Source organism: Pseudomonas palleroniana (assembly GCF_022836895.1).
In the GTDB taxonomy this organism is placed as follows: Bacteria; Pseudomonadota; Gammaproteobacteria; order Pseudomonadales; family Pseudomonadaceae; genus Aquipseudomonas; species Aquipseudomonas palleroniana.
The window spans coordinates 2084470-2313070 of the sequence record NZ_CP092411.1 but is presented as its reverse complement, the minus strand read 5'-3'; the positions used below and the strand labels follow the sequence as shown (position 1 = coordinate 2313070).

Here is a 228601-nt window from a genome sequence, read left to right as displayed (position 1 = left end):
CCCGAGTTGCGCCTACCACGCGCGTGCGCCTGAAAAATCGCGGGCTGGCACGGGCTTCCAGCGGCGACGCCCCGCTCGTCTGATCAAACGCCTGAGTTTTTCCAGGGATGCGAAGCGCCGTATACCCCGTGGTTTCGAGTTAAAACAGTAAGTTAGGCGATTATTTGATAGATAGACTTCGGCTATTTTCCGCCGCGCCAGTTATTCCCAGGGGATATTTGCCAAGCAATTGTCAAGTATTTCCTGTACGATGCCTGGCCAAGTTAATTTTCTACAGGTTAGTGGCCGCCATGCGCGTAAAAGCATCCAACAGCAAAGCAAAGCCAGCTCCCGCCGTTGAAACCAGCGAATCTATCAACAGCCAGATTGCAGCGTTTCTCAAGTCCGGTGGCGAAATCCAGCAAATTGCCAAGGGCGTAAGCGGCCAGACTTTCGGCCCGTCCAAGCAGATCAGCCTGGGCAAGAAATAACACCTGTCTACCCATCTGGTCCCTAAGCGTCTTGCCTTCAAGGCGCTAGGACTGGAGCCCGAAACACCTTCTCCATATTTGTGCCAATCGACGAACGGGGCTCACCGCCTGGCATTCGCCGGTATGCTTGCACACGTCTAGCACGGGCACTTGCCCGATTTTTCCGTTACGGCTCCTCGCTTTTTATGGAGTGAAGCGTGCTCAAACCCTGCATTGTATTGATCAGCATCCTGGTGGCGAGCCCACTGGCCGAGGCGCAGATTTTCCAGCGCGAACTGGGCGACTTCGATCTCAAATTAGGCACCACCCCCAGCCGCAGCATGGCCCAAGGCCTGGTCAAACCCACCTCGCCAGGCAGTGACTCGTTCCACGGTGGCCTGGACCTGAGCCATGACAGCGGCCTGTATTTCGGCCAGTTCTCCCCCAGCATGGGCTTGTCCTCCAGCAAAAACTTCGAAGTCGATTCCTACATGGGCTTCAAACGCCCCTTCGACCAGACCCTGGGCTACGAAGTCGGATTGATCCACTACAGCCATCCCAAGCTCAGCCCGCTCGACAGCCAGGAGTTGTATGGCGGCCTGAACCTGCTGGGCAACCGCTTCGGCGTGTCCTTGAGCAACGACCCGGACCGGCAGGACAGCACCCTGTTCGCCGACCTCGGCGGCACGCAGCCCTTCGGCATCGGCGTCAGCATGAAGTACACCACGCATCAGTTGGGCAGCCCGGTCTCAGTGGAGGGAGGCTCGATCAGCAGCTTCAACGATTGGTCGGTACAGTTCTCGCGCGAATGGAAAGGCATCGACCTGGACCTGATCTACAGCGGCTCCAGCCTCAGCGGCAGCGACTGCTCGGCATATTCCGGACACAACTCACAATGCGATGGCCTGTTGACCTTGAAGGCTGCGCGGTCGTTTTATTAATCGGCTGAACTGTCGCGCCCGGCGTGGGTTCACATGCATGAACCCCACTGCGCAAGGACCTGCCCATGCTGCGTCGGCTCAAACTTCTGGTGATACTGCTGAGCCTGAGCCTGATACTGGCCGGCTGCAATCGCGTAGGCCTGGCCTACCGCAATCTCGATGTGATCATCCCCTGGACCCTCAGTGACTACCTGGAGATGAACGCCGGGCAGAAGAGCTGGTTCAACGACACACTCAAGCAACACCTGGCCTGGCACTGCACCACGCAATTGCCCGGCTACCTGGATTGGCTCGACCGCCTGCAACAGATGGTCGACGACAACAAGGTCAACGACGCCGCTCTGCAATCGCGTACCCTGGAGGCCAAGCAGGCGATCGCCGAGATTGCCCGGCAAATCACCCCGTCAGCGGTCGAGCTGTTACAAGGCCTGGATGATCAGCAAGTCAAGGACATGCAGGACGCCTTTGCCAAGGACCTGAAAAAACGCCAGGACGAATACCTCAAGCCACCGCTGGAGCGGCAGGTCAAGGAGCGCGCCGAGCGTATGAGCAAACGCCTGGACGCCTGGATCGGCCCGTTGAGCACCGGCCAGCAGAACCGCGTGACAGCCTGGTCCATCGCATTGGGCCCGCAGAACCAAGCCTGGATCGACAACCGCGCGCGCTGGCAGGCGCAATTTATCGAGGCCCTGCAACAACGCCGCAACGCCGACTTCCCGCAGAAGATCGAGCAATTGCTGGTGAACCGCGAAAGCCTTTGGACCCCGCAGTACCGCACCGCCTATACACAAACAGAAGCGGCAGCGCGCAGCCTGATCGTCGACCTGATGGCCGAAAGCAGCGTGCAACAACGTCAGAAGCTCACCCAGAAAATCGACAAGGTGCGCGCCGATTTCCAAGCGCTCAAATGCCTGAAGAGCACGCAGCCCTAGGTCGGCGCCAGCGTCCCGAGCCAAGCCACCAACGCCAGGATCAACAGCACCGCCGCAAACTCCAGGACGATGCTGCGGCGTAAGGCTGTACACGCGGCGGCGTGGTCGCCCTGCGCCAGCGAACGCTGGAGCAACGGCGTCAGATGGGAACGATTGAGCGTCGCCAGCCCCAGCATCAGGCCGAACAATCCCAACTTGAAACACAACAGGATCGCGTAGACGCCACCCGTGATGCCATCCAGGTTCGGCCCGACCACAAACAGATAGTTCGCCACGCCCGTGGCAATCAGCACCGCGACGAATGCCACACCCACGCGCTCGAAGCCCGCCAAGGTGTGTGCCAATACCTGCACCGCCGGCGCGGACCTGCGCATCAGCAATAAACCGAACGCCGCCAATGCCCCGACCCAGCCCGCCGCCGCCAACAGGTGAGCACTGTCACTGAGCAGATGCCACACCCCAAGCGCGCCCTCATGCATCACCCCATGCCCGGTCCACGCCAGCGTCACCAACGCCAGGCCCCCGAACCAAGTGGCCAAACGGGTGCTGAGCACCAACCAGAACAGCGCAACAATCCGTAGCCACCAGCTCCAGCCCAGTTCGGTCTGCCAGAGCATCATCTGCAGGTGTGGCCACAGCGTCGACCAATCCTCGGCACCGCTCATGGCCTGGGTCATCGACAACAGCGACGCCATCGAAAGCAGCACCCCCAGGCTTGCCAACACCCGCAGCAACCACTTCAGATCCAGCGGCCGGCTATCGGCATACAGGCCAAACAGCCCCAGGCCAAACACCAGCATCAAGTCCAGATAAAGAGCAAAGCGCAGAACAACCGGAAGCAGTTCACTCATGGCTGGACGCTGAACACCACGTTGCCGAGGATCGGGTGGGTGTCGGCCGACACGGCACGCCAGTCGACCCTATAGGTACCGGTCGCCAGTGTAGAGGCCGGCGTGATCAGCATCACCTTGGGGTCGGCACTGGCCGCGACACTGGCTTTTACCGGCATCGGCGAATTCGGCATACCGGGCATATCGGTCATGGTCAGCTTGGCGCCGGAAAACTGCGTCAGCAGGTTCTCCGAAAAACGCAGCTCGATCACGGCCGGTGGCGCCCCCTTGGCCCCCTCAACCGGGGTCGACGACAACAGTTTCGGATGGGCCGAGGCCGCCTGGCTGGCGATCAGTCCCGCCCACAGCACAGCGCCCGCCAGGGTGGTTTTCAACATTGACATGCAAGGCTCCAGGCCGCTCGTGGCGGCGAGTTATAGAAAGAGTAAAGCGTCAGAACCACAGGCGTACGCCCACCACCCAGCGCACCTGACGGGTGTCTGCGCCTTCATCCCGTGCGTATTGCGCAGTCTGGCCGTAGCTGCGGCTCCAGGTGACACCCACGTAGGGCGCCCATTCGCGGCGGACTTCATAACGCAGCCTCAAGCCCAGCTCACTCTGCGCAAGGCCAGAACCGATGCCGCGCTGCGGATCGTTACGGCCATAGAAATTGAGTTCGGCGGTGGGCTGCAGGATCAGCCGGTTGGTCAGCAGGAGGTCGTAGTCGCCTTCCAATCGGGCTGCGGTACGCCCCGCCTCGCCGACAAACACCGTGGCTTCAGCTTCAAAGTTGTACAGCGCCATGCCCTGTGTACCAAACGCTGCCCAGGTTTGCCCGTCCCCCGGCTTGAAGTCCTGGCGCACACCGCCCACCAGATCCCACCATGGGCTGATGGCATGCCCCCACAGCACCTGGGCTTCGGCGCTTTCAGTACGACCGGCACTGCGCTCGCCTTCACTGCGCAACCACAGGCGGTCGATGTCGCCACCGACCCAACCCTTGATATCCCAGTTCAGCGCACCCTCGCCGTCGCCGTCTTGCCATTCCAACTGGTTGATCAGCAATAGTGAGTTGATCGCACTGTCGTGAACCTTGTGCCCACCGGGAGCGTTGTACACCGCGGCGCGATCAGCGTCGGTCAAGGTCGGGATCGGCGTGCGGCTCTCGCTGAGCGCGGGTATCGCCGGGCTCATGCCTTGAAACTCATCCGCCAGGGTCAGCGGGCTGAACGCCAACCCGATGAACGCCCATAAAACATGCCGGCTTATGCTCGCTTGCTCATTCATGCACGCGCACCTCGCGGAACATGCCCATTTCCATGTGATACAGCAGGTGGCAGTGATAGGCCCATCGCCCCAGCGCATCAGCGGTTACGCGGTAGCTGCGCCGGGAACCCGGCGGCATGTCGACGGTATGTTTGCGTACCTGGAACTGGCCGTTTTCGTCTTCCAGGTCACTCCACAGGCCATGCAGGTGAATGGGATGGCTCATCATGGTGTCGTTGACCAACACCAATCGGACCCGCTCGCCATAAGTCAATTGCAAAGGCTCGGCATCGGAAAACTTCACCCCATTGAACGACCAGGCGAACTTCTCCATATGCCCGGTGAGGTGCAATTCAAGGGTGCGGCTGGGGTCGCGGCCGTCAGGATCCTCGAAGGTACTGCGCAGGTCAGCGTAAGTCAGAACACGCCGGCCGTTGTTGCGCAGGCCGATGCCGGGGTCATCGAGCTTGGGGACCGGGTTCATGGCTTGCATATCCACCAACGGGTTGTCCTGCTCGCTGGCGGGGTGGGCCTGCATCGGCATCGCACTGTGGTCCATGCCTTCCATACCCGGCATATCCGCCATGGCACCGTGATCCATACCGCCCATGCCCATATCACCCATGGTGATCCAGGGGCGCGGATCCAAGTCGGGGACTGAGGCAATCGCCCCGGGCTGACAAGCCAGGGTGCCGCGGGCGTAGCCGCTGCGGTCCATCGATTGGGCAAACAGCGTATAGGCTGGCGCCGTCGGCTCGACCAGCACGTCGAAAGTCTCCGCCACGGCAATGCGGAACTCGTCGACACTCACCGGCTGCACCGGCTGGCCATCAGCGGCAATCACGGTCATCTTCAGCCCCGGGATGCGCACATCGAAATAGCTCATCGCCGAGCCGTTGATAAAACGCAGCCGAATCGTTTCCCCCGCCTGAAACACGCCAGTCCAATTGCGTCCGGGAGGCTGGCCGTTGAGCAGATAGGTGTAGGTCTGGCCACTGACGTCGGCCAGGTCCGTAGGGTTCATCTTCATCTGTGCCCACATCAAGCGATCGTCGACGGTCGCTGACCAGCCCTGCTTGCCCACATCCCGCACAAAATCGCCCACGGTCGGCTTGTGCCGGTTGTAGTAATCCGACTGTTTCTTGAGGGTTTTCATCAGCGCAACGGGGTCTTCATCGGTCCAGTCCGACAGCATCACCACGTAATCGCGCTGGTAGCTGAACGTCTCGGGCACCTTGGGATCGATCACCAGCGGGCCATACACCCCCCTTTGCTCCTGGAACCCTGAATGACTGTGGTACCAGTACGTGCCGTGCTGCTTGACCGTGAACCGATAGACAAACACGCCACCCGGCTCGATGCCCTGGAAGCTCAGGCCCGGCACACCATCCATGTTCGACGGCAGGAGAATGCCGTGCCAGTGGATCGACGTCGGCTCAGCCAGGCGGTTTTTCACGCGCAGGGTCACGGTGTCGCCCTCGCGCCAGCGCAACAGCGGGCCGGGCAGGCTACCGTTGATCGTCAGCGCGGTGCGGTCGCGGCCTGTGAGGTTGACCGGGGACTGGTCGATAAACAGATCAAATTGCGTGCCCGCGAGCACGCTGGGCTGGCCGGGGCTGGCCAACGCCCAGACCGGGGTGCGCCAGAGCCCGAGGCCGCCCAGCAAGCCGCCGGCGGCCAGGCCTTTGACGAATGTTCGTCGGGTGGTTTTGGAGTGCATGCCAATTCAATTCCATACGTTGAATGGCAGCAGATTAGGCACGCACGGCTGTCAGCCACCTTAGCGGCAGATTACCGATCTGACAGTTTCGCCCGACACCCCACAGCGGCGCGCGCGTTGGGCATCAGGCGATCTGGGCCTTGGACGCAACGGTGGCAAAGGTTGCCGGGTCCAGTGCATCGGGCTGCTCGTCGAGTACCTGGCGCGGGTGGTCATTGCCCGGGATCGAACTGTCGATCAACGCCAGCAACTGCGCACCGAGCGCGGTCAGGATGAAGTTTTCGCCATTGCCGCCCTCCTCCTCCGGACGCGACTCAATAAAACCACGCTTGAACAGCAGTGCTTCGTAATCCGCGGCGGTCTTTTTCAGCGCATCCAGATTGCCGGTAGGCTCACCCGCCGTAGCCTTCTCGGCCGCCTCCTGCTCGGCGTATTTGCGTGGGGCGAAGCTACCTTCGCCGTTCTGTACTTCATGCAGCAGACGTTCGATCAGATCCCAGTTGTAAGTCGTCATCCTGATTCCTCCCGCAGGCCGATGGAAAGTAGCCCGTCAAAAGGTGTGACAGGCCACGTCAGCGGCCGTTCAGCTGAGTAGACAGGCGTCATTTCTATGAACTTTCCACGCCCCCGTCACCTCCACTGAACATCACTGCCAAGGAGGTCCGACCATGAATGCCCTGATAAAACTGGCGATTGCCGCCACGCTGCTGTCCGCCCTGCCCGCCTGGGCCTGCACCCCCGAGGAAGCCACCGCCAAGCGCGAACAACTGGCCCGGGAAGTCACCCAGCTGACACAGCAAAACCCGGCCAAGGCCGAGCAAATCAACGCCGAGCTGAAGAAAATGGACGTGGACACCACCGCGGCCGACTTGCCCGACAAGTGCCAACTGATCGATCAACGCCTCAAGGATCTGGAAGAGGCCGCCGCCAAAAGCAAAAACTGAGGCCATAAAAAAACCGGACAATGTCCGGTTTTTTCATTTCACCCCTGCCTTACTCGGCAGCTGGTGCTTCTGGCTTGCGGCGCTTGAGCGGGGCCATGCCGTCCTTGCTGACGAGCGACAGATTGTCGGTCTTCGGCCGGTTGGCGATCCTGCGTTTGGTCGGCGACTTGGCGCCGGTCTTCTTCTTGTCGCCCTTGGCGTCGGTTTTTTTCTTCTTCACACCGACAGCCTTGCCCGACGCCTTGACCTTCTTCGGACCGGTGTAGGTGCCTTTGACTTCCTTGATGGTACGACGCTCGAACGACTGCTTCAGGTAGCGTTCAATGCTCGACATCAGGTTCCAGTCGCCGTGGCAGATCAGCGAGATCGCCAAACCATCGTTACCGGCACGCCCGGTACGGCCGATACGGTGCACGTATTCGTCGCCGCTGCGGGGCATGTCGAAGTTGATCACCAGGTCCAGGCCGTCGACATCCAGGCCACGGGCGGCAACGTCGGTGGCCACGAGGATTTTCACGCCGCCGGCCTTGAGACGGTCGATGGCCAGTTTGCGGTCCTTCTGGTCTTTCTCGCCGTGCAGCACGAACGCCTTGTATTCCTGAGCCACCAGGCGGCCATAGATACGGTCGGCGGCAGCACGGGTGTTGGTGAACACGATGGCCTTCTGATAGGTCTCGTTGGCCAGCAGCCAGTTGAGGATCTGCTCTTTGTGCACATTGTGGTCGGCGGTGACGATCTGCTGACGCGTGGTCGCGTTCAGGTCGCTGACGTTGTTGACCTGCAGGTGCTCAGGGTTTTTCAACACCTGGGCGACCATGTCGCGCAGGGTCGAGCCTCCGGTGGTGGCGGAAAACAGCATGGTCTGCTGGCGATTGACGCACTCGCCCACCAGGCGCTGCACATCATCGGCAAAGCCCATGTCGAGCATGCGGTCGGCTTCGTCGAGCACCAGCACTTCGACTTCCTTGAGGTCGAGGTTGCCGGCGTTGAGTTGCTCGATCATGCGGCCTGGGGTGCCGATCAGGATGTCCGGCACCTTGCGCAGCATGGCGGCCTGGACCTTGAAGTCTTCGCCGCCGGTAATGATGCCGGACTTGATGAAGGTGAATTGCGAGAAACGCTCCACTTCCTTCAAGGTCTGTTGGGCCAGCTCACGGGTCGGCAGCAGGATCAGGGTCTTGATACTGACGCGAACTTTGGCCGGGCCGATCAGGCGGTTCAGTACCGGCAGGACGAAAGCGGCGGTCTTGCCGCTGCCGGTTTGAGCCGTCACCCGCAGGTCACGCCCTTCGAGCGCGAGCGGGATGGCCGCTGCTTGCACCGGCGTAGGCTCGACAAATTTAAGCTCGGCCACGGCTTTGAGCAGGCGTTCGTGCAGGGCGAATTGGGAAAACACGGGTGCTACCTCGAAGAAATACAAAATATCAGCTGCATAGGGTAACGGTTTCGGGCGCCCAAACCGAGTTTCTTTACGCGAACGGTGCTAATCAGCTGCTTTTTTGTTAGAGCTTTTGTCCATAAAGCCAACATTGTCGCCGTTAAATGCTCTAATCGGCCCCGTCTTGCATTTAGAGGAATCGGTTTTACCCATGGATATCAAACAGCTCTGGCTCAACGTCCAAGGCCTCTGGGGCACCCTCGACGAACATCCGATGCTGCACGCCGGCCTCGGTCTGCTGGTGCTGCTGGTAGCAGCCTTGCTGGTCGGGCGGGTCGCGCGCTACCTCATCCTGCATGCGGTCAAAATGCTCGGGCGCCAGCCGGCACTGCATTGGCTCAACGACTTTCGCCATAACAAAGTCTTCCACCGCCTGGCACAGATGACGCCGTCACTGGTGGTCCAGTTCGGCCTGTACCTGGTGCCGGACCTGAGCAAGACCGCCGCCCTGTTTATCGGCAACGTGGCGCTGGCGTTCACCATCCTGTTCATGACGCTGGCCGTGAGCGCCCTGCTCAACGCCCTGCTGGACATCTACGCCCGTACCGAACATGCGCGCACCCGCTCGATCAAGGGTTATGTGCAATTGGCGAAGATGGTGCTGTTCGTATTTGCCGCGATTATCATCGTCGCCACACTGATCGACCGTTCACCGCTGTTGCTGCTGTCCGGGCTTGGCGCCATGTCGGCGGTGATTCTGTTGGTGTACAAGGACACCCTGCTGTCGTTCGTCGCCAGCGTGCAACTGACCAGCAACGACATGCTGAGGGTCGGCGACTGGATCGAAATGCCTCAAGTAGGCGCCGATGGTGATGTGGTGGATATCACCCTGCACACGGTCAAGGTGCAGAATTTCGACAAGACCATCGTCTCCATCCCAACCTGGCGATTGATGTCCGAGTCGTTCAAGAACTGGCGTGGCATGCAGGCCTCCGGTGGGCGTCGCATCAAGCGCAGCCTGTACATCGACGCCAGCGGTGTGCGCTTCCTGCGTGACGATGAAGAAGTGCGCATGACCCAGGTGCATCTGCTCACCGACTACATCAGCCGCAAGCAGGCCGAACTCAAAGCCTGGAACGAAGCCCAGGGGCACAGTGCGCAGCTGTCGGCCAACCGCCGCCGCATGACCAACCTCGGCACCTTCCGTGCCTACGCCCTGGCGTACCTGAAAAGCCACCCCGACATCCAGCCGAACATGACCTGCATGGTGCGCCAGATGCAAACCACCGCCCAGGGCGTGCCGCTGGAGATCTACTGCTTCACGCGCACAACGGCGTGGGCGGATTACGAGCGCATCCAGGGCGATATCTTCGACTACTTGCTGGCGGTATTGCCGGAGTTCGGCCTGAGCCTGTATCAGCAGCCGAGTGGTAATGATCTGCGTGCCGGGGTTTTACCTGCCGTGCTCGGCGCCAGCCATCTGCCGCCAGCGGAAAAAGCCGCGGTTTAGAACGGTCCAGGCAGCGGACAAGATCGACGCGTTAATTGTCCGCTTGCTCGACAAGCCAATCGATTAGCGCCTTGAGCCTCCTCGGCATCGTTTCGTGAGTAGGATGAACCAGATAGTAGCCATAATTGACGACCTCTCTAAAACCACCGAACGGCAGCACGAGTTCGCCATTCTGTACACGCTGACGAACCAGTTGCTCTCGGCCAATGGCCACGCCCGCATGGTTTATCGCCGCAATCGTACTTAAGTCGGATCGGTCAAACGTCATGAAACGGGTGGGCAGTTCGCAGGTATTGCCCACCGCATCCCGCCACAAGCACCACTCCGCATCGAAGGAAATGTTGTCCCACGCGGCCACATCGTGCAGCACAGTGCATTGTGACAGGCGCTCAGGATGATTAAATAAATCATGCTCCTCGGCATACTTCGGACTACACACCGGAGCAATCCTCTCTGGCATCAAGCGGACGCTTTCCAGACCAGGATGTTCGCCATTTGAGTAACAAAGTACCAAGTCGATCCTACGCGTTCGATAGTCGACAGGTTCATTACCGACCCGAATATCCAGTTGAATACCAGGATAGCGTGAAATGAAATCGGAAAGTCTTGGCACTAACCAACATTGAGCGACTGAAGGTCTCGCGTAGAAGCACAGATCGCCTTCGATCTGAGCATGCGAGCGCTCCTGCACCGCCTCAGACAGCGTATCCATGGCATGCTGCATGACCTTGAAAATTCGCTCACCGTCATCGGTTAACTCCACCTTTCTGGGCAAACGATGAAAAAGTTTGAGTGACAACTCATCCTCGAGTCGCGCTATCCGATGACTAACCGCACTGGCGGTCAGATACAACTCATCTGCTGCGCGAGCGAAGCTGAGGTAGCGGGCGGCGACAAGAAAAGTGTGCAAGTTGGACAGATGAGCACCGTCTAGCTTAGGCGCTTTCGTTAGACCAATTGCCTTCATACCAATTCCTCTTCTAGTCAACCGCTTTCGATGAACTGTGCGTGGTCGCCCCTAGCTGCTTTTTTGCAGAGCGCGCCCCTTGTCCAGGTAGCTAGCGAACTCTTCGGTAGGCACCATGCTTCCGCCTGTTCCCCAAATTAAGTGCGTTGAGTTGACCAACTGAGTCGAAGAAACGCCTATGCGTCGCAGATACTGCTCGTCGTTAAGTACTCGCACGATGCCTGGCGCGCCGGCTAGAGCCGAGGGTTCCAGCTTTACATTTTCGAGCTCATGGGCCAAGAACATCAGACGATAAAGCTCTTCATCCGTGACGGTGTAGTAGCCATCAATAAGTCGCTGCATTGCCTTCCCGACGAAGCCGGATGGACGTCCAACCGCCAGACCGTCGGCTGCAGTAATATTATCGATGCCGAACTCCTGAACGCTTACCTTGTCATGCAGTCCGGTATAGACACCGAGTAACATGCAGGGTGAGTGAGTCGGCTCGGCAAAAATACAATGAACCGCGTCACCAAAAACAAGCTTCAATCCAAACGCAACGCCCCCTGGGCCTCCGCCCACACCGCAAGGTAAGTAAACGAAGAGGGGATGGTCGGTATCCACCCGCACACCCGACAAACCAAATTGTCGAGCAAGGCGCTCAGCTGCAACTGCATATCCTAGGAACAGGTGGGGCGAGTTTTCATCATCGATGAAATAGCAGGCGGGATCGTTTTCGGCTTGGAGCCGTCCGTTTTCTACCGCAACGCTGTAATCGGACTCGTACTCGACCACCGTCACGCCACTAGCCCGAAGCTTGTCTTTCTTCCATTGACGAGCATCCGACGACATGTGGACAGTTGCTTGGAAACCAAGTTTGGCGCTCATGATACCGATGGACAATCCAAGATTGCCGGTAGAACCGACCGCAATTTTGTAGCGGCTGAAGAACTCAAGCGCAGTGTCGCTGGCCAGTACCTCATAGTTATCATTCAGCTTGATCAACCCTGCTTGAAGAGCCAAATCCTCTGCGTGTTTGAGCACCTCATGGATTCCCCCTCGCGCCTTGATCGATCCAGATATAGGCAAATCGCTGTCTTTTTTGAGCCACAGGGTGCCGACGCCAAGAACGCCGGATTCCCTCAAAAGCCTTTGCTGGAAATCTTTCAGTGGCTGGATACCGGACTCAATGATACCGCCCGCCTCTGCTGTTTCCGGAAACACCTTAGCGATATAGGGTGCAAATCGACGGAGACGCTCACTGGCGTCCTTGACGTCATCCTGGCTCAACCCAACATCCACAAGCGCCTCGGAGGCCGGAGCGATAGTTGGATTGAACCAGGTGACCTCCTTTAGCGAAATAAGCTCCCTGATCACAGGATGGCTTTTGTACCAAGCGTCTAACGTTTTACCTTGAATCATTTGAACTACCTTTCGATAAATCGTAGGTGATATTGCGAGGGGCTCATCACACAAACTTGGAAAGTATTAGCGTGAATACCAGTGCCGCAACAGAGGCAAGTACGGTTGCACCAGTAAACTTCTTGATGGCTTCAGACAACGAAATACCTAGGTACTCTTTTACCACCCAGAACGCTGAGTCAGTCACATGCGTCCAGCCTATTGCGCCGGCACCGATGGCGATAACGAGAATCTCGCGACTGTATTCCGGATGCTGTCCCAAGATAGGCAGAATCATTCCTGCGGTGCTAATCATTGCGACCGTGGCGGAGCCAACAGCGAAGTGCATCAAGCCTGCGATCAACCATGCCAAAATGATCGGGTTGATTTGAGATTGCCCCAGCACATCTGCCAGCGCTTTCCCGATCCCGCTGCCGACCAACATGTCATTGAATGCACCACCTGCGCCAATGACTAGAAGAATGCCGGCCAATGGAGGAAAGCAACGATTGGTCAGATTGAGCAAATCTCCCATGCCGAGTCCCCGGCGTAGGCCAAGCGACCAATAGGCGAAGCAAATCGACAGCGCTAGCGCAATCAGAGGGTTGCCGAGGAAGGACACCCATTCAAGCGCCATTGAGCCTTTTGTGAGTAGCGGAGTTGCAAGCGTTTTGCCCACCATCAGCACTAGCGGCAACAGCACCGTCACCATCGCTGTACCGAAGCTTGGCGTCTTGCTGTCGTCTATTACTGCTTCGCTACGGTCGGCTAGAAACCGATCCTGGTATTCAGAGGCCTGCCGAGTGCAAGTCAACTTTACCCAGATAGGCCCGGCAATTACCGCGGTTGGCAAGCCGACGAAAAGACCATAAAGAATTACCTTGCCGATATCGGCATTGAGCATGCCTGTAATGGCAGTGGCCGCTGGGTGCGGGGGAAGAATGCAGTGGACAACCATCAGCGAGGTCGCCAGAGGCACTCCCAGATACAAAACGTTGATCTTGGTCTGACGGGCGACGACATAGATCAGGGGGATCAGTAGGACAAATCCAACCTCAAAGAAAACTGGAATACCTGCGATGAAACCGACGAACATCATTGCCCAGGAGGCATTTTTCTCGCCCAACGCCCTTAAGAGCGTTGTCGCAATGCGCTTAGCGCCACCAGACTCCTCAAGCAGCTTGCCGAGAATACTGCCTAATCCGATGATGCCCGCTAGGAACCCGAGCGTGCTGCCCATTCCCTTCTCAAAAGCCAAGACGATTGCTGTTGGGGTCATTCCTGTTCCGATACCCACTAGTAGACTTGCTGCGATGAGGGACAGGAAAGGATGAATACGGAATTTACCGATCAGGACTACTATCAGTAGGATTGACGCGGCAAGGATAAGTAGAGAGAACGTAGGGGTCATGTCTGGACCTGCTCCATCGCGGTTCACATCCTTGCGAGTTATTGTTAGTTGTTTGTGATGGATTAGATTTCAGACATATCGCTGGTACAAACGATGATTCGTCAGCATATAGATGAGCCCCCTTCACTTATCGTCATGAAACTCGTCGCAGCCCTGATGAACTAAGGTTGCGCACTCGAACTGATGCGCTAAGACGACCTATTTGATATGCGTAGATGACTTCGCAGAGCGTTACACCTCAACGGACTTTGTGCATAAAATTTAGAAAATCCCAGTGCGCTTAACTTTGCGAAAAGCTTCTGCAAAAAAAGCATGATTCGAGTAGTAAGCCGCACTCTCAAAAACAAAAGGGCCTTACCGGCCCTTTCGAACGCAACCAAAATCACGTGGCTAGCCAGGACTCAACAGTTGCGGCACCGTGCTCTGCTTTCCATTCTTTCAGAGTCCTCGGCACCTTCCTTGCCCACGAGCTGGCGTATCTGAAAAGCCACCCGAACATGACCTGCATGGTGTGCCAGATGCAAACCACCGCCCAGGGCGTGCCGCTAGCGCCCCACCCCGAGAATCGCGCCGGCTAAGCCACGCGACGATGGGGGGCCTTGGCGCCCAACCGGCTGATCCACACCGCCCCCAGAATCACCAAGCCGCCCAGGGCCAGACGGCCCAGTGGTTCGTGCTGGTTCCAGATCAGCAGGTTGAGCAGCAGGCCCACCGGCACATGCAGGTTATTCACCACCGCCAGGGTGCCGCCATTGACCAGGCAGGCGCCCTTGTTCCACCAGTACATGCCCAATGCGGTGCTGACCAACCCGAGAAATAACAGCACACCCCACTGCAGTGGCGCTTCAGGCAGGAAGTTGGCCTTGCCGAACAGCAAGAACGCCGGCAGCACCACCAGCAGCGCACCCAGGTAGAAATAACCGAAGCGCCGATAATGCGGCTGATCACTCGGGTAGCGAGCCACCAGATGCTTGTACATCACCTGCCCGGCGGCATAGGTGAAATTGGCCAGTTGGAGCAGCAAAAAGCCCATGAAGAAATTCGGCGTGATCTGATCGAAGCGGATCACCGCTGCGCCGCCCACCGCCACCAATGCGGCAATCAGCGCCCAGGGGTTGAAGCGCCGGTTGAGGGCGTCTTCGATCAGGGTCACGTGCAACGGCGTGAGGATGGTGAACAGCAGCACCTCGGGCACCGTAAGCACGCGAAAGCTCAGGTACAGGCACACGTACGTGACGCCGAACTGCAATGCGCCGATGATCAGCATGCCGCGCATGAACGCGGGTGCCACCGAGCGCCAGCGGGTCAGCGGGATGAAGACCAGCCCGGCCAACAGCACGCGCACCAGCACGGCGAAGTAACTGTCGACGTGGCCGGCGAGGTATTCGCCGATCAAGCTGAAGGAAAATGCCTGAATCAGAGTGACAACCAGTAGATAACCCATGCGCGCCTCGTTTCGAATGGGCGGGACATTAAAGGTTTTCGGCGCGGCACGAAACTCGACGCAAAAAAAAGCCCGACCTCGCTATAGCGGCAGTCGGGCAGGAGCACTCAGGAGCAAAAAGTGCAAAGGGAGGTTCGATACGCGTACTTGAAGGGTTGGCGTGGAGCTAGATAAACACCGCGCGATTATCTGACGATTAACGGATCAAGCAACTTGGGCCAGCAACGCCTTGGCGTGGTTGATGCCTTTTTCCTGGAAGTCACCGCTCAGGTTCACCCCTTCAGCGTGAATGAACGTCACGTCGTGAATCCCGATGAAGGCCATGACCTGGCGCAAATACGGTTCCTGGTGATCAGATGTCGCGCCGGTATGAATGCCGCCCCGCGCAGTGAGCACGATGGCACGTTTACCCGTCAGCAAGCCCTGGGGCCCGGTGGCGGTGTACTTGAAGGTCACACCGGCGCGCAACACGTGGTCCAGCCAGGCTTTGAGCGTACTGGGGATGGCGAAGTTGTACATCGGCGCAGCCATCACCAGCACATCGGCGGCGAGCAATTCGTCGGTCAATTCGTTGGAGCGGTCCAGGGACGCCTGTTCAATGGCGCTGCGTTGCTCGACCGGTTTCATCCAGCCGCCCAGCAGATTGGCGTCCAGGTGCGGAACCGGGTTGAGCGCCACGTCTCGCACGCTGATCTGATCCGCCGGATGCGCGGCTTGCCATTGGCTGATGAATTGCTGAGTCAGTTGGCGGGAAATCGAATCCTGCTGGCGGGCACTGCTTTCGATGATCAGAACATTGGACATGGCTATGTAGGCTCCATCTGTACTTGCTGTAAGTCGATGGAGAAAAGATTAAACAACGCCCATTCGATAAAAAAGCGCAAAAAACTGCTATAACCCATCTAGAAATTTGTTAATAAGCGGAGTATTGCTAAGCGCAGGCTCCGCTGTCGCCTCATTTGGGAGCGCAGGCCAGGGCGATACGCATTTTGATAATGGCGCGGTTGAACTTGACCGTCGTGTTGGTGCTTTTACCCGCCAGCACCGTAACCGTACGACGACGTGGAGATTCCGGGCCGTTGGTAAAGGTTACCGAACAGACGGCGTCATTCGTGCCGTAGTTATTCAACTGGATCGAACTGATGTCGCCGTCCACATCGGACGCGGTGTAATCCACGCTCACACCGTCGATCTTCTTAGTCACGTCGATCGGGTAGGCAAACGCGCTCATCGGCAACAGCGCCAGCCACACACAACAGAATTTTCTCATTCGGCAGTCTCCATAAAGGCTGCCAGCTTAGGACAAGAGGAGCTCATCTTGAAAGCGCCCCGCGTTACCCTCGATCAATGGCGCACGCTGCAAGCCGTGGTCGACCATGGCGGCTTCGCCCAGGCGGCTGAAGCGCTGCACCGTTCGCAGTCCTCGGTGAGCTACACCGTGGCGCGTATGCAAGATCAACTCGGGGTGCCATTGCTGCGCATCGACGGGCGCAAGGCAGTGCTCACCGACGCCGGTGAGGTGCTGTTGCGCCGCTCGCGGCAACTGGTGAAAAACGCCAGCCAGCTGGAAGACCTCGCCCACCATATGGAACAAGGCTGGGAAGCGGAAGTGCGCTTGGTGGTCGATGCGGCTTACCCCAATGCGCGTCTGGTGCGCGCCCTCTCCGCCTTTATGCCGCAAAGCCGCGGCTGCCGCGTGCGCCTGCGCGAGGAGGTGCTGTCGGGTGTTGAAGAACTGCTGATTGAAGGCGTGGCCGACCTGGCGATTTGCGGCTTCAGCATCCCCGGTTACCTGGGCACGGAAATGAGCGATGTGGAGTTTGTAGCCGTGGCCCATCCCGAGCACACGCTGCACCGCATGAACCGCGAACTGAGCTTCCAGGACCTGGAAAGCCAGATGCAGGTGGTGATCCGCGATTCCGGACGGCAGCAGCCGCGGGATGTCGGCTGGCTCGGTGCCGAACAGCGCTGGACCGTCGGCAGCCTGTCCACTGCCGCCACGTTCGTCAGCAGCGGCCTGGGCTTCGCCTGGCTGCCCCGACATCTGATCGAACGTGAACTCAGGGACGGCCTGCTCAAGCAGCTACCCTTGGAAAAAGGCGGCAGCCGCAACCCCACGTTCTACCTTTACTCAAACAAGGACAAACCCCTGGGGCCGGCCACGCAGATCCTCGTGGAACTGCTGCGCACCTTTGACACCGCCCCTCTGGATGCGCCTTTCGCCGCCCCACGACAAGCCTGAAACGGAGTTTATGCATGCCCTGGTTCGACCACGAAGGCTGCAGCCTGCACTACGAGGAATATGGTCACGGCGCACCGCTGATCCTGATCCACGGCCTGGGCTCCAGCAGCCAGGACTGGGAATTGCAGGTCCCGGTGCTGGCCAGGCATTACCGCCTGATCGTGGTGGATGTACGCGGTCACGGGCGTTCCGACAAACCCCGTGGGCGCTATAGCATCGCAGGCTTCACCTTCGACCTGATCGCCCTGATCGAACACCTGGACCTGCCACCCGCTCATGTGGTCGGCTTGTCCATGGGCGGTATGATTGCCTTCCAGCTGGCAGTGGACGAACCCGGCCGGGTCAGGAGCCTGTGCATCGTCAACAGCGCACCCGAGGTCAAGGTGCGCAGTGTCGATGATTATTGGCAATGGGCCAAGCGCTGGAGCCTGGCGCGCCTGCTCAGCCTCGCGACCATCGGCAAGGCGCTCGGCGACCGGCTGTTCCCCAAACCGCACCAGGCCGACCTGCGCCGCAAGATGGCCGAGCGCTGGGCAAAAAATGACAAACGTGCTTATCTCGCCAGCTTCGACGCGATTGTGGGCTGGGGCGTACAGGAACAACTTTCCAGGATTACCTGTCCAACCCTGGTCATCAGCGCCGACCACGACTACACCCCCGTGGCGCATAAAGAAAACTATGTAAAACTGCTGCCCGATGCGCGTCTGGTGGTGATCGAGGATTCCCGCCATGCCACGCCGTTGGACCAACCCGAAGTCTTTAACGCGACCTTGCTCGATTTTCTGAAGACTGTCGAAACCACTACCCAGGATCACTGACCCATGTTGAAAAAAATCGCCTTCTTTACCGGCTCCGTTCTGTTCGCAGCCAACCTGATGGCCGCCGAACCCGCCAAGGCGCCTCACGTGCTGATCGATACCACCAACGGCCAGATCGAGATCGAACTGGACCCGGTCAAGGCGCCGATCAGCACCAAGAATTTCCTGGCCTACGTCGATAAAGGTTTCTACACCAACACGATTTTCCACCGTGTGATCCCGGGCTTCATGGTCCAGGGCGGCGGGTTCACCGCGCAGATGTCGCAGAAGCCCACCGACGCACCGATCAAGAACGAAGCCAGCAATGGCCTGCATAACGTACGCGGCACCTTGTCCATGGCGCGTACCAATGCCCCGAACTCGGCCACCAGCCAATTCTTCATCAACGTGGCCGACAACGCCTTCCTCGACCCGGGTCGTGATGCCGGTTATGCCGTGTTCGCCAAAGTCGTCAAGGGCATGGAAGTCGTCGACATCATCGTCAACTCCCAGACCACCACCAAGCAAGGCATGCAGAACGTGCCAATCGATCCTGTCGTGATCAAGTCGGCCAAGCGCATCGACTGAGGCCGGCAGGCCGCTTCGCGCGCGGCCCCCAAGGCCGCGCGTACCTTTGAAAGGAGAGCCCGCACGGCGGGCGTCAAACTTAATGCTCTATCGTCGCTTTGAACAACTGATCGATATCTTCCGCGACGCACCCAGCGCGGCCCCTCCCGATAAAGTCCTTCCCTTCTACCTCTACTACCTGCGCCAGGTGTGGCCGCATTTCGTCGCCTTGCTGGTGGTGGGCCTGATCGGTGCGCTGATTGAAGTCGCGCTGTTCAGCTACCTGAGCCGCATCATCGACCTGGCCCAAGGCACGCCACCTGCCAACTTCTTCCAGATGCACAGCGCCGAGCTGATCTGGATGGCCGTGGTCGCGCTGCTGCTGCGCCCGATTTTCGGCGCCTTGCATGACCTGCTGGTACACCAGACCATCAGCCCGGGCATGACCAGCCTGATCCGCTGGCAGAACCACAGCTACGTGCTCAAGCAGAGCTTGAACTTCTTCCAGAACGACTTCGCGGGGCGCATCGCCCAGCGCATCATGCAAACCGGCAACTCCCTGCGCGACTCCGCCGTGGCGGCGGTGGATGCGATCTGGCACGTAGCGATCTACGCCATCAGCTCCCTGGTGCTGTTTGCCGAGGCTGATTGGCGCCTGATGATTCCGCTTGTGACCTGGATCGTCTGCTACAGCCTGGCGCTGCGCTATTTCGTGCCGCGGGTGAAGGAACGTTCGGTGATTTCCTCCGAGGCGCGCTCCAAACTGATGGGCCGTATCGTCGACGGCTACACCAACATCACCACCTTGAAGCTGTTTGCGCACACCCATTTCGAACAGGAATACGCCAAGGAAGCGATCATCGAGCAGACCGAAAAGACCCAGCTGGCCAGCCGCGTGGTGACCAGCATGGACGTGGTGATCACCACCATGAACGGCCTGTTGATCGTCACCACCACCGGCCTGGCCCTGTGGTTGTGGACCCAGTCGCTGATTTCCGTGGGCGCAATTGCGTTGGCGACCGGCCTGGTGATTCGCATCGTCAACATGTCCGGCTGGATCATGTGGGTGGTCAACGGCATTTTCGAAAACATCGGCATGGTGCAGGACGGCCTGAAAACCATCGCCCAACCGCTGGCGGTGACCGACCGCGACAACGCTCCACGCCTGAGCGTGCCCCGCGGTGAAGTGCGCTTTGAGCAGGTGGATTTTCACTACGGTAAAAAGAGCGGGATCATTGGCGGCCTGGACCTGAACATCCAGGCCGGGGAAAAAATCGGCTTGATCGGCCCCTCGGGCGCCGGCAAGTCGACCCTGGTCAACTTGCTGCTGCGCCTTTATGACCTGCAAGGCGGGCGCATCCTGATCGATGGCCAGAACATAGCCGAGGTGGCCCAGGAAACCCTGCGCGAACAGATCGGCATGATCACCCAGGACACCTCGCTGCTGCACCGCTCGATCCGCGACAACCTGCTGTATGGCAAGCCGGATGCTACCGATGAAGAGCTCTGGGCCGCCGTGCACAAGGCCCGCGCCGATGAGTTCATCCCATTGCTGTCGGATGCCGAAGGCCGCACCGGGCTGGACGCGCATGTGGGGGAACGCGGCGTGAAGCTGTCCGGCGGGCAGCGTCAACGCATTGCGATTGCCCGCGTGCTGCTTAAAGACGCGCCGATTCTGATCATGGATGAAGCGACTTCGGCACTGGACTCGGAAGTCGAGGCGGCGATTCAGGAAAGCCTGGAAACCCTGATGCAGGGCAAGACGGTGATTGCGATTGCGCACCGGCTGTCGACTATTGCGCGAATGGACAGGTTGGTGGTGCTGGAGAAAGGCCGGATTGCCGAAAGTGGCAGCCATGCCCAATTGCTGGCCCATGGCGGATTGTATGCACGTTTGTGGCAGCACCAGACAGGGGGTTTTGTAGGCATCGACTGACCCCGACGGGTCATGGCTGCGCCACCAAATCCGAACAATTCTGACAGTTTTCTCTATCGAACGGGTGATGGGCCACAATCCTGCTGTACTACAAGCAGGAACCAGGATGGCCCTGACGTAACACTGCAAGGAAGCATCACCTACCCGTTAACTAGATAGAGCAATCTACTAAGGAAGTGTTCATGTCTACTTTGTTGAAACGTTCCGTTACGGAAGGATTGGGCACGTTTTGGCTGGTACTGGGTGGCTGCGGGAGTGCGGTGTTGGCCGCAGCGTTCCCCAACGTCGGGATCGGTCTGCTCGGTGTGGCCCTGGCATTCGGGCTCACGGTGCTGACCATGGCCTTTGCTATCGGTCATATCAGCGGTTGTCACCTCAACCCGGCAGTATCGGTGGGGATGGTCGTGGGCGGAAGGTTTCCGGCCAGGGAATTACCGGCGTACATCGTGGCCCAAGTCATCGGCGGCATCGTCGCCGCGGCACTGCTGTACTTCATTGCCAGTGGCAAACCGGGTTTTGAACTGGCCGGCGGCCTGGCTTCCAATGGTTATGGCGAGCACTCACCCGGTGGATACTCGATGGCGGCAGGCTTTGTCACCGAACTGGTGATGACGGCGATGTTTGTGCTGATCATCCTCGGCGCCACCGACCGCCGTGCCCCTGCGGGCCTGGCCCCCATAGCCATTGGCCTGGCCTTGACCCTGATCCACCTGATCTCGATCCCCGTCACCAACACCTCGGTCAACCCGGCCCGCAGTACCGGCCCGGCATTGATTGTCGGCGGGTGGGCGATCCAGCAGCTGTGGATGTTCTGGCTCGCGCCGATCCTCGGCGCAATCGTCGGCGGTGTGGTTTATCGCTGGCTGGGCAAAGAAGAGACGGCCTGAAGCAAAGGAGTTCAGCCCTGCCGATAAGGCAGGGCTGCCGTGAATCACATCATCCTTGGTGGGCCTGCATGTACTGACGCAAGAGCTGATTGATTCGCGTCTGATACCCGGTACCCTGGCCTTTAAACCACTCCAGTACATCAGCATCAAGTCGAATCGTGACCGTCTGTTTCACCGGGACACGCAATTCGGCACGCCGGAAAAAGTCGGCGTCGAGCTCCGGAATATCGCTGGTGTCAATTTCGTCATCATTCATCTTGGCCAAGCGCTCCCAATCAGTTTTCGATGTTTGCGTCATAATATTTGGCCTCCTTCTTGGTTGCTTTTCGGGCGGAGATGATACGGATCACATCACCACACCGTTCGGTGTATACGACTACACCCATTAACAATTTGATCCAGCCAATACTGACCCAACGCTCCTCACCATAATCCGCTCGATCATCGCGCAAGGCCAGCATTGGATGACTGAAGATATCCGGAACGTCATTAAAATCGATGCCGTGCTTCAATATATTGGCTTTATTCTTGGATTCATCCCACTCAAAAAGCATGGCACGCCCTGTATTTACTTTTGTACATACAGAATAGCGACGTACCAGCGTCTTGGAAGTATTGCCTGACCGATGGTTCAGCCCTGCCGATAAGGCAAAGCTGCCCTCGCCTCTTCGGCATACGCCAGCACTCCCACCCGCTCACGCGCCAGGAAATCCTCCACGGCGTGCTTCAAACCCGGATGGCGCAGGTAGTGCCATGAACGGGTTATCACCGGTTCGAACCCGCGTATCAACTTGTGCTCGCCCTGGGCACCGGCGTCGAAACGCTGCAAGCCGTTGGCGATCGCGTAGTCCATGCCCTGGTAGAAACATGTCTCGAAATGCAGACGATCGAACTCCGCCAGGCAACCCCAATAGCGACCATAGAAGCTATCGCCACCGATCAAGCTGAAAGCCATGGCCACCGGACGCGCCCCTTGCCTGGCCAACACCACGCGGATCGCCTCGGGCATGCGCTCGGCCAGCAGGCTGAAAAAGGCGCGGGTCAAATAGGGGGATTGGCGGCGCACGGCGTAGGTATTGGCGTAGCAGGCGTAGACAAAGTCCCATTGGGCCTCGCTCAGTTCATGGCCTTGCAGCCATTCGAAATCGATCCCCTGCCCCGCCACTTGCTCACGCTCTTTTCGCATCTGTTTGCGCTTGCGCGAACTGAGGGCATCGAGGAAGTCCTGAAAGTCGCGATAACCCCGGTTCTGCCAATGGAACTGACAGCCCAGGCGCTGCAACCAGCCCTCTTGCCGGGCCAGTGCGCTGTCGGCCAGTGGGTCGGTGAAGTTGATGTGCGCACTGGAAAGCCCTTCAACTTCGAGGTAGCCCGGCAGGCTTTTGAGCAATTCAAAACCGTCCTCGGCATTCGCTGCCAACAACCTTGGCCCGCTCACCGGGCTGAACGGCACCGCCGTCAACAGCTTGGGGTAATAGTCGATACCGGCGCGCTCACAGGCGTCCGCCCAGCCATGATCGAACACGTACTCGCCGTAGGAGTGCCACTTGCGGTAACTGGGCAAGGCCGCCATCAATCGATCACCGTCCCAATGCAGCAAGTGCTCAGGCTGCCAACCCGACTGCGCGCCCAGGCTGGCGCTGTCCTCCAACGCACTTAGAAATGCATGCCGCACAAAGGGCTGAGCATGCGGCACCAAGGCGTCCCAGGCACTTGGGGCAATTTCGGACAAGCTGTCCAGACGTTGCAGCGGCATCGGCGTCCTCACGGGTGTTGGGCGTAAAAGCCTGGCGAGTATCGCCTATCACAGCGCCGGGCACACCTCGAACCGCAAGGACAAACCTCGAAACAATTAGTCCCATTCTTAAATAATTTGTCATGCAGATGAAATCACTTCGCCACTACCCCGTCATAAACGATCGCAATACTGACGCCTGTTTTTTAGAGCGCCTGGTTCTATAAGGCGGCTATTTTCCGTCCGTCATCGGTCGGTTGTGTCCTGGATGGTTTGCCATCCCTCCTCACTTTCGGAGATTGATATGCGTCTTGCTTCCACTAAAACTGCGGCGGTCCTGTGCGGCTGCCTGCTGATGGCCCTGAGCATTCCAGCCAGCGCTGCAGTCGACGCTAAATTGCTCGACATGCTCAAGGCCAACGGCCAGATCACTGCAGCGCAGTACACTGAACTGCAAGCGGAATTGGCCAAAGACCAGAAAGAAAAGCAGATCGCACAGCAAGCTCAACAAGAGACCAACGAGCAGATCGCGGCCACCGCGAAAAAAACCAACGACCTCAGCGTTTTCGACCAGAAGCTGGCCTGGGCCGCGCGCACCCAACTCAAGGGTGACGTGCGTTTCCGTCAGGAAACCGTGAAGATCCAAGGCGAATCCAACAACGGCGGCCGTGACAAAGACCGCCAACGTATTCGCGCACGCCTGGGCGCCTACACCGAAATCAACTCGCAAGTGGACACCGGCATCCGAATCGCCACCGGCAGCAACGACGATGCCCGCTCCACCAACCAGGACCAGGACAACTACTTCGACAAGAAGTCGATCTGGCTGGACCTCGGCTACATCGACTACCACCCGGACCAGATCAAGAACTTGCACGTGATCGGCGGCAAGATGCTCCAACCCTGGGTGAACATGGGCGACGTGATCTGGGATAGCGACATCAACCCGGAAGGTCTGGCCCTGACCTACAAGTACCCACTGGGTAGCAGCGCCGAACTGTTCGGCAGCATCGGCAACTACAACCTCAAGGACAACGTTGACGGCGACGGCGTGCAGTTCCGCCACGACCTGCGCCTGACATCCGGCCAGCTGGGCACGCGCTTCTCAGTCACGGACAACCTGAAAATGACCCTGGGCGGCAGCGTTTACGCCTACCAGAACGATAAAGACAGCCGCTGCACCACAACCACCACGCCTTGCGCACTGGCGGTCAACGGCAACTCGCCCGACAACCAGTTCCGCCTGTACGAAGGCTTTGCCCAAGCCGATATCGGCGGCCTGGCCGTGCCTCTGGCGTTTTATGGTCAGTACGTGAAAAACAACGATGCCGTGACCGATCAGGACACCGCCTGGTTGCTGGGTGCCAAATCCAAAGTGTTCGGTTTCAACCTGGACTACAACTACCGCGATACCCAACGTGACGCGGTCGTTGGCGCTTTCACCGACTCGGACTTCGCCAACGGCACCACCGGTTCACGCGGTCACAAGTTCAAGGTCAGCTACGACATCGACAAGAACTTCGCCCTCGGCGCTACGTATTTCCTGACCAAGGCCGACTACGCCAGCCGCACCCAGCGTGATGCCAACACCAACACCCTGCAGTTGGATGCTGAAGCCAAGTTCTAAATGTGTGTGTAACAAGCCTTGGGCCAGGACGGCCCGAGGTGGTTTCAACAGCCTTGCGTGGGTGGGTCGCCCCTCATCCGTTCGACTCCCTACGCAAGCCTGTCTTTACCCGCCTTTAATGATCTGGCGCCGCTCGGCAGCCAGTCGCTCAGCCAACGCATCGGCATCCTTGACCGGGGCTTGCGGCATGATCTTCAACGTCGCCTGCAACAAGCGCATCTGACGGATAAATCGCCGGCAGTTGGGGCAGAACATCAGGTGATGACGCACCAGCAAACGCTCGCGAAAGGTCAATTGCCCATCGAGGTAGTCACTGGACCGCGCCACTTGTTCTTTACACGTCAACATTCGCCCGTTTCCTCAAAATGCTCCACCGTGGCGAAGACTTTAAGCCGCGCTCGATGCAACAGCACACGGACATTGGAGAGCGAGAGCGTCAGAAGATTACAGATTTCTTCCAATTCCAGGCCCTGGCGTTCACGCAGCACCAGCACGCTACTTTGTAACTCCGACAGACTCAGAATCGTATGCTCCAGGCATTCACGCAGCTCGTCCTCGGTCAGCAAGGCTTCCGGGGTGTCCTGGTGCCAGGCGTAGGGGGCGACAGCCCAATGGCCGTCGTCGGGTACGAAGCGATCATCACCGATGGTGCCGTGGGGCGAAGGCAAATCGTCGAGCAAGACTTCACGACGGTTCTGTTTGTAGCGGCCTTTGGCGGCGTTGGCGGTGATGGTCAGCAACCAGGTCTTGAGGCTGGAGCGCCCTTCGAACTTGGCCAGGTTGCGCACCACCGACAACCAGGCGTCCTGCACCACCTCGTCGGCGTGGCGCTGGCCGACGATGGCATAGGCCACCGCCCGCATCGCGCTCTGGTAGGTGGTGACCATGTCCTTGTAGGCCCGCTGCTCGCCCTTGAGCAGTCGTTCAAGCAGGTGCGCGTCGTCCGCTGCCGCCATTCAAGACCTCGATGTTTATCGCTTGCGCAGGATCACGCTGCCGATGGAATACCCAGCGCCAAACGAGCTGAGCACCGCCACGGAGCCCTTGGGCAGGTCGTCCTGGTAAGTATGGAACGCAATCACCGAACCCGCCGAACTGGTGTTGGCGTAGGTATCGAGAATGACCGGGGCCTCTTCCACCGTGGCTTCGCGGCCCAACAGTTTCTTCACGATCAGGTGGTTCATGCTCAGGTTGGCCTGATGCAGCCAGAAGCGCTTCACGTCGGTGACATTCAACTGGTTCTGCGCCAGGTGGGTGCTGATCAATTCGGCAACCATCGGGCAGACATCGCGGAACACCTTGCGACCTTCCTGCACGAAAAGCTTGTCGGGCGCGCCGATGCCCTCTTCCGCCGCGCGGTTGAGAAAGCCGAAGTTGTTGCGAATATTATTGGAGAACTGGGTCAACAGCTTGGTGCTCACCACCTCGAACTGATGCTCGGAGGTCGCAAGGTCAGCGCGCTCAAGCACGACGGCAGTGGCCGCATCACCAAAAATGAAGTGGCTGTCACGGTCACGGAAGTTCAGGTGGCCGGTGCACACTTCCGGGTTGACCATCAGGATCGCCCGCGCCTGGCCCAACTGAATGCTGTTGGCGGCGTTCTGGATGCCGAAGGTGGCCGAGGAACACGCCACGTTCATGTCGAAACCGAAACCTTCGATGCCCAGTGCGCTCTGGACTTCGATGGCGATGGCCGGGTAGGCACGCTGCAGATTGGAACAGGCAACGATCACACCGTCGATGTCGGCGGCAGTCTTGCCTGCGCGCTTGAGGGCCTGTTCGGCGGCGCCGACCGCCATCTGGCAGAGCACCGACCACTCGTCATTGGAGCGCTCGGGCAAGCGCGGGGCCATGCGCTGCGGATCAAGGATGCCCTCCTTGTCCATCACGAAGCGGCTCTTGATGCCTGACGCCTTTTCAATGAACGCCGCGCTGGACTCGGTCAACGCCTGCACTTCACCGCGCTCGATAGCAGCGGCATTGTCGCTGTTGAACTGTTGCACGTAGGCATTGAAAGACTGCACCAGCTCTTCGTTGGAGATGCTGTTGGCCGGGGTGTACAGGCCAGTGCCGCTGATGACGACGTTATGCACGGTCGTTCCTCTAAATCTGTCAGGCAGAAGATATTGGTACCGTCGTACCAAACTGTAAGTAGTCCGATTCCGCGCGGCGGACATCAGACTGGCAACGCTTTATTCCATCGCGCCGCAGCTCTGTGCGACGATCCCGGCATTTATAGCGGCGAAGTTTGCCACAAATGCCGGGATTTGGCGCCACGTCCCAGACAAGCACCGTTTTAATGTGCAAGTGAGCCAGCCCGACCCACGTCAGAATCAGGGCTCCACCTGGCTCCACTGCTTGCTCAGGCGCTTGTCGGAAATTGGCACTTTAGTGCCCAACTGCTGGGCAAACAACGACACCCTGTACTCTTCCAACCACCAACGATAAAGCTCCAGTTGCGGGTCGCGCTTACCTTCCTGGGCGTGTTTTTTCAGGCGGTTTTCGTACTGGGTCCACAAGCCTGCCAACTCGCCGCTCCACACCCGGTCCTTTTGCACCTGGCTCGGCAATTTCTCCAGGCGCAACTCGATGGCCTTGAGAAAACGCGGCAATTCCTTGAACCACTGCGCCGGGGTTTCCCGGACAAAACCGGGATACACCAATTGGCTCAGTTGCTGCTTGATATCGTTCAACGCCACGGCCTGGGCCAGGTCGATCTTGCCTTTGAAGCGTTTCTGCAAACCGTGCCAGAGCTTGAGCACTTCCAGGGTCAGGCGCGCCAGGCGTTCGGCGTGTTCGGTCCAATGGCCGCGCTTGCGTTCGGCCAAGGCGGCCAAGCCCGCCCCATCACGGGGCAGGCTGGCTTCACCTTCCAGCACGCAGGTATCGAGGCTGGCCAGCAGAATGTCTTCCACCAACGCGTCAATGCGCCCCAATTCGCGGTACATCAAACCCAGCTCGGTCAGCCCGGGTAATTTTGCGCGCAGGAATTTTGCCGGTTCCGCCAATTGCTGCATCAGCAGGCGCTGCAAAGCACGGCGGTGCTGGAACTCGGCCTCGGCAGCGGTGGAGAAACGCCCTTCCTTGACGGTGCCATTGTCCTCCACCAGCGCCGGGTAGACGGTCATCGACAGGCCGGCGATGTTTTGCTGGGTTTTCTCGGCCACCGCCGCAAACACCTTGGCCTGCACCGGTTGCTGGCTTTTTGCAGTTTGCGGCACGGCCAAGGCGGCTTGGCTGGCTTGTGCAAAGCGGGCGGTCAACTCCGCCAGATCGCGGCCTTCACCCAGGAACTTGCCCTGGCCATCGACCACTTCGAGGTTCATCTTCAAGTGGTTTTCCACCTGCTGAGCCGCCTGCGCCCAAGCCTCATCGCTGACCCGTGCGCCGGTCATGCGCAGCAATTCGTGCCCCAGCGCCTGGGGCAATGAACCCTGGCCAAATTCGATGCGCTGCAGCGCCGCCTTGACGAAATCCGGCACCGGCACGAAGTTCTTGCGCAGTGCCTTGGGCAAATTACGCACCAGGGCAACGCATTTGGCTTCGATCAGCCCCGGCACCAGCCACTCCAGACGCTCCGGCGGCAGCGCCGGCAGCAGCGGTGCTGGCACGCGTAGGGTCACGCCGTCACGCGGATGGTTGGGCTCGAAGTGGTAACTCAACGTCAGGGCCAGGTCGCCCAGGTGCAGGGTATCCGGGTAATGCGCGGCGGTGACTTCACTGGCTTCGCGTGCCAGCACGTCTTCTTCGCGCATGATCAGCAGTTGCGGGTTTTTCTGGCTGTTGACCTTGTACCAGCTGTCGAAGGTCGCGGTCTGGTGGATCTCCGCCGGCAGGCGTGCGTCATAGAAGGCGTAGAGGGTTTCTTCATCGGCCAGGATATCGCGGCGGCGGGCCTTGGCTTCCAGTTCGTCGAGCTGCTCCAGCAACTGCTGGTTGGCCGCCAGGCACTTGGCACGGGACTGGATTTCCCCACGCACCAGGCCTTCGCGGATAAACAGCTCGCGCGACACCACGGGGTCGATCGGCCCGTAATGCACCGGCCGACGTCCGACCACGATCAACCCGAACAGGGTGATCTGCTCAAATGCCACCACCTGGCCACGCTTCTTCTCCCAATGCGGCTCAAAGTGGTTTTTCTTGATCAAATGCCCGGCCAGCGGCTCGATCCAGTCGGCGTCGATCTTCGCCACCATGCGTGCATACAGCTTGGTGGTTTCCACCAGTTCGGCGGTCATCAACCATTGCGGGCGCTTTTTGCCAATGCCCGAGGACGGGTGAATCCAGAAACGCCGCTGACGCGCACCGAGGTAGTCACCGTCTTCGGTCTTCTGGCCAATCTGGCTGAGCAGGCCGGACAGCACCGCCTTGTGCAGCTTCGGGTAGTCCGCCGGGGCCTGGTTGATGGCCAGCTGCATGTCGCGGCAGATCAGGCTCAACTGGCGATGGGAATCGCGCCATTCACGCAGGCGCAGGTAATTGAGGAAGTTCTTGCGACACCAGTTGCGCAGCGGGCTGGCGGTCAGCGCCTGGCGCTGCTCTTCAAAGCCGCGCCACAGATTGACCAACCCGGCGAAGTCGGAATCGGCATCCTTCCACTGTGCGTGCGCCTGGTCGGCCGCCTGTTGGCGCTCCGGTGGGCGTTCGCGCGGGTCCTGGATCGACATTGCGCTGGCGACGATCAGCACTTCCTGCAAGCTGCCAAGCTTGGCGGCTTCAAGCAGCATGCGCCCCATGCGTGGGTCCACCGGCAAACGCGCCAACTGGCGGCCCAACGGCGTGAGCTGGCTATTGCGGTCTACCGCCGAAAGCTCTTGCAGCAGATTGAAACCGTCGCTGATGGCTTTGCCGTCCGGCGGTTCGATAAACGGGAAGTCGGTGATCTCGCCCAGGCGCAGGTGCAGCATCTGCAGGATCACGGCGGCGAGGTTCGTGCGCAGGATTTCCGGGTCGGTAAATTCCGGACGCGCCATAAAGTCTTCTTCGCTGTACAAGCGTACGCAAATGCCCGGCTCGACCCGGCCGCAGCGGCCTTTACGCTGGTTGGCGCTGGCCTGGGAAACCGCTTCGATCGGCAGGCGCTGCACCTTGGCGCGGTAGCTGTAACGGCTGATGCGCGCAGTGCCGCTGTCGATCACATAACGAATGCCCGGCACCGTCAGCGAGGTTTCCGCAACGTTGGTCGCCAGCACCACGCGCCGCCCTGGGTGCGACTGGAAAATCCGCTGCTGCTCGGCCGGTGACAGGCGCGCATACAACGGCAGGATTTCGGTGTGCTTGAGCTGGGCCTTGCGCAGCATCTCGGCGGCATCGCGAATCTCGCGTTCACCCGGCAGGAACACCAGGACGTCGCCTGGGCTGCGCCGCTCGCTGCGTTCATAGGCGGCGATTTCATCGAGGGTGGCGAGGATCGCCTGGTCGACGGTCAAGTCGTCCTCGACGCGGTTGCCCTCCTCGTCCTGTTCCAGGGTCAGCGGGCGATACCAGGTTTCCACCGGGAAGGTACGGCCCGAAACCTCGACAATCGGCGCATCGTCGAAGTGCTTGGAAAAGCGCTCCAGGTCGATGGTCGCCGAGGTGATGATCACCTTGAGGTCGGGGCGGCGCGGCAGCAGGGTTTTCAGGTAGCCGAGCAGGAAGTCGATGTTCAGGCTGCGCTCGTGGGCTTCATCGACGATGATCGTGTCGTAGCGTTCGAGGTAGCGGTCGTTCTGGGTTTCCGCCAGCAGGATGCCGTCGGTCATCAGTTTGATCAGGGTGTTGGAATCGCTCTGGTCTTCAAAGCGCACCTGATAGCCGACCAATGCCCCCAATGGCGTGCCCAACTCTTCGGCGACGCGGGTGGCCACGCTGCGCGCGGCGATGCGACGCGGCTGGGTATGACCGATCAGGCCGAATTGGCCACGACCGATTTCCAGGCAGATCTTCGGTAGCTGGGTGGTTTTACCCGAGCCGGTTTCACCGGCAATGATCAGCACCTGATGCTTGTTCAGTGCAGCTTTGATCTCATCGCGCTTGGCGGCAATCGGCAGGCTGTCGTCGTAGCGAATCACCGGCAGGCTGGCCCGCCGCGCCGTGACCTGGGCACAGGACGCCTGCATCCGCGCCACCCACTGCGCCAGCTTTTCCTCGTCAGGCTTCTTGCGCAATTCAAGCAACTGCCGCCGCAAGCGGTGGCGGTCGGCGAGCATGGCGTGGTCGAGGGTCTTGAGCAGTTGATCGATCGTGGGTGCTTGGTCAGTCATCAGGTGCGTTTGGGTCATCTATTTATGCAGGGGGCGGATTGTCGCAGAAAACCACCCACGCGCGCGCCCCTCATTCGTTCTCGCGCTCTTTGCGGCGATACGGGAATACATCAATGACCTTGCCGGCTCGAATCGCTTCCTGCAGCCCCTTCCAGTAATCGGCGTTGTACAGCTCGCCGTGCAACTCATCGAACAGCTTGCGCTGGGCGGCGTCGGCAAACAGGAACGGCGGAAACTCTTCGGGGAAAACATCCAGCGGGCCGATCGAATACCAGGGCTCCGAGGCCATTTCATCCTCGGGGGTGCGCGGCGGCGGGATGTGGCGGAAGTTGGCTTCGGTGAGAAAACAGATTTCGTCGTAGTCGTAGAACACCACGCGACCGTGGCGGGTGACGCCGAAGTTCTTCAGCAGCATGTCGCCGGGAAAGATATTCGCCGCCGCCAGTTGTTTGATCGCCAGGCCGTAGTCTTCCAGGGCTTCACGCACCTGCGCCGGGTTGGCGTTGTCGAGGTAGAGGTTGAGCGGGGTCATGCGTCGCTCGGTCCAGCAGTGGCGGATGAGTACAGTGTCGCCTTCCACCTCGACAGTGCCCGCAGCGACTTCCAGCAGCTCGGCCAGGCAGTCGGGCTCGAACTTGCTCAGGGGGAACCGGAAGTCGGCAAACTCCTGGGTATCGGCCATGCGCCCGACCCGGTCGACGCTTTTGACCAGGCGGTACTTCTCGATCACCGTGGCGCGGTTGACGTTTTTCGAGGGCGAAAAACGGTCCTTGATAATCTTGAACACGGTGTTGAAGCCCGGCAGGGTAAACACACTCATGACCATGCCGCGCACGCCGGGAGCCATGATGAAGCGGTCATCGGTGCTGGCCAGATGGTTGATCAGCGCACGATAGAACTCCGACTTGCCGTGTTTGTAGAAGCCGATCGACGTGTACAGCTCGGCGATATGTTTGCCGGGCAGGATGCGCTTGAGAAAGCCGATGAACTCGGCGGGCACCGGCACATCAACCATGAAGTATGAGCGGGTGAACGAGAAGATGATCGAGACTTCGGCCTCGTCGGTGATCAGCGCATCGATCTGAATACCGCGCCCTTCGCGGTGCAGCAATGGAATCACCAGCGGCCACTGCTCGTCGTGCGTGTAGAGACGGCCGACCAGATAAGCGCCTTTATTGCGGTAGAGCACCGAGGAAAACAGCTCGACGCTCAGGTCCGGGTCTTTGCACACCCAGTCCGGCAGGTTTTCCCGCAGTTGGGCTTCCAGGCGGCGCAGGTCGGCGGGCAGGTCGGCGTAAGGTTCGCTGAAGCTGTAGTCGGCAAAGATCTGCGCCAGCATCTCGGCCACCTTGCCATCCGGCGTGTACAACCGCGTTTGCGCCGCACGCGCCCGGCGCAGGCTCGGCCGCGTGGTGTGAATGAACATACAGCCGTCGCTGATCAGGTCATGGCTGAACAGGCCGCAGAAGATCGAGTTGTACCAGGTCTCCGACAGCTCATCATCGAAGCGCAGGTCGATCAGGCCGATATACGCGCTCTTGACCAAGGGCCACTGATCGACCTCCAGCAGCACCGCTGCCGGGAAACCGGCCCGCAGGCGCGCCGTGACTTCGCCGACTTTCTCTTCATACAGGTTGATACGCGCCGCCGACGCCGCCTGGCCTTGCTGCCATTGAGCCTTTTCGAAACGCTCGCGGGCACCATCGGTGATACGGCGGAAGTGCTCACGGTAATCGTCGAAGCCATCCAGGATCATCCGGGCAATTGCGAGGGCGTGCTGCGACATGCGGAAAACCTCAAGCGGCGTCAGGGAAACCTGAGCTTAGCCAGTGAACCGTGGCAGGAGAAGGATGATTTTTCCAACCTCGCTGTACAGCCTTAGTGGTTTTGTACATTTATTTTCAATTTTTATAACTCGACCAAGCAGTCAATAAATGCACTTGGCGCAGCCGCGCCCTCCGCGCTGTGAGCCAGCAACGGCGGTGCCTGAGGTTTGTGCGCTGCAAAACAACCCGGCTTCGCAGATGAAAGTCTCGGCAAGGGTGGTGATACAGCGTAAGGGAAACCCTGATTACTACATTGATGGCACTTTGATATACAGCGCCCCCTTCTCCCACCCTAACAAGGTCAGAAGACCGATCCGGGAACAGGTACTAATCACCCAAGGAGCGTTGAGATGTCATTGAGGAATATGCGGATCGGTCTACGTGCCAGTCTGAGTTTTGGGGTGCTGGCCGGCTTGCTGGTGATTGTCGGGATGTTCGGCCTGGGCCAGATGGCCAAGTTGCGACAAAGCGCGCAGGTCATCGAAGCGTCGTGGATGCCCAGCATCGAGAACATTCACGACAGCGCGGCCCTGGTGGCCAGTATTCGCCTGGAGGCCCTGCGCCTGGCGACCACCGACGAATCACGCATCCGCGACAACAGCAAAGCCCTGATCACGCGCCAGCGCGCCGAGCTGCAAACCCTGCTGGACCATCACAAGGCCCTGCTCAGCGACGACGAAGAGCGCGGCATGCTCAAGCAGCTCGAAGACAACGTAAATACTTATCTGACGCTCGTCGCACAGATCGTCGCCCTGGTCGACAAGGATCAGCAACAGGATGCCATTGACCTGCTCAACAGTCGTCTCGCACCACAGGGCCTGATCCTCGGCAAGAGCCTGGAGGACATGATTACCTTCAACCAGAACGGCGTGGAAACCGCAGTGAACGCCTCCGCGCAGACCTATTTCAGCGCGCAGTGGATTGTCGGCCTGATCATCCTGTGCGCATTGATCGCCACCTTGCTGCTGGCGTGGCTGCTGACCCGTAGCATCACCGCCCCGCTCGCCCAGGCGCTGACCGTGGCACGCAGCATCGCCGGCGGCAACTTGAGCCAACCGATCAGCGTCAGCGGCAAGGACGAGCCCGCCCAACTGCTGTCGGCCCTGGCCACCATGCAGGCGCAGTTGCAGGGCACTATCCGTGGCATCAGCGAATCGGCGCAACAGCTGGCCTCGGCGGCCGAAGAGATGAGTTCGGTGATGGAACAGAGCACGCGTGGCCTGCAGGCGCAGAACGACGAGATCGAACAGGCCGCCACCGCCGTCACTGAAATGAGCACTGCCGTGGACGAAGTGGCCGGCAATGCGGTGTCCAGCGCCGAGGCCTCCAAGGCGTCGGACGAAGACAGCAAGCACGGTCATTACCAGATCAGCGAAACCATCAGCTCGATCCAGAACCTGGTCGACGAAGTGCTCGGTGCCTCGACCAAAGCCGAGGGCCTCGCGGTACAGGCGCAAGACATCAGCAAGGTGCTGGAAGTCATCCGCGGTATCGCCGCGCAGACCAACCTGCTGGCGCTCAATGCCGCCATCGAAGCGGCGCGTGCCGGTGAGGCCGGGCGCGGGTTCGCCGTGGTGGCCGATGAAGTACGCTCCCTGGCGCAGCGCACCCAGGACTCCACCGAAGAAATCGAACAGATGATCAACGGCATCCAGCAAGGCACTCAGAACACCGTCGACGCCCTCAACAGCAGCGCCGAACACGCGGGCCAGACCTTGCAGCGAGCCAACAGCGCCGGCAGCGCGCTGGAGAAAATCACCGCCGCCATTTCACAGATCAGCCAGCGCAACCTGGTGATCGCCAGTGCCGCCGAGCAGCAGGCGCTGGTTGCCCGCGATGTGGACCGCAGCCTGGTCAACATTCGCGACCTGTCCACCCAGACCGCCGCCGGTGCCACCCAGACCTCGGCAGCCAGCCATGAGCTGTCACGCCTGGCCGTGGACCTCAATGGTCTGGTCACGCGGTTTGTCGTGTAATCCGTCACGGGGTCATGCAACACTCGCCGCCTTATTGATGTAGGAGTGTTCCGTGAGACGCCTCGACACCTTGTACCTGTTGGGGCTGGCTGCCATCTGGGGGGCCAGCTTCCTGTTCATGCGCATCATCGCGCCGGAAATCGGTACCGTGCCGACCGCGTTCTTTCGCGTGTCGATCGCCGCCGCCGGCTTGCTGGTGATCCTGACGATCATGCGCGTCAACTGGGACTTCCAGGGCAAGTTCAAAACCGTGCTGCTGCTGGGTGTGATCAACTCGGGGATTCCCGCGACGATGTACTCGGTGGCGGCCCAGGTCTTGCCGGCGGGCTACTCGGCGATCTTCAATGCCACCACGCCGCTGATGGGCGTACTGATCGGCGGGCTGTTCTTCAGCGAACGGCTGACGTCGGCAAAAATCGCCGGTGTCAGCCTGGGTCTGCTGGGCGTGGGCGTGCTGACACGCGCCGGGCCGGTGGCGTTTGACCTGCAATTGTTGATGGGCGCGCTGGCCTGCCTGCTGGCGACGACTTGCTATGGTTTTGCCGGTTTCCTGGCGCGGCGCTGGCTGGATCAGCGTGGCGGGTTGGACAGCCGGCTCGCCGCATTGGGCAGCATGCTGGGGGCTACGCTGTTTCTGCTGCCCCTATTCGCCTACAGCGCAATCAGCCATCCCCCGGCCAGTTGGGGTGGTTGGCAGGTGTGGTTGTCGCTACTCGGGTTGGGGTTGGTGTGTACGGCGTTCGCCTACATCCTGTACTTCCGCCTGCTGTCGTCCATCGGGCCGGTGAAGTCGATGACCGTGACCTTCATGATTCCGCCGTTCGGGGTTTTGTGGGGCGCATTGTTGCTGGATGAGCCGCTGTCGATGGCGCATCTGTATGGTGGAATATTGATCGCCGGGGCGTTGTGGCTGGTACTGCGCCCGAAAAAACCTTGAACACCTCTGTAGTGAGCGGGCTTGCCCCGCGCTGGGTGGCGCAGCCGCCCTAAACCGGCCACCGCGTTCTTCCAGGCAGAACTCAGGCGCCTGGTTTTGGGGCGGCTGCGCCCCCCAGCGCGGGGCAAGCCCGCTCACTACATGCGTCAGTTTTTACGGAAGACGAAGACCAGGCCGATGATGATCAAGCCCATGCCTGACAGGCTCAACACTGCGAGCTTATTGCCGAAGATCAGGTAGTCCATGACCGCCGTCACCGCCGGCACCAGATAGAACAGGCTGGTGACGTTCACCAGGTTGCCCCGGGCGATCAGGCGGTACAGCAACAGCGTCGCCAACAACGACACCACCAGCCCCATCCACAGCACCGGCAGGTAAAAGCCGGCGCTGTGTTCATAGTGGAATGGCTGAAACGGTACAAACACCGCGCACAACAACAAGCCAGCCAGGTATTGCACCGGCAGCGTGCCCAAAGGGTTGTCGGTGATGCGCTTTTGCATGATCGAGCCAAAGGTCATGCTCGCCAGCGCCAGCAGCCCGAACAGCATCCCCGCCAGGGACATCCCGGACAAGCCGATGCCTTGATAGACCACCATGATCAGCCCCGCCAGCCCCAGGCCCAGGCCGAGCATCCGGCGCAATGAACGCTGACGTTCCATCAGCACCACGGTGAGGATCGGTTGTACCCCCATGATGGTTGCCATCACCCCCGGGGTGACTTTGAGGTCCAGGGCCAGCAGATAGAAAATCTGGTACGCGCCCAACAACACCAGCCCGGTTGCCACCGCATACCACAGCGGCTTGCCGGGACGCGGCAGTTTCAGCTTGAAGAGCGGTATCAGCAGTACCAGCCCGACCAGGGCGATAGCAAAACGGATCAACAGAAAAGCGAAGGGCGATGAATGGGCCAGGCCCAACTTGGAGAAAATCGCCCCGCTGCTCCACAGCAGCACAAACAGGCTCGTCGAGGCCGCCGCGGCCACGGATTGTTTCGAAAGAACAGACATGTTTACCACCTGTAATCAGGCAAAAAAAGCCGACTCAGCAAAGGCTGAAGTTCAATGGTTTTTTTCAGGCGGGCAGAGGGGAACAGCGATCAGCTGATCAGCCCGCGATGCCAACACCCGGCGGTGATACGACTGCGTACACCGGCGTGCTGCTGACAGGTGGGGGGGTAATGACCGAACTGCACAAGCTGTTGGTTCCCGCACGGCACGACCACAGCGTTGACCGCTGAATCGACTACCGCTGTGCGTGGGGAAGCTGGCATGTGCTGATCTTTTTGAAGGGATAAAGACGCACCGACTATAACCAGCCGCAAACACATTTTGCAATCACCTGATCGCAACTATTGCGTGGAGGAGTTTTCATGCCTGGCTGGACTTGCGGCCGTTATAATGCCGCCCAGTTTTTTCCAAGGATGTCCCATGATCACTCTGCCCTGGCTGTACCTGGCGCTTCTTTCCATCGGCTACGTACTGGCCTTGACCTACGGGCAACTGGGCCTGCTGGCGGTCGTCTCGGTCGCCCTGCTGCTGATCGCAGGGTACGCCGTACGCCAGCAACGCACCCCTTGGGCGCGCTACCTCGGCCACGGTCTGTTCATAGTGCTGGCCCTGGGCCTGGCCATGCATTGGCTGCCGGGTTTCTACAATGGGCGCGGCATTGCCCCGCAGCGCTTCACCGCCGATGCAGTGCCTTTCTCGATGTACCTGAATCAGGACAAACCCCTGATCGGCTTCTGGCTACTGCTGGCCTGCCCGTGGATCGTGGCACGCCGTTCGCTGCGTCTGTCGATCTGTGTCGCCGCCCTGGCGCTGGTGCTGACAGCGGTTGCCGCGCTGGGTGGAGCGGCGTTGCTGGGCATCGTCAGCTGGGCACCGAAATGGCCTGAACAGGCCTGGCTGTGGGTACTCAACAACCTGCTGCTGGTGACCCTGGTGGAAGAGGCGCTGTTCCGGGGCTACATCCAGGGCGGTTTGAGCCAACGCTTGAAGCACCTGCCCTACGGCGAAAACCTCGCGCTGCTGCTGGCCTCGCTCCTGTTCGGCCTGGTGCACCTGGGCGCAGGCTGGCAGTGGGTGCTGCTGGCGACCATTGCGGGTGCCGGATATGGCCTGGCTTATCGCTTTGGTGGCTTGGGCGCCGCAATCGCCACGCATTTTGGCTTGAATCTGCTTCACTTCGGGTTGTTTACCTACCCGATGCTGGCCGGCTGATTGTTACAAAATTAAGTTAAATAAAAGCCTGCCGCGACCGATAACCCCTGAAAGCCTTGCGGATTGAACAATCATGCGTAATAACCAACCCGTTACACAGCGCGAACGTACCTTCCCCGCTCAGCAACGGTTGATCTCCACCACAGATGCCAAAGGGGTCATCACCTACTGCAACGACGCTTTCGTCGAAATCAGTGGGTTCTCCCGCGACGAACTGCTCCGTGCTCCGCACAACCTGGTGCGTCACCCGGATGTGCCGGCTGCGGTGTTCGGGCATATGTGGTCAACGCTCAAACAAGGCTTGCCATGGATGGGCATTGTCAAGAACCGCTGCAAGACCGGCGATCACTACTGGGTTAACGCCTATGTGACGCCCGTCTTCGAGGGCAACCAGGTGGTCGGCTACGAATCGGTGCGCGTCAAACCCACCGCCGAGCAGATCCGCCGGGCCGAAGCGCTCTATCAACGCATCAACCAGGGCAAGTCGGCGATTCCCCAGCGTGACAAGTGGCTGCCGGTGCTGCAGGACTGGCTGCCGTTTATCCTGGTGAGCCAGTTGAGCTTCATGATCGGTGCGTCACTCAACTCCCACTGGGGCTTTGCCCTTGCGGCGGGGTTGTCGGTGCCACTCGGCCTGCTGGGCCTGAGCTGGCAACAGCGCGGCCTCAAGCGCCTGATGCGCCTGGCCGAGCAGACCACCTCCGACCCGTTGATCGCGCAGATGTACACCGACAGCCGCGGTTCACAGGCGCGCCTGGAGATGTCGATCCTCAGCCAGGAGGCACGCCTGAAGACTTGCCTTACGCGCTTGCAGGACACGGCCGAACACCTCAACGACCAGGCCGCACAGTCCAACACCCTGGCGCATAACAGCTCCAGCGGCCTGGAACGCCAGCGCGTGGAAACCGAACAGGTGGCGACCGCCGTCAACCAGATGGCGGCGACGACCCAGGAAGTGGCCAGCCACGTACAACGCACCGCCGACGCCACCCAGGAAGCCAATCGCCTGACCGGTCGTGGCCGCGACATCGCCGGGGAAACCCGCGAGGCGATTCAGCGCCTGTCCGTTGCCGTGGGTGAAACCGGCGTAACCGTCACCCAACTGGCCAAGGACAGCGATGAAATCGGCGGCGTGGTCGATGTGATCAAAGGCATCGCCGACCAGACCAACCTGCTGGCACTCAACGCCGCCATCGAAGCGGCCCGCGCCGGCGAAATGGGGCGTGGTTTTGCGGTAGTGGCCGACGAAGTACGCCAGTTGGCGCAACGTACGGCTGAGTCCACCGGGCAGATCCACACGTTGATCGCCAAGCTGCAGCAGACCGCCAGCGCCGCAGTACAAACCATGGACGCCGGGCATCGCCAGGCCGAAGAGGGCGTGGCACGGGTGATGGAAGCGGATCAGGCGTTGGTGGGCATCAGCGAAGCGGTCGCCCATATCACCGACATGACCACCCAGATCGCCGCCGCCACCGAGGAGCAAAGCTCGGTCGCCGAAGAGATCAGCCGCAACATCAGCACCATTGCGCTGTTGGCGGACCAGACCTCGGAACAGGCACTGAACTCGGCGCAATTGAGTGAAGAGCTGACGCATACCGCCAATACCCAGTACTCGTTGGTAGAGCGTTTCAACCGGTAGATCGCGATCGGGGGCAAGCCCCCTCCCACATTGGATCGGGTTCACAGATTGCTATGTGTGACGACAGTCCAGTGGGAGGGGGCTTGCCCCCGATTGGGCCCTATCAGGCACCGAGAAACTCAGCAACCTGCACCGCCGCAGCCTCCAGATGCTGCTCATGGCTGAACCCCGACGCCTTCAACGGCTTCAAATCATGATCACCCGCCACCAGCCACATCACCTCGATGCTCGGCGATAACGCATACCCCTCGACCGCCTCCCGATTACCCAGGGCATCGCGCTCGCCCTGCACAATCAACGTCGCGGTGTTCAACCCGGCCAGGTGCTCGACCCGTGGCTTTTGCGGCTTGCCCACGGCATAGAACGGATAACCCAGGCACACCAGCCCATCGGCAGCCAATTCATCGGCCAACAAACTGGCCATGCGCCCGCCCATGGACTTGCCGCCAATCGCCAGTTTCCCAGCGACATGACGTCGCACCTCGACATACACCTCACGCCACGCCTGCAGCAGTTTCGGTGCCGGGTTCGGTGGGCGCTTGCCGCCGTCCAGCCGGCGCTGGGCCATGTAGGGAAATTCAAAGCGCAACACGTTCACGCCATGCCCGGCAAGGCGTGCAGCCATGTCGTTCATGAACGAGGAGTCCATCGGCGCACCGGCACCGTGGGCCAGGATCAGGGTCACAGGCTCACGCGCGCCCGCCCCTTGCGCGACATCCCACAACCAGCCGCGTTCCTGCACGCAGTGCGCCCATTGATCCCCGTCAATACTGGCCTTGTGCTCTTTGCCCATGCTTGCCTCGCTTTTTAGTCTGCCTATAACTCCAGCCCAAGTGCCGCATTGGCTTGGGTTGAACCGTGGATGGGGAACCATGAACACTACTTTAAGTACCGCCTATAACTACAAGGTGGTCCGCCAATTCGCCATTATGACGGTGGTGTGGGGCATCGTCGGCATGGGGCTCGGGGTTTTTCTCGCCGCCCAATTGGTCTGGCCTGCACTCAACTTCGATTTGCCCTGGACCAGCTTCGGCCGCTTGCGCCCGCTGCATACCAATGCGGTGATCTTCGCCTTCGGTGGCTGCGCGCTGTTCGCCAGTTCCTTTTACTCGGTACAACGCACCTGCCAGACGCAGCTGTTCGCGCCGAAAATCGCCGCGTTCTGCTTCTGGGGCTGGCAACTGGTGATTGTGCTGGCGGCCATCAGCCTGCCGTTGGGCTACACCACCTCCAAGGAATACGCCGAGCTGGAATGGCCGATCGCCATTTTGATCGCCATCGTCTGGGTCGCCTACGGTGTGGTGTTCTTCGGCACGGTGATGAAGCGCAAGACCAAGCACATCTACGTCGGCAACTGGTTCTTCGGGGCGTTCATCATCACCGTGGCCATCCTGCACATCGTCAACCATGCCTCGCTGCCGGTGAGCTGGACCAAGTCCTACTCGGCCTACGGCGGTGCAACAGATGCCATGGTGCAATGGTGGTACGGGCATAACGCGGTCGGCTTTTTCCTGACGGCGGGCTTCCTCGGCATGATGTACTACTTCGTGCCCAAACAGGCCGAACGCCCGGTGTATTCCTACCGCTTGTCCATCGTGCACTTCTGGGCGCTGATCACCCTGTACATCTGGGCCGGCCCTCACCACCTGCACTACACCGCGCTGCCGGACTGGGCGCAGTCCCTGGGCATGGTGATGTCCCTGGTGCTGCTGGCACCGAGCTGGGGCGGCATGATCAACGGCATGATGACCCTGTCGGGCGCCTGGCATAAGCTGCGCAGCGACCCGATCCTGCGCTTCCTCGTGGTGTCCCTGGCGTTCTACGGCATGTCGACCTTCGAAGGCCCGATGATGGCGATCAAGACTGTCAACGCCCTCTCCCACTACACCGACTGGACCATCGGCCACGTACACGCCGGCGCCCTCGGTTGGGTGGCGATGATCTCCATCGGCGCGCTGTACCACATGATCCCGAAAGTCTTCGGCCGCGAGCAGATGTACAGCCTCGGCCTGATCAACGCGCACTTCTGGCTGGCCACCATCGGCACCGTGCTCTACATCGCCTCGATGTGGGTCAACGGCATCGCCCAGGGCCTGATGTGGCGTGCAGTCAACGAAGACGGCACCTTGACCTACTCGTTTGTCGAGACCCTGGTGGCCAGCCATCCGGGCTTCATCGTGCGCTTGGTGGGCGGTGCGGTGTTCCTCACCGGCATGTTGCTGATGGCTTACAACACATGGCGCACCGTGCGTTCGGCACAACCTGTCGAAGTCGCCGCTGCTGCGCAGATGGCCTGAGGAGTCCGTGATGAAACACGAAACGATTGAAAAGAACGTCGGCCTGCTGATGCTGCTGATGGTGTTCGCCGTAAGCATCGGCGGCCTGACCCAGATCGTCCCGCTGTTCTTCCAGGACGTGACCAACAAGCCGGTCGAAGGCATGAAGCCCTACACCGCGCTGCAACTGGAAGGCCGCGACATCTACATCCGCGAGGGCTGCGTACAGTGCCACTCGCAGATGATCCGCCCGTTCCGCGCCGAGACCGAGCGTTACGGTCACTACTCGGTAGCCGGCGAGAGCGTGTGGGACCACCCGTTCCTGTGGGGCTCCAAACGCACTGGGCCGGACCTGGCGCGCGTCGGCGCACGCTACTCGGACGATTGGCACCGCGCGCACTTGTACAACCCGCGCAACGTGGTGCCGGAGTCGAAAATGCCGGCCTACCCGTGGCTGGTCACCGCCCCCGTGGACAGCAGCCACACCGAAACCAAGTTGAAAGTGATGCGCACCCTCGGTGTGCCGTACACCGACGACGACATCAGTGGCGCCGTCGCCAGCCTCAAGGGCAAGACCGAGATGGATGCGCTGGTTGCGTACCTGCAAGTACTCGGCACTGCCATCAAGAGCAAGAGGTGAGCCATGGGATTTGAATTCGATGCGGGCACCATCCGCGGCCTCGGCACGCTGGTGGTCGCCATCGCCTTTATCGGCCTGTCGCTGTGGGTGTTCAACAACCGGCGCAATGCGGAATTCGAGCAGGCACGCCTGCTGCCGTTCGCCGATGAACCCTCTCCATCCGACGCTCAAGAAGAGCCTGTAACAAGGAGCACTCGGCCATGACTACCTTTTGGAGTACATGGATCTGCGTACTGACCCTCGGCAGCCTGATCGGCCTGACCTGGCTATTGATCGGCACCCGCAAGGGCGAGACCAAGGGCAGTGTCGACCAGACCATGGGCCATGCCTTCGATGGCATCGAGGAATATGACAACCCGCTGCCCCAGTGGTGGTTCATGCTGTTCGCCGGCACCCTGGTGTTCGCCGTCGGCTATCTGATCCTCTACCCGGGCCTGGGCAACTGGAAAGGCGTATTGCCGGGCTATGAAGACGGTTGGACCCAGAATAAGGAATGGGACAAGGAAATGGCCAAGGCCGACGCCAAGTTCGGGCCGATCTTCGCCAAATTCTCAGCCATGCCCGTGGAAGAAGTCGCGAAAGATCCGCAAGCGCTGAAAATGGGCGGCCGCTTGTTCGCCTCCAACTGCGCGGTGTGCCACGGCTCGGATGCCAAGGGTGCCTATGGCTTCCCGAACCTGGCGGACAATATCTGGCGCTGGGGCGGTTCACCTGAAGCGATCAAGGCCACGATCTTGAACGGTCGTCACGCGGCAATGCCGGCCTGGGGTGAAATACTCGGCGAAGACGGGGTAAAAAACGTCGCCGCCTATGTGCGTCATGACCTGGCCAAGCTGCCATTGCCGGCCGACAGCACTGCCGACCTGGCCGCAGGCCAAGCGGCCTTCAACACCACGTGCGTGGCCTGCCACGGTCCGCAAGGCCACGGCATGGAAGCCATGGGCGCGCCGAACCTGACCGAGCCTGCCGGGTTTATCTACGGCACCAGTCTGGCGCAGCTGCAGCAGACCATCCGCCACGGCCGCCAAGGCCAGATGCCGGCGCAGGACGTGCTGCAAGGTAATGACAAGGTGCATCTGTTGGCCGCCTACGTTTATAGCCTGTCGCACAACGCTGATGGCGCAACGCCAGAAAGCCAGTCGCAATAACCCCTGAACGCCGCCCCACTGCGGGGCGGCAACTTACCAGTGGCGAGGGAGCTTGCTCCCGCTGGGCTGCGAAGCGGCCCCAAAACCTTAGGAGCGCTTCGCACTCCAGCGGGAGCAAGCTCCCTCGCCACAGGGGGACTTTTAACGCGACCAAGTGTCACACCCTTCCAAAGCACAACTTTCCCCTCTCGCCATTCGGGTCTACGCTTGCTTGCACAGCGGACTGATCCTGGCGTACGCACGACTATTGTTGCGGCCCCCAAATTTTCTTGTCCACTCGATCAGCTTTTGATTTCGGATTTTGTCCTTACACCAAACATGGAAAGGGCGCAGAATCTGGCGTGGAACGCATTGATACAGGTCAGTCATTGCGTTGCAATGACCCCTCGCTTTCTACATACTTGCGGCCGATTTTACCTATAAAAAAACCTAAACCGTGGAACCTTAGAATGAGCACAGCAATCAGTCCGACTGCTTATAACTATAAGGTAGTCCGCCAGTTCGCCATCATGACGGTGGTCTGGGGGATCCTTGGCATGGGGCTCGGGGTGTTCATCGCCTCGCAACTGGTCTGGCCGCAATTGAATTTCGGCTTGCCATGGACGACCTTCGGCCGCCTGCGCCCGCTGCACACCAACCTGGTGATTTTCGCCTTCGGCGGATGTGCATTGTTTGCCACCTCCTACTATGTCGTGCAGCGAACCTGCCAGACGCGACTGATCTCCGACGGCCTCGCCGCATTCACCTTCTGGGGCTGGCAAGCCGTGATCCTCGGCGCCATCATCACCCTGCCGCTGGGCTACACCACCACCAAGGAATACGCCGAGCTGGAATGGCCGATCGCCATTTTGCTCGCCATCGTGTGGGTGACCTACGCCGTGGTGTTCTTCGGCACCATCGTCAAGCGCAAGACCAAGCACATCTATGTGGGTAACTGGTTCTACGGCGCGTTCATCCTGGTGACGGCGATGCTGCACATCGTCAACCACGCCTCCTTGCCGGTGAGCTGGTTCAAATCCTACTCGGCCTACGCCGGGGCAACGGATGCGATGATCCAGTGGTGGTACGGCCACAACGCCGTAGGCTTCTTCCTCACCACCGGTTTCCTGGGGATGATGTACTACTTCGTGCCCAAGCAGGCCGAACGGCCGATCTACTCGTATCGCCTGTCCATCGTGCACTTCTGGGCACTGATCACCCTGTACATCTGGGCCGGCCCGCACCACCTGCACTACACCGCGCTGCCGGACTGGGCGCAGTCCCTAGGCATGGCGATGTCGATCATCCTGCTGGCCCCGAGCTGGGGCGGCATGATCAACGGCATGATGACCCTGTCGGGCGCCTGGCATAAATTGCGCACCGACCCGATCCTGCGCTTCCTCGTGGTGTCCCTGGCGTTCTACGGCATGTCGACCTTCGAAGGCCCGATGATGGCGATCAAGACCGTCAACTCGCTGTCGCACTACACCGACTGGACCATCGGCCACGTACACGCCGGCGCCCTCGGTTGGGTGGCGATGATCTCCATCGGCGCGCTGTACCACATGATCCCCAAACTGTTCGGCCGTGCGCAGATGCACAGCGTCGGGCTGATCAACACGCACTTCTGGCTGGCCACCATCGGCACCGTGCTCTACATCGCCTCGATGTGGGTCAACGGCATCACCCAGGGCCTGATGTGGCGTGCGATCAACGATGACGGCACCCTCACCTACTCCTTCGTCGAAGCGCTGCAAGCCAGCCATCCGGGCTACATCGTCCGTGCCCTGGGCGGTGCGTTCTTTGCCGCCGGCATGCTGTTCATGGCCTACAACGTCTGGCGCACCGTGCGTGCCTCGGACCCTGCAGAAGCCGAAGCCGCCGCCAAGATCGCCGTTGTGGGAGCCCACTGATGAAGCATGAAGTAGTCGAGAAGAATATCGGCCTGCTGGCCTTCTTCATGGTCATCGCCGTCAGTATCGGCGGCCTGACCCAGATCGTCCCGCTGTTCTTCCAGGACGTCACCAACAAACCGGTCGAAGGCATGAAGCCGCGCACCGCCCTTGAACTGGAAGGGCGCGACGTCTACATCGCCAACGGCTGTGTCGGCTGCCACTCGCAGATGATCCGCCCGTTCCGCGCCGAAACCGAACGCTATGGGCACTATTCGGTTGCTGGTGAAAGCGTGTGGGACCACCCGTTCCTGTGGGGTTCCAAGCGTACCGGCCCGGACCTGGCCCGTGTCGGCGGGCGTTACTCCGATGACTGGCAGCGTGCGCACTTGTACAACCCGCGCAACGTTGTGCCGGAGTCGAAAATGCCGGCGTATCCGTTCCTCGTGGAAAACAAGCTCGACGGCAAGGACACCGCGAAGAAGATGGAAGTCTTGCGCACCCTGGGCGTGCCCTACACCGATGAAGACATCGCCGGTGCAGCCGCCGCAGTGAAGGGCAAGACCGAAATGGACGCATTGGTGGCCTACCTGCAGGGCCTTGGCACCCTCATCAAAAGCAAACGGTGACCTACATGGATATCGGGATGATTCGAGGCCTGGGCACCGTTGTGGTGATGGTGGCCTTTATCGGCCTGGCGTTGTGGGTGTTCAGCCCCAAGCGCAAGTCGGAGTTTGACGACGCGACCATGCTGCCCTTTGCGGATGATCCCGAAGCCATCAAGCACGTCGAGCAAGCTTCTAGGAGTAACAAAGAATGACTACGTTCTGGAGTCTGTACGTCACAGTCCTCAGTCTGGGTACCATCTTCGCCCTGACCTGGCTGCTGCTGTCCACCCGCCGGGGCCAGCGCGCCGAGCAGACCGACGAAACCGTCGGCCACTCGTTCGACGGCATCGAGGAGTACGACAACCCGCTGCCCAAATGGTGGTTCATGCTGTTCGTCGGCACCATCATCTTCGCCCTCGGCTACCTGGCGCTGTATCCCGGCCTCGGCAATTGGAAGGGCTTGCTGCCCGGCTACAACTATCTCGACACCGACAAGCAAACCCCATTCGCCAACGGCCAGACCGGCTGGACCGGTGTGCACGAATGGGAAAAGGAAATGGCCAAGTCAGACGCCAAGTTCGGCCCGATCTTCGCCAAGTTCGCCGCAATGCCGATTGAAGAAGTCGCCAAGGACCCGCAAGCCCTGAAGATGGGGGGTCGCCTGTTCGCCTCCAACTGCTCGGTGTGCCACGGTTCCGACGCCAAGGGCGCCTACGGTTTCCCCAACCTGACCGATGCCGATTGGCGCTGGGGTGGCGAACCGGCCACCATCAAGGAAACCATCATGAAAGGCCGCCACGCGGTGATGCCGGCGTGGGCCGAGGTGATCGGCGAACAAGGCGTGGCCGACGTGGCAGCCTTTGTGGTGACCAACCTCGACGGCCGCAAGTTGCCGGAAGGGGCCAAAGCCGACGCGGCCAACGGCGCGAAACTCTTCGCCGCCAACTGCGTGGCCTGCCACGGTCCCGCCGGTAAAGGCACCCCGGCGATGGGCGCCCCCGACCTGACTCATCCGGGTGCATTCATCTACGGCTCCAGCTTCGCCCAACTGCAGCAGACCATCCGTTACGGCCGCCAGGGCCAGATGCCTGCCCAGGAGCAACTGCAAGGCAATGACAAGGTGCATCTGCTGGCGGCATATGTCTACAGCCTGTCCCATGGGGATAAGCAGACCGAAGAGCAGTAAACCTGACTATCAACAAAGCCCTGCGCAGCGACAGCTACGCAGGGCTTTGTTGTTTGTTCCCCCACAGAATGACCACTCGTAGCCTCGGACTTGCTCCTGCTAGAACCTAAGTAGTAACGTGCCTACATAAAATCTGACGAAGGGGGATACCCCATGACCATCACCACCATTTCCAGCCGGGAATTCAATCAAGACACAAGTGGTGCCAAAAAAGCCGCTCGCCAAGGGCCGGTTTTTATCACCGATCGCGGCAAGCCTGCCCATGTCCTGCTAAGCATTGAGGACTACCAGAAACTGACAGGCCTCGATGCTGACATCGTTGACCTGCTGGTGATGTCGGAAGCGGCCGATATCGAGTTCGAAACCGAACGTGCCGTGATCATCCATCGACCTGTGGACCTCTCTTGATGTACCTGCTCGACACCAACGTAATCTCTGAACTTCGTAAACCCCAGGCTGACGCCAAAGTCGTCGCCTGGGCAAAAAGTGTCATTGCTCCACGCATGTTCATCTCGGCTATCACCCTCAAGGAGCTGGAGACCGGCGTCTTGCGCATTGAACGTCGAGACCCAATGCAAGGGAAGGTGTTACGAACCTGGCTGAAAAAGCACGTAATGCCCGCCTTTGATGCCAGGATCCTGCCTGTCGATGCCGCAGTTGCGCTGCGTTGTGCGCAATTGCATGTACCCGACCAGGCTAATGAGAGTGATGCACTGATCGCCGCGACAGCGCTGGTGCATGGGCTGACCGTCGTGACGCGCAATGTCTGCGACTTTCGATCCAGCGGCGTTCCGTTGCTCAATCCATGGAACGAATGACCCGCCTTGACGCAAAAACCGTCCATACTTCCCAAGTCAATTGATCCAGATCACATATACCATCAATTGAATTCCCCCCAACGCGACCAAAGGTCGCACCCTTGCAGCACCACCGGGGGCGTATCATTAGGCCACTGCCACACCCCAATTTGACCCCGGCCGGCACGTACTGGCCGAGGCAAGTCTCCACCGCCGTGGGATGCAATGATGAGCAACCAGATACCGGTACATGACGTTACCCCGCCTGCCAAAAACGCCAGCAACACGGTCGATCTCTACGCCTCGCGAGAGAAGATCTACACCCGCGCCTTCACCGGCCTGTTCCGTAATTTGCGCATGCTCGGCGGTGCCGGTCTGTTCCTGCTCTATTTCGGCACGGTATGGCTGAACTGGGGGGGGCCACCAGGCGGTGTGGTGGAACCTGCCGGAACGTAAATTCTTCATTTTTGGCGCGACCTTCTGGCCCCAGGATTTCATCCTGCTGTCGGGCCTGTTGATCATTGCCGCATTCGGCCTGTTCTTTATCACGGTGTACGCCGGTCGCGTGTGGTGCGGTTATACCTGCCCGCAAAGCGTGTGGACCTGGATCTTCATGTGGTGCGAAAAGGTCACCGAAGGCGATCGCAACCAGCGCATCAAGCTCGACAAAGCGCCGATGGGCATCAACAAGTTCCTGCGAAAATTGAGCAAGCACAGCCTGTGGCTGTCGATCGGCTTTGTCACCGGCATGACCTTTGTCGGCTACTTCTCGCCGATCCGCGAGCTGGTGTTCGACTTCTTCACCGGCCAGGCCGATGGCTGGTCCTATTTCTGGGTGGGCTTCTTCACCCTCGCCACCTATGGCAACGCCGGCTGGCTACGTGAACAGGTGTGCATCTACATGTGCCCGTACGCACGCTTCCAGAGCGTGATGTTCGACAAAGACACCTTGATCGTCTCCTACGACCCGCGTCGCGGTGAAGTGCGTGGCCCGCGCAAAAAAGGCGTCGACTACAAGGCCCAGGGCCTGGGCGATTGCATCGATTGCACGATGTGCGTGCAGGTCTGTCCGACCGGGATCGACATCCGCGACGGCCTGCAAATCGAATGCATCGGTTGCGCCGCCTGTATCGACGCGTGCGACAACATCATGGACAAGATGGACTACCCACGCGGCCTGATCAGCTACACCACCGAGCACAACCTGTCCGGGCAGAAGACTCACAAGCTGCGCCCACGGTTGATCGGCTACGCCCTGGTCCTGCTGGCGATGATCAGCCTGCTGGTCACGGCATTTTTCATGCGCTCGCTGGTGGGCTTCGACGTCAGCAAAGACCGCGTGCTCTACCGCGAAAACGCCGAAGGCCGCATCGAAAACGTCTACAGCCTGAAGATCATGAACAAAGACCAGCGCGACCACACCTACGTGCTCGACGCAGCGGGCCTGCCGGACCTCAAGCTGCAAGGCCGCCGCGAGATCAAAGTCGCCGCCGGGGATATCTTCAGCATGCCGGTGGAACTGTCCAGCGCCCCCGAGCAACTGCCGTCGAGCACCAACGAGGTGCAATTCATCCTCAAGGATGCCGATGACGACAGCGTCCACGTTGAAGCCAAGAGCCGATTCATCGGCCCCCAGGTCCGATAAACAAAAAGCCCGTTAAAAGAGAGCGCCACAATGCCCGCAGCAACTGCCGCAAGCCCTTGGTACAAGCACCTTTGGCCCTGGATCATCATTGGCATCCTGGCCTGCTCGGTGACCTTGACCCTGTCCATGGTGACTATCGCGGTGAAAAACCCCGACAACCTGGTCAACGACAACTATTACGAGGCCGGCAAAGGCATCAACCGCTCCCTGGATCGCGAACAACTGGCGCAGACCCTGCAACTGCGTGCATCGGTGCACCTGGACGAGCTGACTGGCGAAGTCGACCTGCGCCTGACCGGCAACAGCAACCCGAATACGCTGGAGTTGAACCTGATTTCGCCAACCCAGCCGCAGAAGGACCGCAAGATCATCCTGACCCGTAGCGACAGCGAACCCGGGCGCTACATCGGTCAGGTCACCGACAAGGTCGACGGCCGACGCTTCGTGGAACTGCTCGGCGTAGAAGGTGACAAGACCTGGCGCCTGTTCGAAGAAGAGCAGGTCAGCCACGACAAGGACCTGCTGTTGGGTGACGAACCGCTGCAAGGTGCTGAAGACCAGTAACCCGACCATGACCAGCCCCATCCCCTGCTACCACTGCGCCCTGCCCGTCCCGGCGGGCAGCCGGTTTACCGCGCAGATCCTGGGTGAACCCCGTGAGTTGTGTTGCCCAGGCTGCCAGGCGGTGGCCGAAGCCATCGTTGCCGGTGGGCTGGAAAGCTACTACCAGCACCGCAGCGAAGCCTCGGCCAACCCCGAGGCGTTGCCGGTGCAACTCGTGGACGAATTGGCGCTGTACGACCGCGCCGACGTGCAAAAGCCCTTTGTACGCCACGAAGGCGAACTGGCGGAAGCCACCCTGTTGATGGAAGGCATCAGTTGCGCCGCGTGTGGCTGGCTGATCGAAAAACACCTGCGCAGCCTGCCCGCTGTGGCGGAGGCGCGGCTGAACCTGTCCAACCATCGCTTGCAAGTCCGCTGGGCCGACGCTCAATTGCCGTTGAGCCGGTTGCTCGGTGAACTGCGTCATATTGGCTATGCCGCCCACCCCTATCAGGCCGACCGCGCAGCCCAGCAATTGGCCGGCGAGAACCGCCTGGCCCTGCGCCAACTGGGGGTGGCCGGTTTGTTGTGGTTCCAGGCGATGATGGCAACCATGGCGACCTGGCCTGAATTCAACATCGATTTGAGCCCGGAACTGCATGTGATCCTGCGCTGGGTGGCGATGTTTCTCACAACCCCCATCGTGTTCTACAGCTGCGCGCCGTTTTTCAAGGGCGCCCTGCGCGACTTGCGTACACGTCACCTGACCATGGATGTGTCGGTGTCCCTGGCGATTGGCGGCGCGTACCTGGCGGGCATCTGGACCGCGATTACCGGGTCCGGCGAACTGTATTTCGACGCGGTGGGCATGTTCGCGCTGTTCCTGCTGGCCGGCCGCTATCTGGAACGCCGCGCTCGTGAGCGCACCGCCGCCGCCACCGCGCAGTTGGTCAACCTGTTGCCCGCCTCGTGCCTGCGCTTGAACAGCGGTGGGCAGAGCGAGCGCATCCTGCTCAGTGAGTTGGCGTTGGGTGATCGGGTATTGGTACATCCGGGCGCCGTCCTGCCGGCCGACGGTGTGATTCTCGAGGGTCAATCGAGCATCGACGAATCGCTGCTGACCGGCGAATACCTGCCGCAATCGCGCTTTACCGGTGACACCGTCACCGCCGGTACGCTGAACATCGAAGGCGCACTGACCGTCGAGGTGCGCGCCTTGGGCCATGACACCCGCCTGTCGGCCATCGTGCGCCTGCTGGAGCGCGCCCAGGCCGAGAAACCGCGCCTGGCGCAAATCGCCGACCGCGCGGCGCAGTGGTTCCTGTTGTGCTCACTGGTCGCCGCGCTGCTGATCGGCCTGGCGTGGTGGCAACTGGACCCGACGCGGGCGTTCTGGATCGTCCTGGCAATGCTGGTGGCGACCTGCCCTTGTGCGCTGTCGCTGGCCACCCCGACCGCCCTCACCGCCGCCACCGGCACCCTGCACAAACTCGGGCTGCTGCTGACTCGCGGCCATGTACTGGAAGGTTTGAACCAGATCGATACGGTGATTTTCGACAAGACCGGCACCCTGACCGAAGGTCGCCTGGCGTTACGTGCCATACGCCCCGTGGGCGCGTTGAACAGCGATGACTGCCTGAGCCTCGCCGCCGCCCTCGAAAACCGCTCCGAACACCCCATCGCCCGAGCCTTCGGACGCGCGCCGTTGGCCGCTGAAGAGGTCATCAGTGCCCCAGGGCTGGGGCTGGAGGGGCGCGTGGGCGAACGCCGCCTGCGCATCGGCCAGGCCGCCTTTGTCTGCGAACTGAGTGGGTGCCCGCTGCCTGAGGCACCGGACGCAGCCGGCCAATGGCTGCTGCTGGGCGACAGCCATGGCGCCCTGGCCTGGTTCGTGCTGGATGACCGCTTGCGCAGCGATGCAGCGTCCCTGCTGGCTGCGTGCAAGGCCCGTGGCTGGCGCACGCTGTTGCTGTCCGGTGACAGTTCGCCAATGGTCGCCAGCGTCGCCGCCGACCTGGGCATCGACGAAGCCCACGGCGGCCTGCGCCCGGATGACAAGCTGCGGGTGCTGCAACGCTTGCACCAGGAAGGCCGCACCGTGCTGATGCTGGGTGATGGCGTCAACGATGTACCGGTGCTGGCCGCCGCCGATATCAGCGTGGCCATGGGGTCGGCCACGGACCTGGCGAAAACCAGCGCCGACGCCGTGCTGCTGTCCAACCGCCTCGATGCCCTGGTGCAAGCCTTTAGCCTGGCCCGGCGTACCCGGCGGGTCATCATCGAGAATCTGCTGTGGGCCGGGCTGTACAATGGCCTTATGCTGCCGTTTGCCGCCCTGGGTTGGATCACCCCGATCTGGGCCGCGATCGGCATGTCCCTCAGTTCCTTGACTGTGGTGCTCAATGCGCTGCGCCTGGCTCGCCTGCCGAATGTGCAGCCAGCCGGCGCCCCCTTGGTAACCCGCCCGCTGCCGGTTTGAGGCCTGCGGGCATGGAGTGCAGATGCCAGCTCTATACGTGATGATCCCGGCGGCGCTGCTGTTAGTGGGCGTGGCCATTTACATCTTCTTCTGGGCCGTGGACAGCGGCCAGTACGAAGACCTCGACGGCCCGGCCCACAGCGTGCTGTTCGACGATCAGGACCCGAACCACCTGGCCGCCATCGACGAAGCGAACGGCCCGGAACAACCGCCCAAAGACCCTCCCCATGCTTGAGCTGGCCCCCCTGCTGGTCTCGGCGCTGATCCTCGGTTTGCTCGGTGGCGGCCATTGCCTGGGCATGTGTGGCGGGCTGATGGGTGCGCTGACCCTGGCGATTCCCAAGCACCAACGCGGCCACAGGTTCCGCCTGCTGCTGGCCTACAACCTGGGGCGCATCCTCAGCTACGCGACGGCCGGGTTGTTGATCGGCCTGGCCGGCTGGGCGCTGGCCAACAGCCCCGCGGCGATGTTCATGCGCGTGCTTGCCGGGCTACTGCTGATCAGCATGGGCCTGTATCTGGCCGGCTGGTGGAGCGGCCTGACCCGCATCGAAAGCCTCGGACGCGGCCTGTGGCGCTATATCCAGCCCGTCGCCAGCCGTTTGCTGCCGGTGTCCAGCCTGCCCCGTGCCCTGCTGCTGGGCGCGCTCTGGGGCTGGTTGCCGTGTGGCTTGGTCTACAGCTCCCTGCTGTGGGCGGCGAGCCAGGGCAATGCGCTGGACAGTGCACTGCTGATGCTGGCGTTTGGCTTGGGCACTTGGCCGGTGTTGCTGGCGACCGGCCTGGCGGCCGAACGCGTCACCGCCTGGCTGCGCAAACGCAGCGTGCGTGTGGCCGGTGGCGTATGGGTAATTGTGTTTGGCTTATGGACCCTGCCTGGCCCGCATCAGCACTGGTTGATGGGCCATTAACGGCCATGTGGCATAGCGCCGCTCCCCGTTGATGCAAATCAACATGCCACCTGCGGCTCGCCCCTAGACTCGGCCCACTAGCCTATCCGGGGGACCGCCCGCATGCTCGACGCCATTCGTTGGGACACACATCTGATTCACCGCTACGACTTGGCGGGGCCGCGTTACACGTCCTACCCCACCGCCGTACAATTCGACAGCCAGGTCGGCACCTTCGACCTGCTGCACGCCCTGCGCGAAAGCCGCAAAGCCGCCCGGCCTTTATCGCTGTATATCCACGTGCCGTTCTGCGCGAACATTTGCTATTACTGCGCTTGCAACAAGGTGATCACCAAGGATCGTGGCCGCGCCCAAGCCTACCTGCAACGCCTGGAGCAGGAAATCCAGTTGGTGGCCTGTCACCTGGACCCGAAACAGCCCGTGGAGCAGCTGCATTTCGGCGGCGGCACCCCGACCTTTCTCAGCCACGACGAACTGCGCCAGGTGATGACACACCTGCGCCAGCACTTCAATTTGCTCGATGATGACTCGGGCGACTACGGCATCGAGATCGACCCTCGCGAAGCCGACTGGGCCACCATGGGCCTGTTGCGTGAACTGGGTTTCAACCGCGTGAGCATTGGCCTGCAGGACCTTGACCCGGAGGTGCAACGGGCGGTCAACCGCCTGCAAAGCCTGGAAGAAACCCGCGCAGTGATCGACGCCGCGCGCACCTTGCAGTTTCGTTCGATCAACATTGATCTGATCTACGGCTTACCCAAGCAAACGCCGTTGAACTTCGCGCGCACGGTGGAAGAAGTGATCAGCCTGCAACCGGATCGCCTGTCGGTGTTCAACTACGCGCACCTGCCCGAGCGCTTTATGCCGCAGCGGCGCATCAACACCGACGACTTGCCTTCGCCTGCGGCAAAACTGCTGATGCTGCAAACCACCATCGAGCAATTGACCCAGGCCGGTTACCGCTACATCGGCATGGACCACTTCGCCCTGCCGGATGATGAATTGGCTATTGCACAGGAGGAAGGCAGGTTGCAGCGCAATTTCCAGGGCTACACCACCCACGGCCATTGCGACTTGATCGGGCTGGGGGTATCGGCGATCAGCCAGATCGGCGACCTGTACTGCCAGAACAGCAGCGACTTGAACCAGTACCAGAACGCCCTGGCCGGCGCGCAACTGGCAACCAGCCGTGGCTTGGTCTGCACCACCGACGACCGCTTGCGACGCGAGGTGATTCAGCAGTTGATCTGCAACTTCAGCCTGGACTTCGAGCAGATCGAACTCGCCTTCAACATTGATTTTCGCGGCTATTTCCTTGAGCTGTGGCCACAGCTGGAGACCATGGCGGCAGACGGCCTGATCGAACTGGATGCCCACAGCATTCGCGTGCTGCCGGCCGGACGTTTGCTGGTGCGCTCGGTGTGCATGGTGTTCGATGCCTATCTGGAGCACCAGAACAGGCAGCGATTCTCGCGGGTCATCTGAGCCCGGTTAGCGCGAGGCCAGGCTCATGGCTTCCAATTGAGCCGACGGTGGCTGGTCTTTCATGGCCTTGGCCAAAGCGGTCTGAGCCAAGGTCAAGCCAGCCTGTAATGCCGACACGCCAGCCTGCAGGTTGCCCACCTTCACCAGGCGCGCCTCAGGCGTCATGGAATTATCGGCCATGACCGCTGCCATTTCGGCCATTTTTTCGGCAAGCTGCTTTTTGAGTTCACGGATCATTTTCAGCAACTGCTTGACGCTATCGCTCAGGCTGCTGTTGTCGATATCGCTATTGGCCGATTGCTCGGCCTTCGATGCGCCCATCGCCTCTCCGGAGATGACGACCTTTACCCCCTCGGTGGTCTTGGGTTCAGCGGTTTCTGCCGCGTTGGGTGCCTTGGAGGCGGCGTCTTTGTCCTTGGAGGCATCGGCGGCCTTCCAGACCGACACTGCAGCCACATTAATCTGTGGGTTCTGGACACTGCTGACGGACATGATCTGAGCTCCTGCTCGTTGAGAGACAACAATGTATCGGCAGCGATACAAAAACCTGTATACCGCTGCCGCTTTTTTGTACACGCTGGCCTCAGCTACCCTCGGTGCGTTACCCTTACGTCTTATGTGTGATTTCCCACAAGGATTTAAGAAATGTCCGAGCCAGTTAAACTGCGCGCTCACAGCCAGGCCCATTGCAAGGATTGCAGCCTGGCTCCCCTGTGCCTGCCACTTTCGTTGAATCTGGAAGACATGGATGCGCTGGACGATATCGTTAAACGCGGCCGCCCGCTGAAAAAGGGCGAGTTTCTGTTTCGCCAGGGCGACAAGTTTGACTCCGTCTATGCAGTGCGTTCGGGGGCGTTGAAGACGTTCAGCCTGAGCGACAGCGGCGAAGAACAGATCACCGGTTTCCACCTGCCCAGCGAATTGGTAGGGTTGTCCGGCATGGACACCGAGATTCACCCGGTATCGGCCCAGGCTCTGGAGACGACGTCGGTATGCGAAATCCCCTTCGAGCGTCTGGATGAATTGGCCTTGCAACTGCCGCAACTGCGCCGCCAGTTGATGCGCGTGATGAGCCGCGAGATCCGCGACGATCAACAAATGATGCTGCTGTTGTCGAAAAAAACCGCCGACGAGCGCATCGCTACCTTCCTGGTCAACCTGTCGGCACGCTTCCGCGCCCGTGGCTTCTCGGCCAACCAGTTCCGCCTGAGCATGTCGCGCAATGAAATCGGCAACTACCTGGGCCTGGCGGTGGAAACCGTGTCCCGGGTGTTTACCCGCTTCCAGCAGAACGAGCTGATCGCCGCAGAGGGCAAGGAAGTGCACATCCTTGACCCGATCCAGCTGTGTTCGCTGGCCGGGGGGGCGCTGGAGAGTTGATCCAGCCACCTGCGGCCGCGCCAATCGGCGGGGCCGCAGGTATACTTCGAGTCCGTTTTCCGCTCCCAGGACTCTTCGACGATGACCTTCGATTCGTTCGACATCAAATCCCTGATCCGCCCTGTCATCGACTTCCCCAAGCCTGGGGTGATCTTTCGTGACATCACGCCGCTGTTCCAATCACCCCGCGCCCTGCGCCTGGTGGCCGACAGCTTTGCCCATCGCTATGTAGAAGCCGACTTCACGCATATCGGCGCGATGGATGCGCGGGGCTTTCTGATCGGCTCGATCATCGCCTACCAGTTGAACAAACCGCTGATCCTGTTCCGCAAGCAAGGCAAGCTGCCCGCCGATGTGTTGGCCGAGGGTTACCAGACCGAGTACGGTGAAGCTTTCCTGGAAGTGCACGCCGACAGTCTGTGCGAAGGCGACTCGGTCTTGATGTTCGATGATTTGATCGCCACCGGCGGTACCCTGATCGCTGCCGCCAACCTGGTGCGTCGCATGGGCGCGAAGATCTTCGAAGCCGCGGCGATCATCGACCTGCCGGAGCTGGGCGGCTCACAGCGCCTGGAAGACATGGGCATTCCGACGTTCTGCCTGACCCAGTTCGCATTGACCGAGCGCTGATCAAAGCCCCATCTGCTTGCTGATGATTTCATTCATCACTTCGCGAGTGCCACCCCCGATGGACAGGATGCGGTTGTCGCGGTACAGCCGCTCCACCAGGTTGCCACGCATGTAACCCTGGCCACCGAGGATCTGCACCGCGTCATAAGTGACGCGGTCGGCCGTGTCGGTGGCGAGGTTCTTGGCCATGGAAATCTCCTTGATCACACTCTTGCCGGCGGCCATCTTGGCCGCCTGGCGATAGGTGAACTCGCGGGACACTTCCACGGCAGTGGCCATTTCCGCCAACCGATGCTTGAGCACCTGAAACTTGCCGATGGGCTTGCCGAACGCTTCGCGCTGGGCAGCCCACTCAAGGCTTTGCTCCAGTGCCAGCTGCGCGGTCATATTGGCCATCAACGCCAGGGCCAGGCGTTCGCTCTGGAAGTTGCCCATGATGCAGGCAAACCCCATATTCTCGGCGCCGATCAGGTTGCTCACCGGCACCCGGCAATCGTCGAAGAACAGTTCAGCCGTGTCCGACGCCCACCAGCCCATCTTCTTCAGGGGCTGACCGACCGTGAAGCCTGGGGTGCCTTTTTCAATGAGCAGCAGGCTGATACCGCCAAAGCCCGGCCCGCCGGTACGTACGGCGACGGTGTAGAAGTCGGCGCGGCTGCCACTGGTAATAAAGGTTTTGCTGCCGCTGATGCGGTAATGCTCGCCCTCACGGACCGCACGGGTTTGCAGGTTGGCCACATCAGAACCGCCGCTCGGCTCGGTTACGGCCAGGGCGATGATCTTCTCGCCGGACAACACCTGCGGTACGACACGCTCCCGCAACGCGGGCCTGGCCCATTTGACGACGGGTGGCAAGCCGATATCCAGCGAACCCAAGCCGGCCACCACTCCGCCAGAGCCGCAGCGCATCAACTCTTCACTGGCGGCCACCTTGGCGAACAGGTCACCCTCATGGCTGCCGCCAAGCGCTTCGGGATAACCGATGCCCAGAATCCCCGCAGCACCTGCCTTGCGGTACAACTCGCGGGGAAAGCTTGCGGCCTCCTCCCATTGCTCGATGCCCGGCAACATCTCGCGCTCGACAAAACGGCGCACGCTGTCGCGGACCAAGAGATGGCTGGGGTCGAAGTAGTCCTGATAGGCAGACATCGGCAAACTCCACGCAGAGGTAGAGCGAACTTACCAAGCGCTTGCTTGGTTATCAAGCCGGACGCAAATACTGCCAGCAATGCAAAACCATTGTGGGAAGGGGATTGCTCCCGATAGCGGTGGTTCAGTCAATCAGGTATCGACTGTAAGATCGCCATCGGGAGCAAGCCCCCTCCCACAGGTTTTGCTGCGTTGTTCTTTAGAGGGCGATGGGCTTGCGACCGGCAAAGGAGTGCGCCAAGGTGCCGCCATCCACCAGTTCCAACTCGCCACCCAACGGTACGCCATGGGCAATACGCGAGGTGACCAGGCCTTTATTGGTCAGCAGCTGCGCGATGTAGTGCGCCGTGGCCTCACCTTCCACCGTCGGGTTGGTGGCCAGGATCACTTCGGTGAAAGTGCCCTGCTCTTCAATGCGCGCCACCAGTTGTGGAATGCCGATGGCTTCCGGCCCCAGGCCATCCAGGGGAGACAAGTGCCCCTTGAGCACGAAGTAGCGCCCGCGGTAACCGGTCTGCTCCACCGCGTACACGTCCATCGGCCCTTCCACCACACACAACAGCGTGTCGTCACGGCGTGGATCGGCGCATTGCGGGCAGAGTTCTTCCTCGGTGAGGGTGCGGCACTGGCGACAGTGCCCCACACCCGTCATGGCCTGGCTCAGGGCCTGGGCCAACCGGGTACCGCCGCTGCGATCACGCTCCAGCAATTGCAGCGCCATGCGTTGGGCGGTTTTCTGACCCACGCCCGGCAAGGTACGCAAGGCGTCGATCAGTTGGCGAATCAGGGGGCTGAAGCTCATGGGCAATGGGTCCGACAAAACAACGAGACGCGGTTTATACCCGCGCCCCGGATTAGCGTCAAATGGTCAATCCTGCGCGAGGCGCACCACCAACTTGCCGAAGTTGCGCCCCTCCAGCAAACCAATAAAGGCTTCAGGCGCCTGCTCCAGCCCGTCGACCACGTCCTCGCGGAACTTGATCTTGCCGTCGCGCACCCACGGCGCCATCGCACTGAGGAATTCGGGCTGGCGGTCGCCATAGTCGTCGAACACGATAAAGCCCTGGATACGTACGCGCTTGGTAAGCAAGGTCCGTTGCAATGCCGGCAGGCGATCCGGCCCACTCGGCGCCTCATGGGCGTTATAGCCGGCGATCAGGCCGCACAGTGGAATACGTGCCTTGGGGTTGAGCAGCGGCACCACCGCATCGAAAACCTTGCCACCGACGTTTTCAAAGTAGATGTCCACGCCCTTGAAGCACGCCTGGGCCAGTTCATCGGCAAAGTGCTCGCTCTTGTGGTCGATACAGGCATCAAAGCCCAACTCGTCCACCACATAGCGACATTTATCCGCACCACCGGCAATCCCCACCACACGCAAGCCCTTGAGCTTGGCCACCTGCCCCACCACCGAACCCACCGCGCCGGACGCCGCCGCCACGACCAGGGTCTCGCCAGGCTTGGGCTGGCCGATATCCATCAAGCCCATATAGGCGGTCATGCCCGGCATCCCCAGCACGCCCAACGCCATCGATGGGCTCGCCAGGCCCTTGGGCACCGGTATCAGGTTGCGACCGTCGGAAATGCTGTGGCTCTGCCAGCCGGTAGAGCCGACCACCAGATCGCCCACCTCGAATTTGGGATTACGCGATTGCTCAATACGGCTGACGGCGCCACCGGTCATTACCTCGTCGATTTCTACTGGTGCTGCGTAGGACGGTGCGTCGCTCATGCGTCCACGCATGTAAGGGTCGAGGGACAGGTACAGCGTCTTCAACAGCACCTGGCCGTCCGCCAAGTCCGGCAGGGTCACGCGTTCCAGACGGAAGTTTTCCGGCGTCGGCGCGCCTTGGGGGCGAGAAACCAGGACAATGCGCTGGTTCAGGACCGGTTCTTGAGGCATGAGGGGGCTCCTTTATCGAGTGCGTCGGTATAGGGTGCAGACCTTGCGCACCCCGCCAGGGTTCGATCGGATCACACAAACAAAAATGCCAGGCACGCGGCCTGGCATTGGAGTCTAGCTAACGCCGCCCGATCAGAACGGCAGCTTCATGCCCGGCGGCAGTTGCATGCCGGCGGTCACGCCGGACATTTTGTCCTGGCTGTTGGCTTCGATCTTGCGCACCGCGTCATTGACGGCGGCGGCGAACAACGCTTCGAGCATTTCCAGGTCATCTTCGCCGACACCTGGCAATACGCTTGGGTCGATGCTCACGCGCTTGATGTCGTGACGACCGGTCATCACCACGCTGACCATATCGCCACCGGCTTTACCGGTGACTTCGGCGTTGGCCAGTTCTTCCTGCATCTTGGCCATCTTTTCCTGCATCTGCTGTGCCTGCTTCATCAGGCCGGCCATGCCACCTTTCATCATGGGAATCACCTCAAAGTACGTGGATCAATTTAGTAGCCCGGTGTCAGGATGCCTGGGGCACCGGGGCTTCGACAGGTTCAATTGTATCTTGGCGAACGACTGCGCCGAACTGTTGCATCATTTGCTGGATGAGCGGATCACCATGGATCGAGTCTTCCGCTTCGCGCTGGCGGTTGATACGCCGACGCGTGGCGGCCTGCGCCGGCGTTTCCTGCTCGGGCTTGATCAACTCGATGCTGATCGTCAGCGTACGCCCATGGTACTGGTTCAGGGCATCGTTGAGGCGACGCTGCTGTGTGGCATTGAACAGCGCACTGTGGGCCGGGTCCAGGTGCAGCAGCCAGTGATCGCCTTCGATGGAGATCAGCGTGCAGTTGGCGGCGATACTGCCGGTCATGCCGGAAATCGGCAATTTCGGGAACAACTCCAGCCATTGCAACGCCAGGCCGGTGGCCGGTGCCGCAGCGGGCTCGGCTTCGGGCTCCGGGGCCGGCTCGGCAGTGTGTTCGCTGGCCAGGTCATCCAGGTAGCTGTAGGCCGAATCCATATCCGGCTCAATGTAGTCTTCATCCAGCGGCGGTTCGTCGTCGAGGTCCATGCCTGGCGTGGCGGCATCTACCTGGGCCACGGTCGGCTCGGGAACCGGCGCGCTGACCCACTCAGGGGCGTCGGGCACCACGCTGTCCGGGGTCGGCGTGGGCATCGGCGTCAGTTCCGGCTGTTCGCCGGTGGTTTCCAGCACGGGCTCCACGGCCGGCGCCATCTCGGCTTCCACCGGGTCATTCCAGGGCAGGTCGACGACCGGCTCGGGCTCGACGACAGGTTCCGGTTCCGGTTCAGCTACCGAAGCGGGCACAGGTTCAGGCTCAGGTTCATGAACCGGCACAACCGGCGCGGGCGCAGCAACCACTGGCGCGACCACCGCCGCGCCAGCCACTGGTTTGGCGGAATCAACTGTGGCCTGGCTGATCCCCACTGGCTTTAGCGGCTGTCTCGGCGCGTCTGCCGAGTCCGCGGGCCGGAAGGCCAGCATCCGCAGCAGGACCATCTCAAAACCACCACGTGGGTCCGGTGCCAGGGGCAGGTCCCGACGGCCGATCAGGCCCATCTGGTAGTAGAACTGCACATCTTCGGCTGGCAATGCCTGGGCCAGGGCCAGCACGCGGTCGCGGTCGCCATGGCCGTTGTCGACGCCTTCAGGCAGCGCCTGGGCAATGGCGACCCGGTGCAGCACATTGAGGATTTCCGAGAGCACGCCGTTCCAGTCCGGGCCTTGTTCCGACAGGTGGCGCACGGCTTCGAGCAACGCCTTGGCGTCGCCTTCGATCAGCGCGTGCAGCACATCGAAGACCTGGCCGTGGTCGAGGGTGCCAAGCATGGCGCGCACATCGGCGGCCATGACCTTGCCTTCACCAAAGGCGATGGCCTGGTCTGTAAGGCTCATGGCATCGCGCATCGAACCATCGGCAGCGCGACCGAGCAGCCACAACGCGTCGTCTTCGAACGGCACGTTCTCGACGCCCAGCACGTGGGTCAAATGCTCGACCACCCGCTCGGGGGTCATGTTTTTCAGGGAGAACTGCAGGCACCGCGACAAAATCGTTGCAGGAAGCTTCTGCGGGTCGGTGGTGGCCAGGATGAATTTGACGTAGGGCGGCGGCTCTTCCAGGGTTTTCAACAAGGCGTTGAAGGAATGGCTGGAGAGCATGTGCACTTCGTCGATCAGGTAGACCTTGAAGCGGCCACGACTCGGTGCGTACTGCACGTTGTCGAGCAGCTCGCGGGTGTCTTCGACCTTGGTACGGCTCGCGGCGTCGATCTCGATCAGGTCGACGAAACGCCCTTCATCGATTTCCCGGCACACCGAGCAGGTGCCGCAGGGTGTCGAGGTGATGCCGGTTTCACAGTTCAGGCATTTGGCGATGATGCGCGCAATGGTGGTCTTGCCCACCCCACGTGTACCGGTGAACAGGTAGGCGTGGTGCAGCCGCTGGCTGTCCAAGGCATTGATCAGAGCCTTGAGCACATGGGTCTGGCCGACCATTTCGCGGAACGAGCGCGGACGCCATTTACGTGCAAGAACCTGATAACTCATCGAAAACCGTCGCAACTGGAGAGCAGAGGCCGGTAATGCTAGCGGAGCAAGGGGGAAATTGCATCCGGCACGCTCGTCTAATCTGATTTGGCAGGCCTGGCAGGCCCTGCAACAGGCTCGACACGCTCCTGACAAGAACTGACAGCACGGTCTTATAGACTCGGTTTCCCTTATCCCCCCGTGCTCAAGGAGCCTGCATGAACACCGTCGGTCACTATTTCCTGCTGTACGTCGACAGTCCCGCCACCAGCGCCAACTTTTACAGCCGCTTGCTGGACAAGCCGCCGGTAGAGCTGGGCCCGACGTTCGCTCTATTCATCCTCGACAACGGCGTCAAGCTGGGCCTGTGGTCGCGGCACACCGTAGAGCCGGCCGCCCAGCTCACCGGGGGCGGTGGCGAAGTAGGCTTCTCGCTGCCTGACAAAGCAGCCGTCGATACCCTGCACGAGCATTGGCTGGAACGCGGCGCGACGATCATCCAGTCACCGACCGCCATGGATTTCGGCTACACCTTTGTCGCCCAGGACCTCGATGGCCATCGGCTGCGGGCGTTCTGCCTGAGTGACTGAGCCCCAGCGCCCTTCCAGGCTGATGGCAGCCACGCTGGCCAATACGACCACCCCGCCGAGCATCACCTGCAACGCAATGTGCTCGCCCAGCAGCGTTGCCGCCATCACCATCGCCACCGGTGGGATGAGGTACATCGCCACCGCTGCGCGACTGACGTCGACATGCTTCAACACATAGCCCCAGGCCAGGTACGCCAGGGCGCTGGGGAAAATACCCAGTACCAGCACCGAGAGGTTCTCCGGCCACGGCGCCTGCATCACCGCGGCCGGCAGGCCCGGCAGGTTCACGCCCAGCATCAACGTGCCGAACCACACCATGTAGCACGCCATGGTCAGCGGGCTGTAGTGGTGCGCATAGTGTTTCTGGATAGCGAAATAGACGCTCCACGAAACGGCCGCCAACAGGAGCAGCAAGCCACGCGGATCGATCTCCCCCACCCCCGCATCGCCCCAGATCACCATCAACACGCCGACCAACCCCAACAGCACACAGCCCCAACGCCAGGCACTGACACGCTCCTTCAAGCAGAACGCTGCGATCAACACACTGAACAAAGGCGCCGACTGAGCCAGCACACTGGACGCCGCCGCCGTCACCCACTGCTGCCCGTTGTTGAGACTGGTGTGATGCAGGAACACGCCAAAAAAGCCCAGCACCAGCAACCACGGCAGGTCGCGCAGGCGCGGCCGATCAATACCCACTGCCAGCGCAACGCCGCCCATGAAGACCGACGCGATCAGAAACCGCAGCAATGCCAATTGGCCAGGGCTGTAGCTGCGCAGCCCCATGTGTATGCCGATCGGCGAGTAGGCCCAGCAAAGGATGACGCTGGCGATGACTAGCGTAAGCTTGAAAGGTGACGGGGTATTCATTGACGGCATCCGCAAACTGAGTAGGAATGCACTCAGTCTTGGCTGGCACGGGACGCAGGACAATTAACCGTTTCTGACTTCTGAAATCACTGGAACTGAGCAATGGAACTGGCCCAACTGAAAATGGTGCAAGCCGTGGCGCAAACCGGCAGCGTGGCCCAGGCCGCCCTGCAACTGCACTGTGTGCCGTCCAACATCACCACGCGCATCAAGCAACTGGAAAGCGAGTTGGGCACGCCGCTGTTCATCCGCGCCGGACGTGGCCTGGCGATCAGCGCCGCCGGTGAAATCTTCCTGGAGTACTGCGAGCGCATCCTGGCGTTGGTGGAAGAATCCAAACGCGCGGTGGACGTCAACGCGATTCCCCGTGGCACCTTGCGCATCGGTGCCGTGGAATCCAGCGCCAGCGGGCGCCTGCCGCCCTTGCTGGCGGAATACCACCGGCGCTATCCCGAGGTCAGCCTGGAACTGGTCACCGGCGCCTGGGCGCAACTGCTGGACGACCTGCAACACCACCGCCTCGATGTGGCGCTGGTGGCCAGCGGCAACAAGCGCGCCAAGCTCGAACACAGTGTGGTCTACAGCGAACGCCTGGTGCTGATCGCCAGCGCCTCCAGCGAACCGATCAGCAGCGCCAAAGACCTGGCCGGACGCACCTTGCTGGTGTGGCCACCCGGCTGCCCCTACCGCGCCGCACTGGAAAACTGGGTCAAACCCCACGACTTCAAGCCGAGCATCGCCAGCTATGCCAGTTGGGGCACCATCATCGGTTGCGTGAGTGCGGGGATTGGCGTGGCGTTGGCGCCGGAGGGCATCCTGGCCCGCTATGAGCAGGCCAATGAGCTGGCGTCGTACCGGTTTGAGGAACTGCAGGCGGTGGACAACCTGCTGTTCTGGCACAAGGACACCCAGCGGCATCTGGCGCGAGATGCCTTCGCCGGGTTACTGCGGGAAACCTTTGGCTGACGCCATTGGGTCCGTGTCAGCTCTTCGGGGCGGCCAGGCGTGCGTACTGGTCCTGGCTGATCCAGCCGGTGAACGAACGATCGTCGGCATTGATGAACTCGACTTGCGCCCAACCATCCTTGAACGCCAGCACGCCGACCACGTCATTCTTGACGATGTAAGGGCGCTTGGTCGCCTTGGCGCTGGGGGTCTTGAGCAGGTAAGCCTTGTCGGCGGACACCTTCACCAGGCCGATCCATTTGGTGTTGGCGGTCTGGGTCAGGTCCAGGCCGGTGGCGATCTCCGGCATCAGCACATTGAGGCAGCCAGGGTGCTGGCGGCCTTCTGCCACGGTCAGGGTCACACCGTCCGACGAAGGTGCCACGCTGCCAGGGTAGGCGTTGTCAAGCCAGGTCGTCAGCGCAGCGGGCTTGCCTTGCAGGTAGAACGCACAGCTGCGGGTCACGCCCTCGCCCATGGCTTCTGAGTAGTAGCCTTCAACCTGGTGTTCAGGGGTCACAGCCAGCATCAGCCCTTCGTACTTGCCTGAATGCAATGCGGGCGAACCGGCAAAGGCCGGTACCACCGCGCACAACGACAACACACCCATCGCTAGAAAACGCATCATCTTATTTTTTCCCTTCCAGTTTCTCGTAGGCTTTTTGCATCAGCACGTCGTAGTTGCCGTAGTCCTCGCCGTTATAGTTGCGCGCCATGCCGGTAAAGTCCTTGGCCTTCATGGCTTTCATCAACGCCGGGCTCTTGCTGCAAAAACCGAGGAACGCCTTTAGTTGGTTACCGGCATTCACTTTCAATGCCGCGGCGAATTCAAACACCGTCTTGTAACCGCATGACGCGTAGTTGAAGCCCATGATCTGAAACATACCCCAGGACGCCGACATCAACGCCGCTTCCTGATCCAGCGCGAAGGCGGTGGCCATGGTTTCCCAAGCCTTGGTCTGGTCCTTGTTATTAGCCTGCCACTGCGGCCCGGCCTTTTTCTTGTAGGGGTAAGACAGCAGCGGGTGCGCCTGGTCGTAGATGTGCTTGGTGTACTTGCGAAACAGGTGCCCTTCGAAGGCGATCACCGGCAACTTGGCCGGGCCGAACCCCGAACGGCCGCCGGATTCCACCGTGGCAAAGGCCTTGATGATATTTACCGAAATGCCGCCACCCAACTGCGTGGCGGCGTTCTGGAAATCGGTATCACTGAGGGTCATGCCCCCGTCGCACGCGGCCTGGAGCATCAACTGGCGGTTACGTCGCTCGGCCTCGACCATCGCGCGCATGCGGTCCAGGTAGACGTTGACCGTGGCCTGCACGGCGTCCCCCTGGTTGTTGCCGAACACATTGAGAAAGCTCGGAATGCGCACGCCCGGAAAGGCTTTGACCGGCACCTTCACCGCTTCTTCGATGAGGCTGTTGAAGGTGCGACCGGTGGGGTCGATCACGCCATCGGGGTGGGCATACTTGAGATGACGGAACTGGTACTGGCTGATGCACTGCACCAACTGGCCATCGCACTTGCCGTTTTCGGCCAGCGGAAAACCCATTTTGGGAATGATCAGATTGAATAAATACTGGACGCACTGCACATCGGCGGGCAAGTTGCGGGCTTTACCGGGAGCACCTACCGAAGCACTGATAAGTGGAGGCAAACCTTGCAGGCTTTTCATGACAGACATCCTTGTTAGTTAAAGAAGTGATAGCACTTCAATATCAAGTCCATACCCTTGTCATATTCTGAAACAAGCGGCTGGCGAAAACTAACAAGGCGGTTTTAGGTTGTCCAGAGGCGGATTGGAAAGTTGTGAATCAGCCACACTTAATCCGTCAGCAACCATGGCTCTCGCGAAACTTCTGGCCGCTCTGGTAATCGATCCATTCGACCACATCGTAGGGCAGGTAAAGCTGCGACCTGGCCCGGGAAATCGCTATATAGACCTCGCAGAGGCGCTGGTCGAACGCGTAGGCATCCTTGAACGGGACGTTGGTCAGCAATTCGGGGGTCAGCAGCACCCGTTCGAATTCCATCCCGCCCGCTTCGAGCGCCCGCATCAACAGGCAACGTGTGCCGGGACCGCCGCCAAGACGATTCAAACGCGTGACATCCGCGACATTGAAGCCTTTTTCCAGCTGGCCCTCGACCCACCGGAACGACTCATCGAACTGGCTGGCCTCACGCACCTGCTGCCAGTCGCCCATATCGGCGAAATAAGCGTGCGCGCCTTTTTCGTTGTGTTCGTCGCTGTAGAAGTCCGGTTTGAACAAACCGATGACGCTGATCATGAAGCGTTCCAGATCCTGCTGCGCCGCGTTGCTCGGCAAACCGAAGGGGCAGTTGGCCTGGTGCAACTGGATCGCCCACTTCATGGTGTCCCAATAGGATGCGGTCAACACCACACAGCCTTCCGGCGGCACGAAACCTTGCGGGTAGTGCTCGATGCCGACGTCGGCATCGCGCGCGCCCTCGAAAGGCGTCTTGCACTTTTGCGAGTGCACGCTGATCAACGGGTTGACCAGACGCTCGACGTTGCGCCCCGAACGTACGGAGTAGCTGATGTCGCTTTGCCGGACCTCGCGCTTTCGCCTCACCATCACACCACTGGCCGATTGGTATTCATCGCCGAGGGTAATCAGCACCTGACGACCACGCTCGATGATCTGCAGCAACGACGCCGGGATGTCCTGGCTTTCATCGATCAGTACATGGGTGTAACGGGGTGGTACCACACAACCGGCGAGGCTGGCGCGCTTGATCAGCAACAAGGTGGCGAAGCCGGTCTGGCTGGCCCATTGCGGGTTGCTTTCCAGGTAGGTCCACACACGGCTTGAATATTCCAGCAGCACCTGTGCATCCATGCCGCTCAGCGCTTGCTTGAAATGCGGGAAGTGCCGGGCCGACAGGCTGTGATGAGCGGTGTGGCAATAGTTTTCCAGCACCTTGAGGCAGACATCCACGGTCGCCTGGCCGTCATGCCCGCGCCAACCGTAGATGTCCAGTGCCTGGGCCACCGCCTGCCGGGTGGGTAACCTGGTCGATGTATTCGCCACGGGCGGTCGTGGGCCGTGCAACAACGCCTTGGCGAAAGCGGCAAAAGTGGAACCGGCCTTGCTGTCGCGGGGCAACCCCATGCGCTCGCGCAGCGTTGCCAGCTTTGCCCCCGTGCGCGCCAGTATCAACGTCTGAGCAGGGCGCAGGCACTCGATCAGGGCACCCAGCAGATGGCTCTTGCCGACGCCGGCATAACCTTGAACGTGCAGGTCTTCATTGAGATTGGCGCGAAACGTGCGCACCAGTTTGTCCTGGGCCGGGCTTAGCCAACGTTCACGATGCCGGGGCGTAATCATCTGCTGGCTGAACGGATCATTGCCGCGCAGGTGACGGACCTTGTAGTCCATATCCCATTGGCCGCTGGGCAGCAGGTAATCTCGCGCCTGGACTTCTTCAACCGACAACAGGCGCAGGTTGATGCTTTTGAGCGCGTTGCAGCCAAAGTACAGTTTGCGCGGGTCGAACAACCGCTGTGCTTCGGACAGCAATGTGGCTGCGCCCTCTGCCTGTGTGTCCACCGCCCAGCCGATCAACTTGGCCAGGATGCGCTCGGCGCCCGTACAGGTCAGGTCTTTTTGCGTGGCCTGGGCCAGGTTCTGGATGACCAGCACCGCCGCCAGCTCCGGGTCCGTCAGGCCGAGCAGCGCCCTGGCGCCCTCGGCCCCCAGCAAGGCGGCGCAGGTTTCGTCAGTGACCGGCAGGAACACCGGGCTGGATAAATCAAAATGTTCCGGTTGCATACTTCCTCACAGCGTCGCGGGCGTCAGGCTTCGCCGGGTTCAACCTGAACACCCAGCTCAAAGCGATACTCGCCCAGAGATCCCGCCATGCCTCCGGGATACCGCCCCGCTGCACCGGCTGTATTGATCTGCTGCTGCAGTTCGAAAACCGCCATCTCGAACAACCTGCGCAAATCCTCGGTGCTCTGCGCGGCCACATTCAATTGCAGGGTGTACGCGCCGCTCAGTACGGGCGGCGTCGGCTCGGCGGCGGGAGTCGCCTGCGCGACCTGGATCATCTCGGCCTGGCTCAGGATTTCAGCGTGCTCGTCATCCATAAGGTCCAGCACCTTGGATAATTCCAGGGTCTGTTCCGGATGCGATTGAATACGGTCCTTGATTTCCAGGCGCCGCATCTGCCACTCGCGCAATTTTTCGCGAGTGAGGTCGTCGACTTTTTCCACGGGTACTGTCTCCAAATGCCAGGCACTGGAGTATGCCGCCATGGACTGCTCGATGGCAGATGACGTGAAAGCATTTTTTGAATTGAATTGAATTTGATGCGGTGCTGCCCGAAGGCATTAGGAGAAAGAGCGTTATGGAGGCAACCCCACCAGCCACACCCCGGCACACAATGTTCCCGCTGTGGCTGCTCCCTTCCGGGCCTGACCAGGTTAACGGGTAATCGTTGCGGGGGGACCGATGGGGTCACCATAACGACGCCTGCCTCTCGGCAAGCCGCGCCATTGTACCGATCTCATCGGAAGTTACAACTGTTGGTTCCCGATTAAAATATTAAGGGCTTCAAGTACTTGCCCTAGCCACCAGCCTCCTCCCCGATTGGCTGATCATTGTGCCTGCAACACCTCATCCGCCCGGCCGCCCTCCTCCTGAATCACCAGATGGATAAAGTGCAGCTTGGCGATCACCGCCGGCGGCAACACAAAGGGATAGAAATCCGGCTGGCCCATGCTGCGCGACAGCTCGTTGAGCATGCCGGCCAGTTCGATCCAGGCGTTGACGAACGCCAGGAACGCCGGTCCGCCAGGGTGTTCGGGGTCGTAGAGGGTGGTGAGCGGGAATGGCTGGTAATCCAGTTCCATCTCACGCGCGCGCATGCCGAAGCCGAGGGCGGTGTCGACGGCGTCCATCATGTGCAGATAGTGCGCCCAGGTTTCCGCCCAATCTTCCCAGGGGTGCATGGTGGCGTAGGCGCTGACACAGGTGAGCTGCCAGTCCGGGCGCGGCCCATTCTGGTAGTGCTGGTCGAGGGCTTCGGCATAACTGGCGCGTTCGTCGCCGAACAGTTGGCGGAAGGCTGGCAACCAATGGGAATTGGCAATCAGGCGCTCCCAGTAGTAATGGCCGACTTCATGGCGAAAATGGCCCAGCAGGGTGCGATAAGGCTCGCGCATCTGTACCCGGACTTGTTCGCGGTGGGCATCGTCGGCCTCCTTGATGTCGAGGGTGATCAAGCCGTTGGCGTGGCCGGTCATGGGCGCGTTGCCTTCGAGGTCGATGCCGATGAAATCGAAGGCCAGGCCGGTGTCTTCATCGACGCTTTTGGGCACGACTTGCAGGCCCAGGCTGATCAGTTGCGCCACCAGGCGCCGCTTGGCGGTTTCCACTTTGCGCCAGCGCTCGGGGTTTTCCGCAACCGAAAGATCGGGGATGGTGCGGTTCAGGCTGCAAGCCACGCACAGCGGCGCGGTGCTGTGGGCCGGGATCAACCAGTTGCAGGCGGCGGGGGTATCGAGGTTGGCACAGCGGCGGAAGGCGCCGGCGTCGGGATGGCCATCCTGTAGCCACGTGCCCTCCACGGGGCCGGGTTGCAGCGAAGCTAGGCGACTTTGCCGGGGTTCATAACCCAGCAGCGCCTGGCAGGCCAGGCATTGGCTGTTGCGAAAGAACAATGACTGACCGCAACGGCACTGCCACACCTTGCTATCGCGAGACGTATTGGCCACGAAGGGCGCCGCAATGCGTGAACTGAGTTGCTCGAAGTAGCGGAACATGGCGATCTCTCCCTGGGTGACTGAGACTAGATCATTTGCGGGTTGAGATCGTTCCACTTTCCTACACTGTCGCCTGTAGTGAGCGGGCTTGCCCCGCGCTGGGCGGCGCAGCCGCCCCAACAGGGACGCCGCGGTGTTGCAGAAAGACCGAGGTGCCTGGGTTTGGGGCGGCTGCGCCGCCCAGCGCGGGGCAAGCCCTAATGCCGGTCAGTTAAGCGATAAAGCGGGCGATGAATAAATTGTGGGAGGGGGCTTGCTCCCGATAGGCCGCGCAGCGGCCTCAAAAATGGGCCTGCTACGCAGTCCATCGGGAGCAAGCCCCCTCCCACAGTGACCGCGTTAATCCTTAACTGACTGGCATTAGGGCAAGCCCGCTCACTACAAGCCACGTTTTCAGACTGGGATGTTGTGCTTGGCCAGGAAGGCAACGAAGGCTGCCTCATCCAGCACTTTCAAGCCCAATTCACTGGCTTTGGCCAATTTCGAACCGGCGCCTGGCCCCGCGACCACGCAGTGGGTTTTCGCCGAAACGGACCCTGAAACCTTGGCGCCAAGGCTTTCGAGCTTGTCCTTGGCCACATCGCGGCTCATCAGTTCCAGGGAGCCCGTCAGCACCCAGGTATGGCCGGCTTCCGGCAAGCCTTCGATGACCTTCTTCTCGCTCTGCCAGTGCATGCCGAAGTCCTTGAGCTGCTGCTCAATGGCCAGGGCATGCGTGGCGTTGCCTGCGTTATCGAAGAAATCGCGCACCGCCTTGGCTTGCTTCTCGGGCAGTGCCTGGCGCATATCCAGCCAGTCGGCCTTGATCACGCCCTCAAGGGTGCCGAATTTGTCCGCCAGTTTCTGCGCCGCCCCCGGGCCGACGCTCGGCACGTGAAGTTTGTCGAGCAGACCGCCCAAGGTCGTGCTGGCCGCGAATTCAGCGCTCAGCTCGCCCTGATCCTGCAATTGCAGGCCGCACTCCTGCGGTGACAGCAGCGCGCCGATCACGTCCTGGTTGTGGCTGTCTTCAAAGAAACTACGGATTTCATGCGCCACCTCCAGGCCGACATCCGGCAGGTACGTCAACACCTCCGGCAAGGCTTTCTGCACCCGCTCCAGGGACGCCAGGGAGCGCGCCAGTACCTTGGCGGTCTCCTCGCCCACGTCGGGAATGCCCAGGGCGTAGATGAAGCGCGCCAAGGTCGGCGTCTTGCTGTTTTCAATGGCCGTGATCAGCTTCTTGCTGGAGATGTCGGCAAAGCCTTCCAGGTCGATGATCTGCTCGTACTTGAGTTTGTAGAGGTCGGCGGGCGAGCCGATGAGTTTTTCATCCACCAGTTGCTCGATGGTCTTGTCGCCCAGGCCATCGATATCCATGGCACGCCGCGAAACAAAATGAATGATCGCCTGCTTGAGCTGCGCCCCACAGGCCAGGCGGCCGACGCAGCGGTACACCGCGCCTTCGCTGACGGTCTCCTTGCCTTTGCTGCGCTTGACCAGCTGCGTGCGTTCAACATGGGAGCCACACACCGGGCAGCTCTCGGGCACCTGCACGGCGCGGGCGTTTTCCGGGCGGCGCTCAAGTACCACCGAAACCACCTGCGGGATCACATCCCCGGCACGACGGATAATCACCGTATCGCCGATCATCAGGCCCAGCCGCGCCACCTCATCCATATTGTGCAAGGTCGCATTGGACACGGTCACACCGGCCACCTTCACCGGTTTCAGGCGCGCCACCGGTGTCACCGCACCGGTGCGACCGACCTGGAATTCCACGTCGAGCAGCTCGGTCAACTCTTCCATGGCCGGGAATTTATGAGCGATGGCCCAGCGCGGTTCGCGGGCACGGAAGCCCAGTTCACGCTGGGAGGCAATGCTGTTGACCTTGAACACCACACCGTCGATTTCATAGGGCAGGCTGTTACGCCGCTCGCCAATATCGCGGTAGTAATCCAGGCAATCCTGAATGCCCTTGGCTAGCTTCAACTCGCGGCTGATCGGCATGCCCCACTTCTGCAACTGCTGCAGGTTGCCGATATGGGTGTCGCTGATATCGGTGGTCACACCGTAGCAGCAGAACTCCAGCGGACGGCTGGCGGTGATCTTCGAGTCCAGCTGGCGCAGGCTGCCGGCGGCGGCGTTGCGCGGGTTGGCGAAGGTCTTGCCGCCCACTTCCAGTTGCGATGCGTTGAGACGCTCGAAACCGGCCTTGGACATGAACACTTCGCCGCGCACTTCCAGGGTCGCCGGCCAGCCGCTGCCGTGCAGCTTCAGCGGGATATTGCGCACGGTGCGCACGTTGACGCTGATATCTTCACCAGTGGTGCCATCGCCACGGGTTGCGCCGCGCACCAATTCGCCGTCTTGATAAAGCAGGCTGACCGCCAGGCCATCCAGTTTCGGTTCACAGCTGTACTCCACCGCCGCGCCGCCCCCGAACAGATCGCCCACCGGCAGATCGAGGCCCTCGGTGACCCGGCGATCGAATTCAAGCATGGTGGATTCATCGAACGCGTTGCCCAGGCTGAGCATCGGGATCTCATGCCTGACCTGGGTGAACGCCGACAACGCCGCACTGCCGACCCGCTGCGTCGGTGAATCACGCGTCACCAGTTCCGGATGCTCGGCCTCCAGGGCCTTGAGCTCATGGAACAAGCGGTCGTACTCGGCGTCCGGAATGCTCGGCTCGTCGAGGACGTGGTAGCGGTAGTTGTGCTGATCCAGTTCAGCGCGCAATTCGAGGATACGGGTATGGGCGGCGGTCATGGGTGTTCTCTCATAAAGCAAAAGAGCAGCCGAAGCTGCTCAATATGTTAGTGCACGGATTCTACAGGCAACGCTTAAGATCGGACCTCAGCGCTTCTGTGTCAGGGCGCGACGCTCGAACTCGACGATGCGCTGACGGTAGTGCTCGATGGTCTGGGCCGTCAGGACGCTGCGCTGGTCATCCTTGAGCTCGCCGTTGAGTTCCTGGGACAGCTTGCGCGCCGCAGCCACCATCACGTCGAACGCTTGTTTCGGATGACGAGGGCCTGGCAAACCGAGGAAGAAACTCACCGCCGGAGTGCTGAACAGATCGATGTCGTCCAGATCAAAGGTGCCTGGCTTGACCGCGTTGGCCATGGAAAACAGTACTTCGCCATTACCGGCCATGCTTTCGTGACGATGGAAAATATCCATCTCGCCAAAACGCAGGCCGCTTTCCAGGATGTTCTGCAACAGCGCCGGGCCTTTGAAGCCGGCAGCGTCACGGCAGATCACGCTGATCACCAAGACTTCCTCAGCGGCCGGCTGATCGTTGACCGACTGGCGCGGAGCATTGCTTTTGGTCGCAGTCTCGTCCGGGAAATCGCCGTCACGGCTGCTGAAGCTCGGGCCGTCGTCGACATCGAGGTTCAGGTCGCCCTGATGCGGCTCGGCGACCGCGGCGGCGTTGCGCTTGCCGCGCTTGGAAGATGGCTCGCGGGCTTCACGCACCGGCGCACTCATCGACGGCAGGTCGTGCTCGTCCAGCTGCGGCTCTTTATGGGTATCCAGCACACGGGGCGGCCCCAGCAGCTCGGCGTTGCCGTCGTCGTCAGGCAAATTGGACAGATTGCGGTCCAGACGGAACTTGAGCTTGCCCTTGCCACCGCGCATGCGGCGCCAGCCATCAAAAAGAATACCGGCAATGACAATAATGCCGATGACGATCAGCCACTCGCGCAGACCGATTTCCATGTAATCCCGTGCCTCTAATAAAAAATGCTGATAAATAAGGGGCTTAGCAACGTGCAAACCGCTTTAAAACGTGGCGCCAACTCTATGTTCTGACTGACGTTTTGCCCACGCATACGAAAAATTGACATTAAACTAGCACGACCAAAGATAACTTTACACCGTCTGTCAAAATGCCTTGAACAAATATGTCCATTTGCCACTTTCGCCAGACCGGTAAATCATCCTACGCAGCGCTAAGAATTATCCCTCATGACGAGGTTTAAGATTCCACCATCGCCATTGCTTCTTCCACATCCACGGCCACCAAGCGAGAACACCCGGGTTCGTGCATCGTCACCCCCATCAATTGATCCGCCATTTCCATGGCGATCTTGTTGTGGGTGATATAGATGAACTGCACCGTCTGCGACATCTCTTTAACCAGTCGGGCGTAACGTCCCACGTTAGCGTCATCCAGCGGGGCATCAACCTCATCGAGCATGCAGAACGGCGCCGGATTCAACTTGAAGATGGCAAACACCAGGGCCAATGCCGTCAGGGCCTTTTCGCCACCGGACAACAAATGGATGGTGCTGTTCTTCTTGCCCGGAGGCCGCGCCATGATCGTCACCCCTGTATCGAGTAGATCTTCGCCCGTCAGTTCCAAGTAAGCGCTGCCACCACCGAAAACTTTCGGGAATAAGGCCTGTAAACCGCCATTAATCTGATCAAAGGTATCTTTGAAGCGGTTGCGGGTTTCCTTGTCGATCTTGCGGATCACGTTTTCCAGCGTGTCCAGGGCCTCGACCAGATCGGCATCCTGGGCATCCAGATAACGTTTACGCTCGGACTGCTGCTGATACTCATCGATGGCCGCGAGGTTGATCGCACCGAGCCTTTGAATACGTGCGGCAATGCGCTCGAGTTCTTCTTCGGCGTCTTTTTCGTTGGCCTGGGCGTCCAGGGTGTTGAGCACGCCGTGCAGGTCGTAGCCATCTTCCAATAGTTGATCTTGCAGAGCCTTGCGGCGCACGGTCAGGGCTTGCCATTCCATGCGCTGCTGTTCGAGCTGGCTGCGGATCAGCTGGGATTGCTGCTCGGCCTGGGTCCGACGTTTTTCCGCATCGCGCAGCTCGCGGTCGGCGTCCTCCAGGGCGATCTGGGCGGTCTTGAGTTCTTCGTCGACGCTCATGCGTTTGTCGAGCAACTCTTCGAGCTTGAGCCGCAACTCTTCCAGCGGGGCTTCGCCCTCCTCCAGGTTGAGGCTCAGTTGCTCGCGTTTTTCGGTGAGCCGTTCGGACTGCATCTCCAGGCGCTCAAGGGCCTGGCGCGTGGCATCGTGCTGGGTGCGCAAGGAGCCGAGGCGAACCGCCAATTGGTGCGCGTGGTCCTTGTGCTGCCGCGCTTCCTGGCGCACGCGGTCGAGGCGTTCGCGCAGGCTGTCGCGCTGGGCCAGCAGCAGTTCGCGCTGCTCGGTGTCGAGTGCCATGCTGTCGAGCGCCTCCTGCAATTGCAGGCGCGCTTCGCCGATCTGCTCGTGCTCCAGGGCACGCTGCTCGCCGATCTCGGCCACTTCTTCGTCAAGGCGGGTGCGGCGCAGGGTCAGCTGTTCCGCCTTGGCTTTGCTCGCCGAGAGCTGGGCTTTCAACTCGCCTTGCTGGCGCGCTTCATCCTGCAACAGACGGCGTAAATGCTCGCGGCCGGTCTCCTGTTGGCGCTGGGTGGCGCGCAGGGTTTGCAATTCGGTTTCAAGGCTTTCCAGGGTGGCTTCGCGCTCTTCACGCTCGGCGATCAGGTTGACGATCTCCTGACCACGGGCCAGAACGCCGCTCTGCGCTTCACTGGCGCGGCGCACGCGCAGGAAGTGGCGACCGACCCAGTAACCGTCGCGACTGATCAGGCTTTCGCCGGCCGCCAATTGACCACGCAAGGCAAGGGCCTGCTCCAGGGAGTCCACCGGTTTGACCTGGCCCAGCCAGGGCGCCAGATCAATCGCCGCCTCAACCTTATCCAACAAACTGCCCGGCACACGCACGCCATCGGCTGCCGGGCTGAGCAAACGCAGATCGCCCTGGACGAAACCGGCCAGGTCGAAGCCGCCGAAATCATCGACCAGTACGGCTTGCAGGTCGGCGCCGAGCACGGTTTCCACCGCCAGCTCCCAACCCGCTTCAACCTTCAAGCCTTCAGCCAGGCGCGGGCGCTCGGCCAGATGTTGCTCGCGCAGCCACTCGGCAGTACCGGTGCCCGGATCCAGCGCGGCTTGCTGCAGGGCTTCAAGGGACGCCAGGCGACCGTTGAGCCGCTGTAGATCGCCCTGTGCCTGCTGCTGGGCCTGGGTCGCCTGTTGCAGTTGCTGGCGCAGTTGCTCCAGGCGCTCCACCTGTTGTTCTTCGCTGGCCTCCAGCTCTTCCAGGGTCATTTCGCTTTCAGCCAGTTGCTCGCTGAGCTCCATGATCGCCGCGTCTTCCGGGTCGGCGGCGAGCAAGGCGCGCTCTTCCTGCATCCGGCGCTGGCGCTCGGCCAGGCGCTCCATACTGGCTTCCAATTGCTGGATGCGTGACTGCTGGACCTCGGCCTGGCGGCGCGGCTCGGCGGACTTCAGGTTGAACGCATCCCACTGTTCCTGCCAGCCATGCATGGTGGTTTCGGACTCTTCCAGGGCCGCGGCAGCTTCTTCGGCGGCGGCGCTGGTGATTTCCTGCTCAGGGGTGAGCATGTCCAGCTCTTCGCCGAGGGTCAGCAGCAAGGTACGGTCATGTCCCAGGTGCGATTCGGTCTCCAGGCGCGCCCGTTCGGCCTCCTTCAGGTCGTCCTGCAATTGGCGCAGACGCTGCTGGCCATGCTGGATGCTCTGCTCGACGCGGGCGATATCGCCGCCCACCGAATAAAACCGGCCTTGCACCAGATTGAAGCGCTCGGACAGGTCATGGTGCCCGTCACGCAGGCGTTCGATGCTGGCGTCGGCGTTACGCTGTTCGGCAACCAGGGCTTCGAAGCTGATCTCCTGGGTGCCGATGATCGCTTCGCGCTGGCCGACCTGGTCATTCAACGCCTGCCAACGCAGGGCCGAGAGTTGCGCCTTGAGCTGGCGCTCCTCGCCCTTGTATTCCTGATACTTCTCGGCGGCCTGGGCCTGGCGGTGCAGGCGCTCCAACTGGCGCTCCAGCTCTTCGCGCAGGTCGGTCAGGCGGGCGAGGTTTTCATGGGTGCGGCGGATACGGTTTTCGGTCTCGCGGCGGCGCTCCTTGTACTTGGAGATGCCGGCCGCTTCCTCGATAAAGTTACGCAGGTCTTCAGGCTTGGCTTCGATCAGCTTGGAGATCATGCCCTGTTCGATGATCGAGTAGCTGCGCGGGCCCAGGCCCGTGCCGAGGAAGATATCGGTAATGTCGCGGCGCCGGCATTTGGTGCCGTTGAGGAAGTAACTGTTCTGGCTGTCGCGGGTCACTTTGCGGCGGATGGAGATTTCCGCGTAGGCCGCATACTCGCCGATCAGGGTGCCGTCGGAGTTATCGAACACCAGCTCGATACTGGCCTGGCTCACCGGCTTGCGGCTGGTGGAGCCATTGAAGATGACGTCGGTCATCGACTCGCCGCGCAAGTTCTTCGCGGAGCTCTCGCCCATCACCCAACGGACGGCGTCGATGATGTTCGACTTGCCGCAACCATTGGGCCCGACCACCGCCGCCATATTACTGGGGAAGTTCACCGTGGTCGGGTCGACGAAGGATTTGAACCCCGCCAACTTGATGCACTTGAGCCGCACGCTTAGGCGTCCGCCAACGCAGCGATCACCAGCGAGCTGCTGCGCTGGCAGTAGGCCGACAACACCAGGCGAATCTGTACCAGATCACGCGCCAGCACTGCGGCGAGCAATTGCTCGAACAGCGCCAGGTATTCACTCATGGAGGCCTTGCGCTGATCCAGGGCCAGGTAATACGCACGGTTCATCGCCGGTTGCAGGTTTTCGACGGTTTCCTGCAGGTACGGGTTGTTCGCAAACGGGTACGCGGCACGCATCACATTGAAGCTTTCTTCGACGAAGGCGCGGATGTCCCCCCGCTCATAACTGCCCTCCAGGCGTTGCTGGATTTGCAGGAATGGCGCCATGTCGGCCTGGGTCTGCCAGCCTTCGGCAACCGCATTGCCGAGCAGGATGTACATTTCGCCCATCAGCGTGCACAGGCTCTGCACCTTGTGCGCGGTGAGTTCGGTGACGTGTGCGCCACGGCGCGGCAGGATCGCGATGAGATGACGGCGTTCGAGGATCAGCAAGGCTTCGCGCACGGAACCACGGCTGACATTGAGCGCCAGCGTGACTTTCTGTTCCTGGATTCGCTCCCCAGGCTTGAGATCGCCGCGAATGATACGTTCGGCGAGGTGGTGAGCAATTTGCTCGGCGAGACTGTCCGGCGCCTTGAACGTCATGTTTTCCCTTCAGAATCTTCTGTCAATACAAGCGCGGCAGTGTAGCGCATTGGTCCATTGATGGCGCTATGTCCACCAAGGCGAATTTGGCATGAAACACGCAAGCCTCAAAGCCCACAAGCCCCGAAAAACACCGGTCCCAGAAGATTGGACCATAATTGAAAGTGTTGTGACCGAAGTTTCTTGACCTTCTGGTCAGAAAATCATTGACCGAAAAGTCAGACATGACTAGATTCGGCGCAAAGCGGTTAACAACAATAATGAGTCTGCGAGGCCTTCCGTGATCCAGTTTTTACTCAACCAGGAACTCCGTAGCGAGCACGCCCTGGACCCCAACCTGACCGTGCTCAACTATTTGCGTGAGCATTTGGGCAAATCCGGTACCAAGGAAGGCTGCGCCAGTGGCGACTGCGGTGCCTGCACAGTCGTGGTCGGCGAACTGCATACCGATGCTCAAGGTGCCGAGCAGATCCGTTATCGCAGCCTCAACTCATGCCTGACCTTTGTTTCGTCACTGCACGGCAAGCAACTGATCAGCGTAGAAGACCTCAAGCACCAAGGCCAACTGCACAGCGTGCAACAGGCCATGGTCGAGTGCCATGGCTCGCAATGCGGCTTTTGCACCCCAGGTTTTGTGATGTCGTTGTTCGCGCTGCAAAAGAACAGCGATGCGCCCGACAGCCAGAAAGCCCATGAAGCCCTAGCCGGCAACCTGTGCCGGTGCACCGGCTACCGCCCGATCCTGGCGGCCGCCGAGCAGGCGTGCTGCAACAAACCCGCGGATCAGTTCGACAGCCGCCAAGCCGAGACCATCGCCCGCCTCAAAGCCATCGCGCCAACGCAAACCGCTGAACTCAACAGCGGCGACAAACGCTGCCTGGTGCCGCTGACAGTAGCCGATCTGGCCGACCTCTACGACGCGTATCCGCAAGCCCGCCTGCTGGCCGGCGGCACCGACCTGGCGCTGGAAGTCACCCAGTTCCACCGCACCCTGCCGGTGATGATTTATGTCGGCAACATTGAAGAGATGAAGCGTATCGAGTCGTTCGACGACCGCCTGGAAATCGGCGCGGCCACCGCGTTGTCCGATTGTTATAGCGCGCTGCACCATGAGTACCCGGACTTCGGTGAGCTGCTGCACCGCTTCGCGTCCCTGCAGATCCGCAACCAGGGCACCCTGGGCGGCAATATCGGCAATGCCTCGCCAATCGGCGATTCACCCCCGCTGCTGATCGCACTGGGCGCGCAGATCGTGTTGTGCAAGGGTGAAACCCGCCGCACCCTGGCCCTGGAAGATTACTTCATCGACTATCGCGTCACTGCCCGCCAGGACAGCGAATTCATCGAGAAAATCATCGTGCCCAAGGGCCACACGCTGTTTCGTGCCTACAAGGTGTCCAAGCGCCTGGACGATGATATTTCCGCCGTCTGCGCCGCCTTCAATCTCAAGCTCGACAACGGTGTGATCAGCCAGGCCCGCGTCGCGTTCGGCGGCATGGCCGCCACGCCCAAGCGGGCGAAAAGCTGCGAAGCGGTGTTGGTCGGCGCCACCTGGAATGCCGCCACCGTGGAAAAAGCCTGTGCCGCCCTGGCCGAGGATTTCACCCCGCTCTCGGACTTCCGCGCCAGCAAGGAATACCGCCTGCTCAGCGCCCAGAACCTGCTGCGCAAATACTTCATCGAACTGCAAACGCCGCACATCGAGACTCGGGTGACCGCTTATGTCTAACCATCACGCCGTCGTTAAAACCCAGGCCGAACTCGCCGAGCTGTTTGCCCAGGACCTCACCTGCGGGGTTGGCCGCAGCGTCAAGCATGACAGCGCCGCCAAACACGTCAGCGGCGAAGCGCAGTACATCGATGACCGCCTGGAATTCCCCAACCAGTTGCACCTGTATGCGCGCATGTCCGACCGTGCCCACGCCAGGATTCTGAGCATCGACACCGCCCCCTGCTACGCCTTTGACGGTGTGCGCATCGTCATTACTCACGAAGACGTACCGGGCCTCAAAGACATCGGCCCGCTGATGCCCGGCGACCCCCTGCTGGCGATCGATACGGTGCAGTTCGTCGGCCAGGTGGTCCTGGCCGTCGCCGCCCGCGATCTGGAGACCGCCCGCAAGGCGGCGATGGCGGCAGTCATCGAATACGAAGACCTGGAGCCGGTGCTGGACGTGGTCGAAGCGTTTCGCAAACAGCATTTCGTGCTCGACAGCCACACCCATCAACGGGGTGATTCGGCAGGCGCGCTGGCCACTGCGAAAAACCGCCTGCAGGGCACGTTGCATATCGGCGGTCAGGAACATTTCTACCTCGAAACCCAGATCTCATCGGTCATGCCTACCGAAGACGGCGGCATGATCGTCTACTGTTCCACGCAAAACCCCACCGAAGTGCAAAAGCTGGTGGCGGAGGTGTTGGACGTGTCGATGAACAAAATCGTCGTCGACATGCGCCGCATGGGCGGTGGTTTTGGTGGCAAGGAAACCCAGGCCGCCAGCCCGGCGTGCCTGTGCGCGGTGGTCGCGCGCCTGACCGGCCAGCCGACCAAGATGCGCCTGCAGCGTGTGGAAGACATGCTGATGACCGGCAAGCGTCACCCCTTCTACATCGAATACGACGTGGGCTTTGATGACAGTGGCCGCTTGCAGGGCATCAACCTGGAACTGGCGGGGAACTGCGGCTGTTCGCCGGACCTGTCCAACTCGATTGTCGATCGCGCCATGTTCCACGCCGACAACGCCTATTACCTGGGCGATGCCACGGTCAACGGCCACCGCTGCAAGACCAACACTGCCTCCAACACCGCCTATCGCGGCTTCGGCGGCCCGCAAGGCATGGTCGCCATCGAGGAGGTGATGGACGCCATCGCCCGCCACCTGGCGCTGGACCCGCTGGCCGTGCGCAAGGCCAACTACTACGGCAAGACCGAGCGCAACGTCACCCATTACTACCAGACCGTCGAGCACAACATGCTCGAAGAAATGACCGCCGAACTCGAGGCCAGCAGCCAATACGCCGAACGCCGCGAAGCGATCCGGCTGTACAACGCCCACAGCCCGATCCTTAAAAAAGGCTTGGCGCTGACGCCGGTGAAATTCGGCATTTCGTTCACCGCCAGCTTTCTCAACCAGGCCGGTGCGCTGATCCACATCTACACCGACGGCAGCATTCACTTGAACCATGGCGGCACCGAGATGGGCCAGGGCTTGAACACCAAGGTCGCGCAAGTGGTGGCCGAAGTGTTCCAAGTGGATATCGGCCGTGTGCAGATAACCGCCACCAACACCGACAAGGTGCCCAATACCTCACCGACGGCGGCTTCCAGCGGTGCCGACCTGAACGGCAAGGCCGCGCAGAACGCGGCCGAAACCATCAAGCAACGCCTGGTGGAATTTGCGGCGCGCAAATACGACGTCAGCGAAGCGGATGTGGCCTTCCACAACGGCCATGTGCGGGTGCGCGATCAGATCCTGACCTTCGAGGCGCTGATCCAGCAGGCGTACTTCGCCCAGGTGTCGCTGTCGAGCACCGGGTTCTACAAGACCCCGAAAATCTTCTACGACCGCAGCCAGGCGCGCGGCCGGCCGTTCTACTACTTCGCATTCGGCGCGGCCTGCTGTGAGGTGATCGTCGACACCCTGACCGGCGAATACAAGATGCTGCGCACCGACATCCTTCACGACGTGGGGGCCTCGTTGAACCCCGCTATCGACATCGGCCAGGTGGAAGGCGGCTTTATCCAGGGCATGGGCTGGCTGACCATGGAGGAGCTGGTGTGGAACAACAAGGGCAAATTGATGACCAACGGCCCGGCGAGCTACAAGATCCCGGCGGTGGCCGACATGCCCCTGGACCTGCGGGTGAAGCTGGTGGAAAACCGCAAGAACCCGGAGGACACGGTGTTCCACTCCAAGGCCGTGGGTGAGCCGCCATTCATGCTCGGGATTGCCTCGTGGTGTGCGATCAAGGATGCCGTGGCGAGCCTGGGTGATTATCGCCATCAGCCGAAGATCGATGCTCCGGCGACACCGGAGCGGGTGTTGTGGGGGTGTGAGCAGATGCGGCAGTTGACCACTGCGAAGACGCAGGAGACTGAACTGGCCTGATCGTTCCCACGCTCTGCGTGGGAATGCCGCCCTGGACGCTCGGCGTCCGCTCTTGTGACGCCGAGCGTCACGGTATGCATTCCCACGCAGAGCGTGGGAACGATCTGACTGGAGGTGACTATGAACAACTGGATCAGCGCCCTCGCCGACCTGCAGAACCAGGGTGAACCCTGCGTGCTGGTGACCATCATCGAAGAGCTCGGCTCTACGCCGCGCAATGCCGGCTCCAAGATGGTGATCAGCGCCGCGCAAAGCTTCGACACCATCGGCGGCGGGCACCTGGAATACAAGGCCATGCAGATCGCCCGCGACATGCTCGTGCGGGGTCAGCAGAACACTCATCTGGAACGCTTCAGCCTGGGCGCAAGCCTGGGCCAGTGCTGCGGCGGCGTGACGGTGCTGCTGTTCGAACCCATGGGCCAGGTGCAGGCGCAGATCGCGGTGTTCGGCGCCGGCCATGTCGGCCGTGCGCTGGTGCCGTTGCTGGCGAGCCTGCCGTGCCGGGTGCGCTGGATCGATTCGCGTGATCAGGAGTTTCCGCAGCACATCCCCCAGGGCGTGCGTAAAATCGTCAGCGAAGAGCCGGTGGACGAAATTGCCGACCTGCCGGTGGGTAGTTACTGCATCGTCATGACACATAACCATGCGCTGGACCTGGAACTGACCGCCGCCCTGCTCAAGCGCAATGATTTTGCGTATTTCGGCCTGATCGGTTCGAAGACCAAACGCGTCAAGTTCGAACACCGCCTGCGTGATCGCGGCTTCGACACCGCACAACTGCAACGCATGCGCTGCCCCATGGGCCTCACCGAGGTCAAGGGCAAGCTGCCGGCAGAGATCGCCATCTCCATCGCCGGTGAAATCATCGCCACCTATAACGCCCATTTCGGCCAGCACACCGCGAGCGCCGAACCCATTGCCAAGCTGCTGCCGGCGTCCCGTCGCAGCCAAGCTTCGACTCCTTTTGCCAAGCATTGAGATGACCATGCCTTTGACTCGCAAAGCCTACCGTGCCGCCCTCCTGCACAGCATCGCCGACCCCGCTGAAGTCGGGATCGAAGCCTCCTATGAGTATTTCGAAGACGGCCTGCTGGTGATCGAAAACGGCAAGATCAGCGCGGTCGGCCATGCCGGCGACCTGCTGCCGACCCTGCCCGCCGATATCGACATCACCCATTACCAGGATGCGCTGATCACTCCCGGCCTGATCGACACCCATATCCACTTGCCGCAGACCGGCATGGTCGGCGCCTATGGCGAGCAGTTGCTGGACTGGCTCAACACCTACACCTTCCCGTGCGAAAGCCAGTTCGCCGACAAGGCGCACGCCGAGGAAGTCGCCGATATTTTCATCAAGGAACTGCTGCGCAACGGCACCACCACCGCATTGGTGTTCGGCAGCGTGCACCCGCAGTCGGTGAATGCGTTCTTTGAAGCAGCGGAAAAGCTCGACCTGCGCATGATCGCCGGCAAAGTGATGATGGACCGCAATGCGCCGGACTACCTCACCGACACCGCCGAATCCGGCTACCAGGAAAGCAAGGCGTTGATCGAACGCTGGCATGGCAAAGGCCGCCTGCACTATGCCGTCACGCCGCGCTTCGCGCCGACCAGCACACCGGAACAATTGGCGCTGGCCGGCCAACTGCTCGGCGAATACCCGGACCTGTACATGCAGACTCACATCAGTGAGAACAAGCAGGAAGTCGAATGGGTGAAAGCGCTGTTCCCGGAGCGCAACGGCTACCTGGACGTGTACGACCACTACAAGCTGCTGGGTGAGCGTTCGGTGTTCGCCCATGGCGTGCATCTGTGCGATGAAGAGTGCGCACGGTTGGCCGAGACCGGCTCGGCGGTGGCGTTCTGCCCGACGTCGAACTTCTTCCTCGGCAGCGGCTTGTTCAACCTGCCGATGGCCGAGAAACACAAGTTGAATGTGGGGCTGGGCACGGACGTCGGCGGCGGCACCAGCTTCTCACTCCTGCAAACCTTGAACGAAGCCTACAAGGTCATGCAACTGCAGGGGGCGCGGTTGAGCCCGTTCAAGTCGCTGTACCTTGCGACCCTGGGCGGCGCGCGCGCACTGCGCCTGGAAGACAAGATCGGCACCTTGCAACCGGGCACCGATGCGGACTTCCTGGTACTGGACTACAACGCCACGCCACTACTGAGCTATCGCCTGAAGCAGGCCAATAACATTGCCGAGACGTTGTTTGTGTTGATGACGCTGGGGGATGACCGCACGGTGTTGCAGACGTATGCAGCCGGCCAATTGGTGCACCAACGCTGACTCAACCAACACCCCACAACAGTGTGGGAGGGGCCCCCTCCCACATTTGATTGGGTTTACAACTTTATGGACGAGCGCCCCGGCTTCTTGGTCTGCAGCAGATGCGAGAACACCGCATGCAGGTCATCCGATGCACTCTCTTCATCGAGGTTGAGCTTGCTGTCGATGTGATCCATGTGGTGCATCATCAGGTTCACCGCCAGCGTCGCGTCGCGCGCTTCGATCGCATCGATCAGCTGGGTGTGCTCATCATAGGAACAGTGCGAGCGGTTGCCGCTTTCGTACTGGGCGATGATCAATGAGGTCTGGGACACCAGGCTGCGCTGGAAGCTGATCAGCGGCGCATTCTTCGCCGCTTCGGCCAGCTTCAGATGGAATTCACCGGAGAGGCGGATGCCCGCGCCACGGTCGCCACGCGAGAAACTGTCGCGCTCGTCATTGACCATCTGACGCAACTCGGCCAACTGATCGGCAGTGGCGTGCTGCACCGCCAACTCGGTGATCGCGCGTTCCACCAGACGCCGGGCCAGGAATACCTGGCGCGCCTCTTCCACACTCGGGCTGGCCACCACCGCACCGCGATTGGGCCGCAACAGCACCACGCCTTCATGGGCCAGGCGCGAAAGTGCACGACGAATGATGGTGCGGCTCACGCCGAAGATCTCGCCCAGTGCTTCTTCACTCAATTTGGTTCCGGGCGCCAGGCGCTGTTCGAGGATCGCCTCGAAGATATGCGCGTAGACGATATCGTCCTGGGTTCCGCTGCGACCGGCCTTGCCGGCACGCGGTTGTTTCTTGAGAGGTTGCAACTGTTCGTTCATGGGCACTCGGGTTTGGAGAACGGCGGCGAATTAACGGTGATACGGCAGCTTCAGGGTAATACGGCAACAACGGGTCGCTGGCAAGTATCACCTAAAAACAACGCACATTGTACACAACCCAGTACGCCAACACACTGTACGGCTGTTTGCGGTGTCGGCTGTATTGCAATGCCTTGTCACGTTTGAGTTTAGGCTTGAATCCGCTATTTCTCCGGTAAAAGGAACACCCCCCACATGTCCAACGCCACCCACGCGCCTTTGCGCCCGCTGGCCGACACTTCCGCGTCCGCCGTCGTCGCCGGCTTTATCGCCATGATGACCGGCTACACCAGCTCCCTGGTGCTGATGTTCCAGGCCGGACAAGCCGCCGGTCTGACCAGCGCACAAATTTCTTCGTGGATCTGGGCGATCTCCATCGGCATGGCGGTGTGCAGCATTGGCCTGTCGCTGCGCTACCGCACACCGATCACCATCGCCTGGTCCACACCCGGCGCGGCGCTGTTGATTACAAGCCTGGGTGGCGTGAGTTACGGCGAGGCCATCGGCGCCTTCATCACGTGCGCCGTGCTGGTGACGATCTGCGGGATGACCGGCAGCTTTGAAAAGCTGGTCAAACGCATTCCCGCATCGTTGGCGGCGGCATTGCTGGCCGGGATTCTGTTCAAGATCGGCAGCGAGATTTTTGTCGCCGCACAGCATCGCACCGGCCTGGTACTGGGGATGTTTTTCACTTATCTGATCATCAAGCGCCTGTCACCGCGCTATGCGGTGCTGGCCGCGCTGATCATCGGCACGCTGCTGTCGGGGTTGATGGGCCTGCTGGACTTCAGCGGTTTTCATCTGGAGGTGGCGGCACCGGTATGGACCACGCCGCACTTCTCGCTGGCGGCGACCATCAGCATCGGTATCCCGCTGTTCGTGGTGGCGATGACTTCGCAAAATATGCCCGGCGTTGCCGTGTTGCGAGCCGACGGCTACAACGTGCCCGCCTCGCCGCTGATCACTGCCACCGGCCTGGCCTCGCTGGTGCTGGCGCCCTTCGGCTCCCACGGCATCAACCTGGCGGCGATCAGCGCGGCGATCTGCACGGGCCCCCACGCCCATGAAGACCGCAACAAGCGCTATACCGCTGCGGTCTGGTGCGGTGTGTTCTATGGCATAGCGGGCGTATTCGGCGCCACGTTGGCGGCGCTGTTTGCGGCCTTGCCCAAGGAGTTGGTGCTGTCGATTGCCGCCTTGGCGTTGTTTGGCTCGATTATCAATGGCCTGAGTATCGCCATGAATGAACCGAAGGAACGCGAAGCGGCGCTGATCACCTTTATGGTCACCGCGTCAGGCTTTACCTTGTTTTCCATCGGTTCGGCGTTCTGGGGGATTGTGGCAGGGGTATTGACGCTGCTGATTCTGAACTGGCGCACACGCACTTGAGGGCATGGACGGCTTCAAGCACGCCGGCCATGTCTTGCGCGGGACGGTGTCAGTGGCGCAGAAGCTTGCGCAACGGCACACCGTCCTTCAACACCGGTGACTTGATCACGATGTAGCTGAAGTACTTGGAGATGCCGATGTTCTTGTCCAGCAAGCCCTCCACCACTTCCTGATAGTGCTGGATGCTGCGGGTCATGAAGCGCACCAGATAGTCGTAGCCGCCACTGATCAAGTGGCATTCGAGCACTTCGTCCACCAGGCGGATGTTGGATTCGAATTTGGCGAAATCTTCACGCTTGTGGTCGCTGAGGGTGATTTCGGTGAATACCGTGACCGAATCGGTGATCTTGGCCAGGTTCAAATGCGCCTTGTAGCTGGAGATATACCCGGCTGACTCCAACCGCTTGACCCTTTGCAGGCACGGGCTTGCAGACAACCCCACGGCATCGGCCAGGCTGACGTTGGTCATCCGGCCGTCTTTTTGCAATTCCACCAGAATACTGATGTCGATCCGGTCCAGCTTGACGAGCCCTTCCATTGCGTACCTCTTGACTGCCGTTTGTAAGACAATCTTCTAGCAAGATCAGCGCCGTAACGACAACTGATGCTGAGCCACCAAGTCAGCCATGCTGTTGATGCAATAGTCGGCCGCGCACGGCACGGGCTGTCGAGCCCGCTGACGGCCGATCAGGCAGCGATCCAGTGCCAGGTCGGCGTCCACTGAAGGTCGGGTCACATGCAATACAGGCTGGACCTGCGGGCCTTGCTGGTCAAGCCATTGCTGGGCATCGACCAGTGAGATGAAATCGTCGGTTTCTATACCCAGGCGCTCGCACAACAGCCCACGGTCTTCGAAATTGCGGTCGCCACGCACCAGCAGGCGATAGAACTTGCGCAAGTACAGCATTGCCCCGGGCGCATCTTCGAACAGCGACCAGTTGCCTGCCGAACGAGCAAAGCTCATCCCCTCCTCCCAATTGGCCGCCAGCCCCCAACGCTCAGCCAGCTGCCGATGGGCGAAACACAACATGCCGCTGACGCCAAGCTCGGCAAAACGTGGGTACAGGCCCGTGATCACCGTGTGGAACTCGGCCAGTACCTCTTCCCGAGGCGGCGGCTTGCCACCCCGGCTGTCGAGCAGCGGCTGCAACGCCGCCAGCACGCCCGAGTCGCGATCCACCAGGACGCCATCACAATCGATCAGCAACGCGCGGTAATCGGTCAGTCCCATGCGGTTCAAGCCTCCAATGATGCAGTGTGGTCGTCCGTGCGCCATAACGGTTCACGGACGGTGCCGCCATCAGGTCCCGAGGCGGGCCCTGGCTCAGTTCAAGACCCGTGCCAAGGCCGCATCGAGAATCTGCACGGCCTCGTCGACCTGTGCCTCGGTCGCCACCAGCGGCGCGAGGAAGCGCAGCACGTTGCGGTGCACGCCGCATTTGATCACCAACAAACCACCGGCGCGGGCTTCATCGATCACCCGTTGATTCAGCTCGGCATCCGGGGTGCGCGCCGAATCCTCTTTGATCAGCTCGATCGCCAGCATAAAACCGGTGCCGCGCACATCACCAATCCGCGGGTAGCGCGCCTGCAAGCCCAGCAGGCCCTGGCGCAGGCGCTCGCCCAGCACTTGGCTGCGCGCCAGTAATTGCTCCTGTTCGAACGCCGTGATCACCGCCAGCGCCGCCGCGCACGCCAAGGCGTTGCCGCCGTAGGTGCCGCCCAGGCCACCGGGCAACGGTGCATCCATGATGTGGGCCTTGCCCACCACGCCGGACAACGGCAAACCGCCGGCCAGGCTTTTGGCCACGGTCACCAGGTCAGGCTGGATCCCGGCGTGCTGGAAACCAAACCAGGTGCCGGTGCGGCCGAAACCGGTCTGGATCTCATCCAGGATCAGCACAATGCCGTGCTTGTCGGCCAACGCACGCAAGGCCTGGAGAAACTCGGCCGGCGCCGTGAGGAAGCCGCCATCGCCCTGCACCGGTTCGATGATGATCGCCGCCACGCGCTCCGGGGCAACCTGGGTGGCCAGCAATTCATCCAGCGCCTGGAGCGCCAGTGCACTGGTCACGCCGCGATAAGCATTGGGATAAGGGGTATGGAAAACCTCCGGCGCAAATGGCCCGAAGTTCTGTTTGTACGGCTGGCTCATGCCGGTGAGCGTGGTCCCCAGCAACGTACGGCCATGGAAACCGCCGCGGAAGGCGATGACCGCCGAACGATTGGTATGGGCGCGAGCGATCTTCACCGCATTCTCCACCGCCTCGGCGCCGGAGGTGAAAAACGCCGCCTTGTAATCGTCCTCCCCACCGACCAGTTCACACAGGCGCTGGGCCAGGTCGAGATAAGGCTGGTACGCCACCACCTGGAAGCAGGCGTGGGAGACTTTCTGCAACTGGGCATGCACAGCCGCCACCACTTGCGGATGGTTATGGCCGATGTTCAACACGCCGATACCGCCGACGAAGTCCAGATAGCGCTTGCCTTCCACGTCCCACAACTCGGCGCCCTGGGCGCGATCGATCACCAGCGGATGCGCGGTGATCAGACCGCGAGGTACGAATTGATCGCGCTGGCGGAGCAAATGTGGGGTTTCGTCGACTCTGCTGTTCATGGCATTTCCCATTGTGAGACCGGCAACCTGAGACGGTTGCGATGCCACTCAGAGTACGACCTGGCGGAAACGAACTGCACCGAACTTGCCCCGTGAGAAATTCGGATCAACTGTTTTGCCCCTGTGTTTCAACAGATCCTGCGCCGTGCCTGGAGGATGATGAGGGCTACTTTCAACCCTGCGGAGATGCCCATGGCTCTGCTTTACAAATCCGACCCGGTACGCGGCGAGCGCTGGCAGGCACTGTTTGCCGAGCATGCACCGGACATCGAATGGCGCGCCTGGCCCGACATCGGCGACCCCGCCGAGATCGACTACCTGGCCGCCTGGCTGGCACCCGACGATCTCGAGCAACTGCTGCCCAATCTGAAAGTGCTGTTTGCGGTATCGGCCGGGGTGGATCAACTCGACCTCGCGCGTTTGCCGGCGCAGCTGCCCGTGGTGCGCTTGCTCGACCCCGGCATCACCCGCGGCATGTGCGAATACGCCAGTTGGGCCGTGCTCAGCCTGCACCGCGACATGCTGCGCTACCGCCAGCAACAGCTGGCGCGCTGCTGGCAGGCGCACCTGTTGCAACCGGCGGCGAACCGCCGCGTCGGTGTGATGGGCCTGGGCGCCCAGGCCCAGCAGATCCTCGCGACGCTGGCGCCGTTGGGGTTTGCCTTGTCGGGCTGGGCACGCAGCCCTCATCAGTTGCCGGGTGTGGACTGTTTTGCCGGTGAAGCGCAATTGCCGGCGTTCCTCAACCAGTGCGATATCCTGCTGTGCGTGCTGCCGCTGACCGAGCAGACCCAAGGCATTCTCAATCGGCGCCTGTTCGCCCAACTGCCCAAGGGCGCAGCGCTGATCAACATGGGGCGTGGCGGGCACCTGGTGGAAGAGGATTTGCTGCAAGCCCTGGCCAGCGGGCAACTCAGCGGCGCAGTACTGGATGTAGTGCAAGAGGAACCGGCGCCGGCGGACCATCCGTTCTGGGGCCACCCACAGATCCTGCTCACGCCCCATATTGCCGCGATGACCCAACCGGACAGCGCGTTTGCGGTGTTATTGGAGAATATTCGGCGGCATCAGCGTGGCGAGCCGATGCTGGGTGAGGTGGATCGCAGCAAAGGTTATTGATTGCCCCCCTATCCGTTACCACGGCAACGGATAGGGGCCCCGGGCGTCGTCAGCGCACCAGCCTCTGGGTAATCGCCGCGCCCACTTCCTGGGTCGATGCCTTGCCGCCCAGGTCTGGCGTGATCAACCCCTCGGCAATCACCGCTTCGATCGCCTGCAGGATGGCGTCATGGGCCGCCCGATAGCGCGCATCGCCATTGCCGAGGAAATCCAGCATCAGCGCCCCCGACCAGATCATCGCAATCGGGTTGGCGATGTTCTGCCCGTAGATGTCCGGCGCCGAGCCGTGCACCGGTTCGAACAGCGAAGGAAAGCGGCGCTCGGGATCGAGGTTGGCCGACGGTGCAATACCGATAGTGCCTGCACACGCCGGCCCCAGGTCCGACAAAATGTCGCCAAACAGGTTGGACGCCACGACCACGTCGAAACGATCCGGCTGCAGCACGAAGCGTGCGCACAGGATGTCGATGTGCTGTTTGTCCCACGTCACCTCTGGGTAGTCAGCCGCCATCAGCGCGGTACGTTCATCCCAGTAAGGCATGCTGATGGAGATGCCATTGGACTTGGTCGCCGCCGTGAGCTTCTTGCGCGGCCGGCTCTGGGCCAGATCGAAAGCGAACTTGAGGATGCGATCGACGCCGCGCCGGGTGAATACCGACTCCTGCAACACGAACTCATGTTCGGTGCCTTCGAACATCTTGCCACCCACCGATGAGTATTCACCCTCGGTGTTTTCACGGATGACCACGAAATCGATATCACCCGGCTCACGCCCGGCCAGTGGGCATGGCACGCCAGGAAACAGCCGGACCGGGCGGATATTCACGTACTGGTCGAAGTCGCGGCGGAACTTGAGCAGCGAGCCCCACAGCGAAATGTGATCCGCGACCTTGGCCGGCCAGCCCACGGCGCCGAAGTAAATGGCGTCGAAATCCTTGAGCTGCTCGAACCAGTCGTCGGGCATCATCTGCCCGTGTTGCAGGTAGTAATCACAGTGGGCCCAGTCGAACACTTCGATGCTCAGGTTCAGGTCCCAAACCCTGGCGGCCTGCTCCACTACCCGCAGCCCTTCGGGCAACACTTCCTTGCCGATGCCGTCGCCGGCAATGGCGGCGATTCTGAATGCCTTGCTCATGGATCCTGCCTCACTCGTTCAACCCGCCAATGTGAAAAGCTTTGACTTCAAGGTACTCGTCCAGCCCGTACTTGCTGCCTTCGCGCCCCAGCCCCGATTGCTTGATGCCGCCGAACGGCGCGACTTCCATCGAGATAATCCCGGTATTGAGGCCCACCATGCCGAACTCGAGGGCCTCCCCAAAGCGCCACGAGCGCGCCAGGTTCTGGGTGAAATAGTAGGCGCCCAGGCCGTACGGAGTGGCGTTGGCCAGGGCCAGTGCCTGTGCCTCGTGGGTAAAGCGCATCAGCGGCGCCACCGGGCCGAACGTTTCTTCGTTGGCCAGCAGCATTCCGGCGTGAGCGTCGCCCAGCACCGTGGGCTGCACGAAGGGGCTATCGTCAGTCGGGATTGCGCCGCACAACAACGTCGCGCCCTGGCTCAACGCATCCTCGATATGCCGCGTCACTTTGGTGACCGCCGCCGGGTTGATCAACGGGCCAATGCTCACGCCCTCCTCCAGGCCGTGGCCGACCTTGAGTTTGTTCACCTCTTGCACCAGGCGCGCGGCGAAGCGCTCGTAAATACCGTCCTGCACCAGGATGCGATTGGCGCACACACAGGTTTGCCCGGCATTACGAAACTTGCTGAGCATGACCCCCGCGACCGCCTGCTCGAGGTCGGCATCGTCGAACACCACAAACGGCGCATTGCCGCCCAGTTCCAGGCTCAACCGCTTGATGTGCTCGGCGCTTTGGCGCATCAGCAGGCGGCCGACGGCGGTGGAACCCGTGAAGGAAATCTTGCGCACGCTCGGGTTGCCGGTCAGTTCCGTGCCAATACCGGCAGGCAGCCCGGTGATCACGTTGAACACGCCGGCCGGGATGCCGACGCGCTCGGCCAGTACCGCCAGGGCCAGGGCCGACAACGGGGTGAGGTCCGATGGCTTGACGATGATCGGGCAGCCGGCGGCCAAGGCCGGCGCGCACTTACGGGTGATCATCGCATTGGGGAAATTCCACGGCGTGATAGCGGCACACACGCCCACCGGCTGCTTGAGCGTCAGCAAACGCCGGTCGCCGCTGGGTGCCGGCATGGTTTCGCCATAGATCCTGCGCGCCTCTTCGGCGAACCACTTGACGAAGCCTGCGCCGTAGCGGATCTCGCCCTTGGCTTCATTGAGCGGCTTGCCCTGCTCGCGAGTCATGATCAGCGCCAGGTCATCGAGGTTATCGAGCATGGCCTGGTACCAGCGCTCCAGCAGCGCGGCGCGTTCGGCGGCCGGGCGTGCACGCCAGGCGGGCCAGGCACGCTCGGCGGCTTCGATGGCGCGGCGGGTGTCGACCGCATCCATGGCCGGTACCCTGGCGAGCACCTGGCCGGTGGCAGGGTCGAGGACGTCCAGAGTGGCGCCGCTGTCGGCGGCGATCCATTGGCCATCGACATAGGCGAGTTCAGTAAGGAGGCTGGGGTCTTGCAGGCGAGTAGTGAGCATGGTCGGGTCCTGGTTCGAGACACGCTCCAGTCTAGGGAGGTGCCACGAACAAGGATGCCGAAAGCGTCGCGTGGGCAGCGTGGCCTGCTGAAATTGCGCCCAGGACGGCAGGCTCTGCTAGGCCTTCAATGAACCGAGCAGGCCGTGCAGGAACACCTCTCCAGCCTCCATCTGGCTGATCTCGATAAACTCATCGGGCTTGTGCGCCTGTTCGATCGAGCCCGGCCCGCACACCACCACCGGAACATCCAGGCGCTGCTTGAACAGGCCGCCTTCGGTGCCGAAAGACACCTTGGCAGTGCCCGTGTCCGGCGCGGCAAACTGTTTGAGAAAGCGCACCGCTTCGACGCTGGGATGGGTATCCAGGCCCGGGTAGACGTTGAGGGTCTCGATCTCGATAGCCGCGACGCTCGACAGTTTCTTCGCCTCCTGCACGATCACTTCGGCCCGCTCGCGCAGTTGCTCCAGGAAGTGCTCGAGGTCGTCGGCCGGCAAGTTGCGCACCTCGAAATCCAGGGTGCACAGGTTCGGCACGATATTCAGCGCCTTGCCCCCGACAATCTGCCCGACATGCACGGTGCTGTAGGGCACGTCGTAATCGGTGTCCTGGGCGCCATGGTGCTGCAACTGCTGCTGGCTCTCACGCAGCGCGGCGATAAAGTCGCAAGCCACATGGATGGCGTTCACCGAACGCGGCGCCAGCGACGAGTGCGCCTCCAGGCCACGGCAATAGGTGCGGTAGGAACCCTTGCCCTTGTGGCCCAGCACAAATTGCATGTTGGTCGGCTCGCCCACCACGCACAGAAACGGCCGTACCGGCGCCAGATGCAGCACATCCAGCAAACGTCGCACGCCGACGCAGCCAATCTCTTCATCATGGGACAGGGCCAGTTGCAACGGGCGACTCAACGGGTGATCGGCCGCCTCGAGCATCGCGTCAATGGCCAGGGCGATAAAGCCCTTCATGTCGCAACTGCCACGCCCATAGATCCGCCCGTCCTGGACGGTGGCGGCGAACGCCGGAAAGGTCCAGGCCTGCCCTGCCGCCGGTACCACGTCGGTGTGCCCGGAGAGCAACACGCCAGGCTGGCCCTCGGGGCCGGTGCTGGCGAACAGATTGGCCTTGCGCCCGCTGGGGTCCTTGACGATCAGCGACTCGATGCCGCGAGTCAGCAGCAGGTCGCGCACATACTCGATCAAAGCCATGTTCGACTCCGATGAAACGGTGTCGAACGCCAGCAGTTTTTTCAGGATATCCAGTACGCGAGGTTTCATCAGACCTGGCTCCGTTGCTGGGCAAAAAGGGCAAGGTGCCGACTCATGCGCAGGCTCCCGAGGTTTCAATCACCCGGCCTTGCTGGGTCTTGAGCAACTGGGCAGCGTCATGGTGGCAGAGAATTTCACTGCCATTGTCCAAGACGCGCCGGCTGGGCGGCACGCTGTTGCACAGGCCGTCGACGCGCATCGGGCAGCGATTGAGGAAGCTGCATAGTTGCGGCCCGCCGGCGTTTGCACCCACCGGCGGCAACGTGCCGCTGGTCGCGCCGCACGTTTCCAGCCAGCCCTGGCGCAATTCCGGCACCGAGTGAATCAACAGGTCGGTGTAGGGATGGAACGGTGGCTCGGCAAACGTCTGGCGGCTGCCGGCCTGGACTTTCTGACCGCTGTACATCACCACAATGTCATCGCACAGCGCGCGCACGGTGGAGATGTCGTGGCTGATAAACAGGTAGGACACACCCAGTTCCTGGCGCAGGTCGCGCAACAGTTCCAGGATCGCCGCCCCCACCACGGTATCCAGGGCCGAGGTGACTTCATCGCACAGGATCAGGTCCGGCTCGGCGGCCAGCGCCCGGGCCAGGTTGACCCGCTGCTTCTGCCCACCGGACAACTCGCTGGGGCGCCGGCCGGCCAAAGTGCGTGGCAGGCGCACCAGATCAAGCAATTGCTCGGTGCGCTCGCGCAACGCCTTGCCCTTGAGGCCGAAGTACATTTTCAACGGCCGGCCGATGATGGCCTCCACGCTGTGCATCGGGTTGAGCGCGGTGTCGGCGTTCTGGAACACCATCTGGATGCGTCGGAACTGTTCCGGCGTGCGCTCGGAAAGGCAGCCTCCGAGCGGCTGGCCGTCGAACGTGAGGCCACCCAGGGCGGGCGGCAACAACCCCGCGACCACCCGCGCCAGGGTCGACTTACCCGAGCCGGATTCGCCGATCACGCCAATCGCCTGGCCCCTGCGCACGGTGAGGTCGATGCCTTCGAGCACACGGATCAGCGGCAGGCCCTGCGCATTTTTGTTGCCGTAGCCGGCCGTCAGGCCGCTGATGGTCAGCAGTGGCGTGTCTTCGGCGATGCCGGACGGCGGACGGATCGTCGCGTCCGGCTGCGCGGCCGCCAGCAGGCTGCGCGTGTAGTCATGCGCCGGGGCTTCGAGCAGCGGCGCGGTGGCGCTCTGTTCGAGAATCTGGCCATTGTTGAGCACCACGATACGGTCAGCCATTTGCGCCACGACCGCCAGGTCATGGGACACATACACCGCCGTCGCGCCGCGTTCGCGTACCACGCGCTTGAACGCCCGCAGCACGTCGATCTGCGTGGTCACATCCAGCGCCGTAGTCGGCTCGTCGAGCACCACCAGCAAGGGGTCGCTGATCAGCGCCATCGCCGCCATCACCCGTTGCAACTGCCCGCCGGAGACCTGGTGCGGGTAGCGTTGGCCGATGCGCTCCGGGTTGGGCAAGGCCAGGTCACGGAACAGACCGATCGCCTTGGCCTCCAACTCGACGCGGCTACCCAGCCCGTGGATCAGGGCGCCTTCTACCACCTGGTCGATGAGCTTTTTCGCCGGGTTGAACGCGGCGGCCGCACTCTGCGCGATATACGACACGCGGTTGCCGCGCAGCTTCTGCAACTGGCTTTCGCTGGCGGCCAGCATGTCGTGCTCACCGACACGCACCAACCCACCGGACAACCGGCACCCACGTCGCGCGTAGCCGAGCAGCGACAGGGCAATGGTGGTCTTGCCGGAGCCGGACTCGCCGATCAACGCCAGCACCTGGCCCTGCTCCAGCGAGAAGCTCACGCCTTTGACGATTTCCACTTCGCCGTGCTCGCCACAGGCGACGACACGCAAGTCTTCGACACTAATCAATTCAGTCATTTCAATGGCCTCCCGCACGTCGACTGCGTCGGGAAGACAGATAGTCGATCAACAGATTCACGCCGATGGTCAAGGTGCCAATGGCCAGCGCCGGAATGACGATAGCCAACGCACCCTGGCTGAGGCCGCCGATGTTTTCGCGCACCAGCGAGCCGAGGTCGGCGTCCGGTGGCTGCACGCCCAGGCCCAGGAAGCTCATGCCGGCAAGCAGTAGCACGATGTAGCCGAAACGCAGCCCCAGGTCGGTCAATACCGGGTTGAGCATGTTCGGCAGAATCTCCCGGCACGCCACATACAGCCGGCCCTCGCCGCGGGTGCGCGCAACCTGCACGTATTCCAGGGTCTCGATATTCACCGCCATGCTGCGCGCGACGCGGAACGAGCCGGGGATGTAACTGATCACCGCCGTGCAGATCAGCAGCGTCACCGACGAGCCGAATGCCGAGACCATGATCAGCGCGAACATTTTGCTCGGGATGGAAATGAAGGCATCCATGATGCGACTGAGGATTTCGTCCAGCCACTTGGGCGACACCACCGACACCAGCGCACACAAGGTGCCCAGGGTACTGGCCAGCACCGCCGCCACCAGCGCCAGGCCGACGGTGAAGCGGGCGCCGACCATCACGCGGCTGAGCATGTCGCGGCCCAGGTAGTCGGTGCCGAACGGATGAGCCAGGCTGAAGCCGTCGAAGACGTTATCAGACACCACTTCGCCCACCGGGTGCGGCGCCAGCCAGGGGCCGACCAGCGCCAGCAGTAACCAGGCCAGGCACACCACGCCACCCAGCAGCCCCAGCCAGGACGGGCCGCTGGACGCTTTGGCCAACGCCAGGGCGGAGGAAGCAGGCTTGCCTTTCGCAATGAGCATATTCATTGGTTTCTCAGCCTCGGATTGGACAGGATGGCGCACAGGTCGGCGATCAACACCAGGCCCAGATAGGCCGCGCAGAACAGCATGCTGCACGCCTGCACCAACGCCATGTCGCGGTTGGTCACGGCATCGACCATCAAGCTGGCGATGCCGGGATAGTTGAAGATGGTTTCGACGATCACCACACCGCCCAGCAGATACGAGAGGCTCAGGGCGATGGCATTGGCAATCGGGCCGATCGCATTGGGCAGCGCATGGCGCAGCACAATGCGAATCGGGCCGACGCCTTTGAGACGCGCCATTTCCACATAAGGGCTGTCGAGCTGATCGATCACTGCCGCGCGGGTCATGCGCGCCATTTGCGCGACGATCACGCAGCACAGCGTCATCACCGGCAAGGCATAGGTGCGCATGAACTGCCAGGGGGAGCTGATATCACTCGCATAAGACAGCGACGACAGCCACCCCAGGTTCACCGCAAAAATCAGCACCGCCAGGGTCGCCACCAGAAACTCCGGCACCGCGACCATGGCCAGGGTGATAAAGCTCAGGATGTTGTCGATACGCCCGCCCCGCGCCATGGCCGAACCGATACCCAGCACCATGGCCACCGGCACCGACACCAAAGCCGTGGCACCCGCCAGCATCAAGGTGTTGGGCGCCCGGCCGCCCATCAGTTCGCTGACGGGCATGGCACTGGAGGTCGACATGCCCAGGTCACCGCTGAGCAGGCTGATCAACCAGTGCAGGTAGCGCAGCACACCGGGCTGGTCGAGCCCCAGTTTCAGGCGCAATGCCGCCACCTGTTCCGGGGTGGCGAACTGGCCCAGGGACTGTTGCGCTGCATCCCCCGGCAGTACCGCCGTGATCGCGAACACGACCATGGACACGATCAACAACGTCACGGCCCCGGCGCCGATGCGCCGCCCGATCAACCACAGTGTAGTGCTATTCATCGTCCTGCCCTCGCGGTGCTTAAGCGTCCAGCCAGACTTGCTCGGCAAACATGTAGCCCATGAAACCACCGAGCGGATTGGCCACGTAGCCCTTCACACGCTTGTCCACGCCATCGATGTTGCTGATGAACACGGGCACCCCGATACCGCAATGGTCGTGCACCAGTGCCTGCATGTCGTGGTACATCTGGGTGCGCTTGGTGTCATCGGTTTCGGCACGGGCCAGCAACAGCAACTGGTCGAACTGATCGTTCTGCCAGCCCGACTCGTTCCAGGGCGCCTTGGACTGGAAGAACTGCGAGAACATCACGTCGGCGTTCGGCCGTGGGTTGATGTTGCCGAAACTCAACGGGTGCTTCATCCAGTGGTTGGACCAGTAGCCATCGGTGGGCAGGCGGTTGACGTCAAGCTTGAGCCCGGCCTGTTTGGCCGATTGTTGCAACAGCACGGCGATGTCCACCGAACCGGTCGCGGCCGGCGAAGCCACCAGCGGCATGGTGATGCTCTCCATGCCGGCTTTCTTGAGCAGGAACTTGGCCTTTTCCGGGTCGTATACGGTTTGCGGCAGGTCGCTGTTGTAGTAGCGTGCGCCCGGCGAAATCGGGTGGTCGTTGCCGACAACCGCATAGCCGCGGAACACGGCGGACTTGACCTGTTCGCGGTCCAGCAGCAGCTTCATGGCCTGGGTGAATTCCGGGCTTTTGCCGGGCATCTGGTCCTGACGGATGATCAAGTCGGTGTAGTTGCCCGACGGCGCATCGACGACCCGGTGCTTGGGGCTGGCGCTGATGCGCGTGGTCGAACGCGGGTTGACTTCGTTGATCATGTGCACGTCACCCGACAGCAGCGCGTTGATCCGCGATGGCTCATCGGCGATGGCAATGAACTCGATCTCATCGAGGTAAGGCAGGCCCGGCTTCCAGTAGTTCTTGTTACGCACGGCAATCGAACGCACACCGGGCTTGAATTCGCCGACGGTGAACGGCCCGGTGCCGATGCCTTTGTTGAAATCGGTGGTGCCCTCCGGAACGATCAAGAGGTGCGACACCGCGAGGATCGACGGCAGCTCGGCGTTGGGCGCGCTGAGGCGGATCTGCACTTCATTCGGCCCAGTGGCCTTGATCTCGGTGAACTGCTCCACCAGCGCCATGACTTTGGAACCCGTCAACGGGTCCTTATGCCGGCTCAGGGAGAACACCACGTCGGCGGACGTCAGCGGCTTGCCGTTGTGAAAGGTCACGTCCTTGCGCAGCGTGATGGTCCACAGCGTGGCGTCGACATTGTCGATGCGTTCGGCCAGCTCCAGGTGCGGGGTCATGTGGCTATCGAAGCGCGTCAGGCCGTTGTAGAACATGTATTGGCGCGCATAGTCGGTAGACAACGCGCCCTTGGCCGGGTCGAGGGTGTCGGCGGTAGACGTGGACATACCGGCCACGCGGATCTTGCCGCCCGGCTTGCCCTTGCCTTCGGCCGGTGCTTCATCGGCCCACAATTTGCCGGCCGTACCGAACAAGCTGCCCGCACCGGCCGCCGCTACACCGGCGAGGCCGAGCATTTGCAGGGCATTGCGCCGCGACATGCCGCGATTGAGGCTTTCGAATACCCGCAGGCTCTCTTCACCGGAGATGAGCGAGGGCGTGGTCTTGTTGTCTGTCATGGCAAGGCTACCTGTCGAAAATTAAAAGGTTCGAGTGCTCACGGTTATCCGGAGCGTTCTGGAAACACACACGACGGTGAGGCAACAGCGGCAACTCAGTGTAAGTAGTCCTGAAAGCGGTAATAGGCGCCCACGAACGGCAGGAACCAGGGTTTGCCGAAATGCCCGGGGATCGCCGGCCACTCGAGTTCACGCCACGGGTTCGCCGCGGCATTGCCGGCCATCACCTCGGCCATCACCTGGCCCATGTGCACTGACATCTGCACCCCATGGCCGCTATAGCCCATGGAATGAAACACGCCGCCATGTTGCCCGGCACGTGGCAGGCGGTCGGAGGTCATGTCCACCAGGCCGCCCCAGCAGTAATCGATCTTCACCTGCGCCAACTGCGGAAACATGTTCAGCATCGCGGCCTGCAGTACCTTGCCGCTCTTGGCATCCGACACGCTGTTGGACATCGCAAAGCGTGCACGCCCGCCGAACAGCAGACGGTTATCCGGGGTCAGGCGAAAGTAATTGCCGATCATGCGGCTGGTCACATAGGCGCGGTGCTGCGGCAATAGCTGATCGATGAGCGCCTGGGGCAACACTTCGGTAACGATGACAAAACTGCCCACCGGTACGATGCGTCGGCGATACCAGCCAAGCCCACCGTGCTGGCAGGCACCGCTGGCCAGCAACACTTGACCGGCGTGCAGCGAGCCGCGCGCGGTGTTGACTTGATAACCCCCGGCCTGCGCTTTCCAGTCATTGACCAGCGTGTGCTCATGGATCATCGCGCCGCGTCGCGCCGCCGCCTCGGCCAGGCCCACACCAAAACGCCCGATGTGCATTTGCACGCCATTGCGTTGCAGCAAGCCGCCGTGAAACTGCGCCGAATGGACTTCGGCTCGGGTCTGGCCGGCGTCGAGCAACTCGACATCAGCGTCGACTTCACGGCGGATCAACTCGCAGGTGCGCGCCAACCCTTCGTAATGCAGGGGCTTGGCCGCCAGCTTGAGCTTGCCGTTACGCACCATGTCGCAGGCGATCTGCTCCTGGTCCACCAACGACACCACGGTCTGCACCGCGCTTTCATAAGCCTGGTAATAGTCCCGCGCCTTGGCGGCTCCGAGGCTGGCATGCAGCCCGGCATAATCCTGGGCCACCCCGGTATTGCATTGCCCACCGTTGCGCCCCGAGGCTTCGCCGACCACCCGCCCGGCATCCAGCACCACCACACTGGCGCCGCGCATGGCCAACGCCCTGGCCGCCGACAGGCCGGTAAACCCGCCACCGACCACCGCCACGTCGACCTGCCTGGGCAGGTCACCCAACTGCGCGCCGGTGAAGGCGGGTGCGGTGTCGAGCCAATAGGATTCACTGCCCATGTTTAACCTCGTACGCCGATGACGTTGGTGTTTACAGACCGACCAGGCCCGGCAAGCCACCGATATCGGTGATCTGCTGGTAGCCATAGGCGGCATTGCCTGCGGCTTCATGTCCGCGGGCAACAAACGCCTTGTGCTTGATCTTCATGTCGTGGGCCGACATCAGGTCGTAACGGAAGCTGGACGACACATGCAAGATGTCTTCCGGCCCGCAGCCGAGGTTGTCGAACATGAATTCGAACGCTTGCAAGCGTGGCTTGTAGGCTTGGGCCTGCTGGGCGGTGTACACCTTGTGAAACGGCGCACCGAGCTTTTCGACGTTGGACATGATCTGACTGTCCATGGCGTTGGAGAGAATCACCAGGGGAATCTTGTCGGCGATCTTCGACAGGCCGGCCGGCACGTCCGCATGGGGACCCCAAGTCGGCACGGCGTCGTAATACAGCTGACCTTCTTCACGATAGTCGATGCCCCAGCGCTTGCAGGTACGTGCCAGGGCGGTCTTGAGAATTTCGTCGTACGGCCGCCAGTCGCCCATCACCTGATCAAGGCGGTAGGCGGCAAAATCCTTGACGAACTGATCCATCTGCTCAGGCGCGATGCGGTCCGCGAACAGCTCGCGGGTCAGCGGGCCCATCTGGAAGTTGGTCAGCGTACCGTAGCAGTCAAACGTAATGAATTTGGGACGAAGAAAGCTCATGGGGGTGCGGTCCTGGAGTCAGTGGAAGGTGGCAAGCATTCGCGGCTCTGACGGCGCGTCGGCCTCGTTGCAGCACAGCTTCATTACACCACTGTGAAATCAGCAGATGGCGTCAAAAAAGCGCCCGCCTCAATACAAAGCACCGTTTTTGCCGCCGGCGCCAGCAGAGTTTGCGGCGCGCTCCAGGCTTGGGCGAAGCCCGTATTCATGCGCTTTAATGGGCCTTTTTGGGCACGAAGGCTCAAGGCTGGGGGCGATCAGCGGCAGAATGTGTGGTGGACAACCTTTCTATAAAGAAGCGCTGCGTGCACAGCGCTGAACAGGTCCATCAGCCGTGAGGCATTTGCTGCTGAGCACCCCCTCCGATTTGGTAGTAACTATGGTGGCGTTACCCTCCCGCACGGCAAATCTACCGAATGCTGCGCACCCTCTTGCCAGCCCGCAAAGCAGGTGGGATACAGGCGTTTCAACGACCCTCAACCCGTGCTCAACGGAGGCCCGCCATGGCTGCCCTGCCACACCCTGATTACCTCTATCGCTCAATGACGGTCGCCGACCTCCCAGCCGCCCATGACCTGTCGGTGCAACTCAAATGGCCACACCGCCTGGAAGATTGGGCGATGCTGCAACGGGTCAGCGATGGTTTTGTGGTACTCGACGGTGAGCGCCTGATCGGCTCGGCGTTCGCCTGCCCCCAGGGTGATTACACAACGATCGGCCTGGTGATCGTCAGCGACGACTATCAGGGCAAGGGCATCGGCCGACGCTTGATGGAAATGGCCCTGAAGGCCTGCCGAACCAGCACGCCACTGCTCAACGCGACCCTGGCCGGTGCACCGCTTTATGCCAGCCAGGGGTTTGTCGAATTTGGCTATGTGCAGCAGCATCAAGGTCAGGTGCAGGTTCCCGAACTGACCGCTCTGGCCGCAGGCGAAACCTGCCGCACGCTGAATGCCGATGATCATGCCGCCCTGATCGACCTGGCCAGCGCCGGTAGCGGCCTGGACCGCCGCGAGATCCTGCGCGACCTGCAAGTGGAGCACGCGGTAGGCATCGAACGCGACGGCCAGTTGCGCGCGATTGCACTGCTGTACCCCTTTGGTCGCGGGCGCTGCATCGGCCCGGTAGTGGCCGAGACGCTCGAGCAGGCCAAGCACCTGATCGGCACGCTGCTGGCCGAGGTACCGGACGCCTTTGTGCGCATCGATATCCCGGCCGAATGCGGCCTCAACGACTGGCTCGAGCAGGCCGGTTTGAAGTGCGTCGACAAGGTTGCACGCATGGCCAAGGGTGAACCGCCCAAAGCCCGCGCAGGCATACATGCATTTGCCCTGATCACCCAAGCCGTCGGCTGATTTCTCCTGGAGTATTGCCCATGTTTCCCCCCCGTATCCTCATGCTCGCTCGCGCTGACGGCAGCCCTGTCGACACGCCCTTGCGCAACGCGGCCCTGAGCACGCTCGACCCCTTCGGCAACACCCGCCGGCTGGCCTGGCTGAGCGACGACGGCGTGTCTGCCGGCCTGGTCGCGTTCAGCGGCGAAGCGGTGATCGAAGACTTCCCCCACAGCGAAACGCTGGTGGTTCACGCAGGCTCAGTCCTGCTGCACAGCGCCGAGCAGACGTTGGAACTGGGCGTCGGCGACAGCGCGGTCATCGGCCGTGGCACCCGCCTCACCCTGCAGGCGACTCCAGGCACCTGCTGGGCCTTCTGCGCCGTGGACCTCGCCGACGCCCCGCTGCGCCCCGGCCTGACCTGGCTCGACCCGCGTGCCCAGCTCAACCCGTCAGCCGCACCCGACGCACACATCCTGATCGGCCCTGCGCCGCAATGCCGCGCCAACAACCTGTTCGACGACGCCAGCACCGAACTGCGCGTCGGCATCTGGGACTCGACGCCCTATGCCCGCCACGGCCGCCCGCACAAGCTGCACGAATTGATGTACCTGATCGAAGGCAACATGACGCTTCAGGACGCTGAGGGTGTCGATCTGACGGTCAACACCGGAGACACCGTGTTCGTCGCCAAAGGCGCGCCCTGTGCCTGGCGCGGCTCGGTGTATGTGCGCAAGGTTTACGCGGTGAAATGAGTTCGCAACGCCCGTTATCGCTCCAGGGAGCCCGTTGAACATGACTACACACTCTTCGAACCACCCCAGCGTCGATGCCCACGTATTGGCCAGGTTCTACATCAATGGCCAGTGGGTTTCGCCGGCTGTTCCGGCCAGCCTCGGGGTGATCAACCCGGCCACCGAACAGGAGGTGGCGCAGGTGGCGCGCGGCACCGCCGAAGATGTCGATCGCGCCGTTGCAGCGGCGCGTGAGGCGTTTCCCGGTTGGGCGGCTTGCGCCCCTGCGGAGCGCGCCCGCGTACTGGGCAAGATCCATACGCTGATCCTGGAACGCAAGGAAGAGCTGGCCCAGGCACTGTGCCTGGAGATGGGCGCGGCGATAGGTTTCGCACGGGCCATGCAGGTGCCACTGGCGGCCGAACACGTGCGCGTCGCACGTGATCTGTTGGCCGACTATCGCTTCCAGACGCTGGAAGGCAGCACCGCGATCGAGCGCGAACCCATCGGCGTATGCGGGCTCATCACCCCGTGGAACTGGCCGCTTTACCAGATCACCGCCAAGGTTGCCCCGGCGATTGCCGCCGGCTGCACCGTGGTGCTCAAACCCAGTGAGCTGTCGCCGCTGAGCGCGTTGCTGTTCGCCCAGTTGGTGCACGATGCCGGCCTGCCGCCCGGGGTGTTCAACCTGGTCAATGGCAGTGGCCACGAGGTAGGTGCTGCCATGGCGGCGCACGCTGACATCGATATGATTTCCATCACCGGCTCCAACCGCGCCGGCGCGCTGGTGGCGCAAGCGGCCGCGCCGACGGTGAAACGCGTGACCCAGGAGCTGGGCGGCAAATCGCCGAATGTGCTGCTGCCCGATGCAGACTTTGCCAAGGCCGTGCCGCTGGGCGTGATGTCGGCATTTCGCAACGTGGGGCAATCCTGCAGCGCACCGACGCGGATGATCGTGCCCCGGAGCAGGCTGGCGGAAGTCGAAGCGCTGGCAGCGGCCACCGCCAATGGCATCGTCGTCGGTGACCCGCAATCGGAGGACACCGTACTCGGCCCGATTGCCAACCAGGCACAGTTCGAGCGTGTCCAGAGCATGATCGAAGCCGGCATCGCCGAAGGCGCGAAACGGGTCTGCGGTGGCCCCGGGCGCGTACCGGGCTTTGACAAAGGCTTCTATGCCCGCCCGACCGTGTTTTCCGATGTCTCGAGCAGCATGCGCATCGCCCAGGAAGAAATTTTCGGCCCGGTGCTCTGCATCATCGCGTATGACAGCCTCGATGAAGCCGTCGCCATCGCCAATGACACGGTGTACGGGCTGGGCGCGCATGTGCAGGGGCAGGATATCCAGCTTGCGCGTGCCGTGGCGTCGCGCATTCGCGCCGGGCAGGTGCACCTGAACCATCCGGCCTGGGACCCGATGGCGCCCTTTGGTGGTTATAAGCGTTCGGGCAATGGCCGCGAGTATGGCGTGCAGGGTTTTGAAGAGTACCTGGAGACCAAGGCCATTGTCGGATTCGGTGCCTGATATCCACTGTAAACAAGAGGGGGCTTGCTCCCGATAGCAGAGGGTCAACTGACCCACCGCTATCGGGAGCAAGCCCCCCTTTTCAGATATTCACTTCAGATATCCACGATTTCAGAAATCCGCGACTTTGCCCCACGCCGATGATTTGAACCGGTCCGGATGATAAGGCGTCGGGTCCACGATAGGCTGCGCGCCACTGACAATGTCCGCGATCAGATGCCCCGCCCCCGGCCCGATACCAAACCCATGCCCACTGAACCCTGCCGCCAATATCAGCCCGGGCAGGTTGGCCATTTCACCGATGCCGGGGACGCCGTCGGGCGTGCTGTCCACATACCCCGCCCAGGCGGCAGTCACCGTTGAGTCTTTAAGCGCCGGTATCAGTTGCGTCCCGCGCTGGTAGGTCAGTTTGACCGCCGAGGCGTCCGGAGTCGGATCCAGAATCCGCATCTTCTCCATCGGCGTCGGCGCGTCCAGGCGCCAGCGCTTCCAGCCTTCATGACCCGCCCTCACCCCCTCGAACCCACCCACGGCGAGGTTGCGCCAGCGGCGTTGAAACATCGGCAGGAACTGCGGTGCAAAGCTGAGCAACTGCGGAGTGGGGTCGACACGCCCGCGCCCACTGATCGCCAAGGTGTAGCTGCCATCGAAACGGCGTGTCATCGAGGCATAGGTAGTGTGCAGCGCACTCGGCAGCTCCAGGCTTGGAGGCGACACGCGAAGCACGGTCTGGCGAATGGTCGCCTGGGGAAAACGAATGCCGTATTGGCGGCAGAACGAGGAAGCCCAGGCGCCTGCGGCGAGCACGGCAAGCCGGGTGCGGATAGTGCCTTTTTCGGTGACCACCGCAGACAGTCGACCACCTTCGGTTTCCACGCCCCGTACAGCGCAGTCCTGATGCACCGTGCTGCCGAGCGCCATGATCGCGCGGGCGACCGCCGGGGCGGCGCGGGAGGGATCGGCGATGCCGTCGGTGGGTGAGTAGACCCCACCTTTCCACGGTTTGCCGGTCACCCGCCCGCGGTCAGCGGCTTGCTGTGCCGTCAGCATATAAGTCTCGACGTTGACCGAGCGGGCGAACTCGCCCCAACGTGCCCAAGTATCGAGCTCCTTTTCGTCGTTGCTCAGGTAAAGCAGGCCACAACGGGTAAAGCCGGTTTGCTCGCCGGTCTCGGCGGCGAACTGCTCCCACAGATCCAGGCTCTTGGTAGACATCGGCAGCTCGCGCGCATCGCGATTTTGCTGACGGCACCAGCCCCAGTTACGGCTCGATTGCTCGGCGCCTATGCGGCCCTTTTCAACCAAGGCAACCTTCATGCCGCGCTTGGCCAGGTAATAAGCAGTAAAGGAACCGATGATTCCACCGCCAATCACCACGACATCAGCATCCGTCGGCAAGTCGGGAGAAGTTTCTACAGCAATCAAGGGAGCTGGCATAAGTGGGTATCCGTCAAGGGTCAGTCATGGCATCGCGGCAGCATGGATTTATTACACCACCATGAAGCCATGCATAAACGGTTAAAAAGCCCCGCCGAGTGGTACAAACCACTGTTTATCAAGCCCACCCCGGCAGACTTTACCGCCCCGGCAAACATCGGTTTTCTGCCCGGCGGCAGACGGTGATAGCACGCAAATGGGGCAGTCAGGCCTATTAACTGGTAGAGTGCGCACCGATATTTATTAAGAGGAATGTTTTCATGGCCACTAACCGCTCCCAGCGTCTGCGCAAAAAACTGTGTGTGGACGAGTTCCAGGAATTGGGGTTCGAGCTGAATCTGGAATTCAAGGAAAATCTGGCTGACGATAAAATCGATGCATTTCTCGACGCGTTCCTGAAAGAAGCCATGGAAGCCAACGGCCTGGGCTACGTCGGCGGTGACGACTACGGTCTGGTCTGCCTGCAGAAGCGTGGCTCGGTCAGCGAAGAGCAGCGCGCCAAGGTTGAAGCCTGGCTCAAGTCCCGCGATGAACTGACCAAAGCCGAAGTCAGCCCATTGCTGGACGTGTGGTACCCGGAAAAGCCGATCAACCCTGTTGCTTGATCGCCATCAGGGCCATCCTTCGTGATGGCCCTGTTTGTTTAAGCCTCACCCCTCGCTACAAGCCGCACGCCGCAGGGCTGCCCTTCCAAAGCCTTCAATCCTTGATATCCAAAGCGCTCACCAGCCGAATTCGCCGGCAGAGCGGTCCCGTGCCTGAAAAAAACGCCAATTACCCGCTATCGTTCAGCTACAACGGCATGCACCTTGGGGCATAATGCCGACACTTTCATGACCATTGAGGGATTTTTCTTATTTACCCCTCACCTTTTCACCCTCCTCAGCAGCAGGGTTTTATTCCTTATGATCAAATCTTTACGTTCAGTGCTCATTGCCGGTCTTTTCCTCCCACTGGCCTTTTCCGTCTCCGCTGCCCCCGTCAATAACACCCTGCCCCCGAATGTTCAGCAGGCCCTCCAGAAAGCCAAAATCCAGAACACCTCGCTGTCTCTGGTGATGTTGCCGTTGAACGGTCCAGGCACGCCGACCATTTTCAACGCTGACGTCTCGGTGAACCCGGCCTCGACCATGAAGCTGATCACCACCTATGCGGCCCTGGAAATGCTCGGCCCCAACCATCAGTGGAAGACCGAGTTCTACACCGACGGCACCCTCAGCGGTGGCGTGTTGCGCGGCAACCTGTACCTCAAGGGGGGTGGCGACCCCAAGCTGAACATGGAAAAACTCTGGCTGCTGATGCGCGATCTGCGTGCCAACGGCGTACAGCAAGTGACCGGCGACCTGGTGCTGGACCGCAGTTTCTTCAACCAGCCACAACTGCCGGAATTCAATGACGACGGCAACGACGAAAACAAACCGTTCCTGGTCAAGCCCGATGCCTTGCTGGTCAACCTCAAGGCCCTGCGCTTTGTCACCCGCAACGACTCAGGCCGGGTGATCGTGTCGGTCGAACCACCGATCGCGAGCATCCGCATCGACAATCAGGTCAAGGCGAACAATGCCAAGCAATGCACCGGCGACGTACGCTACAACCCCACGACTGCGGCCGATGGCAGCGTGACCGTTACGGTCAGTGGCCAGTTGGGTGATGGCTGCAGTTCGCAGACTTACCTGTCGCTGTTGGACCACGCCACCTACACCGCCGGCGCCGTACGTGCGATCTGGCAGGAGTTGGGCGGTACGATCCAGGGCCGCGATATCCAGGCACCGGTGCCCAAGGATGCGAAGGTGCTGGCCCGTGCGTTCTCGCCGGACCTGGCGGAAATCATCCGCGACATCAACAAATACAGTAACAACACCATGGCCCAGCAGTTGTTCCTGAGCCTGGGTGCACAGTTTCGCAACGATGCCGATGGCGACGATGCCAAGGCGGCGCAACGCGTAGTACGCCAATGGCTGGCGAAGAAAGGCATCACCGCCCCTCACCTGGTAATGGAAAACGGCTCCGGCCTGTCCCGTGCCGAACGGGTCAGCGCTCGCGAAATGGCGGCCATGCTGCAAGCCGCCTGGAAAAGCCCTTACGCGGCCGAATACATCAGCTCACTGCCGATTGCCGGTACTGACGGCACCATGCGCAAACGCCTGAAGACCACGGCCCTGCGCGGCGAAGCCCATGTCAAAACCGGCACCTTGAACACCGTGCGCGCTATCGCCGGGTTCAGCCGGGACAACAATGGCAATACCTGGGTCGTGGTGGCCATTCTCAACGATTCGAAGCCGTGGGGCGCCTCGTCGGTGCTGGATCAGGTATTGCTGGACCTGTATCGCCAGCCGAAACTGAGCGCTGCAGCGCCGGTGCTCTAACCCGGCAGGAGCGACTCGCGAATTCGGGCGGTCAGTCACCCCAGATTTTGGCTGACTCACCGGATTCGCGAGCCAATCGACTCGGCGCACCGCCCCTGCCACACATTTCCACCCGGTCCCTGCCCGCCTGCTTGGCCACATACACCGCCGAGTCCGCGCGCAGCAACAACCCATCAACCCCTTCGTCGACCCGCCAGTTGGCCACACCAAAGCTGGCGGTCACGATGCCCACCGTCTCCATCGGCACACAGCGCAGCGACTCCCACAGAGCCATCGCAAGGCTGTAGGCCTGGTCGCCATCGGTATTGGGGCACAACACCACGAACTCTTCGCCACCCAGGCGGCAGAACACATCGCTGCGACGCAGACGCTGAAGAATGCGTTTGCACAGCTCCTGCAGAACCCCGTCGCCCACACCATGCCCGTACTGATCGTTGATCCGCTTGAAATGGTCGATATCGAACATGATCAATGACAATGCGCCGCTGGTCCGGTTCAGCCGGATCATCTCCGCCTTGACGCGATCCTGGAAATAGCGCCGGTTATGGATACCCGTCAGGGCGTCGGTAATCGACAGCGTGCGCAGCTCTTCCTCGACCCGCTTCAGATCGGAAATATCCGACACATAGCCATGCCACAACGTGCCGCCTCCCGGTAACTCTTCCGGCGTGGCCTCGCCGCGAATCCAGCGCAGGCCCCGGTGCGGCAGTTGCACCCGATACTCTTCGCGCCAATGGCTCAACTGCAATGCCGACAGACGAATCGAGTTGCGCACCCGCTCCACGTCCAACGGATGGATACGCTCGAGAACGCTGCTCGCATCCTGCTGCAACACGGCGGGTTCGATTTCATAGATATCGCGCATGCCGTCACTGGCATAGATGAAGCGCCAGCGGTCCTGAGGCTCCACGATGAACTGGAAGATTCCACCGGGCACATGGGCGCTGAGTTTTTTCAGCAAACGGTCGCGTGCCGCCAGGGCCTCGTAGGCACGTTTTTGCTCAGTGACATCGCGGTAAATCGCCAGGTGCCCGATCCACAGACCGTGCTCATCGAGCAACACCGTCGGCAGCATATTGGCCGTCAAGTGACTGCCGTCCTCGCGCCTCAAGGTCCACTCACGGGCTTCATGCTGGCTGTCCGGGCTTTCCACCAGCATCGCCTGGCAGGGCGCGATACGTTTGCCCAACGCCGCGCTCAAGTACCCGGCCCGGGCTTCCAGTTCCGAAGGCAGGTGCAGGCTGTCCAGGCTCAGTTGCCCCAACACCTGTTCGGCCTTGAACCCCAGCATTTGCTCGGCACCAGCATTGAAGGTGTTGATCACGCCACGCAAGTCGGTGGCGATGATCGCAACCTGGGTCGCCGCATTCAGCACACTGCGCAATTGGCCATGCGCGCCGCGCAATTCTTGCTCGCGCAGGCGCAACTGCACGGTGCGCTGCTCCACCAGTTTCAAGGCGCGCTGGCGTTGGCTGACCAGTACGTAAAGCAAGGCACTGAGCAAGAGACTGAGCAGCACGCCCATGGTCAGGATCATGTTCATCGAAGAGTGGTTGGCCTGGTCGAATACCTTACTGGCACGCAGGCTCAGGATGTAGACATGGTCGCCCAGGGTGATCCGGCGGGCAGCGGCCAGGCCGCTGTCGCCCACCGAATTACTGGAGGCATACAGCACACGTTCCTGATCATCTGAGGTGTCGACGATCTGCATCACCAGGTTGTCGCGTGTCGACTTGGGCAAACCTTCGGCCACCAGCTGACGCATGCTGATCACCGCCATCACAAACCCGTAGGGCTCGGCGTCCGGGGTTTTGCTCACCGGCGACACCAACAACACGCCGGCTGCGTAGGCGGGCTCCACCCCCACCAGTTGCATCGGCTGGGACACTGCCGGCTTGCGACTTTTTTGCGCACGCTCAAGGACCGAACGGCGCAGGGGCTGGGCCAGCAGGTCAAACCCCAGGGGTGAGCCCAGCAGGCTCTGGGTCTGGCTGTACAGCACCGGGACGTACTCATCGCGCTCGGGTGCCGCAGCCAAATTGCCCGCCGCATTGAGTTCACGGATCACAAAAGGGCTGCCGCGCTGTCGGGAGATCTCTTGCTCAAACGGAGCGCGTTGCTCGCGAAATACCCGGGGCGCCCACGCATAGGCGCGGGTATGCAACAGCAAGGGCTGGGCGAAGCCGTCGAACTCTTCGCGAGAGACATCAGCGGAGTTGATGAAGAAACGCCGCAGGCTGCCCAGGCGTTGCTCCTGGTCCTCGAAACGTTCCTGAATGCGTGTAGAACGCTCATTGACCAGCAACTGGAAACGTTGGCGCACCTGTTGCTGATAAAGGTCGGCAGCCGCCCACGCGACAACCGCCGTCAGCGCGCAGCCTGCCAGTAATACCACCAATGCCACCAGCCAAGCCGACGCCTGCTCACTGATAAAGCCTAGGATTTTCGGGCGGGCAGCGGGTAAAGGCATAGGCAACACTCACAACGCCAGCGTGCGGGGGTGTCACTTTGGCTAGGGATTAAGTTATAGCCATCGGTCCGGAATTTGACCAGCGTAAAAAAGCCGCAAACCTGGAAAATTCAGGTTTGCGGCTTTCAGGTGCACTGCGCTGCGGCAATCAGCGCGCGGTGATTTTCCAGGCCCGGTGGATCTTCGCGTTACGTGCGAAATCCGGGTCGATGGTCTTGTCGCTGATTTCCTCGACCGCATAGCGTTCGCTGAGGTTGTCCTCCAACTGGAACTTGCGGAAGTTGTTGGAGAAGTACAGCACGCCTCCCGGTGCCAGGCGGGCCATGGCCAGGTCAAGCAACTGCACGTGGTCACGCTGCACGTCGAAGATGCCTTCCATGCGCTTGGAGTTGGAAAAGGTCGGCGGGTCGATGAAGATCAGGTCGAACTCATCGCGGCTGGCCTCCAGCCAGGCCATCACATCACCCTGCTCCAGGCGGTTCTTGTCGGAGAAGCCATTTAGGGAGAAATTGCGACGCGCCCAGTCCAGGTAGGTCTTGGACAGGTCGACGCTGGTGGTACTGCGCGCGCCGCCCTTGGCCGCGTGCACACTGGCGGTGGCGGTATAGCAATACAGGTTGAGGAAGCGCTTGCCGGCGGCCTCTTTCTGGATGCGCAAGCGCATCGGACGGTGGTCGAGGAACAGACCGGTGTCCAGGTAATCCGTGAGGTTGACCAGCAACTTCACGCCGCCTTCGCTGACTTCGGTGAACTTGCCCTGGGCGCTCTGACGCTCGTACTGCTTGGTGCCGCTCTGACGCTCGCGACGCTTGACCACGACGCGGCTCTTGTCGACGTTCAGCGCCTGGGGAATGGCCGCCAGCGCATCGAACATGCGCGCGGAGGCTTTTTCCGGGTCGATGGATTTCGGCGCGGCGTATTCCTGCACGTGCACCCAGTCGTGGTACAGGTCGATGGCCATGGAGTATTCCGGCATATCGGCGTCGTACACGCGGTAGCAATCCACGCCTTCGCGCTTGGCCCACTTGCCCAGCAGCTTGAGGTTTTTCTGCAGGCGGTTGGCGAACATCTGCCCGCCTTCACTCAAGCGTGCCTGCTCGACCACAGGAGCCGGGGCCGGCTTGATCGGGTTACCGTTCTTGTTGTACTGGCGCTCTTGCGGCTCGGCCGGGGCTTGATCGTAGGCGGCTTGCTCACGTTCGGCCTGACGCTGCTCGGGCGTGCGGCGCTCGCCCGTGACGAATTGGTCCGGGTTGACCTTGATCAGCAGCAATTTGCACGGCAAGGCACCGTTCCAGAACGAATACTGCTTGTGGCTGCGGATCCCCATGCGCTTGCCCAGGTCCGGCGCGCCGGTAAACACCGCCGCTTCCCAGCCCATACAGGCCTGGCGCAGGCGCTCGCCTAGGTTCTGGTAGAGGTACAACAGGCTGGCTTCATCACCCAGACGCTCACCGTAGGGTGGGTTGCAGATCACCAGGCCTTTCTGGTTCTGGTCCGGGCGCGGCTCGAAGGTGCCGACTTCGCCCTGGTACACCTTGATCCAATGGCTAAGGCCTGCGCGTTCGATGTTATTGCGTGCCGGCTGGATAAGACGAGGATCAGCCTCGTAGCCCCGAATCCACAGCGGGGTTTTGTTCATGCCGACGGCGGCACGTTCAGCGGCCTCGGCATGCAGTTTCTTCCACAATGCCGGGACGTGACCCAGCCAGGTGGTGAAGCCCCACAGTTCACGATTGAGGTTGGGCGCCATGTCGGCAGCGATCATCGCGCCTTCCACCAGGAAGGTGCCCACACCGCACATCGGGTCGGTCAGCGCGCCGCCCTCGGCGGCAATGCGCGGCCAGCCGGCACGGATCAGGATCGCGGCCGCCAGGTTTTCCTTCAACGGTGCGGCGCCCTGCTGCAGGCGGTAACCGCGCTGGTGCAGGCTGTGGCCGGACAGGTCGAGGGACAGGATCGCCTCGCCACGGTCCAGGCGCAGGTGAATACGCAGGTCCGGGTTGATCTTGTCGATGGACGGGCGTTCGCCGGTCGGGGTGCGCAGTTTGTCGACGATCGCATCCTTGACCTTCAGCGCGCCGAAGTGGGTGTTGTCGATACCGGAACCATGGCCACTGAATTCCACCGCCAGGGTGCCATCCGGGACCATGTGGTCAGCCCATTCGATATCCAGCACGCCATGGTAGAGGTCTTCGGCGTCCTTCATCGGGAAGCGCTTGAGTACCAGCAACACACGGTTGGCCAGGCGCGACCAGAGGCACAGGCGGTAGGCGGTTTCCATATCGGCCATGCCGCGCACGGCCGAGGTGTGCTCACGGGCGTCCTCAAGGCCAAGCCCGACGGCTTCCTCGATCAGCAGGCCTTCAAGGCCCTTGGGGCAGGTGAGGAAGAGTTCAAAACGGTCCGACATGGGCATTCCAGGCTTTTCAGCAATCAGTGAACGGGCGACGCATCGCCGGCTCGGTTTTCAATCAAGCACTTTTCTCGAAGAGTGCTCGCGTGGCACGAATGTGCCGTTCCACCCCGGCTGCCGGGCTTTTGGGCCTTGAATTGACGGGGCAGATAAACAATTGGCTGTAACAGAAAGTAATATTCCGACCCTTCGTCGAATAATAACCGACTGCAACGGGCGGACATTCTCACTAAAGGATTAAACCTATCCGCTTCGCAAGGCACATCATAGCTGGCTTTGCCCGATAAATGGGGCGAAAAGCCATCCCAGCTTATGGCTATAGCATCGTTATCGTTACGTGCTTATGACAAAACGATCATTGAATCCATGTGACCTATTGGTTAGAACTCAACACAGGTTGGCGCCGTAACGACGCCGACACATTGGCTCGCCACGCCGGCAGCGAGCCCACCAACGGCAGAAAAACTCTGCCCGGCCTCGGATGAGGCTGAAGGATATCAAGACAGTCAACAAGTGAGGGAAACACCCTATGAGAAGACTTAAGCGTGATCCGTTGGAAAGAGCATTTTTACGCGGATATCAATATGGCGTTCATGGAAAATCCCGTGAGCTTTGCCCTTTTACTCTACCGTCGGTACGCCAAGCCTGGATCAACGGCTGGCGAGAAGGACGCGGCGACAACTGGGACGGTATGACTGGCACTGCGGGCATCCACAGACTCAACGAACTTCACGCCGTCGGCTAATCAGGGCACTTAACTCCGACACGACACTTTTGAAGCTGTAATGAATTAACCACGCACGCCCCATTCGGGCGGCGGGCTTCGGCCCAGGGGCTCCTTATGGAGCCCTTTTTATTGCTGCTCTTGTAGTGAGCGGGCTTGCCCCGCGCTGCGGTGTGTCAGGTAAGTTTGAGCCGCCTGACACACCGCCGCGCGGGGCAAGCCCTAATGCCAGTCAGTTAAGCGATAGAACGGACGATGAATAACTTGTGGGAGGGGGCTTGCTCCCGATGAGGGTGTGCTAGCCAGCAGTTTATCGACTGACCCACCGCTATCGGGAGCAAGCCCCCTCCCACAGTGACAGCGTTAAGCCTTAACTGACTGGCATTAGGGCGAGCCCGCTCACTACAAAGAGCGCGGTGAGCTCAGCGCGACGCAAGCCCGCTCGCCGCGATCGCATCCACCGCCTCGCGAATCAGTGCCGGCCCTTTGTAGATGAAACCGGAGTACAACTGCACCAGACTGGCGCCGGCCGCGATCTTCTCGGCAGCATGCTTGCCTTCGGTGATACCGCCCACGGCAATGATCGGCAAACGCCCGGCCAGCTCAGCCGCCAGCACCTTGACGATGTGCGTGCTCTTGTCCCGTACCGGCGCACCCGACAGGCCACCCGCCTCATCCCCATGCGCCAGACCCTCAACACCGACGCGGCTGAGGGTCGTGTTGGTCGCGATCACCGCGTCCATGCCCGAGTCCATCAGGGCCTGAGCCACCAGCACGGTTTCTTCATCACTCATGTCCGGGGCAATCTTGATTGCCAAAGGCACGCGCTTGCCATGACGCACCGCCAGGTCTTCCTGGCGCTGGCGCAAGGCTTCGAGCAATTGCTTGAGGGAGTCACCGAACTGCAGGCTGCGCAGGCCCGGGGTATTCGGCGAACTGACGTTGACGGTGACGTAGCTGGCATGGGCGTAGACCTTGTCCAGGCAGATCAGGTAGTCATCCACCGCACGCTCCACGGGCGTGTCGAAGTTCTTGCCGATATTGATCCCCAGGACGCCCTTGTACTTCGCCGCCTGCACCCGCGACAGCAGATGATCGACCCCCAGGTTGTTGAAGCCCATGCGGTTGATGATCGCCTCGGCTTCCGGCAGGCGGAAGATGCGTGGCTTGGGGTTACCCGGCTGCGGGCGCGGGGTCACGGTGCCGATTTCGACAAAGCCGAAACCCAGCTGCGCAAAACCGTCGATGGCCGCGCCGTTCTTGTCCAGGCCCGCAGCCAAGCCGACCGGGTTAGGGAACTCGAGCCCCATCACCGACACCGGCACTTTCGCCGCAGCCTTGCATACCAGGCCATTGAGACCCAGGCGGCCACCGGCACCGATCAAGTCCAGGGACAGATCATGGGAGGTTTCCGGGGAAAGTTTGAACAACAGCTGGCGGGCCAGGGTATACATGGGCGGGCTAGACTCGGATGGCGGCGAAAGGTGGCGGCGATTATAGCCGGGGTCATAGGCCGCATGCGAGGCGTGCGGCCCAATCGTCAGTAGCGATTGGCGACCAACGCCTCATAGCGCGCCCAGATCTTCTGCGCGTATTGCAGGCGCAATGCATCGCGCTTGGGCCCTGCCCCCGCCCCCACGTTGTATGAGCCGACAGCCGTCCAGTTGTAGCCGAAGCGTTGGATAAACTCGGCGAGTATCGAGGCGCCGACCTCGACAGACAGGCAAGGCTCATTCAGCAGCCGCTCTTCGGTGATGCCCAGCTTGCGCAAGCGCGGCAAATGAATGCTGTTGATCTGCATCAAGCCGATATCACGCGTGCCATTACGGTTGGCGTAGTTCATCGCCCCGGCACGATAACCCGACTCGACGGCAGCAATGGCCTGGAGCAACTCCGGTTCGAGGTCATAGCGACCGGCAACCTCCTCCCAGCAATAAGCCAACGCCGTCTGGCTGCCCATCAACAGGCTCAACAACACGGCTTGGCCCCACCGCTTATACATGGCTCAACTGCCCACAGCCCGGACACACGTGCGTCAATCGCCCACGCTCAGACCCTTCAACCTGCACCGGACAGGTAAAACGATAGCCTCGGCCGTAGATCGTCTTGATAAACGCCTTGTCGCCGCGCAAATGCTTGCGCAAGGCATAGATGCAGCGCGTGAGTGACTCCTCAGCCACTTCCCCGCGGGGCCACACCCGCTCCAGCAAACGGTCCTTGGTCACCAGCGTGCCGGCCGAGGCCAGCAGCAATCGCAGCACCTGCCCCTCCTTGGGTGGCAACTGAATATCCGCCTCCCCGCCTGTCAACCGGCCATCAGGGTGCAGGGTCCAGTGAGCAAAGACGAGGGTCTGCGTCGCGAGCTCAATCATCACGGGCATGCGTACCTCTGCATCCGACTACTGACATTCCAATCCTTATTTCCTGTACCGGCTCGCCGCCAACCTCACGACTATAAAAACCTGTCTTACGGCCCGCGTTAGGAAAAAACCCATTCGAACGGCGCTTTTTGGCCACTCCCGGTAAGACAATTCGCTGCCGAGCGAATAAACCACGCTGGTTCACGGAGGCGGCTCGCGCCCGGGTCGGACAAACGCACGCTGCACGCGCTCATACTGCGCCGCAGTCAAGGGCGGCGGCCCAGACGCCGGCGTGGGCTCACCTTGAGCCATGCCCACTCGCCAGACCGAAATCTCATTCGGTCGCTTGGGGACATCCAGTTCGGCAACCAGCTTTTCGATCAGCCGCACCTGGACAGGCTTGCCCTTGATCAACAGGCTGTTGGTATCCGGGTAGGCGGTCAGGGCAAGGCTCCCGTCGGCCAGTAACCTTTTCTGCTCGCTGGACAACAGCGCCAGAATCATTGATGCCATCCCCGGCGAACGCACCGGGTTGGCGCCGGCCCCGTATTGGCGATCCTCCACATGCGTGTTGAACACCTGCACCACTGCCAATGAGAACTTACCCAGGCGCACATCTCGGCGTGGCCGGTCCATCAATTGGGCCAGCCGCAACACTTGCTCGACATAGTTCGGCGGCCCCCACACATAAAACGTGCGCGCCCCGTTCTCACGCAGCGGATAGCGCGACTCATCCAACCCCGTACGCCGCATTGCCCGACGCATCGCGTCGACAGCAATATGGCGCAGCCCTACCGCCAGGCTTCTCGCCTCTGCGGCAGCGTAGACGTACAGCCCTTGCCCATCGCTATGCCAGATCAGGTCTTCCTGCCGGGCCAGCGCCTCCAGGGCCTGTTGCGGCGCGCTGAAATCGAACGTCCCGCTCACCCGTCTGCCAGACGCTTCCCGGCTGGTCACGACAGGCATGCCCAGTGCCACCGACAGCTCGCCCAACAGCGCCTGTAGGCTTTCATCCCTGGCCTGATAAGCCTCGGCCCGGGCCGCGAAACTGCCCAGCAACAGCACCGCGCACAACAGCCCGTTGCGCAACCGGAGGCGGAGCCTCGTTGCAGGGAAATCAGCATGCACCTTGGGTTTTCCTCGGCAGAGCGGCGTTAAGAGGCGGCCATACTGAAAGGCAGGCAGCGCTCAATCTTGATGAAAAACTGACGGCAGCCCGTGGCATGTGCCTTGCTATGCACTCTGTATCTGAGCGCGCACCAACGACGGAGCGGGCTTACGGACAAAGGCGTCGTTACCCTGCAATGGCCTGCGCGGCCATCTGTAGGAACGGCGCTTTTTTGTGAGAGAAAAAGGTAGGTGTTGATGAAGAGTTCAGATCCGCTGGCCTGGGTCAACGGCAGCGACGCTCCGGAAAAAAGCAGCCTCGACCTGGGCTTCATGGCCTTGACCGATTGCGCCTCCCTGGTGGTCGCGGCCACTCAGGGGTTTGCCCAGCCGTATGGGCTCACACTCAACCTCAAGCGCCAGGCATCCTGGGCCACTCTGCGCGACAAACTGGTCAGCGGCGAGCTGGACGCCGCCCACAGCCTGTACGGGCTGATCTATGCGGTACACCTGGGCATTGGCGGCGTAACGCCTACCGAGATGGCCGTGCTGATGGGGCTCAACCAGAACGGTCAGAGCATCAACCTGTCCCCCGCTTTGCAGCAGCAAGGCGTGGTCACTCCTGAGGCATTGGAACGCCACGTGCACCAAAGCCGAACAAAACTGACATTCGCCCAGACCTTTCCCACAGGCACCCACGCCATGTGGCTGTATTACTGGCTGGCGAGCCAGGGCATTCATCCCCTTAAGGATGTCGACAGCGTGGTCGTACCGCCGCCGCAGATGGTCGCGCACCTGCAAGCCGGGCGAATCGATGGTTTTTGTGTCGGCGAACCCTGGTGCGCCAGCGCGGTACAACAGCGCCAGGGCTTTACGCTGGCTACGACCCAGGCGATCTGGCCGGACCACCCGGAAAAAGTGCTCGGCTGCACCCAAGCCTTCGTCGACCAGTACCCCAACACGGCGCGTGTGCTGGTGATGGCCATCCTGGAAGCCAGCCGCTTCATCGAAAACAGCCAGGAAAACCGGCGCTCCACCGCACAGCTGCTCAGCGCCCGCGACTACCTCGACGCACCGCTCGATTGCATAGAGCCGCGTCTGCTCGGTGTGTATGACGATGGCCTGGGCAACCGTTGGCAAGATCCCCACGGGTTGCGCTTTTTCGCCGAGGGCGAGGTGAACCTGCCGTACCTGTCCGACGGCATGTGGTTCATGACCCAATTCCGCCGCTGGGGCCTGCTGCGGGAAGACCCCGACTACCTCGGCACGGCGCGTCAGGTGCAGCAACTGAAGCTGTATCGCCAAGCCGCCCAAGCGGTGGGCGTGCACGCGAACAACGAAGACATGCGCAGCAGCCAGTTGATCGACGGCAAGGTCTGGGACGGCTCCGATCCCGCCGCTTACGCTCGCAGCTTCCGCCTGCACGCCATGGCCGAACCTGCGAACCGCCAGGCTCTGCGCTGACAGGAGGTGCCCGATGTTGCGAATCCTGTTGATCAACGACACCCCGAGCAAGGTCGGCCGGCTCAAGGCCGCACTGACCGAGGCCGGTTTCGAGGTAATCGATGAGTCCGGCCTGACCATCGACCTGCCCGCGCGCGTCGAAACGGTGCGCCCGGATGTGATCCTGATCGATACCGAGTCGCCCGGCCGCGATGTGATGGAGCAAGTGGTGTTGTTAAGCCGCGATCAGCCACGGCCGATCGTGATGTTCACCGACGAGCATGATCCGAGTGTGATGCGCCAGGCGATCAAGTCCGGCGTCAGCGCCTATATCGTCGAAGGTATCCAGGCCCAGCGCCTGCAACCGATCCTCGACGTGGCCATGGCGCGCTTTGAGAGCGACCAGGCCCTGCGCGCCCAGCTCCAGGCGCGTGACCAGCAGTTGGCCGAGCGCAAACGCATCGAACTGGCCAAGGGCATGCTGATGAAAATGAAGCACTGTAATGAAGAAGAGGCCTACACCCTGATGCGCCGCCAAGCCATGAGCCGCCAGCAAAAACTGATTCAGGTGGCGGAACAGATCATCGCCATGAGCGAGTTGCTTGGCTGAACTGGCGCAGCTCTTGCTAAGCATTCATCACAGGTAACCAACGGCGGTTGCCCCTCCACGACAAAGACGTCGCCCACCCGGTTTGCCCTCGCAAACCCGGTGGCGGCGTTTTTTCGTTTTGGCCCCAGCGCATGGGGCGGATGGGGCGGCCACGGTCGGCAGCTCCATCACTCGGCCTTCTTACAGACTCCCAACCGTTGAGGTGCGTGATGAAATCAAGCTTCTGGAAATCCGGGCACACCCCGACCCTGTTCGCCGCGTTCCTGTATTTCGACCTGAGTTTCATGGTGTGGTACCTGCTCGGCCCGCTGGCGGTGCAAATCGCCGCCGACCTGCACCTGACCACCCAACAACGCGGCCTGGTGGTGGCCACGCCGATCCTGGCGGGCGCGGCTCTGCGCTTTGTCATGGGCATGCTGGCCGACAGGCTGTCGCCCAAGACCGCCGGACTGATTGGCCAGGTGATTGTGATCAGTGCCTTGTTCGGTGCCTGGAAACTGGGGATCCACAGCTACGAACAAGCCTTGTTGCTGGGCGTATTCCTGGGCATGGCCGGTGCGTCGTTTGCAGTGGCGCTGCCCTTGGCGTCCCAATGGTACCCTGCGGAACACCAGGGCAAGGCCATGGGCATCGCCGGCGCAGGTAACTCAGGCACGGTGTTCGCCGCCTTGCTGGCACCGGTCCTCGCGGCGGCGTTCGGCTGGAGCAACGTGTTCGGCTTTGCGCTGATTCCGTTGGTGCTGACCCTGATCGTCTTCGCCTGGCTCGCCCGCAACGCCCCTGAACGCCCGAAACCCAAAGCCATGGCCGATTACTTCAAGGCGCTGGGCGACCGTGACAGTTGGTGGTTCATGTTCTTTTACAGCGTGACGTTCGGCGGTTTTATCGGCCTGGCCAGCGCCCTGCCCGGCTACTTCAACGACCAGTACGGCCTGAGCCCGGTGACCGCCGGCTACTACACCGCCGCCTGTGTCTTCGGCGGCAGCCTGATGCGCCCGCTGGGCGGTGCCCTGGCTGACCGTTTCGGCGGGATTCGCACCCTGCTCGGCATGTACAGCGTGGCCGCGATCTGCATCGCCGCGGTGGGCTTCAACCTGCCCAGTTCCTACGCTGCATTGGCGCTTTTCGTGTGCACCATGCTCGGCCTCGGTGCCGGTAACGGTGCGGTGTTCCAGTTGGTGCCCCAGCGCTTTCGCCGTGAGATCGGCGTGATGACCGGCCTGATCGGTATGGCCGGCGGCATCGGTGGTTTCGCCCTGGCGGCGGGCATGGGTGCGATCAAGCAAAGCACCGGCAGTTATCAGATGGCACTGTGGTTGTTCGCCAGCCTTGGCGTATTGGCCTGGTTCGGCCTGTACGGCGTCAAACGGCGCTGGAGAACCACCTGGGGCTCGGCTGCCGTGACCGCCGCGCGCGTCTGATGAGCCTGCAACTGAGCGTCGCCCAGGCCAGCGCCATCGGCCCACGGGCGGAAAACCAGGACGCACTGCGGGTGGTCACTCCCGTGGCGGAGTTGGCCGCAAGCAAAGGCTATTTATGTGCCATGGCCGATGGCGTCAGCCAATGTGCCGACGGCGGCCTGGCCGCACGCTCGACCTTGCAGGCCCTGGCCCTGGACTACTACGCCACGCCGCAAACCTGGGGCGTGGCCCAGGCGCTCGAACGGTTACTGCTCGCCCAGAATCGCTGGCTGCAAGCCAATGGCGGCGGCCAGCCGTTGCTGACCACCCTCAGCGCCCTGGTGTTTCGTGGGCAACGTTTCACCCTGGCCCATGTGGGAGACTGCCGGGTGTATCGCTGGCTCGACGACCAATTGTTGCGCATCAGCGAAGATCACGTGTGGGAACAACCGGGCATGCAGCATGTGCTCAAGCGTGCCCTCGGCCTGGACCAACACCTGGTGCTGGATTTTCTCGACGGCGAACTGCGTGCAGGCGAATGCTTCCTGCTGCTCAGCGATGGCGTCTGGGCCACCCTGGGCGACCACAGCATCCGTGCCATCCTGCGTGAGCAAAGCGATCTCGATACGGCGGTCAATACCCTGGTCAACGCCGCGCACCTGGCCGGCAGCCTGGACAATGCCAGCGCCCTGCTGGTGCGTGTCGACCAACTCGGCGGCGCCACGCTCGGCGATGCGTTGGTGCAGTTGCAGCAATGGCCGTTGCCGCCGCTGCTGAAAGCCGGGCAACGGTTTGAAGGCTGGCAGGTTGAAGGGGTGCTGGCACAAAGTCGACAGTCCTTGCTGTACCGGGTGCACGACACCCAGCAGCAGCCGTGGTTACTGAAAACCCTGCCGCTGGACTGCGACGATGACAGCGATGCGGGCCAGGCTCTGCTGTCGGAAGAATGGTTTCTGCGCCGGGTGGCCGGGCGCGCCTTTCCTGAAGTTCACGCGGCCGGCGGCCGTCAGCATTTGTACTATGTGATGCGTGAATATCCGGGGCAGACCCTGGCCGAGCTGTTCCGGCGCCAGGGCCCTCTGCCCCTGGCCCAATGGCAATCCATTGCCGAGCGTTTGCTGCGCGCGGTGGGCCTGTTGCACCGGCGGCAGATCCTGCACCGCGACATCAAGCCGGAAAACCTGTTGCTGGGCGACGATGGTGAGCTGCGTGTGCTGGATTTCGGCTTGGCCTACTGCCCGGGGCTCTCGGAAGACCGCGCCCACCTGCTGCCCGGCACGCCAAGCTTTATTGCGCCCGAGGCGTTTAACGGCGAACGCCCTACCGCCCAGCAGGATTTGTATAGCGTTGGCGTCAGCCTGTATTACCTGCTGACGGGGCACTACCCCTACGGCGAGATCGAAGCTTTCCAACGCCCCCGATTCACCCAGGCCATCAGCGCCAGCCGCTATCGCCCTGACCTGCCGGACTGGCTTCCGCTCAGCCTGGAGCGAGCCGTGGCGGCGTCACCCGCGCAACGTTATGAAACCGCCGAAGAATGGCTGCTGGTGCTGGAACAGGCCGAGCGCCGTGAGTTGAGCGTGCGGCCACGCCCGCTGCTGGAGCGTGAACCGCTGAAAGTCTGGCAAACCCTGGCGATGCTCTCGTTGCTGATCAATCTGGTGCTGGGCTACTGGCTGCTGCACCACTAGAGGGCGATTCGTCCTCGCCGTTCGACAGTAAACCCAATAAAACCGGGGGTGGGCCAACTTGGCACAGCCACTGCATTAACTGATTCAAGAACATACATATAGCCCGCCCTTCAACGTTGAAGGGCGAGCTTCCCGAGAGAACGGGACCGGACAAAGGCGTCCTCGCTAGATCACTGGCGGGGGCGCCTTTTTTGTTTGCGCACGATTTGTCGAGCCATTGCGGAGAACGACATGAAAAAACTCAAATTGGTCATGATCGGCAACGGCATGGCCGGGGTTCGCACCCTGGAAGAATTACTCAAGCTGAGCAGCGAGCTTTACGACATCACCGTGTTCGGCGCCGAGCCGCATCCCAATTACAACCGCATCCTGCTATCGCCGGTGCTCGCCGGTGAACAGACCTTCGAAGAGATCGTACTCAACGACCTGAGCTGGTACCTGGACAACGACATCAAGCTGCTGCTCAACCGCAAAGTGGTGCAGATCGATCGCGTCAAACGCATCGTCATCGCCGAGGACGGCACCGAGGCAGAGTACGATCGCCTGCTGATCGCCACCGGCTCCACGCCATTTATCCTGCCGATTCCCGGCAACACCTTGCAGGGCGTGATCGGCTATCGCGACATTGCCGACACCCAAGCCATGATCGACACCGCCAAGACCCACAAGCACGCGGTGGTCATCGGCGGCGGCCTGCTCGGCCTGGAGGCCGCCAATGGCCTGATGCTGCGCGGTATGCAGGTGACCGTGGTGCATATCGGCGAATGGCTGCTGGAGCGGCAACTGGACAAGACCAGCGGCCAGTTGTTGCAAACCGAATTGGAAAGCCGTGGCCTGGTGTTTCGCCTGTGCGAACAGACCCAGGCCCTGCACGACGCCGGCAATGGTCGCGTCGGCTCGGTGCAGTTCAAGAACGGCGACATCATCCCGGCCGACCTGGTGGTAATGGCGGCCGGCATCCGCCCCAACACCGAACTCGCGGAAAAATCCGGCATCCCCTGCAACCGTGGGATTCTGGTCAACGATACCCTGCAAACCTATGACCCGCGCATCTACGCCATCGGCGAATGCGCCAACCATCGGGGTACCGCTTACGGCCTGGTCGCGCCGCTGTTCGAACAGGCCAAGGTCTGCGCCAATCATCTGGCCCAACTCGGCTTTGCCACTTACAAAGGCTCGGTCACGTCGACCAAGTTGAAAGTCACCGGTATCGACCTGTTCTCCGCCGGCGATTTCATGGGCGGCGAAGGCACCGAGACCATCACCCTCTCCGACCCGATTGGCGGCGTGTACAAGAAACTGGTGATCAAGGACGACATCCTGGTCGGCGCCTGCCTGTACGGCGACACCGCCGACGGGGGTTGGTATTTCCGGCAGATCCGTGAGAACCACGCCATCAGCGAGATCCGCGATCACCTGATGTTTGGCGAAAACGCGCTGGGAGACGTCGGCCATCAAGGCCAGGACAAGGCCATGAGCATGGCCGACAACGCCGAGGTCTGCGGCTGCAACGGCGTGTGCAAGGGCACCATCGTCAAGGCGATTCAGGAACACGGGTTGTTCAGCGTCGACGACGTCAAAAAACACACCAAGGCCGCCAGCTCCTGCGGTTCCTGCGCCGGGCTGGTGGAACAGATCCTGATCAACACCGTGGGCGGCGCCGCCGACGTCAAACCCAAAAGCGAAAAAGCCATCTGCGGTTGCAGCGACCTCAACCACGGACAGATCCGCCAGGCCATCCGCGACCAGCACCTGCTGACCATCGCCGGCACGATGAGCTACCTGAACTGGCGCACGCCCAACGGCTGCGCCACCTGCCGGCCGGCGTTGAACTACTACCTGATCTCGACCTGGCCCGGCGAGGCCAAGGACGATCCGCAATCGCGCCTGATCAACGAACGTGCCCACGCCAACATCCAGAAAGATGGCACCTACTCCGTCGTCCCCCGGATGTGGGGCGGCGTGACCAATCCGTCGGAGCTGCGCCGTATCGCCGACGTGGCCGACAAGTACAACGTGCCGATGGTCAAGGTCACCGGCGGCCAACGCATCGACTTGCTCGGCATCAGGAAACAGGACCTGCCTGGCGTGTGGAAAGACCTCGACATGCCGTCGGGCCACGCCTATGGCAAATCCATCCGCACCGTGAAGACCTGTGTCGGCAGCGAGTTCTGCCGCTTCGGCACGCAGAATTCCACACAGCTGGGCATCGAGCTGGAGCACGACCTGTTCAATATGTGGTCGCCGCACAAGGTCAAGCTGGCCGTCTCCGGTTGCCCACGCAATTGCTCGGAAGCAGGCATCAAGGACGTCGGCATCATCGGTGTCGACTCCGGGTGGGAGATGTATATCGGCGGCAATGGCGGGATCAAGACAGAAGTCGCGGAGTTCTTCGTCAAGCTGACAACCGCCGAAGAAGTGCGCGAGTACAACGGCGCGTTCCTGCAGTTGTATCGCGAAGAAGCCTTCTACCTGGAGCGCACCGTGCACTACCTGCAACGGGTCGGCATGGAGCACATCAAGAAAGCCGTACTGGAAGACCCGGCCCGACGCCGAGCGTTGAATGAGCGCCTGCAATTTTCGCTGTCGTTCGAACAGGACCCGTGGAAGGAGCGCCTGGAGCAGCCCCAATTGAAAAAGGAGTTCGAGGTCATCCCCGTCAAACAGCTGGAGGTGTCGGCATGAACTGGCTGGATATCTGCGCCCTCGATGAAATCAACGCCCTGGGCTCGCGCATCATCCAGGGGCCTAAAGGCGATATTGCGATTTTTCGTACCAGTGACGATGAAGTCTTCGCCCTCGACGACCGTTGCCCGCACAAGGGCGGGCCGCTGTCCCAGGGCTTAATCTACGGCAAACGCGTGGCCTGCCCGTTGCACAACTGGCAGATCGACCTGGCGTCCGGCGAAGCCCAGGCGCCGGATATCGGCTGCGCCCACCATCACCCCGCCCGCGTGGAAAACGGCCGGGTGATGCTGGCCCTGCGGGACGCAGGTTGATGAACCGCCAGGTTACCGCGTCCACCTGCTGTTATTGCGGGGTGGGTTGTGGCGTGCTGATCGAGCATGACGGCGTACAGATCCTCGGCGTGCAAGGCGACCCGAGCCATCCGGCCAACTTCGGCAAGTTATGCAGCAAGGGCGCCAGCCTGCACCTGACCGGTGACCTGGCTGCCCGTGCCTTGTACCCCGAACTGCGCCTGGGCAAAAACCTGGCCCGTGCGCGCACCGATTGGGACACGGCCCTGGAACACGCCGCCAACGTATTCGCCGACACGATCGCCGAACACGGGCCGGACAGCGTGGCGTTCTACATTTCCGGGCAATTGTTGACCGAGGATTACTACAGCTTCAACAAACTGGCGCGGGCGCTGGTGGGCACCCACAACATCGATAGCAACTCGCGGCTGTGCATGTCTTCGGCAGTGGTCGGCTACAAACGCAGCCTGGGTGCCGACGCCCCGCCGTGCAGCTATGAGGACCTGGAAAGCAGCGACTGCGTGATGATCGTCGGCAGCAATATGGCCTACGCGCATCCGGTGCTGTTCCGACGCCTGGAAGAAGCCAAGGCACGGCGCCCTCAAATGAAAGTGCTGGTGATCGACCCACGGCGCACAGACACCTGCGACTTGGCTGACCTGCACCTGGCGATTTTACCGGGTACGGATGTGGCGTTATTCCATGGGATCTTGCATCTGTTGCTGTGGGAAGACTGGATCGACCGCGACTTTATCCAGGCCCATACCGACGGGTTGACGCCGTTGAAGCGGCTGGTGCATGACTACACGCCGCAAATGGTCGCGCAGTTGTGCGGGATCAGCGTTGAGCAACTGCGCCTGTGCGCGCAATGGGTGGGTACTTCCAGTAGTTTCCTGTCGTTGTGGTGCATGGGGCTGAATCAATCCACCGCCGGCAGTGCGAAAAACAGCGCCTTGATCAACCTGCACCTGGCCACCGGGACCATTGGCCGGCCGGGCTGCGGCCCGTTTTCCCTGACCGGCCAACCCAACGCCATGGGTGGCCGCGAGACCGGCAGCCTGGCGAATCTGTTGCCGGGCCATCGTGAAGCGGCCAATCCGCAGCATCGGGCCGAAGTCGCCGCGTATTGGGGGGTTGATTCATTGCCGCAGCCAACCGGGTTGACCGCGATCGAACTGTTCGAGCAGATCCAGGCCGGCAAGATCAAGGCGCTGTGGGTTGCCTGTACCAACCCGGCACAATCGCTGCCGGACCAGAACCGCGTACGCGCAGCCTTGGCCGCTTGCCCGTTTGTGGTCCTGCAGGAAGCTTTTCGCACCACTGAGACGGCCGCTTATGCTGACCTACTGCTGCCTGCGGCCAGTTGGGGAGAAAAGGAAGGCACCGTGACCAACTCCGAGCGACGTATTTCCCACGTCCGCCAAGCCATCGTCCCACCGGGAGAAGCACGACCCGATTGGGCCATTACGCTGGATTTCGCACGGCGCCTGGAAAAGCGCTTGCGGCCGGGCTTGGCCAGCCTGTTTGCGTTCGAACAACCGGCGCAGATCTTTGATGAGTACAAAGGGCTGACGCGCCATCGTGACCTTGACCTGTCGGGTATCAGCCATGCCCTGCTCGACCGGATCGGGCCGCAACAATGGCCGTTTCCGACGGGTGCGCAATCCGGAACAACGCGCCTGTACAGCGATGGCGTGTTCCCAACCGATAGCGGTCGCGCGCAGTTTGTCGCTGATCCTTACCGTGCGGCCAAGGAGCAACGCGACGCCCGCTTCCCGCTGACCCTGATCACCGGCCGCCTGCGCGACCAGTGGCACGGCATGAGCCGCACCGGCACGGCGGCCCAGTTGTTTGGGCATGTCAGCGAAGCGTTGTTGGGCCTGCATCCGGATGAATTACGCCGCCATCGCTTGAAGGATGGTGATCTGGTCAGCCTGAAAAGCCGCCGTGGCAGCGTGATCGTCGCGGTCAGCAGCGATGACAGCGTGCGCCCAGGCCAGGCGTTCCTGCCCATGCATTGGGGCGACCGCTTTCTCAAGGGTGGCGTCAACACCCTTACGCAGCCGGCGTTTGACCCGTTATCGAAACAACCGGAACTCAAGCACAGTGGCGTGCGCCTGGAGGCAGTACAACTGCCGTGGCAGCTGTTCGCGCTGATCGAAGGCAATGTGCAACAGCACTTTGAGGCGCTGCGCCCGCTGTGCGAGGACTTTGCCTACGTCAGTTTGACTCTGGTCGGACGTGAACGCCCGGCATTGCTGGTGCGCGCCGCGCATGGCGAGGCGCCCGACTTGTCACTGCTGACCCGTATCGACGCACTCCTCGGCCTCAATGACGGCCCTGTCATGGCTTATGACGACCCACGCCGCTCGATCGGCAAACGCGTGAAGATCGAGAAAGGCCGCATCACCACCCTGCGCCTGGCAGGGGAAACCCTGGCGCGGCACTGGTTGCAAAGCCTGTGGCTGGAAGGTCGCGCCGATGATCAATTGCGGCGCTGGCTGCTGGCCCCATTAAGCGCACCGCCGGGTGGTGCGGCGGCCAGCCTCAAGACCCTGTGCAACTGCAAGAACGTCAGCGAAAGCGCGGTATGTGCCGGCATCGCCCGCGGCCTGGGCCTGGAAGGGCTCAAACAAGCGCTGGGCTGCGGCACCCAATGTGGTTCCTGTGTACCGGAAATCAAACGTCTTTTGGCCGGCAACCCGCAGCCATTCGCCATTAATGTGTGAGGAGAAGAACATGAACGCAAAAGTCTGGCTGGTGGGCGCAGGGCCTGGCGATCCGGAACTGTTGACCCTCAAGGCGGTGCGGGCCTTGCGTGAGGCGGATGTGGTGCTGATCGATGATCTGGTCAACCCACAGGTGCTGGAGCATTGCCTGGATGCGCGGGTGATCACCGTCGGCAAGCGCGGCGGCTGCCGTTCGACGCCACAGGATTTTATTCATCGCCTGATGCTGCGTTATACGCGCCAGGGAAAATGCGTGGTGCGGCTCAAAGGCGGCGATCCGTGCATTTTTGGCCGGGGCGGTGAAGAAGCGCTGTGGTTGCGCGAGCGCGGTGTCGATGTGGAGCTAGTCAACGGGATCACGGCAGGGCTGGCGGGTGCGACGAATTGCGATATCCCGTTGACCTTGCGCGGTGTGAGCCGTGGCGTAACGCTGGTCACGGCGCATACCCAGGACGACAGCAGCCTGAACTGGCGGGCACTGGCCGAGGGCGGGACGACGTTGGTGGTGTACATGGGGGTGGCGAAGCTGGAGGAGATTCGTCAGCAATTGCTCAACGCTGGCATGGTCGCCGATATGCCGGTGGCGATGATCGAAAATGCCTCCCTGCCCCAGCAGCGCGAATGCCGCAGCACGCTGGCGCGCATGCATTGGGACGCGCAGGCATTTGCCTTGAAGAGCCCGGCGATTCTGGTGATCGGTAGCGTTGCCGCGGCTGCGCAGGCGGCGTGCATTGCCGTGCCAGCCAGCGCCTGAGGCATATATTGCAGGCAAAAAAAACCCGGCCTGAGCCGGGTTTTTTCTACTACTCAGTAATTACTGAGCAGCTTGAGCTTCTACCGAGGCTTCTACGCGACGGTTGATAGCACGACCAGCTTCAGTTGCGTTGTCAGCAACTGGGCGGGATTTGCCGTAACCAACCGAGCTTACACGGTTAGGAGCAATACCGTCTTTGACCAGAACTTGCTTAACAGCGTCAGCACGACGCTGGGACAGCTTCTGGTTGTAAGCGTCTGGACCTACGGAGTCAGTGTGACCTTCAACCACGGTGGTGGTGTTAGGGTACTGCTTCATGAAGTCAGCCAGGTTTTTCACGTCAGCGTAGCTGTTAGGCTTAACAACGGACTTGTCGAAGTCGAACTTAACGTCCAGCTCAACACGAACAACCTGAGCAACTGGAGCTTCTGGCTCTGGAGTTGGCTCTGGAGCTGGTGCTGGGGTAGGAGCTGGAGCGACTGCGCCAGCGTTACCGCCGAAGTTCACGCCCAGGCCGACCAGTGCGGAGTAGTCCCACTTGCCGTTGTCCAGTGCGTAGTCAGCTTCAACACCGGCACGAGCGTACAGGTTGTTGGTGAAGTAGTACTTCACGCCAGCGCCAGCGATAGCCAGGGTGGACTGGTCGCGACCGCTGTGGCCGTCAGCTTTGACGTTGGTACGGCTCTGGTGACCGAAACCGCCTTCTACGTATGGACGCAGGCTGTCTACGCCAGCTTGACCGAAGTGATACTGGGCAACCAGGCTGCCGGTATCGCCTTTGATCTTCTGGTTACCAGTACCGTCGTTCGAACGGGTGTGGTTGGTAGTGTCGTAGGACAGGTTCAAGGACAGGTCGTCGGTCAGGAAGTAACCGATGCGAGCGCCAGGGTTGAAGCCGTCTTCGATGTGCTTAACGCTATCGTTGTACTGCTTCTTGTAGAACAGCTCGCCTTCAACTGCGCCTTGGCCTTGTGCCAGTGCGCCGAAAGAAGAAGCGGCAATAAGAGTACCAATGGCCAAGCCCAAGGTGTTTTTCAGTTTCATCCGTTAAATCCCCATCTGGTGATTGTAAAGCAGTCCCACAAACCGGGGGACAACTCGGCGACAAGTCTAACAGAACTTGCCTACACGTAAGAGATATTTGCCACGCACTAAGTTTCAGTCTCGCCCGCAAATTTCTCACGTAATTTATCAAGAGCACGCTTGTAACGCATTTTTGTAGCACTCAAACCCATATGCATGATGTCAGCGATTTCCTGAAACTCCAGCTCTGCGACAAATCGTAGCACCAGAATTTCACGGTCAATCGGGTTCACATGCACCAACCAGCGATCAAGTCCGCCCTTCTCCTCGGGTGCCGGCGCCTTCTCTTCAGACGCCTCCTCAAGGGGGTCAAGACTTAAAGCGTCCATCAACCGACGCTTTCGCCGCTCCTTACGATACTGCGTGATGCACTCGTTGTACGTGATGCTGTAGAGCCATGTCTTGAACTTCGATTTGCCCTCGAAGTTCTTCAGGCCATACAGCACCTTGAGCATCACTTCCTGACAGACATCATCCGCATCTCTATCGTTCCCTAAATACCTTGAACAAACGTTGAACAGAGTGCGTTGATACCTGCGCATCAATTCTTCGTACGCACGTGTTACGTGAAACAGCTCCGTGTGCGAGCGCGCGACCAACTCCTCATCAGAGAGCTCACGGGGGTCGTAGCGCGTAGACAGCGTTTGGGCTTTATTCAAAACAAGTCGTGCCGACAGTCAGGTCAATGTCCGCCACAATCCGGTCAGCCGGGTTTGCGGCGGCGTACATTAGCAGGATTTGCCGTATTAGCGGCTATTGACCTGCTGTTCCAGGAGAATCCGATTGGACAGCGACACCAGGTCGCCGTCATCGGTCAGCACCGTCGTCTTGACCGTGCCGATCTCCTCGATTTGCCCTTCAACCTCGCCAACACGCACGTGTTGCCCAACCTGATACAGCTCACGCACATAGATTCCCGCAAGAATCTGCCCGGCAATTTCCCGGCTTCCCAACCCCATTGCCAGCGCAACGGCCAGACCAACGGTAATCAAAACAATCACAATCACATGGTTGAGCAGGTCAGTCTTGACCTCCAACTGGCTGATCGCGACGGAAATACTGATGATGATCACCAGCCCCTGGGCGATTCGCCCCAGGCCCGCCGCGTAGTCCAGGCCCACGCCTTCAGCCGCTCCACGCACCAGCCCATTGGCCAGTTGTGCCAGCAGAACGCCCACCAGCAGCACCAGCGCGCCGCCAAAAACCTTCGGCAAATACAGCGCCAGCATGTCGAGCGTAGCTGAAACTCGCTCAAGTCCAAGGGATTGCGCCGCAGAAACCAGGAAAATCAGCAAAACAAACCAATAAACGATCTTGCCGATCAACGTGGAGATCGGCACTTGCAGCCCTGCGCGCCCCAGCAGTTTGGTCAGGCCGGTGCCTGCCATCAAGCGGTCGAGCCCCAATTTGGCGAGCAATTTGGACAGCAGGGTGTCGAGCAGCTTGGCCACGACAAAGCCCAGCAACACCAGAACCAGGGCACCAAACAGGTTGGGAATGAAATTCGCCACCTTGGTCCATAGTGCGGTCATCGCGGTGACCAGGCTCTGGGTCCAGAGATCAAGTTCCATATTCAATCAGCCTTATCAGCAGTGCGAGCAAGAGGTTCACGGCGGGAAACCGGCGACACATGGGCCGAACCATTGTTCAGGGCCATCATCAGCGCCGGCAACCAGCGACCCAACAGACCGAACAGGTCGCCCGCCCCTACCTGGCGGTTGGCGGTTTTCAAAACGCGGCCCAGGCAGGCATCGTCATCACGGTTGGATGGCGATGCATTGAGCATGTCACGCAAAGACTGTTCGAACGGATCGTGCATAAAGACCTCTCGCAAGTGTTTTAAAAGACGAGGGTTAAATTCTTGAGGTCACATAAGACCCTTGCTGCGTTCAGGTCATATTCAGGTCAAACCCAGCGTAATCGTCGAAAAAGCCACCATTGCCCCAGTGCAACGGCCACCATCATCAGGCAGGCAATCAAGAATCCGTAGGGGTTTCCCGCAAAGGGTATTCCACCCACATTGATTCCCAGCAGGCCGGTCAAAAAACTCATCGGCAGAAAAATCCCGGTGATGATCCCGAAGCGGTACATGGTGCGGTTCATACGCACGCTCAAGCGCCGGTCCTCGGTCTCAAGCACAAGCCCCACGCGCTCCCGAGCCAATTCGAGCTCTTCCAGGTAACGGGTCAGGCTGTTGTGTAATTCGTTCCAGTAGTCGGCGTCGTCATCACAAAACCACGGCAATTTGATGCGCGTCAGTTGCGCAAAAATATCCCGTTGTGGCGCGAGAAAACGCTTCAGCCCGGCTGCGCGTCGGCGAATCTGCAACACGCTGCCATGCTCCGGAGTATACCGTTCGTCGGCATCGAGTTTTTCTTCCTCGGAATCGACGATTTCAGACAGGTCCGTGACTAGATCCTGCACTTTATTGGTCAGGTACTGCGCCATATAAAGGATGAGCTCGGACGCCGTTTTCGGCCCATTGCCCTCCGCCAATTGCACCAGCAACTCATCGGTGGCGCGCAACGGCCGCAGACGCAGGGAAATGACCCGGTCGGCCGCCGCAAAAATACGCACCGAGACCATGTCTTCAGGCTCGGCACCTGGATTGAGGTTGACCCCACGCAGGAACAGCAGCAATTCGGCATCCGGCAACGGCAACAGGCGCGGACGAGTGTTCTCCTCCAGCAGCAGGTCACAGGCAAACTCGCTCAGACCACTGGATTTACGCAGCCAGGTCTGGGTCTGGGGGTGACTGCGATCCCAATGCAGCCACAGGCTTTCCTGGGGCTGCAAGTGCAAATCATCGAGCTCAGTCCGGGCAATCGAACGCGCACCGCCTTTACCGTCCAGCACCAGGGCATGTACCAAACCCCACTGCGCGTTTTCTTCCTCGAACATCCTGACCCCTATGGCTACTGCGGTTTATTCAGGCATTTTCAGCGGGCTGGGCGACACAATCACGCCGTTGTTATCGGCGTAGATGTACTCACCCGGGCGGAATGTCACGCCCGCAAAGGTCACCACCACGTTCAGGTCGCCGATGCCGCGCTTGTCGGTCTTCATCGGATGCGACGCCAGCGCCTGCACCCCCAGGTCGGTCTGGGCGATAACGTCGACGTCACGGATACAACCGTAGATCACCAGCCCTTCCCAGCCGTTTTTCGCGGCTTTCTCGGCGATCATGTCGCCCAGCAACGCCCGGCGCAGCGAGCCGCCACCATCAACCACCAGCACCTTGCCGGCGCCTGGCTGGTCGGCCTGTTCCTTGACCAGGGAGTTGTCTTCAAAGCATTTGATGGTGACGATTTCGCCGCCAAAGGAGTCTCGCCCGCCGAAGTTGCTGAACATCGGCTCAACCACCTGCACCAGTTCCGGGTAGGCGTCGCACAGGTCGGGGGTCACGTAATGGTTCATCGAGAAACTCCTGTCATCAAAGTAGAGGTTCAACATCCCATGCTGTACATCAGGAAAACGCGTCACAACAGGCTTTCTTTAAAGACTGCGCGGTTGACGGCGGCCATGATCAGACCCGCTTGGCCGCAACGCAATACCCGTTGCGCGACTGAATATGACCAGAAGCGTTTAACGCGTCATATCTTAGCCGCAACTACTCACAAGTGAAACGCCCTTGGCAGAGCGCTTCGTCAAACCGCTGCGTCAACTTCGGACTGTGCGCCGGACAAGGGTGTCAGCGGGTCTCTCAACCAGCGTGCCACCAATGGCCAGACCTCGGCCTGCGCAGGCTTGCTGACCAGCATCTGCACATGCCCGAAATCACCGCTAAACCCTTGCTGACGCCCCAGGCAGAGGTACTGGCGATGTTCAGAGCCGACCTGCTCGAACAGCTTGCGGCAGGCCCAGTCCGGGTCTTGCCGATCACCTGCGGCGCTCACTGCCAGCAGTGGCACATCAACCTCGGCCAAGCCTTTCCACCAGTCGCGCTCGGCATCGCCAAAGCGCCCGAACAGGCCATGCCAGCGCATGGTTTCAAGCATGATACCGATAGGCTCGTCTTCCGGGCCGCGCTTGAGCCTTGGCCCGGACAACTGGCCCAGGCGCTTCAAGATCAAGCGCGCGCCCCACTCCACCGCAGGGATTTTCAGCGGCCAGTAAGTGCGGCTGACCTGGCAACCAAACAATGCCACGGAAGTCGCTGCAGGTGCGCCCAAGTGCTGGCCACCCAGGGCCGCCGCCAGAGTCGTAGCGCCCAGGGAATGCCCGATCCAGTGGGGAATCTGCCCACTCTGCTCACGCACGAAAGCGCCAATGGCCGGCACGTCGTAGCGCGCGTAATCGGCGACACGGTTTTTGGCGTAGTCGTGATTGCGCTTGGACAGGCCATGGCCACGCATTTCCGGGATCCATACATCAAACCCCTGGCGTGCCAGATAGGCACCCAGGCCGATACCTTTGGGCGAGTACCAAAAGCGCCGATTGGAAAAACTGCCGTGCAGCAAAATAATCGGCGTGCCCCGGTTTTCCGGGACATCAGCCAGGCCCAAGCGGGTCACGGCCAGCTCGACAGTACCGTCCGGGCTGTTGCCGGGTTTGAGGCGATACACATCTTCACTCAGGTCGCCGCGACGTTCAGCGCTGATCAGGGCGACGGGAAACAGGTTGCTGCTGCTTTGCATAATGCTCTTGCACAAAAAAGGGCGGCGTCCGCAAGGATTCCCGCCCTGTACAGATAAGAATGCCGGTCACCCGCAACGAGTGACCGGCACTTTTGACGCGTCGACCTTAGGCGGACGCTTGGCCTTCAGCCAGGAAGAACCAGGTTTCCAGTACGGAGTCGGGGTTCAGCGAGACACTTTCGATGCCCTGTTCCATCAGCCACTTGGCCAGGTCCGGGTGGTCGGAAGGCCCCTGGCCGCAGATACCGATGTACTTGCCGGCCTTGTTGCAGGCCTGGATGGCGTTGGCCAGCAGCTTCTTGACCGCCGGGTTACGCTCGTCGAACAAGTGGGCGATGATCCCGGAGTCACGGTCCAGGCCCAGTGTCAGCTGGGTCAGGTCGTTGGAGCCGATGGAGAAGCCATCGAAGAACTCCAGGAACTCTTCGGCCAGGATGGCGTTGGACGGCAGCTCGCACATCATGATCACGCGCAGGCCGTTTTCGCCACGGGACAGACCGTTTTCAGCCAGCAGGTCGACGACCTGGCTCGCCTCGCCCAGGGTGCGCACGAACGGCACCATGATCTCGACGTTGGTCAGGCCCATCTCGTTGCGCACGCGCTTGAGGGCACGGCATTCGAGTTCGAAACAGTCACGGAAGGTTTCGCTGATGTAACGCGAGGCGCCACGGAAGCCCAGCATCGGGTTTTCTTCTTCCGGCTCGTAGAGCTTGCCGCCGATCAGGTTGGCATATTCGTTGGACTTGAAGTCCGACAGGCGCACGATGACCTTTTTCGGGTAGAACGCCGCCGCCAGGGTGCTGATGCCTTCCACCAGCTTCTCGACGTAGAAGCCCACCGGATCGTTGTAGCCGGCGATGCGCTTATCGACGCTTTCCTTGATCTCCAACGGCAGGCCGTCGTAGTTCAGCAGCGCCTTGGGGTGCACGCCGATCATGCGGTTGATGATGAACTCCAGGCGGGCCAAGCCCACGCCGGCGTTCGGCAGCTGTGCAAAATCGAAGGCGCGATCGGGGTTGCCGACGTTCATCATGATCTTGAACGGCAGGTCGGGCATGGCGTCGATGGAGTTTTGCTTGATGTCGAAACCCAGCTCGCCTTCAAAGATAAAGCCAGTGTCGCCTTCGGCGCAGGACACGGTCACGCCCTGGCCGTCCTTGAGCAACTGGGTGGCGTTGCCGCAACCCACCACAGCAGGGATACCCAGCTCACGGGCGATAATCGCCGCGTGGCAGGTACGCCCGCCACGGTTGGTCACGATGGCGCTGGCGCGCTTCATGACCGGTTCCCAGTCCGGGTCGGTCATGTCGGAAACCAGCACGTCGCCTGGCTGGACTTTGTCCATTTCGGACACGTCCTTGATGATGCGTACCTTGCCTGCGCCGATGCGCTGGCCAATCGCACGGCCTTCAACCAGCACAGTGCCGGTTTCCTTGAGCAGGTAGCGCTCCATGACATTGGCCGACGTGCGGCTTTTCACGGTTTCCGGACGGGCTTGCACGATGTACAGCTTGCCATCGTCACCGTCCTTGGCCCATTCGATGTCCATCGGGCACTTGTAGTGCTTTTCGATGATCATCGCTTGCTTGGCCAGTTCGCTGACCTCCTGGTCGGTCAGGCAGAAGCGCGCACGCTCGGCCTTGTCGACTTCAACGGTTTTCACCGAGCGACCGGCCTTGGCCTCGTCGCCGTAGACCATCTTGATGGCCTTGCTGCCCAGGTTACGGCGCAGGATGGCCGGGCGGCCTGCTTCGAGGGTGCCCTTGTGTACGTAGAACTCGTCCGGGTTGACCGCACCCTGTACGACGGTTTCACCCAGGCCGTAGGCGCCGGTGATGAACACCACGTCACGGAAGCCCGATTCGGTGTCCAGGGTGAACATCACGCCGGCGGTACCGGTTTCCGAACGCACCATGCGCTGCACGCCAGCAGACAAGGCCACCAGTTTGTGGTCGAAACCCTGGTGTACGCGGTAGGAAATCGCGCGATCGTTGAACAATGAAGCAAACACTTCCTTGGCGGCCCGAATGACGTTTTCCACGCCACGGATATTCAGGAAGGTTTCCTGCTGGCCGGCGAACGAGGCGTCGGGCAAGTCTTCGGCGGTAGCCGAGGAACGCACGGCGACCGCCATGTCCGGGTTGCCGGCGGACAGGGCGGCGAAGGCGGCACGAATTTCTTCGTTAAGTTTCTCGGGGAACTCGGCTTCCATGATCCACTGGCGGATCTGGGCACCGGTCTTGGCCAGCGCATTGACGTCATCAACGTCCAGGGCATCCAGCGCGGCGTGGATCTGAGCGTTGAGGCCGCTCAGTTCGAGGAAATCGCGGTAAGCCTGGGCCGTGGTGGCGAAACCACCGGGCACCGACACACCAGCGCCTGCAAGATTACTGATCATCTCGCCGAGGGATGCGTTCTTGCCCCCCACGTGCTCTACATCATGGACGCCGAGCTTATCGAGGGAAACTACGTACTCTACCAAGGTGATCTCTCCACTAACTGTGTTGGAAAAGCTCAGGACGCTGGCGGCTCATAGAGGAGCAAACGCCTGCGCTTGTGGCCTGGACCTGGAAAATAAGTGAGAATGCGGCCCACTGCGGGACAGCAAAATCGCGCCTATCATATCCAAGATTCGCCATCAGCTTAAGGCCCAGAGCTCAAATGAAACGATCTGCTTTCTTTATTTCCGACGGCACGGGCATCACCGCCGAGACATTGGGTCAGAGCCTGCTCGCGCAGTTCGAAAACGTTACCTTCGCCAAATTCACGCGGCCCTATATCGACAGCGTGGATAAAGCGCGGGCCATGGTACAACAAATCAATCTGGCGGCTGAAAAAGACGGTTTCCGTCCGATCATTTTCGACACCATCGTGAATCAGGATATTCGTGAGATCCTGGCGACTTCGAATGGTTTCATGATCGATATTTTCTCGACCTTCCTGGCCCCTCTGGAACAAGAGCTGAGTGAACATTCCTCATACTCCGTGGGCAAATCCCACTCCATTGGGCACAACTCCAACTATATGGAGCGTATCGAGGCGGTGAACTTCGCCCTCGACAACGACGACGGCGCCCGCACTCACTACTACGACAAGGCCGACCTGATCCTGGTGGGCGTGTCGCGCTGCGGCAAAACGCCTACCTGTCTGTACATGGCCATGCAATTCGGTATCCGCGCCGCCAACTACCCGCTGACCGAGGACGACATGGAACACCTGACGCTCCCGGCAGCCTTGCGTGCGCACTCGCACAAGCTGTTCGGCCTGACCATCGACCCGGACCGTCTCACCGCCATTCGTAACGAGCGCAAGCCTAACAGCCGCTACTCCAGCTATGCCCAGTGTGAGTTCGAAGTGCGCGAAGTGGAAAATCTGTTCCGTCGGGAGAACATTGCGCACATCAATTCCACGCATTTCTCAGTGGAAGAGATCTCGGCAAAGATTCTGGTAGAAAAAGGCGTAGAACGCCGCTTCAAATAACCCCGCTGATGCTCGTAGTGAGCGGGCTTGCCCTAATGCCAGTCAGTTAAGCGATAAAGCGGGCGATGAATAAATTGTGGGAGGGGGCTTGCTCCCGATGGACTGCGTAGCAGGCCCATTTTTGAGGCCGCTGCGCGGCCTATCGGGAGCAAGCCCCCTCCCACAGTGACCGCGTTAATCCTTAACTGACTGGCATTAGGGCTTGCCCCGCTCACTACAATCAATGCCTACAGGTGAAAACGACCGCCGCCCTGGCCCAATGCGGTGGCCAACGCGTCAAACCCCTCTCGCAACAACTGATCATCCCCTGACGTATTGCAGATGCTCGCCCGAATGAACTGCGGCACTGCGGTTTGCCCCACCGCAAATGCCTCGGCCGTGGCGATCAGGTAGTTGTTCTGCTTGAGCTCCGCTTCGATTTCCGATGCACGCCACGGCTCCGGTACCTCGATCCAGAAGTGTGGGCTGTTGGGGTGGGTGCGATATTGCAGGCCCGCCAACAAACCTTGCACCAGCGCCTTGCGGCGGCTGATCTCATTGATCTGCTGGCGCAGCAGGTATTCCGCCGTGCCGTTTTCAATCCACTGGGTGGCCAGTTCCAGGGTCACCGGCGTGGCCATCCAGCAGGTAGAACGCAGCGCCGCCGAGATACGGCTGACCAGGGCCGGCGGCGCATGCACATACCCCACACGCAGCCCGGCAGACACAGCCTTGCTCAGGCTGCTGATCAGAATCGTACGCTCAGGGGCGAAATAGCTGAGGGGCGGTGGCCGGTCTTCCACCAGCACACCGTGGGCTTCATCTTCAAGAATCAGCAGATTGTGTTCACGACACACTTTGGCCAACGCTTCCCGACGCGCCACCGAGAGCACCGCAGTGGTGGGGTTCTGGATGGTCGGCGTGCAGTACAGCGCCGAAACCCGGTGATTACGACAGACTTCGTCCAGCGCGCTCGGCAGCACGCCCTCCTCGTCCATTTCCAGGCCGATGAGGCGGATGCCCAGCATGCGCGCGGCGGTAATGAGCCCCGGGTAAGTCAGCTGTTCGGTGACCACTGTATCGCCGGCCCGTAACAGCGCCATCATCGAGCACAGCAAGCCATGCTGGCCGCCATTGACGCAAATGACCTGCTCGGGAATCGGGTGGAAATCGCGCTGCACCAGCCATTGCGCGCCGGCCTCGCGATAGCGTGGCAGGCCGGCGTCCGGCGTGTAGGCACTGATGTCCTGGAGGAACTTGGCGTTGGTCGACAGGGTTTGGAAGCTCTGGGCCAGGAACACCGTCTCCTGCCCGGGGATGTGCATATTGCGGCTCATGTCGAAGTACTGGCGCGGCTCCTCGCTGAAGTTGCGAAAACCTTCATCGCGCTGGCGCTCCATCCCACGCTTGCGCACGAAAGTGCCGTCACCGACCCGCGCCACAACCAACCCCAGGCGTTCCAGTTCGCCGTAGGCCCGGCTGATCGTGCCGATCGTCACACCCAGGTTGTCGGAAAGCACCCGATGGGGCGGCAGTTTTCTTCCTGGTTCAATCAAGCCTTCGAGGATGCCCCGTTCCATGACATCGGACAGGCGCTTGTACTTCACGCCCTGCCCGTTGGACAACCCCTCACGCATAATTGACACCATGTCAATATTTGTTTTGACAGCCATCTTTCGCCCTAATAGTGTGCTTTTACGGGTTCAATCGCCGAATTTTACAACTCATTACAAGCTCAATATAGAGTTCAATTCCGGCTCAGGGAAGCAATAAACGATGCCAATGTCCGCCGTTCTCGAAAACACCGCCAAGACCAAAACCCAAAAACAGTGGCTGGCCGGGTTGATCACCAGTGTGATGTTCCTGATCGTGTGCCTGAGCTGGGGCACCACGTGGCTGGGCATCAAGATCGCCGTGGAGAGCGTGCCACCGCTGACGTCCGCCGGCCTGCGCTTTCTGATCGCTTTCCCGTTGTTCCTGTGCTTTGCGCTGGTACGTCGCGAACCGATCCTGTTTCCCCGGGAGAGCCGCTGGTTCTTCGTGTTTGTGACCCTGTCCTATTTCAGCGTTCCTTATTACTTGCTCAACTACGGCGAGATGCACGTCTCGTCCGGCCTCACCGCCCTGCTGTTCAGCTGCATGCCGGTGTTTATCCTGATTTTCTCGGGGCTGTTCCTGCGTGAGCGCATCTACTTCTCCCAGGTGGTCGGTATCGGCATCGGCTTCGCCAGCCTGTACATGATCATCAAGAGCCAGGGCCTGCACCTGGACCACGCTGAATTCCTCGGCGTGCTGGCGATCCTGAGCGCGGCGATCATGCATGCGCTGTGCTATGTCATCACCAAGCAAAAAGGCAGTGCCATCAGCGTGATCACCTATAACACTCTGCCCATCGGCATCGCCGGGCTGATGTTGTTCGTCGCCGGCCTGTGGTTTGAGACGCCCACGTTTGACCAGATCACCCTGCGCTCCTGGGGAGCCCTGTTCTACCTGGGGCTGGTCGCGTCGGTGGGCGGGTTCATCGTGTACTTCATGCTGCTCAAGCGTTTGAGCCCGATCATCCTGTCGTTCGTGTTCATTATCTTTCCGGTGTTCGCGGTGATCATCGGCGCGTGGTACGAGGGCGTGGCGATTTCCCGGGACCTGATGCTGTACTCGGCCATTCTGCTGGCCGGCTTTGCAATCACCAAGTTGCCGATTGAAAAACTCCTGGCCAAGAAACCTTGAACGTCCCCCCGGCCCCTCAACATCAGCCACGCGAGAGAAACATGGACGTCCTGCGCCCAACCGCCCTGGAACAGATCTACGCCCACGCCAGCCGCAGCTACCCCGAAGAATGCTGTGGTTTTGTCTTCGCCGACGGCAGTGTGTACCTGGGCAGCAATATCCAGAACGAGCTGCATCGCAAGAACCCAGAGATGTACCCACGCAGCGCGGCCAACGGCTACACCTTTTCCGTAGCCGACACCCTGCTGATGAACAAGGCGTTTCGCAGTGATAACCCGGTGGTGGTGATCTACCACTCCCACCCGGATGTGGGCGCCTATTTCAGTGACGAAGACCAGGACAAGGCGCTGTTCCTGGGCGAGCCAATCTACCCCGTCAGCTATCTGGTGGTGGACGTTCGCCAGGGCCAGGCCCTGGGATCAAAGCTGTTTGCCTGGGATGGCAAGCATTTCGCCCTTAACCCTTTCAACGACCTGCACACGGAGTTGTCCATGAACGCTGTCTCTTTCCCCGACATTCTGGTTCGCGTGGCCAAGCTGCCGGAATCGACCCTTGAGGGCGCCGGATCGACATTGCGCGAAGTCATTGAAAACCTTTGCAGCCACTATCCACAGTTACGCGCGCATCTGTTTCATGAAAAAAACAACCAGCTCAAGGAGCACTTCCTGTTCACCGCCGAAGAAGAACTGATCGGTGCCGATGAGCCCCTGCCGGAACAGGCCAGGATCGAAGTGCTGTTGGCCACCTCCGGCGGCATGGATATCGATGCCCTGAGCAACGAGGAAGTGCAGCGCTACGTGCGCCACATCACCCTGCCCGGCGTCGGCCGCGAGGGTCAGCTGAAATTGAAAAACGCCAAGGTGCTGATCATCGGCACCGGCGGCCTGGGCTCGCCCATCAGCCTGTACCTGGCGGCGGCCGGCGTCGGCACCCTGGGGCTGGTCGACTTCGATGTGGTGGAAAGCAGCAACCTGCAACGCCAGATCGTCCACGGCAACAGCACGCTGGGCATGCCCAAGGTCGAGTCCGCCCGGCAACGCTTGCTGGACCTCAATCGCCACATCCAGGTCAACGCCCACGACACCGCCCTGAATGCCGACAACGCCCTCGAGTTGGTGGGCGCCTACGACCTGGTGATCGACGGCACCGACAATTTCGACACCCGCTACCTGGTCAACGATGCCTGCGTGCAGTTGGGCAAACCCCTGGTGTACGGCGCCATCTACCGTTTCGACGGGCAAATCAGCGTGCTCAACTATCAAGGCGGGCCGTGCTACCGCTGTCTGTTTCCCTCAGCCCCTCCCGCGGAGCTGGCGCCCAATTGCAGCGCCGGCGGTGTGATCGGCGTATTGCCGGGGGTGGTGGGGATGATCCAGGCCACCGAGGCGATCAAGTTGTTGATCGGTATCGGTGAGCCCTTGTCCGGCCGCTTGATGCGCTTCGACGCGCTGGCGATGAAGTTCAGCGAAATCCGCTTCAAACGTCGCGCCGACTGCCCCTGCTGTTCGGACCTGCGCCACAGCGAAAGCGTCGCGCCGGCCGTCTGCGCCGACGCCATGCCGAGTCACCCCTCCCTGGCCGAAGAACGCTACATCAAGCCACGCGTACTCAAACAAGTGCTCGACCACCACCGCAGCGCCGACGTCCTGCTGGATGTTCGCGATGCCAGTGAACTGGAGGTGTGCAAACTGCCGGGCGTGGTGCACATCCCCCTGGCCGAACTGGATGGGCAGCTCGACAGCCTCAGTCGCGACAACACCCACTACCTGATCTGCTACGCCGGCACCCGTGCCGAGCAAGCGGCAAGCACTTTGCTGGCGGCAGGTTTTGCCAATACCAAGGTCCTGCAGGGCGGTATGAAACACTGGGTGCGCGACGTCGAACCCGACATGCCGTTGTATTGATCCGGGGATCGACTGATGTTGCATAACTCCATTCTCGACGTCATCGGCCAGACGCCTATCGTGCGCCTGGCGCAGTTTTCCGAAGACCTCGGCATCGAGGTCTACGCCAAGCTCGAATCCCTCAACCCAGGCGGCAGCCACAAGGCGCGCATCGCCCTGGGCATGATCCTCGACGCCGAACGCCGGGGCGTGCTGATCCGCGACTCCGGGCAAACCATCATCGAGCCCAGCGGCGGCAATACCGGCATTGGCCTGGTGATGGCCGGCAATGTGCTGGGCTACAAAGTCGTGCTGGTGATCCCCGACAACTACAGCCCCGAAAAGCAAAAGCTGCTGCGTTTGTACGGGGCCAAGGTGGTGCTGTCGGACAGCCGCCTGGGTAACAACTCCCACGGCGAAAAATGCATGGAGCTGCAGTTGGAGAATCCCAGCTACGTGATGCTCAACCAGCAACGCAACGGCGCCAACCCGCAAACCCACCGCGACACCACCGCGCCGGAAATCCTCCGCGCCTTCGGTGAACAGCGCGTGGATTACTTCGTCAGCGGCATCGGCACCGGCGGCCATATCACCGGTATCGGCGAAACCCTCAAGGCGGCCTGGCCGCATATCCGTGTCATGGGGGTGGAACCTGAAGAATGCGACCTGCTCAAGGACCGCCACGCGCCGCACGGTATCCAGGGTCTGTCGATCGGGCTGATCCCGAGCATTCTCAACCTGGAGGTACTGGACGGCATGCTCAAGGTGTCGCACCAGGCCTGCGTCGACATGATCAAACGCATCATGCGCACCGATGCCATCAGCCTGGGTTTGTCGTCGGCCGCCAACATGGTCGCCATCGCCCAACTCGCTCCTGAATTACCACCCGAAACGGTGGTGTTGACCATGGTCTACGACAATGCTGACAGCTACCTGCCCAGTTTCGAATAACCGGTTACCCAACCAACCAGAATGCGGGGGGACCTCCATGGGGGGCTTTATCGACATGCAACAGTTGCACGATGAGTTGCTCACCCATCTCATCAAGACCCTGACGCCTGCGCAGATGAAGCAACTGGAACCGCATCTGGCACCCTTGATCCAGAATGCCGCCCAATCGGTTGCCGAAGACCTGATCGCCTACGCCTATCGCGACCCGGCTTCGCGTGGGCGCGGCGAGTTGATCCTGGAGTCCTATGCCTCGTTCAAGGCGGTGCTGTTCTACCGGCTCGCGCATTTGGTATGGCACTTCCCCGACAACCCCAACAGCGTGTTTTCGCGCATAGCCCTCAAGCTCAGCAACCAGGGCAAGATCCTCTCCGGTGCCGAGATTCATCCGGCGGCGCGTATCGGTCGGCGCTTCGTGCTGGACCACGGCTACGGCACGGTGATCGGCGAAACCTGCGAGATCGGCAACGACTGCTACATCCTCTGCGGCGTCACGCTGGGCGCTCGGGGTATCGCCAACAACCCGGATGGCAAACGCCACCCACGCCTGGGCAACAACGTCGAAGTCGGCTCCGGCGCCCGGGTGCTGGGCTATGTCTTGATCGGCGACAACGTGTTCATCAGCCCTTCGTGCGTGATCACCCAGGACGTTCCCGCAGGCACTCGGGTCAGGGTGGTCAACCAGGTGCAACTGCAAAAAAACGTTGAAACGGACCACACCCACTATCTCGGCGCCTTTGCGCTGGATGAACGCCTGCATGTGGTGGGCGAGGTCAACGCCAGCCACAACGTGACGGTGCTGGATGCCGACTTTCATCCGTTGCGGGGCGTGATGCTGGAGCCCACGGTAAAAGAGCGCCACCACCTGCAATTTCGCCTGCGCCGCACCGACATCGGCGAACAACTGCCGCGCCTGCCGCTGAACCTGAAAATCTGCGGGTCGGAATTTGAAATCACCCTGCTCTCCCCCCCCTGGCTTGAGCGCAATGGTGCGTCACCTGTTGCAAGCCAGCCCATTGATCGTTGGAGGATGAACATGTCCGTACACACCATGGAAACCCTGGCGCTGTTCGACAGCGCGCCCTACCAGAACGCCTTCAGCGCCCGGGTGATTGCCGTCAGCGAACAGGGCATCGCCCTGGACACGCTGTTCTACCCCACGGGCGGCGGGCAGCCGGGCGACACTGGGCACCTCACCCTGGCCGACGGCACGCGGGTCGACGTGGTGGGCACCGTGCGCGACCCGGTGCTGCGCTCGATTATCTGGCACCAGGTGGAGCACTGCCCCGAGCAATTGACCGCCGGCGTGCAGGTAGACGCCAGCCTCGATTGGGAACGGCGCTACCAGCACATGAAGATGCACACCTGCCTGCATCTGTTGTGCTCGCTCATCGATGCGCCCGTGACCGGCTGCAGTATCAGCGCCGACAAAGGCCGCCTGGATTTCGACCTGCCGGAAATGACCCTCGACAAAGACAGCCTCACCCGCGACCTCAACGCGCTGATCGAGGCAGCCCACCCGGTTAAAACCCTGTCGATGCCCGCCTCGGAATACTCGACCTTGCTGCAGATCACCCGCACCCAGGCGGTAGCCCCCCCAGTGATCCAGGGTTCGGTGCGGGTCATCGAGATTGCCGGCATCGACATCCAGCCCTGCGGCGGCACCCATGTGATCAACACCGAGGAAATCGGCAAGGTGTTCTGCGAGAAAATCGAGAAGAAGAGCAAGCACAACCGCCGGGTCATCCTGCGGTTTGAATAAGGCCCAACTGATAGTTCGTACAGGAAACTGACAGCAAATTTACGCGTTTGTAACATTCAGAAACGTACAATTCCCCCAGCAGCGCATCTTCCCCAGGTGCGCCGTCCTGACTCATGGAGAGAGAGCCCCCAGCCTTCTCCGTGGGTGCTTGTAGAGAAGCTAAGCTCAAACCCACCACGCCCTTCTGAACCTGAACGCTGCAGGAACGTCTGCCTATGAGCAACTGCATATGAACAAAGTGTTCCGTCATTACATTCCGGCGTCCTCTCTGCGCCTGCTGCCCAACCGCTGGGACCTGGTCGCCCTGCCGTTGGTGATCGGTTTTCTGCTGTTTTTCTCCATCACCGCCCGGGAGACCTGGGCTCCCATCGCCACCCTGCAAAGCGAAGTCATCTCCCTGGACCCGGCCAACCTGCCGGAATACGCGATGCGCACCACACTGCGCATGCTCGCGGCGATGGTGGCAGCGCTGATTTTCACCCTGCTGTACGGCACCCTGGCCGCCAAAAGTCGGCGAGCCGAGAAACTGCTGGTGCCGGTGCTCGATATTCTGCAATCGGTGCCAGTACTCGGTTACATCTCGTTTACCGTGACGTTCTTCCTGTTGCTGTTTCCCGGGCGCGTGCTCGGCGCGGAGTTCGCCGCCATCTTTGCGATCTTCACCAGCCAGGCCTGGAACATGACTTTCAGCTTCTATCAGTCGCTGCGCATGTTGCCCCATGACCTGGTGGAAGTGTCCACCAGCCTGCGCCTCTCCGGCTGGCAGAAATTCTGGAAGCTCGACGTTCCTTTTGCCATGCCGGGGCTGGTGTGGAACATGATGATGAGCATGTCCGGCGGCTGGTTTTTCGTGGTGGCTTCCGAAGCCATCACCGTCGGCGACAAAACCATCACCCTGCCGGGCGTAGGTTCATACCTGGCCCTGGCCATCGCCCAGAAAGACCTGCACGCCGTGGGTTATGTGATCCTGGCGATGATCGCGGTGATCCTGATCTACGACCAGTTCCTGTTCCGCCCGCTGGTAGCCTGGGCCGACAAATTCCGCATGGAAACCACCGCCTCCCAGGGCAGCGCGCCGCAATCCTGGGTGCTGAACCTGATCCAGCGCACCCGCGTCGTGCAACGCATCCTGCGCCCAATCACCCGTACCTTCAGCCGCCTGGGCAACAAGCGTTTCAGCCTGGCGGGGAGTGCATTCAAGGCATTGCCGACCGAGACGCCTGCCGCGTCGAAGCTCATCGACTGGGCCTGGGGCACACTGATCGCGCTGATGGCCGCGTATGCGCTGTACCACATCGTGCAGTACGTCGGCACCGAAGTGACCCTCGCCGAAGTTGGCCACGTGGTGGTGCTGGGCCTGATTACCTTGCTGCGGGTGGCCGGGCTGATCCTGATTGCCTCGTTGATCTGGGTGCCCCTGGGCGTGATGATCGGCCTGCGTCCGAGCCTGGCGGAGAAAATCCAGCCGCTGGCACAGTTCCTTGCGGCGTTTCCGGCGAACCTGCTGTTCCCGGTGTTCGTCATCGTGATCCTGCATTTCCATCTCAACCCGGACATCTGGCTGAGCCCGCTGATCGTGTTGGGCACCCAGTGGTACATCCTGTTCAACGTGATTGCCGGCGCCAGTGCCTTCCCCAATGACTTCAAGGAAGCCGCCGCCAACTTCCGCATTCGCGGCTGGCTGTGGTGGCGCAAGGTGATGCTGCCGGGGATTTTCCCGTACTACGTCACCGGCGCGATTACCGCCTCGGGCGGTGCCTGGAACGCCAGCATCGTGTCCGAGTACGTGTCCTGGGGCCAGGACAATGTGGTCGCCCACGGGCTGGGTGCCTATATCGCACAAACCACAGCCGCCGGGGACTTCCCCAAGATCGCCCTGGGCGTGGTGGTGATGTCGATCTTCGTGGTGGCGTTCAACCGCGCGGTCTGGCGACCGATGTACGCCATTGCCGAAAACAAACTTCGTCTGAATTAATGGGATTCGCTGTGATGAATACCTATACCGAACACACTGCCGACACCCCAGAAATTTACTCGCTGAAGAACGTGAACCGGGTCTTCGGCAAAGGCAAGGAAGAGCTGCAAGTGCTCAGCGGCGTAGACCTGAGCCTGCACGAAGGCGAGATCGTTGGCATGCTCGGCCGCTCCGGCTCAGGTAAATCGACACTGCTGCGCATTATTGCCGGCCTGATCCAACCGTCGTCGGGGGACGTGAAATACCACGGCAAACCGCTGACCGGCCCGGCCGAAGGCGTCGCCATGGTGTTCCAGACGTTTGCGCTGTTTCCCTGGCTGACCGTTCTGGAAAACGTGGAAGCCGGTCTGCAGGCCCTGCAAGTCGAGCGCAAGGAAGCCCGCAAGCGCGCCTTGGCCGCCATCGACCTGATCGGCCTGGACGGTTTCGAAAACGCTTACCCCCGTGAATTGTCCGGCGGCATGCGCCAGCGCGTAGGTTTTGCGCGTGGCCTGGTGGTCAACCCGACCCTGTTGCTGATGGACGAACCGTTCTCGGCCCTCGATGTACTCACCGCCGAAACCCTGCGCACCGACTTGCTGGATTTGTGGAGCGGCAAGCAACTGCCGATCAAGTCGATCCTGATCGTGACCCACAACATCGAGGAAGCGGTGCTGATGTGCGACCGCATCCTGGTGCTGTCGTCCAACCCCGGGCGCGTGGTCGCCGAGATCAAGGTGCCGTTTGCGCACCCGCGCAACCGGCTGGACCCGACTTTCCGGCAAATGGTCGACGACATCTATGCCCTGATGACCGACCGACGCAGCGCCGATGCGAGCGTCGGCAAGCCCGAACTGAAGATGAGCAGCCTGCTGCCGGAAGTGTCCACCAACCTCATGGCCGGCCTGATCGAAACCCTGGCCGCCGAGCCCTACAACGGCCACGCCGGCCTGCCCAACGTGGCCGAACGGGGCCTGTTGGAAGTCGACGACCTGTTCCCGGTCGCGGAGATGCTGGAACACCTGGGCTTTGCCGAACTCAAGGGCGCCGACATCACCCTCACCGACGCCGGCAAGCTGTTCGCCGACTACGGCACCCAGGAACGCAAGACCCTGTTCGCCGAACATTTGATCCAGCACGTACCGCTGGCCGCGCGCATTCATCAGGTATTGCTTGAACGCAGCGGGCACCGCGCCCCACGGGTGCGCTTCGAGCAAGAGCTGGAAGATTCGATGACCGAAGCGTTCGTGGAAAAAACCCTGGAAACCGTGGTGGCGTGGGGACGCTATGCAGAGATTTTCTCCTACGACGACCACACCGAGACGTTCAGCCTGGAGGATGTCGAGGGCAGCATGTAAACCGAGAACACCATTCTAAAAGTGGAAGGGGGCTTGCTCCCGATAGTGGTGGGTCAGCGAAAATTGGATTGGCTGGCACACCGTCATCGGGAGCAAGCCCCCTCCCACACTGGATTGATGTCGGGCTTTAGAACGCATCGCCGCGTGGGGACGCTATGCGCTGTCGAGGGCAGCGTATAGACCGAAGTGAACACCAGCTAAAAGTGGGAGGGGGCTTGCTCCCGATAGCGGTGGGTCAGCGAAAACTGGATTGGCTGACACTCCGTCATCGGGAGCAAGCCCCCTCCCACACTGGATTGATGTCGGGCTTTAGAAGGCGTCGCCGGGGATGCGCACGTAGCCTTCCATCAACACGCGTGCACTGCGGCTCATGATGGCTTTCTTGACGACCCATTCACCCTCTACCTGGCTGGCCTCGGCGCCCACGCGCAACGTGCCGGACGGATGCCCGAAGCGCACCGCATTGCGCGCCACGCCGCCGGCCGCCAAGTTGACCAAGGTGCCGGGAATCGCCGCCGCCGTGCCAATCGCCACCGCCGCCGTGCCCATCATTGCGTGATGCAACTTGCCCATCGACAGCGCGCGCACCAGCAGGTCTACATCGGCAGCCTTGATCGCCTTGCCGCTGGATGACACGTAATCCGCAGGCTTGGCCACAAACGCAACCTTCGGCGTGTGTTGGCGTTGAGCGGCCTGCTCCAGGTTCTCGATCAGCCCCATGCGCAGCGCGCCGTAGGCCCGCACGGTCTCGAACATCGCCAGGGCTTTCGGGTCGCTGTTGATCGCGCCTTGCAGCTCGGTGCCGGTGTAGCCAAGATCTTCGGCGTTGATGAAGATCGTCGGGATACCGGCATTGATCAACGTCGCCTTGAAGGTGCCGACACCCGGCACCTCCAGGTCGTCGACGAGGTTGCCGGTGGGGAACATCGAACCGCCGCCGCCCTCTTCTTCCGCCGCCGGGTCCATGAATTCCAGCTGGACCTCGGCGGCCGGGAAGGTCACGCCGTCCAGTTCAAAGTCACCGGTCTCCTGCACGGCGCCGTCGGTGATCGGCACATGGGCGATGATGGTCTTGCCGATATTGGCCTGCCACACCCGCACCACGGCCACGCCGTTGTGCGGGATGCGGGCCGGGTCGACCAGCCCGGCGCTGATGGCGAACGAACCCACCGCCGCCGACAGGTTGCCGCAATTGCCGCTCCAGTCGACAAAGGGTTTGTCGATGGAGACCTGGCCGAACAGGTAGTCCACGTCGTGATCGGCGCGGGTACTTTTCGACAAGATGACCGTCTTGCTGGTGCTCGATGTGGCGCCGCCCATGCCATCAATCTGTTTGTCGTACGGGTCGGGGCTGCCGATCACCCGTAGCAGCAAGGCGTCGCGCGCGGCGCCCGGCACCTGCGCCGCTTCGGGCAGGTCCTTGAGGCTGAAAAACACCCCCTTGCTGGTGCCGCCACGCATGTAAGTGGCGGGGATCCTGATTTGCGCTGCGTGTGCCATGGTTATCCTCTTCAGGCGGTGGCCGCCGATTCCAGGAAGTCCTGGGCGAAGCGCTGCAACACGCCGCCCGCCTCGTAGATCGATACTTCTTCGGCGGTGTCCAGGCGGCAAGTCACCGGCACTTCGACACGTTCGCCATTTTTGCGATGGATCACCAGCGTCAGTTGCGCACGCGGGGTGCGTGCACCGACCACGTCATAGGTTTCGCTGCCATCGATGTTCAACGTGTGACGGTCGGTGCCCGGCAGGAACTCCAACGGCAGCACGCCCATGCCCACCAGGTTGGTGCGGTGGATGCGCTCGAAACCCTCGGCGACAATCGCTTCCACACCGGCCAGGCGCACGCCCTTGGCCGCCCAGTCGCGGGAGGAACCCTGGCCGTAGTCGGCCCCGGCAATGATGATCAGCGGTTGCTTGCGCTCCATGTAGGTTTCGATGGCCTCCCACATCCGCGTGACTTTGCCTTCCGGCTCGATGCGCGCCAGGGAGCCCTGCTTGACCTTGCCGTTTTCAACCACCATTTCGTTGAACAGTTTCGGGTTGGCGAAGGTGGCACGCTGCGCGGTCAGGTGGTCGCCGCGATGCGTCGCGTAAGAGTTGAAGTCGACTTCCGGCAGGCCCATTTTCGCCAGGTATTCGCCTGCGGCGCTGTCGAGCATGATCGCATTGGAGGGTGACAGGTGGTCGGTAGTGATGTTGTCCGGCAGCACCGCCAGCGGGCGCATACCCTTGAGCGGCCGCGCACCGGCCAGCGCGCCTTCCCAATACGGCGGGCGACGGATATAGGTGCTTTGCGGGCGCCAGTCGTACAGCGGCGCGACTTTCGGCCCGGTGTCTTCGTGGATGGCGAACATCGGGATATAGACCTGGCGGAACTGCTCCGGCTTGACCGAAGCCTTGACGACCGCGTCGATCTCTTCGTCGCTCGGCCAGATGTCTTGCAGGCGGATTTCCTTGCCCGAGGCATCCAGGCCCAGCACGTCCTTCTCGATATCGAAACGGATGGTGCCGGCAATCGCATAGGCCACCACCAACGGCGGCGAGGCGAGGAAGGCTTGCTTGGCGTACGGGTGAATACGCCCGTCGAAGTTGCGGTTACCCGAGAGCACGGCCGTGGCGTACAGGTCGCGATCGATGATTTCCTGCTGGATCACCGGGTCAAGGGCGCCGGACATGCCGTTGCAGGTGGTGCAGGCAAACGCCACCACGCCGAAGCCGAGTTTTTCCAGTTCATGGCCCAGGCCGGCTTCTTCCAGGTACATGGCCACGGTTTTCGAACCCGGCGCCAACGAAGATTTGACCCAGGGTTTGCGCGTCAGCCCCAGCTTGTTGGCGTTGCGCGCCAGCAGGCCGGCAGCGATCACGTTGCGCGGGTTGCTGGTGTTGGTGCAACTGGTAATGGCCGCAATGATCACCGCGCCGTCGGGCATTTGGCCGGGAACCTCGTCCCACTCGCCGCTGATGCCTTTGGATGCCAGGTCACGGGTCGCCACGCGCGCATGCGGGTTGCTCGGCCCCGCCATGTTGCGCACGACGCTGGACAGGTCAAAGGTCAGGCCACGCTCGTATTGCGCGCTCTTCAGGTCATCGGCCCACAGGCCGGTGTGGCGGGCGTATTGCTCCACCAGGGTGACCTGTTCGTCTTCGCGGCCGGTGAGCTTCAGATAGGCGATGGTCTGTGGGTCGATGTAGAACATCGCCGCCGTGGCGCCGTATTCCGGGGCCATGTTGGAGATGGTCGCACGGTCGCCCAGGGTCAGTGCCGAAGCCCCTTCACCGAAGAACTCCAGCCACGCCCCCACGACCTTTTGTTTACGCAGAAACTCGGTCAGCGCCAGCACCATGTCGGTGGCGGTGATGCCCGGTTGCAGCTTGCCGGTCAGTTCGACGCCGACGCTTTCCGGCAGGCGCATCCATGAGGCGCGGCCGAGCATCACACTTTCGGCTTCAAGGCCGCCGACGCCGATGGCGATCACGCCCAGTGCGTCGACGTGAGGGGTATGGCTGTCAGTACCGACGCAAGTGTCCGGGAACGCCACGCCGTCGCGCACCTGGATCACCGGAGACATTTTCTCCAGGTTGATCTGGTGCATGATGCCGTTGCCTGGCGGGATCACATCGACGTTCTTGAACGCCTTCTTGGTCCACTCGATAAAGTGGAAACGGTCTTCGTTGCGACGGTCTTCGATGGTGCGGTTTTTTTCGAATGCCTGCGGATCATAACCACCGGCTTCGACGGCCAGGGAGTGGTCGACGATCAGTTGGGTCGGCACCACCGGGTTCACCTGAGCCGGATCGCCGCCTTGCTGGGCGATGGCATCGCGCAGTCCGGCAAGGTCGACCAGGGCGGTCTGGCCGAGGATGTCGTGGCATACCACGCGCGCGGGGAACCAGGGGAAATCGAGGTCGCGCCGGCGTTCGATCAACTGGCCCAGGGAAGCGTTGAGGGTGGCCGGGTCGCAGCGGCGCACCAGGTTCTCGGCGAGTACGCGAGAGGTATAAGGCAAGGTGGCGTAGGCGCCGGGCTTGATTGCATCGACTGCCGCACGAGCGTCGAAGTAATCCAGGCGACTGCCGGGTAGCGGTTTGCGAAACTCAGTGTTCATCGTCAGGACTCGGTCACGGTGGCTACAAAAGGAGAACCGGCGTGCATCCGGAATTGGAATGAGATCCAAATGTGGGAGCGGGCTTGCTCGCGAAAGCGGACTGTCAGTCGATACATCTGTAGCTGACCGCTATCGGGAGCAAGCCCCCTCCCACATTTGATCCGGTTACCCATTCAGGACCGCCAATCTCCCATTCAGCGACGTTCGATTGGCACGAACTTGCGCTGTTCGACGCCTATGTATTCGGCGCTTGGACGGATGATGCGGTTGTTGGCACGCTGCTCGAACACATGCGCGGCCCAGCCGGTCAGGCGCGAGCAGACGAAGATCGGGGTGAACAACTTGGTCGGGATCCCCATGAAGTGGTAGGCCGAGGCATGGTAGAAGTCGGCGTTGGGAAACAGCTTCTTCTGATCCCACATGGTCTTGTCGATGGCTTCGGACACCGGGAACAACACGGTGTCGCCCACTTCGTCAGCCAGCTTTTTCGACCAGCCCTTGATCACTTCATTACGCGGGTCGCTGTCTTTGTAGATCGCGTGGCCGAAGCCCATGATCTTGTCCTTGCGCGCCAACATGCCGAGGGTGCCTTCGACGGCCTCCTGCGCAGACGAAAAACGCTCGATCATTTCCATCGCAGCTTCGTTGGCCCCCCCGTGCAGCGGGCCGCGCAACGAACCGATGGCCGCCGTGACGCAGGAATACAGGTCGGACAGGGTCGACGCACATACGCGGGCAGTGAAGGTCGACGCGTTGAATTCATGCTCTGCATACAGGATCAGCGACACGTTCATCACTTTGACGTGCAGGTCGCTGGGCTTCTTGCCGTGCAGCAGGTGCAGGAAGTGACCACCGATGGTCGGCTCATCCGTCACGCAGTGGATGCGTTGGCCGTCGTGGCTGAAGCGATACCAGTAGCACATGATCGCCGGGAAAGCAGCGAGCAGGCGGTCGGTGACGTCGTGCTGCACGCTGAAATCCTTCTCCGGCTCGATATTGCCCAGGAACGAGCAACCGGTGCGCATCACGTCCATCGGATGGGCATCGGCGGGGATACGCTCCAGCACTTCCTTGAGGGCTTGCGGCAGGTCGCGCAGCTTGCTCAACTTGGCGCTGTAGGCGGCCAATTCGGCTTTGCTCGGCAACTCGCCGTACAGCAGCAGGTAGGCGACTTCTTCAAACTGTGCCTCGGCGGCCAGCTCGCGCACATCGTAGCCGCGATAGGTCAGGCCGGCACCGGCCTGGCCCACGGTGGACAGTGCGGTCTGCCCGGCGACCTGGCCACGCAGGCCGGCGCCACTCAGTACTTTTGCTTCAGCCATGTTCGTTCTCCAATCTTGAATTTATTAGGGAGGCATGCCGCGTTACTTTTTCGCGGCAAACAACGCGTCGAGCTTTTGCTCGAAGGTGTGGTAATCGATGCGATCGTAAAGCTCCATGCGGGTTTGCATGGTGTCGATCACGTTCTGTTGGGTACCGTCGCGACGGATCGCGGTGTAAACGTTTTCGGCGGCCTTGTTCATGGCGCGGAAGGCCGAGAGCGGGTACAGCACGATGGAAACATCGGCAGATTTCAACTGTTCGGTGGTGTACAGCGGCGTCGCGCCGAACTCGGTAATGTTAGCCAGGATCGGGGCCTTCACACGGGAGGCGAACAGCTTGTACATCTCCAGCTCAGTGATGGCTTCCGGGAACACCATGTCGGCACCGGCCTCGATACAGGCGGCGGCACGTTCCAGGGCGGACTCCAGACCTTCCACCGCCAGCGCGTCGGTGCGCGCCATGATCACGAAGCTGTCGTCGGTGCGCGCGTCCACGGCGGCCTTGATGCGGTCAACCATTTCCTGCTGGGACACGATTTCTTTATTCGGACGATGGCCGCAGCGCTTGGCGCCCACCTGGTCTTCGATATGGATGGCCGCCGCGCCGAACTTGATCATCGACTTGACGGTGCGCGCCACGTTGAACGCCGAGGACCCGAAACCGGTGTCCACGTCCACCAGCAGCGGCAAGTCGCACACATCGGTGATGCGGCGCACGTCGGTCAGCACGTCATCCAGGCCGGTAATCCCCAGGTCCGGTACGCCCAGGGAACCTGCAGCCACCCCGCCACCCGACAGGTAGATCGCCTTGAAGCCGGCGCGCTTGGCCAGCAGCGCGTGGTTGGCGTTGATCGCGCCGACCACCTGCAAAGGCTGTTCGCTGGCGACCGCGTCACGGAAACGCTGGCCTGGAGTGCTGTTGTTAGTGGAACTCATGACTCACCTCGTTAGGGGGTAGTGTCTGGAAAGTGACGGGCGATGTTGCGTTTGGAGGCACCGATATGACGGCGCATCAACAACTCCGCCAGTTCACCGTCACGATCGGCGATCGCGTCAAGAATGCGGTGATGCTCGGCAAAAGCCTGGCGTGGACGATTGGGCGTCGCGGAGAACTGGATGCGGTACATGCGCACCAACTGGTACAGCTCGCCGCAGAGCATTTGGGTCAGGGTGCGGTTGCCGGCGCCCTGGATGATCCGGTAATGAAAGTCGAAGTCGCCTTCCTGCTGGTAATAACCGAGGCCGGCCTGGAAGGCTTCGTCGCGTTCATGGGTGTGCAGTACCTGGCGCAACTCCTCGATTTCGGCGTCGGTCATGCGCTCGGCGGCCAGGCGACAGGCCATGCCTTCGAGGGACTCGCGGATTTCGTAGAGTTCGATCAGCTCGGCATGGCTCAGGGACACCACCCGGGCGCCGACATGCGGCACACGCACCAGCAGGCGCTGGCCTTCCAGACGGTGGATCGCCTCACGCAGCGGGCCACGACTGATGCCGTAGGTGCGCGCCAGTTCCGGTTCGGAGATCTTACTGCCGGGGGCGATCTCACCCTTGACGATGGCGGCCTGGATACGCCGGAAGACGTTCTCGGACATGGTCTGGGAATCGTCTTGCGCCATCACTGGGCTTTCCAGTTGATCCAGCATATTGTCGACACCTTTAAAAGCAATGCCGCAAAAACTAGCTAATCAGCCCCTGATAGTCAAAGAATAAATACACATTGTCGACAATCGTCTAATAACCCTGCCGCACCTTCCAGGGGCATGGCCGCCTGCCAGCGCTGGCGTCGCAAAAGCATCATGTTAGAATGCCCGCCGCTTTCGCCTGACATCTCCTGATGAAACGGCGCACGAGGGAGTTTGCGCAGCAATGCCAGTCGCCTTGAATTGAACATCGCATGGCACCGCCTCAGGATTTATGAGACTCAAGCCCTTCCTTCTATTGATTTGCCTGATGTGCGTATCGGGTCTTGGCGCTGGCGCCGAGAAGACCGTGTATGGCCTGAATGAATACGCCAAGCTGACCGGGATCGACCTGGAAGTGGCGGCCAAACTCGATACCGGCGCCAAGACCGCGTCGCTCAGCGCCCGCGATATCAAGCGCTTCAAGCGCAATGGCGAGTCCTGGGTGCGCTTTTACCTGGCTATCGACACCGCCCATTCCCACCCCATCGAACTGCCCCTGGCCCGCGTCAGCAAGATCAAGCGCCGCGCCGGTGACTACTCACCCGATGAGGACAAACACTACACCGCCCGCCCGGTGATAGCCCTGGATGTCTGCATGGGCACCACGATACGCAGCATCGAAGTGAACTTGACTGACCGCAGCGCATTCCAATATCCGCTGCTGATCGGCTCCGAAGCGTTGAAACGCTTTGATGCGCTGGTCGACCCCAGTCTCAAATACGCAGCGGGCAAACCTGCCTGCGCCGCCGACGCTTATACCGCCGAGTAAACCGAATGCGCTCTCTGACCCTGCACCTGAAAATCCTGATCACCATTCTGGTGGTGCTGGGTATTTCGGTCACCGCCTACCAGATTTTCGTGTTGGGTATCCCGGTGACCGAGGACGCCACTGACGACTTGTGGAACATCGACGCCAAGGTCGAGTTCGTCGCCAACCCCAAGGACCCGGTCAAAATCTCGATGTTCGTGCCGCCGCTGAGCCGCGACTTCGTCAGCCTCAATGAAAGCTTCATCTCGAACAACTATGGGGTGAGCGTCAACCGTACCGATGGCAACCGCAAGGTGACCTGGTCGGCACGCCGGGCCAAGGGCAAGCAAACCCTGTACTACCGCCTGGTGCTGACCAAGCGCTACAGCGGCGAAAAGCTCAAGGTCAAGGGCCCGACCTTCCGCGACAGCATTGCCGTGGAAGGCCCGGAAAAGATCGCCGCCGAAGCCTTGCTCGCGCCGATCCGCCAGCACTCGGCCGACGTCGAGACGTTTATCGGCGAGGCCATCAAGCGCACCAACAACCTCAACGACGATAATGTGAAGCTGCTGCTGGCCGGCGACCCGTCGACACCGCACAAGGCCAAGATCGTCGAGCTGCTGCTGTCGATTGCCCACGTGCCGATCGAAAAGGTGCACACCCTGCGCCTAGTGGCCGACCAACCGCAGACCCCGGAGCTGTGGCTGCGCAGTTTCAATGGCAATGACTGGCTGTACTTCAACCCGGAAACCGGCGAACAGGGCCTGCCGGCCGACCGCCTGCTGTGGTGGACCGGCGATGAAAACCTGATCACGGTAGAGGGTGGCAAGAAAGCCGCCGTGACCTTCAGCCTGAACAACAGCGAAATGAACGCCATTCGCCTGGCCAAGCTGACCGATGAGAACACCGACGCCAACTTCCTCGAATACTCACTGTACGGGCTGCCGCTGCAAACCCAGCAGACCTTCATGATCATGGTGATGATCCCGATCGGCGTGCTGGTGATCCTGATCCTGCGCAACTTGATCGGCCTGCAGACCCTGGGCACCTTTACCCCGGTGCTGATCGCCCTGGCGTTCCGCGAGACGCAGCTGGGCTTCGGTATTGTGTTATTCACCATCATCACGGCGCTGGGCCTGTCGCTCAGGTCGTACCTGGAACACTTGAAACTGCAGATGCTGCCCAGGCTGTCGGTGGTGCTGACCTTCGTGGTGGTGCTGATCGCGGCCATCAGCCTGTTCAGTCACAAGCTAGGGCTGGAACGCGGGCTGTCGGTGGCACTGTTCCCGATGGTGATTCTGACCATGACCATCGAACGCCTGTCGATCACCTGGGAAGAGCGCGGCGCCACCCATGCATTGAAAGTGGCGATCGGCACACTATTCGCCGCAACCCTGGCGCACCTGATCATGAGCGTGCCGGAACTGATCTACTTTGTGTTCACCTTCCCGGCGATCCTGTTGATCCTGGTCGGTTTCATGCTGGCCATGGGGCGCTATCGCGGCTACCGCCTGACCGAACTGGTGCGTTTCAAGGCCTTCCTCAAGGCTGATTCATAATGTTCGGCTTCTGGAAAACCTGGAAGGCCCTGGAGGCGCGGGGGATCATGGGCATCAACCGGCGTAACGCCGACTATGTGCTCAAGTACAACAAGCGCAGCCTGTATCCGATTGTGGATGACAAGATCATCACCAAGGAGCGCGCTATCGCCGCCGGCATCCATGTGCCGGAAATGTACGGGATCATTTCCACCGAAAAGGAAATCGACAAGCTCGACGAGATCCTCGATGGGCGCAGCGACTTCGTGATCAAGCCGGCCCAGGGCGCCGGCGGTGACGGCATCCTGGTAGTGGCGGACCGCTTTGAAGGGCGCTATCGCACGGTATCCGGCAGGTTGCTGACCCATGAGGAAATCGAACATCAGATTTCCAGCATCCTCACCGGCCTGTATTCCCTGGGTGGCCACCGCGATCGCGCCTTGATCGAATACCGCGTGGTGCCCGACCAGATCTTCAAAAGCATCAGCTACGAAGGCGTGCCGGATATCCGCATCATCGTGCTGATGGGCTACCCGGTCATGGCCATGCTGCGCTTGCCCACTCGCCAGTCGAGCGGCAAGGCCAACCTGCACCAGGGCGCGATCGGCGTCGGCGTCGACCTGGCGACCGGCGTGACCCTGCGCGGTACCTGGCTGAACAACATCATCACCAAACACCCCGATACCACCAATGCCGTGGACGGTGTGCAACTGCCCTACTGGGACGGTTTCATGACACTCGCCGCCAGCTGCTATGAGTTGTGCGGGCTGGGTTATATCGGCGTGGACATGGTGCTGGACCAGGAAAAAGGCCCGCTGATCCTTGAGCTCAATGCCCGGCCAGGGCTGAATATCCAGATCGCCAACGACTGCGGCCTGACCCTGCGCACCCATGCGGTAGAGGCGCGGCTGGAAGCATTGAAGTCGGCCGGCGTGACGGAAACCCCGCAGGAGCGGGTGAAAATCGTGCAGGAAATGTTTGGGCATATCCCACCGGTTGAAGGCTAAATGCTGACTTGTTCCGTACACCCACTGCCCTACCGGGCCAACCCCGCCGAGTATTTTGCGGCGATTCGCCACGCGCCTGGGGCCGTGCTGCTGGACAGCGGCCGACCTGCGGCCGAGCGTGGGCGCTATGATCTGCTCAGCGCTTGGCCGCAAGCGACGCTGACGGTATTACCTGACGAACGTGGTGACGGTTTCCTGCAGCGTTTGCGGGAAAACCTTGCGCAACTGGGTCGGGCGGATCTGCCTGCCGGTTATGAACTGCCCTTTACCGGCGGGCTGATCGGCTACCTGAGCTATGACTTTGGTCGGCACCTGGAGCCGATGCCGCACCTTGCGGCGGATGACTTGCACCTGCCGGATGCGCGCTTCGGCCTGTATGCCTGGGCGTTGATCAGCGATCATCAGGCACAAACCAGCCAGCTTGTATTCCATCCGGCATTGGCCGACAGCGAGCAACAACGCTTGATCACGCTGTTCCGCCAACCGGTGGCCGAGCCAGGGGCGCCCTTCACGCTGCTGGGGCCCATGGCGCCCGACCTCAGCGCCGAAGCGTACCGGCAGGCCATCGTGCGCATCCAGGATTACATCCAGGCCGGCGACTGCTACCAGGTCAACTTCACCCAGCGCTTCCGGGCCTCCTGCGCTGGCGACCCGTGGATCGCTTATTGTGCGCTGCGCCAAGCCTGCCCAACGCCCTTCTCCGGCTTCCAGAGCCTGCCGGACGACGGCGCGGTACTGAGCCTGTCGCCCGAACGTTTTGTGCACATCAGCGAGCGCCGGGTCGAAACCCGCCCGATCAAAGGCACGCGCCCCCGCGGCTTGACGCCCGAAGACGACGCCGCCAACGCCGCCGAGTTGCTGGCCAGCCCCAAGGACCGTGCCGAAAACCTGATGATCGTCGACCTGTTGCGCAACGACCTCGGCCGCACCTGCCGCATCGGCTCGGTGAAAGTACCGGAGTTGTTCAGCCTGGAAAGTTACCCCAACGTGCATCACTTGGTGAGCAGCGTCACAGGGGTGCTGGCCGACGACAAAGACGCCCTCGACCTGATCGCCGGCAGCTTCCCCGGCGGCTCCATCACCGGCGCCCCGAAGATCCGCGCCATGCAGATCATCGACGAACTGGAACCGACGCGGCGCGGTTTGTACTGCGGTTCGCTGATGTACCTGGACGTGCGTGGCGAGATGGACAGCTCCATCGCCATCCGCAGCCTGCTGGTCAAGGACGGGCAGGTGTGCTGCTGGGGCGGCGGCGGGATAGTCGCTGATTCAGAGTGGGAGGCGGAGTATCAGGAATCGCTGACGAAGGTGCGGGTGTTGCTGCAAACGTTGGAAAACCTTTAGCGTCCCGGCCAACCCAGCGTCTCGAAAGAAAAGATCCCGGCAAGAAAAAATCTGAATCAGAACACCCGTGGACCGGGTGCGAGTTGCAGGTTAGCGTCCAGCTCTGACCGTCCAACCGCCGTCTGTGAAGGATCACATGAAGCGATTAAACACTCGCCAGAAATCATTTCCGAGATTGCATCCCAACCTGACCCCACCTATCATCTCCCAAACTGGGAGGTGTCAGCGATGCGGATAATCGCTCTATCAACCTTACGGGTATTCTGGGAAAGCCACCCAGCGTATAACGATGCCAAAACGCCACTGGTCGAACTGTTTCGTCATATGGAGAAGGCCATTTACCCGACACCCCAAGCACTCAAAGCAGAGCTCAGAACAGCGAGTATTCTCAAAGGTGGTAGGGTTGTTTTCAACGTGGGCGGCAACAAGTATCGAGTGATCATGGCGATCGATTATCAGCGTCAGCTGGGGTTCATACGTTTCGTAGGAACCCACGCGCAGTACGACCAGATCAACGCGGAGACCGTGTGATGAACATCAAACCTATTCATTCTCAGGAAGACCTGACCGCTGCGCTTACGCGTATTGAACAACTCTGGGGAGCTGAAAACGGCTCACCGGCGGGAGACGAGCTGGAAATCCTCGCAATACTCGTCGAAAAATACGAGGCAGAACATTATCCCATGCCGCCTTCCAACCCAGTGGAGGCCATCAGGTTTCGCATGGAACAACTTGGCATGACCGCCCGCGACCTGGAGCCCTTTATCGGCACCAGTGGGCGGGTGTCTGAGGTGCTGAACCACAAGCGTAAGCTCAGCCTGTCAATGATCAAACGCCTGCATGAAGGCTTGCGCATTCCCTATGAGAGTTTGCTGGCAGACGCCTGATCGAGGGTGTCGTTACAGGCTCAACGCCCGATTCGACGCCTTGATAAATTCTTTCTTCAAATCCTCAAACGTATGCACCGCCGGGAACAGCGGGAACTCACGAATCACGTTTTGCGGCGCATGGAATAGAATCCCACGGTCCGCTTCGCCCAGCATGCTGGTGTCGTTGTAGGAGTCACCTGCGGCAATCACGCGGTAGTACAAGCTTTTGAAGGCCAGTACCGACTGGCGCTTGGGGTCTTTCTGGCGCAGTTGGTAGCTCACTACCCGGTCATTTTCATCAGTGATCAGGCGGTGGCACAGCAAGGTCGGGAACCCCAGTTGGCGCATCAGCGGCTGGGAGAATTCGTAGAAAGTGTCTGACAGGATCACCACCTGGAAACGCTCACGCAGCCAGTTGACGAACTCGATGGCGCCGTCCAGGGGCTTGAGCGTGGCGATCACTGCCTGGATGTCGGCGAGCTTGAGCCCGTGTTCGTCGAGGATCCGCAGGCGTTGCTGCATCAGCACGTCGTAGTCGGGAATGTCGCGGGTGGTGGCCCGCAGGGATTCAATACCGGTTTTTTCGGCGAAGGCGATCCAGATTTCCGGAACCAGCACCCCTTCCAGGTCAAGACAGGCAATTTCCACAAGACACTCCCATTGGTTGTTATAAGTTGAGCGAGTACAAGGACTGCCGAACTCTAGCGATTCAAGCCCGTCGCCGCAACGCAGGGTGGATTTGATACCATCACTCCCCTATAGAGCGCTCAGCGCCACTGACCTGTAGGAACCGTCCTGATGAACCAAGCCTTCGACGTCGCCGAACTCGCCGCGACTTATGCCAACAAATCCGCCCAGGATATTCTCAAGCTGGCATTCAGCCAGTTCGGCGATGACCTGTGGATTTCCTTCAGCGGTGCCGAGGATGTGGTGCTGGTCGATATGGCTTGGAAGCTGAACAAGAACGTCAAGGTCTTCAGCCTCGACACCGGCCGCCTGCACCCGGAGACCTACCGGTTCATCGAGCAGGTGCGCGAGTTCTACAAGATCGACATCGAATTGATTTCGCCCGATCAGAGCAAGCTGGAACCTTTCGTCAAGGAAAAGGGCCTGTTCAGCTTCTACAAGGACGGCCATGGCGAATGCTGCGGCGTGCGCAAGATCGAGCCGCTGCGCCGTAAACTCGCCGGCGTGAGCGCCTGGGCCACCGGCCAGCGTCGCGACCAGAGCCCCGGCACCCGCAGCCAGGTGGCGGCGCTGGAAATCGATAGCGCGTTTTCCACACCGGAGCGCACCCTGTACAAGTTCAACCCGCTGGCGCAGATGACCAGCGAGGAGGTCTGGGGTTACATCCGCATGCTGGAGCTGCCGTACAACAGCCTGCATGAGCGCGGTTTCATCAGCATCGGCTGCGAGCCCTGCACCCGCCCCGTACTGCCTAACCAACATGAGCGCGAAGGCCGCTGGTGGTGGGAGGAGGCAACCCAGAAGGAATGCGGGCTGCATGCGGGGAATATCATCAGCAAGGCATGAAGCTGAGGCTGTAAAAAGACTGTGGGAGGGGGCTTGCTCCCGATAGCGGTGGTTCAGCCAGATTACTGGTTACTGACACATCGCTATCGGGAGCAAGCCCCCCTCCCACATTTGTTTTGTGTTACCCATGAAAATGTACACATAGATGTAACGATCGGTGCCATTTATGTGTGCATCTTTTTCGTCACAGCACCAAAACGTAACACCCGCGCCCTTGCATTATTTTGCTCGGAATCAGCTTCGCGCTGCCTGCAAAAATAAATACCTGTTCAAATGGTCAATTTATATCTATTAAAATTCAGTTAGTTATCAAAAATCCTTATAAAAACGAAATTAGACAGCCGTTTAATAGATCGAAAACTGGCACGCATGTGGCTTAAGGTGAAATAGGTTTTGTATACAATAAATACAAATCATACATACACTTTGCCATCCGCGGCTCGATCGCAGATGCGCTGGAGCCTGCCGGAATGCGTACAAGTCTTTCGAATAACATCGCACTGGATCTGCCCTCCTCCGCCCTGACCCCCGAGGCTACAAGCCCTGGCCCCCTGGTGCTCAGCCCGCGCCTGCACAACAAAGACCTGGCACCCACCAAGCGCGAAGGCCGGCGCTGGGGGCGCTACAGCATTTTTGCGCTGTGGACCAACGATGTGCACAACATCGCCAACTATTCATTTGCCATCGGCCTGTATGCGCTGGGGCTCGGCGGCTGGCAGATCCTGTTATCCCTGGGTATCGGCGCGGCACTGGTGTACTTCTTCATGAACTTGTCGGGGTTTATGGGGCAGAAGACCGGTGTGCCGTTTCCGGTGATCAGCCGTATCAGCTTCGGTATTCATGGCGCACAGATTCCCGCGTTGATTCGCGCGGTCATTGCAATTGCCTGGTTTGGTATCCAGACCTACCTGGCGTCGGTGGTTTTCCGCGTGTTGCTATCGGCGATTCATCCAGGCTTTGCCGACTATGACCACAACTCGATCCTCGGCCTGTCCACCCTGGGCTGGGTGTGTTTCGTGACGATCTGGTTCGTGCAGTTGGCGATCCTGGCGTACGGCATGGAAATGGTGCGTCGCTACGAAGCCTTCGCCGGGCCGGTGATCCTGGTGACCGTGGCCTCATTGGCCGGTTGGATGTATTTCCAAACCGCAGGTGATATCGCCTGGTCGATCCGCGAGCCGCTGAGCGGCGGCGAGATGTGGCGCAATATCTTTGCCGGCGGCGCGTTGTGGCTGTCCATCTATGGCACGCTGATCCTTAACTTCTGCGACTTCGCCCGCTCTTCACCGTGCCGCAAGACCATCCTGGTGGGCAACTTCTGGGGCTTGCCGGTGAACATCCTGGTATTCGCGGCGATCACCGTGCTGCTGTGCGGCGGCCAATTCCAACTCAATGGCCGCGTGATCGAAAGCCCTACCGAAATCATCGCCGCCATCCCCAATACCTTCTTCCTGGTGCTGGGCTGCCTGGCCTTCCTGATCGTCACTGTGGCGGTGAACATCATGGCCAACTTCGTGGCACCGGCCTTCGTGCTGAGCAACCTGGCGCCCAAGTACCTGAACTTCCGTCGCGCCGGGTTGATCAGCGCCACCGTGGCGGTGCTGATCCTGCCGTGGAACCTCTACAACAGCCCGCTGGTGATCGTGTATTTCCTCTCCGGCCTGGGTGCGCTGCTGGGGCCGTTGTACGGAGTGATCATGGTCGATTACTGGCTGATCCGTAAAAGCCGGGTGGATGTGCTGCAGCTGTACAGCGAAGATCCCAACGGTGCTTATTACTACAGCCACGGGATCAATTTGCGCGCAGTGGCGGCGTTTGTGCCTGCGGCGGTGATCGCGATTCTGCTGGCGCTGTTGCCTGGTTTTGCCGGTGTCGCGCCGTTTTCCTGGTTGTTTGGCGCCGGTATTGCAGGGTTGCTGTACCGGTTGATCGCCAAGCGCCAAGCGTTCTACGCCGATGTCAGCGGCGAAAGCATTGCAGTCGATAACGTCAGTCACTAATCAAGGACACTCCATGCGTATCCTCGTGGTCAACGTCAACACCACCGAATCCATCACCGACACCATCGCCCAACAGGCGCGGGCCGTGGCTTCGCCCGGCACCGAGATCGTCGGGCTCACCCCCTACTTCGGCGCAGAATCGGTAGAAGGCAATTTTGAAAGTTACCTGGCGGCCATTGCCGTGATGGATCGAGTGATGGCCTATGACCAGCCGTTCGACGCAGTGATTCAGGCCGGTTACGGCGAGCACGGCCGTGAAGGCTTGCAGGAGTTGCTGAATGTGCCGGTGGTGGACATCACCGAAGCGGCCGCCAGCACTGCGATGTTCCTGGGCCACGCCTATTCAGTGGTAACCACCCTGGACCGCACCGTACCGCTGATCGAAGACCGCCTGAAACTCGCAGGCTTGTACCAGCGTTGCGCCTCAGTGCGAGCCAGTGGCATGGCGGTATTGGAGCTGGAAGAAAACCCGTTGGCCGCGATGGAGGCCATCGTGCGTCAATCGGAACTGGCCATCAGTGAGGACAAGGCCGAGGTGATCTGCCTGGGTTGCGGCGGCATGGCCGGGCTGGACGAACAGATCCGCCGGCGCACGGGCGTACCGGTGGTGGATGGCGTGACAGCGGCGGTGACCATTGCCGAGTCGCTGGTGCGACTGGGGTTGTCGACGTCGAAGATCCGCACCTACGCAACGCCACGGCCGAAGAAAGTGATTGGCTGGCCGGGCCGGTCCTGATGCCCGTCAGTGGAGGCTTAACGCTGTCACTGTGGGAGGGGGCTTGCTCCCCATGGGCCGCGCAGCGGCCCCTGCTTTGGGTTTGAAAGGGCTGGGCCTGCTGCGCAGTCCACCGGGAACAAGCCTCACATTCAAACTGCGCTGAACCTCTGCCCCAGCCCCTGCTCGGCAAACTGCTCGATGATGAAATCCACAAATACCCGGGTCTTGCCGGGCAGCAGTTTGTGTTCGGCGTAATAGAGTGAAATGTTGCCGTCGTCGACGTACCAATCAGGCAGTACCCGCACCACCTCACCGCTGTCGAGGAACGGCACTGCCATCGGCATGCTCACCAACGCAATGCCTAAACCCTGGGCACTGGCGCAGCACGCCGCCTCGGAGTCGCTCATGGTCATGCCCGGCTTGAGCACCAGCGGGCGGTGCTCGCGCTCCCGACTGGTGAGTTGCCAGGAGCGCACGCGGCCTGTCTGCGGCGAACGGATCAAGATGCCGCTGCAGCTCGCCAGATCTTCGGGATGCAAAACGGGCGGGCACTGTGCGAGGTAGGCCGGCGCCGCCACCAACACCCGATGGGCCGGCGTGAGCTTGCGTGCAACCACCCCTTGGGGCAATTCGAATCCACCGCCGATCGCCGCGTCAAAACCCTGGCCGATCAAATCGACTTGGCGGTTATCAAAATGCCAGTCCGGCCTGATATCCGGAAAGCGCTGCATGAACTTGCCCAGCAACGGCACCACGTACCGATTACCGAACACCGTGCCCATGCTGACCTTGAGCGTGCCCACCGGGCGCCCCTGCGCACTGGCCAGGTTGGCCACGGCATTTTGAATGGTGGTGAGGCTGGCGCCGACTTCTTCGAGAAACAGCTGGCCGGCTTCGGTCAAGGTCAGGCGCCGGGTGCTGCGCTGGAACAAGCGCACCCCCAGGCGCGCTTCCAGCTTGGCAACACTTTTGCCCACCGCCGCCGGGGTCAGGCTCAGGTGCCGGGCGGCTTCGGCAAAACTGCCGCCTTCAGCGCTGCGCACAAAGCATTCGATACCGCCAAAGCTCTCCATATCGCCCCACTCTAAACTTTTGGTTTACACAGACTATAGCAATCACGGTCTACCGGGCGCGATGGCCCAGGCCGATACTCGCTTCCAACCACAAGGCATTCCGCCTTGAACAGCTCGGAGATCGACATGACCGCACAAAACCTCAGCGGCAAAGTTGCCTTGATCCAAGGCGGTTCCCGCGGCATCGGCGCCGCCATCGTCAAGCGCCTCGCCGCGCAAGGTGCAGCCGTTGCCTTTACCTACGTCAGCTCGGCCGACAAGGCGCAAGCATTGCAAAACAGCGTGATCAGCGAAGGCGGCAAAGCCTTGGCGATTCATGCCGACAGCGCCGATGCCACGGCGATACGCCAGGCGGTCGACACCACCGTCGCAGCGTTCGGCGGCCTGGACATCCTGGTGAACAACGCCGGTGTGCTGGCCATCGGGCCGCTGGAAGAGTTCAAGCTGGAAGATTTCGACCAGACCCTGGCGATCAACGTGCGCAGCGTGTTTATCGCCACTCAGGCAGCCGCCAAACACATGAAAGACGGTGGCCGCGTGATCAACATCGGCAGCACCAACGCCGAGCGCATGCCGTTTGGCGGTGGCGGGCCGTATGCCATGAGCAAATCCGCGCTGGTGGGGCTGACCAAAGGGCTGGCACGGGACCTAGGGCCGCGTGGCATCACCGTGAACAACGTGCAGCCTGGGCCGGTGGACACCGACATGAACCCGGCGAACAGTGATTTTGCAGATAGTTTGATTGGGTTGATGGCGGTGGGTCGGTATGGGCATGTGGAAGAGATTGCCAGCTTCGTCGCTTATCTTGCGGGGCCGGAAGCCGGCTATATCACAGGCGCCAGTCTGACTATCGATGGTGGTTTCAGCGCTTAAACCACTGTGGGAGGGGGCTTGCTCCCGATGGCGATGTGTCAGTCACTGTATCTGGTGACTGAACCACCGCCATCGGGAGCAAGCCCCCTCCCACAATGACCGCGTTAATCCTTAACTGACTGGCATCAGGGCATGCCCCCTCTCACACTATTTGATCGTGTTTGTTCAGGACATCGGCGGTAGGCCATAGGCGGCGAGATCGAAGTCTGCAAGTTTGCGAATGATCTGGTCAGCATGCTGGTACTTGCTGTCAGCCATGGCTTCATCCGGCACGGCGATGGCGGTCATATGTGCGGCTTTCGCGGCGGTAACGCCGAACGGCGAATCTTCGAATACCAGGCAATCCTCGGGCGCGACGCCCAGGCGGCGGGCGGCGGTGAGGAAGATGTCGGGGGCCGGTTTGGCGGCGCCGACTTCCGGGTCATCGGCCGTGACGATGGTGTCGAACAGAGCAAACCACTCGCGGTGCAGCGTGGTCTTGTGGCCAAACGAATTACGCGACGAACTGGTGCCCACGGCAATCGGAATATGGTGCGCTTTCAAATGCCGCACCAGCGCTTCGGCACCGGGCATGCCCAAAGCTTTGGGGAAACGCTCGCTCATCAGCGGTTCACGGATGGTCAGGAACTGCGCCGGTGTGATCGGCAGGTCCAGCGCCTTGACCACATAATCGGCCAGGTCCTGGGCGCCGCGGCCAATGATGTGCTGCTTGATGCCCCAGTCATAGGTACGGCCGTAGCGTTCGGCGATGATCTGCGTCACTTCGGTGTAGATGCCCTCAGTGTCCAGCAACAACCCGTCCATATCGAATATCACGGCCTTGATCGGACCGACAGCGCTAAGCGGTGCATTCATCACAACAGAACCTGGAGGAAGGACTAAAAGGATTCAGCACAATAACGGCCACGCTTGTCGGCAGGCAACCCTTTGCCATGACCGCCCGCACTGCAACGGCGCAGGGAACGGCAGTGGAGCTGTTCAACCTCGCGGTGTAGATGCGCTTGATCAGGCGGGCTCAGACAGGCAGCCCAAACCGTCCAATGTGGCCTCCACCGCCTGGTCCAGCGGCGTATGAGGTTCCCTGCCCAACACCGCGACCAGGCGTTCGTTGCCCATGCGCAATGGGGTGCGCCAGAGGTAACGCATCTCCTGCATCTCGCGGAAAGTGACGACAAAGGGCGCCGCCAACCTCAACAGCCACCAAGGGAACCGGCCTACGCGAGGTTGCTGACCCGTCCTGCGCAAAACCACGCGCTGGATGGCCTCGCTCATCTGTGTGCCATCGGCATCGACGAAGCCCTCCATGTGAAAACGGGCGAACGCCGCAAGGGTGGCACGGCGCTCAAGCAACTCGACCATCGTGCGCGCCACGTCCGGCAAATAGGCCCACTGATGCAGCACGCCACGCGCGCCCGGATAACTCACTTTGGCGACCGGTTTTCCAGGCTTGATCAGCCCCATGGAAAACCAGTTATTGGACGCACGGGCGCCGAAAAAATCCCCGGCGCGTACGATCAAGACCCGCGCGCCCTGGCGGGAGGCGTCGAGCAAGCGTTGCTCCAGTTGCACACGGATCGCCCCTTTGCGCGTCTGCGGGTGCTGGGGCGCATCCTCATGCGGCAGCGCAAACGCATCCGGCCCGAAGTTATACACCGTGCCCGGCAACACGATAGTCGCGCCCTCGGCAACCGCCGCCGCAATGGTGTTGTCGATCATCGGCAGTACCAGTCCGGCCCAATTGCGATAGCCCGGCGGGTTGACCGCATGGACGATCACCTCGCAACCACGCGCTGCCGCCAGTACTTGCTGCCGATCGAGTGCGTCGCCCTTGAGCCAGGTGAGGCCAGGGTTTCGCCGGCGCGCTTTGTCGACATCCCGGGTCAACGCAAGCACGTCCCAACCCGCCGCTGCCAGTTGCTGCGCGACCTCGCCACCAATGCCACCGGTTGCACCCAATACCAGAACCTTGCTCATCACACTCTCCCACGTTGGTTGGTGAGCGCATTCTGTTCCGGACCCGGCTATAGAGGAATTGCCTAAGCCCCACCAGTCGCTATACATTTATGCATGGCATCGAATATTGGTTGGGAGCTTTACCGGTCGTTCCTGGGTGTACTCAAGGAAGGATCGTTGTCGGGGGCCGCGCGGCTGCTCGGCATCACGCAGCCTACGGTGGGCCGGCATATCGCTGCGCTGGAAACGGCGTTGGACGTGGTGCTGTTCACACGTTCACCGACAGGGCTGCTGCCGACGGCGGTGGCGCATACCTTGCGCGCCCACGCTGAAACCATGGAACGCACCGCCGCCGCCCTCGAGCGCGCCGCCTCCTCCCACGGTGACGAGGTGCGCGGTGTGGTGCGGGTTTCCGCGAGTGAAGTCGTCGGCGTGGAATTGCTGCCACCGATTATCACTCAATTACGCCGTGAACATCCGCACCTGCGGGTCGAACTGGTGCTGACCAACCGCCTCAGCGACCTGCTGCAACTGGAAGCCGATATCGCCGTGCGCATGGTCCGGCCCAGCCAGGAACAACTGCTGGCGCGGCGCGTAGGCCTGATCGAAGTCGGCCTGCACGCCCGTGATGATTACCTGCAACAACGGGGCGTGCCCCTGCACATGCAAGACTTGGCCAACCATTCGGTGATCGGCTTCGACCAGGAAAACGCCTTCATCCGCAGCCTGGCCATCAAGGGCTTCGAACGCAGCGCCTTCGCCCTCTGCAGCGACAGCGACCTGGCACAACTGGCACTGATCCGCGCCGGTGCCGGCATCGGTGGCTGCCAAGTGCAACTGGCCAAGCGCGACCCACGCCTGCAGCGAGTGCTGCCGCAGTTTTTCGCGCTCAAACTGGACACCTGGGTGACCATGCACGAGGACCTGCGCAACAGCCCACGCTGTCGGGTGATGTTTGATGCATTGGTGGCCGGTTTGCAGCGTTACGTACAGCGTTGAGACAGCTTCACTGGTAAAGAATCAGGCTTCCCACATTCCGTGTGCAGAAGCCCCCATGTCCGAAGCCTTCGAAGTCCCCAGCCCCCACGAAAAACACATCGAACACACCACCGAACATGCCCACGGCCGCGGTGACAATTTCGCCAGCCGCATTGCCGTGATGACCGCGCTGATGGCCACCCTCGGCGCCATGCTCAGCTACCAGGCCGGCTCCACCGAAAGCGAAGCGGCAATGGACAAGAACAACGCCGCCATCATCAAGACCGAAGCCGCCAACCAGTGGAATTACTACCAGGCCAAATCCAGCCGGCAAAACCTCGCCGAACTCGCCGCACACATCCCCGGCGTCGACGCGGCGCACTACAACGACGAAGTGCAGCGCTACAAAAGCCAGAAGGAAGAAGTGCGCAAACAAGCCGAAAAACTGGAGGCCACCTCCCGAGAGTGGGATCAGAAATCCGAAGAGGCACTGCACCAGCATCACCGCTGGGCCCAGGCGATGACGGCGATTCAGATCGCGATTTCGTTGGCGGCGATTACCTTGCTCACGCGGCGAGAATGGTTGAAGCGCATGTCCTATGCGGCGGCGGGTGTGGCGGTGGTGCTGGGCAGCCTGGCGTGGTTGCATATCTGACGCCAAGCACGTCCCGATGCGCGGGTATCCGCGCCTGTCAGCCTGGGCGTAAGTGCGGGTATGAAAGTGAAACCTTTGGCTGGCGGATTTCAATCTGCCAGCTGAGCGATTAGAGTGTCGCGCCCCGGGAAATTGGATCCCGGGCTTGAGTTCATGGAGTTATTCAGTGAAGTACGTCAGTAAAGTGGTTGCAGCAGCAGTTCTGGGTTTCACCCTTGCAGGTTGCACCGGTACCGCGATCAAATCCCCGCATTACGACAGCAGCCAATACACCGTTTTGGGTCACAGTGAAGCCAGCGCCACCGGCATCATGCTGTTCGGCTTGATCCCGATCGGCCAGAACAGCCGTTTCGTGCGCGCGCAGGACGCGGCCATCAAGGCCAAAGGCGGCGATGCACTGATCAACACCCAAGTGCAAGAAAACTGGTTCTGGGCCTGGGTGCTCAGCGGTTACACCACCAAGATCTCGGGTGATGTGGTCAAGCTGAAAACTGCGCAATAAATGATTGTGAAATAGTCAAAATCGCCAGGGCTCAGGCCCGTGCGCGACGTATCATGGGCCATACCTTCGAGGATGGCCCATGAACCTCAGTATCCTTTACGCCCTCGCGGCCGCCGCCCTGTTCGGCGCCAGCACCCCACTTGCCAAAAGCCTGGGCCTTGGCCTCTCGCCCATACTCCTCGCCGGCCTGCTCTACCTTGGCAGCGGTATCGGTCTGGCCGGTGTGCGCTGCATACGTGATCGCGGCTGGAAACCTAGCGGATTGGCCCCCTCGGAATGGCCCTGGCTGCTCGGCGCCATCGTCTTCGGCGGCATCCTCGGGCCCGTCGCCCTGATGTTCGGCCTGACCCGCACCGCCGGGGCCACGGCTTCATTGATGCTCAACCTCGAGTCGGTGCTGACCGCGGTGATCGCCTGGCTGGTGTTCAGGGAAAACGCCGACCGCCGTATCGTGCTCGGTATGCTCGCCATTGTGCTGGGCGGCGTAGTGCTGTCCTGGTCCGACGGCGGCGCTACCAGCCAGGACTGGACGGGACCGTTTGCCGTTGCGCTGGCCTGCCTGTGCTGGGGGATCGACAACAACCTGACGCGCAAGGTATCCGCATCTGACGCCCTGTTTATCGCAGGCGCCAAGGGTTTGATTGCCGGATGGGTGAATTGCAGCTTGGCGCTTTATCTCGGCGCGCAGCTCCCGAGCGCCGTGCAACTTGCGCCCGTGTTGCTGGTCGGGTTTCTCGGCTATGGCATCAGCCTGGTCCTGTTCGTACTGGCACTCCGCGGGCTAGGTAGCGCCCGCACCGGCGCCTACTTTTCGACAGCGCCCTTCCTCGGGGCTGCGGTTGCCTTATGGGTGATGGACGAGTCGGTCACCGTCGCGTTCTGGATAGCGTCGGCGTTAATGGCTATCGGCGTGTGGCTGCACCTGACAGAGCGACATGCCCATGAGCATCTGCATGAAGCGACGGAACACGGGCATCGCCATGTGCATGATGAGCATCACCAGCATGACCATGACTTTGAATGGGACCCGGCGGTGCCGCATAGCCACGTGCATGTGCACAGTGCGATGAAGCATAGCCATGCGCATTTTCCGGACGTGCATCATCGGCATAGGCATTGAGGAGTGGCGTATTCAGGGAATGTATCTAGGCCGCTCAGAGCGGCCCTAAAAGCAGCGTTCGTTCAAGCGTGGTCGCCGTTGTGAGCTTTACGCTCGTACTCCCAGCCTTTGCACGCCAATCGCCTCTGGAAATACTGCTAGACGCCGCGACCTATCGACTTCGCGCCGTGCCCCAGGTCCTTGAGAATCTCGCACTCTGCTGCGAAATAAGCAGTGATGCCGTCGTGCTCAGTGATTTTGCCCTGCTCTGCTCAATTCCACTACGCGATGGTTGCGATCTGCTGGATGTCATTGGGCGTCGGCTGGACATGCCGTGTACGTGATCTAGAACGGGAAATTTCCAAGCCCAGAAAGCACAAAACCCCTGGTTTCTTTCGAAACCAGGGGTTTTGTTTACATCGAATTTGGCGGTGAAGGAGAGATTCGAAACTACCCGCAACCACACTATCAAAAGGTAAGTGTACGGATTTAAAGGGCTGCAGAGGCGATGGCACTTCAAAAAATCGTCCTTCTCAGTCCCATGGCGGTCCCATGAGTTTTGCACCAACTTAGTGCGAACGGGGTTGAGAGGGGTAAAAACGGCATCTTGGCCGGTTTATGTTGAGGCACGGGAAAAAGGTAATATTGGTAATACGCTCAAAAAATCATAATGAAACCCTTTAATTTCAATAGTTTGAAGGATATTTAGAAAGGTAATAATTTGGTAATTTATAGGTTAGGTCATTACCTTTTCATCAAGTAATTCCTAATCCTCTTCATCCCCAACAAAACCGGGCACTTGGCCGAATATTACCTTTGCCATTACCAAATATTACCCCTCCAGGTAATGCGCTCAGCCTAAGGAATACGTGGGCTACAGCGAACCTAATACCCTTCCTAACCAAAATTACCTTTTTCCCGGCCCTGGTTCCAAAATAGCCATCCGTTGGGCAAGTCTTCCCGCTGGGGTCTAGTCTGTGGGCTTACGACTGGAGCCTCATATGGAACATGAATATTCGCTCTCAGATGTGCTTGAGAGAATGTATGAAAATCAGCTGGCCCTTGAAGCAGCCTTGATGGAGCTGACGCTCAGCGTCGAAGAACAAGGCTCAGTAGAGGCAGGCAAAAATGTGCGTGGTGCCTTGGAGAGGATTGGTGAGAACGCAGGCCATATTAAGCAAGGGTTGGCCCGGCTCAAACGTCAAGAAGCCAAATAGACCCAAGACAGGTTTTGAAATGCCCTTCTTTCGCTGAAACCCATACGTCTCGCGGCCTATAGCAGCTTTCCGTCCAAACCGATGGCCATCATGAAAGGTGATGAAATAGATCTATCTCGTCTAGGAAAATACCTGTATTCCTGGATTTTTTCCTTTTTCGATCAATGAATCCGGGGATGCTTTCTCCCCTCCCCGGGAATGATCGCTTCTCAAAAATTTGGAAGCACACTGCATTTTTTCGCAAAACTTTGCATTTCGTGAAATCGCTATTCACACCGGCGAGCCCTTAGCGGGCCTGGTCTGCCGGGGCGATTGCACCTCCTTTGACCTTTGCACAAAAAACACAGGTAAAGCCCGTCGGCGGGAGGGGGATAAGTGGTTTTACATAGAATTTTTTTACGCAACCACCGTTTACCGCACGCGCCTCACAATCTGCACGCTTCGAGATTAATTTGCCATTACTCCATTTTCATAGCCGTGCTAGCATAAAAGCTTGAAACTTTGCATGGAAGCCAGCAGGAAATGAAAAAAAAATACCCCTCATTAAAATACTTGGAAGAAAATAAGAGTTTTAGCATCTGCCATTTGCCACAGGCTACTAACCATCTATGTTTTATGTACTCTAAACAAAACTTACATATTGACATGCAACCAAAATGAAAATTGCCATTTGCATAGACTATGACAATCTCAGCAAGCTGCAAAAAACGGCGGGCATAACGTCTATTATTTTTAATGCTCTACTTAAATCACCTGATATAACAAGCAGCGACTTTGGAACTTGCGAAGTACGTCTATACGGCGGTTGGTTTGAAGGAGAAACTTTAAGCAATTTATCCCAAGATATTTCCGCGAGCATTCAGAAAGATTTCCCACAACTGATAAAAATCCCGAGCGACCGAGGCACCTCCAAGTTTAATGTTAATGTTGAACTAGCTTACTCCCTTCTCGAGGAGCCGAGTCATCAACTTTTCAATACTTACCGCAGGAAAGGCAAGCCTAATAACTTAAGAGTAGAGAAACAGGTCAATATAGGCTGCGCCGTCCCCACATGCCCACTACCTATGGCAAGAAAACTTTTAGAAAAAGGAGTATGCCCGTCAGATGGGTGCGACAACAAAAGCAAAAACATAGTGTATCGACACGAACAAAAACTTGTGGACACCATGTTGACTTGCGATTTAATTTACCTCGCAAATCGCCTTTATGATTACCTGATGATCATAAGTGCCGACGATGACTTTCTCCCTCCGATTAGAACACTTTTGCTTCGCGGCCTGAAAGTAATAAGAGTTCATCCGCGGATGAGCATAGATCACACACCTGTAATGGTAGGTGGAAAAAAATTAATTGAAATAGGGCTTTGAAATGCAAATTGACACATTCAAAACTATCATTTCAACATTTGCAGATCCCGGCGCGGAAATAATTTTTGACCGATCTAGAATAATGTTTTCCATAAACGGAGATATCATAGATGCGGCAATAACATCCCGCAGCGGAGATATATACGTAGATGAGGGCGCAGGTTTTATACACGCAAGTAAGTGGATAGTTACGCGCTTAGCAAATCTTCCTTTACTGGCAAATAGAATTAATGAGCAAATACCTGTTCAAGATGATTTTGTTGCGCCAACAGCGAATATTTTACCCTCCTTGAACTCTAACCCTGATGACAAAAAAAAGGAGGTTAGTAACGCCCTTGATGAATTGCTGACAAATCTTAGCAATAGATCCCCATTTGAAACTACTGTAATGTATCTTACAAGCGACGCAGGCGAAGGTAAGACATCTCTCATCAATAAAGCAGCCCGTGAACAAGCTAAAAATTTCTCCTCTGGCAAATCAGACTGGTTGCTGGTTCCGGTTATCTTAGGTGGTAGACACTTTCTAAGATTCGACGATATTACAGTCGGAGCACTACAAAATAAATATCGATTCCCATTCCTTTACTACAATTCATTTCTAGCTTTGGTGAGAATGGGAGTAATCGTTCCAGCTTTCGACGGATTCGAAGAAATGTTTGTTGAAAACAGTTCCGGCGAAGCTCTCTCCGCGATGGGGATACTGGTTAGTGCACTAGACTCTACAGGCGCAGTAGTTATTGCTGCAAGGAAAGCTTATTTCGAATTTGAAAACTTGCGATCACAAGAAAAACTTTATGACACTATTAGTAATTACTCAGTCGGCTTTTCAAAAATTGAGATTAATCGATGGAGCCGAGATCAGTTTTTAGCCTTTTGTAAAAACAGGGGCATTTCAGCAGGTGAGGATATCTATGATCGCGTCTCCGAAAGACTTGGAGCAGAACACTCACTCTTGACGCGTCCAGTATTGGTCACTCGGCTTCTGGACATTGCTAGCACTAGCGACTCTCTTGAGAGCTTTATAGAACGAATCCAATCCTCAGGGTCTGACTTTTTCTCAGTGTTTGTTCGCGGTATTATAGAGCGGGAAGCCACGGAAAAATGGATCGATAGATCAGGAGAAATGGGAGCTAGCCTGCTAACAGTTGATGAACACTGCGAGCTTTTGTCTTTAATTGCAATTGGTATGTGGGAATCGCGGACGGAGTATTTAAAAAAAGACCATCTTGAAATGATTGCCGAGTACTTTTGCGATAGTAAGAAAAAAAACTCTCTTCAGTCACAGCAGGTCATTGATAGAATTCGAGGGCACGCGCTGCTAATTACTTCAAACGATACTCCCACAGCTGTTGAATTCGACCATGATGAATTCCGGCAGTTTTTTCTTGGAGATGGATTAGCAGCTACCATTGCGCCCATGGACAAATCTGCAACTGTAGAAGCATTCGACATTCTGCGGCGAGGAATACTACCTGAGCACGTTCAACTTTCTTTTATCAGAGCGGTGAAACGCAAAAACCAAACTAATTCACTTTGCTTAGACACTGCCAATTTTATTGCAAAAATCAGCACTTTGGATGGTCAGGCATCCTACACCAAAGAAAACTGCGGCAACCTTATTGCCCGTCTTCTCAGCGAACTTGATGTTGATGATGCTCACTTTGAGGACATTGTTTTTGGCATTGACTGTTTGCGCGATTGCAAAATCACAGGTGTAGCCTTCAAGAATTGCCATTTCTCACAAGGGAGCTATGCATTTACGACCTTAAGGAATTGCTCATTTGACAACTGCACTTTCGGTCAAATTAGAATTTATTCAACAACTGTGTTTGACAATAACCACTTTGACAACTGCGCAATTGATTCATTGAAGCTTGAAGTCACAGGATTGGAAATTTGGGAACCAAATGCTATCAAGGTTTTCCTTACTTCTCTTGGAACTACATTCGATCAACCGGTTGATGCCAGCCTTGATAACCTCCCCCCAGAAATTGAGGAAAATTTAGTAAACATCGAAAAATTGCTTAGATACTTTATGCGAAGCACTCATATCAGCGAGTCTGTTATCAAAATTAAGTTAGGTGATCGCGGACAATCATTTATTGATAGCAACTTACCTCAACTTCTAGATAAAGGTATTGTAATCGAAATTGATAATCGAGGATCTGGCCAGCAGCGTCGCTTCAAACTTGGAAAACCTCTGCAACAACTTAATACAAAATTGGCTGAAGCTCGGGGTTCTTATGAGAAATTCCTTGAGACATTCTAAGATCTAAGAGGTTAATCTTATTGAGCAACCCAACATCTCTTCCTCATTAAAGTTGAGTGTTGGGTTACATCGTGACGGATGTGAGAGCCTCATTAAGTTTGGCTATCGCAATTGCTTTTTCTATAAAAACCGCAGCATTCGTAGGTACGGGGGTAACCCCATGGGAATGGATTGCTAACTGCGTGTTCATCTCCTGAATTAACACTAGCAAATCGCTGAGTATGTTTAATACATTTAACTCATCGGATCCTAGCCATGTTTTCGGCGCCGTTAGACGTTGGCTGATCGATGAGACACTCTGACGCATGCCATGAATCCTTTCCTCCACATCGCCCCCCACCGTGGCGTTGTACTTCTGCCCCACCACCAGGTTCAAGTCGCGCCCGGTCGCTTGGTGCAGATCATCCACCGCCGCCAGGCTGGCAGATCCGCCCGACAGTAGCTTGAGCGCGCCCAGGGCCTCGATCGTCTTGATCCCGCCCACTGACTCGGTTGAATGATCGTCCACCGTCCTGGTGTGGCTCTGGAACCGTTCGGTGTTGCCCATCGCCTCTACTTCCCGCTCGATCGCCTTGTCGCGGATCTTGCCGTCAGTCTGGCGCAGCCAATTGCCATCGGCGTCCACACGCTGTTGGCATGCCTCGCTGTGCTGCCACACCTGGTCACCCTTCGGCACGCTGGGCATGCTCAGGCCGTGGGGCAGGATGCTTTGGATATAGGGCTTGTGCGGCAAACCGTAGGCAAAGCACACCACCACTTGGGTGCCTTCCTCGGGGAACGCGTAGATGCCCATTTCCTCGCCACCGGTGGGCAGCGGCAAAGGCACGCCGGCCAGGATCGGCAGCTTGGTATCTGGCTCGCCGTCCGGCCCCATGACCTCGATGTCGACCGCGTAGCGTGGACGGAAGTCGTCGCAGATCCCGGCGCTGGCAGGGGCGTCAGCCACGGCCACAACCCGGGCAAAGCGTGGCAGGTGATAACCGCCGGTGAGTTCAGGGAATTGTCGTTCTACGCTGCGGCGGATTGCGTCGTCCATCGGATGGCCATCTGGTTGTCGATGAGCGCCACACTGGTGATGCGCTCCCCGTGGTTGATTGTTGCACCTGGCCGCAACCCGGGAAGGGCCGCAATCATCGCGCTTTGGTTGCCCTGGTAATCGTCGAACAGCTCCACGGGCAGCTGCAGCGGCGAGCGAACGCCAAAAAAGCTGTCGGCCCAACTGCCCACGAACACTTCCCCGTCCCCCTGCTGCTGCCAGATGAAGTCAGGGATGTTGAAAACCCGGGCCAGGCTGTCCATGGCTTGGTAGCCAGCGGCCAGGCTGTAGAAGAACGGCGCCTTAACGCTGGCGTAGGGCCGGTCCGGGACACGAAAGCGCAACCCAGTGTGCTGACTAATCTCGACCAGGACGGCACGCAAGTCGACGTGGCGCAGGTTCAGCGGTAACGGGTTGGCCAGAATCGCGGCCAGCTCGCGGCAGAACAGCACCTGTTGGCTGCTGCCGGCCGTGGTGGAGCGCTCGACGTAGCCAATGAAGTGGCGCTGCAACGTGTTGCCGTTGTAGCCGATATCGAGCGTGACCAGCCCCTTGACCGGCTTTGTGGCCTGAATAGTGAACGTCGCCCTGCCTGGACTTTTCGCATCCAGCCGCACTTCGTTTTTGACCAAGACGTAGGGCTGGCTGTTGATGGCCAATTCCTTGTGCAGCTTCATTGCTTGTCACTCCCGCCCAACCAGGTGTCGACCTTCTTCAAGGTCGCTTCAAAACCGGTCAGCTCTTCGGGCGCACCAGGTGAGTCGCTGCCGGCGCCGCCGACCGCACCGCCTGGGCCCGACTGCGCGGTGACCGCGTTGCCCGATCGTCGGCCCTCGACTTTCTCAGGGTTCGACAGTTTTTCAGTCAGGGTGAACTGGATCAGCCAGCCGCGCAGATTGTCGTCTTCCCGGGCGCTGACGCCTTCGGTGAACGTCACCTGGCGCATGCCGAACGCGGCGGCGGTGTCATTGACGATTCGGTAGGTTTTGAGCTGGCCACCGCCTTCGGTGGCTTCCACCAGGCGCATCAGGTCGCGCAGTTGCACCTGGTCAACGAAAGGAATCATCAGGCTGACGGTCAGGGTCTTGGGCTTGAAGCCCTTGTGCCCCTTGTCTGTGTTGCTGGTCTGGCCTGACAAGTCGTCGCTCTCAATGCGCAGATTGCCGGTGACCTTGAGGTTTTTCCCGCGCACCTCTTGCCCATCCAGTAACAGCGTCATAAGCCCACCAGCTCGCGTACAAAGCTCAATCCCTGCTCAGATCCGACCAGCAGCGCGCCGGCGCACAGCACCCATTCATGCCCCGGGGGATCGCCGGCCAACAACGCCTTGCGTAGCTCCGTGGCATTACCAGGGCCGATCAAACGGGCGCGCATGCTGCTATCGGGGTTGCCATCAGCCAGCAGGGCTTTGAGGTCGGCCAGTTGCTGATCACGGCCCTGTTGTTGAGCTACTTTGCGGGTAGCCAGGGCGGCAAGGTCAGCCATGGGCGAGCTGTCGGCGGCGTAGCTCTCCAGGACGGCGAGTTGGCCGGCCATGGATTGCTGCGCCGCCTTGACCACCGTGCAGCGCTCCAGGGGCAGCGACTGCCAACGCGGCAAGGTGCCGGCGGCGGGGATCTCCCATTTTTCTGTCTCCAGCTTGGACAGGTGCCGCGCGCGCCGTTCGGCTCGCACCAGGTCGGGCATGGGCAACAAGGCATTGAACCGTGCCAGGCTCGCGGCCAACTGATCAAAGCGCGTGGACAGGAACATCAGGCACAGCGCGAACTGGGGACCGACTGGACGGCCGGTGTCGCTCACGTCCACCAGTTTGCCGGCCAGCTGCTGCAGCAAGTTCGGTGCAGACAGGAAGCGTTGGTAGCCACGTCCCTGGCCAATGCCACTTTGAAACGGCGTCACTACCAAGCACGCCGGGGCTTCTCCCATCTGATCAGTGATTGCTGCACGGCCTGCAGCGATCACTCCCTGGGCAGCGTCACCCACGGGCCCGGGACTGGTGGTGGTTTTGCCATTGAGGTCTGCCAGGCGTTTCGCGGTACCGGCCAGTTCGCCGCTGGCCATTCCTTGGGCCGCTGACAGTTGCCCCATCCATTCGGTGGCTTGGGCAGGCCAACGCATTGTCACCGGTGACCAGGTCATGTCAGGCATTCGGGAGCACCAGAACAGGCAGTTCGGCCACCAGATCAGAGCTACTCGGTGTTTTGCGATTGCCCTGCTCGATCGCCGTCAACTGGTCGTAGCAATAGGCCCAGCACAACGAGCGCCAGGTACGGAACGCTACCCCGTCAGCCTGGAATTTTGGCACTGCAGGTTCATCTGCGTAGCTGATCGCGTCCTTGAGGTCGGAGTAACCCGCCTTCTTGGCTGTTTGGTCCAGAAACAGCTGTACGCTGGTTACGTGTCCCGCTCTGACCTGCTCCCAGGTCAGAGGTGGCGGGTCCAGAGCCACGGGCCGGCCTTCGACGGCCTGAATGACCTTACCCTGTGCCTGGGCGGCGAATAGTGCCTGATATTCCGCCTGGGTGATCTCCAGCAGCTGGCCCGCCGGCGGAAGGTTGCAGTCAGGATTCGGCACCTCTACCAGGGCCGGTTTGGCTTTTGGGTCTTTGGCCTTGATCATCGGGGCTTTAGCCGTTGAGCCTTCGGGCGCCATCCAGTCCGGGTCAGGTACGCTGATCATGGGGTGTTTCCACTTCGGATCAGCGATAACAACGGTGCGCTCCCCGTGGGCGCGAGTGTCGTAAAAACCAGCTGTTGCAGCGTGAAAATAGATGCTCATGATCAGTAGCCAGTGGCCTCCCAGTAAATGTCATCGGGCGAATTGAAAGGACCGGATATCACCGAAAACTGAGAGTTGCTGACAATCAAGGTGTTAGTACCGGTCAAATTATCGGAATAAAAAAGACTGGTCCGAGATGCGACCAAAGACGTGCAGCGGTTTGGGAACGCTATGGGAAAACTGCGGTGGGTCACGGTATCCGAGGCACCTAAAGTGATGCCCCACTGCTTGATAACGCCCGTCTGCGCACATTTCCACCAGCCGTTCGGCCCCAAGGACGCAGTGTTTTTCAGAACGGCACCTGGCACATCAGGTGTAGCCTGAGGCAGGTTTGTTAGGCCAGCGGCACTTCCGAAGTAAGCGCCGGCTACCGAAAGGTTGCCTCCCTCCGTCAGCGTCATGGCATTGTTGGTCCCCCCTACATGAGTCACTACCTGGGCAGGAGTGCTTGAGCCTCCGCCGGCGTAGGCTTCCATTGATGCCAAATGCCGTTCGTTCCACTTGGTAGCGCGCCAAACCATGTACGCGTAGCTATTGGCAGGACAATCCACCTGCATCGCTGGCGACCGGCTGCGCCAATCAACAAAGCCACCGCCCAGTTGTGGAAAGTCAAACCGCGCAGTGCCCGTCAGCGTGCCGCCGGCAAGCGGCAATTTGGAACCATCCCCAATAGCAATGTTCTGGGTACCATCAAACTCCACGCCATTGATCAGTCGCGGAGTCGCCAACTTTGAGGCGCTGCCCGCATTGCCCGTAACAGCAATACTGTAGGTGCCTGAAAGGCGCGCAGCGGGAACGGTGCCCAAGGCAAGCGCGCCGGCGTTTAAACCGCCCAGCGATCCACCGTCACCGATGTAAGACCCCTTGATGGTGAGGGAGCCAGAACCATCGAAGGTAAACGCGCCAATAGCCCCTCCTACATGCATCACTACCGTGGGTTGGGATGTGGAGGAACCACCGGCGTACACCTCCATAGCAGCCAGGTGACGATCTCCCCAGCGAGTGCCTCGCCATACTTGATAGGCAGCTGTATTCGTCGGGCAAGATATCTGCAGGGCCGCGCTGCGCTCTTTCCAATCCACAAAGTAACCAGCCATCCCGGGAAAGTCCGCATAGAGCGATCCGCTCAGTGTCCCGCCAGTGAGGGGCAGCTTTCCGTCATCGGTGATCTGAATATCTTTGGAACCGTCGAACGGTATGTTGTTGATACGCCGAGCGGATTCAAGACGACTCGCTGTTTTGGCGTTGCCGGTCACACTGATGTCATAGGTTCCAGCCAGACGGTCTTTAGGGACTGTTCCCGTCGCCATCTCGCTGGCATTCAAACCCTGCAACAAGGCCCCGCTGCCTTTGTAGCGGCCGAGGATCGCCAGGTCACCGCTACCTTCGAACGTGAAGGCATTATTTTTTGGATGGACATGCAGCACCACAGAGGGGATGGAATCTGTGAAGCCTCCGGAATAGACATCCATCGCCGCCAGATCGCGCTCATCCCAGTTGGTCCCTTTCCAAATGGAGTAAGCGTACTGATTAACAGGGCAATCAATTTGCAAGGCAGGGGTTCTTTTCCGCCAATCCACAAAGCCGCCACCCATCGCGGGGAAACCAGCGCGGACGCCCCCAGTCATCGTGCCACCGGAGAGGGGCAACTTGGAGTTGTCCTCTACCGCCACGTCCGTCGAACCGTCAAATGCCACTCCGTTAATCTTGCGCGGATTGCTCAGCTTGTCTGCATTGCCCGAACGCAGTTGAGGGTAATGGCCGACCTGAGCGGCGAAGTGGTCAACCAGCGGGCCATCAATTTCGGCAACCTTGCGTAGATCGGTCACCAGCCCTGAGCCCGCGATATGGCCCAACTGAATGCAGTAATTGCGGGTTCCAGCGGCATCCACATAGTCGACTTGGTTAGGATCAAAAACTACTTTCCAGCTTGCCACTACATCGTTCATTTCACCGCGTAACGAAACGTGCAGCCACACGGGTGCCGGAGCGCTGGCCGGAGCGATCTGATAGGCGCTGGTCAGCTCCAGACGAATGCCTTCGATGTAGGCCAATCCCGGATTGAGTTGATACCAGGTCCCGACCTTCTGCACCTGCCAGCCGTTGCGGTAGAAGCACGCTCGGCCAAACATGTCGCGGTTGCTCAGGCGCTCGCGCTCATCAATACCTTTGAGGCGCACGGTAAAGTCATGTTGCCAGGTGCTGGCATCAATCGTAATGCCAGTCAGTGCCTGGGCACCGTCGAACATCACCAGGATGTTACGGGTCACGTTGTTGCCGATCTGCTGCGGCGGGATGTTCTTGCGCTTCTGCTGCAGTGGTACATAAGCCACGGCCAGCAACACGTTCTCGGCGGTTTCCAGGCCGATCCAGTTCCAGTCAAAGTCCCCGATATCGCTGCCCAGCATTGAGCTGTACACCACCTGGTTGGGGTTCACGAAGCCGATGTTCTGCGCTGGGATCGTGTAGGTGTGGACGATCTGTGCCGCCGGCGGCTTCGGCGCGGCACGATTGACCGGGCTGTTCGGGTTCAGCCCGGGCACGTTGGCAAAGATAAAGCGCACGACATCGAGGCGCTGTTGCGCACCCAGTTTTTGGGCGATCAGGCTTTCGCCTGCAAGGGTAATACTGGCTCCCACAAGAGGCTCCTACAGGCTGGCAATCAGCGTTTGCTGATCGTCGTTAAAGTCAGCCGCGACGAGGCGCAGCGATACCGGGGTGAGGGTCACGAAGTCATAGCGCCGGCAGGTGCGGCCGTATTGCTGAATCAGCACGCGCAACAGCTCCGGGTTCTGCGATAGCTGGGAGTCGGAAAGGCGCAACATCACTACGTCCCAGTCCCGATCGGGCATACGCTCGTCAATCTCGACATAGCCGACGCCCAGGCGCTGCAGGATGCGTTTGAGCCCAGCCGTGCTGCCGGCGTCGACCGCGTTGATGAAGGCGAACTTGACGCGCAGGCGGTACAGACTTTCCGGCTCATCCTTGAAGCGACTGATATCGCGCTGCCAGGCCAGCAGGTCCAGGACGGTCAGGTGGCAGGTGTCTGCATCCATCTGCAGCAGCGGCCATTGCAGCCAGCCTTCTACCTTTTCCCACCAGGACTGCGCGGCAGCTTTCAACTTGGTCAACTGCGGGCCATCGAGCCAGAAAGGCAAATTGAGCTTGATCATGCCGGCACCACCTGCAGGCTTTTGATCCTGGGAATGCTTAGCTCTGACACGATGTCGGCATTGTCAAAATGCAGCGACTCAATGCCGGGGAACTGCTGGTGTAACTCTTCGCCCAGGCGGCTAAACGAGAACCGCGATTGGGGATAGGTCAGCGTCGGCTGATAGTCGCTGGTGCCGCTCTCGCGGAACGCGGCACGAATGAACTGTTCCACTTCCGCCTGCAGCTTGGTGCGCTGCTCAACCGTCAGCAGTGGCCGTGGCCACAGGGCCAGGCTCAACGCGTGCTGGGTTTCTGGCATGACCATTACCAGCAGGTCATCACCGTGGCCATGATTGCCCTGGTCGCGAATATGCGCGTTGATTTGCTCCAGGTACGTCGCGGCCGGCACGTCAGCATCAAACAGCACGTAGGCATTGGCGCTGCCCGGACCACGTGGGGCCCCATGCAGGAAATACACGCCGTCCGGCCGAACACCTGGGAAGGCGGAAATCATGGCGCGGTATACCGAGTCGGTGTGCCACTGGTTGACCGCCGAGAATTGGTTACGCGTACGCAAACGCAGCTGATCGTCCGGCTCAGGATCTGCACCTGGTGCAATCAACCAGCCGTCCGCGTTGACCACTTGAACGATGCCGGCAATGGGCACGGGGAGGATCGCGTAGTAACCCGGGGCCAGGTTGTAGCCGCTGCCCACGTCCTCGGCTTCTACCGGGACTTCCAGCTGCAGCACGCCGTCCGCAAAGGTCACGGCCTGGGTAGTGATCAACTGATAGACATGCCCATTGATCGCCGCGGACTGCACTACAACGCCGGCGGGCAATTCCAAAGCACCGCCCGGTACATCGCGGGTAAACAGCAGCACGCCTTTGGCCTTGGTTGCGCCTTTACGCTCGACGTTGACCGCCCAGGCCAGCATGTCCAACCACTTGCCAACGGCGGTTTTCACAAAGAAGTTGGGCAGGATCGTGCCGCTGACAAAGTTGATCAGCCACAACACCGGCTTGGTCACCAGGGCGGTAATCACCCGCCAAAAGGGCGAATAGGCGCTGGTGTTGCTCATCTTGCTGCCCTGGGCCGCAACTTCCTTTTCCCATGCCTGGCGCAATCCTTCCTCGGTGACCGGAATTCCGCCGTCAGCCAGGGCCTGCTTAAAATCTACATCGCTCACAGGGTCACCTCGACGTCGCCAAATTTCAGCGTTTTCGCCGTGACCAGGTACTGGCCAGACTCCACTTGTTTAATCAGTGCCGTTCCCGGTACCAGGCGCTCGTCGGCTTCCACCAGCAGTTCCAGTTGCTGGATGCAGTCGCGCTGACGCAGGCGGCTGCGCTCGGCCACCAACGTGACCAGCAAACCGCTCTCGCGGATCATGTGGGCGATGTCCTGGGCGATGCTGGCCCGGTCCTCGATCAGCAGCGGCTGACGCGAAGGGTCCAGCACCAGGTCGTTGTCCATGATCAGCAGATCGACGTATTCGCTCATCCGCCCACCGCCATGGCCAACATGCCTTCCAGCTCCAGCGGGTTCATCGGTTTGCCGGTGTGAATGTTGACGTTCTCCACATGCGTGCCCTTGTTTTGGGTTTGGTTGTTGTTCTGAATGCTGGCCAGGAAGCCGCCCCGGGGCACAGCGTCCGGCCGTTTGGGTGACAGGTTGGTCACCGCGCTATTGATACGCTGCTGGCTTTGTTCGGCCTTCTCGGTCGGCTTCGACGCCGTGACCAGTGCCGGCGGCTGTACAGGCTGCGGGAGGTTGAGCTGCGGCCCGATCGGCGCCGGTTTTTTCAATGCCGGCGCGGTCACCAGTGCCGGCACCGTGCGTGGGACTTCGGGAGCGCTCAGCGGCTGGGCGATCGGCGCGGAGGCTTTTGGCACCGGTGCGAGCACCAGGGCGGGGGCTTGGGCTTGCGGTTGCAGTGCGTTGAGTGTTGGCATGGCCGGCGCCGGTGCTTTCGGCGTAGCAGCCATGACGAGGGGCGGCGCCTGGATGGGTTGCTGGGGAGCGCTCACCAACTGCGGCAGCAACGGCGCCTCGACCTGAGGCGCGCTGATGGTCGGCAATTCCGGCGTTGCCGGCATGTCACCAAACGCCGCCTCAATGTTCACGCCGGGAATCTTGTTCAGCATCTCGATCAAGCCATTGATAGCGCTTTTGAAGATGCTGACGATGCCGTCCCACGCGGCGCTGGCCATACCCGACCAGCCGCCCATCGAATCGAACCACTCAGACAGCGCGGTCAGTTGCCCGCTGACCCATTGGAACGCCTCGCTATTGAGTAGTGCGCTGGTCCACTCGTCCCAGTAGATGATCGCTGCCGCCACGGCGGCAACCAGGGCAACAATGCCGACCACAATCCAAGTCACCGGGTTGGCCAACAATGCGGTGTTGACCAGCCAGATCGCGCCCTGCCATAGCAACATCGCGCCTTTAACCAGCCCCATCCAGGCGACCATCAGCACCAGGCCGGCCACGAACCCGACTACCATCACGGTGTGGTAGAGGAACATGGCGATACTGCGATAACCCGACCAGGTGAGCGCGTTCCACACGACAACGGCCCCGAGCCACGCCATTTTCGACAGGCCCACCGTGAGAGTGAGTAACGACATCGCGGCCGTGATCGCCAAGAACGATAGCGTGACAATCCCCATCAAGCGGGTGATGTTGGGGAACAACTGGGTCCAGCGGGTCAGCGTGCCGGCAATACCCACCAGGCGATCCATTAACGGTGTCAGGATGGGAATCAACGACTGGCCAAAGGCAATACGCAGGGCCTGCACGGCGGCGCTGAACTGCTGCCACGGATCCACCATGTTTTTGGCCATACGCTCGGCATTTTCCAGGCCGCGCACATTGCCCAGCTGTTCCATACCGTTCTTCAACCGCTCGGTGTCGCCCATCAAAGTGGTGATCAACCGCGCCGCTTCTCCGCCAAAGGCGTCGCGTAGCTTCTTCCCATTGGCCTCGATTGTCAGATCCCCGAACTTGCCTTTGAGCTTGTCCAGGACGTCCATGATCGGCAGTAACTTGCCCTTTTGGTCCACAAAGGACATGCCCAGCTTTTCCGATGCACCGCTGACGTTCTCAAAGAACGACTTGTAGAGACCACCGGCCTCCCCGCCGTCCATGGTGTTGCCAAGGGCGCCCAGCACGGCCATTTGTTCGGCCAGGCTTACTCCAGCGGTGCTGGCTAAGCCGCCGGCAGCTTTGAACGCTTCGCCAATCTGCTCGCCACTGGTGCGAAACAGCTGCACAGCCGTAGCAGTTTGGCCTGTCAGGGTTTCGACCCACTGACCTTTGCCCATGGCGTCAGCCTGGCCCTTGAACAGGTTGTACATGGTGCCAACGTAGGTGCCCATGGTGCTGGCGTCGGACTTGGTGGCCTTGGCCAACAGGTTGCTGGCATTGGTGAAGGTGGCCAGCTGACTGCCCGCCAGCCCCTTAATAGCGCCCTCGATGTGATACGCCGAGGCAACAAAGTCCTTAGCGTTCTCGCCGTAGGCCACGGAAAACTCCAGGGACTTGCGATTCAGCGCATTCAGCGCGTCTTCGGCCACGTTCAGCGACCGGACTTCGCCCAGGGCGCGGTTCATCTCCAGCGCCGGCTCCATTGATTGAGTGATACCGACATACGCACCTGTAATGCCCGCCAGGCCGAACCCCATGGTCTTAATGTGCTTTTCGCTCTGTTCGGCCAGGTCAGAAAAGCCCATTTTCACCTTGCCCATAGGGGCGGTGACCTTATCGGTCAGGCTCAAAATGAAGGCAAGGCGGGCACTTTTGTCAGCCATCAAAATTCATCCGTTCAGTGCGTAGGCGATACCGTTGGCAATGGCAATTTCCATACGGCGCCAGTGCTCGTCCTCTAACCACTTGGCCGTGCCCATCACCTCGGCGGTGGGCTCGGCACCAGGTAGCCAGCGACTGGCCAAGGCCACCAGTTGGCCAAGGCCGTTTTCGGTCAGTCGTTCGGCGTGGTCGAGGGCTTTTTTACGGTGATTTCAACGTCCGGGCCGTACTCTTCCAGCAGCGCACCGGCCAGTTGCATGACCAGCACCGGGTTGCCCAACTGGGCCTTGAGCGTGGCGCGTTGTTCCTGCTTGACGGTGGTCACCAGCAGGTTGTTGGCCGGCGACACCTTGTTGGCCTGGGTCACGGCGTTGAAGTACTTGGTCACGTCTTGCGGGGTCAGTGCGAAGGTGAATTCCTTGTCGCCTACTTCCAGGGTGATATCGCGTGTATCGGTCATGGGTGTTGCTCCGTTCAGGGTTCAAAGTGGGATGAATCAGCGCAGGCAAACCCGGCGCACGTGGTCCTGCAGGCCCAGGATCATTTGCCGACTGAGGGCAAGCTGATCTCTGAGGGTGAAATAATCTTGTCGAGCGTCGTCTGTGAGTTCGGCGGTTCTGCCATCAGCCAAGCCGCCGGCGCCGGTGGTGTCGGTCGCGGTGGCGCTGCAGGTGGCGTTGACGCGCAGCCGCTTACGGCCATCAGCAACATCAACGCGCAGAACGTCGTTTTTAATGCGTTCATCGTTCAGTTCCTGGGTACGTTTGAGGTCTATAGCGTCACGCTCGGCCAGCATTTCGCCGCTGATAAGCGCCGCTTCACGCAGGCCGCTGGCTTCGAATAGCGCAGCGTCACGCTCGGTACGTGCCGTGTCGCGCTGCTGCTGCAGCAGGTCGAAGCCGAAAAAGGCCACCAGGCATAGCACCAGGACAAAAATGCCTTCACGCATCACAGGCCCGCCTCACACAGCGCGGCTTCTGCCAGGCGACGAGCGTGCAGGCCCGGGACAAACACCTTCTTGCCCTGGGCAGTGGTGATGAAGGCCCATACGGGCGTCTTGCCGTCCGGCGCCCAGGCCAGGGCCTTGCAGCCGTCTTTGATGCGACCGGCATTGATCAGGCCCACGGCGCGACTGGCGCACGTACTGGGCATGCCGAAGTTGTGGCCATGGCTGCTCAGGGCGTCGAAGGTGTTCTGACCCACGTCCTGGTTGGTGATGCAGTCGGCCAGTTGCAGTTGGCCCTTGCTGATCACCAGTTGCTCTACCTCGCTGCAGCGGGCGTCTGACCAATAGTCACCGACAACCACCGGGTAGGGGCTCGTATGGCGGGTGATGCCCATGCATACGGTTGGCAGCCCACGGGCCAACTTGTCGGCGTAGACGATGTTCTGGCCGTTGCCTTCCCAGGTGCCCAGGAACACCACCAGCGTGGAGCTGCAGAGCGCGATAGCGCCGGCAGCGATCTTGCCGCGCAGGCTCATGGCTTCACCTTCCAGTCGCGCAACATCTGGCGATACTTGGGCACCAACAGCAGGATCTGCAGCACCATGTAGAGGGCTGTCAGCATGTAGGCGACAGCCGACCAGTCGACGGCCCCTGTCGCTCCAGTGGCCGCTACACCGATCGCAGGCGATGCCTTTGCCAGTGCGATGGCGGTGTCCTGGGCCGCCTGATTCGTGCTCATCGCTGCATTCCTTTTTCGAAAAAAGACTGGCACGGGACGCAACGGGTCTTGCCGCCCAGCGCCTGGCGCGCTGCGGGAATCTCGTTATCACAGTCCTGGCAGTGGGTAAGGCTTGGGCCCGCTGACTCACGCCGGGCCTGGGCCAACTGGGCGTTGATAGCCTGGTCCCGCTGACGTTGTTCCAGGGCTTGGGCGCGATCGAACGGGCAAACCATCAGCTAATGCCCTCGATCTCTGTGGCATCCAGGTAAGGCACGCCATTGATGCGGATAAAGTCCGAGCTGGTGACCTCGAAAGGCACTTTGTGTTTGGTCTTCTCGCCGCCCTTGGGGTCGATACTCAGCAGGCTGGACACCTTCAACTTGCAGCCGAAGGCTTCAATGCGCAGCTCGTCGTCGCCAGCTTTGGCGAAAAACACCACGTCGAACGCCCCCAGCTTGCGAAAGCTGCCGGCAGTTCGCGCCGCCTCAACGACCAGGTTGAAGTTGGTAGAGTCCAACTCCATTTCACCGGCGCCGGCCACATCGCCGTCGACGTAACCGTCAGGCACGCCCCGGGTCTGCGCGGTCTTGCTGTTGTCGGTGATATCCAGGGTGCAGCTCTCGACGTGGACCTGCAGGTCGCCCAGGTTCACGTCAAAGTTCTTGCCGCCAATACGTGACATGGGGGGTTACTCCGAAGCGTCGTTGGAAAGGTCCAGGGCGATGTTCGCCGTGAGGTCTTTCGGGCAGTTGTGGGGCTTGAGCTTGATGTACGCCTCAACGGCGGTTTTGCTCTTCCAGACCAGGACGATGTCGCCGTCCTTGGGCGTTTCGATCTCGCCCGGGAATACCTCGCCGGCGAACTTGACCGACTTGGCCATGCGGCGCAGGGGTGCCATCAGCGCATTGGTGTTTACAGCCATGCTGTTGGGGGTGCTGTTCAAGCGGCGATCGGCCACGCGGCGGATCAACAACGGCCGCACCTGGCGCGCTGCCTTGTCGGCAAGGCGTAGGTATTCAATGACCTGGTAGTCGCTACCTGGTGCATCCAGCATGTTGCCGTCGCCCCAGTACACGCCCGGGTAATCTGAATAGGTCTGCGAAACCGAGAAGCGCGCCTTGTCCAACTCCGCACGGATCGAGGACGGCAGCGGCACACCTTCGGAGTCGACAGGTACGGGGCCAAGCCCCAGCACCGCACCGGTGGCCACACGCATAGGGCTGTCAGCGATGCTGACCGCCGCGTTGGCCAGCCGGCCGCCCAACACGCCCAGGTCGTTACCGTGCAACTGCGGCACCACCAGGACACGCGGCGCGGATACGCCGGCGGTGATCGCTTTTTGGGCCACCAGGTACTCGGCCCAGCTTTGGAATGGGCTCAACGACAGGCCGGCCGTGGCGGCCATGACAAAGGCGCGACGGCCGTAGGTGTCATTCATCGACACGGCCGCATCGTTCATGGCCGAAAGTTCAGCACCGGCGGCCACCGGTTTGGTGATCACCACCGCCTCGACGGAAAAACCCTGTTGCTGGGACATTTCCAGGGCTTTGGACCAATCGCCATCTGCTGCGATAGGCGCCGCCAGGCACGCCCAGCGATCGCCGCCGTTCAAGCGCGCTGCAGTGATCTGAGTTTTCAGGTCGCTGACGGTGACGCCCAGTTGGGCGTCCAGATCGCTGTCGGTGTTGAGGGCGATCAATTTGCCGGTGTTTTTCGGGCCGGGACCGATGAAGAGAAAATAGCGCTCGATCTCAGTCACGGCGCCTTGGCCCAGATTGAGATTGTTAACGCTGACTTTGCCAAGTGCCATGCTGTGCCTCGTTAGCGGGGTGAATTAAGGATTTGTTGGAACACCTGGTTAACCAGGTCGCGGGTTTCGCCGCTGGTTTCCACGCCCAGGAACTGGCGTTTCGGCAGGGTGATGTCCCAGCTCTGTGCGCCAGTCGTCACCGTGCGTTCATCGTTCAAAATGCGGATCAGCAAGCCGGCCTTGGCGTAGTTCACATGCTCTTGAATCCATGCCACTGACGGCCTGGTCAGCGCCCTTTTGCCTTTTTGCCGGATACGGAAACCCAGCCGTCGTAGGCGCTTGGCCTGTTTGTCGGTGCATGCAATACCAGGCGGGACTTTGTTCCAGCGCCGCATCTGCGCAGCGGTACGTCGCTCGCTGACGCCGTTGTGCTGCTGGGCAGCGACCCAGCGGGTCAGGGCGTTTTTCCAGCCCAGCTCGGCTTCGTCCGAACTGACGCGGGTCACCTGCAGAAGCTTGGCCAGACCGGCTTCCATCTTCTTTTTGCCCTTGGCACTGCCCTTGCGCTCAGCGAAGGGGGTGCCGTCGGTGTTCCGCTGCTCACGTACGCGTTTGCGGCTCATCGTCCGCACACGTGTGGTCACTCTGTTCAGCAACCGCCGGCGCAGTTGGGGCGGTAGCTCAAGCAACGCCAACTGGGCATCGACATCGAGCAAGCCCCGGATATCGAGGGCGAGCGGGCTAGCGGCCATGACTGCCCACCTCGCCGTGTTCGGCAACCCACAGATCAAACGGGACAAACGCCCAGGTCTTGCCGAACGCCTCGATCTCGCCGCCAGGGTCTTCAGCCAGGTATTGCGGCTCGACAAATTCAAGCGACAGCTCCACGTCGAAGCTGTCCTGGTCGAGAGGCTCTACGGTAAACATCGGCTCCGGCAGCTCGTGGCGATCGCGGTTGGTGTCGTGGGTCTCCAACCAACTGCCCACCAGGGCCATCAGTCGTGCCGGGTGATCGGTGAAACGCTCGAGGGAGAGCACAGCGCGGTAGCGCATATCGGCCATGTGCAGGCCGTCGCGGTCGGGCTTCCAGATAAGTTGAAGGCTGACCTGCTCCGTCCAACTGTCGAACTGCTCAGGTGCCACCAGGTTGCGGGCCATCAGGTAGGCGGTCAGCGCCTGCAGCTGGATCATTGCAGCGACGCCGTGATGCGGCCACGGCCCTGCAACGCACGGACGGCCTGTTGGCTGAAAGCCAGGAAGGTTTCTGCGCGCTCGGGCGCTTCCTTGCCGGTGTTTTCGGCGCTCTCGCGACGGGTAACAGTGGCGAACTGTGGAAGCGAATTACCCTTGGCGCGGCTGTAAACAGCGCGCTTGTAGAGCGTGATTTTGTGGGAGTAGGCCCATTCGGCCGGGGTGGCCAAGCCTGCCGCTGCCTGCAGGTTCGATACACCTGCCGCCTGCAGCTTGGTCTTCACACGGGCCAGGTCGGTGTTCACATCGAACATGGCGCTTTTCAGTGTGTCGGCCAGCAGCTCCACCAGGTACTCCGCCGGCAGGCGTTGTTCCTTTTGAAACTCAGACAGAGAGAGGTCAGGCCAGAAGCCGTCATTCTCGATTGTCAGTTCCACAAAGGTGGTGGGTTTCCCGGAAAAGCTCATTGCTGGCCGCTCAAATAGGGCGGGAAGCCTGTTTTCAGTGGGACGATCCATAAATGGGCGGCTCACTTCCACAGGTTCCCGCTGGGGGGGTAGTCGGTTATTAGGAAGCCGCGTTCGCAGCCGCTTGTTTTGCCAGGGCCTTGCGGACCTTATCGATGCGCGTGTCATTGCCGGCTTTCGGATACAGCTCTGTGGAGCGCTCCAAATGCTTGAGCGCGGTTTGCCACTGCTCAGCCTCCATGGCGCGCATGCCGATCAACTTGTGGTACTTGCTGGGGATCTGCTCCGTCAGCTGCCACTGGCCATCAACGCGGGGCAGCAAGTCGGACAAATAAGGCTCAGGACTGCGGCCGGCGTTGTACTCGGCATAAGCCCACTCGCACACGGCGTCGGCCACAAAGGTCTGGATGTCACGGCGCTTGAAGCGCTCCGGCATCTGCTGGCCCTGCTCCATCAGAAAGTCGGCCAGCTCCAAGGCGTCATCAAACTGGACGGTATCGAACAGCCAGACCATGACCTGCACAGCAACGCGGTTAGGGAAGTTCAGGCCCGACTCGCAGTAGCGCTGCACGTATTCCTGATACTTGGGCAGCAGCTCTTCACGCTTGAGAGCCTGACGACCTGCCAAGCCGTTGATGGCGCTAATACGTTCCAGGTCTTGGTCCAACGCCGCTTCCTGCAACAGCAAATGCTTGCGCGCATTCGCGGGGCTGCTCAGGGCCTCAGCCGGGGAGTACGGCAGAGCTGCGGCAGATGCCGCCGCTACTAACGCTGCACCACCCAACGCTAAGGTGCGGCGCTTGTGCGCGAGGGCCAGGCTCACTTCACCAGCTCCACATTTTCAGTCATGGCGAACTTTTCCAGCTGCTCGATCACGTAACCTTCGTTGCGGCTGTTGTAGTCCTCAACACGAGAGCGCTTCGGGTTGTCGATGGTCTGTTTGCGCCAGCTGGAGTCCTGGTAGTAGATCGACAGGTTGTCGAAGCTGGTAACCACCACGCCGTTGACTGGGAAGAAAGGCACGCTGAACGCTGGCAGACCGCCGTAAGTCGCGATCACCTGGGCGTCTTCGATACGCTCTTTCTCGGTCGGCACGTCGCCTTGTTTTGCGTACAGCTTCGCTTTGTCAGCGGCCAACAGGTCGGTGCCGATGATCGCGATCAGGTCGCCGGCATCACGCAGGCGTTCGTCCACCAGTTGCTTGGTGTCGTGCACCAGGGCATCAAGATTGGCGTAGTCGCCACCAGCGCCGAGGGTGACTTTGCCGGCAACCTTGCCTTCCTTGAGTACCTGGGCCGGGATCTGTTCACGCGCCTGTTGGAGCCAGCCTTTGTTGACGTCCTGCAGCATCGGGTATTTTTCGATGTCGGTCTGCACGGCAGCGTGGGTGCCGTGGAAACCCACCATGATGCGGTCCAGGGCGATCTGCTTCTGTACAGCTGCCGAATAGCGCTGATGGAAGTCCGGAAACTTGGCCCAGGCATCGATCTTGGCGTATGGCATGCCTACATCGGATTCGGTCGACGACAGTTCGTAGGTCGACTGATCCAGCGCGGAGGCGTCTTTGGCTTCACGATCGGTGGTTTTGGTGTTGGTTCGGCCGGTGACTGGACCCGACACGCCAATGAAGACTTTCTGGCCCTTGATCTCGCTGACCGGAATGATGTTGATCCGCTCCAGGAAGTCCGACTTGGCCGTGATGGCGTCGTTCAGTTCCTGGGCAATAGTCGGATCGACGCTAAAGTGCTTGCTGGCCAGCTCTACGCCATAGCTTTCGGCGATGGCCAGTTGCAGTTCGGCGTACATCTTTGCGCCGTAGGCGCTCAGTGAATAGGCCATATCAGAGCACCCGCTTTTTGACGGTGGTCACCGGGCCGGCGTTGCGGGGCAACTGGCGACCGACTGAGGTTTCCTGCAGAGCCGAGAATTGCTTTTGCAGCTTCTCCAACTGGATCAGTACTGCCTTATTCGAACCACCATTACGGCGGAACTCACGTTCTTCCTCGGCTGTAGTGACGATGTCGTCTACGGCCGCGCTCACATCGTCGATGGGTGCCTGGTCGGGTTCTGGTGCATCTGCGGCGGCGGGTTCAATCACAGCCTGAATGCCGGCAGCGACGACAAGCAGCTGCTCCAGCAGGGCTTTGAGGGCCGTTGCGGTAGCTTCATCCATTGGGGGTTTGCTCTCTGTTTGGGGTGGAGTGGTTTCGGCGGGTAACGCATCAGCGGCGAAACGCTTGAAGAAGCTAGTCAAGGCATGAATCAGCCCCGTTTCGGCGGTGCTGGGGCTGTCGTCCTGCAGGCGGCCGAGTTCGACCGAGGCGGCGTAATAGGAGGCGCGGTTGTTCTTGTGCGAAAAGTAGAGTTCCTGGGTGCCTACGCTGGCGGGCTGGTCGGTAACGCCCAAACCAGTCAGGTAGGCTTTGCCACTGCCACGGAAGTCCGGGGTGATCTCAATGCTGCTGAACAGCTTCTGGCCTTGGTCATTCAGGTACAGCAAGCGATCGTTGGGCTTCAATTGCGCTTCCAGCGCCACTTCGCCCGGCTCCAGGTCTTCGGCTTCTTCAACCAGGCGTACGGCGTAGACGGTGCCGTGGGAACCTGGCCAGCGTTCGTGATCGCACCAGATCACTGCCGTGTAAAAAGACGGCTTGTAGGTTTCAGCGATATCGCGCAGTTCCTGGGGAAGGATCACGCGCCCATCAACGGTGGCTCCGCTGGTGGCGACACGTTTCCAGAACGAAACAAGGGAACGGGGCATGGATTTGACTGCGCTCAATCACTGAATGAGCCGCCACGATAGGGAGCCGCCAAGCCCCAAACAAACGGTTCACATGCGCGTTTCTCCTATATCCGTCATATAGGTGAATCGCGGAATTTAACCCCGCGTTCCCAGCGTTTTCGCCGCATAGACTGCGGCCCATGTACTACTCGACCGAAGTTAAAGAAGCCGCCAAACGCCTGTTTCTGCGCCGCTGTAAGGCCAAGGAAATTCAGGCGCAGCTCAACCTGCCGAACATCCGCATCGTGTACTACTGGATACGCCAGGGCGGATGGGAAGACATGCTGTCGGACGAGGAACCGCTGACTGCTGTCGGCCGGCGAATCACCCTGCTCCTGGACAAAGCCAGCAGCCTGACCAAGGACGAACTCAACGAGCTGGACCGGCTGACGACTGTGCGCGAACGCCTGTTAAAGCAAGCGATCAAACCGTCGCCGGCAACTGCCGGAGAATCAGCCGGCGAGCCCCAGGAACGCCGCCAGAGCGGGCGTAGCGAACGTTCGGGCCGTGCGGAAAGCGGAGGGAAGAAACGCGAGAAGAAAGCCAAGAACGACATCAGCGGGCTAACCGAAGTCGATTTCCTGGATAAGTTCATCAGCAAGATGTACCGCTATCAGCAGGAGCTGTTCGCCGCCAAGCAAAATCCGCTGACGTGCCGAATCCGCAACATCCTGAAAAGCCGCCAGGTGGGCCTGACGTACTACTTCGCCGGCGAAGCGTTCATGGATGCGGTGCTGACTGGCGACAACCAGGTGTTCCTGTCCGCCAGTCGCTCGCAGTCGGAGATTTTCCGCAGCTACATCATCCAGTTTGCGAAGCAGTGGTTCGACATCGAGCTGACCGGCAACCCGATCACGCTCAGCAACGGCGCCGAGCTGCGCTTTCTCAGCACCAACAGCAGCACCGCTCAGGGCTACCACGGCCACGTCTATGTCGATGAGTACTTCTGGATACGTGACTTCGAAAAACTCAGCACCGTGGCCAGCGCCATGGGCACCCATAAGAAGTGGCGCAAAACCTACTTCTCGACGCCCAGCGCGGTGTCACACCAGGCATACCCGTTCTGGTCGGGCGAGGAATTCCGTAACAGCAAGCGCGGCAAGAAAGCCGGCGGCGTCTGGCCCACCGAGGCGTCCTACACCCAGGGCGCGCTATGCCCCGACGGTCAATGGCGCAAGACAATCACCCTGGACGACGCCATCGCCGGCGGCTGCGATCTATTCGATCTGGAACAGCTGCAGTTGGAGTACGACGAGGACAAATTCCAGCAGTTGTTCTACTGCAAGTTCATCGACAGCAGCCAGAGCGCGTTCGGCCTCAAGGATCTGGAGCGGTGTTATTCCGACCTGTCGCTGTGGGAGGACTACAACCCGGAACTGGATCGACCGTTCGGCAACAGTCCGGTATGGCTTGGCTACGATCCGAGCCGTACCCGCGACGATGCCACCTGTGTGGTGGTCGCGCCACCACTGGAACCCGGGGCGAAATTCCGCATTCTGGAGAAACACAGCTGGAGGGGGCATTCGTTCACCTTCCAAGCAGCCCAGGTCAAAAAGCTTACCGAACGATTCAACGTGCAACACATCGGCATCGATATCACCGGTGTGGGCTATGGCGTATTCGACCTGGTGCGCGACTTCTACGCGAAAGCCACGCCGATCCATTACAGCCTGGAGACCAAAAACACATTGGTGCTCAAGGCCCAGGACACGATCCAGGGCAGTCGCATCGAGTGGGACGCCGGCTGGACCGATATCGCCCAGGCATTCCTGACCATCAAGCGCGGCACCACTACCAGCGGCCAGGTGACTTACAGCGCTTCGCGCACCGATGCCACCGGCCACGCCGACATCGCCTGGGCGGTTATGCACGCCCTGGCCAATGAACCCCTCAACACCAACAAGCGGCGCCGTAGCCGCTACGTCACGAGCGGAAACAATGCCCAAGCCACGACACAGAAAGCCCCAAGCCAACCAGCAGGCGCGACAGCAGCAGCCCATGCGAGCGTTCACCTTCGGGGAGCCGGAACAGGTGCTTTCCGGCAACATCGGCGAGTACCTGGGGGTATTCCTCAGCGACGACGGCGAAATCTACAAGCCTCCAGTGTCACGGGCCGGCCTGGCCAAGTTGTTACGTGCTAACGCGCACCACGGCGCCATTCCCAAGTTCAAACGCAACCTGCTGTTGCGTGAGTTCATTCCGTCCGAAGGCTGCAGCACGCAGACAATGGGCCGGGCGAGCCTGGATTACATGGTGTTTGGCGAAGCGTATTTCTATCGCGATACCAATGCCTTTGGAGAAGCGCTCGAGATGCAGCACCTCCCCGCTATCAACATGCGTGTGAAGGTCGACGGCGGGTTCAGGATGCTGCTGCCAGACAGTGAGTACATGGACTTTCACCAGGACGAAATCGAACACGTCCTGGACTACGACGTGGAACAGAACATCTACGGCGTGCCCGACTACCTGGGCGGCCTGCAAGCGCTGTTGCTCAACGAAGCCGCCACCCTCTTCCGCCGCCGCTACTACAGCAACGGCGCGCATGCGGGTTACATCTTCTACACCAACGACCCAGACCTGACTGAGGAAGACGAAGAGAATCTACGTGCACAAATCAGCGCCAGCAAAGGCGTGGGTAACTTCCGATCGATGTTCGTCAACATCCCTAACGGCAAGGAAAACGCGATCCAGATCATTCCCGTGGGGGACTTTCAGGCCAAGGACGAACTGGAGAAGGTGAAGAACATCACGCGCAATGACGTAATCGCGGCGTGGCGTATGAACCCAGCCCTAGCCGGGATCATCCCGGAAAACAACGGCGGGTTTGGGGATATCGAGAAGATCGATCGCGTGTACACCAGCAACGAGATTAGACCCATCTGTCAGTTGTTCAATCAGCTGAATGACACGCTTCGGCGTGACAGGCGTATCGACTGGAGAAAAATCGAAATGGCAGATGAAAGCGCTACCTAACACTTCAAACATAGAGAAATATCCTGCATCACATGCAAGAATAGTGGCAATTCGCTGCACCCTGGGGAGGGAACCATGAGAGTGACTTGTAAGTGCGGACACAAAGGTCGGATCGCATCTCGTGAGGTGCTATCTGCTGATTTCGCGAAACTTTACTGCCAGTGTCTCGACGCAAAATGTGGGCACAGCTGGGTGGCAAACCTCACGTTTTCCCACACGCTTAGCCCATCAGCTCAGACCTTCGAAAGGCTGCTGATCGATCGCCTACGGGATATGCCTAGAGCACAGCAGCGGGAGCTATTCGACAAGCTCGGATCGCAGGCAGTCGCATGATGCAAACCGCCGACAACCACATGCCGGCGGCTCAGGAATCAATCGTCGTCGGACTGGTCCGGGTTGCTTATCAGCGCCTCGGTCAGCCTGCGCAATTGCTCCTGGTCACGTCGGCTCAATTGGCGATAGAAGCCAATCAAGCGTCGTTCAATGTGCGAAAGCTCATACCGCGCAGATGCAGCTATTTCAACGTAACCGACATCGGCGTTAGTGCGATCCAACATGCTTACCACTCCATAAAATCTATTGCTGACGCAGTGATATGGGGGCGAGCTGGTGGTAAGGCAGAATCAGCCTGGTCAGTTGACTCCCTTGGCCGCATCGTCTGCCATGGCCTTAACGAAGCGTCGAATAGCTCTTTGATCATCCGCAGGAATGCTTCGGTACTGTTGAACGATGTTGTCTTCCAACTCATCCAGGGAATCGTGCGCAAGCGTAGTGCGCTGACCGGTGAGGATGTACGGCACGTCGAAGCCGAACTGAACGGCAACGTTGCTCAGGTAGGAGGCCGTGGCGTCACTCGATCCGGACTCGTAGTTGGCTTGGGTCCGTTTAGAGATGCCCAACGCCTCCGCAAGTTGGTTTTGCGTCATGCCACACCGCTTTCGTTCTTCTTGCAGCCGAGAACCTATTTCTTCAGAAAGATGCACTTATTTTCATTCCCACTCTTTACAAGTGCACCTAAGTGCATCATTGTGCATCTCACACCACATGAAACTGCACGGATCTGCACTATGCCGAACACACGCATCACCGAGCAAGCCCGCATGCAAGCGCGGGAAGCTTTAGAAAAACGTGGACAGTCAGCGAAAGACTTCGCGGCCCAGCATCAACTGAACCCAAGTACCGTCTATGCCGTTCTGAGCGGCCAAAGCCAATGCCGTCGTGGGGAAGCACATCGCGCCGCCGTGTTACTCGGTATCAAAGACGGCGTGATCGCACAGTAATGGCCAGGTCTCTGAGGGAACAGCAGAAGATGAAAAATCAGGTTCTAAAAACACGCCGCGAAGTCGTCAGTGCAATTATTTGCACCTTTGAAGGTGGCCGCGAACGCGCCGCTGCTCACATCGGCCTGCCACTCAAAAAGTTTGATAACCACGCTTACGAGAACAACAACTGCCGCCCGCTGACGGACCTGCAGATTTTCGACCTGGAACAAGTCACGGGCACACAGCACCTGGCCAACTACGTTGCCGCAATGTACGGCGGCATGTTTGTGCCAATCGTCCATCCGGAAAACTTGGACAACGTTGAGATGTATGCCCGAGCAGTGCAGACCTCAGCCAAGCGGGGCACAGTGGATCAGATTATTGCCCAGGCGCTTGATGACGGCGTAATCACCGAGGATGAAGCCGAACTGATCCTGAACGCCCATATCTCGCACATGGCCGCACGCACTACCGAAGTCCACGCCGCTATCGACCTGTACTGCGCCAAATCAGGGAAAGGCCAATGAACACTCAACCCAACACCCTGGACTACCAACAATGCGTACAGAACGCTGCACTGGCATTTCTTGAGCGCCATCAAGCCGAACACCTGGGCGACACACGGGCACTACACCGCCGTGTAATCGATCACTTGATTGACCGCTTCAACGTGTCCGAACCAGTGGCAGACAAACTGACCGCACTCGCCTACACCGAGCTGGTGGACATCGCACGCTGTAAGCGCCCCGCCAATCCGTAACACCTAACCCAACCAATCGCCGCCCCCACGTGCGTGGGTTTGGGTGAGCTGCGCCCGAAATTGAGGTTTAACGATGACAAATGCCGTAATTGTCACCACACAACTGCCCCCAGCCGAGGCCGAAGCGTTGCTGGCCAACCTGCGTGAACAGTATCGCTTGAGCCTCAACGAACACTGGTACGACGACCAATTCCGCCTCGTAGCGGCCGGTCTGCGTCACGGCGCGATTCTCGCTCACATTCCGGTTATGGCTGCGCAAAAACGCCTTATGGCAGCCCTGTCCCACAGCCTCAAAGCAGTGAAGTAACCCCATGAAAGAAGATCTTCGTCACGACGTGCTGCAACGCCTGCAGGCCGACTTCGGGCTCAAGCACCGCACGGGCACAGACTATATGCGCGGCGGCACCTGCCCGAAGTGCAAAAAGAAGGAGCTGTATTCACGGTTTGATACGCCATGGATGGTGATTTGTGGTCGCCCTGAAAAGTGTGGCCATACCCTGCACGTAAAAGAGCTTTACGACGATCTGTTCGAAGACTGGAGCAAGCGAGCGCCGGCGACAGACCAGCATCCCAACGCAACAGCACGCGCCTATCTAGAGTTCGCCCGAGGCTTTCGGTTTGAGCTGATCCAGGGTTGGTTCACCCAGGAAACGTTCTATTCCGTTGAACACAACGCCGGCAGTGCCACTGTTCGCTTCGCCCTGGAGAAAGGTGGCTGGTGGGAACGCCTGATTGATCAGCCTCACCGCTTTGGAAAGATGAAAGCCCGCTTCAAGTCCAAGGACAGCTATCGCGGCGTTTGGTGGTGCCCGCCCTGCGTCGACCTGCTTGAAGCCAAGGAAATCTGGATTGTTGAAGGCATCTTCGACGCCATCGCCCTGGTGCACAACGACATCGCCGCCGTGTCGGCCATGTCTTCCAATGCGTTCCCCGGGGACTCACTCAAGGCACTGATTAACATCCGCGAGGGCGGGAAGTTGCCGAAGCTGGTTTGGGCGCTTGATAACGAGCCCGGCGCTAACGCCTACACCCGACGTTGGGTACGCGACGCCCGTGCCCTGGGCTTTGTGTGTGAGTCTGCGCAGATCCCGCAACGCGACGGCCGCAAAGCGGACTGGAACGACCTTCACCAACGCTGGAGCTTCATTCAGGACGACACTAAACGCGCTGATCAAATCGCCACCGACCTCAAACAAGCCCGACACCTGGGCGCCCTGCTGCTGGCTGAAAGCGCGGCGGAAAAAGCATTGCTCATGTACGACTGGAACAAGCGAGGGGAATTTCACCTGGGCTTTGGGAACCGCCTGTACTGGTTCAAATTGGACATGGAGAAATTCAACCGAGCCATGTCCGACATCGAGGACAGCGAGAACCACGACGACCAACTGCTTAACCAAGCTCAACAGCGCGAAAAGGCGCTGCAGCAGTCCGGCAGCGTTGTGGAGATTGCCAATTGCTACCCACAAGCCCTGTATTTCCAGCGTAACGAGGTAACGGACGAGTCCTGGTACTACCTGCGCGTGGACTTCCCCCACGACTCTGAAAGCGTGAAAAACACCTTCACCAGCGGCCAGCTGTCGGCCGCCAGCGAATTTAAAAAGCGCCTGCTCGGCATGGCAGCGGGAGCGATGTTTACCGGCAGCGGCCAACAGCTCGACAAGCTTATGAAAGATCAGCTGTTCGGCATCAAAACCGTCTCGACCATCGACTACGTGGGCTACAGCAAGGAATACGCTTGCTACGTCTACGGCGATATCGCGATCAAGGACGGCATTACCTACAAGGTCAACAGTGAGGACTATTTCGAGTTCGGCAAGCTACGCCTAAAAACCCTCCAGAAAGGCGTTCCCATCAAGCTGCAGCGCGACGCAAAGGGCTTTGATGAAAAGTGGGTGCAGTTGCTGTGGACTTGCTTTGGCGCTCAAGGCTTTGTCGCCCTGGTGTTCTTCTTCGGTTCGCTGTTCTGCGAGCAGATCCGTGCTCGCTACCAGTCTTTCCCGTTCCTGGAGGCCACCGGTGAAGCCGGCGCTGGCAAAACAACCCTGCTGAACCTCCTTTGGAAACTCCTCGGCCGCGAAGGCTATGAAGGCTTCGATCCGATGAAATCGACCAAGGCCGGTCGCTCTCGACTGATGGGCCAGGTCTCCGGCATGCCGGTTGTATTCCTGGAAGCCGATCGCCACAGCGATGATCGGGCACACGCTAAAACCTTCGAATGGGACGAGCTGAAAGACTTCTTCGGCGGCGGAACCTTGGCGACCAAGGGCGTCAAGACAGCCGGTAACGAGACGTACGAACCGCCGTTCCGGGGGACGATCGCTATCAGCCAAAACGCGGCCGTAGTGGCCCACGAAGCGATCATGACTCGCATTGTAAAACTGCACTTTGTACGCCCGACCGTGACCCTGGAAAGCCGTGCTGCAGCTGACCAGTTGAACGCACTGGATGGCGGCACCCTTAGCCATTTCCTATTGCGGGCCGTGGGCAAAGAATCCGCGGTGCTTGAGCTGTTCGCTCAGCGTATGCCACAACACGAAGCCAAGCTGCGCCGCCTGCATACCCATTGCTTCGCCTGTGGCACCGCCTACAACAGCGACGCGGGCAACTGCAACAGCTGCGGCTATGACTTGCGTGGCTATATCCGCGTCGAGCGCATCAGCAAGAACCACGCGCAACTGCTATCGCTGCTGGATAGCCTGCGCCTGGTGCTGAAATTGAGTGATCCCCAAGTCGCTGCCACCCAACGCCAGATCGTGCGGATGGCTATCGAGCGTCAGACCTCGATCAGTTCCGACCATTCAGCCGTGGCCGAGTTTTGGGAGGTCTACGACTACCTCGAATCCTTAAGCGAAGACCCAGTGGTCGACCATAGCAGCGACCCCACCGTGATCGCTATCAACCTCAACGAATTCTGCGAGCGCGCCGCCGAACACAAACAGAAGTTGGCAGACGTGGCCACGTTGCGCGATCTGCTCAAGGAGTCCCGTTCCCGCAAGTTTCTGGACAGCAACAAGGCGGTGCACAGCGCTGTTCGTGCTGCTTTCAACAACCGCAATCCGTGTTCACAACCCCGGCCGACCACAGTTAAGTGCTGGACATTCAAGGCGTAAAGGAGAGCAAGACCGATGCAAATCCAAGTGTTTATGGGCAGTGCCAGCGAAGGAAAAACCAGCAAGCTCCAGTCAGTTCAGGACCGTCTGGACTTTACGGGAGAAAGCGCGCCGATCATCCGGGCTGAGGCTTATGGGGAAGATGGCTTGCTGGAGATTTTGGAGGTCCGCGCAGCCGGTGGCCAGCGCGAAATATTGGTGGACGACTGCAGCCGGCAACAGATTCTGAGGGTGCTGGAATGGCAATCATGTGTCGAGCATGAGCCAAATTTTGGTGACCTGGTGATCCACCTGGCCCGCAAGGACTGACCTTTAAAAAACAGTGCCGAGGAGTTGCAGCTCCTCGACACCCAACCGCAACAGAGGGCTATACCATGCAAGCACAGAACCTAAGCAGCGGCGCCGCGAAGGCTACCACACCGGCGCGGCACCTGGTGGCCACCGCGATTATCGGCGCGGCAGTCATCGGCTACCTGGTGCACAAAACCCCGGAATCACGCACCCGCCTTGAAAGCCTTAGCCAGATGGCCAACACCCTAGGCGAACTGAGCGAAACGGATGCGGCAGTCGTCGCTCAATTGCTCGCCAACACCGCATCCAGGGGGGCGGAACGCCATGCCTAAGCAAACCCATGCAACCCGCGCACGACGTTTCCCCTGGAACATCAACTACACCAGCGTGTGCGACCTGTGCGGTCGATGGCGTGCGCAGGGCAACCATGAGCAATGCAGCCGGCAACGCCAACGGTTGAATGCCCACCTGCGCATCCACAAACCCAAGCTATAAGCCGCGTCCACCAGAAGATGCGCTTCCAGATACTTGGCCCGGAAACGGGCCTTTTTGTTTCCGATCGTCAGACTGTCGCTACACGAGTACAGCGTTAGGGGTTTACATGAGTGGGGTCGAAGCTCGCGGTAATTCCGTGAGAATCTATTTTCAATACGACGGCGAAAAATGCCGCGAATCGTTACCTGGAGGAAACACACCGGCGAACGTTGCCCAGGCCAAGCGCTTGCTCGCCATCATCGAATACGAAATCCAAGCAGGCATCTTTGACTACGCACGCCACTTCCCCAATTCAACCCGGCTGGTAGAAAACACCTTCGGTCATTACTTGGACATCTGGTTGCGCATCAAAGCCAACAGCGTCGCGGCATCGAGTTATCGAGGTTATGCCAACAAGGCCGAGGTACATGTACGACCGCGCTGGGGCAAAGTGCAGATCAATGCGATCGATCACCTGGACCTGCAGGAGTGGATCCAGGGCCCGCTGTCGAAAACCCTCAAAAATAAGACCATCCGCGACATTATCAGCAACGTGCGCCAGGTTTTCAGGCTCTACCGTACGCGGATGAAAGTCGCGCACGATCCCACCGAAGGTTTGATGGTGCGCCTGCCCGACCCCGAAGCACCGGACCCATTCACCAGGGCGGAAATCAAACAGATCCTCGACACACCGACCACTCGTACGCTTGAGTTACTGATGGTGCAGTTCATGATTTGGGCAGGTCCTCGGGTGTCTGAAACCATTGCTTTGGCGTGGGAGGACGTCGACCTTGAACAAGGGATGGTGACCTTTCGCCGATCGAAGGTACGCGGCGCCTATCGCGTCACGAAGACCCGTCGTTCGATGCGCAAGGTTCGCCTCTTGGCGCCAGCGTGGGATGCATTGCGCAAGATCGACGCATTAACCCGAAAACGAAAAGCGGAAACCGTGGAAATCGTTGAGCGCGACAACAAGACGGTACGCAAGCACACGCTGCACTTCGTATTCCTGAACACGAAAAGTGGCATGCCGCATGCGAACGATTTCGTGGTGCGTGACCGCTTCTTTAAGGCGCATTTGCTTGCAGCAGGGGTTCGTTACCGTGGACCTGGTCAATGTAGGCATACCTACGCCAGTCAGTTGCTGACCACAGGCATCGCCTCGATTGATTGGATCGCCGAACAGATGGGGCACACCAACGGCAACATGATCCGCCAGCACTATGGGACGTGGATCAATGAGGACGGCCCGGACGTGGTGGGTATGCTTCAGCTAGCATTAAAACTATAGGGTTTGAGATAGCTCAGAGAGCTCTATCTACCAGTGCTCGTACTGCAACTGCGGGGGTTACTAGAAAAGTATATGGCGATGCTTCGGAAGCGAAGCAAGCATTGCCCCACTTGCGGCACTGGCAAAGCCACCGTAATCTACGGCCCACTATCAAGAAAATGGGAAGTAGAAACGACAGCCGATTTTTGATGCTTACCAAAAAGCAAAGAACATTCTTCTTCAAGAATCAGAAACATATGATATCGAGCTTGCACTTAGTACAGGGAATTACATAATGGCTGAAAATGCTAGAGATCAAGCTGATATTGAACCCAACCCGTCAAATGAAAACTCTCTTGAAGTAAGCAAATCTTCACAACAGAGAAAGTCATTTTCAAAACTTCGCAGAGAACTGAGTGACGATGAACTATTATCTCCGGCCGTTCAACGACTACTAATAGATGAAATAGAAAGACTTGAAAAAGTCACAACCGATCTTTCTTACTTTAAAGACGAGTTTCATAAGTCAGATAAAAAAGCTGGGGTGCTCGAGGAGCGATTCAAAACCAAGATCAGTGTTGAGCTTATACATTTCGCTTCGCTTTCTGCCGGTGCGGCTCTTTTGGGCTTTGCCCCTGCAATATGGGTTAACCAACCGACCGCGACCGTTTTAGCAATCGCAGGTGGTCTTCTCGTGCTAGTAGGAATTTTAGCAAAGGTGGTAAAACCATGAACTTAATTATTCTGAGAATTGCGGATAACGGGATTCTCGACAAGGAAAGAATAGTCTTGAAGGCCGTTGCCGACGTTGACGTAGGCGCCTTTATTCTGGCACAAACTGGAGTAGGTGTTGACAGAGTCGTGACGAACAAGATCCACAACAATTTTTGGTTCCCAGATACAGACATTGTTGCTGGCGACTTGGTTGTTTTATATACAAAATCGGGGAAAAGTTCCACAAAGGAAAACGGCACAAACAAATCATATTTTTACTACTGGGGCAAAACTAGTCCCGTATGGAATATACCGGATAGAACTGCTGTAATCATGGAAATAAGCGCTTGGGAAAGACTAGCAGAAAGCGACGAAACAACTGAGTAAAGCCAAAATAATTTAGTACTCTAACCGTCAACAACAGCTCCTTCTTACCAGGAAGGAGCCAGTTACTACGAGCTCAAAGAAACACCACGCCCCAGAGAGCGATCTGGTCGCCTCGCGCAACAACTACCATCTAGCTCATTAGAAAATATATCGAAATACTGCACACAGCTCTAACTTACGACTCACGTATCTGAATAACCGGTATCACCTACCAGTGAATTCCTTTCATTACCTGGACCGCAGAGGTGTGAAGGTGTAGTCAAAACAACCTATAAGGTTGATAGCCTCTGCCACCCTAAACGCTGTTTGCTGGGAATTCGAAATACTACTGTGCTCTCACACGACCATCACGATCACTCCGGGACCCTCCCGGTTTAGACAAATTTTATCTACAAAAATATGCGCCCTCAACGACCGCTTTGGACCTTAATCTTTTCGCACCAAAATGAGGCTCTAGTCCCATGGTGGTCCCATGGCGCTATTTTGAGGGCGCCAAAAACCACAAACCCCCGACTTTCTCTAGGAAAATCAGGGGTTTGCGTTTTAGCAATTTGGCGGTGAAGGAGAGATTCGAACTCTCGATACAATTTCTTGTATACACACTTTCCAGGCGTGCTCCTTAAGCCACTCGGACACTTCACCGTATCTCGTCAAACCAGTTCAGTCTGTCGAGGCGCGCTAATGTAGTCGAAAGCCTTTCCGATGGCAAAGGTTTTTTTCAGAATTTTCATGCGGTTAGACGGTTATGTCATAACCCGCCTGGTGAGGGACGGTGATTCTGCCATTCTTGGGCATGGGCAACGTGAGCCTGGGACGCTCGGTGCGCCCTGCTCCGGGCCGTCTAACCTTGGGTGTGGCGTAAAAGCCTGACTGGGTAGTCAGTCACGGCGCTTTACCGGGGCGGGCGTGGTGGGTAACGTCTGCGTATGCATTTCTATCCATAGCTTCTCTATAACAAGTCTTACAAGGAACCGCGTCATGAGTGAGTTGATTGCCTACCACCTCGAAGACGGTATCGCGACCCTGACCTTGAGCAACGGCAAGGTGAATGCCATTTCTCCGGCGGTGGTCAGTGAGTTCAATGCGGCGCTGGATCAGGCCGAGAAAGACCGGGCCGTGTTGGTGATCACCGGGACGCCGGGGATACTGTCGGGTGGTTATGACTTGAAGGTGATGACCGCCGGCCCCAAAGAGGCGATCAGCCTGGTGACGTCGGGTTCGACGTTGGCGCGTCGTCTGTTGTCCCATCCGTTTCCGGTGATCGTCGCTTGCCCTGGGCATGCGGTGGCCAAGGGCGCGTTCCTGTTGTTGTCGGCCGATTATCGGATTGGTGTGGAAGGCCCGTTCAGCATCGGCCTGAATGAAGTGGCGATCGGCATGACCATGCACCACGCCGGTATCGAATTGGCGCGGGATCGCCTGCGTAAGTCGGCATTTCAGCGTTCGGTGATCAACGCCGAGATGTTCGATCCGCAGGGCGCCTTGCATGCCGGCTTCCTGGATAAGGTCGTCGCCCCTGAAGAGTTGCACGCAGCGGCCCTGGAAGCGGCGCGTCAGTTGAAGAAGATCAATATGAACGCCCACAAGCACACCAAGTTGAAAGTGCGCAAAGCGCTGCTGGAGGCGTTGGATGACGCAATCATTCAGGATCAGGGTCATGTCCTGAGCTAAATCCTCACAACTGCAGCATCAGAGCCCGACCTTGAGTCGGGCTTTTTCTTACAGATAAATCAGAATCATCTTTAGGCGCTCTAGTCGGGCGATGTCGGTGCATATTGAAACATGTGCTTAAACATCGCCTATCTCCCACGTCTGCAGGGGCAATTGCCGAACCCAGTGCACACCCGTACACTGCGCCACCCTTGTCCCGATGGACCGTGTCGATGCTTTTTCTGCTACGTATGCTGCTGATGGGCCTGCACTTTATCGTCGCCGGTGTGCTGGGCGTACTGTTGGGCCTTTGCCGTCCGTTCAACCCGGACAACAGTCGCCTGTGTGCCCGCCTCTATGCGCTGCCGGCCATGTGGCTGTTGGGGCTGAACGTGAAAGCGCAGGTCGACTCGCTGCGCAACAATCCCGGCACCTGCGTGATCATCGCCAACCACCAGTCCAACTATGACTTGTTTGTGTTCGGCACCGTGGTGCCCCACCGCACGGTGTGCATCGCCAAGAAGAGCCTGAAATGGGTGCCGCTGTTCGGCCAGTTGTTCTGGCTGGCAGGCAATGTGCTGATCGACCGAGGCAATGCCTACAAGGCACGCCGGGCAATGCTTACCACCACCCATACGTTGCAACATGAGAACACGTCGATCTGGGTGTTCCCGGAGGGCACACGCAACCTGGGCAAAGGCTTGTTGCCGTTCAAGAAGGGCGCATTCCATATGGCGATTGCGGCCGGGGTGCCGATCGTGCAGGTGTGCGTCAGCAATTACATCACCCATATGCAGCTCAATCGCTGGAACAGTGGGGATGTACTCATACGGTCGTTGCCGCCGATTCCTACGGTTGGGCTGACTTCGGATGACATCCCCCGGTTGATGCAAAGTTGCCAGGTGCAGATGGATGAATGCATCGCGCAGATGGATCGTGAGTTGCGGGCTGCTTGAATACCGCCCGGGGGGCGCTTCGTCCCCCAGCGCGAGCAAGCTCGCTCACCACAAAAAGCTCGTCGCAATGACAGCTACGACGGAACGTCATTCAGGCTAAGCTGCCCAACATCTGTCATCCCAATAAGAAGCGATCAGCACCATGGGTAGAGTTGTTGCGGCTGCCGTCTACAGCGCCGGCAAGAAAGTCACCGATATCACCCTCGACGAAGGCGCCGCCTGGGCCGCCAAACCTGACCACTTTGTATGGATCGGCCTGGAAGCCCCCAACGCTCAAGAGCTGGCCAACCTGCAACGCCAGTTCAACCTGCATGAACTGGCCATCGAAGACGCCCTGGAAAAGCACAGCCGCCCGAAGCTGGAAACCTTCGGCGATGCACTGTTTATCGTCACCTACTCACCGGTGCGCGAGAACGGCAAGCTGGTGTTTATCGAAACCCATATCTTTGCCGGCAACGGCTACATCATCACTGCACGCAATGGCCACTCGGCATCCTACGGGCTTGTGCGCCAGCGCTGTGAGGCGCGGCCACTGTTGCTGGAGCATGGGGAAGATTTCGTACTCTATGCGCTGCTGGATTTCGTCACCGAGAATTACCAACCGGTGAGCGAGGCGATCCATGCCGAGATCGATGAACTGGAACGCAACGTATTGTGCAGCTCGCTGAATGAGCGTGATATCCAGAACTTGCATGGCTTGCGCCGCGACGTGCTGCGGCTCAAGCGCTACGTCGCGCCGATGGTGGAGATCAGCCAGGAGCTGCAGAAACTGAGCTTCCCGTTCATCGACAAGAACATGCGCCCGTATTTCCGCGATGTGCAGATCCATGTGACACGGCAAATGGAAGACCTCACCACCCTGCGCGATATCGCCAGCCAGACCATCGAGATCGGTGTATTGCTGGAGGCTTCGCGCCAAAGCGTGGTGCAGCGCAAGTTCGCCGCATGGGCGGCGATCCTCGCCTTCCCCACAGCGGTGGCGGGGATCTACGGGATGAACTTCCAGAATATGCCCGAGCTGCAATGGCACTACGGCTATTTTGCAGTGCTCGGGTTTATCGCGGTGGGCTGTACCGGTTTGTGGGCCAGCTTCAAGCGTTCGGGCTGGCTTTAACGCTTGGCCTCGGATTTGTGGGCCACGAAACGCATCATCCATTCCGCCACGGTGACGCCGTGGTGGTCGCGTTCCAGGCTGGCGACGCCATGGTTGTAGACCTTCTCGCCCAAGGTCGTCTGAAGAATCTCCAACAGCTCGCGGGAATAGTCATGGACAAATTCCGGGTGGCCCTGGAAGCACAGCACCTGATCGCCAATGTGGTACGCCGCAAACGGGCAAAACGCGCTGGAAGCAATCACCGTGGCGTTTTTCGGCAGCGTGGTGACCTGGTCCTGATGGCTGATCAATAGCGTCAGTTCTTCCACTTCAGGGCTCATCCACGGCGCCTTGGCATCGAGCTTGTAATCGTGGATGCCCATGCCCCAGCCCTGGCCGGCGCGCTCGGTCTTGCCGCCCAGCAGCAGTGCCAGCAATTGGTGGCCGAAGCAGATCCCCAGCAGTTTGTCGCCGCGCTCATAACGCTCGAGCAGATAAGTCTTGAGAGTCTGGATCCAAGGGTCGGTGCCAAAGGAATCGGCCTTGCTGCCAGTGACCAGGTAGGCATCAAACACTTCATCTTCCGGCGGGTATTCGCCCTGCACAACGTTGTAGACAACGAATTCGGCGGCAATCGGCTGCTTGGAGAACAGGCGCTTGAACATCTGCCCGTACCCTTGGTATTGATCGATCAAGCCTGGACGCAGGATATCGGTTTCCAGGATACAGACGCGTAGCGACATAAAAAATACCTGACACGGTGATGGGAATAATGCACACCCCAGAGCCTGCCTTGAAACACCCTCCAAGGCAAGCCCTTGTGGGAGGGGGCTTGCTCCCGATAGCGGTGGCACAGTTACTGACTCGTCAGCTGATACATCGCCATCGGGAGCAAGTCACCTCCCACATTCGGGTCACCGAAATATTTCGCCTTGTGCAGCCTTTTCCAACAACAACGCCGGAGGAGAGAACCGCTCCCCATATTGCTCCGACAGGTAGCGCGCCCGGGCGATGAAGTCGTTCAACCCGTACTGGTTGATAAACTGCAACGCACCGCCACTCCACGCGGCAAAGCCAATGCCGAAGATCGAGCCCACATTGGCATCCGCCGTGGACATCAACACCCCCTCCTCCACACACCGCACGGTTTCGATGGCCTGGATAAACAGCAGGCGGTCACGTACATCCTGTGGCGAAATCTGTTTACCCGACTGTTCGAAACGGGCTTTCAGTTCCGGCCACAGGTGTTTCTGCCCGCCTGCCGGATAGTCATAGAACCCACCACCCGCTGCCTTGCCGGCGCGTTTGTACTCATTCACCAGCAGGTCGATCACCCGCGTTGCCGGATGCGTCGGCATCTCCTTACCTTCGGCCTGCAGATCCTTGGCCGTTTGCTGTCGGATATGGCTCATCAAGCTGAGCGATACCTCATCGGACACCGCCAACGGCCCCACCGGCATGCCGGCCTTGCGCGCTTCGGTCTCGATCATCGGTGCGGCCACGCCTTCACCGAGCATAGCGATGCCTTCATTGGTGAAGGTGCCGAACACCCGCGAGGTGAAGAAGCCGCGACTGTCGTTGACCACAATCGGGGTTTTCTTGATCTGCAGTACGAAATCAAAACCTCGGGCCAGGGTTTCGTCGCTGGTTTGCGTGCCCTTGATGATTTCCACCAACGGCATCTTGTCCACCGGGCTGAAGAAATGCAGGCCCAGGAACTTGCCTGGATCGGGCACGGCGTTGGCCAGGCCGCTGATGGGCAAGGTGGAGGTATTGGAGGCGATCACCGCGTCGGCGCCGACGACGCTTTGGGCGGCGGCCGAAACCTGGGCCTTGAGCTCGCGGTTTTCAAACACGGCCTCGATGATCAGGTCGCAACCGGCCAGATCGGCATCAGAGGCCGTAGGATGAATGCGCGCCAGGGTGGTATCGCGCTGCTCGGCGGTCAATTGCCCACGCCCCACCTTCTTGTCCAATAGCGCGGCCGAGTGCGCCTTGCCTTTCTCGGCGGCGGCGAGGTTGATGTCCTTGAGCACCACGTCGATGCCCGCGCTGGCACTGACATAAGCGATCCCCGCGCCCATCATCCCGGCACCGAGCACGCCGACTTTGCGTGTCACGTAAGGGGCAAAGCCTTGGGGGCGCGAGCCGCCGGCGTTGATTTCGTTGAGCTGGAACCAGAAGGTACCGATCATGTTCTTCGCCACCTGGCCGGTGACCAGTTCGGTGAAGTAACGGGTTTCGATCAGGTGGGCCGTGTCGAAATCCACCTGCGCGCCTTCCACGGCGGCGCAAAGGATTTTTTCCGGAGCCGGAAAGCAGCCGTTGGTTTTGCTGCGCAACATCGACGGTGCAATCGCCAGCATCTGTGCAACCTTGGGGTTCGACGGCGTACCGCTGGGGATTTGATACGCGTTGTTGTCCCAAGGCTGCCTGGCCTCGGGGTTGGCGAAAATCCAGGCGCGAGACTTGGCCAACAGTTCATCACGGCTCAAGGCCAGCTCATTGATCAAGCCCGCTTGCAGCGCCTGTTGCGGCCGTAGTTTTTTACCTTCCAACAAATACGGCAGGGCCTTTTCCAGCCCCAGCAGGCGCACCATGCGCACGACCCCACCACCGCCCGGCAACAGGCCCAGGGTGACTTCCGGCAAGCCGAGCTGGGTGGATTTATCGTCCAGTGCGACGCGGTAATGACAGGCCAGGCAAATCTCCCAGCCACCGCCCAGGGCCGCGCCATTGATCGCGGCCACGACCGGTTTGCCGAGGGTTTCCAGGCGGCGCAACTGGGCCTTGAGCACGCGCACGCCGTCGTAGAAATCCTTGGCGTGGTGCTTGTCGACCTGGATCAGCTCATTGAGGTCGCCACCGGCAAAAAACGTGTTCTTGGCCGAGGTGATGATCACACCGGCAAGGCTGTCCTTTTCCGCTTCCAGGCGCGTGACGGTGGCCGCCATGGCCTCGCGGTACGCGGCGTTCATGGTGTTGGCACTCTGGCCGGGCATGTCGAGGGTCAGTACCACAATCTGGTCCTGGCCTTTTTCGTAACGAATAGCGTCGCTCATGACGGGTTCCTTCGGCTCAGAGACGTTCGATGATGGTCGCGATGCCCATGCCACCGCCGACACACAGGGTGGCCAGGCCGTAGCGCTGACGGCGTGCTTCCAGCTCGTCGAGCAAGGTGCCGAGGATCGCGCAGCCCGTGGCGCCCAACGGATGGCCCATGGCGATGGAGCCGCCGTTGACGTTGACCCGAGCGGGGTCGATACGCATGTCCTTGATGAACTTGAGCACTACAGAGGCGAAAGCTTCGTTGACCTCGAACAGGTCAATGTCTTCTACGCGCAGCCCGGCCTTGGCCAGGGCCTTGCGTGTGGCCGGGGCCGGGCCGGTGAGCATGATGGTCGGGTCGGTGCTGGTGACGGCAGTGGCGACGATACGCGCCCGAGGTTGCAGCCCCAGTTCACGGCCTTTGGCCTCGGAGCCGATCAACATCAAGGCGGCCCCATCGACGATACCCGAGCTGTTGCCCGGCGTGTGCACATGGTGGATACGCTCCACGTGGCTGTAGACCCGCAGCGCAGTGGCATCGAAGCCCATTTGCCCGATCATTTCGAAGCTGGGTTTGAGTTTGCCCAGGCCATCTAAGGTGGAGTCGCCGCGGATGAACTCGTCATGGTCCAGCAGCACGATGCCATTCTGGTCCTGCACTGAAATCAACGATTTGCTGAAGGAGCCGTCTGCACGCGCCCTCGCCGCTTTCTGCTGGGACTGCAGGGCGAAGGTATCGACGTCCTCGCGACTGAAGCCTTCCAGGGTTGCGATCAAATCTGCACCGATGCCCTGGGGCGTGAAATGACTGTGCATATTGGTTTGCGGATCGAGTACCCAGGCTCCCCCATCGCTGCCCATCGGCACCCGCGACATGGACTCGACGCCACCGACCACCACCAGGTCTTCGAAGCCTGAGCGCACTTTCATCGCGCCCAGGTTCACCGCTTCCAGGCCCGAGGCGCAGAAACGGTTGATCTGCACGCCGGCAACGCTGATGTCCCAGTCCGCCACCAGCGCGGCAGTCTTGGCGATGTCGGCGCCCTGGTCGCCCACCGGGGTGACGCAGCCGAGGACGATATCATCCACCTGATGCGTATCAAGATCGGCGCGTTGCGCCAGCGTCGTAAGCAAGCCGGCCACCAGGTTTACCGGCTTGACGCTGTGCAGGGCACCCTCGGCTTTGCCTTTGCCCCGGGGCGTACGTATCGCATCAAAGATCAAAGCTTGTTGGGTCATGACATCCTCGAACCGCTGTGCGTGTGTGCCTACCTTAGGCCCGATTGACACGGTTTCAATGACGGATGCGCTCATTGCTTTTGACCCCCTCGCTCGGACGAACGGTAGGTACCTAAGGGAAACCGCTGATTAATCGTTTTAGCGGTCTAGCCCTAGGGCTGGCGCCAAGATGGCGATTGGCCTCATGCCGTTTTAAGCTCAAATACTGCTTAGCTGATATGAAATGGATCTAAGCCGCGCAGAACAGGGGCTCTAAGGTTGAATCTGTAAGAGGCTGCTGCCGGGTTTTGCTGGAGCAGCTGTAAGAAAAGCGACACGTCATATCGGCATAGTGAAATTTTCCGGCACGCATTTGACGCTCAGGAATAACAACAAAAGGCAGTCAGCCATGTTCAAACATTCGAAAGTACGTCAGGCGGGACTCATTCTTTTCGCCACCACACTGATTTTGATCTTGCCCAATCTCACCAAGATTATCGGGTGACGGCTCAACCCTCGCATTCAGTGCACACGCAGCATCACGACTGCAGTTTTTGGCGGCACCTGCCGGGACATTGCGTATAGCGGTCCTGTGCAGGCGCTGCCGTTTTGCGTGCGATTTTCCGCTATTGTTGGGTGTCTTTGCCCATCACATCGAGCCCATATCGTGAAAACGATCGTCGCCCTATTCATTGCATTACTGACTCTGCCCGTCTCTGCAGCGCAATTGACCATCGAACTGGACCACACCAGCAAGACTTGGCAGACCGCCGACTTGCTCAAGCGGCCGGATGTACAGACGGTGCAGATCGTCGATGACGTTTCCTACAAGCGCAATATGACCTATCGCGCAGTGCCACTAGCCGCCCTCCTACCGGGACTAAAAGCGGAAAACCATCTGCAAGCCGTCGCCCTCGATGGCTTCGCTGCCGAACTTGCCGCCGCGCCGTTTCTGCAAAACCACGGCGCCCGCGCCTGGCTTGCCATTGAGGACCCCGATCACCCTTGGCCGGCGCTGGCGCAAGATAAACCGAGTGCCGGGCCGTTTTATCTGGTGTGGACCGATCCGCAAGCCGGCTCCATCAGCCCTGAGCAGTGGCCGTTCCAGATCTCCGGGATCAAGCAATTGAAGACCGTCGCCGAACGCTTTCCCGCCTTGCTGCCCGATCCGCAGCTGGCGGCGAATGACCCCGTGAACCAAGGCTTTGCGTTGTTCCAGAAAAACTGCCTGGCCTGTCACCGGCTCAATGGCGCCGGCGACGCCCAAGTGGGGCCGGATCTGAATATTCCCTACAACCCCACCGAATATTTCAGCGGGGATTTCCTCAAGCGCTATATCCGCGATCCCCAGAGCCTGCGGCATTGGCCACAGGCGAAGATGCCGGCTTTTGCAGCCAGTGTATTGCCCGATACTGAGCTGGATTTGCTGGTGGGGTATTTGAGGCATATGGCGGGGCGTAAACAACACCCCTGAACTTCGCGACAATGCCTATGTGGGAGGGGCTTGCTCCCGATAGCGGTGTGTCAGCTAAAAATCACTGACTGGCAACCGCCGATCGGGAGCAAGACCCCTCCCACATTGCATTATTGCTGCTGGACAGCGATCACCGGGGCCGGCGCCATGCATAACACCTTGGCATGCATCTGTTCATGCCCGCCGCCCCGACGCATGCCGCGTACCGGGCAGGCATCCAGGTAATCCAGGCCCACGGCCAGTTTCAAATGCCGCTCCGGCCGCGCCAGTTGGTTGGTCACGTCAAAGCTGTACCAGGCGTCATCCAGCCAGGCTTCAGCCCAGGCGTGGCTGGCCAGGTGCGTGCTGTCTTCGGTGTACAGATATCCCGACACATATCGCGCCGCAATCCCCAGGCTGCGTGCGCAGGCCAGGAAGGCGTGGGTATGGTCCTGGCATACGCCTGCCCGCCCGGCGAAAGCCTCGGCGGCACTGGTGTCAACTGCGGTTGCACCCGGCGTGTAGACCATCGACTGGTTGAGCGCGTGCATCAGGTCGATCAACGCGCTGCGGTCGCGACGTTGCCGGCAGTGCTGCTCGGCAAAGCTGCGCAACGCTTCGTCGGGTTCGGTCAGGCGCGTGCTGCGCAGGAACGGGAAAGCCGACTGGCTCTCGTGTTCAGCCTCGCGTAACTCATCGATATCCACCTGGCCACGGGCACCGATGATGACCGCGTCGTGGGGTTCGTCCAGCGTCAGCACATGCAGGATATTGCCGAACGGATCGACCTGTGCCCGCACCGGGCGTGGCAGGTCTAGCTGCCAACTGATGACGTGCTGGCGCTCGCTGTCATGGGGCGTGAGGCGCAGGTACTGGATACTGGCGCGCACCGGGTCTTCATAGTGGTAGGTGGTTTCGTGGCTGAGGGAGAGTCTCATGCGGCCTCCAGGTAGGAGCTGTAGATGGCGTCGCCCAACTGGCGGACCAAAGGGATAAAGTCGGTCAGCCAGGCGTGCAGGCCTTCCTCAAGGATTTCGTCGATGGCGGTAAAGCGCAGGCGTGCGTCCATTTCGGCGGCCAGGCGCTGGGCCGGTCGCCCGTTGAGGCCGGGCAGGCTGGCGAGGATCTGGTCGATCTCTTCGCTGCAGGCGCGCAGCGAGCGTGGGACATCAGCGCGTAACAGCAACAACTCGGCCACTTGCCGGGCGCCGGGCGCGTCGCGATAGATCTCGGTGTAGGCCTCGAACGACGATAACGCGCGCAGCAAGGCGCTCCACTGGTAGTAGGCGTGGGCTGTGCCGTCGCTGACGGCGGCGGCCTGGTCGCCGGCCATTTCATAACGTGCGTCCAGCAGGCGCAGGGTGTTGTCGGCACGCTCGATGAAGGTGCCCAGGCGGATAAAGCGAAAGGCGTCGTTACGCATGATGGTGCCGTAAGTGGCGCCCCGGAACAGGTGCGAACGCTCCTTGACCCACTCGCAAAACCGGCTCATGCCGTAATGGCTCAAGCCTTGCTGGGCGATGTCGCGGATATCCAGCCAGGTGGCGTTGATGTTTTCCCACATGTCGGCGGTAATTCGCCCACGAACCGCATGGGCGCTGGCCCGCGCGGCGCCGAGACAACTGTAGATGCTGGCCGGGTTGGCCGCGTCCAGCGCGAAGAAGTGCAGCAGGTGTTCGGCATGCAGTTCGCCGTGGCGTTCACGGTAGTCATCCAGGGTGCCGGTGATCAGCAACGGCATGGCCAGTTCATGCAGACCGTCACCGTGCCCGTCTTGAGGCATCAGCGACAGCGAATAGCTGACGTCGAGCATGCGTGCGAGGTTTTCCGCACGTTCCAGATAGCGCGACATCCAGTACAAATCCGAGGCAGTTCTACTCAACATGGCATCAGTCCTCGACCACCCAGGTGTCTTTGGTGCCGCCGCCCTGGGACGAGTTGACCACCAGCGAACCTTCACGCAGCGCCACACGGGTCAAGCCGCCGGGCACCACGCGGGTTTCCTTGCCGGATAACACGAAGGGACGCAGGTCGATATGGCGCGGTGCGATACCGTTTTCGACAAAGGTCGGGCACGTGGATAAACACAGCGTTGGTTGGGCGATATAGGCGTGGGGCTTGGCTTTGATGCGGGCGCGAAAGGCTTCGATTTCCGCCGCGGTAGACGCCGGGCCGACCAGCATGCCGTAGCCGCCGGAGCCTTGGGTTTCCTTCACCACCAAGTCCGGCAGGTTGGCCAGCACGTGGGATAGTTCGTCAGGCTTACGACACTGGTACGTCGGAACATTCTTCAGGATGGGTTCTTCATCCAGATAAAAACGGATCATCTCGGTGACGAAGGGGTACACCGACTTGTCATCCGCCACCCCCGTGCCGATGGCATTGGCCAGTACCACGTTACCCGAACGATAGGCGGCGAGCAGGCCGGGCACACCCAGCATGGACTCGGGGTTGAACGCCAACGGGTCGAGGAATGCGTCGTCGAGGCGGCGGTAGATCACATCCACCGCCTTGGGGCCGTCGGTGGTGCGCATGAACACGCGGTCATCGCGCACAAACAGGTCGGCCCCCTCCACCAGTTCCACGCCCATCTCGCGGGCCAGGAACGCATGTTCGAAGAATGCGCTGTTGAAACGCCCTGGCGTCAGCACCACCACGCTCGGGTTATCCAGCGGGCTTGAGCTTTTGAGGGTATCGAGCAGCAGGTTCGGATAATGATCGATCGGAGCAATGCGCTGGGCCGCGAACAGTTCGGGGAACAGGCGCATCATCATCTTGCGATCTTCGAGCATGTAGCTGACACCGCTCGGGGTACGCAGGTTGTCTTCCAACACGTAGTAAGTACCGTCGCCATCGCGTACGAGGTCGACGCCGGAGATGTGGGAATACAGATCGCGGTGCAGGTTCAGCCCCTGCATCGCCAGTTGGTATTGCTCGTTGGCCAATACCTGTTCAGCGGGAATGATCCCGGCCTTGATGATGCGTTGGTCGTGATACAGATCGGCGAGGAACATGTTCAGCGCCTTGACCCGCTGGATGCAGCCGCGCTCGACCGTGCGCCACTCGCTTGCCGGTATGCTGCGCGGGATTGTATCGAAGGGAATCAGGCGTTCGGTGCCCTGCTCGTCCCCATACAGGGTGAACGTGATCCCGGCGCGGTGAAACAGCAAATCGGCCTCACGCCGGCGCTGGGCCAACAGCTCGGCGGGTGTTTCAGCCAACCAGCGGGCGAATTCGCGGTAATGGGGACGGACCTGCCCTGCCCCATCGTACATCTCGTCGTAATAAGTGCGGATCATGCCGTACTCCTTGTCCCCCGGACGCAAGAACCTTCGCAAGGCCCGTGCCATCGGCATAAACACTTATAAATCAGTGAGTTGGATAAGCAGCGGAATCTAACCGCACCGTCCTGGTGCGCAGAATGCCCGCCGCCTTGCGTCACGCTTCATCCCAATGCGGGCTTTGGCTATCAACAGCATAGCCAGAGTTGATTTCATTGCCCGGCTGCCCCCAGGGATAATCGCCCCATCTGCTGAACTGCCTTCAGCGCTCCGCTCTTCCCTTTAGGCCACCCTTGTCGGGTGGCTTTTTTTTGAAGCTGAGAAAGTACCGCGCAAGTTCCACACATTTTCAGACGGCACAAACAAAATCGGCCGACCCGAAGGTCAGCCGATACGCTGAGACTCTATGCAGCTACATGGGTAATCCACGCACCTCCTGCTTCACGCCCCATCCCTCGATGATCCCGCCCAGCGGCTCGACCACCGCTTCAAAGTCTTGTTCGAAGTCTCCTATGCCGTCGTAGGTTGCGGACATGATTTTGCTCAGTTCCAAGTACCACGCGCCATCGTCGCGCGCGCTGACCTGGGCATTCAGCGATTCCCCACGAAATCGACCCGCAGCCCGGCGCGCCCGTTCCTCATCCGGGAAAATGGCGTAGAACTCGATGGGGTGAAAACGCGAGAAGTCAAAGCCGCCTTCTTTCATGCGGCGCAGAACATGGGTGCTGATATCTTCTTGATAGGCTGTGCTCATGAAACGTCCTCCTCAAACCGATGGATAGACTTTCCGTGCTTCCCGAAGCCTGCGCCCTACTGGCGCAGGTACTACGGCAATAACAACACCGCTGGAAAACAAGCATGTAGCTGACAAGACCAGACCTTAGCGATTCATTCGCTGATCTCGTTTGCAGAGTAGCGCGAAGCTATCACCTCTACCAGAGGGGGTTGAATGAGTTACAGGGATTGTTCAGGCAGCCGGAGAGATGTCGAGGATCTGGATGCTGTTCTGGTCTTTGAGGATCTTGACCGTAGGCTCAGGCTGGCGTCCTTCAAGGTCATTGAGGTCGAGCTCGGCGGCTACCGGCACCAGCTTGCTGCGAATCATGTGCGCCGCCTCTTCGAGGCTGGGCTTTTGCGTGCAATCGAACTGCTCTACGGACTTCACGCCGTGGTCATCAACAAAGGTAATCTGCCACTTTTGCATCGGTGCTTCCTCGATAAAACCCAAGTGTGGGCTCACATCCATCTGGACCTTGAGGGCTTGGCAAATGTTCCACTCAAGGTCGCAGGCACCTGATCGGCTGTGCTTATTTTTCAGCGTGTTCTTTCAAGGCTTTCAAGGTCTTGAACGGGGCGTCCACCACGAACTTGTTGGCCAGCCACGACGGCACGCTGCCGCCAGGCTCGGTGTGCACCTGGTAGGTCACTTCGGTCTGGTTGTCACCTTTGGGAACGAGCTTCCAGAAGCCATCGACCTGGGCGACTCGAACGTAGCCTTTTTCTTCAGGCTTGTAGGTTGGCACACCTTCCAGTTTACGTGTCAGCGTGCCGTCGGCCGCCTTGGTCGTCGTGATATGCAGGTAGGAATCGCGGTCAGTCACCGGGAACGGGGCCTTGAATTGGGTGTAGGTCCAGCTTTCGTCACCTTTCTTATCGACCAGCTTCTGCGATTTGCACTCATGGATCCATGAGCAGGCGCCCGCCACGTCTTCTTGCAGAGCCTGGATCTTGGCGACTGGGGCCTTGATCACGGTGACACCGCGATAAGCCTTGTACTTGGAGCCGGCAATTTCGCTCAAGGACACTTTGATACCGTCTTCGTCCTTGGCAACCTGCCAGTCTTCCGCCTGGGCAGTGGCAGCGAACAACACTGTAAAACCGCACAACACAGCCATTCGTTTCAGTGAACCCATTGTTGTATTCCTTATTGTTGAAGTTCCAATAGTAAAGCCCATCAAGCCGCCGTCATCTGCTCCCACCAGCCAATCAGCCGGATCGCATCGGCCTGGTCGTTGCCGCAGACTTCGATATCCGCCTTGAAATCACTGCACACCGCCGGGCGCTCCGGGCGGCCGAACAGCAGGCATAGCTGTTCGACCGACAAGTGCACACAGCGTTCTCCCGCAGGTTTGCCGTTGGGCATTCCCGGCAGCGGTGAACTGATGGAGGGGGCGATGCAGCAAGCGCCACAGCCTTCACGGCATTTCATGACCAACAGGTCCTCGACGGCTCAATAGGGATGGCCGGGCTAGATTACGCCCTAAAACAGCCGTTTTAAAATGGTCCAACAGGGGTTTTTCGCGCAAAACAAAAGTGACTGACCAGTCTGCGACAGATGGTCGAGGGCAAGCGTCACGTGCGAGGGAAAAGTTTACTGCTTGAATTCGAAATCCAGCGCTGCGCCTTCCACTTCACGCCGCTCTTCATTGCGCAATTGCAGCTTCATCTCGTTGCTGAGCAAGCGGCCGTTGATCTGGAACGCGCTGTTATCGGTTGGCTTTTCGCCAAACATCGGTGGCAACAATGGCACGCTCTTGGGCTTGGGCATGGTGCCGATCGGCTGCAAGTGCCGCACCATGTCCGCAGGCAAAGACAGGTCCAACTGTGCCGGTGGCAACTTGGTCTGGGCCACTTCGTGGGCCGACTTGGATTTGCTGGCGATCGGTGCACGCTTCTTTACTGGCGCGGCTTTCTTTTTAACGGGGGTCGCTTTTTTCGCTGGCGTCTTCTGTTGAGTCTGGGCGGCGGGCTTGGTTTCAGTCACGGGCGACGCGGCCAGCACGGCGCCGACGTTACACAGGATCAACAAGCCAATCATCCAGACAGCGCGAAAAATAGAGGTCATATCGCCAACAGCATTAACGGCAGAAAGCCATATGCTCGCTTGTTGTGCATTGCATGACAAGCGCGGTGATCAGCCATGCAGGCGAACTGTCCCCTTTCTATGCCTCAAAAGCCTGCCGCCGTTTCCTGGCATAACTGGCTGGCAAGCATGCCAAGGGTCATCAGTGCCCGCTCGGCCTCGCGATTCCACGGCGTCCCACAGTTGAGGCGAATACAGTGGTTGAACTGTTCCGTATTACTGAAAATCACCCCAGGTGCAATGCTGATGCCCTGTTGCAAGGCACGCACGTGCAGTTCCTGGGTATTGACCCGCCCCGGCAAACTGACCCACAGGATAAAGCCGCCGGTTGGGCGGGTCATTTGCGTGCCTTCAGGGAAATACTGCTGCACGGCCAGCTGGAACGCGCTGAGATTCTTACGGTATTCCTGGCGGATGTAGCGCAGATGCCGGTCGTAACCACCGTTCTCCAGGTAAGCGGCAACGCCCATCTGGGTGACGCTGCAGGCGGAATGGGTGCTGAACATCTGCAGGCGCTGGATTTCCTGCTGGTACTTGCCGGCGATCATCCAGCCGATGCGCACACCGGGCGATAATGTCTTGGAAAAACTTGAGCAGTAGATCACTCGATCCAGGCGGTCATAGGCTTTGAGGGCCTTGGTGCGACCGACCTCGAACATCAGTTCGCCGTAGATATCGTCTTCGACAATCTGGATATCGAAATCCGAGGCCAGGCGCAGTAACTGCTTCTGCCGCTCTTCCGGCATGGTCGCGCCCAAGGGGTTGCTCAGGCGGGTGGTCAATACCAGGGCCTTGATCGACCATTGGTTCGCCGCCAGTTGCAGGGCTTCCAGGCTCATGCCGGTGGCGGGGTCGCTGGGGATCTCGATGACCTTGAGGCCCAGCAGATCGGCCAGTTGCAGCAACCCATAATAAGTGGGCGATTCAGCCGCGATCAGGTCGCCGGGCCGCGTGAGCACACGCAATGACATCTGCAAGGCATCCACACAGCCGTGGGTGATCACCACTTCGGAGGGGTCCACCACGACGCCGGCGTCGCGCATGCGAATCGCCACCTGGCGGCGCAGCGGTTCGAAACCGGGGCTGAACATGTAGCTGAACGCCCGCGGGCTCTGGAAGCGCGTGACCTTGGCCAACTGCTGGTGCAGTGCGCGTACCGGCAGGTAGTCGACGCTCGGCACCGCAGCGCCCAACGGGAATACACCTTCGCGGCGCGACTCGACCAATACCTGCTGAATGATGCTGCTGCGGGTGACCAACCCTGGGCGCTCGACCCGTGCGATGTCCGGCGTGGGCGCCGTCAGCGCAGGTGTCTGGTGCACGTAGTAGCCCGACTGTGGCCGCGCGCGGATCAGCCCCTGATCTTCCAGGTTGGCGTAAGCCTGCAACACGGTGGCATGGCTGACGTTGAGCTGGGAGCTCATCTTGCGCACCGACGGCACGCGCTCTCCCGGTTGATAAACACCGCGCCGGATGTCCTCAGCCAGTTGCTGGGCAATACGTTGGTAAAGCAACAGATTGGTCATGACGCAGCACTCGATTTCACGGGTATTTTATTTTTGTGTGAAACATACCGGCACAGTTTAGAAGTGTACGGGGACAGTTGCCACAATAGTCGAGCGCAGGCGGGAGTGACAGCAAAAACTGTAGGGGTGTGTCGCGTGTAGGAGCGAGCTTGCTCGCTCCTACAGTTTCATTGGAGACGAGTTCTCAGCGAGCGGCGCCCAGTTGGCCCTTTTCGTCCGAAAATACAATTTCCACCCGGCGGTTCAGCGCGCGGCCACGCTCGGAGGCATTGGCTTCCACCGGGTACTGGTCGCCGTAACCCTCGACCTCGATACGGTTGTCATCGATACCCAGGTCAATCAACAGGTCTGCCACCGATTGGGCACGGTCGCGGGACAGTTTCAGGTTCTCCTGCTCGCCCCCGGTGTTGTCGGTGTAGCCCTCGACGCGCACCCGACGCTTGGGGTTCAGTTGCAGGAACTGCACAATTTTCAGCACTGTACGGCTGGCCGAGTTCTGCAGATCAGCTTCGCCGGTATCAAACAGCACATCCCCCAGGGTCATCACCAGGCCCCGGTCCGTCTGGGTGGTGAGGCTGGCGATCTGTGCTTCAACCCACTTGCCCTGCTGCTGCACGCTGGCCAGTTTATTTTCCCGCAGGGCCAATTGCAGGCGCTGGCGTTCCAGTTCGAGCTTGGTGCCGCGCTCGGCGTTGAGACCCTGCTCGGCATGCTCACGGGCGATCGCGCTGTAGCGTTGGCTCAGGTAGGCGTAGTGCACCACGTCGGCACCGCTGCCCCAATAACTGGACAGGCGGTCGGCGCGAGCCAGCGACTCACCGGCACGAATCACGTCTTTAGGCGCGAAACGCAGCACATTGGCGTCTTCCTTGACCTTCTGGAAGTCACTGCCGGCCTGCTGCAACGCCTGCTCGCTGTTAGGCTGGCTGGCACACCCCCCCAAGGCGGCACTGCCCAGCAACAGAGCACAACTCAAACCACGGATGATCGGGCTCATTGGGCTTCTCCCAACTGCAATTGCTTGCGCAGGCGAGTGATGCGGGTGTTGAGCACGTTCAGTTGCTCCTGGCTTTTGCGAGTCAGAATCCGCGCTTCGGCGAGGCGCGCGTCCAGCTCGGCCTGTTCGGCCTGCATGCGCGCATCCTTATAGGATTGGCCAGCCATATCAGCCTTGGCCTTGGCGAACTTGTCTTCAGCCAGTTTCAGGTCAGGTGATTCATCGGTATTGGCACCCACGGCGCTGGCTTGTTCCAAGGCTTGCTGGGTGAGGCGAATCTGTTCATTCGGCGCAGGATCAGCGGCACATCCCGCCAAAGCGACAACGGCGAGGGCCGCGAAAAAAGGTCGAAGAGTCACGGTAAATCCTTACTTTGCTGAGGTGCCGACGGGTTGCTGCAGTTGCGCTTTCCAGCGCTCAAGATTGCGCTGCAGCGCGGTGTGCGCGACGTCGGACGTGGGCAATTCTGTCATCTTTTTGGCCAGCTGTCCGCGCAGCCACGGATCATTGCAGGCCGAGTTGTGGGAAACCGCCAAGTACAATCCGGGCTGGTCGACCGGGGTTTCGCGCGCAACCAGATCGTTGCTCATGCCCAGACTCTGGGCCATGGCCATCCCGGAATAGCGCCCGGCAATGACGTAGTCCACTTCCCCGAGCAGCAATTTCTGGAAGGCCGGCGTCAGGCTGGGCAAGCGTTGCAGGTTCAACTGCTGGCCCGCGAACGTTTCCAGGCCTGCACTCAGGCGGGCACGTTCCGACACCGCGCCTTTATGGCCGTGCAGATCGGCGGCCGTGGTGTAGACCAGGGGCGAGTCCTTGCGGGTCCAGACCAGGTAATCGATCTGCACCAACGCCGGGTGGATATAATCAAGAGT

At 60.2% G+C, this 228601-nt stretch carries 213 protein-coding genes, 1 tRNA gene, 1 other RNA gene and 2 pseudogenes (1 of these 217 cut by a window edge); 99 read left to right on the top strand and 118 right to left on the bottom strand.

Annotated features, from left to right (window positions below; genetic code table 11):
- The first annotated feature begins 290 nt into the window (after window positions 1–290).
- From MJP36_RS10620 to MJP36_RS10610, 3 genes are all read left to right on the top strand, one after another.
- Complete coding sequence (locus tag MJP36_RS10620; protein WP_003193095.1) at window positions 291–470, top strand: hypothetical protein; 180 nt, start codon at window positions 291–293, stop codon at window positions 468–470.
- Between the two features lie 197 nt (window positions 471–667).
- A complete protein-coding gene (locus MJP36_RS10615) occupies window positions 668–1390 on the top strand; it encodes a TorF family putative porin (RefSeq protein ID WP_126870729.1) in 723 nt (240 codons plus the stop codon).
- Window positions 1391–1455: 65 nt separating this feature from the next.
- Window positions 1456–2322, top strand: coding sequence for a DUF6279 family lipoprotein (locus MJP36_RS10610; RefSeq protein ID WP_244385334.1), 867 nt, complete (start codon window positions 1456–1458; stop codon window positions 2320–2322).
- On the opposite strand, the gene copD is transcribed toward MJP36_RS10610, so the two are convergent.
- The 5 genes from copD to MJP36_RS10585 all read right to left on the bottom strand — a co-directional run bounded on the left by copD (window position 2319) and on the right by MJP36_RS10585 (window position 6652).
- On the bottom strand, window positions 2319–3173 hold the full coding sequence (copD, locus tag MJP36_RS10605) for a copper homeostasis membrane protein CopD (protein WP_244385333.1): 855 nt from the start codon (window positions 3171–3173) through the stop codon (window positions 2319–2321). The two genes, MJP36_RS10610 and copD, sit on opposite strands and share 4 nt — an antisense overlap.
- The gene (copC, locus tag MJP36_RS10600) at window positions 3170–3556 is read right to left on the bottom strand and encodes a copper homeostasis periplasmic binding protein CopC (RefSeq protein ID WP_244385332.1); all 387 of its coding nucleotides are present in this window, start codon (window positions 3554–3556) and stop codon (window positions 3170–3172) included. The genes copD and copC overlap by 4 nt, the downstream gene beginning before the upstream one ends.
- Before the next feature lie 49 nt (window positions 3557–3605).
- Window positions 3606–4346, bottom strand: coding sequence for a copper resistance protein B (locus tag MJP36_RS10595; protein WP_425226342.1), 741 nt, complete (start codon window positions 4344–4346; stop codon window positions 3606–3608).
- Window positions 4347–4431: 85 nt separating this feature from the next.
- Window positions 4432–6138 (bottom strand): copper resistance system multicopper oxidase, encoded by a 1707-nt coding sequence (locus MJP36_RS10590; protein ID WP_244385331.1) that lies wholly within the window; start codon window positions 6136–6138, stop codon window positions 4432–4434.
- 124 nt (window positions 6139–6262) lie between these two features.
- Window positions 6263–6652: a transcriptional regulator gene (locus MJP36_RS10585; RefSeq protein WP_104994471.1), complete on the bottom strand. Its 390-nt coding sequence runs from the start codon at window positions 6650–6652 to the stop codon at window positions 6263–6265.
- A gap of 154 nt (window positions 6653–6806) precedes the next feature.
- Between MJP36_RS10585 and MJP36_RS10580 the strand changes: the two genes are divergently transcribed.
- On the top strand, window positions 6807–7082 hold the full coding sequence (locus tag MJP36_RS10580) for a hypothetical protein (RefSeq protein ID WP_060756123.1): 276 nt from the start codon (window positions 6807–6809) through the stop codon (window positions 7080–7082).
- Between the two features lie 49 nt (window positions 7083–7131).
- Here MJP36_RS10580 and MJP36_RS10575 read toward each other — a convergent pair whose 3' ends face one another.
- Complete coding sequence (locus MJP36_RS10575; RefSeq protein WP_104996174.1) at window positions 7132–8478, bottom strand: DEAD/DEAH box helicase; 1347 nt, start codon at window positions 8476–8478, stop codon at window positions 7132–7134.
- A gap of 193 nt (window positions 8479–8671) precedes the next feature.
- Between MJP36_RS10575 and MJP36_RS10570 the strand changes: the two genes are divergently transcribed.
- Window positions 8672–9970, top strand: coding sequence for a mechanosensitive ion channel family protein (locus MJP36_RS10570; RefSeq protein WP_244385330.1), 1299 nt, complete (start codon window positions 8672–8674; stop codon window positions 9968–9970).
- Between the two features lie 31 nt (window positions 9971–10001).
- Here the strand turns inward: MJP36_RS10570 and dsdC are convergent, their stop codons facing one another.
- The 7 genes from dsdC to MJP36_RS10540 form a co-directional block, all read right to left on the bottom strand.
- Window positions 10002–10937 carry a DNA-binding transcriptional regulator DsdC gene (gene dsdC, locus MJP36_RS10565; RefSeq protein WP_244385329.1) on the bottom strand — a complete coding sequence of 312 codons (936 nt, stop codon included), beginning with the start codon at window positions 10935–10937 and terminating at the stop codon, window positions 10002–10004.
- A gap of 51 nt (window positions 10938–10988) precedes the next feature.
- On the bottom strand, window positions 10989–12338 hold the full coding sequence (locus tag MJP36_RS10560) for a D-serine ammonia-lyase (RefSeq protein ID WP_244385328.1): 1350 nt from the start codon (window positions 12336–12338) through the stop codon (window positions 10989–10991).
- Between the two features lie 46 nt (window positions 12339–12384).
- Complete coding sequence (locus MJP36_RS10555) at window positions 12385–13728, bottom strand: GntT/GntP/DsdX family permease (protein WP_244385327.1); 1344 nt, start codon at window positions 13726–13728, stop codon at window positions 12385–12387.
- A gap of 382 nt (window positions 13729–14110) precedes the next feature.
- Entirely contained in the window at window positions 14111–14182 is a 72-nt protein-coding gene (locus tag MJP36_RS28095) for a hypothetical protein (RefSeq protein WP_425226341.1), read from the bottom strand.
- 120 nt (window positions 14183–14302) lie between these two features.
- Window positions 14303–15172: a carboxylate/amino acid/amine transporter gene (locus MJP36_RS10550; protein WP_244385326.1), complete on the bottom strand. Its 870-nt coding sequence runs from the start codon at window positions 15170–15172 to the stop codon at window positions 14303–14305.
- Between the two features lie 204 nt (window positions 15173–15376).
- Window positions 15377–15976 (bottom strand): FMN-dependent NADH-azoreductase, encoded by a 600-nt coding sequence (locus tag MJP36_RS10545; protein ID WP_060756127.1) that lies wholly within the window; start codon window positions 15974–15976, stop codon window positions 15377–15379.
- Between the two features lie 151 nt (window positions 15977–16127).
- Window positions 16128–16442 carry a 3-phosphoglycerate kinase gene (locus MJP36_RS10540; RefSeq protein ID WP_244385325.1) on the bottom strand — a complete coding sequence of 105 codons (315 nt, stop codon included), beginning with the start codon at window positions 16440–16442 and terminating at the stop codon, window positions 16128–16130.
- 48 nt (window positions 16443–16490) lie between these two features.
- Here MJP36_RS10540 and MJP36_RS10535 point away from each other — a divergent pair, with 48 nt between their 5' ends.
- From MJP36_RS10535 to aqpZ, 5 genes are all read left to right on the top strand, one after another.
- Window positions 16491–17414 (top strand): PA3225 family LysR-type transcriptional regulator, encoded by a 924-nt coding sequence (locus MJP36_RS10535; RefSeq protein WP_060756129.1) that lies wholly within the window; start codon window positions 16491–16493, stop codon window positions 17412–17414.
- Between the two features lie 14 nt (window positions 17415–17428).
- Window positions 17429–18232, top strand: coding sequence for an alpha/beta fold hydrolase (locus MJP36_RS10530; RefSeq protein ID WP_244385324.1), 804 nt, complete (start codon window positions 17429–17431; stop codon window positions 18230–18232).
- Between the two features lie 3 nt (window positions 18233–18235).
- Window positions 18236–18799, top strand: a complete 564-nt coding sequence (locus MJP36_RS10525; protein WP_244385323.1) for a peptidylprolyl isomerase — start codon at window positions 18236–18238, stop codon at window positions 18797–18799.
- Window positions 18800–18881: 82 nt separating this feature from the next.
- A complete protein-coding gene (locus tag MJP36_RS10520) occupies window positions 18882–20714 on the top strand; it encodes an ABC transporter ATP-binding protein (protein ID WP_161549090.1) in 1833 nt (610 codons plus the stop codon).
- A gap of 182 nt (window positions 20715–20896) precedes the next feature.
- On the top strand, window positions 20897–21601 hold the full coding sequence (gene aqpZ, locus MJP36_RS10515) for an aquaporin Z (protein ID WP_244385322.1): 705 nt from the start codon (window positions 20897–20899) through the stop codon (window positions 21599–21601).
- Window positions 21602–21650: 49 nt separating this feature from the next.
- Here the strand turns inward: aqpZ and MJP36_RS10510 are convergent, their stop codons facing one another.
- The 3 genes from MJP36_RS10510 to MJP36_RS10500 all read right to left on the bottom strand — a co-directional run bounded on the left by MJP36_RS10510 (window position 21651) and on the right by MJP36_RS10500 (window position 23357).
- Window positions 21651–21899 (bottom strand): BrnA antitoxin family protein, encoded by a 249-nt coding sequence (locus MJP36_RS10510; RefSeq protein WP_060756134.1) that lies wholly within the window; start codon window positions 21897–21899, stop codon window positions 21651–21653.
- On the bottom strand, window positions 21877–22155 hold the full coding sequence (locus MJP36_RS10505) for a BrnT family toxin (protein ID WP_104994474.1): 279 nt from the start codon (window positions 22153–22155) through the stop codon (window positions 21877–21879). The genes MJP36_RS10510 and MJP36_RS10505 overlap by 23 nt, the downstream gene beginning before the upstream one ends.
- Before the next feature lie 77 nt (window positions 22156–22232).
- Window positions 22233–23357, bottom strand: coding sequence for a GNAT family N-acetyltransferase (locus MJP36_RS10500; RefSeq protein WP_244385321.1), 1125 nt, complete (start codon window positions 23355–23357; stop codon window positions 22233–22235).
- Window positions 23358–23640: 283 nt separating this feature from the next.
- Between MJP36_RS10500 and MJP36_RS10495 the strand changes: the two genes are divergently transcribed.
- Window positions 23641–24963 (top strand): putative porin, encoded by a 1323-nt coding sequence (locus tag MJP36_RS10495; RefSeq protein ID WP_244385320.1) that lies wholly within the window; start codon window positions 23641–23643, stop codon window positions 24961–24963.
- A gap of 105 nt (window positions 24964–25068) precedes the next feature.
- Here MJP36_RS10495 and MJP36_RS10490 read toward each other — a convergent pair whose 3' ends face one another.
- The 5 genes from MJP36_RS10490 to aceK form a co-directional block, all read right to left on the bottom strand.
- On the bottom strand, window positions 25069–25311 hold the full coding sequence (locus tag MJP36_RS10490; RefSeq protein ID WP_060756138.1) for an anti-sigma factor family protein: 243 nt from the start codon (window positions 25309–25311) through the stop codon (window positions 25069–25071).
- On the bottom strand, window positions 25305–25919 hold the full coding sequence (locus MJP36_RS10485) for an RNA polymerase sigma factor (RefSeq protein ID WP_060756139.1): 615 nt from the start codon (window positions 25917–25919) through the stop codon (window positions 25305–25307). The genes MJP36_RS10490 and MJP36_RS10485 overlap by 7 nt, the downstream gene beginning before the upstream one ends.
- Window positions 25920–25934: 15 nt before the next feature.
- On the bottom strand, window positions 25935–27056 hold the full coding sequence (locus MJP36_RS10480; protein WP_060756140.1) for a beta-ketoacyl-ACP synthase III: 1122 nt from the start codon (window positions 27054–27056) through the stop codon (window positions 25935–25937).
- 240 nt (window positions 27057–27296) lie between these two features.
- A complete protein-coding gene (gene hrpA, locus MJP36_RS10475) occupies window positions 27297–31208 on the bottom strand; it encodes an ATP-dependent RNA helicase HrpA (protein WP_244385319.1) in 3912 nt (1303 codons plus the stop codon).
- Between the two features lie 70 nt (window positions 31209–31278).
- Window positions 31279–32994 carry a bifunctional isocitrate dehydrogenase kinase/phosphatase gene (aceK, locus tag MJP36_RS10470; protein ID WP_244385318.1) on the bottom strand — a complete coding sequence of 572 codons (1716 nt, stop codon included), beginning with the start codon at window positions 32992–32994 and terminating at the stop codon, window positions 31279–31281.
- A 390-nt stretch (window positions 32995–33384) separates the two neighbouring features.
- Here aceK and MJP36_RS10465 point away from each other — a divergent pair, with 390 nt between their 5' ends.
- Together MJP36_RS10465 and MJP36_RS10460 are read left to right on the top strand one after the other, a co-directional pair.
- On the top strand, window positions 33385–35010 hold the full coding sequence (locus MJP36_RS10465) for a methyl-accepting chemotaxis protein (RefSeq protein WP_244385317.1): 1626 nt from the start codon (window positions 33385–33387) through the stop codon (window positions 35008–35010).
- A gap of 52 nt (window positions 35011–35062) precedes the next feature.
- Window positions 35063–35947, top strand: coding sequence for a DMT family transporter (locus MJP36_RS10460; protein WP_244385316.1), 885 nt, complete (start codon window positions 35063–35065; stop codon window positions 35945–35947).
- Between the two features lie 146 nt (window positions 35948–36093).
- Here the strand turns inward: MJP36_RS10460 and MJP36_RS10455 are convergent, their stop codons facing one another.
- A complete protein-coding gene (locus tag MJP36_RS10455; RefSeq protein WP_161549082.1) occupies window positions 36094–36954 on the bottom strand; it encodes a DMT family transporter in 861 nt (286 codons plus the stop codon).
- A gap of 420 nt (window positions 36955–37374) precedes the next feature.
- Here MJP36_RS10455 and MJP36_RS10450 point away from each other — a divergent pair, with 420 nt between their 5' ends.
- Both MJP36_RS10450 and MJP36_RS10445 read left to right on the top strand, forming a co-directional pair.
- Window positions 37375–38166, top strand: coding sequence for a CPBP family intramembrane glutamic endopeptidase (locus MJP36_RS10450; protein WP_060756145.1), 792 nt, complete (start codon window positions 37375–37377; stop codon window positions 38164–38166).
- A 73-nt stretch (window positions 38167–38239) separates the two neighbouring features.
- Window positions 38240–39805 carry a methyl-accepting chemotaxis protein gene (locus tag MJP36_RS10445; RefSeq protein WP_060756146.1) on the top strand — a complete coding sequence of 522 codons (1566 nt, stop codon included), beginning with the start codon at window positions 38240–38242 and terminating at the stop codon, window positions 39803–39805.
- A gap of 103 nt (window positions 39806–39908) precedes the next feature.
- Here the strand turns inward: MJP36_RS10445 and MJP36_RS10440 are convergent, their stop codons facing one another.
- Entirely contained in the window at window positions 39909–40598 is a 690-nt protein-coding gene (locus MJP36_RS10440) for an alpha/beta family hydrolase (RefSeq protein WP_104994481.1), read from the bottom strand.
- Between the two features lie 79 nt (window positions 40599–40677).
- Between MJP36_RS10440 and ccoN (MJP36_RS10435) the strand changes: the two genes are divergently transcribed.
- From ccoN (MJP36_RS10435) to hemN, 16 genes and pseudogenes are all read left to right on the top strand, one after another.
- The gene (gene ccoN, locus MJP36_RS10435) at window positions 40678–42102 is read left to right on the top strand and encodes a cytochrome-c oxidase, cbb3-type subunit I (protein WP_090369385.1); all 1425 of its coding nucleotides are present in this window, start codon (window positions 40678–40680) and stop codon (window positions 42100–42102) included.
- A gap of 10 nt (window positions 42103–42112) precedes the next feature.
- Complete coding sequence (ccoO, locus tag MJP36_RS10430) at window positions 42113–42721, top strand: cytochrome-c oxidase, cbb3-type subunit II (RefSeq protein ID WP_060756149.1); 609 nt, start codon at window positions 42113–42115, stop codon at window positions 42719–42721.
- A gap of 3 nt (window positions 42722–42724) precedes the next feature.
- Entirely contained in the window at window positions 42725–42925 is a 201-nt protein-coding gene (locus MJP36_RS10425) for a cbb3-type cytochrome oxidase subunit 3 (RefSeq protein WP_060756150.1), read from the top strand.
- On the top strand, window positions 42922–43869 hold the full coding sequence (gene ccoP, locus MJP36_RS10420; protein ID WP_104994482.1) for a cytochrome-c oxidase, cbb3-type subunit III: 948 nt from the start codon (window positions 42922–42924) through the stop codon (window positions 43867–43869). The genes MJP36_RS10425 and ccoP (MJP36_RS10420) overlap by 4 nt, the downstream gene beginning before the upstream one ends.
- 449 nt (window positions 43870–44318) lie before the next feature.
- Window positions 44319–45761 (top strand): cytochrome-c oxidase, cbb3-type subunit I, encoded by a 1443-nt coding sequence (gene ccoN, locus MJP36_RS10415; RefSeq protein WP_060756152.1) that lies wholly within the window; start codon window positions 44319–44321, stop codon window positions 45759–45761.
- Entirely contained in the window at window positions 45761–46369 is a 609-nt protein-coding gene (gene ccoO / locus MJP36_RS10410) for a cytochrome-c oxidase, cbb3-type subunit II (RefSeq protein ID WP_025854274.1), read from the top strand. Before ccoN (MJP36_RS10415) ends, ccoO (MJP36_RS10410) begins: the two co-directional genes overlap by 1 nt.
- A gap of 5 nt (window positions 46370–46374) precedes the next feature.
- Window positions 46375–46560: a CcoQ/FixQ family Cbb3-type cytochrome c oxidase assembly chaperone gene (locus tag MJP36_RS10405; RefSeq protein ID WP_016775513.1), complete on the top strand. Its 186-nt coding sequence runs from the start codon at window positions 46375–46377 to the stop codon at window positions 46558–46560.
- Window positions 46557–47534 (top strand): cytochrome-c oxidase, cbb3-type subunit III, encoded by a 978-nt coding sequence (ccoP, locus tag MJP36_RS10400; protein ID WP_060756153.1) that lies wholly within the window; start codon window positions 46557–46559, stop codon window positions 47532–47534. The genes MJP36_RS10405 and ccoP (MJP36_RS10400) overlap by 4 nt, the downstream gene beginning before the upstream one ends.
- Window positions 47535–47687: 153 nt before the next feature.
- Window positions 47688–47942: a type II toxin-antitoxin system Phd/YefM family antitoxin gene (locus MJP36_RS10395; RefSeq protein ID WP_060756154.1), complete on the top strand. Its 255-nt coding sequence runs from the start codon at window positions 47688–47690 to the stop codon at window positions 47940–47942.
- Window positions 47942–48352, top strand: coding sequence for a type II toxin-antitoxin system VapC family toxin (locus MJP36_RS10390; RefSeq protein ID WP_244385315.1), 411 nt, complete (start codon window positions 47942–47944; stop codon window positions 48350–48352). Before MJP36_RS10395 ends, MJP36_RS10390 begins: the two co-directional genes overlap by 1 nt.
- 207 nt (window positions 48353–48559) lie before the next feature.
- Window positions 48560–49976: pseudogene (gene ccoG, locus MJP36_RS10385) on the top strand (cytochrome c oxidase accessory protein CcoG).
- Window positions 49977–50006: 30 nt separating this feature from the next.
- Window positions 50007–50540 carry a FixH family protein gene (locus MJP36_RS10380; RefSeq protein WP_060756157.1) on the top strand — a complete coding sequence of 178 codons (534 nt, stop codon included), beginning with the start codon at window positions 50007–50009 and terminating at the stop codon, window positions 50538–50540.
- 7 nt (window positions 50541–50547) lie between these two features.
- Window positions 50548–52998 carry a heavy metal translocating P-type ATPase gene (locus tag MJP36_RS10375; protein WP_244385314.1) on the top strand — a complete coding sequence of 817 codons (2451 nt, stop codon included), beginning with the start codon at window positions 50548–50550 and terminating at the stop codon, window positions 52996–52998.
- 22 nt (window positions 52999–53020) lie between these two features.
- Window positions 53021–53233, top strand: coding sequence for a cbb3-type cytochrome oxidase assembly protein CcoS (ccoS, locus tag MJP36_RS10370; protein WP_005790284.1), 213 nt, complete (start codon window positions 53021–53023; stop codon window positions 53231–53233).
- Window positions 53226–53909: a sulfite exporter TauE/SafE family protein gene (locus MJP36_RS10365; protein WP_244385313.1), complete on the top strand. Its 684-nt coding sequence runs from the start codon at window positions 53226–53228 to the stop codon at window positions 53907–53909. Before ccoS ends, MJP36_RS10365 begins: the two co-directional genes overlap by 8 nt.
- 102 nt (window positions 53910–54011) lie before the next feature.
- Window positions 54012–55394 carry an oxygen-independent coproporphyrinogen III oxidase gene (hemN, locus tag MJP36_RS10360; protein ID WP_244385312.1) on the top strand — a complete coding sequence of 461 codons (1383 nt, stop codon included), beginning with the start codon at window positions 54012–54014 and terminating at the stop codon, window positions 55392–55394.
- Window positions 55395–55400: 6 nt separating this feature from the next.
- On the opposite strand, the gene MJP36_RS10355 is transcribed toward hemN, so the two are convergent.
- Window positions 55401–55886, bottom strand: a complete 486-nt coding sequence (locus MJP36_RS10355) for a hypothetical protein (protein WP_244385311.1) — start codon at window positions 55884–55886, stop codon at window positions 55401–55403.
- Window positions 55887–56039: 153 nt separating this feature from the next.
- Between MJP36_RS10355 and fnr the strand changes: the two genes are divergently transcribed.
- Both fnr and MJP36_RS10345 read left to right on the top strand, forming a co-directional pair.
- Entirely contained in the window at window positions 56040–56774 is a 735-nt protein-coding gene (fnr, locus tag MJP36_RS10350; protein WP_060756161.1) for a fumarate/nitrate reduction transcriptional regulator Fnr, read from the top strand.
- A gap of 81 nt (window positions 56775–56855) precedes the next feature.
- Entirely contained in the window at window positions 56856–57404 is a 549-nt protein-coding gene (locus tag MJP36_RS10345; RefSeq protein WP_090369375.1) for an adenine phosphoribosyltransferase, read from the top strand.
- On the opposite strand, the gene MJP36_RS10340 is transcribed toward MJP36_RS10345, so the two are convergent.
- The 5 genes from MJP36_RS10340 to dnaX all read right to left on the bottom strand — a co-directional run bounded on the left by MJP36_RS10340 (window position 57405) and on the right by dnaX (window position 63022).
- A complete protein-coding gene (locus MJP36_RS10340; protein WP_244385310.1) occupies window positions 57405–58553 on the bottom strand; it encodes an acyl-CoA dehydrogenase family protein in 1149 nt (382 codons plus the stop codon).
- Window positions 58554–58752: 199 nt separating this feature from the next.
- Complete coding sequence (gene recR, locus MJP36_RS10335; protein WP_060756164.1) at window positions 58753–59355, bottom strand: recombination mediator RecR; 603 nt, start codon at window positions 59353–59355, stop codon at window positions 58753–58755.
- A gap of 66 nt (window positions 59356–59421) precedes the next feature.
- Window positions 59422–60456 carry an NADP-dependent oxidoreductase gene (locus MJP36_RS10330; protein ID WP_060756165.1) on the bottom strand — a complete coding sequence of 345 codons (1035 nt, stop codon included), beginning with the start codon at window positions 60454–60456 and terminating at the stop codon, window positions 59422–59424.
- Between the two features lie 132 nt (window positions 60457–60588).
- Window positions 60589–60927, bottom strand: a complete 339-nt coding sequence (locus tag MJP36_RS10325) for a YbaB/EbfC family nucleoid-associated protein (RefSeq protein ID WP_003193199.1) — start codon at window positions 60925–60927, stop codon at window positions 60589–60591.
- Between the two features lie 43 nt (window positions 60928–60970).
- Window positions 60971–63022 carry a DNA polymerase III subunit gamma/tau gene (gene dnaX / locus MJP36_RS10320; protein ID WP_244385309.1) on the bottom strand — a complete coding sequence of 684 codons (2052 nt, stop codon included), beginning with the start codon at window positions 63020–63022 and terminating at the stop codon, window positions 60971–60973.
- 197 nt (window positions 63023–63219) lie between these two features.
- Here dnaX and MJP36_RS10315 point away from each other — a divergent pair, with 197 nt between their 5' ends.
- A complete protein-coding gene (locus MJP36_RS10315) occupies window positions 63220–63591 on the top strand; it encodes a VOC family protein (RefSeq protein ID WP_161549071.1) in 372 nt (123 codons plus the stop codon).
- On the opposite strand, the gene MJP36_RS10310 is transcribed toward MJP36_RS10315, so the two are convergent.
- Entirely contained in the window at window positions 63505–64464 is a 960-nt protein-coding gene (locus MJP36_RS10310; protein WP_090369367.1) for a DMT family transporter, read from the bottom strand. The two genes, MJP36_RS10315 and MJP36_RS10310, sit on opposite strands and share 87 nt — an antisense overlap.
- 102 nt (window positions 64465–64566) lie before the next feature.
- Between MJP36_RS10310 and MJP36_RS10305 the strand changes: the two genes are divergently transcribed.
- The gene (locus MJP36_RS10305; RefSeq protein WP_244385308.1) at window positions 64567–65430 is read left to right on the top strand and encodes a LysR family transcriptional regulator; all 864 of its coding nucleotides are present in this window, start codon (window positions 64567–64569) and stop codon (window positions 65428–65430) included.
- 16 nt (window positions 65431–65446) lie between these two features.
- Here the strand turns inward: MJP36_RS10305 and MJP36_RS10300 are convergent, their stop codons facing one another.
- The 10 genes from MJP36_RS10300 to MJP36_RS10255 all read right to left on the bottom strand — a co-directional run bounded on the left by MJP36_RS10300 (window position 65447) and on the right by MJP36_RS10255 (window position 79313).
- Window positions 65447–66037: a hypothetical protein gene (locus tag MJP36_RS10300; protein WP_161549070.1), complete on the bottom strand. Its 591-nt coding sequence runs from the start codon at window positions 66035–66037 to the stop codon at window positions 65447–65449.
- 1 nt (window position 66038) lies between these two features.
- Window positions 66039–67085: an N-acetylmuramidase family protein gene (locus MJP36_RS10295; RefSeq protein ID WP_244385307.1), complete on the bottom strand. Its 1047-nt coding sequence runs from the start codon at window positions 67083–67085 to the stop codon at window positions 66039–66041.
- A gap of 157 nt (window positions 67086–67242) precedes the next feature.
- Window positions 67243–69204, bottom strand: a complete 1962-nt coding sequence (locus MJP36_RS10290) for a DEAD/DEAH box helicase family protein (RefSeq protein WP_244385306.1) — start codon at window positions 69202–69204, stop codon at window positions 67243–67245.
- 23 nt (window positions 69205–69227) lie between these two features.
- The gene (locus tag MJP36_RS10285) at window positions 69228–69689 is read right to left on the bottom strand and encodes a hypothetical protein (protein ID WP_218580531.1); all 462 of its coding nucleotides are present in this window, start codon (window positions 69687–69689) and stop codon (window positions 69228–69230) included.
- Between the two features lie 102 nt (window positions 69690–69791).
- An RNA gene (gene ffs / locus MJP36_RS10280) (signal recognition particle sRNA small type) lies at window positions 69792–69888 on the bottom strand.
- A gap of 143 nt (window positions 69889–70031) precedes the next feature.
- On the bottom strand, window positions 70032–71198 hold the full coding sequence (locus MJP36_RS10275; RefSeq protein WP_244385305.1) for a zinc-binding metallopeptidase family protein: 1167 nt from the start codon (window positions 71196–71198) through the stop codon (window positions 70032–70034).
- 393 nt (window positions 71199–71591) lie between these two features.
- A complete protein-coding gene (ligA, locus tag MJP36_RS10270; protein WP_244385304.1) occupies window positions 71592–73949 on the bottom strand; it encodes an NAD-dependent DNA ligase LigA in 2358 nt (785 codons plus the stop codon).
- Window positions 73950–74036: 87 nt separating this feature from the next.
- Entirely contained in the window at window positions 74037–74903 is an 867-nt protein-coding gene (zipA, locus tag MJP36_RS10265) for a cell division protein ZipA (protein WP_244385303.1), read from the bottom strand.
- Between the two features lie 259 nt (window positions 74904–75162).
- Window positions 75163–78651, bottom strand: coding sequence for a chromosome segregation protein SMC (smc, locus tag MJP36_RS10260; RefSeq protein WP_244385302.1), 3489 nt, complete (start codon window positions 78649–78651; stop codon window positions 75163–75165).
- Window positions 78652–78653: 2 nt separating this feature from the next.
- Window positions 78654–79313 (bottom strand): GntR family transcriptional regulator, encoded by a 660-nt coding sequence (locus tag MJP36_RS10255; protein WP_198762732.1) that lies wholly within the window; start codon window positions 79311–79313, stop codon window positions 78654–78656.
- Between the two features lie 280 nt (window positions 79314–79593).
- Here MJP36_RS10255 and xdhA point away from each other — a divergent pair, with 280 nt between their 5' ends.
- The 4 genes from xdhA (at window position 79594) to guaD (ending at window position 85712) form a co-directional block, all read left to right on the top strand.
- The gene (gene xdhA, locus MJP36_RS10250; RefSeq protein ID WP_198762733.1) at window positions 79594–81042 is read left to right on the top strand and encodes a xanthine dehydrogenase small subunit; all 1449 of its coding nucleotides are present in this window, start codon (window positions 79594–79596) and stop codon (window positions 81040–81042) included.
- A complete protein-coding gene (gene xdhB, locus MJP36_RS10245) occupies window positions 81035–83422 on the top strand; it encodes a xanthine dehydrogenase molybdopterin binding subunit (protein ID WP_244385301.1) in 2388 nt (795 codons plus the stop codon). Before xdhA ends, xdhB begins: the two co-directional genes overlap by 8 nt.
- A 120-nt stretch (window positions 83423–83542) precedes the next feature.
- Window positions 83543–84400, top strand: coding sequence for a xanthine dehydrogenase accessory protein XdhC (gene xdhC / locus MJP36_RS10240; RefSeq protein WP_104994496.1), 858 nt, complete (start codon window positions 83543–83545; stop codon window positions 84398–84400).
- Between the two features lie 7 nt (window positions 84401–84407).
- Complete coding sequence (gene guaD, locus MJP36_RS10235; RefSeq protein ID WP_244385300.1) at window positions 84408–85712, top strand: guanine deaminase; 1305 nt, start codon at window positions 84408–84410, stop codon at window positions 85710–85712.
- A gap of 56 nt (window positions 85713–85768) precedes the next feature.
- Here guaD and MJP36_RS10230 read toward each other — a convergent pair whose 3' ends face one another.
- Window positions 85769–86533, bottom strand: coding sequence for a GntR family transcriptional regulator (locus MJP36_RS10230; RefSeq protein ID WP_060756181.1), 765 nt, complete (start codon window positions 86531–86533; stop codon window positions 85769–85771).
- Between the two features lie 234 nt (window positions 86534–86767).
- Here MJP36_RS10230 and MJP36_RS10225 point away from each other — a divergent pair, with 234 nt between their 5' ends.
- Complete coding sequence (locus MJP36_RS10225) at window positions 86768–87961, top strand: benzoate/H(+) symporter BenE family transporter (RefSeq protein WP_161549061.1); 1194 nt, start codon at window positions 86768–86770, stop codon at window positions 87959–87961.
- A gap of 49 nt (window positions 87962–88010) precedes the next feature.
- Here the strand turns inward: MJP36_RS10225 and MJP36_RS10220 are convergent, their stop codons facing one another.
- The 3 genes from MJP36_RS10220 to gabT all read right to left on the bottom strand — a co-directional run bounded on the left by MJP36_RS10220 (window position 88011) and on the right by gabT (window position 90578).
- The gene (locus MJP36_RS10220; RefSeq protein WP_003230384.1) at window positions 88011–88499 is read right to left on the bottom strand and encodes an Lrp/AsnC family transcriptional regulator; all 489 of its coding nucleotides are present in this window, start codon (window positions 88497–88499) and stop codon (window positions 88011–88013) included.
- Window positions 88500–88544: 45 nt separating this feature from the next.
- A complete protein-coding gene (locus MJP36_RS10215; protein ID WP_244385299.1) occupies window positions 88545–89192 on the bottom strand; it encodes an HAD family hydrolase in 648 nt (215 codons plus the stop codon).
- Between the two features lie 93 nt (window positions 89193–89285).
- Entirely contained in the window at window positions 89286–90578 is a 1293-nt protein-coding gene (gene gabT / locus MJP36_RS10210) for a 4-aminobutyrate--2-oxoglutarate transaminase (protein ID WP_244385298.1), read from the bottom strand.
- A 192-nt stretch (window positions 90579–90770) separates the two neighbouring features.
- Here gabT and MJP36_RS10205 point away from each other — a divergent pair, with 192 nt between their 5' ends.
- A complete protein-coding gene (locus MJP36_RS10205) occupies window positions 90771–91697 on the top strand; it encodes a 2-hydroxyacid dehydrogenase (RefSeq protein WP_161549058.1) in 927 nt (308 codons plus the stop codon).
- 49 nt (window positions 91698–91746) lie between these two features.
- Here MJP36_RS10205 and MJP36_RS10200 read toward each other — a convergent pair whose 3' ends face one another.
- From MJP36_RS10200 to MJP36_RS10160, 9 genes are all read right to left on the bottom strand, one after another.
- Window positions 91747–92832, bottom strand: coding sequence for a tartrate dehydrogenase (locus MJP36_RS10200; protein ID WP_161549057.1), 1086 nt, complete (start codon window positions 92830–92832; stop codon window positions 91747–91749).
- Between the two features lie 10 nt (window positions 92833–92842).
- Entirely contained in the window at window positions 92843–94306 is a 1464-nt protein-coding gene (locus MJP36_RS10195; RefSeq protein ID WP_161549056.1) for an NAD-dependent succinate-semialdehyde dehydrogenase, read from the bottom strand.
- Window positions 94307–94423: 117 nt separating this feature from the next.
- On the bottom strand, window positions 94424–95581 hold the full coding sequence (gene argE, locus MJP36_RS10190) for an acetylornithine deacetylase (protein WP_244385297.1): 1158 nt from the start codon (window positions 95579–95581) through the stop codon (window positions 94424–94426).
- A gap of 43 nt (window positions 95582–95624) precedes the next feature.
- Window positions 95625–97466 carry an ABC transporter ATP-binding protein gene (locus tag MJP36_RS10185; protein WP_244385296.1) on the bottom strand — a complete coding sequence of 614 codons (1842 nt, stop codon included), beginning with the start codon at window positions 97464–97466 and terminating at the stop codon, window positions 95625–95627.
- A 1-nt stretch (window position 97467) separates the two neighbouring features.
- Entirely contained in the window at window positions 97468–98343 is an 876-nt protein-coding gene (locus tag MJP36_RS10180; protein WP_060756190.1) for an ABC transporter permease, read from the bottom strand.
- The gene (locus tag MJP36_RS10175; protein WP_244385295.1) at window positions 98340–99296 is read right to left on the bottom strand and encodes an ABC transporter permease; all 957 of its coding nucleotides are present in this window, start codon (window positions 99294–99296) and stop codon (window positions 98340–98342) included. The genes MJP36_RS10180 and MJP36_RS10175 overlap by 4 nt, the downstream gene beginning before the upstream one ends.
- 19 nt (window positions 99297–99315) lie before the next feature.
- Window positions 99316–100953, bottom strand: coding sequence for an ABC transporter substrate-binding protein (locus MJP36_RS10170; protein WP_244385294.1), 1638 nt, complete (start codon window positions 100951–100953; stop codon window positions 99316–99318).
- A 95-nt stretch (window positions 100954–101048) separates the two neighbouring features.
- Window positions 101049–102323: an NAD(P)/FAD-dependent oxidoreductase gene (locus tag MJP36_RS10165; RefSeq protein ID WP_090369318.1), complete on the bottom strand. Its 1275-nt coding sequence runs from the start codon at window positions 102321–102323 to the stop codon at window positions 101049–101051.
- 31 nt (window positions 102324–102354) lie between these two features.
- On the bottom strand, window positions 102355–103023 hold the full coding sequence (locus tag MJP36_RS10160) for a haloacid dehalogenase type II (RefSeq protein ID WP_060756194.1): 669 nt from the start codon (window positions 103021–103023) through the stop codon (window positions 102355–102357).
- Window positions 103024–103526: 503 nt separating this feature from the next.
- Here MJP36_RS10160 and MJP36_RS10155 point away from each other — a divergent pair.
- The 3 genes from MJP36_RS10155 to MJP36_RS10145 are packed head-to-tail and all read left to right on the top strand — an operon-like array spanning window position 103527 to window position 106616.
- The gene (locus tag MJP36_RS10155) at window positions 103527–104378 is read left to right on the top strand and encodes a GNAT family N-acetyltransferase (protein ID WP_090369316.1); all 852 of its coding nucleotides are present in this window, start codon (window positions 103527–103529) and stop codon (window positions 104376–104378) included.
- A 20-nt stretch (window positions 104379–104398) separates the two neighbouring features.
- Window positions 104399–105112, top strand: coding sequence for a cupin domain-containing protein (locus MJP36_RS10150; protein WP_161549052.1), 714 nt, complete (start codon window positions 104399–104401; stop codon window positions 105110–105112).
- A gap of 40 nt (window positions 105113–105152) precedes the next feature.
- Window positions 105153–106616, top strand: coding sequence for an aldehyde dehydrogenase family protein (locus tag MJP36_RS10145; RefSeq protein ID WP_244385293.1), 1464 nt, complete (start codon window positions 105153–105155; stop codon window positions 106614–106616).
- A gap of 111 nt (window positions 106617–106727) precedes the next feature.
- Here MJP36_RS10145 and MJP36_RS10140 read toward each other — a convergent pair whose 3' ends face one another.
- Window positions 106728–108053 (bottom strand): NAD(P)/FAD-dependent oxidoreductase, encoded by a 1326-nt coding sequence (locus tag MJP36_RS10140; RefSeq protein ID WP_161549604.1) that lies wholly within the window; start codon window positions 108051–108053, stop codon window positions 106728–106730.
- 260 nt (window positions 108054–108313) lie between these two features.
- On the opposite strand from MJP36_RS10140, the gene MJP36_RS10135 reads away from it, so the two are divergent.
- Both MJP36_RS10135 and dacB read left to right on the top strand, forming a co-directional pair.
- Window positions 108314–108658, top strand: a complete 345-nt coding sequence (locus MJP36_RS10135) for a YggL family protein (protein ID WP_060756208.1) — start codon at window positions 108314–108316, stop codon at window positions 108656–108658.
- Window positions 108659–108958: 300 nt separating this feature from the next.
- Window positions 108959–110419 (top strand): D-alanyl-D-alanine carboxypeptidase/D-alanyl-D-alanine endopeptidase, encoded by a 1461-nt coding sequence (dacB, locus tag MJP36_RS10130; RefSeq protein WP_244385292.1) that lies wholly within the window; start codon window positions 108959–108961, stop codon window positions 110417–110419.
- A 31-nt stretch (window positions 110420–110450) separates the two neighbouring features.
- Here the strand turns inward: dacB and MJP36_RS10125 are convergent, their stop codons facing one another.
- Both MJP36_RS10125 and rlmKL read right to left on the bottom strand, forming a co-directional pair.
- The gene (locus tag MJP36_RS10125; RefSeq protein WP_244385291.1) at window positions 110451–112889 is read right to left on the bottom strand and encodes a sensor domain-containing diguanylate cyclase; all 2439 of its coding nucleotides are present in this window, start codon (window positions 112887–112889) and stop codon (window positions 110451–110453) included.
- A 148-nt stretch (window positions 112890–113037) separates the two neighbouring features.
- Complete coding sequence (gene rlmKL / locus MJP36_RS10120) at window positions 113038–115302, bottom strand: bifunctional 23S rRNA (guanine(2069)-N(7))-methyltransferase RlmK/23S rRNA (guanine(2445)-N(2))-methyltransferase RlmL (RefSeq protein ID WP_060756210.1); 2265 nt, start codon at window positions 115300–115302, stop codon at window positions 113038–113040.
- Window positions 115303–115834: 532 nt separating this feature from the next.
- On the opposite strand from rlmKL, the gene rmf reads away from it, so the two are divergent.
- Window positions 115835–116050, top strand: coding sequence for a ribosome modulation factor (rmf, locus tag MJP36_RS10115; protein WP_002553055.1), 216 nt, complete (start codon window positions 115835–115837; stop codon window positions 116048–116050).
- A gap of 401 nt (window positions 116051–116451) precedes the next feature.
- Here rmf and MJP36_RS10110 read toward each other — a convergent pair whose 3' ends face one another.
- The 4 genes from MJP36_RS10110 to MJP36_RS10095 all read right to left on the bottom strand — a co-directional run bounded on the left by MJP36_RS10110 (window position 116452) and on the right by MJP36_RS10095 (window position 119478).
- Window positions 116452–117483 carry a quinone-dependent dihydroorotate dehydrogenase gene (locus MJP36_RS10110; RefSeq protein ID WP_060756211.1) on the bottom strand — a complete coding sequence of 344 codons (1032 nt, stop codon included), beginning with the start codon at window positions 117481–117483 and terminating at the stop codon, window positions 116452–116454.
- An 86-nt stretch (window positions 117484–117569) separates the two neighbouring features.
- Complete coding sequence (locus MJP36_RS10105) at window positions 117570–118031, bottom strand: transglycosylase SLT domain-containing protein (RefSeq protein ID WP_162843523.1); 462 nt, start codon at window positions 118029–118031, stop codon at window positions 117570–117572.
- Window positions 118024–118410 carry a winged helix-turn-helix domain-containing protein gene (locus MJP36_RS10100; RefSeq protein WP_244385290.1) on the bottom strand — a complete coding sequence of 129 codons (387 nt, stop codon included), beginning with the start codon at window positions 118408–118410 and terminating at the stop codon, window positions 118024–118026. The genes MJP36_RS10105 and MJP36_RS10100 overlap by 8 nt, the downstream gene beginning before the upstream one ends.
- Before the next feature lie 180 nt (window positions 118411–118590).
- The gene (locus MJP36_RS10095) at window positions 118591–119478 is read right to left on the bottom strand and encodes a secretin N-terminal domain-containing protein (RefSeq protein ID WP_244385289.1); all 888 of its coding nucleotides are present in this window, start codon (window positions 119476–119478) and stop codon (window positions 118591–118593) included.
- Between the two features lie 276 nt (window positions 119479–119754).
- Here MJP36_RS10095 and MJP36_RS10090 point away from each other — a divergent pair, with 276 nt between their 5' ends.
- The 8 genes from MJP36_RS10090 to cobA all read left to right on the top strand — a co-directional run bounded on the left by MJP36_RS10090 (window position 119755) and on the right by cobA (window position 131101).
- A complete protein-coding gene (locus MJP36_RS10090; RefSeq protein WP_060756215.1) occupies window positions 119755–120960 on the top strand; it encodes a CmpA/NrtA family ABC transporter substrate-binding protein in 1206 nt (401 codons plus the stop codon).
- A gap of 13 nt (window positions 120961–120973) precedes the next feature.
- Window positions 120974–121549 (top strand): ANTAR domain-containing response regulator, encoded by a 576-nt coding sequence (locus tag MJP36_RS10085; protein ID WP_060756216.1) that lies wholly within the window; start codon window positions 120974–120976, stop codon window positions 121547–121549.
- 209 nt (window positions 121550–121758) lie between these two features.
- A complete protein-coding gene (locus MJP36_RS10080; RefSeq protein ID WP_244385288.1) occupies window positions 121759–122970 on the top strand; it encodes a nitrate/nitrite transporter in 1212 nt (403 codons plus the stop codon).
- Entirely contained in the window at window positions 122970–124640 is a 1671-nt protein-coding gene (locus MJP36_RS10075; protein WP_060756218.1) for a bifunctional protein-serine/threonine kinase/phosphatase, read from the top strand. Before MJP36_RS10080 ends, MJP36_RS10075 begins: the two co-directional genes overlap by 1 nt.
- Before the next feature lie 231 nt (window positions 124641–124871).
- Window positions 124872–127325 (top strand): nitrite reductase large subunit NirB, encoded by a 2454-nt coding sequence (gene nirB, locus MJP36_RS10070; protein ID WP_244385287.1) that lies wholly within the window; start codon window positions 124872–124874, stop codon window positions 127323–127325.
- A complete protein-coding gene (nirD, locus tag MJP36_RS10065; protein WP_060756220.1) occupies window positions 127322–127639 on the top strand; it encodes a nitrite reductase small subunit NirD in 318 nt (105 codons plus the stop codon). The genes nirB and nirD overlap by 4 nt, the downstream gene beginning before the upstream one ends.
- Window positions 127639–130347 (top strand): nitrate reductase, encoded by a 2709-nt coding sequence (locus MJP36_RS10060; protein WP_244385286.1) that lies wholly within the window; start codon window positions 127639–127641, stop codon window positions 130345–130347. Before nirD ends, MJP36_RS10060 begins: the two co-directional genes overlap by 1 nt.
- 10 nt (window positions 130348–130357) lie before the next feature.
- A complete protein-coding gene (gene cobA / locus MJP36_RS10055; RefSeq protein WP_244385285.1) occupies window positions 130358–131101 on the top strand; it encodes a uroporphyrinogen-III C-methyltransferase in 744 nt (247 codons plus the stop codon).
- A 60-nt stretch (window positions 131102–131161) separates the two neighbouring features.
- On the opposite strand, the gene MJP36_RS10050 is transcribed toward cobA, so the two are convergent.
- The 8 genes from MJP36_RS10050 to ppsA all read right to left on the bottom strand — a co-directional run bounded on the left by MJP36_RS10050 (window position 131162) and on the right by ppsA (window position 139303).
- Window positions 131162–132145: an OmpA family protein gene (locus tag MJP36_RS10050; RefSeq protein ID WP_090369289.1), complete on the bottom strand. Its 984-nt coding sequence runs from the start codon at window positions 132143–132145 to the stop codon at window positions 131162–131164.
- Between the two features lie 107 nt (window positions 132146–132252).
- Window positions 132253–132843, bottom strand: a complete 591-nt coding sequence (gene sigX, locus MJP36_RS10045) for an RNA polymerase sigma factor SigX (RefSeq protein ID WP_003193286.1) — start codon at window positions 132841–132843, stop codon at window positions 132253–132255.
- An 87-nt stretch (window positions 132844–132930) separates the two neighbouring features.
- On the bottom strand, window positions 132931–133755 hold the full coding sequence (locus MJP36_RS10040) for a mechanosensitive ion channel family protein (RefSeq protein WP_017527459.1): 825 nt from the start codon (window positions 133753–133755) through the stop codon (window positions 132931–132933).
- 2 nt (window positions 133756–133757) lie between these two features.
- The gene (locus MJP36_RS10035) at window positions 133758–134003 is read right to left on the bottom strand and encodes a hypothetical protein (protein ID WP_060756224.1); all 246 of its coding nucleotides are present in this window, start codon (window positions 134001–134003) and stop codon (window positions 133758–133760) included.
- Between the two features lie 86 nt (window positions 134004–134089).
- On the bottom strand, window positions 134090–135085 hold the full coding sequence (locus MJP36_RS10030; protein WP_090369287.1) for a zinc transporter ZntB: 996 nt from the start codon (window positions 135083–135085) through the stop codon (window positions 134090–134092).
- Window positions 135086–135109: 24 nt separating this feature from the next.
- Entirely contained in the window at window positions 135110–135601 is a 492-nt protein-coding gene (gene rraA / locus MJP36_RS10025; protein ID WP_017527456.1) for a ribonuclease E activity regulator RraA, read from the bottom strand.
- Between the two features lie 230 nt (window positions 135602–135831).
- Window positions 135832–136821, bottom strand: a complete 990-nt coding sequence (locus MJP36_RS10020) for an alpha/beta fold hydrolase (protein WP_244385284.1) — start codon at window positions 136819–136821, stop codon at window positions 135832–135834.
- A gap of 106 nt (window positions 136822–136927) precedes the next feature.
- Complete coding sequence (gene ppsA, locus MJP36_RS10015) at window positions 136928–139303, bottom strand: phosphoenolpyruvate synthase (protein ID WP_244385283.1); 2376 nt, start codon at window positions 139301–139303, stop codon at window positions 136928–136930.
- 179 nt (window positions 139304–139482) lie between these two features.
- Between ppsA and ppsR the strand changes: the two genes are divergently transcribed.
- Entirely contained in the window at window positions 139483–140301 is an 819-nt protein-coding gene (ppsR, locus tag MJP36_RS10010) for a posphoenolpyruvate synthetase regulatory kinase/phosphorylase PpsR (RefSeq protein ID WP_003175525.1), read from the top strand.
- A 227-nt stretch (window positions 140302–140528) separates the two neighbouring features.
- On the opposite strand, the gene MJP36_RS10005 is transcribed toward ppsR, so the two are convergent.
- A complete protein-coding gene (locus MJP36_RS10005; protein WP_060756228.1) occupies window positions 140529–141953 on the bottom strand; it encodes an aminotransferase-like domain-containing protein in 1425 nt (474 codons plus the stop codon).
- A 160-nt stretch (window positions 141954–142113) separates the two neighbouring features.
- Between MJP36_RS10005 and MJP36_RS10000 the strand changes: the two genes are divergently transcribed.
- The 7 genes and pseudogenes from MJP36_RS10000 (at window position 142114) to MJP36_RS09970 (ending at window position 150912) form a co-directional block, all read left to right on the top strand.
- The gene (locus tag MJP36_RS10000) at window positions 142114–143007 is read left to right on the top strand and encodes a DMT family transporter (RefSeq protein WP_161549611.1); all 894 of its coding nucleotides are present in this window, start codon (window positions 142114–142116) and stop codon (window positions 143005–143007) included.
- Window positions 143008–143048: 41 nt separating this feature from the next.
- Window positions 143049–144911, top strand: coding sequence for a molybdopterin-synthase adenylyltransferase MoeB (moeB, locus tag MJP36_RS09995; RefSeq protein WP_244385282.1), 1863 nt, complete (start codon window positions 143049–143051; stop codon window positions 144909–144911).
- 15 nt (window positions 144912–144926) lie between these two features.
- Entirely contained in the window at window positions 144927–145841 is a 915-nt protein-coding gene (locus MJP36_RS09990; RefSeq protein ID WP_090369279.1) for a PLP-dependent cysteine synthase family protein, read from the top strand.
- A 37-nt stretch (window positions 145842–145878) separates the two neighbouring features.
- A pseudogene (locus MJP36_RS09985) lies at window positions 145879–146872 on the top strand (serine O-acetyltransferase).
- A 2-nt stretch (window positions 146873–146874) separates the two neighbouring features.
- The gene (locus MJP36_RS09980; RefSeq protein ID WP_244385281.1) at window positions 146875–147600 is read left to right on the top strand and encodes an alanyl-tRNA editing protein; all 726 of its coding nucleotides are present in this window, start codon (window positions 146875–146877) and stop codon (window positions 147598–147600) included.
- A 229-nt stretch (window positions 147601–147829) separates the two neighbouring features.
- Window positions 147830–149575, top strand: a complete 1746-nt coding sequence (locus tag MJP36_RS09975) for an ABC transporter permease (protein WP_060756234.1) — start codon at window positions 147830–147832, stop codon at window positions 149573–149575.
- A gap of 14 nt (window positions 149576–149589) precedes the next feature.
- On the top strand, window positions 149590–150912 hold the full coding sequence (locus MJP36_RS09970; protein ID WP_060756235.1) for an ABC transporter ATP-binding protein: 1323 nt from the start codon (window positions 149590–149592) through the stop codon (window positions 150910–150912).
- A gap of 309 nt (window positions 150913–151221) precedes the next feature.
- Here the strand turns inward: MJP36_RS09970 and prpF are convergent, their stop codons facing one another.
- From prpF to MJP36_RS09945, 5 genes are all read right to left on the bottom strand, one after another.
- Window positions 151222–152412 (bottom strand): 2-methylaconitate cis-trans isomerase PrpF, encoded by a 1191-nt coding sequence (gene prpF, locus MJP36_RS09965; RefSeq protein WP_060756236.1) that lies wholly within the window; start codon window positions 152410–152412, stop codon window positions 151222–151224.
- A gap of 11 nt (window positions 152413–152423) precedes the next feature.
- Complete coding sequence (gene acnD, locus MJP36_RS09960; RefSeq protein ID WP_244385280.1) at window positions 152424–155018, bottom strand: Fe/S-dependent 2-methylisocitrate dehydratase AcnD; 2595 nt, start codon at window positions 155016–155018, stop codon at window positions 152424–152426.
- A gap of 194 nt (window positions 155019–155212) precedes the next feature.
- On the bottom strand, window positions 155213–156340 hold the full coding sequence (prpC, locus tag MJP36_RS09955) for a bifunctional 2-methylcitrate synthase/citrate synthase (RefSeq protein ID WP_244385279.1): 1128 nt from the start codon (window positions 156338–156340) through the stop codon (window positions 155213–155215).
- 42 nt (window positions 156341–156382) lie between these two features.
- Entirely contained in the window at window positions 156383–157276 is an 894-nt protein-coding gene (gene prpB / locus MJP36_RS09950) for a methylisocitrate lyase (protein ID WP_060756239.1), read from the bottom strand.
- A gap of 11 nt (window positions 157277–157287) precedes the next feature.
- Complete coding sequence (locus MJP36_RS09945) at window positions 157288–157983, bottom strand: GntR family transcriptional regulator (protein ID WP_060756240.1); 696 nt, start codon at window positions 157981–157983, stop codon at window positions 157288–157290.
- A gap of 271 nt (window positions 157984–158254) precedes the next feature.
- Here MJP36_RS09945 and rloA point away from each other — a divergent pair, with 271 nt between their 5' ends.
- The 6 genes from rloA to MJP36_RS09915 all read left to right on the top strand — a co-directional run bounded on the left by rloA (window position 158255) and on the right by MJP36_RS09915 (window position 163546).
- Window positions 158255–158791, top strand: coding sequence for a retropepsin-like aspartic peptidase RloA (gene rloA, locus MJP36_RS09940; RefSeq protein ID WP_090369269.1), 537 nt, complete (start codon window positions 158255–158257; stop codon window positions 158789–158791).
- A 5-nt stretch (window positions 158792–158796) separates the two neighbouring features.
- The gene (rloB, locus tag MJP36_RS09935) at window positions 158797–160329 is read left to right on the top strand and encodes an osmotic stress tolerance membrane protein RloB (protein ID WP_060756242.1); all 1533 of its coding nucleotides are present in this window, start codon (window positions 158797–158799) and stop codon (window positions 160327–160329) included.
- Window positions 160329–161315 carry an alpha-L-glutamate ligase-like protein gene (locus tag MJP36_RS09930; RefSeq protein ID WP_060756243.1) on the top strand — a complete coding sequence of 329 codons (987 nt, stop codon included), beginning with the start codon at window positions 160329–160331 and terminating at the stop codon, window positions 161313–161315. Before rloB ends, MJP36_RS09930 begins: the two co-directional genes overlap by 1 nt.
- Window positions 161316–162659 carry an aminodeoxychorismate synthase component I gene (gene pabB, locus MJP36_RS09925; RefSeq protein ID WP_244385278.1) on the top strand — a complete coding sequence of 448 codons (1344 nt, stop codon included), beginning with the start codon at window positions 161316–161318 and terminating at the stop codon, window positions 162657–162659.
- A gap of 228 nt (window positions 162660–162887) precedes the next feature.
- A complete protein-coding gene (locus MJP36_RS09920; protein WP_104994524.1) occupies window positions 162888–163190 on the top strand; it encodes a type II toxin-antitoxin system HigB family toxin in 303 nt (100 codons plus the stop codon).
- Window positions 163190–163546 carry a helix-turn-helix domain-containing protein gene (locus MJP36_RS09915; RefSeq protein WP_104994525.1) on the top strand — a complete coding sequence of 119 codons (357 nt, stop codon included), beginning with the start codon at window positions 163190–163192 and terminating at the stop codon, window positions 163544–163546. The genes MJP36_RS09920 and MJP36_RS09915 overlap by 1 nt, the downstream gene beginning before the upstream one ends.
- A 12-nt stretch (window positions 163547–163558) precedes the next feature.
- On the opposite strand, the gene thrH is transcribed toward MJP36_RS09915, so the two are convergent.
- On the bottom strand, window positions 163559–164176 hold the full coding sequence (thrH, locus tag MJP36_RS09910; protein ID WP_244385277.1) for a bifunctional phosphoserine phosphatase/homoserine phosphotransferase ThrH: 618 nt from the start codon (window positions 164174–164176) through the stop codon (window positions 163559–163561).
- Window positions 164177–164326: 150 nt separating this feature from the next.
- On the opposite strand from thrH, the gene MJP36_RS09905 reads away from it, so the two are divergent.
- The 3 genes from MJP36_RS09905 to MJP36_RS09895 all read left to right on the top strand — a co-directional run bounded on the left by MJP36_RS09905 (window position 164327) and on the right by MJP36_RS09895 (window position 167797).
- A complete protein-coding gene (locus tag MJP36_RS09905) occupies window positions 164327–165061 on the top strand; it encodes a phosphoadenylyl-sulfate reductase (protein ID WP_090369257.1) in 735 nt (244 codons plus the stop codon).
- A 470-nt stretch (window positions 165062–165531) separates the two neighbouring features.
- Window positions 165532–167061 (top strand): NCS1 family nucleobase:cation symporter-1, encoded by a 1530-nt coding sequence (locus tag MJP36_RS09900; RefSeq protein WP_244385276.1) that lies wholly within the window; start codon window positions 165532–165534, stop codon window positions 167059–167061.
- Between the two features lie 13 nt (window positions 167062–167074).
- Window positions 167075–167797 (top strand): aspartate/glutamate racemase family protein, encoded by a 723-nt coding sequence (locus tag MJP36_RS09895; RefSeq protein WP_060756248.1) that lies wholly within the window; start codon window positions 167075–167077, stop codon window positions 167795–167797.
- A 131-nt stretch (window positions 167798–167928) separates the two neighbouring features.
- On the opposite strand, the gene MJP36_RS09890 is transcribed toward MJP36_RS09895, so the two are convergent.
- Window positions 167929–168852 carry a LysR family transcriptional regulator gene (locus MJP36_RS09890; RefSeq protein ID WP_161549586.1) on the bottom strand — a complete coding sequence of 308 codons (924 nt, stop codon included), beginning with the start codon at window positions 168850–168852 and terminating at the stop codon, window positions 167929–167931.
- A gap of 126 nt (window positions 168853–168978) precedes the next feature.
- Between MJP36_RS09890 and MJP36_RS09885 the strand changes: the two genes are divergently transcribed.
- On the top strand, window positions 168979–169725 hold the full coding sequence (locus MJP36_RS09885; protein WP_244385275.1) for a 3-oxoacyl-ACP reductase family protein: 747 nt from the start codon (window positions 168979–168981) through the stop codon (window positions 169723–169725).
- Between the two features lie 165 nt (window positions 169726–169890).
- Here the strand turns inward: MJP36_RS09885 and MJP36_RS09880 are convergent, their stop codons facing one another.
- Window positions 169891–170580: an HAD-IA family hydrolase gene (locus MJP36_RS09880; RefSeq protein ID WP_090369251.1), complete on the bottom strand. Its 690-nt coding sequence runs from the start codon at window positions 170578–170580 to the stop codon at window positions 169891–169893.
- 150 nt (window positions 170581–170730) lie between these two features.
- Window positions 170731–171699 (bottom strand): NAD-dependent epimerase/dehydratase family protein, encoded by a 969-nt coding sequence (locus MJP36_RS09875; protein ID WP_244385274.1) that lies wholly within the window; start codon window positions 171697–171699, stop codon window positions 170731–170733.
- A gap of 93 nt (window positions 171700–171792) precedes the next feature.
- On the opposite strand from MJP36_RS09875, the gene MJP36_RS09870 reads away from it, so the two are divergent.
- The 8 genes from MJP36_RS09870 (at window position 171793) to MJP36_RS09835 (ending at window position 179765) form a co-directional block, all read left to right on the top strand.
- The gene (locus tag MJP36_RS09870) at window positions 171793–172677 is read left to right on the top strand and encodes a LysR family transcriptional regulator (protein ID WP_244385273.1); all 885 of its coding nucleotides are present in this window, start codon (window positions 171793–171795) and stop codon (window positions 172675–172677) included.
- 55 nt (window positions 172678–172732) lie between these two features.
- The gene (locus MJP36_RS09865; RefSeq protein WP_060756253.1) at window positions 172733–173311 is read left to right on the top strand and encodes a DUF4337 domain-containing protein; all 579 of its coding nucleotides are present in this window, start codon (window positions 172733–172735) and stop codon (window positions 173309–173311) included.
- Window positions 173312–173477: 166 nt separating this feature from the next.
- Window positions 173478–173813 carry a hypothetical protein gene (locus MJP36_RS09860; protein ID WP_060756254.1) on the top strand — a complete coding sequence of 112 codons (336 nt, stop codon included), beginning with the start codon at window positions 173478–173480 and terminating at the stop codon, window positions 173811–173813.
- A gap of 79 nt (window positions 173814–173892) precedes the next feature.
- The gene (locus tag MJP36_RS09855) at window positions 173893–174933 is read left to right on the top strand and encodes a DMT family transporter (RefSeq protein ID WP_244385272.1); all 1041 of its coding nucleotides are present in this window, start codon (window positions 173893–173895) and stop codon (window positions 174931–174933) included.
- A gap of 68 nt (window positions 174934–175001) precedes the next feature.
- Window positions 175002–175256, top strand: a complete 255-nt coding sequence (locus tag MJP36_RS09850) for a short-chain dehydrogenase (protein ID WP_425226333.1) — start codon at window positions 175002–175004, stop codon at window positions 175254–175256.
- Window positions 175257–175913: 657 nt separating this feature from the next.
- Entirely contained in the window at window positions 175914–176129 is a 216-nt protein-coding gene (locus MJP36_RS09845) for a hypothetical protein (RefSeq protein ID WP_244385271.1), read from the top strand.
- 656 nt (window positions 176130–176785) lie between these two features.
- Window positions 176786–177496, top strand: a complete 711-nt coding sequence (locus MJP36_RS09840; protein ID WP_244385270.1) for an NYN domain-containing protein — start codon at window positions 176786–176788, stop codon at window positions 177494–177496.
- A 1-nt stretch (window position 177497) separates the two neighbouring features.
- The gene (locus MJP36_RS09835; RefSeq protein WP_244385269.1) at window positions 177498–179765 is read left to right on the top strand and encodes an NACHT domain-containing protein; all 2268 of its coding nucleotides are present in this window, start codon (window positions 177498–177500) and stop codon (window positions 179763–179765) included.
- Between the two features lie 64 nt (window positions 179766–179829).
- Here the strand turns inward: MJP36_RS09835 and MJP36_RS09830 are convergent, their stop codons facing one another.
- The 24 genes from MJP36_RS09830 to MJP36_RS09720 form a co-directional block, all read right to left on the bottom strand.
- Window positions 179830–180801, bottom strand: a complete 972-nt coding sequence (locus tag MJP36_RS09830; protein ID WP_244385268.1) for a hypothetical protein — start codon at window positions 180799–180801, stop codon at window positions 179830–179832.
- Window positions 180774–181478 (bottom strand): hypothetical protein, encoded by a 705-nt coding sequence (locus MJP36_RS09825; RefSeq protein ID WP_244385267.1) that lies wholly within the window; start codon window positions 181476–181478, stop codon window positions 180774–180776. The genes MJP36_RS09830 and MJP36_RS09825 overlap by 28 nt, the downstream gene beginning before the upstream one ends.
- A complete protein-coding gene (locus MJP36_RS09820) occupies window positions 181475–182020 on the bottom strand; it encodes a baseplate complex protein (protein WP_244385266.1) in 546 nt (181 codons plus the stop codon). The genes MJP36_RS09825 and MJP36_RS09820 overlap by 4 nt, the downstream gene beginning before the upstream one ends.
- Window positions 182017–182940 carry a hypothetical protein gene (locus tag MJP36_RS09815; RefSeq protein WP_244385616.1) on the bottom strand — a complete coding sequence of 308 codons (924 nt, stop codon included), beginning with the start codon at window positions 182938–182940 and terminating at the stop codon, window positions 182017–182019. Before MJP36_RS09815 ends, MJP36_RS09820 begins: the two co-directional genes overlap by 4 nt.
- Window position 182941: 1 nt before the next feature.
- Window positions 182942–183481 (bottom strand): hypothetical protein, encoded by a 540-nt coding sequence (locus MJP36_RS09810; protein WP_244385265.1) that lies wholly within the window; start codon window positions 183479–183481, stop codon window positions 182942–182944.
- A gap of 101 nt (window positions 183482–183582) precedes the next feature.
- Window positions 183583–186219, bottom strand: coding sequence for a phage tail protein (locus MJP36_RS09805; RefSeq protein WP_244385264.1), 2637 nt, complete (start codon window positions 186217–186219; stop codon window positions 183583–183585).
- 9 nt (window positions 186220–186228) lie between these two features.
- The gene (locus tag MJP36_RS09800) at window positions 186229–186753 is read right to left on the bottom strand and encodes a phage tail protein (RefSeq protein WP_244385263.1); all 525 of its coding nucleotides are present in this window, start codon (window positions 186751–186753) and stop codon (window positions 186229–186231) included.
- Complete coding sequence (locus MJP36_RS09795) at window positions 186750–187922, bottom strand: baseplate J/gp47 family protein (RefSeq protein ID WP_244385262.1); 1173 nt, start codon at window positions 187920–187922, stop codon at window positions 186750–186752. The genes MJP36_RS09800 and MJP36_RS09795 overlap by 4 nt, the downstream gene beginning before the upstream one ends.
- On the bottom strand, window positions 187919–188236 hold the full coding sequence (locus MJP36_RS09790) for a DUF2590 family protein (RefSeq protein ID WP_244385261.1): 318 nt from the start codon (window positions 188234–188236) through the stop codon (window positions 187919–187921). The genes MJP36_RS09795 and MJP36_RS09790 overlap by 4 nt, the downstream gene beginning before the upstream one ends.
- Entirely contained in the window at window positions 188233–190545 is a 2313-nt protein-coding gene (locus tag MJP36_RS09785) for a phage tail tape measure protein (RefSeq protein ID WP_244385260.1), read from the bottom strand. The genes MJP36_RS09790 and MJP36_RS09785 overlap by 4 nt, the downstream gene beginning before the upstream one ends.
- A 6-nt stretch (window positions 190546–190551) precedes the next feature.
- Window positions 190552–190695 (bottom strand): DUF6890 family protein, encoded by a 144-nt coding sequence (locus tag MJP36_RS28090; protein ID WP_032862709.1) that lies wholly within the window; start codon window positions 190693–190695, stop codon window positions 190552–190554.
- A 20-nt stretch (window positions 190696–190715) separates the two neighbouring features.
- A complete protein-coding gene (locus MJP36_RS09780) occupies window positions 190716–191003 on the bottom strand; it encodes a putative phage tail assembly chaperone (protein ID WP_244385259.1) in 288 nt (95 codons plus the stop codon).
- Between the two features lie 36 nt (window positions 191004–191039).
- Window positions 191040–191492 (bottom strand): lysis protein, encoded by a 453-nt coding sequence (locus tag MJP36_RS09775; RefSeq protein ID WP_244385258.1) that lies wholly within the window; start codon window positions 191490–191492, stop codon window positions 191040–191042.
- Window positions 191492–192025, bottom strand: coding sequence for a lysozyme (locus MJP36_RS09770; protein WP_244385257.1), 534 nt, complete (start codon window positions 192023–192025; stop codon window positions 191492–191494). Before MJP36_RS09770 ends, MJP36_RS09775 begins: the two co-directional genes overlap by 1 nt.
- Window positions 192022–192228 (bottom strand): hypothetical protein, encoded by a 207-nt coding sequence (locus MJP36_RS09765; RefSeq protein WP_090369211.1) that lies wholly within the window; start codon window positions 192226–192228, stop codon window positions 192022–192024. The genes MJP36_RS09770 and MJP36_RS09765 overlap by 4 nt, the downstream gene beginning before the upstream one ends.
- Window positions 192225–192443, bottom strand: coding sequence for a TraR/DksA family transcriptional regulator (locus tag MJP36_RS09760; RefSeq protein WP_090369208.1), 219 nt, complete (start codon window positions 192441–192443; stop codon window positions 192225–192227). Before MJP36_RS09760 ends, MJP36_RS09765 begins: the two co-directional genes overlap by 4 nt.
- The gene (locus tag MJP36_RS09755) at window positions 192443–192892 is read right to left on the bottom strand and encodes a phage protein (RefSeq protein ID WP_244385256.1); all 450 of its coding nucleotides are present in this window, start codon (window positions 192890–192892) and stop codon (window positions 192443–192445) included. Before MJP36_RS09755 ends, MJP36_RS09760 begins: the two co-directional genes overlap by 1 nt.
- Before the next feature lie 6 nt (window positions 192893–192898).
- The gene (locus tag MJP36_RS09750) at window positions 192899–194020 is read right to left on the bottom strand and encodes a DUF2586 domain-containing protein (protein WP_244385255.1); all 1122 of its coding nucleotides are present in this window, start codon (window positions 194018–194020) and stop codon (window positions 192899–192901) included.
- Between the two features lie 11 nt (window positions 194021–194031).
- Window positions 194032–194712: a phage virion morphogenesis protein gene (locus MJP36_RS09745; RefSeq protein ID WP_244385254.1), complete on the bottom strand. Its 681-nt coding sequence runs from the start codon at window positions 194710–194712 to the stop codon at window positions 194032–194034.
- A complete protein-coding gene (locus MJP36_RS09740; RefSeq protein WP_244385253.1) occupies window positions 194702–195151 on the bottom strand; it encodes a phage tail protein in 450 nt (149 codons plus the stop codon). Before MJP36_RS09740 ends, MJP36_RS09745 begins: the two co-directional genes overlap by 11 nt.
- Complete coding sequence (locus MJP36_RS09735) at window positions 195148–195618, bottom strand: head completion/stabilization protein (RefSeq protein WP_134657046.1); 471 nt, start codon at window positions 195616–195618, stop codon at window positions 195148–195150. The genes MJP36_RS09740 and MJP36_RS09735 overlap by 4 nt, the downstream gene beginning before the upstream one ends.
- A gap of 100 nt (window positions 195619–195718) precedes the next feature.
- The gene (gene gpM / locus MJP36_RS09730) at window positions 195719–196441 is read right to left on the bottom strand and encodes a phage terminase small subunit (RefSeq protein ID WP_244385252.1); all 723 of its coding nucleotides are present in this window, start codon (window positions 196439–196441) and stop codon (window positions 195719–195721) included.
- Complete coding sequence (locus tag MJP36_RS09725) at window positions 196438–197457, bottom strand: phage major capsid protein, P2 family (RefSeq protein ID WP_244385251.1); 1020 nt, start codon at window positions 197455–197457, stop codon at window positions 196438–196440. The genes gpM and MJP36_RS09725 overlap by 4 nt, the downstream gene beginning before the upstream one ends.
- A gap of 1 nt (window position 197458) precedes the next feature.
- Window positions 197459–198379: a GPO family capsid scaffolding protein gene (locus MJP36_RS09720; RefSeq protein ID WP_244385250.1), complete on the bottom strand. Its 921-nt coding sequence runs from the start codon at window positions 198377–198379 to the stop codon at window positions 197459–197461.
- Window positions 198380–198540: 161 nt separating this feature from the next.
- On the opposite strand from MJP36_RS09720, the gene MJP36_RS09715 reads away from it, so the two are divergent.
- The 14 genes from MJP36_RS09715 to MJP36_RS09640 all read left to right on the top strand — a co-directional run bounded on the left by MJP36_RS09715 (window position 198541) and on the right by MJP36_RS09640 (window position 209641).
- Window positions 198541–200541 (top strand): terminase large subunit domain-containing protein, encoded by a 2001-nt coding sequence (locus MJP36_RS09715; RefSeq protein ID WP_244385249.1) that lies wholly within the window; start codon window positions 198541–198543, stop codon window positions 200539–200541.
- Entirely contained in the window at window positions 200432–201373 is a 942-nt protein-coding gene (locus tag MJP36_RS09710; protein ID WP_244385615.1) for a phage portal protein, read from the top strand. The genes MJP36_RS09715 and MJP36_RS09710 overlap by 110 nt, the downstream gene beginning before the upstream one ends.
- Before the next feature lie 75 nt (window positions 201374–201448).
- Window positions 201449–201706 carry an Ogr/Delta-like zinc finger protein gene (locus tag MJP36_RS09705; RefSeq protein WP_244385248.1) on the top strand — a complete coding sequence of 86 codons (258 nt, stop codon included), beginning with the start codon at window positions 201449–201451 and terminating at the stop codon, window positions 201704–201706.
- Between the two features lie 734 nt (window positions 201707–202440).
- Window positions 202441–202653, top strand: a complete 213-nt coding sequence (locus MJP36_RS09690) for a helix-turn-helix domain-containing protein (protein WP_046070460.1) — start codon at window positions 202441–202443, stop codon at window positions 202651–202653.
- Between the two features lie 29 nt (window positions 202654–202682).
- Window positions 202683–203162, top strand: coding sequence for a YmfL family putative regulatory protein (locus MJP36_RS09685; protein WP_279613771.1), 480 nt, complete (start codon window positions 202683–202685; stop codon window positions 203160–203162).
- Entirely contained in the window at window positions 203159–203395 is a 237-nt protein-coding gene (locus tag MJP36_RS09680) for a hypothetical protein (protein ID WP_244385244.1), read from the top strand. The genes MJP36_RS09685 and MJP36_RS09680 overlap by 4 nt, the downstream gene beginning before the upstream one ends.
- 73 nt (window positions 203396–203468) lie before the next feature.
- Window positions 203469–203702, top strand: coding sequence for a hypothetical protein (locus MJP36_RS09675; protein WP_038451200.1), 234 nt, complete (start codon window positions 203469–203471; stop codon window positions 203700–203702).
- A gap of 4 nt (window positions 203703–203706) precedes the next feature.
- On the top strand, window positions 203707–206505 hold the full coding sequence (locus MJP36_RS09670) for a toprim domain-containing protein (protein ID WP_244385243.1): 2799 nt from the start codon (window positions 203707–203709) through the stop codon (window positions 206503–206505).
- A gap of 15 nt (window positions 206506–206520) precedes the next feature.
- A complete protein-coding gene (locus MJP36_RS09665; protein WP_161549550.1) occupies window positions 206521–206814 on the top strand; it encodes a hypothetical protein in 294 nt (97 codons plus the stop codon).
- A gap of 65 nt (window positions 206815–206879) precedes the next feature.
- On the top strand, window positions 206880–207128 hold the full coding sequence (locus tag MJP36_RS09660) for a hypothetical protein (protein WP_244385242.1): 249 nt from the start codon (window positions 206880–206882) through the stop codon (window positions 207126–207128).
- Entirely contained in the window at window positions 207121–207291 is a 171-nt protein-coding gene (locus MJP36_RS09655) for a hypothetical protein (protein WP_244385241.1), read from the top strand. The genes MJP36_RS09660 and MJP36_RS09655 overlap by 8 nt, the downstream gene beginning before the upstream one ends.
- A gap of 106 nt (window positions 207292–207397) precedes the next feature.
- Window positions 207398–208561: an Arm DNA-binding domain-containing protein gene (locus MJP36_RS09650; RefSeq protein WP_244385240.1), complete on the top strand. Its 1164-nt coding sequence runs from the start codon at window positions 207398–207400 to the stop codon at window positions 208559–208561.
- Between the two features lie 274 nt (window positions 208562–208835).
- Window positions 208836–209273, top strand: coding sequence for a hypothetical protein (locus tag MJP36_RS09645; RefSeq protein WP_244385239.1), 438 nt, complete (start codon window positions 208836–208838; stop codon window positions 209271–209273).
- A complete protein-coding gene (locus MJP36_RS09640) occupies window positions 209270–209641 on the top strand; it encodes a hypothetical protein (protein ID WP_244385238.1) in 372 nt (123 codons plus the stop codon). The genes MJP36_RS09645 and MJP36_RS09640 overlap by 4 nt, the downstream gene beginning before the upstream one ends.
- A gap of 552 nt (window positions 209642–210193) precedes the next feature.
- On the opposite strand, the gene MJP36_RS09635 is transcribed toward MJP36_RS09640, so the two are convergent.
- Window positions 210194–210283: transfer RNA gene (locus tag MJP36_RS09635), tRNA-Ser, on the bottom strand.
- Between the two features lie 336 nt (window positions 210284–210619).
- Here MJP36_RS09635 and MJP36_RS09630 point away from each other — a divergent pair.
- From MJP36_RS09630 to MJP36_RS09620, 3 genes are all read left to right on the top strand, one after another.
- Window positions 210620–211312 carry a crotonase/enoyl-CoA hydratase family protein gene (locus tag MJP36_RS09630; RefSeq protein ID WP_104994565.1) on the top strand — a complete coding sequence of 231 codons (693 nt, stop codon included), beginning with the start codon at window positions 210620–210622 and terminating at the stop codon, window positions 211310–211312.
- A 212-nt stretch (window positions 211313–211524) separates the two neighbouring features.
- Window positions 211525–212247, top strand: coding sequence for a 1-acylglycerol-3-phosphate O-acyltransferase (locus MJP36_RS09625; RefSeq protein WP_244385237.1), 723 nt, complete (start codon window positions 211525–211527; stop codon window positions 212245–212247).
- A gap of 142 nt (window positions 212248–212389) precedes the next feature.
- Window positions 212390–213361: a magnesium and cobalt transport protein CorA gene (locus tag MJP36_RS09620; RefSeq protein ID WP_060756258.1), complete on the top strand. Its 972-nt coding sequence runs from the start codon at window positions 212390–212392 to the stop codon at window positions 213359–213361.
- Here MJP36_RS09620 and MJP36_RS09615 read toward each other — a convergent pair.
- The 3 genes from MJP36_RS09615 to MJP36_RS09605 all read right to left on the bottom strand — a co-directional run bounded on the left by MJP36_RS09615 (window position 213358) and on the right by MJP36_RS09605 (window position 217627).
- A complete protein-coding gene (locus tag MJP36_RS09615) occupies window positions 213358–214083 on the bottom strand; it encodes an amidotransferase (protein WP_090369159.1) in 726 nt (241 codons plus the stop codon). The genes MJP36_RS09620 and MJP36_RS09615 overlap by 4 nt on opposite strands.
- Before the next feature lie 171 nt (window positions 214084–214254).
- Complete coding sequence (locus MJP36_RS09610) at window positions 214255–216402, bottom strand: 3-hydroxyacyl-CoA dehydrogenase NAD-binding domain-containing protein (RefSeq protein WP_244385236.1); 2148 nt, start codon at window positions 216400–216402, stop codon at window positions 214255–214257.
- A 16-nt stretch (window positions 216403–216418) separates the two neighbouring features.
- Window positions 216419–217627, bottom strand: a complete 1209-nt coding sequence (locus MJP36_RS09605; protein WP_244385235.1) for an acetyl-CoA C-acetyltransferase — start codon at window positions 217625–217627, stop codon at window positions 216419–216421.
- 646 nt (window positions 217628–218273) lie between these two features.
- Between MJP36_RS09605 and MJP36_RS09600 the strand changes: the two genes are divergently transcribed.
- Complete coding sequence (locus tag MJP36_RS09600; RefSeq protein ID WP_244385234.1) at window positions 218274–219080, top strand: c-type cytochrome; 807 nt, start codon at window positions 218274–218276, stop codon at window positions 219078–219080.
- Between the two features lie 110 nt (window positions 219081–219190).
- Here MJP36_RS09600 and MJP36_RS09595 read toward each other — a convergent pair whose 3' ends face one another.
- The 12 genes from MJP36_RS09595 to MJP36_RS09540 all read right to left on the bottom strand — a co-directional run.
- Entirely contained in the window at window positions 219191–219997 is an 807-nt protein-coding gene (locus MJP36_RS09595) for a transglutaminase family protein (protein ID WP_060756263.1), read from the bottom strand.
- Window positions 219994–220944 carry an alpha-E domain-containing protein gene (locus MJP36_RS09590; RefSeq protein WP_104994570.1) on the bottom strand — a complete coding sequence of 317 codons (951 nt, stop codon included), beginning with the start codon at window positions 220942–220944 and terminating at the stop codon, window positions 219994–219996. Before MJP36_RS09590 ends, MJP36_RS09595 begins: the two co-directional genes overlap by 4 nt.
- A gap of 4 nt (window positions 220945–220948) precedes the next feature.
- A complete protein-coding gene (locus MJP36_RS09585) occupies window positions 220949–222358 on the bottom strand; it encodes a circularly permuted type 2 ATP-grasp protein (protein WP_060756265.1) in 1410 nt (469 codons plus the stop codon).
- A 394-nt stretch (window positions 222359–222752) separates the two neighbouring features.
- Window positions 222753–223094: a ribonuclease E inhibitor RraB gene (locus tag MJP36_RS09580; protein ID WP_060756266.1), complete on the bottom strand. Its 342-nt coding sequence runs from the start codon at window positions 223092–223094 to the stop codon at window positions 222753–222755.
- 213 nt (window positions 223095–223307) lie between these two features.
- Window positions 223308–223544 carry a hypothetical protein gene (locus MJP36_RS09575; RefSeq protein ID WP_060756338.1) on the bottom strand — a complete coding sequence of 79 codons (237 nt, stop codon included), beginning with the start codon at window positions 223542–223544 and terminating at the stop codon, window positions 223308–223310.
- Between the two features lie 103 nt (window positions 223545–223647).
- Window positions 223648–224253 carry an START domain-containing protein gene (locus MJP36_RS09570; protein WP_060756267.1) on the bottom strand — a complete coding sequence of 202 codons (606 nt, stop codon included), beginning with the start codon at window positions 224251–224253 and terminating at the stop codon, window positions 223648–223650.
- 41 nt (window positions 224254–224294) lie between these two features.
- Window positions 224295–224549: a YkgJ family cysteine cluster protein gene (locus MJP36_RS09565; RefSeq protein WP_060756268.1), complete on the bottom strand. Its 255-nt coding sequence runs from the start codon at window positions 224547–224549 to the stop codon at window positions 224295–224297.
- A 162-nt stretch (window positions 224550–224711) separates the two neighbouring features.
- Window positions 224712–225185, bottom strand: a complete 474-nt coding sequence (locus MJP36_RS09560) for a translation initiation factor 2 (protein WP_244385233.1) — start codon at window positions 225183–225185, stop codon at window positions 224712–224714.
- Between the two features lie 104 nt (window positions 225186–225289).
- Window positions 225290–226729 (bottom strand): aminotransferase-like domain-containing protein, encoded by a 1440-nt coding sequence (locus MJP36_RS09555; RefSeq protein WP_060756270.1) that lies wholly within the window; start codon window positions 226727–226729, stop codon window positions 225290–225292.
- A gap of 184 nt (window positions 226730–226913) precedes the next feature.
- On the bottom strand, window positions 226914–227726 hold the full coding sequence (locus MJP36_RS09550; RefSeq protein ID WP_244385232.1) for an OmpA family protein: 813 nt from the start codon (window positions 227724–227726) through the stop codon (window positions 226914–226916).
- Window positions 227723–228085 (bottom strand): DUF4398 domain-containing protein, encoded by a 363-nt coding sequence (locus MJP36_RS09545; RefSeq protein ID WP_104994573.1) that lies wholly within the window; start codon window positions 228083–228085, stop codon window positions 227723–227725. The genes MJP36_RS09550 and MJP36_RS09545 overlap by 4 nt, the downstream gene beginning before the upstream one ends.
- A gap of 9 nt (window positions 228086–228094) precedes the next feature.
- On the bottom strand, window positions 228095–228601 hold the 3' portion of the coding sequence (locus tag MJP36_RS09540) for a substrate-binding periplasmic protein (protein ID WP_104996182.1). It continues 309 nt past the right edge of the window; the window shows 507 of its 816 coding nt (coding positions 310–816); its start codon lies beyond the right edge, outside the window — the gene reads right to left on this strand; it ends in the stop codon at window positions 228095–228097.

Excerpts from the sequence above, each read along its gene's own strand:
- MJP36_RS10620 (WP_003193095.1), top strand. The coding sequence starts at position 291 with ATGCGCGTAAAAGCATCCAACAGCAAAGCAAAGCCAGCTCCCGCCGTT.
- MJP36_RS10610 (WP_244385334.1), top strand. The coding sequence starts at position 1,456 with ATGCTGCGTCGGCTCAAACTTCTGGTGATACTGCTGAGCCTGAGCCTG.
- copD (WP_244385333.1), bottom strand. The coding sequence starts at position 3,173 with ATGAGTGAACTGCTTCCGGTTGTTCTGCGCTTTGCTCTTTATCTGGAC.
- copC (WP_244385332.1), bottom strand. The coding sequence starts at position 3,556 with ATGTCAATGTTGAAAACCACCCTGGCGGGCGCTGTGCTGTGGGCGGGA.
- MJP36_RS10595 (WP_425226342.1), bottom strand. The coding sequence starts at position 4,346 with ATGAGCCCGGCGATACCCGCGCTCAGCGAGAGCCGCACGCCGATCCCG.
- MJP36_RS10590 (WP_244385331.1), bottom strand. The coding sequence starts at position 6,138 with ATGCACTCCAAAACCACCCGACGAACATTCGTCAAAGGCCTGGCCGCC.
- MJP36_RS10585 (WP_104994471.1), bottom strand. The coding sequence starts at position 6,652 with ATGACGACTTACAACTGGGATCTGATCGAACGTCTGCTGCATGAAGTA.
- MJP36_RS10580 (WP_060756123.1), top strand. The coding sequence starts at position 6,807 with ATGAATGCCCTGATAAAACTGGCGATTGCCGCCACGCTGCTGTCCGCC.
- MJP36_RS10570 (WP_244385330.1), top strand. The coding sequence starts at position 8,672 with ATGGATATCAAACAGCTCTGGCTCAACGTCCAAGGCCTCTGGGGCACC.
- dsdC (WP_244385329.1), bottom strand. The coding sequence starts at position 10,937 with ATGAAGGCAATTGGTCTAACGAAAGCGCCTAAGCTAGACGGTGCTCAT.
- MJP36_RS10560 (WP_244385328.1), bottom strand. The coding sequence starts at position 12,338 with ATGATTCAAGGTAAAACGTTAGACGCTTGGTACAAAAGCCATCCTGTG.
- MJP36_RS10555 (WP_244385327.1), bottom strand. The coding sequence starts at position 13,728 with ATGACCCCTACGTTCTCTCTACTTATCCTTGCCGCGTCAATCCTACTG.
- MJP36_RS10550 (WP_244385326.1), bottom strand. The coding sequence starts at position 15,172 with ATGGGTTATCTACTGGTTGTCACTCTGATTCAGGCATTTTCCTTCAGC.
- MJP36_RS10545 (WP_060756127.1), bottom strand. The coding sequence starts at position 15,976 with ATGTCCAATGTTCTGATCATCGAAAGCAGTGCCCGCCAGCAGGATTCG.
- MJP36_RS10540 (WP_244385325.1), bottom strand. The coding sequence starts at position 16,442 with ATGAGAAAATTCTGTTGTGTGTGGCTGGCGCTGTTGCCGATGAGCGCG.
- MJP36_RS10530 (WP_244385324.1), top strand. The coding sequence starts at position 17,429 with ATGCCCTGGTTCGACCACGAAGGCTGCAGCCTGCACTACGAGGAATAT.
- MJP36_RS10525 (WP_244385323.1), top strand. The coding sequence starts at position 18,236 with ATGTTGAAAAAAATCGCCTTCTTTACCGGCTCCGTTCTGTTCGCAGCC.
- MJP36_RS10520 (WP_161549090.1), top strand. The coding sequence starts at position 18,882 with ATGCTCTATCGTCGCTTTGAACAACTGATCGATATCTTCCGCGACGCA.
- aqpZ (WP_244385322.1), top strand. The coding sequence starts at position 20,897 with ATGTCTACTTTGTTGAAACGTTCCGTTACGGAAGGATTGGGCACGTTT.
- MJP36_RS10510 (WP_060756134.1), bottom strand. The coding sequence starts at position 21,899 with ATGACGCAAACATCGAAAACTGATTGGGAGCGCTTGGCCAAGATGAAT.
- MJP36_RS10505 (WP_104994474.1), bottom strand. The coding sequence starts at position 22,155 with ATGCTTTTTGAGTGGGATGAATCCAAGAATAAAGCCAATATATTGAAG.
- MJP36_RS10500 (WP_244385321.1), bottom strand. The coding sequence starts at position 23,357 with ATGCCGCTGCAACGTCTGGACAGCTTGTCCGAAATTGCCCCAAGTGCC.
- MJP36_RS10495 (WP_244385320.1), top strand. The coding sequence starts at position 23,641 with ATGCGTCTTGCTTCCACTAAAACTGCGGCGGTCCTGTGCGGCTGCCTG.
- MJP36_RS10490 (WP_060756138.1), bottom strand. The coding sequence starts at position 25,311 with ATGTTGACGTGTAAAGAACAAGTGGCGCGGTCCAGTGACTACCTCGAT.
- MJP36_RS10485 (WP_060756139.1), bottom strand. The coding sequence starts at position 25,919 with ATGGCGGCAGCGGACGACGCGCACCTGCTTGAACGACTGCTCAAGGGC.
- hrpA (WP_244385319.1), bottom strand. The coding sequence starts at position 31,208 with ATGACTGACCAAGCACCCACGATCGATCAACTGCTCAAGACCCTCGAC.
- aceK (WP_244385318.1), bottom strand. The coding sequence starts at position 32,994 with ATGTCGCAGCACGCCCTCGCAATTGCCCGGATGATCCTGGATGGCTTC.
- MJP36_RS10465 (WP_244385317.1), top strand. The coding sequence starts at position 33,385 with ATGTCATTGAGGAATATGCGGATCGGTCTACGTGCCAGTCTGAGTTTT.
- MJP36_RS10455 (WP_161549082.1), bottom strand. The coding sequence starts at position 36,954 with ATGTCTGTTCTTTCGAAACAATCCGTGGCCGCGGCGGCCTCGACGAGC.
- MJP36_RS10450 (WP_060756145.1), top strand. The coding sequence starts at position 37,375 with ATGATCACTCTGCCCTGGCTGTACCTGGCGCTTCTTTCCATCGGCTAC.
- MJP36_RS10445 (WP_060756146.1), top strand. The coding sequence starts at position 38,240 with ATGCGTAATAACCAACCCGTTACACAGCGCGAACGTACCTTCCCCGCT.
- MJP36_RS10440 (WP_104994481.1), bottom strand. The coding sequence starts at position 40,598 with ATGGGCAAAGAGCACAAGGCCAGTATTGACGGGGATCAATGGGCGCAC.
- ccoN (WP_090369385.1), top strand. The coding sequence starts at position 40,678 with ATGAACACTACTTTAAGTACCGCCTATAACTACAAGGTGGTCCGCCAA.
- ccoO (WP_060756149.1), top strand. The coding sequence starts at position 42,113 with ATGAAACACGAAACGATTGAAAAGAACGTCGGCCTGCTGATGCTGCTG.
- MJP36_RS10425 (WP_060756150.1), top strand. The coding sequence starts at position 42,725 with ATGGGATTTGAATTCGATGCGGGCACCATCCGCGGCCTCGGCACGCTG.
- ccoP (WP_104994482.1), top strand. The coding sequence starts at position 42,922 with ATGACTACCTTTTGGAGTACATGGATCTGCGTACTGACCCTCGGCAGC.
- ccoN (WP_060756152.1), top strand. The coding sequence starts at position 44,319 with ATGAGCACAGCAATCAGTCCGACTGCTTATAACTATAAGGTAGTCCGC.
- ccoO (WP_025854274.1), top strand. The coding sequence starts at position 45,761 with ATGAAGCATGAAGTAGTCGAGAAGAATATCGGCCTGCTGGCCTTCTTC.
- MJP36_RS10405 (WP_016775513.1), top strand. The coding sequence starts at position 46,375 with ATGGATATCGGGATGATTCGAGGCCTGGGCACCGTTGTGGTGATGGTG.
- ccoP (WP_060756153.1), top strand. The coding sequence starts at position 46,557 with ATGACTACGTTCTGGAGTCTGTACGTCACAGTCCTCAGTCTGGGTACC.
- MJP36_RS10395 (WP_060756154.1), top strand. The coding sequence starts at position 47,688 with ATGACCATCACCACCATTTCCAGCCGGGAATTCAATCAAGACACAAGT.
- MJP36_RS10390 (WP_244385315.1), top strand. The coding sequence starts at position 47,942 with ATGTACCTGCTCGACACCAACGTAATCTCTGAACTTCGTAAACCCCAG.
- MJP36_RS10380 (WP_060756157.1), top strand. The coding sequence starts at position 50,007 with ATGCCCGCAGCAACTGCCGCAAGCCCTTGGTACAAGCACCTTTGGCCC.
- MJP36_RS10375 (WP_244385314.1), top strand. The coding sequence starts at position 50,548 with ATGACCAGCCCCATCCCCTGCTACCACTGCGCCCTGCCCGTCCCGGCG.
- ccoS (WP_005790284.1), top strand. The coding sequence starts at position 53,021 with ATGCCAGCTCTATACGTGATGATCCCGGCGGCGCTGCTGTTAGTGGGC.
- MJP36_RS10365 (WP_244385313.1), top strand. The coding sequence starts at position 53,226 with ATGCTTGAGCTGGCCCCCCTGCTGGTCTCGGCGCTGATCCTCGGTTTG.
- hemN (WP_244385312.1), top strand. The coding sequence starts at position 54,012 with ATGCTCGACGCCATTCGTTGGGACACACATCTGATTCACCGCTACGAC.
- MJP36_RS10355 (WP_244385311.1), bottom strand. The coding sequence starts at position 55,886 with ATGTCCGTCAGCAGTGTCCAGAACCCACAGATTAATGTGGCTGCAGTG.
- fnr (WP_060756161.1), top strand. The coding sequence starts at position 56,040 with ATGTCCGAGCCAGTTAAACTGCGCGCTCACAGCCAGGCCCATTGCAAG.
- MJP36_RS10345 (WP_090369375.1), top strand. The coding sequence starts at position 56,856 with ATGACCTTCGATTCGTTCGACATCAAATCCCTGATCCGCCCTGTCATC.
- MJP36_RS10340 (WP_244385310.1), bottom strand. The coding sequence starts at position 58,553 with ATGTCTGCCTATCAGGACTACTTCGACCCCAGCCATCTCTTGGTCCGC.
- recR (WP_060756164.1), bottom strand. The coding sequence starts at position 59,355 with ATGAGCTTCAGCCCCCTGATTCGCCAACTGATCGACGCCTTGCGTACC.
- MJP36_RS10330 (WP_060756165.1), bottom strand. The coding sequence starts at position 60,456 with ATGCCTCAAGAACCGGTCCTGAACCAGCGCATTGTCCTGGTTTCTCGC.
- MJP36_RS10325 (WP_003193199.1), bottom strand. The coding sequence starts at position 60,927 with ATGATGAAAGGTGGCATGGCCGGCCTGATGAAGCAGGCACAGCAGATG.
- dnaX (WP_244385309.1), bottom strand. The coding sequence starts at position 63,022 with ATGAGTTATCAGGTTCTTGCACGTAAATGGCGTCCGCGCTCGTTCCGC.
- MJP36_RS10315 (WP_161549071.1), top strand. The coding sequence starts at position 63,220 with ATGAACACCGTCGGTCACTATTTCCTGCTGTACGTCGACAGTCCCGCC.
- MJP36_RS10310 (WP_090369367.1), bottom strand. The coding sequence starts at position 64,464 with ATGAATACCCCGTCACCTTTCAAGCTTACGCTAGTCATCGCCAGCGTC.
- MJP36_RS10305 (WP_244385308.1), top strand. The coding sequence starts at position 64,567 with ATGGAACTGGCCCAACTGAAAATGGTGCAAGCCGTGGCGCAAACCGGC.
- MJP36_RS10300 (WP_161549070.1), bottom strand. The coding sequence starts at position 66,037 with ATGATGCGTTTTCTAGCGATGGGTGTGTTGTCGTTGTGCGCGGTGGTA.
- MJP36_RS10295 (WP_244385307.1), bottom strand. The coding sequence starts at position 67,085 with ATGAAAAGCCTGCAAGGTTTGCCTCCACTTATCAGTGCTTCGGTAGGT.
- MJP36_RS10290 (WP_244385306.1), bottom strand. The coding sequence starts at position 69,204 with ATGCAACCGGAACATTTTGATTTATCCAGCCCGGTGTTCCTGCCGGTC.
- MJP36_RS10285 (WP_218580531.1), bottom strand. The coding sequence starts at position 69,689 with ATGGCGGCATACTCCAGTGCCTGGCATTTGGAGACAGTACCCGTGGAA.
- MJP36_RS10275 (WP_244385305.1), bottom strand. The coding sequence starts at position 71,198 with ATGTTCCGCTACTTCGAGCAACTCAGTTCACGCATTGCGGCGCCCTTC.
- ligA (WP_244385304.1), bottom strand. The coding sequence starts at position 73,949 with ATGACCGCCGCCCATACCCGTATCCTCGAATTGCGCGCTGAACTGGAT.
- zipA (WP_244385303.1), bottom strand. The coding sequence starts at position 74,903 with ATGGAAATCGGTCTGCGCGAGTGGCTGATCGTCATCGGCATTATTGTC.
- MJP36_RS10255 (WP_198762732.1), bottom strand. The coding sequence starts at position 79,313 with ATGACGTTCAAGGCGCCGGACAGTCTCGCCGAGCAAATTGCTCACCAC.
- xdhB (WP_244385301.1), top strand. The coding sequence starts at position 81,035 with ATGTCTAACCATCACGCCGTCGTTAAAACCCAGGCCGAACTCGCCGAG.
- xdhC (WP_104994496.1), top strand. The coding sequence starts at position 83,543 with ATGAACAACTGGATCAGCGCCCTCGCCGACCTGCAGAACCAGGGTGAA.
- guaD (WP_244385300.1), top strand. The coding sequence starts at position 84,408 with ATGCCTTTGACTCGCAAAGCCTACCGTGCCGCCCTCCTGCACAGCATC.
- MJP36_RS10230 (WP_060756181.1), bottom strand. The coding sequence starts at position 86,533 with ATGAACGAACAGTTGCAACCTCTCAAGAAACAACCGCGTGCCGGCAAG.
- MJP36_RS10225 (WP_161549061.1), top strand. The coding sequence starts at position 86,768 with ATGTCCAACGCCACCCACGCGCCTTTGCGCCCGCTGGCCGACACTTCC.
- MJP36_RS10220 (WP_003230384.1), bottom strand. The coding sequence starts at position 88,499 with ATGGAAGGGCTCGTCAAGCTGGACCGGATCGACATCAGTATTCTGGTG.
- MJP36_RS10215 (WP_244385299.1), bottom strand. The coding sequence starts at position 89,192 with ATGGGACTGACCGATTACCGCGCGTTGCTGATCGATTGTGATGGCGTC.
- gabT (WP_244385298.1), bottom strand. The coding sequence starts at position 90,578 with ATGAACAGCAGAGTCGACGAAACCCCACATTTGCTCCGCCAGCGCGAT.
- MJP36_RS10205 (WP_161549058.1), top strand. The coding sequence starts at position 90,771 with ATGGCTCTGCTTTACAAATCCGACCCGGTACGCGGCGAGCGCTGGCAG.
- MJP36_RS10200 (WP_161549057.1), bottom strand. The coding sequence starts at position 92,832 with ATGAGCAAGGCATTCAGAATCGCCGCCATTGCCGGCGACGGCATCGGC.
- MJP36_RS10195 (WP_161549056.1), bottom strand. The coding sequence starts at position 94,306 with ATGCTCACTACTCGCCTGCAAGACCCCAGCCTCCTTACTGAACTCGCC.
- argE (WP_244385297.1), bottom strand. The coding sequence starts at position 95,581 with ATGAAACCTCGCGTACTGGATATCCTGAAAAAACTGCTGGCGTTCGAC.
- MJP36_RS10185 (WP_244385296.1), bottom strand. The coding sequence starts at position 97,466 with ATGACTGAATTGATTAGTGTCGAAGACTTGCGTGTCGTCGCCTGTGGC.
- MJP36_RS10180 (WP_060756190.1), bottom strand. The coding sequence starts at position 98,343 with ATGAATATGCTCATTGCGAAAGGCAAGCCTGCTTCCTCCGCCCTGGCG.
- MJP36_RS10175 (WP_244385295.1), bottom strand. The coding sequence starts at position 99,296 with ATGAATAGCACTACACTGTGGTTGATCGGGCGGCGCATCGGCGCCGGG.
- MJP36_RS10170 (WP_244385294.1), bottom strand. The coding sequence starts at position 100,953 with ATGACAGACAACAAGACCACGCCCTCGCTCATCTCCGGTGAAGAGAGC.
- MJP36_RS10165 (WP_090369318.1), bottom strand. The coding sequence starts at position 102,323 with ATGGGCAGTGAATCCTATTGGCTCGACACCGCACCCGCCTTCACCGGC.
- MJP36_RS10160 (WP_060756194.1), bottom strand. The coding sequence starts at position 103,023 with ATGAGCTTTCTTCGTCCCAAATTCATTACGTTTGACTGCTACGGTACG.
- MJP36_RS10155 (WP_090369316.1), top strand. The coding sequence starts at position 103,527 with ATGGCTGCCCTGCCACACCCTGATTACCTCTATCGCTCAATGACGGTC.
- MJP36_RS10150 (WP_161549052.1), top strand. The coding sequence starts at position 104,399 with ATGTTTCCCCCCCGTATCCTCATGCTCGCTCGCGCTGACGGCAGCCCT.
- MJP36_RS10145 (WP_244385293.1), top strand. The coding sequence starts at position 105,153 with ATGACTACACACTCTTCGAACCACCCCAGCGTCGATGCCCACGTATTG.
- MJP36_RS10140 (WP_161549604.1), bottom strand. The coding sequence starts at position 108,053 with ATGCCAGCTCCCTTGATTGCTGTAGAAACTTCTCCCGACTTGCCGACG.
- MJP36_RS10135 (WP_060756208.1), top strand. The coding sequence starts at position 108,314 with ATGGCCACTAACCGCTCCCAGCGTCTGCGCAAAAAACTGTGTGTGGAC.
- dacB (WP_244385292.1), top strand. The coding sequence starts at position 108,959 with ATGATCAAATCTTTACGTTCAGTGCTCATTGCCGGTCTTTTCCTCCCA.
- MJP36_RS10125 (WP_244385291.1), bottom strand. The coding sequence starts at position 112,889 with ATGCCTTTACCCGCTGCCCGCCCGAAAATCCTAGGCTTTATCAGTGAG.
- rlmKL (WP_060756210.1), bottom strand. The coding sequence starts at position 115,302 with ATGTCGGACCGTTTTGAACTCTTCCTCACCTGCCCCAAGGGCCTTGAA.
- rmf (WP_002553055.1), top strand. The coding sequence starts at position 115,835 with ATGAGAAGACTTAAGCGTGATCCGTTGGAAAGAGCATTTTTACGCGGA.
- MJP36_RS10110 (WP_060756211.1), bottom strand. The coding sequence starts at position 117,483 with ATGTATACCCTGGCCCGCCAGCTGTTGTTCAAACTTTCCCCGGAAACC.
- MJP36_RS10105 (WP_162843523.1), bottom strand. The coding sequence starts at position 118,031 with ATGTATAAGCGGTGGGGCCAAGCCGTGTTGTTGAGCCTGTTGATGGGC.
- MJP36_RS10100 (WP_244385290.1), bottom strand. The coding sequence starts at position 118,410 with ATGCCCGTGATGATTGAGCTCGCGACGCAGACCCTCGTCTTTGCTCAC.
- MJP36_RS10090 (WP_060756215.1), top strand. The coding sequence starts at position 119,755 with ATGAAGAGTTCAGATCCGCTGGCCTGGGTCAACGGCAGCGACGCTCCG.
- MJP36_RS10085 (WP_060756216.1), top strand. The coding sequence starts at position 120,974 with ATGTTGCGAATCCTGTTGATCAACGACACCCCGAGCAAGGTCGGCCGG.
- MJP36_RS10080 (WP_244385288.1), top strand. The coding sequence starts at position 121,759 with ATGAAATCAAGCTTCTGGAAATCCGGGCACACCCCGACCCTGTTCGCC.
- MJP36_RS10075 (WP_060756218.1), top strand. The coding sequence starts at position 122,970 with ATGAGCCTGCAACTGAGCGTCGCCCAGGCCAGCGCCATCGGCCCACGG.
- nirB (WP_244385287.1), top strand. The coding sequence starts at position 124,872 with ATGAAAAAACTCAAATTGGTCATGATCGGCAACGGCATGGCCGGGGTT.
- nirD (WP_060756220.1), top strand. The coding sequence starts at position 127,322 with ATGAACTGGCTGGATATCTGCGCCCTCGATGAAATCAACGCCCTGGGC.
- MJP36_RS10060 (WP_244385286.1), top strand. The coding sequence starts at position 127,639 with ATGAACCGCCAGGTTACCGCGTCCACCTGCTGTTATTGCGGGGTGGGT.
- cobA (WP_244385285.1), top strand. The coding sequence starts at position 130,358 with ATGAACGCAAAAGTCTGGCTGGTGGGCGCAGGGCCTGGCGATCCGGAA.
- MJP36_RS10050 (WP_090369289.1), bottom strand. The coding sequence starts at position 132,145 with ATGAAACTGAAAAACACCTTGGGCTTGGCCATTGGTACTCTTATTGCC.
- MJP36_RS10040 (WP_017527459.1), bottom strand. The coding sequence starts at position 133,755 with ATGGAACTTGATCTCTGGACCCAGAGCCTGGTCACCGCGATGACCGCA.
- MJP36_RS10035 (WP_060756224.1), bottom strand. The coding sequence starts at position 134,003 with ATGCACGATCCGTTCGAACAGTCTTTGCGTGACATGCTCAATGCATCG.
- MJP36_RS10030 (WP_090369287.1), bottom strand. The coding sequence starts at position 135,085 with ATGTTCGAGGAAGAAAACGCGCAGTGGGGTTTGGTACATGCCCTGGTG.
- rraA (WP_017527456.1), bottom strand. The coding sequence starts at position 135,601 with ATGAACCATTACGTGACCCCCGACCTGTGCGACGCCTACCCGGAACTG.
- MJP36_RS10020 (WP_244385284.1), bottom strand. The coding sequence starts at position 136,821 with ATGCAAAGCAGCAGCAACCTGTTTCCCGTCGCCCTGATCAGCGCTGAA.
- ppsR (WP_003175525.1), top strand. The coding sequence starts at position 139,483 with ATGAAACGATCTGCTTTCTTTATTTCCGACGGCACGGGCATCACCGCC.
- MJP36_RS10005 (WP_060756228.1), bottom strand. The coding sequence starts at position 141,953 with ATGGCTGTCAAAACAAATATTGACATGGTGTCAATTATGCGTGAGGGG.
- moeB (WP_244385282.1), top strand. The coding sequence starts at position 143,049 with ATGGACGTCCTGCGCCCAACCGCCCTGGAACAGATCTACGCCCACGCC.
- MJP36_RS09990 (WP_090369279.1), top strand. The coding sequence starts at position 144,927 with ATGTTGCATAACTCCATTCTCGACGTCATCGGCCAGACGCCTATCGTG.
- MJP36_RS09980 (WP_244385281.1), top strand. The coding sequence starts at position 146,875 with ATGTCCGTACACACCATGGAAACCCTGGCGCTGTTCGACAGCGCGCCC.
- MJP36_RS09975 (WP_060756234.1), top strand. The coding sequence starts at position 147,830 with ATGAACAAAGTGTTCCGTCATTACATTCCGGCGTCCTCTCTGCGCCTG.
- MJP36_RS09970 (WP_060756235.1), top strand. The coding sequence starts at position 149,590 with ATGAATACCTATACCGAACACACTGCCGACACCCCAGAAATTTACTCG.
- prpF (WP_060756236.1), bottom strand. The coding sequence starts at position 152,412 with ATGGCACACGCAGCGCAAATCAGGATCCCCGCCACTTACATGCGTGGC.
- acnD (WP_244385280.1), bottom strand. The coding sequence starts at position 155,018 with ATGAACACTGAGTTTCGCAAACCGCTACCCGGCAGTCGCCTGGATTAC.
- prpC (WP_244385279.1), bottom strand. The coding sequence starts at position 156,340 with ATGGCTGAAGCAAAAGTACTGAGTGGCGCCGGCCTGCGTGGCCAGGTC.
- prpB (WP_060756239.1), bottom strand. The coding sequence starts at position 157,276 with ATGAGTTCCACTAACAACAGCACTCCAGGCCAGCGTTTCCGTGACGCG.
- MJP36_RS09945 (WP_060756240.1), bottom strand. The coding sequence starts at position 157,983 with ATGCTGGATCAACTGGAAAGCCCAGTGATGGCGCAAGACGATTCCCAG.
- rloA (WP_090369269.1), top strand. The coding sequence starts at position 158,255 with ATGAGACTCAAGCCCTTCCTTCTATTGATTTGCCTGATGTGCGTATCG.
- rloB (WP_060756242.1), top strand. The coding sequence starts at position 158,797 with ATGCGCTCTCTGACCCTGCACCTGAAAATCCTGATCACCATTCTGGTG.
- MJP36_RS09930 (WP_060756243.1), top strand. The coding sequence starts at position 160,329 with ATGTTCGGCTTCTGGAAAACCTGGAAGGCCCTGGAGGCGCGGGGGATC.
- pabB (WP_244385278.1), top strand. The coding sequence starts at position 161,316 with ATGCTGACTTGTTCCGTACACCCACTGCCCTACCGGGCCAACCCCGCC.
- MJP36_RS09920 (WP_104994524.1), top strand. The coding sequence starts at position 162,888 with ATGCGGATAATCGCTCTATCAACCTTACGGGTATTCTGGGAAAGCCAC.
- MJP36_RS09915 (WP_104994525.1), top strand. The coding sequence starts at position 163,190 with ATGAACATCAAACCTATTCATTCTCAGGAAGACCTGACCGCTGCGCTT.
- MJP36_RS09905 (WP_090369257.1), top strand. The coding sequence starts at position 164,327 with ATGAACCAAGCCTTCGACGTCGCCGAACTCGCCGCGACTTATGCCAAC.
- MJP36_RS09900 (WP_244385276.1), top strand. The coding sequence starts at position 165,532 with ATGCGTACAAGTCTTTCGAATAACATCGCACTGGATCTGCCCTCCTCC.
- MJP36_RS09895 (WP_060756248.1), top strand. The coding sequence starts at position 167,075 with ATGCGTATCCTCGTGGTCAACGTCAACACCACCGAATCCATCACCGAC.
- MJP36_RS09890 (WP_161549586.1), bottom strand. The coding sequence starts at position 168,852 with ATGGAGAGCTTTGGCGGTATCGAATGCTTTGTGCGCAGCGCTGAAGGC.
- MJP36_RS09885 (WP_244385275.1), top strand. The coding sequence starts at position 168,979 with ATGACCGCACAAAACCTCAGCGGCAAAGTTGCCTTGATCCAAGGCGGT.
- MJP36_RS09880 (WP_090369251.1), bottom strand. The coding sequence starts at position 170,580 with ATGAATGCACCGCTTAGCGCTGTCGGTCCGATCAAGGCCGTGATATTC.
- MJP36_RS09875 (WP_244385274.1), bottom strand. The coding sequence starts at position 171,699 with ATGAGCAAGGTTCTGGTATTGGGTGCAACCGGTGGCATTGGTGGCGAG.
- MJP36_RS09870 (WP_244385273.1), top strand. The coding sequence starts at position 171,793 with ATGGCATCGAATATTGGTTGGGAGCTTTACCGGTCGTTCCTGGGTGTA.
- MJP36_RS09865 (WP_060756253.1), top strand. The coding sequence starts at position 172,733 with ATGTCCGAAGCCTTCGAAGTCCCCAGCCCCCACGAAAAACACATCGAA.
- MJP36_RS09855 (WP_244385272.1), top strand. The coding sequence starts at position 173,893 with ATGAACCTCAGTATCCTTTACGCCCTCGCGGCCGCCGCCCTGTTCGGC.
- MJP36_RS09845 (WP_244385271.1), top strand. The coding sequence starts at position 175,914 with ATGGAACATGAATATTCGCTCTCAGATGTGCTTGAGAGAATGTATGAA.
- MJP36_RS09840 (WP_244385270.1), top strand. The coding sequence starts at position 176,786 with ATGAAAATTGCCATTTGCATAGACTATGACAATCTCAGCAAGCTGCAA.
- MJP36_RS09835 (WP_244385269.1), top strand. The coding sequence starts at position 177,498 with ATGCAAATTGACACATTCAAAACTATCATTTCAACATTTGCAGATCCC.
- MJP36_RS09830 (WP_244385268.1), bottom strand. The coding sequence starts at position 180,801 with ATGGACGACGCAATCCGCCGCAGCGTAGAACGACAATTCCCTGAACTC.
- MJP36_RS09825 (WP_244385267.1), bottom strand. The coding sequence starts at position 181,478 with ATGAAGCTGCACAAGGAATTGGCCATCAACAGCCAGCCCTACGTCTTG.
- MJP36_RS09820 (WP_244385266.1), bottom strand. The coding sequence starts at position 182,020 with ATGACGCTGTTACTGGATGGGCAAGAGGTGCGCGGGAAAAACCTCAAG.
- MJP36_RS09815 (WP_244385616.1), bottom strand. The coding sequence starts at position 182,940 with ATGACCTGGTCACCGGTGACAATGCGTTGGCCTGCCCAAGCCACCGAA.
- MJP36_RS09810 (WP_244385265.1), bottom strand. The coding sequence starts at position 183,481 with ATGATCAGCGTACCTGACCCGGACTGGATGGCGCCCGAAGGCTCAACG.
- MJP36_RS09800 (WP_244385263.1), bottom strand. The coding sequence starts at position 186,753 with ATGATCAAGCTCAATTTGCCTTTCTGGCTCGATGGCCCGCAGTTGACC.
- MJP36_RS09790 (WP_244385261.1), bottom strand. The coding sequence starts at position 188,236 with ATGAGCGAATACGTCGATCTGCTGATCATGGACAACGACCTGGTGCTG.
- MJP36_RS09785 (WP_244385260.1), bottom strand. The coding sequence starts at position 190,545 with ATGGCTGACAAAAGTGCCCGCCTTGCCTTCATTTTGAGCCTGACCGAT.
- MJP36_RS09780 (WP_244385259.1), bottom strand. The coding sequence starts at position 191,003 with ATGACCGATACACGCGATATCACCCTGGAAGTAGGCGACAAGGAATTC.
- MJP36_RS09775 (WP_244385258.1), bottom strand. The coding sequence starts at position 191,492 with ATGCGTGAAGGCATTTTTGTCCTGGTGCTATGCCTGGTGGCCTTTTTC.
- MJP36_RS09770 (WP_244385257.1), bottom strand. The coding sequence starts at position 192,025 with ATGAGCCTGCGCGGCAAGATCGCTGCCGGCGCTATCGCGCTCTGCAGC.
- MJP36_RS09765 (WP_090369211.1), bottom strand. The coding sequence starts at position 192,228 with ATGAGCACGAATCAGGCGGCCCAGGACACCGCCATCGCACTGGCAAAG.
- MJP36_RS09760 (WP_090369208.1), bottom strand. The coding sequence starts at position 192,443 with ATGGTTTGCCCGTTCGATCGCGCCCAAGCCCTGGAACAACGTCAGCGG.
- MJP36_RS09755 (WP_244385256.1), bottom strand. The coding sequence starts at position 192,892 with ATGTCACGTATTGGCGGCAAGAACTTTGACGTGAACCTGGGCGACCTG.
- MJP36_RS09750 (WP_244385255.1), bottom strand. The coding sequence starts at position 194,020 with ATGGCACTTGGCAAAGTCAGCGTTAACAATCTCAATCTGGGCCAAGGC.
- MJP36_RS09745 (WP_244385254.1), bottom strand. The coding sequence starts at position 194,712 with ATGGCCGCTAGCCCGCTCGCCCTCGATATCCGGGGCTTGCTCGATGTC.
- MJP36_RS09740 (WP_244385253.1), bottom strand. The coding sequence starts at position 195,151 with ATGATCCAGCTGCAGGCGCTGACCGCCTACCTGATGGCCCGCAACCTG.
- MJP36_RS09735 (WP_134657046.1), bottom strand. The coding sequence starts at position 195,618 with ATGAGCTTTTCCGGGAAACCCACCACCTTTGTGGAACTGACAATCGAG.
- MJP36_RS09725 (WP_244385251.1), bottom strand. The coding sequence starts at position 197,457 with ATGGCCTATTCACTGAGCGCCTACGGCGCAAAGATGTACGCCGAACTG.
- MJP36_RS09720 (WP_244385250.1), bottom strand. The coding sequence starts at position 198,379 with ATGCCCCGTTCCCTTGTTTCGTTCTGGAAACGTGTCGCCACCAGCGGA.
- MJP36_RS09715 (WP_244385249.1), top strand. The coding sequence starts at position 198,541 with ATGTACTACTCGACCGAAGTTAAAGAAGCCGCCAAACGCCTGTTTCTG.
- MJP36_RS09705 (WP_244385248.1), top strand. The coding sequence starts at position 201,449 with ATGAGAGTGACTTGTAAGTGCGGACACAAAGGTCGGATCGCATCTCGT.
- MJP36_RS09690 (WP_046070460.1), top strand. The coding sequence starts at position 202,441 with ATGCCGAACACACGCATCACCGAGCAAGCCCGCATGCAAGCGCGGGAA.
- MJP36_RS09685 (WP_279613771.1), top strand. The coding sequence starts at position 202,683 with ATGAAAAATCAGGTTCTAAAAACACGCCGCGAAGTCGTCAGTGCAATT.
- MJP36_RS09680 (WP_244385244.1), top strand. The coding sequence starts at position 203,159 with ATGAACACTCAACCCAACACCCTGGACTACCAACAATGCGTACAGAAC.
- MJP36_RS09675 (WP_038451200.1), top strand. The coding sequence starts at position 203,469 with ATGACAAATGCCGTAATTGTCACCACACAACTGCCCCCAGCCGAGGCC.
- MJP36_RS09670 (WP_244385243.1), top strand. The coding sequence starts at position 203,707 with ATGAAAGAAGATCTTCGTCACGACGTGCTGCAACGCCTGCAGGCCGAC.
- MJP36_RS09665 (WP_161549550.1), top strand. The coding sequence starts at position 206,521 with ATGCAAATCCAAGTGTTTATGGGCAGTGCCAGCGAAGGAAAAACCAGC.
- MJP36_RS09660 (WP_244385242.1), top strand. The coding sequence starts at position 206,880 with ATGCAAGCACAGAACCTAAGCAGCGGCGCCGCGAAGGCTACCACACCG.
- MJP36_RS09655 (WP_244385241.1), top strand. The coding sequence starts at position 207,121 with ATGCCTAAGCAAACCCATGCAACCCGCGCACGACGTTTCCCCTGGAAC.
- MJP36_RS09650 (WP_244385240.1), top strand. The coding sequence starts at position 207,398 with ATGAGTGGGGTCGAAGCTCGCGGTAATTCCGTGAGAATCTATTTTCAA.
- MJP36_RS09645 (WP_244385239.1), top strand. The coding sequence starts at position 208,836 with ATGGCTGAAAATGCTAGAGATCAAGCTGATATTGAACCCAACCCGTCA.
- MJP36_RS09640 (WP_244385238.1), top strand. The coding sequence starts at position 209,270 with ATGAACTTAATTATTCTGAGAATTGCGGATAACGGGATTCTCGACAAG.
- MJP36_RS09630 (WP_104994565.1), top strand. The coding sequence starts at position 210,620 with ATGAGTGAGTTGATTGCCTACCACCTCGAAGACGGTATCGCGACCCTG.
- MJP36_RS09625 (WP_244385237.1), top strand. The coding sequence starts at position 211,525 with ATGCTTTTTCTGCTACGTATGCTGCTGATGGGCCTGCACTTTATCGTC.
- MJP36_RS09620 (WP_060756258.1), top strand. The coding sequence starts at position 212,390 with ATGGGTAGAGTTGTTGCGGCTGCCGTCTACAGCGCCGGCAAGAAAGTC.
- MJP36_RS09615 (WP_090369159.1), bottom strand. The coding sequence starts at position 214,083 with ATGTCGCTACGCGTCTGTATCCTGGAAACCGATATCCTGCGTCCAGGC.
- MJP36_RS09610 (WP_244385236.1), bottom strand. The coding sequence starts at position 216,402 with ATGAGCGACGCTATTCGTTACGAAAAAGGCCAGGACCAGATTGTGGTA.
- MJP36_RS09605 (WP_244385235.1), bottom strand. The coding sequence starts at position 217,627 with ATGACCCAACAAGCTTTGATCTTTGATGCGATACGTACGCCCCGGGGC.
- MJP36_RS09595 (WP_060756263.1), bottom strand. The coding sequence starts at position 219,997 with ATGAGACTCTCCCTCAGCCACGAAACCACCTACCACTATGAAGACCCG.
- MJP36_RS09590 (WP_104994570.1), bottom strand. The coding sequence starts at position 220,944 with ATGTTGAGTAGAACTGCCTCGGATTTGTACTGGATGTCGCGCTATCTG.
- MJP36_RS09585 (WP_060756265.1), bottom strand. The coding sequence starts at position 222,358 with ATGATCCGCACTTATTACGACGAGATGTACGATGGGGCAGGGCAGGTC.
- MJP36_RS09580 (WP_060756266.1), bottom strand. The coding sequence starts at position 223,094 with ATGAGCACAGCCTATCAAGAAGATATCAGCACCCATGTTCTGCGCCGC.
- MJP36_RS09575 (WP_060756338.1), bottom strand. The coding sequence starts at position 223,544 with ATGCAAAAGTGGCAGATTACCTTTGTTGATGACCACGGCGTGAAGTCC.
- MJP36_RS09570 (WP_060756267.1), bottom strand. The coding sequence starts at position 224,253 with ATGGGTTCACTGAAACGAATGGCTGTGTTGTGCGGTTTTACAGTGTTG.
- MJP36_RS09565 (WP_060756268.1), bottom strand. The coding sequence starts at position 224,549 with ATGAAATGCCGTGAAGGCTGTGGCGCTTGCTGCATCGCCCCCTCCATC.
- MJP36_RS09560 (WP_244385233.1), bottom strand. The coding sequence starts at position 225,185 with ATGACCTCTATTTTTCGCGCTGTCTGGATGATTGGCTTGTTGATCCTG.
- MJP36_RS09555 (WP_060756270.1), bottom strand. The coding sequence starts at position 226,729 with ATGACCAATCTGTTGCTTTACCAACGTATTGCCCAGCAACTGGCTGAG.
- MJP36_RS09550 (WP_244385232.1), bottom strand. The coding sequence starts at position 227,726 with ATGAGCCCGATCATCCGTGGTTTGAGTTGTGCTCTGTTGCTGGGCAGT.